The sequence below is a fragment of the Pedobacter gandavensis genome, assembly GCF_014172405.1.
GTDB classification, from domain to species: Bacteria; Bacteroidota; Bacteroidia; order Sphingobacteriales; family Sphingobacteriaceae; genus Pedobacter; species Pedobacter gandavensis.
Genome location: NZ_WNXC01000001.1, coordinates 1,730,145 through 1,919,339, shown reverse-complemented (window position 1 = coordinate 1,919,339; position 189,195 = coordinate 1,730,145). Strand labels below are relative to the sequence as shown.

Sequence of the window (189,195 nt, the reverse complement as noted above, 5' to 3'; positions counted from 1 at the left end):
TTGAGCGGTATCCAGAGTTAAACAAGGCATATAAATTATCCCTAAGACTAGGCGAAATCTTTAAAGTATGTAAAAGTAAGGAACAGGCATTTAAACGGCTGGCATTATGGTATAATGATGTTGAAGATTCCGCAATAGAAGCATTCAGAACTGTCTCCAGATCTATACAGGTACATTACTTATCTATTCTAAACTTTTTCACTAACAGATCTACAAACGCATCTGCGGAATCATTCAATGCTAAGGTGAAAGCATTCAGGGCAACTTCCAGGGGAGTTAGGGATGTTAAATTTTTCCTATTCAGGCTTTCTAAAATCTATGCTTAAATCTCATTCCCCCCCAAGAATTCCGCTTGATCCCTGATTTTTCAAATCTCCGGGGCAAAATCCCCTTAAACAAAAAAAGACGACGTCTGGAGCAACGTCGCCTTTAATTAAGAAATAAATCTTGTACACCCAATAGGATTAACATACTTATTGATATTGATTTTGTTATCAGTAAGTTATGATCCGAAATATTTTTTAGTGTAAGCATGGTGTAAATATTTTGCAAATTATTGAACTTATCCTAACTGAGTTTAGCAAGAACCTGCTCAAGAATACCCTTTACAGATTTCAATTCAAGCTCCAACTTAGCAACCTTAGCATGTAGGTTAGCTATTGATTTAGGATTTGGTTTCTGGTTGTTTAACACTTCACCTTTTCCAGTAAGCAGCCAGTCCGGATCAAGATTATATTTTTGCGCTAAAACTGTAATCGTTTCGTTGTTCACCATAACGTGGCCATTAACCATGAGGTTTATAGTCTTAACGTTTTGATCAGTTTCTCTGGCTAGATCAGCTTGACTTCCTACATGTTGTTTGTAGAAGACTCTTAATCTTGCTCCAATTTCTTTTAGATCATGCATATATTCCTAATATTGGTTACCAATTATCTTGTTTGGTGGAATTTATCCCAGTAATGTAATCAGTAATATATTTATTTATCATTGTTTCAAGATTTTCCTTACCATCCTTCAGTTTGAGTATTCCCTTCCTGTTGAAGATTTCTTTGTTATTTTGCCCATCACCTGGATTTACAGTTGCGGTTCTGAAGATGTCACCTGTATTTGTTGACATTCTATTTATTGTAGGATCTGATATTTTTAGTTTTCCTTCTTTAAACTGAAATGTAATTGTATAATTAACATCCCAACTTGGGTTTAACCATAGGTGTTTCATTTTAATCGCATTTTTGGCTACCGCATTAATTGTGATAGTTTCATTATCAATTGTGCTCAATACCTCTTTAGGTGAAACATACAAGCCAGAAAGATATATCAAAGATTTTTTATAAAGATCTTGTTGGCTTTTACCTGGTGATTCAACCACTATGTAGTTTTTTGTACTATCTGCGGAGCTGATGAAACCATTAGGTGTTAAAGTAAACCCAGTCGAATTGCTCTGAGCTATTGATAGGAATGGCAGTAGGATAAAAGTTAAGAGTGTTAAGATTTGTTTTTTCATTTTTTGGTTTATTTAGAATTCGCGTTTAACAACGTTAAAAATTTGAAGGACATCATCCAAATGGATTTCATAATCTGGGTATAAATCTTTATTAGGGTTTAAAGAATGAAGCAAGATGACACCAGTATCTAAATCTTGACTTTTGATTTGCTTAACAACTACACCCTTTGATCGATGCACAAATACCCAGTTAGGATACTTGTGTGTGTGAAGTTTGCTCTGCCATAAATCTCTTTTAATTTCTCTACATGTTATGATACATCCATCCGGAATACTGTTTATAGTTCCGTCATCCATGCTATCTCCGTCCACCTCAAATGCGATGTATTTACCTCGATGGTATTTGCTTACTGTAATTTCGTGTCTAGGAAGTTCTTCAATAAACGTGTGATCGGCATATTCCATTAAGTATCCTGCTTTTGCTTGGTATTCTACCAAGGGGACAGACATTCTATATCTCCCTGGGCTTATTTCTATAAATCTGGTATTTTCGGGGTTTTCTTCGGGCAGTTCGCCTATAATTCTAGCATTTTCATATGGCTTTTTACTTATAATTCCGAAAACTTCCTCCTCTGTGGTGTTAAAGTGTGTAATTATATTAATTACAGTTTCCCTTGTTAAACTGGAAGATCCAAAATATTGATACACTGTATTTCTACTCACACCCAGCATTTCTGCTGCTTTTATTACAGATATATTTCTTGTTTTTAGGAATTCTTTAAATTTTTCTCCCTGATAATCAGCCATTTGAATAATTTATGTATCTATGTTACTAACAATGTAATTAGTATGATTACATTTGTATTGTACAACACAACAAAGATACTATAAAAGCCACAACTGGCATATACTAAATAACTACTACGAAAATGCTAACAGCAAATTACCAAAGAGAACACTTCGCCGGCATGATCGACAATGGTGTTGAATTTTTTGCTAAACCAGGGGAGATGGATGTACAGTGTTTGAATTTGGGAAAGGTTTACAACTCTTTCTGGGAGTTTCCGGAATGGATTAGGCAAAAGGTGACAGATGATATGAATAAATCACCATTGGCTATAAAAACGCTTAAAAGACACTGGAAGAGCCTTCCGGTAATCGACTACCCTAAGCAGTACACGTATTGCAAGTATGGCGGTCTTGATACCAGCCCAGATATAGATGTTGATGGCAACATGGGCCATTCTGAGTTTTTCGATTGTGGCAGGAGAGGGAAGTGTAAAAGTGAAGGGAAGCTTTGCTGCGTGATGAAGGTTAAGCACGGTGTTCTCACTAAAACTGAAATTGAAATAGTGCGTAGGGTGGTGCTTCCAGATAAACTTATCGCCCAGGAACTTGAAATTTCAAGTACAACAGTACTCACCCATTGGCAGAACATCAGAAGAAAGACTGGCTTTAGAACAAAAATAGAATTGGCGGTTTTCGCAACTAAAAAAGGAATGATCAAATGGATATGGTAATGGCGAAGATTAAGGTTATAGAGGCCCCAAAAGAGAAGTTTAGCTGGATTGGGCCACTGAGGAAGTTGGATAAAGTGAATGTACCTATTTATTTCTGGTATGCAGACCGAATGAAGGTTGCACCACTTATCAGTAAAGATATAAAATTCGAGTTTCCGGATCGGGAATACGAGACAGTTAAAGAGGTGATTAAAGGATTGGAATATTTAAAAGTTTGGAGGAATAAATAATGAAAGGAGTATCCATAGTAGAAACAGAACTTTTAGAATCACTTATCTGGACGATAGGTGATTTGAAAAACACTGTACAGAATACAGTTGCAGAGTTGAAGCAACTAAAAGAGCCTTACCTGACGACTCAGGAGGTCATGGCCATCACAAAATTTGGTGAGAAATGGGTCCAGGATAATAAAGATAAGATTGGCTTCACCTTAAAGGGTGGCAAATTAATCTTCAAAAGGAAGGATGTAGAGGCCTTTATGGATGAGGATTATTTTCAGGCTCAAAAGCCAAGAGGAAGAAAATTGAAACTCTAAACTTTATAAAAGCAAAAAGCCCCGGATTCGAGGTCCGAGGCTAAATATCAAGAGTTAACCCCTTAACATTTTAAAGCAACGCAAAGTTATGATTAATCAAACATCAAAACAAGCACAAGGATGCCTGCCAAAGGTGCTGGCTATTTCTTCAACATTTATCCCGACGGATTACAATAATTCTCCTGAAGGATTTAACAAATGGACCCGTCATATTAAAAGCCAGGTTCACGGTAATCCAGTACCACCCGAAAAGATGATTAAGTACCTAAAACTATTCCTAAATGTCAGAAAAGGACAAAATTGAGATTCGTTCAACAGTTGAGCTACTCCTAAAAAAAATAGATATCATGCTCATTGAGTGTGGTAAATTAAAAATAGGCATAGAAGGCCTAAAAAAATAATCAATCAAATAATTCCCCTTAATATTTAAAGCAAAATGAAAGATTTATTGAATATGTTCATTTCGAAAATGATCATTACCAACTTCAAAGGAGTTAAAAAGTTAACCATTGATTTTAAAGACATCACGAATATATACGCGGCAAATGGCGGCTTTAAAACCACAATTGCTGATGCATGGTTTTGGGTTCTTTACGGTAAGGATAGCCATGATCGTAAAGACTTCAACATTAAGAATACTGTTGATACCTCATTAAATAGGGGTGACCACGAAGTAGAGATACACCTTACAACCGGCAGGAATACAGATGTGTTCAAAAGGGTCTTTAGGGAAAAGTGGACAAAACCTAAAGGACAAAAAGATCAGGTTTATTCTGGGAATGAGAATTTATTCTATTGTAATGATGTTCCAATGCAAGCTAAAGAGTATGCAGCAAAGATTGATGAGATCATTGCTGAAGGTGCCTTAAAACTTCTTACCAACCCAAATCATTTTAATTCATTGAAATGGACTGAGCGTAGGAACATCTTATTTGAATTGGCTGGCAACGTTTCTGATGAGGAGATTGCCCAGGCGCGTCCGGAATTCATAACGCTTCTTGAGTCATTAAGTAATAAAACTCTTAAAGGGTATAAAAATGAGATCGCAGTTAAGAAGAAAAAGTTGAAAGACGATTTAACTGCCATTCCTCATCGAATTGATGAGCTTAATCGGTCGCTTCCAGAGGTTCAGGAGTATGATGCTATTGAGGTAGAGATAAGTGTTAAAAATGCAGAGATAGCACTTTTAGATGCCTCTATGACGGATACGACAAAGGCATACAATACCAAGTTTGAAGCTATCCAGGTAAAACAAACTACTATTCATAACCTTAAGACCAAGTTGAATTCAATTCGGCATCGTGTTCAGGTTGAGCTTACTAATGCTGCAAATGATATCAAAAATAAGCGAATTGAACTTGCAAATAAGGTCCAAGATGCTGAGCGAGATATTAAAAGCAAAACATTGTTAATTGAGTCTTCCGAATCAAAGGTTAAAGATTTAGAAGTTAAAACTCAACAATTAAGAGTTGATTGGTCCAATAAGAATTCTGAACAAATTAAGTTTAAGGAAGGTGAGTTTGAATGTCCTGCTTGTCGTAGAGAATTTGAAACGGAGGATATTGAATCTAAAAAGTCCCAGCTAGAAACTAATTTCAATTCGGCCAAAGAACGAGAGTTGAATGTAATTGTAGCTAATGCTAATAATCATGCAAAGGAAGTTACCTCAACAAATGATTTAGTGGCTATTCTAAAGAGCTCACTTGAAAAGTTAAAAGCTGAATTAGAGGCAACAAAATCTGAACTGTCAGAGTTTGACGAGAAAAATGCTGTTCCAATTGGGGGTGTGTCAATTGATTTTAAACTAGCAAAGGACCATGAATACGTTCAAATAGAAGGACAATTAACTGCATTGGAGGGACAGCCTGAAGATAAACCAGAAATTGATTTATCAGAAATTAAGGAGCAAAAACGCTTAATTTCTATTGATGTTGACGGGCTGAAATCACATTTAACAACTAAGATTCAACGTGAAAACGCCTTAAAACGTGTATCTGAATTGGAAAATGAAGAAAGCAATCTTTCTCAGCAAATTGCTGACCTGGAAAATATTGAGTTTAGCATTAATGAGTTCACTAGAGCCCGTATTGAGACTACAGAAGCTCGTATCAATGGGATGTTTAAATACGTCACTTTCAAAATGTTCAACATCCAGGTCAATGGAGAAGAGGATGAAACCTGTGAGACCATGTATAAAGGCGTGCCATTCTCGGATTTAAATACTGCAGGGAAGATCTGGGCCGGTATTGATATCATAAACACGCTTAGCAGGCATTATGGATTATCCGCTCCAATCTTCTTAGATAATCGTGAATCTGTTACAATGATCCCGGAGATCAACGCCCAGTTAATTAACCTTATCGTTTCACCGGAAGATAAAACCCTAAGGGTAGCATAGTAAATAATCAAATCATAAAAATCAATAATATGTCAACACAACTTTCTACACAGAGAAGTATTGCTCAAAGTTTCAATTTCTTTGATCCAGAACAATTCGATGTAATGCAAAAAATAAGCACGATGTTTTCTAATTCAGAACTAGTGCCTGATATGTACAGAGCATCTGATAAGGTTAGCGAAGCAAAAGCAAGCGCTAATTGCATGATAGCTTTATCGCTTGCTCAGAGAATGGGGGCGGATGCCCTCATGGTAATGCAGAATCTGGTTATTATTTATGGAAGGCCATCCTGGTCTAGTAAATTCCTAATCGCAACAGTTAATACCTGTGGCAGATTCGATGCTATAAAGTACCGAGCTGTAAATAAAGGGAAGTTAGGTGTGATACAGATGAAATCTTACATCGATAAACTTGCTCCTGGTACAGCAATGAAAGTTAAAACAGAATTGCTAACTCCGTTTGATGCATCGAATATTGATAATATTGAAATGGTTGCTTACAGCATTGAGCGGTCTACTGGTCAAGAATTAATTGGATCAACAGTGTCTATTTTGATGGCCATACAAGAGGGTTGGTATACCAAGAATGGCAGCAAATGGGTAACAATGCCCGAAAAAATGTTAAAGTACAGAGCTGCATCTTTTTGGGTTAATGAATACGCTCCAGAGATATCCATGGGGATGAAAACTGAAGAAGAAGCTTATGATATTGAGGACATAGATCATGTTGAGGTGTTTGACAAGTCAGTGAGTGAAACTATTGCTGCGAATGCAAATAAAACTCCCATTGATTTCCCAAATCCTCTGCCTCCTGTAGAAGAAACAAAATCGGCAATGCAGCCAAATAAGGCTTTTGATGAACCGGTAGGAGGTCAACAACCAAAAGCTCCATTTTAATGAAACTGAAAGTTGTAAGCTCTGGATCTGTAGGTAACTCTTATATCGTGCATAATGAAGATGAAGCACTCCTAATTGAATGTGGAGTCCGATTTAAGGACATTAAGCAATCTTTGAATTTCAACCTGAAAAAAGTAGTGGGATGCCTTGTGTCCCACTCACATCAGGACCATTGCAAAGGAGTTAGAGAAGTGGTGAATGCAGGAATTAACGTGTTTTGCTTATTGGAAACAGCGAATACCTTCGGTTTTAAAAGTCACAGGATTAAAGAAGTAATCCCAATGCAGTCGTTTATGGTAGGCAATTTTAAGGTGATGGCATTTCCATTACAGCATGATGTTCCTTGTTTGGGATTTATGGTCGAGCATAAAGATACTGGCAGATTCGTATTCATCACGGATACTTATTACTGCGAGTATAGCTTCCCTGGACTTCATAATGTAATCATTGAAGCTAATTATTGCCAGACCATTTTAGACGCAAAGTTAGCTGCGGGGGCTACTCCTGAATTTCTCAGAAATCGAGTATTAAAATCCCACATGAGCCTATCCACCTGTAAAGAGTTTTTAAAAGCAAATGACCTTACTTCAGTAAATAATATCCTGTTGATCCACCTTAGTGATAGTAATAGCCATGCTGAGCGGTTTCAGCATGAGGTTAAAGAACAGACTGCCAAAACAGTTAATGTTGCTTCCAAAGGATTGGAAATAAATTTTACTAAAACCCCATTTTAAAGCACAATATCATGAGATTAAAATTAACCAGGCCACTGGCCTTCTTTGACATAGAAGCGACCGGTTTAGACAAGCAAAACGATAAAATTATAGAGCTTGCAATTTGTAAGATACACCCTGATTACAGTAGGGAGGTGAAAACCTGGCTAATTAATCCAGGTATGCCGATCCCCGCAGAATCATCTGCAATCCACGGCATTTTTGATGCAGATGTAATCGACTGCCCGACTTTTGAGCAAGCTGCAGAAGAGATCTGGACTTTTATACTGCTGTGTGATTTTGGAGGCTTTAACAGTAACAGCTACGATATTCCCATGTTGTTTTTTGAATTCCTTAAAACAGGTCGGTTCTGGAATTATCATGCCTTTAGTATGGTTGATGCGGGTAATATCTTCAAAAGGAAAGAAGAGAGGACACTTACTGCAGCGTATAAGTTTTATTGCGGTACCGTACTGGAGAATGCACATAGTGCTGAGGCAGATATTCTGGCAACTGTAGAGGTATTTATTAACCAAATGGATCGCTATCCTGATCTGCCCTCAGATATTCAGGAACTTTCTTCCTTCTGTAATTACGGAAGAACCATTCTTGATCTGTCTGGTAAATTCACCACAGACAATGAAGGTGACATCATTTTCAATTTTGGAGGAAACAAAGGCAAGAAAGCAAAGTATGATTTAGGATATGTCTCCTGGATGTATGGGAAAGATTTTGCCTCAGATACAATGAAGATCTGCGAGCAATTGTTGGGCATTAATCAATAATGTTATGGTAACGATCAAAAACGGAAAATTTTACAAAGACGGGCAGGAGATGCCGGTAGAGTTTGGGAACCTTGAACAAATACAGGCGCTTGATTATATTGAAAAACATACTGCAGCCTTAAAAGAAGGCTTGATGTTAGATCCAGATACTGAGACAGTAGTCACCTTTAGGGATCATTTCAACTGTTTCTGTGGCCAACTCATATTTTTGGAAGATTCTTCTGAAAATGAGGACGACGTACAAGTGCTAGCTGGTAAGGTTCTAAAATGCGCCTGTAAGAAACACCAGTTCAAGACATATATGGAAGACGGGTGTTTGATGGTTAAGAAAACACCATAAGACTGCAATCAATTCTACAATATTAATAGTTCAATTTTTAACCCAGGCGGAGTGTAACAAGCTTTGATCGGTGTCAGTCGCTCCGCCTAAATTCAACCAATGAAACATATCGTATTATCATCAACAGGAAAAGATAGTGAAGCAGCCATGTGGTGGGCCTTCGATAATCTGCCATTTAATGATTGGGAGGTAATATTTAGTGACCTACAGTGGGACGATCAGGCGGTTTACAAGCACATGGAGTATCTTGAAAGTCGAATAGGCAAGACATTTCTTAAAATTAAGTCATCATATTTTCAAGATAGAATTACCGAAGAAACAAGGCTTAGAATTATAGAAATTTTTGGTCATCAGAGTGTTTTTGCTGAAATGGTAATGTACAGAAGTAGGTTTCCTTCTACTAGAAGACGGTTCTGCACAGAAGACTTAAAGGTTCGTCCAGTTATTGATTATATACTGGATAACGTGCTTGAAGACTTGGTTTTAATCCAGGGAGTAAGAGCTGAGGAAAGCGCAGCAAGACGTAACTTAAAGGCTACTGATGATTATTTCAAATTTTATCTAGAACCATTTGGTTATGATAAAAATGGAAAACCAAAATTTCATACTTATAGGAAGGCTGACGTATTGGCTCACTTGGAGAAGTATGATGTTATCGTTTCAAGGCCAATACTAAAACTAACGCACAGTGAGGTGTTTAATGTTTGTTTTAATCATAATTCTCCTGCTAATCCTCTTTATAGGTCAGGAAGTTCTAGAGTCGGTTGCTATCCTTGTATTATGTGCCAGCTTGGTGAGGTTAGGCTTATTGCTATAAATTCACCCAAGAGAATAGATCAGATAGATCAGTTAGAACAGTTGTCTGGGAGTACATTTTTTCCTCATGGATATATTCCATCAAGGTTCTGTACAAAAACGGCTGAGGTAAAGATTTATAGGGAAGACCTAATTAAATTATTTTCTGCCAAATCCAAAAAGCCAATTAAAGGACAATCAGCAATGTTTGACGCTAGTGTTCTCAATCCCGAAGAAAGGCTATATCAAATGTACTTTAAGAATGATCATATAGCTGTTTACTTGGATGAATCAGGTGATGAATTTATTTTGAGAATGGTAAAAGTACCAACGATTAAGGATGTAGTTAAATATGTCATAGAAAATCCAAACCAGATGAAGGCCCTTGTGTCTGCTCCTGGCTGCGTAAGTGTCTATAATATTTGTGAGGCAGTCATTTAGAGAATCAGTGTAATTAAATTTACAACATTAAAACAATAATTTATGCAAGCAGGAGATAAAGTTACTCTGGTACCAGGTGTCAGCACAATGAATAATAATTCTAAGTCTGCATCATACCAAGAAAGGTTACAGGATACGATTAGAGCCCTCACAGAGGAGGTTACGATCATAAACCTATCTACACCATCATATAACGCAAAAGTACGCGATCGCAATGGTATAGTGTTCCTATGTAATCCAAATGATCTAAGAGAAATAGATCCCAATTTTTACACTATTTGATGTTACTTTTTGGTAATTCAGTGTAATATTTTTAAGTTTGATCACCCCCTTTTATGAACTATATAGACTTACTCAATCACTTCTGGAAAATAAATAAAGAATTTTCATTCACACCGAATGAGAAGGCTGTTTATTTCGCATTACTTTACAAGTGGAATGATCTGCATAGGAAGAACCCTTTTAACTTCAGTAATGATCATTTCACTTCGGATGCGGGGATGAGTGTAAATGCCATGAAAAAGGCTAGGGTGGTTCTTAAAACAAAGGGTCTTATAGATTTTAATTCCGGAGATGGTCGAAAAGTCAATACAGTATATGTGATCAATAATACGATTAAAGGTATCAGCAACAGACACCTTTTAGTTGACGGAAAGGTGGTCATAGATGACACCTTTAGTAATAAAAAGGTGTCACAAAAGCTATCACCAAATGATACCTTAATCCAAAAAAAGGTGTCACCAGATGACGACTACATAAGTAAACTTATAGAGGAAAGGATTCCGAATATAGAAGGAGAGAAGAGAGAGGAGGAAGAAGAGGAAATTTTCACACAAAAAAATCTTATTCCAATTGGATCTTCTTCGGTTTATTCTTCCATGGATGACGTCGAATTTATCTGCCTTAATCAAAGCTCAGTTTGGTTGGAACACATGACTAGAAAATTAAAGTTGGGAAACGTTAAAAATGCAAAAAAATGGGTGCTTGAGTTTTTTGACACCATGAAAGCATCAGGTCAAGATAAAAGAGATTTGAATGACACCAGGCAGCATTGCTACAATTGGATAAACATCGGATTAGAAAAAGAAAAAAGTTCCGGTAAAAATGAAAAAGGGAAAGCAGAAGCAGTCATGGATTTAAACGCTGCTAGTACAGACTATTGGGATATGGTAGAACAAATGGAAAGAATTAATCAAAGTAAGTAGTCATGAATAAAATACAATTAAATGGATATGTTCAGTCTGTTTCAGTCACTGGGGAAATTGTATCATCTCCATCGTTAGCTTGTCAGGAACTCATTGAAGCATTCAAAAGTCCAAAGATTTGCTTTTTGGCACCTTCAAGAATTGGAAAGCATTTGAAGGACGCTTTAAGCAAAGCCTACTATCATCTGGGATACAAAGCGCCGGAAACTGTAGAATTTTTGAAGCTGCAGATTTACTTAACAGAATTCCTTGGCAGTGAGAAGTTATATCAATCAGTTTCAATTGATGAAGTTTCAGTTGCGATTAAAAGAGGATCCGATAGGCAATTTAAAGAGGAGTTTTTCGGAATTGCTCCAGCAACTGTTACTAGCTGGATTCGTGCTTATATGGCAAGCGAGAACAGGAAAGATGCAAAACTTATTCAGCTCCAACTTGAAGAGAATGATGTTCAGCCAAAGGCAGAGCCAACTCCACAGGAGCAATGGGATAGCTTCGTGATGAGGTTAAAAGTTCTTTATTCAAATTTTCAATCAGGTATCGTTATTCAGCCAATTGAAGCTGCCTTCTGCTTTAAAATACTTTGGAGATCAAAGCTAATCAGGTTTGATGAAGGTACCCGGGATAAACTTAAGACCAAAGCACTTGAACAGATTGCCAAGGAAAGAGATCCCGTGAATGCTACTACCCTGGATGAACGAAGGAAGATGTCAATCGCCTATGATGAGCTGATTGAGAAGGCAACTGACGATCCGCAGGTGATTTCCCGAGCCATGGCGCTTGGATTAATTGAATGGTTTGAGGGCCTAAAGAAGCAAGTCAAAACAATAGACCAGGCAGTCAATGAAGAGTTCTAATTCAAACAACATGGAGACAAACAAAAAGCTGCTATATGTGATCGGGATTGATCCAGGGACAAAGACTGGACTGGCAGTGTACTGCAGGCTAAGCAAGAAGTTGACCCTTGTAAAGACACTCATGATTCATGAAGCGTTTAAGCTGGTCCAGGAGAACAATCAGTTTGCCAGGGATAATGATCAGAAGATTTTTGTCAGGGTGGAGGATGCTCGCAAAAGGAAACGATATGGGGCGAATTCACAAGTCAAGGTCCAAGGCGCTGGGGCAATAAAGATCCAGTGTAAGCAATGGGAAGAGTTCTTAATCAGTGAAGGTATCTCATACCAGATGGTGGCTCCGCAATCAATCAGAACTAAGGTTGATTCAGTAAAGTTTAAGCAGATTACCAGGTGGGATACAAGGACATCAAACCATGGCCGTGATGCTGGGATGTTGGTGTATGGGTTGTAATAAACCATCTGATGGAATGACTGTTTATTGCCGATTTTAAATGAAAAGACATTCTAATTAGTGGACCTTTATTAAATGTCCTGTGGGTCGGATAATTCAGTTTATGGGATTTATACTCAACAAGTAACCAGCTGCTTTAAATCTGTGTTTTTTTTGATAAATAGTATTGATAATGAATTGTTAAAATAATTAGGTAAATTGGATGTAAATAAATGTTCAACCTTTAAATTTACTATTATGGAATCAAAAGTAACACAAAACGAAGAATCCAATGTAACCTATATTGAAGGGACTTCAGTTTCGCGCCCCGCCTGTACTGGTACAGCATGCGGTTCAGTTGGTTATCAATGGGACAATGGCAATGTTTTTTCAAATTTAACTTCAGACAAAAATATTGATGTAACGATTAAGAATTGGGGCGCTGCTGAAACTGGTCATCTATCACCGGGTGAATCAAAACGGTTTAATATAAAAACATTTGAAGAGCCGTTTGTTGCAAATTTTGTTTAAACACATTATCACGATTTCTATAAGAACCTCACTAACTAGTGTTTTTTTTAGTTGGACTAAGGCTGAGTCGTTATTTCACGAACTTAAAAGTAAATCATAAATGTTCTCTATACCTTACTTGGACTTGGTTATTGCTTTAAGACAAAAAATATGGGACAGTTAAAAGCCCTGTCCCATAAAAAGAGTTACTGACATTTACCGTCGTCTATTACTTCCCCTCCCCATTCAAGGCAGTTGGATCTAGGTTGGCGCTCAATATGAGTAACACCGGCTTCGACCCATTTACAACAAATCATGTCCAATTCTTCAGACGAGGTTGCTAATTTTGATGGCTCCAAATTGTTTTCGGTTGATGGACTGTCAACCAGCTCTAATGGATTTTTCATGATGTTTAAGATTAGAATAGTATAACCATTTAGAAGTAGTAAGGTTTTAATGTGTTTAAATTCAGCGGCTTGTGTTTTGTTTCGGCTGCAGTATTATGAAAAATAGTGCTTTTCCATTGCTGATTTTTTAATAATATTTGATAAATTTGAACTTGGTCAAAGTTGTCATCTTTCACTAGTAATAAATTGATTAACTTTAAACATATTTATCTTTCATTTGTTAAAATATGTGAAATAAATATGTTTTGTCAAATCATTGCATATATTTAGCGAGACAACAATTTAAATTCAGTGGAATGCCGAAGGACAATGCATCGGACGATGTATTTTTTTATTAGCCCTATATTAAACTAATAAATTTCCCTACTTTTGCGCTCCTTTAAAAAAAACAGCTTTAATAGCTCTGACTATTTTTGGTTTAACAAAATGGCGAAAATTAGAATTCCAAAACAATACCTTGAAGGTATTGAGCAACTACGATTACTTAGCAGTCACGACTTCGATTTGTTATGTAGTACGATTCAGAAATTACCCAAAGGGGTAGGACATAAATTATTTATTGATACAATTGTTAAGGAATTAAAGGTTGATGAATCAGAAAATATCGCTGAAGCTATTTTTAGTTTTGGGGGGTTATTAGTGAAAGATAACTTTGATTCACGTGATACTGCCAAAGACATAGTTAGCTCGTTTAGTGAAACAAGTGAATTAGAATTAAATGAACATGAACTAGATGATCTTGAAGATAGAATTGCTATTGTCTTTTTGAACTCATCGAATATTAAACTAACTTTTGAGGCATATGATTTAATCAGCGCTTCACAGAATGTTATTGTTAAGACTAAAATTAAAACTGATGTTAGGTTACTTTTTGATAATAATTCATCTTCTACAAGTAGAAATGGTTTAATCTTTTTTAATTTGAATTTGTCAGTTCAAGGTGATAATGATATACGAGATGAAAGCTTTACTTTAGATCATGATGATTTAGTAAAACTTAAAGATCAAATTGAGGATATTCTTATCCAGGAAGAGTCATATAAACTTAAACACAAGGATGTGATAAATTTTATTGATATAACTGAATAATTATGAAAACAACAGGTTCAGAAATTCAAAGTTATAGGCAAATGGAAACTTTGCCAAGTAAAACTCATAAAACATATTACGATAGCTTTAATCCTTATTTAAATCATAAAGGCTGGGATATAGGATTTAAAATCCCATGTAAAACTAGTGTAGTTCAAGAAAAATCAAAAAAAAATCATAATAGTGAGGTAATTCAATTTGTTGTTGGAGATAAACTGTTTTCTGTTTCAAAACAGCTTGAAGATCTAATTGAAGAAATAAAGTTTTCTGAGAATTTGATTTTGTTGGAGGAAGATTGGGACTGTAATGGTGGACTTTCTTTAGATAAAAAATTGTATTTTTCTACAATTGATTTTATAGTGCTATACTCTGAACATCTTTTAAAGTCCTACAATATTGTAATTCAAAGTCCTGAAATTAATCTTTGTCCAAATGGTAGTTTAGATCTTTCTTGGATGACTGATAAGGCTAGATTGTTGATAAATATGAAAATAAATAATGGCATTATTTCAGGAAGATTTTATGGCTATCAAAAGTCTTTAAATGAGAATAGTGAATTAGTTAAGATCGAAAAAGAAGGATCTATCGATATGAGTAATTTTGATGAATTTTTAGCAGTATGGATGAAAGTATTGGTGTAAATAAGAGAGGTCCTTGGGAAGTCGAAGAGATTACAGATGATTGTACACTATATAGGCAAGTTCATGTAATCCAAACTTCAGGTAAACCTCGTAGATCGCCAAATGAAAGTCATTTTGGACTTCGTCCTGATGAAATTTACCTGTCTTTCAACTGGCAAAAACATATCGATCTAGATAAAAACTTTAAGTTAATTGGTATTAGTTTAAGTAAGAAATTGGATTGGCTAAATATAGCTGAGTTTCATATTTTTAAATACCCAGTTCAGTTTTTGAGGGGACTTCCTCAAGTTAAAATTGTCACTCATGATCCTGTTTATGATGAAGCAAATATTCCTTCACCAATAGGGTTTCCAAATAATAGGGCTCATTCTGCAGTTTATTGTATAGAGAATGATCTGAAATTCAGAACTCTAATGGTAGACTATTGTAAAGAAAAATATGATGAGGCTAAATGTGAATTTAACAAAGATTCTATAAAAGATGAAATTGAAGATTTGAGAAAAAGAGCTAACGATATTCCATTTCATAAAGATTGGAATTTTTCAGAACAATAAATTAAATATTGATGTGCATTAGTGCGTTTTTTTTTTTGCATCTAAATAATTGCTTTTTAGTAAAAAAAGATAATTATTTAAGTTTATGCAAAGCCTAGGAACTGTGAATGGATTAATCTTTTTTCTGGGATTTGATTAAATCTTTAAATGTATTCAAAATCTCAATATCAAACTCTTTTTCAATTTTGGACTTTTCAATATTTAAAAGGGATTCTCCTGCTGAAAGTTTAAAGTTTCTCTCAACCTTGGATAGATCTCTTACCAGTTTATTAATTAATGGTTTGTCTTCTTGTTGATAAGCGATTCTTAATGCAACAGTTTTTGCCATTATGTTAGTTAATTCATTTTGGAAATATTTAGTGTCTTCTAAATTCCCCTTGTACAATCTTAAGAAGAAAAATGCGAATAATTGGATGAAAATTACAAACGATAATTTAGGTAAAAAATCAAGAAGGAAATCCTCCATACTTGCATATGATCCTACATTTATCAATTTAAAAGCAAGTACTGTGATGGAAATGAAAGTGCTAATAATTCCTATCATTAAATTCACTATGGAGTTACGTTGTAATTTCCCAATATGTTGCTGAATATTGAACTCTAATGGCTCTAACGTGCTGATAAGTAGTGTGTATGGAGTAGGTGGCGTTTCTTTAAGTTTAATTTCGTTTAGAGCGTTCATTTCAGAGAGATTCTCTAAGTCGCCAATGTAAATACTAGTGCTATTATTATCTGTAAAATTTCTGCCAAGAAAGTTTGGTATGATAAGAATTACTAGGCTTGTAATAGTAACAAAAGCTATCATAGTCAATAATTGGGGCTCTTTCGTTATTTTTTCATAAAATTTCGGATCTGAATATGTCCTATATATCATCATTGATAAAACAATAATTGCTAAAATGGCAATCAGTTTAATTAGAAAAGTCTTATTAATAAGTTTTTGTAGGAATTTTTTATGGAGATTGTTAAGGTTCATTTACGAATATATCAAATAAAAATACTCTATCGTAGATTTTTCATTTACTATGGCTTAAGTCATTGAAAAATTAATATTACCTTTTGGTAATATAAAGTAATATATTTAAGTTTGTGCAGAGCCTAAGGACTGCATAGAATGGATGAAGCGAGGATTGTAAAAGTATTATCAATAACACACCCTGAACTTATTGAGTCAATAAAAAAGGACATTACGCCAGTGATGACTGACTTGATTATGATCAAAGAGGTATACGATAAGTTCTGCCTTACCTATAAACCCCATGACGACTATAGTCACAAATTATTATTCATTGCCTCAGTTCTCAGGCTCTTCAATCCTGATGCGCTGATCATTGAGTACAAACTCCGGAGTGGTATTCGTGCCTCTCTTGCAGATTGTCTCAGCCATACTGGCCAGCTCACTTCCTACTATATCAGCCAGGCTCGTGCTTACATGAAGATTAAAGCCTTCAAGAATGATGTAGCAATAATCACTGAAAATTATTTATGTAACACCTCTGTATCATGAAGGTAGAAACTAGATTGATTCCTACTATCGAGATATGGCCTAATAATGGGCAGATATCAGGGCTTCCTAAAAACCCCAGGTTTATTCGTGATGAACGTTATGAGAAGCTTGTAAAGTCTATTAAGGATGATCCGGAGATGCTTGACTTACGTGAGTGTATTGTATTTCCTTATGCTGCGGCTTATGTGGCTATTGCAGGGAACATGCGGTTAAGAGCAACGATTGAGGTTGCAAATATGGATGAAGTTGAATACAGCGAGCTTATCAAGGAAAAGAAAGTTGATAAGGAGTTTGATTTTAAGTCATGGCTTGCCAGTATCAATGTATTACGTAAATCCAAATCTATTCCTTGTAAGATTTTACCTGAAAATACGTCTGCTGCAAAGCTTCGTGCAATTGCTATTAAGGATAATGTTGTTTTTGGACAAGACTCATTCGACATGCTAAAAGAAGATTGGGATCAAATTGAACTGGAAGACTTTGGTATGATCTCTATCGATTTCGGAACTGCCATTGATGATGAGCAAGAAGATTTCGAGAAGGAGAGCACACCGAGCGAACCGATTGATTTGTCTGGTATAGTACCGGTTCCAGAATTAAAAATTGAATTTGATGACCTGCAGATGTATGATTCCGTTAAGTTGGAGGTTGAGGAATTATTGAAGTCGTATCCTGGGGCAAGAATTAAAGCGTAGTCGATGCCAGCACCACACAGATCAGCGAAACAAGCGAAAGAAGCCAGATTGGTTATTGTAGGAGAACTTTATAAAAAAGGTTACTCCTTTCGTGAGATCAGGGATGAGGTGATGACCAGGGAAGGCAAGGAAACTTATTCCCTTCAAACAGTTCACAAGGATGTTGAATCGCTTTTAAAAGAGTGGAGGAAGACCCGTATTGATGATGTTGATATGGCTATCCAATTGGAGCTTGCTGCAATTGATGATCAGCTTAAAGAACTTTGGAATGCCTGGGAGAGATCTAAGACTGACCATAAGCTAAAATCAAAGAAGCAATCCGGAATTGCCATCAAAGAAAAGGGCGTAAGCGTGATCACTCCTGGTGGTGAGATGAAAGAGTCAGAGGGGAAAAGTAAAATCATTCCACGGTCCATTGAGCAGACAGAAAAGGATGAGATCAACTTCGGAGATCCGCGTTACCAAGATCTTATTAATAAGCTCAGGATGGAGCGTAGGAAGCTACTTGGATTATATTCCGTAGGCCCTATTGATATAAATCTCACTGGCAGTGTCTCAATTGATAAATGGCTTGAAGATAATAACGATGAGGATGATGACTAGGATATGGGTGGTAAAATCAAGGTTCAGAAGCCTTACAAGAAGTTATATAAAGACAAAACGAAATTTATAATTCTTATAACCGGAGGAAGGGGGTCGGCAAAGTCCTTTAACGGCACAACGTTCATTGAAAGGTTAACATTCGAGAAAGGGCACAATATCCTTTTTAGCCGTTATACGATGGCAGCAGCTAGTATCTCAGTAATACCAGAGTTCGAGCAGAAGATTCAGTTAGATGGCTTTAAAAGCAAGTTTAAGTCTACAAAGCAAGATATCCTTAATAAGTTTTCTGGAAGTAAAATACTGTTTAGGGGTATTAAAACCTCGTCCGGTAATCAAACAGCAAACTTAAAGTCAATACATGGCATAACAACCTTTGTTGGAGACGAGATGGAGGAATGGCAGGAGGAAGAAGACTATGATACACTTAGGCTTTCTATCAGACAACCAGGTATTCAGAATCGATGTATCCTGATAATGAACCCCAGCGACGGTGAACACTTTGTATATAAAAAATACATTGAAAACACTCATAAGTTGGTTGATTACGATGGGGTCATGGTACAAATAAGTACGCACCCTGATGTGCTACACATCCATACTACCTTCAATGATAACAAGGGAAATCTTGGGGAGCAGTTCTTAAATGAGATTGCCAGGATAAAAGAGGAGTCAATTGCTAAGGCCACCATTAACGGTATATTCAACAAGGCAGCATTCCAAATGACCAAATATGCCTTGAAGATTATTGGACGCTGGTCCGATATCGCTGAAGGTGTGATTCTACCTAACTGGGAAGAGGGAGAATTCAATCATGATCTACCACATGCATACGGTCAAGATTATGGTTTCTCAGTGGATCCGGATACACTGATCAACGTGGCGGTTGATCGTAAACGAATGATCATCTACTTGGATGAGGAATATTGTGATACAAAGCAGTTAGGCCTTAATGACCTGTACGAGATTAATAAAAGCAGGATTCGGTTTGAGGATGACTTGATTGTCGGGGATAGTGCAGAAGACCGGCTGATCGAAGACTTACGCAAGCTTGGCCTTAATATCATTGAATGCGAGAAAGGGCCTGGTAGCGTTAAAGCTGGGCTTACGGCAATGAATGATTACAAGATCATCGTAACTGAAAGAAGTGTTAACATAAAAAAGGAGTTGAGAAAATATAAATGGAACGATAAAAAGGCAGGTATCCCAATCGATAAATGGAATCACACGATTGATGCAGCCCGTTATGCATTCCGAAAGTTAACCGAAGGACAAGATAGTGATACAAGTGTGCTGAGCGTATTTGGATAAAAGATAACAAGATGGCAAAGAAAAAGACAGAGGTGGTGGTTAAGAGTGTGGTGGATGAGTCACCACTTGTTGAGTTGGTACTTGCGATTGGTCAAAAAGTTGATGGCGTTAAATTAGCTACTGATCAATATGATACAGCAGAGCATGATGTTTTCAAGGAAGATAAGCGGCCAAAGAAGAAAGTGCAGAAACCCTCTGGTGTAAAGGACTTAGCTGGAAAGGATACGCTTGTAACTACCCATGAGGAGGTTAATCGTATTGGTCTTCCTCTGCAAAAGCTGATTGTGAATCGCCGGGTTGCCTTCATGAATGTTGGTGCAATGGAGATTGATTGTAAGGCCAAATCGGATTCCGATAAAAAGCTGTTGGCCATGGTAAAGAAAAGCCGAGAGGACAATAAGCTTAAGTACAGGTCAAAGGAAATTGCTAAACGCATGATGTCAGAACTTCAATGTGCTTCCCTTTGGTACAGTGAAGACGTCGAGAAAGGTTATTGGGGTGAGATTGCGCCAAATAGCACTAAGCGATTAAGGATGCGCATCATGAGTCCTTTACTTGGCGATGAGCTTCTTCCTGTATTTAATGGCCTTGGTGATCTAGTTTACTTCGGGCGTAAATACAAAACAACCAAGGATATTACAGGGATTGAGATTACCACTGAAGTTATTAAATCTGCCAGCGAAGAGGTCGAGCACATCGATATTTACACTAGCACCCACGTTTATAAATTTGAAGCAGTTGATGCAGGTTGGCTAATGACTTCCAAGGTGGCTCATGCATATGGAAAGATACCAATCATTTACTATCCACAAGATCGGCCTGAATGGGCAGATGTTCAGTCTGTAATCACCAGGCTTGAAACGATGCTTTCAAATTTTGCTGACACAAACGACTATAACGGATCACCTATTTTAGTCGCTAAGGGCGTAATTAAGGGCTTTTCTGATAAAGGTGAGCGAGGCAAGGTGATGGTACTTGAAGGTGAGAAATCTGATGTTAGGTACGTAACCTGGGATCAGGCACCTGAGTCAATCAAACTCGAAATTGAAACCAGTCTGGATCTGATTTACACATTATCTCAAACGCCTAATATCAGTTTCAAGGAAATGAAAGGTCTTGGTGCCGCACCTTCAGGAGTTGCGTTTGATCGTATACTCATGGACGCCCACTTAGCTGCTCAGAACAAATTGGACGATACTTATGGCGAGTGCGCTCAAAGGGAGCTTAACTTCTTAAAGTCGGCCTGTGTAGCGATCAATACAAGCCTTACTCAATCTAAAAACCTTCAAATGACACCAGTATTTACATTGTTTAGAATTGATGATCAGCGTGACGGGATTGACAATGCAAACGCAGCATTTGGTGGGGGAATTGCCTCGTTGAGGACTGCTGTTAAGTTAGCCGGGTTGACTGATAATGATGAGGAGGAGGTATTAGCTATAACTACGGCTGCTGATACGCTAGGGAATGATGTTGGAAATGTAGTTTAAGTTAAAATAATAATTATGAAAAGAAACAGACTATCAATGCTGGGAGCAGGCTTTGCTTTGGCGTTAGCTGGGTTTACAGGATCAGCTCAGGCAGCCCAGTCTTTGACTGCGACCGTACAGAACGAAATTAAAGCTAAACCAGCCAAGCATACACAAACCTATACCATTCATAATACGGTAGGTGGTATTCCACTAACAACTTTTCTTCCGGACTATGGTATGTCTCCTAAAGAATACGGGATGCGTTTCGGACATGGTAACCGGAAAGGTAAATCTAACCGGTTGAGGTATTCGCATAATGCTAAAATGAAGAGGAGGGCTTAATCATGATATTTAAAAAAGCAATTGGGTATTTTCTAATAGCAGTAGTGGTAATAGCATTAGTTTATTACTACATCACCAAGCTTCCATGGTGGATGATATTTGTTCCTGTATGCTCTACAATTGCAGTGACAGGATTTATACGCCTGTTAGCCTGGTTATTCAGTGAGAGTAAAACAAAAAAAGATTCTCAATAATGACTGATCCAATAAACAACAAGTTTGAACGACTTCATTTCAACAACCAAGATCGTATCGTTGGGTATATTGAAAAGCAGTATAATTCAATTATTTCGCAGATTACACCAATTATTGAGTCGGGTGCTGCTAAATCTATTGTAGAGAGGAAGCTTAGCGCCTTATTGAAAGCATTCAGAACAAATGTTGCAGCTAAGATTGAATCAGGTGTTAAATTCTCCTGGGATATTTCCAATCAAAAGAACATAAATTATTTTGAGAAAAGACTTTCTGGCTATAAAATACCTGACTCAATAAAGAAAGAGCTCTTTAATCCGAATCATAACCGATTGGAAGCTTTCATTCAACGTAAAGAGGGTGGACTTAATCTATCAGAAAGGGTCTGGAAGTCTGCTGAGCAGTTTAAAAGCAATGTAGATATGAGTCTTGATGTTGGGGTCGCAGAAGGCAAATCTGCTAAGCAGGTAGGCAGAGAGCTGCGCCAAAATCTAAGAGAGCCAGATAAATTGTTTCGCCGTGTTCGTGATTCAAGAGGAAATCTTAAACTTTCAAAACCTGCTCAGGCTTATAATCCCGGTCAAGGTACATACCGGTCCGCTGCTAAGAATAGTGAGCGTCTTGCCCGGACTGAGATAAACATGGGATACAGGGCAGCTGATGATTCGGCCTGGGAGAATAACCCATTGGTTCTTGGTTATGAGATCAGGCTCTCAGCTACAGCTAAACCAAAGACTAGGTGCGAGCTTTGTCGAACACTTGAAGGAAAGTACCCAGTATGGTTCAAGTTCAGAGGCTGGCATCCAAACTGCCTATGCTTTAAGATCCCGATCCTCATTGATGATGAGATGATGGCGGCATACCAGAAATTAGTTGCAAAGGGCTTAGATACTTCTGATGCAGTTAAGGCACTTCAGCAGTCGGCAAGAATAGAAAAACCGCCAATAGAATTTAATAGTTGGGTTACAGACAATAAGGATCGCGTAATGGGATGGAAGTCTATTCCATATTGGTGGAAGGATAATAAGGATTTTGTATTGGATAATTTGATTATTTAGCTTTGAAACATTTTAATTGACTTTATATTCATTGTAATTGTCTCTAAAGTCAATTAAAGTTCTAATTTTGCCGAAAAAAAATGATTGACGGTCTCAAAACCTTTTTTTCCTCGAAGGGATTTAATCAAGCTGTTCCTTGGGTTGTAACATCCCTAGGAACCACATTCTTCGTTTTCAGTGTAGTGTCTAATGAACCCAACTTAAGTGGAAACATAATTTTGAACGGTTTAGGAAAGGCTATGCTAGCAGGTGGGGTTTTTGCTTTCCTACTTAAAAGCCAACAATTTTTAGGAGTTTATAAAGATGAGTTAACAAAGGTGATTTTCGAGCCAAAGTTTCTTAAAAATAGAGAAGACTTGCCAGAATACTGGGAAAAGGTAACAAGAGAACTTGTCAAGGATAAGTTTCCACACATCCATAGTTCAATTATGAAGGATGTGAAAGATACTTATTTGCCCACATCATTAGTGGCATATTACGATAACTGTGTCAATGTAATTGACATAGAGCTAATAGATGCAGATAAACAGTTGGTTAGGGTAAAGCATAAATCTACTTTTACTATTATTCCAGCTGACGTGAAGCACGCGATTGAGCATCCTTATTGGAATAGAATAGTTTACCAACCGGGATGTACAGAGACTTCATGCACCATTAATTCAGTTAAGGTAAACAATAAAGTAATTGCAGTGAAACCTATTCAAAAACTTGAGAATAATTCGCTTTATACAAAATTTGTTATACCTTTAAAGGGAGAGAAGAATGGTTATAATATGGAAATTGAATCGACAAAAACGTATTCGTTGAAAGTTGATAACATTATAGGTTATAGCAATAGCTTTATTCAAAACAATTTTAAGGTTCAAATATTTTTGAATGGTGTAAAAGCCAAGTTCCATGAATGTGGCACTTTGAAAAGTTTTGAAACAATTCATAACAAGCCAACGTTAATAGAGAAGAAGTACAATGGTCTTATGTATAAAGGCCAAGGTTATATAGCATACCTAGAGGTTAAATAATTATTACTAACTTTGTAAAATCAATCATTATGAAAAAGTCAAAAAAAATGGACATCACAGTAAATGGTTAATTAAAACCGAACAAATATTATAAGGCTACCAGTATGGTAGCCTTTTTTGTTTTAATTAACTTGAAAATGTGTGTTTCATGTGTCTATTTTTTTAGCTTCTTTAATCTTGTATCTCTAAATGTATAATTTTAGATACATCAATTCAACAACCCCCAATTACAAAATGCAATTCTTTGACAATGCATCTTATTGTCAAAACAACCTCTTCATACCCCATCCTCTACAGGGTAATTTTGGGTTCAAGCAAGGTGTAGCACGATTAATTACCGGATTACAACTTAGCAGACAAACCTAAAAACAATTTATTATGTCACTTAAAATTAGAGTACCCGCACGACTGAAGGCTTTGTTCACAGGCGTAGCGTTATCTAAAAAATCTATTGATGCTATCACTGAAAAGGCAACTGTTGGACTGACTGATGAGTCAACTGATGAGGAAATAGACGTCGTGTTAAATGCACGCAACGAAGTCTGGTCTTTTGATGAACAAAGGAAGTTTGACGACTACCAGGCAGGGAAAGTAAGCAAGGATGCTGCTGATAAAGAAGCTGCTAGGCTTAAAGCAATTGCAGACGGAAAGCCAGAGCCAGTTGAAATTGATCCGAATGAAACCAAAACAGAAAAAATGTTGAGGCTGATGATGGAGAAACTGGAAAAACAAGATCAGGCAATCGCTGCAATGAACGGTGAAAAAGTGACAAATACCCGTAAGGACCAACTTACCAAAATCCTTGAAAATACTCCTGATGCTTTTAAAAATAAAGCAATCAAAGATTTCAACCGCATGAAGTTCGATACTGACGATGAGTTTAACGACTACTTGACTGAAACTGAAAATGATGCTGCTGATTTCGTTCAGGAGCAATCAAATGCAGGATTAGGTGTAGATACGCCTGCTGCGGGTTTTGGGAAGAAAACTGGTGAGAAAGAGGTATCACCTGAAATGAAAGAATTAATCGCAGAACGCACAGCGCAAGCTGCCGCTAAAACTGCACAAAACACGTAAGGATGAAAGGAATTGTAAGAGAGGGTACGCAGGGATTCCAGAAGGTAGTCTACGAAAATGTACTCGATACGTTGGCCGGAGGTTTACTAATGGACTTTACTGGGTATGCCGCTGGAGTTAACGGCTATATGCCGGAAGGCACCTGTTTAGGTAGAATGACTGCTACTGGCTTAGGTAGAGTGGTGTTAGATCCTGCAGCACCGATTGCTGGACTTCAAATACTAGGCACGTCTCTTAGAGACACTTTTATTGAAGATAACGCAGTTGCTGGGGTAGTGCTGACCGGAACAGCCAGATTAAAAGCTTTGCCGGCAAATGAGAAATCAAAAGCTGCAGCATTAGCTACGGCGCTTCCGAGAATCAGTTTCGTTTAATTAACAGAATTAGAAAAATATTAGCATTTAGAAAATGGTAAATGTACAAGAATTAGTACCAAGTTTCAGGCAGGTAGATGCACAGGCGTACATTGAAACGTTCCCTTTTGAGGAACTTCCGTATCAATCAGTATTTCCTTTGCTTTACCAGCCCGATCTAAAATGGTCAGGAATTGAAGCTGAATTTGGCGCTAAAGTCATGGCTGACGTTGTAGCTTTTAATAGCAGGGCCCCAAGGAAGGGGCGTCCTTTGCCGTCAAAAATCTCTGGCGATATGCCTAAGATTGAAGTAGCAAGGGATAAAGTAGAAACTGACTTTAATACACTGCGCTCATTAGAGAATGCGGTTAGGTTATTGCCAGATGGCCCCACAAGAAAACAAGCAATGCAGCGCGTATTGGATTGGCATTATGATGACCAACCGTTTGTTGTGAACGCAGTAAACGCGCGTTTAGAATGGATCGCTAAACAGATCACATCGAAAGGTAAATACTCACTTACATTAGTTAACAACGAAGCGGGTATTCAAACCAAAATTGATGTTGATTTCGGGATTCCTGCTGCGCAAGTTGTAAATGCAGGTAAATCATGGAGCGATCCCACTTCTGATCCAATCGCGGACATCAGAGCCCGTAAGGCTGCTGCAAAAGCAAAAAACAGAAAGCTGAACTTCATGACAATGGAAGAAGATAGCTTTGACAATTTTGTAAGCAATCCAATTGTTCAAAAGTTCTGCGCTACATACTTTGCGAACGCATTGAATGTTCAGCAATTGCCTGACTTAGCAACAGTCAATTCTTCTTTAAGCCGTCAAGGATTGCCAACAATTAAAATTTGGGAATCTACAATGGTTGCCGAAGGTAAAGACGGAAGTCTTAATGCTATTACAGGTTGGGAAGAGGGTAACGTAACTTTTCATGAAACCTCTGAATTGGGTAACACTCAATATACTTTGTCTGCTGACGAATATGTTCAGGCGGGTGTTGCGAAAAAAACAAAATCAGGAATTATCCTACTAAAAACTTGGGGTGAAGAAGATCCGATCACAGTTATCACTAAAGCGGTTGCTTATGCAACTCCTGTATTGAATAACTCGAAGAATATCCACATCCTTAAAACCAAATTAGCGTAATACCTGATATGACTAACCTACAAGCCCTGCAAGCAAAAATTAACAGACCACTTCCCGCTTTGACACTTGAACTGGCATTGCTGGAAGCAAGTTTGGATAGTGCAGCTGACTATGCTGTACCTGATAACGTAAAGCCTGTTGATATTGCGATTGCAGGGCTTATTTACACAATTGCACTCGCTCCTAAAAGCGTAAAGGAACTGGATTACCAGGTAACAGAGCACGATATGAATGATCTTCTTAAACTCAGATCAATTATCCTAATTCGCTATGGACTGCCAGATGAATTGGCCGAAAAAGAAAGCACTGTCACGGGCGCATCCCCCTGGTAAATTATGAACGAGCAATACATACATAAGCTAAGCTTCACAAAGAAAGCAACTGAGGATGTTTATGACGAGGAAACTGGTCAATGGATTCTGGGCGTTGCAGGTGAAGTGGTGACTTTTAATTGTAGGTCCAGACCTAATGGATCAGGCAGAAAGAAGGTGAACAAGGACGGTGTAATGACTGAATACTCTTTTGATATCGGTATTCCGGTTGAAACAGTAGAATTGCCAGGCAATACTCAGGTTAAGATTACTGGTGTGAGAAATGAGATCCTTTTTGAAGGTGAAATGATGGGTTGTCAAGTAGGTTTAAGAAGTATTTTAGGTTGGGTATGAGAGTTAAACTGGAAGCTAAATTTACAGCAAAGGATATTGAGAAGCTTACTCAGGAATATATTCAAAGGGTAGTTAAGGTTACGCAGAACGAACTTATACAAGTCGGTTTACAGTTTGTTCGTGATGCCAGAGCAAAGATTCCTTCAGAGGCTTATCACTCGGTGGCGGGTGATGCAAGAACTGCAGCAAGCTTAGCTGGTGGATCTGTTAATCTTTCTTCGGCTGATGGATTTAATGACGACACAGGTAACCTTAGAAGCTCCATTGGATTTATTCTGATGTATGACGGTGAAGTTGTTCATCAGGACTTTCAGTTGTCACCACGTGGTTCAGATAAAAATAGTGGGCTTAATAACGGGATCGCTTATGCCAACAAGCTTGGTAAGGAATATTCTAGTGGATGGGCAATTATTACTGTTGCCGGTATGGAGTACGCAAGTTGGGTGGAAGCACTTGGTTATGATGTGATCACCGGTAGTACATTGGGAGCTGAGCAAAAACTAGAAAAGGCATTTAGAAACGTGAACGCGGCATTTGGAAAGTAAGATGGAGACTAAAACAGCTTTAACAATTCAGAATATCATTTTTTTAAGGCTTGTTCAAAAAGGAGTAAAGGCTGCGGTCAATTTGACTGGTGCAATTTATGAAATTAGCAGACCTAAAGATAGTTTGAAAGAAGATATTGTGGTGAGGACTCTGGATATGAATACTGAACAGGTACAAGAAGGGGTGATAAACGTAAACATACATCTTCCAAACTTAAGCCTTACAAATGATTCAACACAACCAAACCTACCAAGGTTCAGGGAAGTCCTTGAAAAGTGTATGGATGCCCTACAGGACGTTACCGGCTATGACTATTCATTTAAAGTGATCGCACCTGGAGTACCTTATCGTGACGGTTCAACCTGGTTCGTAAATATAGGAGTTGAATTCTGGTCACTTATAAAAAACAATTAACCCTGTTTTACAGGAAGTATAAACTATAAAATTAAAAACTATGTCACAGGCGGTTACAGGGGTTAAAAGTGTTGAGCTTGCTCCTATGGGATTGAATGGTGCGATGCCTACAACAGGGTGGGTTAAAATTGTGGATATTGAAGATGACTCAGTATCCTTCACAGTTCCACCATTAGAAACATTAAAATTTAGAGTAGAAGAAAAAGGTGGTGTTCGCTTTGTTCTTCCTGGTGAAACTGAAGGTGCAACTTTTGCATTTAAATCACTGGATCTTGCTGGCGCGAAAGCAAAATTGCTTTTGGGCGGTGATTGGGATGATGTAGAACAAGAATACAATTACCCTGCAAATCCAGATGTTTTATACCTGGCGGTTAGGTTGACTTCAAATGCTTTCCAAGGAAAGGCATTTCAATTGAGTATTCCAGCAGCAGCAGGTACAGCAGGTGTTGCCAACAACTTCACTAAAAAAGGATTTATTGCATTGAGTTATTCAGGTGAGGCAACTACGCCAGCGGATGCTTTAGGAGAAGCTGTTTCTCCATGGGGTTACAAATTTATTGATGTTCCAGCGATACCATAATTCAGAAGACACTACAAATTATAAAAAGCCTGGTCCGTCCAGGCTTTTTTAAGATAACCCAAAAATTAAATGACAAAAGAAGATCACAAAGGAGTGCTTGATGCACTATTAGATACACCAACACCTTTAAAAGCTGTGGTTTTGGTCCCAAAGAACACGTTTCATAGGATACTGATCTTTCTTCGGGTGATCAAGCCGAAGTCACAAATGTTGATTTTGAATGCAACCACCATGAGGACAAACTGGAAGCTTACCTATTTGATTAGTGATTTGGCCGTAGATAGTAAAAAGGATGGCGAGGCAGAGCGATTTTTGGATATCCTTGCTATTAATACCTTTCAAATGGCAACAATTGTAGCAACAGCGATCCATAACCATAACAGCAAAACACCATCTTGGCTTATAAATTCCATAGCTGATAGTTTTAATAATAAAGAATTACATGCTGCAACGAAAGAAGTCTACCGGAGGTTAGATGTACAATCTTTTTTCGGCTCTATGGAATTACTCCGGACACTAAGTCTGCTCGGAAATATCCCGGATCTGATTCCCCCTGGGCAACCATCGGACCAATAATGAAATACTGGCGCCTGAACTGGGATCAAGTCATGGATAGTGTTAGCTGGCGAAATGAAATTATGTTAAATGCTACCATACCAACCTTTGGAGACGATAAATCACAAGGGGGTAAAAGCGGAAGTGGCCAAAGTGGAAGTATTAGTTTCTTTGAATTTGGGGAGCAGCTGGCTGGAATAAAGTAGGTGTTTTGTTTTGTGTGAAAATTATCAGTCTGATATACAGTTGATTGTAAATTACTTTATATTACCTTTTGGTAATATAAAGTAATGTTTTTATGTTTGAATTAGCGAATGGGAAATGTGAGGGTGTAGAAGTAAAGCTTGGTAAAAGCTTTACTTTTTTGATTAAGATATAATGCGGGGTGGAGCAGTTGGTAGCTCGCTGGGCTCATAATCCAGAGGTCGTCGGTTCGAATCCGGCCCGCGCTACGAGAGCGTTAATTAGTTAAGTGTGTTGCTGGATGGCACACACTTTTCATTTGAAACAAGAAAAATAATTTAAGTCCTAAAAGTGGAATCCGCAATGTTCAGGCATAGTAATTATCAGACAGGGGGATGCCCAGGTGTAAGTAGAGCTGGGATAGCAGGACGAGCGAAATCGTCGCAAGAGGCATTAGCCACGTGAGAGTGAAACAAAGAACCGGGTGAACAGCCCGGTTTATTTTATACCCAAACATTTTGAAGCACAATGAATAGACTACAAACGGCATTAAAGAATGCTACAGTAAACGGGGTGATCCAATTGGCTGCTGCCATAAAAATTGCCAGACAATTTGATGAGGATGAGGAAACTAGCTTAAGTCTGATTTCTCAATGTAAATCCCAGGTTGGGATGATGTTAGGCGAGGATCTTCGAGCTCATGAAGCAAAATTGAAAGGTGCCTTCTTCAATTCAAAAGAGTTCCATTTCGAGCGCCCAGTGGGTGAACAGTAAAAAATCCCTTAACATTTTAAAGCAAAAATTATGGTTAATTCAAGAATCACCCACAGGAATTGCTTGGTGATCATCTTTATAGCAGTGTTGGCAGCATTGATGATCATTTACAACCACTGGAACAGTGACAAGCCAACATTTATTGTTGATCATTCGGAAATCCCATCGCCATGACAGATATCCTCGAATTCGCAGGATTTGTAAAGGAAATGCGGGATGCACAAAAGTCTTTTGAAAAAAGTAGATCCAGTGTTTACCGAGATAAAGCAGAAAAGCTACAGAAAAAAGTGGATGAAATTATCCTTCAAATCGGAATCCCTTACCGAACCAGTCAAAAATCAATCTTTTAACCCCTTTCATTATGATAGTAGATCTTAAAATTAAAGTTGAGACTCCTGAACAGGCAGCTCACATAATTATGGTTATGGACGAAATGTCAAATGCCATTTTTAATCATCCAGTTTGGCCAAAGTGCAATGTTAAAAGGGCAGCAATCGTGTCCGAGGAATCAGGTGAACTTATCCGGGAGGCAAACCTATTGGATGAGGGCAAGGGTTCGCTTGCCGGCCTTAAAACTGAGTGCATTCAGACTGCAGCAATGTGTTTCAGGATGCTTAACGCCATCAGTCATGATGAGAAGGAATTGAAAAATATGTTTGGCGAATTTACGGGGGAGGTGTAGGATGGCTACTTGGCAAATAGGACACCATAACGATACAGTATGTTTTAACTCTGAACGTTATTCTGAGCTCTTCAAGGCGATGAAAAAAGCTCATCATTACAGTTATTGGATTCGAACCATAAAATTCCTCAGATCAAGGGGTTGGAAGATTACTGAAAACCCTTCTTACAAGCAACATTATGCAATATTGAGTCAATACCACAAGCTTGGATCAAAGGGTGATGTCCGATGCTTAATGGAAATTACCGGCAGAGGAGTCGAAGTAAAGTTTGGGAATGTAGTTAACCTATGGACCGGGCATGCTCAGTCATTTTGGGATCAAACCGATAGTAGGCACGCGAAGTTAACATACCTTCAATACAAGTCAGTGGAACTTGAAAAAAGGAGAGTTATTGAGTTTTTTATGTCACTAGGGGGCAAATTGGAAGGTAATGAGTGGGATATCCCTCCTGTAGAAAGAATCCTAAATACATTAAGAATTAACAAGCATTTTCACGGGGAAATTAACTGTCTGGACGATATTAAAGTAGATATGGATAATCGCCCTGAGAGGTTTTATAGCTACAACAATAAAGATAGGAATGGAAAAATGGTAAAATGTGGTGAGATTAAATATTTCTATCCATACCCGCATTACCGTCTATCATCCGGTGAGGTATGGCATACTTCAAATTCAAGTTGGTGCGTGCTGCATGGAAATGGAATATCATACGTACAGTCTTCTGACCTATTTGATTTCAATCCGACTTTAAGAAGGAGGCAGAAAAAAGAAGTTAATCTTCTTCAGGTCTTGAATCTACATGTAAAGCATGGAGACTTTTTACAGGCGCATAAGATTCAATTACTAATAAAAAGGAGGGAGGCTCAACCATGCCAGAATCAATAACCGACAACTCAAAAATGCCATTTGGAAAATTTAAGGATTATCCAATGGCAAATGTTCCGGCAGATTACTTACTCTTCCTGCATGATACCAATCGAGCAGGAAGAGTCGCTGATTACATAAAAGCAGATCTAGACGTATTAATCAAGGAAGGTAAAACAGGTAAAAACAAAAGACTTAAATAGCATGGGAACACATAAAATTACGGTTAACATCAATAACCTTAGGAAGAAAGCAATGATGTCATTTGATAGGCTGACCATAACACTAAACCAAAGTATCGCAGAAAGTGAAAAGGAATATGGTGATAATATGGTTAGGGTTGATCCTGACGATATCCAGACTGAAATGGATGACCTGAGAATGCTTATTGGTTCAATAGGCGGGCTGTGTATCGAGGGGGATAATGATTTTAAGGATGTCTTTTCTGAAGCTTATCCTAGCGAATCATCAATGGTTTGTTTTAATGAGGAAGAATGATCATGAGGAAGATATCATTCACTCAATGGCTCCTGATTGCATTAATCGGAGCCATTTCAATGTTAGCATACCAGCTGAAGAAATTCGACGATAATGCTTGTAACGATGTCAGGTTTAGTGTTTACCAATTAAATCATTGACCATGGGACTTTACAAACAGATCTGCTGCCTTTTGAAGCACGTCGGAGTATTCACCAGGCACAACAAATTGTACTGCCGTAAATGCGGCAAAAGGATTGCCTAAACCATATATCATGAAAAAACTATTAGTGATTATCGCTCTTTCATTGAGTGTAGGGACCTGTAAAAAAGATTGTCCAGAACCGGAATCTAAAAAAGAAAGGATCAAACGACCGGATCCACGTGACAGGCCGGTTGTAGATACAACAGTTAAACCACCTAAACCCATTTGACCATGAAAGAAATTACGGAAGTGCAGATCAACAGAGCTGCCGAATTAGATAATGATGACGAAATCCAGCAGAATTGCTTTTATAGTGGTGCTAAGTGGATGCAAAAGGAAATGCAACAGGAATGGATACCGGTTAGCGAAAGGTTGCCGGTTCATCCAACATTTGAAGAAGTACACGTGTTGACTTATGGGTACGACGATAATTATGTTTCATATTTCTTTGAGGGGGAGTTTTATGATAAGCAACAAAATGACCAGAACGGAAATCCAATAGTTGTAACTCAATTTATCACCCACTGGATGCCGTTACCTGATTCACCCAAAATATAGAACAATCATTCTATAATCAGTCATTATAGAATAAAAGCTATATAATCTTAAAAAGATAAACCAATTTATTTATGAAAGCACTTTCAATTAAAAATCCATGGGCGATGCTTATTGCTCATGGCATCAAAGACATTGAAAACCGTACATGGAAAACTACCCACAGAGGCAGAATCTACATTCATTCTTCTGCTAAATCAACCGGTGATAATGTTGTTAAGCTATTGAACGATAGAGGTCAACTTATGATAATTAGTGATTCTCAGTACCATAGCGTTATAGGTAGAAATCCTAATTCAGCCATTATTGGCGAAGTTGATATTGTTGATTGCGTTATTAGTCACGAATCTATATGGGCAGAGAAAGCGGAACCAGGTGAAAAACCTATTTATAATTGGGTACTGACCAATCCGGTCCTGTATGATCATCCGATTGAAAACGTAAAAGGTGCACTTAACCTTTGGAATTACAGTAAACCGTAATGATTGAAGTACCATTATTCATACTTTACTTTATCTTAATTATGACTAAGCATACCCTACAAGCAAAAAGAATAGCATACGCAGCCAATTTCGCTATACATGAGTTGCTTTTTTCATGTAGTGAAATTGGAACATTTTATTCAAGGCGTGGTAAGAGAACGCATAGAGGTATTGTAATTAAGCCATCCATATAGGAAGGGCTTTTTACTTAGAATATCCAATAAATCAGAAGGCAAATTATGGCCAGTATAGGGATAAGTTCCCACCACCCAAATGACCAGGTTTGATCAACATGCAGTTCAGCTTCCTCTCCGTTGATCCAGGCCTTTAAATAGCCAAGTACTTGCTTAATCATTATGCTTTAATCGTTAATTCCTCACCAGTCAATGCAAAATACAAATTCTGTAGTTGGTGGACGTAGCTAACGAAAGTTAGCGTATTTCCTTCAAAAAATACTGGATACTCACCATCATTATCAAAATGAATTTCAAAGCTATCATTAGGTAAATCATAACGCTTTCTATATCGGTCACTTCGTGAGTTTTCCACTAACTCAAATTTAATCAGCCATTCATTTGTGAGGGGGATAGGTTGAAGCAAGCCAATTATCTGACATCCATTAACCAGCTCACCAGAATAACTGTCTACTGATTGTAGATGTTCTACTTTTTCCTCAGCACCTTTTTTATAAATGTAATTCCCTATTCTTAGTTCGCTTGCTTTCATGATTTTATCCTTAATTCAAATTCATCCCGGGTATGCGTGTTTTTACTTCCTTTAATAGGGCGATACTAAGCTTCTTATGTTCTTCGTTGATGTAAATGTGATTTTTAACTCGATGAGTCAGGTCCTCAAACCTTCTTTTAGCGTGATTAGAATTGTAATCAAAATTTTCAAAATCAGCCAATAAAGTCGCGTGATCGTCCTCCACAATTTTTATATTACCAATTGAAACATGGTGATCAAAAGTCGATGAAGAGAAGCCTGATCTCGACCTGTCGAAATCAGAGATGTAAAAATCATATTGCTTCCTAAGAAAGCCCCTGAAGTCCCTGGTAGAGTAGCGTCCATCCTCTCGGCAGGCATCTAGTTTGCTTTTGATTATTAGCGCTTCTTCGTGTGTAAATACTGATCTTCCTTTCATAATCTATTTCTTATTAGCAAAGTAGTAATAAAACATTGCTTTTACTGGCTGACTCATTGGCCTGGTCCCGTTAACCCACGCTGACAAGTTTGTCTTGTCTACACCAGTATCCCCCTGGATATCCTTTAACCTGGTGCCAGTGGTAAACATTTTTTGTTCTATCCATTTAGGATCCACCTCGTCAACAACGGCATTTTGAAATGGTACCGGTTGGACAATAATCTTATGTTCTGGAAGAAATTTACTGAATAATTCTTGGGTCCTGGTATTTAGCCTTTTTACATCAGCATAATTTTCGGACAAATGCTTCCCCTGTTCAGCTTTTACCGTAATGGTATTGTCTCCAATGCTTATAACCTTAAACGATATATTAGAATGCTTTAAATGCAGCTTCGCAGCTTCATCAAGCTCCATCATATCCCTTGCGGACATCAATCCTCCGAGTTTTAATAAACCTTTAATCGTATTCATAATATGAGTTTTAAAGGGAGGTTTTACCCTCCCTGATTGTTTATAGAAATTTCAAGTTGTTGGTTTCGATTTGATATATCGCGATTTGCTTGTTTTCAATTCCTGATCTTGTGGCTTCCTCTTCATTATTGAAGATTATTACAGCGTCCCAATAAAACAAATCCTCTTCTTTCCAACCTCCTAATACTTGCGAGGTTTTAAGTGCCACCTCTAAGGCTTTTTTCAGTCCCTCATCGCCGAAGCAGTTTTGAGTTTCTATTTGCGCTACAATCCAACCTTTTTTAACTGGTTCAAGGTTTGTAGTGTAAACCGTAAATCCGTTTGGATTCTCTTCGGCAATCTCTTTTAATCTTTCGATTATATTCATTTTGCTTTGGCATTTATATTCCGGAGCCTACCGGGTGTTTAAGGTTTCAAATAACTATCTCGCTTTCGCTTAACAAATATAATAAAAAGTATGTTAATTACAAACTTTTTTGTTTTTTTGAAACAAGATTTTATACTTAAATTGATGTATGGAAGAAATCAAAGAAGGGTACTACGAATTTAATATGGAAATTCTTGACTATTGGAAGTCAAAGGGGGTTAGATCTATAACCTGCGAATTGATAGAAACAGATATTCCATACGAATACTTAGAGGAAAATGCTGTATTGATCACTCCTTCATTTGATGAACCTTATTCAAGGCCAATCACTGAAGAATTCCCATTTGACGATAGTATTCCGGATAAAGAGGATGTAAACAGTGATTATGTCCTTCGATTAACTACGCCAATCGATTTGGTTATCAATGTAGTGAAGGAGGAATATATAAGAGAACTTCTTTAAAGGTCGTGCTCTTCGATCAATTCTCCAATTTGCCTGACGTAATCTGGTGTTAATTGGTCAAGGGTGGTCCATTGTACTCCAAGGTCATTAACTTCTGGAATTAAGGTCCCTAATTTTGCGTTAGAATCATGAATTAAGTAGCTGCCATCCTCATTTAGTATTACATTAAGGAGCTTCCCGTCTAAGTTTATTTCAAATGGTTCCATTATAAGCTATTTATTGGTTGGATTAATTGAGGGTTATTATTTACTATTCCTTTTATAGCAGCTGCATTGATCTCAGTTGATAATCTGTAGTTCTCCATATTTGAATCTGGGTAAGGCTTACAAACAGAAAGCAATGCTGAAGGTGCTAGTTCTTTATCTAACCAGAAATTGTAATTATGAGGATCCAAAATTACAGGCATTCTGTTTTTTGGAGAATGCACTTCTCCAACTATCTCATTAGCCTCAGTAGTCATAATACTGAATGACCTGTATATTTCTCCAGTTTTGCCTTTCCACTGGCTCCAGAGCCCAGCAAAAGCAAATAAATCACGATCTTTAAGTACAAATCTCCATGGTATTGAAACGCCGGTCTTTTTATCCCATTCGATAAATCCATCAGCTATGACTAGGCAAGTTTTATGATGCTCAATTAATGGCTTCCAAGTTTTCTTTTCCAGAACTTCTTCACTTCTTGCGTTGATAGTACTCATCGAAAGTTTTGTATCAGCTGCCCAATAAGGTATAAGTCCAAAGTGCATCTTTTGAGCTATTCCTGGTTCATCAGCTGTGATCACCAGCCCATTTTGGGTGGGAGCCAAGTTGTAATTAGGATCCAATATTTCCGGAATTGTCACCGGAAAGGCCTCCATTATTTCAGAAGGAGTTTTTGATAATGTATATCTGCCGCACATAAATAGTTTAACATAAGTTACATTATTTTGTTTTATCCGCCAAATAACTGCTAATCTTTGCCTTAAGTTTATCCTGTTCTTCTCTTAGCCTAGCCAGTTCCTCGTCCTTGTACTTTAAATAAGCCATTGGATCAATTATCCTAAACTGCTTTGTATTTTCCTTGCCTCGGAAAATATCAACTTTCTCCTGGCAGTCAAGGAATTCCTCTGGCGTATAGATTTTCTTTGTTGCGGCTGAATAAACCACGAACTTTGAAAGCCTTGCCTCTTTCGCATACGGCTCCTTCGCCGCATATGCTGGATCTTTTATCATTCTATCTTTCCAGGCTCTCATACTCATCGCTTAAAACTGTGAACCTTTTCTCAAAGCTCTCGCCTCTATATTTCAAAATGATGTGGAATCCATGGCCACCATACTTAACCTCCTTTATGAAATCATAGAATACCGGCTTAATAAATTCAATGAATTTTAATTGATATCCTTCAATGTCCGGATTGATAAAGGTGGTTTTATACGCTTCGCTGAACTCCATGAAATTAAAAATAACAGCAGTCTCCGTGGTATTCACAAACTTCGATTTATATGTAATATTTGATGTTAACGCATAATTGAGCCTAATGTATGTAATCAGCTTCCATTGAAGGAGCTCAAGGGTGTCTCTGTAATCTAATGATACTGTTCTCATATCTATTCAATTTTGGGATCACAATATTGCTAAAAATATTAGTAAAAATGCAAATAAAATTATCATTTAACCAAAGTGCTGCTTGAAATTGAATCCAGATTAAATGCTTCTCTAAAATGTATGCCAATCGAATTTTTGGGCAATGATTGCCTATTGAAATAACACTTGATCTACAAAATCCTTGACAATGAATTCTATTGTCAAAACAGGTTCTTCTTCTCAGAAACTGGCCATGGTAATTTAGCCAAATGCCAGAATTAAACTTTAAAATCACCGGTGACGATAGCGACTTAAAGAAAACGCTTGCAGATGTCGCCAAGATGCAAAAGGAAACTAATGCCCAGGTCGCAAAAGATATAGCGACAGGGGTTGAGGTGGAGAAAAAGGAACGTGATAAAATAGTTAAAGTTACCAAAGAGCAGAAAGAAGCTTCAAGGGGAGTTGTGGATGCCGTAAATGAAGAGGCTAAAGCCCATGATCGCGCGACTCAGGCAATAAAGAGAAAGAAAATTGCAGTAGATGAAATAAGAAATACCCAGATCCAACCGTCACAGGTTTTATATACACCTCAAGATTCTAAAATTGCAGCAGAAAATGCGCCAGCTAAAGGTGGTTTACCTGTGGGGGCAGCTGCGGCAATTAACCAAGCTCAATATGAGGGAGCTGCTAAGGCTGCAGAATATTATGGAGCTGCGGCAAGTTCTGCAAATACAACGGCTGCTTCAACGGCACGGACCGCTACTAGAGCTAACGACGACAACAGAAGGGCTATTGATAGTTTAAAGATAGCCCTTCAGTCCTACAAAAATATAGCAGGCTCTGCTACTAATCCTGCGATTTTAGCAGAGTACAATAATAAAGTTAGGGAAACTACAGCTCAAATCCAACGCCTAAATAATGTGGGTAAGAAAGGCTTTGATGAATTAGGTAATCGTATTAAGTCAACCATTGGAGCGCAAGAAATCCTTAATAACAAACTAAGGTTTTTTCAAGATGCACTTTCTAGAGCAAAAGCACCTCAATCTTTTGTGACTCTTAACCAGAAAATAGAAGAGACCAAAGCTGCTTTGGATAGACTTAACAATGCAGGTAAAAAAGGTTTTGACGAACTAGGTAATAAAATAATTAAGACCGATAGTGAAGTGGGAAAGCTCCTGAATACAATCAAATCAATTGGTGCTGCAATTCTCGCTGCATTCAGTGTTCAGATGATAACTTCATGGGTTAAAGAAGCCAGAACTTTAGCTGCCAATGGTGAAGGTATCCGAGATGCATTTTCTAAGCTTGGTAATGAAAAAACTTTAGATAAGCTGCGGATAGCTACAAGGGGGGCCGTGACAGATGTTGATTTGATGGCTAAAGCATTGCAGGCTAAGAATTTTAAAATTGGTCCAGAGTTACTGGCAAAGGGTTTGGAGTTAGCAGGTAAAGTTTCCCGTCAAACTGGTGTGGATGTAAATTATTTGGCTGATAGTTTTGTCACTGGTTTAGGCCGTAACAGTTTAAAAATTCTGGACAACCTTCAGATTTCCCAGGTTCAGCTTCGTAAAGAGATCAATCGTACTGGTAGTGTTCAAATTGCAGTAGGAAATATTGTTGATGAGAAGCTTAAAGAGATGGGAGAAGTTGCCGAGACTTCTGCAGATAGGATGGCTAAGTGGGCTACCAAAATCGCGAATATTAAAGAGAAGGTTGGCCAGAAAATCAATTTCATTTTTAACTATGATTCATTAAAAGAAGCTACCAAAGATTTTTATGAAACAGGATTAAGTGTTCAGAATCTTCAAAAAAATATTTCTCCTCTACTTACAAAATTTGATGATCTGTCTGCTAAAGCTGCAAAAAATGGAGGTATAACCAAACTTACCAAGATTGAACAGGCATTGATGAAAGATATCATTAAGCAAGTTGGAGATGAAATTCCTAGTGCAATTACTCAATTTGATAAGTATGGCAATGCAATGAGCATAAGTACTGACCGCGCCAAAGAATTCATCAAGCAACAGGTGCTGGTGATGCAGGCATTGAATGAAGTTAGGATACAAGAAACAACTAAAAAACTTGGGGAATTAAATAAAGAGTTGACTGCTGTTCAAGCTTTAATGGATGAAAGTGCAAAGACAGGATCAATAAAAATATATGAAAACAGTAACGCTGGATCAGGCGGTGGAGGTGTGGCCCCAACAATTAGGAAAGCAACCCAAGCAGAGGTGGCGGCTCTTGTAGCAAGGGGAAAAAGTTTAGCGGCTCAAATTGAAAAGAATAACGCCTTATTGAACGCTGATTCAGGTACTTTATTGACTAACAGACAGGCTGAAATTGATAAAAATAATATCATAAAGCCAATTAATGATGATTCTAAGGACCAAAAGGAAGCTGATAAATTAAGAAAGGCACGTGAGCGTCAAGATGCTGCAGATGCTTCTGCTTTAAGTGCCCAAGAAAATCTTCAGCAGCGTATTCAAGTGTTGAAAGATAAGTTCGCCAGACAGGGTTTTACTAAAGAGCAAGAGGCGCGCCAAGCTATTATTGATGAGTTTAAAAAACTTGCATTTGATATCGAGCAGCAGGCCAAGAAATACGACGCATACGCGAAAAAATATGGAGTTAAGCGAGCAAATGAAATTTTAGGCCCTAAACAAACCACAGAACAAATCGAGCCTGTCCGTAAGGCTGCAATTGATGATTTGACGTATAGGCAAGAAACTGCTCAACTTGAAATTCAGTTAATAAAGCAAAGAGATTTATACGAGTCCTTTGAGATGTGGAAGCGGAATTTTGGTGAAGAAAGCGCAAAGAAAAGATTTGGCGACGAATTGGATGTCAGCACTACATACCTTGATAAGCTTAAAGAAAACTACTCAAAACTGCTTTTGAAATCTGCAGTAAGTACAATAACCAATTCACCTCTTACTGGTGGTGAGCAAGAGAAACTTTTAGCTGGCGGTAAGCTGCTTGAAGAGGCCCAGAAGTCTATAAAAAATAAGCAGGATCAGGACTACGCATCTGCGTTCAAAGCTGCTGAAGATCTTGCTCAAATGGAGCTAGCTATCAAAAAAGACTATTCAATTCAGCTGGATGCTTTATTGAACAAACAAAACGGTAAAATTTCAGACGAACAAAGGAGGAACCTAGAATTAAGCCGTGATGCAGGTATTAACTCCGCAAGGGAGGAGGTTTTGGCTAAATCCGAAGTTTTTAGAAAATACAGCGAGGAAGCCTTAATCCTAACTCGTGAGCAGATTAGAAAGCAGATTGAAACGATGCGTTCCTTATTGAAAGATCCTTCAATTTCTGCGGATTTGAAAAAGAGTGTTGAAACCCAACTTGGTGGTTTAGAAGGAAGATTAAATTTAGGAGCTAATAAATCAAATATCCAAGAGCTTAACAAGGAAAAGGGTACTGTAATTGAAAAAATCTCAAAGAGAGAACAGCTTAAAATTTCCACTCCAGAAGATACGGCAGCCTTAAAAGGACTTTATCAAAGGTTACTTGAAATCCAAAATCTTACAGATAAGCTTAACGCTAAAGGATTGAAGGGGTTTATGAAAACTCTTAATGAAAACAAAACATTGAGTGGAGTTGCTACCGGTTTAGGATTAGCCTCTGATGCCGCAATGACCTTATCCCAAGGTTTAGGTGGGGTTGATACTGAGGCTGGTTATACTCTAGATACCATTGGACAATTGGCTGGTGCCGCTGGGGATCTTGCTGGGGCAATTGTTTCAGGAGATCCCGCTAAAATGATTGGCGCTGCTGTAAAAGCTGTCGGCACCTTGTTCTCCATTGGAAAAAAGGTTCGTGAAATGAATTTGGCCGCTAAAAAAGAGGTTGAAGACTTTTATATCAATGCTATTAAAGGGGAAAGAGAATATCAGGATCTGCTCAAAGAAAGGCAACTTGAAACAATTCGTAATAATAAAATAGCCTTACAAGGTATTCGAGATGAAATTAATCTGAGAAAGTCCCAAACTGTTGATTACAGTAAAGAGGCGAATGAGATCATGGGTAAGCTTCAGGGGCAATCTTTTGTAGCAAGCGAAACCTATAAGCATGGTACATGGTTTAGAAAAGCTAAGGTTAATAAAACCTATGGAAGTTTAAATGGCAAATCATTTCAAGAGTTAAGCCAGTTACTTGCCCAAGGCAAGTTGGAAGGAGACGCTAAGGCTTTAGTAGAGCGATTGAAAGAGTTGGAGCAGAAGGGATATGATGCTGAAAAGGCTATGGCTGATTTGGCAAAAGAAACATCTGAGTTATTTACAGGTACTTCTGCAGATAATCTTACCAACAGTTTATTGGATATGTTTAAGCGGGGAGAAACTGGGGCAACTGACCTGGCTGATTTCTTTAAAGCTTCAATGGACGATGCCGCATTGAGCATATTCAAAAATAAAGTGTTAGCTGGGGCAATGGAGACCTTCTATAATGAGTTTGATAAAGCAGCTCAAAGTGGGGAGGAGCTCACTGCTGACGAGCTAGCCAAGTTAAATGGCCTGTTTACTTCACTTACAGGTGACGCTTTGAAGAAATTCGAAGATTACAAAAAGATTACCGGCTCTGATTTGTCTGGATCTTCAAATAAGACAGGAGTTTCTGGAGCTATTGTAGGAGAAGCACTAAAAGAGGATACCGCCAACAAAGCAATGGGTATTTGGCGTGGTAATTATGATCTCACAAAGGAGCTTGTTTTTATTTCAAAAGAATCGAATGCCTCTTTAAAGCAATTAGGCTTAACAGCGATTGATCAGCTAAACATTGCTAAATCTAATCTGGACGTAGCCTTAAGGATTGACTCAAATACTTTTAGAACCGCGAACAACACGGACGGAATAGCTGGTCAGCTAGATAAGATTATTAAAAACACGAGTGGTGACTCTCTCGATCAATCTTTAAGAAATGGGGGAATAAAACTATGATGTACGGCCTGAAAAATGTTTCATTAACAGAATTTGGCTTTGTGCCAGGTATCCAAGATAAAAGCAATCTTGCATTAAGTGGATTTCTAAATATGCCATCAAGATTAGGTAAAACCTTTCACGATTGGGCAGGTGAAGCAGGGATTGAACCTTATGTCAGTGCTGATGAAATTTTCTTCGGTGGAAGGGATTTAATGCTTTCTGGATTTATCCAAGGTATAGATCGTGATGATTGTGAAAGCAAAAGGAGGGGGTTGATCGCATTAATTGATGGTTTTACAGATTTAGTTCCACTTGAAAGTAAATGGGGGACTTTTGATGTGCTTGTTAGCGGTCAGATTAAAGCTGAATTCTTACATAAAACCTTGCTGAAATTGGAGATTCCTTTCAGAGAGCCACAACCAGATCTATCTGGTGTTTTACCAGCCGGAAGTAGTTCTGAATTCGGTATTGATGGAATTAGTTTCAAAGATTTAGGTGGCTACTTACTTGAGCTTTCAGGTGATCGGAGGACGCGGCCGACTCCTAAGGCAGGTCAATTTACCGCATACGGAAAGGAAGGTTATCAAATCACAAATCCTGGTGTTAGTGAGCTTGAAATTAAATTATTCATAAAACAACCTACCTACTCAGAATTTAAGAAAAAGATACAAAGTCTTTATAAGCTATTTGCTTCTCCAGGTTTAAGAAATCTAACGGCACACAATGATAAGTTGAGATCTTTTTTTGTGAAAGATGGCTTTGTAGTCGATACCATTTATTCGAGAAGTGATTGCTTTATAGGGATGGTTACATGCAAATTAACAGAGGCAGGGACTCCTGGTAATATGCAGAGCTTATTAGATGACTTAGGTTATTTAGTTACAGATAGTGATGGGAATACAATTAAAATAAAATTATAATGGCAGAGAAGAATTTCCCAGAAGGGTACGCGAGGTTGAATGATCCTGCTGCTGGTACAAAATTCATTGTAGCCAGGGCAAGTGACGGAAAGATGTATTATGTGCTGCTCTCTGATATCCTGAATGGAACCCTTAAAGCTTCTGATCTGGAGGCTTACCAGTTGAAGCTTGCTTCAGGTAGCACCATCAAAACCATTAACGGGCAATCCATATTAGGATCTGGTGATGTTACTATTGTCGGTGGCGGTGGTGAAGTTGATATCACTAAGATTGCCAATGCTTGGGGCCAGAGAGAATATGAATTGAATGAGTTGGCCACTCTTGAGGTCAATAAAATAGAATATCTTTTCAGGTCTGCACAAGCTGGTAATTCAAGTAAACCTACATTGGATGCCGTTGGATCATGGCTTAAAACGGAATATACGTCGGCTATTCCAAGGCATCAGGATGATATTTATTTTAATACTGGATATTGGGCGCATCAGCCGATGAATTTGGATGGTGTACTTTATGACTTCGTTTATGAGTCCCTTGTTGATGATAATGTAGGCAACAGTCTGTTCAATCCTAATCCTCTGTTTTGGAAGTTTGTGGGTGATTTAAAAGGAGATTATGTAGCTGGTAGATCCTACAAAGATTTGGAAATGGTTAAAGACTCCACTGATGGTGGGCGTATTTATATCAGCAAGAAGGCTTATAACTACGCTCCATTATCTGATTTATGGGCACCAAACAAGTGGACCTTGTTAGGAGCCAAAGAAGTTGACCTGACACCAATAAATGATAAAGTCTCCTCTATTACCCGTCGAGTTGTAGAACTTGAAAATAAGCCACCAGGATCTTCTGAAACCAAACAAACAATTTTAGCAAAGCTTGGTGCTATTGCATTGACTGGTAGCAATACCGGTGATCAGGATCTTTCAGGAAAGGTCGATAAAGTTGTCGGGAAATCATTAATCAGTGATACGGAGATCACAAGACTAGCCGGAGTTGCGAACGTGGATATATCTGGAAAGGTGGACAAGGTACCCGGTAAATCTTTAGTGCCTGATACGGAGATCGTAAGGCTGGCAGGTCTTGCGAATCAAGATATTTCTGGAAAGGCGAACCTAATTGGTGGAGTTTTAGCCACGGAAGAGTTGCCAGAAATTCCATTAGAAAAAATGGCTGTCGGACTACTTTCTCCATTGCAATTTGAACCACTTCCAGATGGAAATATTGGAATTAAAACCAGCTACTTGCAATCTCTCGGTCTTGGTGGTGGAGGAAACGTTACCCCGGGAGCACCTACAAACCCTGTAGTTAATGACACACTTGATACTTTTACGGTAACACCTCCATCTGGATACTTAGGTGCTGATTTGGAAACTCAAATTAAATCCGCTGGAGTATGGGGTGCGTGGACTCCAAACACATCTGCAACTTTCAATGTTGGCAATGTTGCAATTCCAATTGGTGATATTCAGACCAGGGTTAAAGCCGCTTCAGGTAGAAATGCGAGTGCTGCGGTAGCGAGTACTTCTGCCTTTACGGTTTCTGGCGGCGGTGGTTACATTGTAGAGAATACTTATTTGTTGAACTTTTGTAGCGAATACGGAAGTTTTCCGGAAACACCACCTCCATACTTCAACAGTCTAAAACCAAGTAATAGTCTGATTCAAGTTGATAATGGGTTTACGTCTCCAGTCTTAATAAATGATAAAAACATTGCATCAGCCATGAAGTTAACTAATACTGGTGCTTTCTCGGGAGCATCCGGAATGGTATCTTCTGATCAGGATGCAGCAGGTGAAACTTCTGTTTTTGAAAACTCTGCAGTAAACACAGCTTGGAATATTAATGGTGGGACAAACGCGAAAATTAAAATAACAGGCCTGAAAACAGGGAAATTCTATCAGATTTATGGGTTGATGCCTGTTTCTGCTACTGACTCTGTTAGAGGATTTGTTATTGCTGGTGTCACTAAAAATAAGACTGCAACCACAATTTTGGGAAGCTTCCCGGTTAAAGCGAATGGCCTAAATGACCCTCAATGGATCGTTTACAATAACATTACCGGGTCTGAAGTTGAAATAGCAGTTAAACGTGTGAGTGGAGATTATGGAGCGTTCTTGTCAATGATCGTGATTGAAGAATCAAATACCACTAAGCCATGATAAGGACAGGAAGAAATTATCAGATATCTCAAATGCAGATACCTGATCCGAATGGGGAGATTATAACGACTATAAAATTTGCCGCACCCACCGGAACCGTAAACATGGTTAAGCCAAACCTTAAGTACAATAAACGCAATTGGATGGGTTTCGATTTTGATGATGTTGCTGCGTGGGTTGTGGATGCTTACAACGTTATCCGACAATATAAATACACAGACGGCTGTGGTATTGATCATCCTTACGCTATGACCATGGCGATAAATGGAGCTAATGAGACATCAGGACAAGAATACACGTTCAGTGAGGGGCTTACGGTAGCTATGGTTATGGCTATGACTAAAGTGGGAAGATGCGACTTATCTGACCATGGTTATTTTCATGACCCCGTTGGTTTTGGGGCAAATGTAACTGCAGCGGAAAGCACCATTAGAATGCAGGACTTCGTAAAGCGAAAGTTCAACTATTGGACAAGATCGAAGACCGTCCCTCAAAACTATGCAGGGCATGCTCAGGCGGCTTTCGATCAAGGGTATCTGTATGTAACCAGCCAAGGCACTTTCGATACTTTTACTCCAGAATGGGAGTTTGCGCCTCCTGGTGATTATAGTAAGGTTAATAAATCATTTGGGGCAGTTAGACGAGATTTCTCAGATAAATGGCAGGAAGATGAAGCTTTCCTTAAAACTAAAGTTAATGATTTAGTTGCCTCAAATAACAAGTTCTTCCGTATTGGATCTCACACTGTTGATGTGGAGTATTTTGGTAGATTCTGTCAATATTTAATGACTCAATCGAATGATAATACGCTCTGTTGCACCACTAGAGAGCTATTTGAATATGAAGAAATGAAGAGACAACCTACAACTTGGGACGTCCAAGGCGACACGTTAACTATCACGACGGACATTAACGGTTTGGATGCTAAAAACAGATGGAAAGACCTGTCATTTTTGATTTCTTCTGACCAGCAAATTAAAAGCGTAACCACCAATGGAGATAGTTGCACATTCAATCCAGGTACAGGCCTGGTGAACGTATATAAAGAAACAATTAACTAAGCAGAATGATTAATAAGGTAGATATTTTTAGAGAGGGAGTGATCATTGCATCTGTTGATATTGATGAGGGCACTATGTATAATGAAAAGCTGAATGGGACTAAGCTTATCACTTGTCCAATTGTGGTCCAAACAGCAATTGATTTACAGGAAGGTGATTACATTGTGTATGAAGATGAGCCCGGTATTCCTGAAATCTACATAATTAATACGCTTCCAAAGTTTAGCAAAGACAGTTCTTCATTATCCAAAAACTATGATGTAGTTTTTGAGACGGAGTTTTACCTGCTTTTAAATGATTATATCTTTCATGAAGGCGATCCTGTTTTTCCTTACTATAGTAATGCCAGAGGTCATCTTCAACTTATGGTTGATAATGCCAATAGAAATAGCTCTGGATGGTTGGTTGGTGAGGTTGATGATACCGAAGAAAAGCATATTGATTACAACTGGACTTATGCCCGTACTGCCTTGGATGAAATTGCTGCAAGGTTTGGTTTGGAGTACAAAGTTTCCGGCCGTACGATTCGGATGGTTAAAACCATTGGGCGTGATACCGGCTTAACTTTTGAAGTTGGAATAGGCAAAGGGCTTCACCAGATAGAACGAGCTCCAGATACCGGTAAGAATGTAATTAACCGGGCTTATGGTCTGGGCGGTACTAGAAATATTGATGCATCATACAGAGATGGTACAACCAAAGGTTATTTAGTTTTTGAGGAGCGTTATGTTGAAACTCCTGGAGTAACCGCCGGCACCGAAAGGGTAAAGGAAGGTAAATTCGAGGATCCAGAGATTTATCCACGGTTTAAAGGATCGGTGACAGGGACAACCTTAATTAAAGATGCTGCAGGTGAAGTGATAGGGGCCACTATTACGGATACTGCGATTGATTTTGATATCAATGCTCAGCTTGCCTTAATGCCAAAGGAGATGAAGCCTAAAGCGTCATTCTTAACAGGAGCGCTTACTGGTGTTGATTTTGAAATTGAAAAGTATGATCATGCGACGAAGACAATAACACTGATCATAAATAAGGATACCAATGGATATCCTCTTCCAAATGCACTTAACTTTCCGGAGCCTGGGGATAAATTCACCCTCATTGATATGATGATGCCAGCCGCATATAAGGTTGCTTCTGAATTGGAATTGAAGGAAAAAACACTTGAATTCCTGAATGACAATAAATTGCAAAGGTTATTGTATGGCTTGACTCCTGATGAAAAGGTCTTACGGTCGAATAATATTCGGTTAAGCGTTGGTGATCGTAGTACGGTTGTAGATACTGATATTAATGCAAATGAAATGCTACGTGTTACTGAGATTGGTTACCCAATTGTAAATCGCTTCAAAGTATCCGCGATTATTGGAAATGAGATCCGTTACGATAAAGTGGTAAAGCTTTTCGCTGATGTTGTCCGCGCTAAAAAAGAAATCCAGGTTATTGATCGGAAAAGTGCTGAACTAGCTAAGCGAGGGGTTCAGAACCTTCGTGCCTTTGAGCAAAGTATTTTCGATACTGATGGGATGCTTCAGGCCGAACGGTATAATGTAGGGGTGCTTACTGCTATCCTTGGAATCTTTGGGGCAAAATCTCAGAATTTCAAATTGAACCAGGTTTTCATCACTGACAACTTTAACGGTAATGCCAATTCTGTATTTATTTCCACCGGAGAACTGATCCATTTTGAAATTTCAAATCCTGGTGATAAAAATATTTGGGTAATGTCGGATTTGGTGCAGATTGAAATGGAACCTGCATCACTTTATTATGTATATGCAAAATGTAGTAGGCTTGCACAGTTTGGGTCATGGGTGGTGACTACCGAACAGATCAAGCCGGAGGATGTTCCTGATTATTACCACTTCCTTGCAGGGGTAGTGTATCCTGTTTTAAATGGATGGAGAAATTCAGATTTTACCAATGGTATTGCTGATATCAATGGTAACCGATTGAAGATTGGTAAAATTGTTTCCCGCGATGGCCAGACTGGGTTTGACTTGGATAACAGTACAATTTTTGGGAAAATCTCCTTCCGTACGAATAATGGAGGCCTGAAAGATATTGCTTTGGTTGAACAAACTGCCAACGATGCCGCTAAGGCTATTGCTGGTGTTGAGGATTATATTACCGCCGTTTTACCTACTGAAATTGCTGATTTACAAGCTCAGATAGATGGTGCTATTGAAAGCTACTTTTATCAGTATGATCCCACACCATCAAACCTTCCTGCCTCTGAATGGAATACTCCTGAATTAAAGTTGAAGCATGGAAATGACACTTTCAGTAATACAAGTACAGGAGCTTCATGGCGTTGGGTATTTGAAAATGGAGAATGGACATGGAAGGTGATCACTGATACAGCAACACAGCAAGCTTTATTGTTGGCCGGGAAGGCTAAAGATACAGCTGATGGCAAAAGGACTGTGTTTGTTGATCAACCATATACACCATATTTAAGGGGTGACCTATGGGCTCAAGGAGCCGGCGGTGAGTTGATGAGGTGTGTAACTGAAAGGTTGGCTGGTGCTTTTAATGCGTCTGATTGGGGCAAATCCAGTAAATATACTGATGATACGGCTGTCAATAATCTTCAAGTTGGTGGGAGGAATTACTATTGGGCAGGCCTTAATTTTAATGGATACCAAGGAGCCGCGTTGCATTGGAAATCAAATACCGGAATGCTCATTGCTGGGACAAGCGCTAATACTGCTTTAATGAGATTAAGCAGATGTATAACATCTAACGGGTGGCATACGGTTAGTTTTGACGGATGGGTTGATACTGTAAATTGGAATGCAACAACTCAAATTGTATGTAATGACGCTTACTCTAGCGGCGCGCTTGATTTCACTACATCAAGTAAGAGATTTACGTTCACTTTCAATGTTCAAAACTGGACAGACGCGGTATATAATTTTATTGATTTTCAGGGATTATCCGGCCAGGGTTATCGAATTGAAAATCTGATGATTGAAAAAGGTAATAAAGCAAGTGACTTCTCTATTGCTCCTGAAGCTGTTGCCACAGACGCCCAATCAAAAGCCGACGCAGCACAGACAGCTGCCATTGCCAGCGCAAACGCAACTGCAGAGGCCATTGCACAGGCTAAAGCCAATACAGCTAAACTTGAAGCTATAGCCGCTGCTTCAAGTGACGCTCAGGCAAAAGCTGAACAAGCAAGGGTAAATGCTATAAACGCCTCCAATGCTTATGCCGCAACTGTGGCCAATGATAAAGCTTCACAGGCGCAGATCAATGCTGCTGCAGATGCTTCAAATAAAGCTGAAGCTGCGAGAGTAGCCGCTGTAAATGCAGCCAATGCTCAATATGCTACTTTAACCAACTCACTGAAGGCTACGGCATATCAAGATATTGATCAGTGGGCTATTAATGGACAATCAGTGTTTCAGGGTGGAAAACTAAACGTTTTGCTATTGGATGCTGCTTACATTAGGGCAAACATCATTAACGCAGCTTATATCGAAGCTTTGGACATCGTTTCAAAAAGCATAAGAACTGATTCCGCAAACCGAAAAAGAATTATAATCGATGGCGTTGAAAATAATATAAGACTTTTAGATGAGAACAATAATGTCGTGTCTGTACTGGATGATGATAGCGCACAGGAGGCTGCTTATTATACTTTATATCCTCCATTAGCACTTACAAATCCGATCACCGGAGAGGTTTCCTATCCAAAGGATTATTTGTATATGGCCTATGCGGGTTCTGAAGCTAGATACTATTATTCAAGTATGGGACCAGGACTTTCAATTGGAATTTCACCAACTCATGCAGCCGGGTTTAGTTATATAGGCAGGAAAGCTATTACAACAACAGGTAGTATAAACGCTGGGACTCCAAATGGCTCACAGCGATCTTCTATGGATAGAAATGGAATTAGAACTACGGGAACAATAACAGTTAGGAGCGGCTCAACAGATATGAATGGAATCTCAGGACGATTTGCATATTTCTATGGTCAAGATGCTTACCACCTTATATTCTCTAATGGGATTTTAGTAGGAAGCGGGAACGGGGCATAGGAATAAAGCAATAGACAAACCCGGTCGAAAGCCGGTTTTTTTGTTTGAAACATAAATGCTTGACAATGAATTCTATTGTCAAAACTCCCCTTATTTTCATTAAGTATACACGAGTAAGTTTGTGTCAAAGTCAATTGTGAGGGAGATATGAAAGAGATTACAGAAACATCAAATAAGGGAATCCAATTCCTAATTCAAGAAGAAGGGCTAGTCAAAAGGCCCTATTTAGACCAAGTGGGTGTGCCAACTATTGGAATTGGGTGTACATATTATGAAAATGGGACCAAGGTTAAAATCACCGATCCTCCAATTTCCACCGAAAGAGCCATTAAACTATTCCGGAATTTGCTTCGGAATTATGAACTGGCAGTTTATTCAAACACCAGAGATGACATAAATCACAACCAATTTGACTCATTAACTAGTTTTACTTTCAATGTTGGAGCTTCCGGTTTTCGTTCATCAACCTTGCTAAAGAAGGTTAATGAAAATAAAGAAGATCCGTCAATTAAATTAGCCTTTGAAGCTTGGAAAAATGCAGGGGGGAAGCCAATTCTTTTGGCAAGAAGGAAAAGAGAAGCTGAGTTGTATTTCACTCCAGCTAATACTCACCAGGCTACTGACGAGCAATTATACATCAATCAGGTTAAATTCATTCAATCAAAACTAGGTTTACCTGATGATGGGATTTTTGGTAAAAATACCCGCGCGACAGTAATTGATTTTCAAACAAAACATAATCTGGTTCCAGATGGTATTGCCGGCCCTCAAACATTAGCCGAATTAAATAAGATATAGCAGCGCACTTAATGGAAGGAAATATCATCCCAGAAAAACAAGATATGGTCGACAGGAAGGCTGCGTGGATTGAAAGAATGTTTGATAGGTTGTTTACAGCCATGCAAAAGAACATGACTGCAACGGTGCTCATTCTTTCTTTGGGGCTTAACTTTTACCAGTACACCCTAAAGAATGAGGTAGATGCTTTGCGCCTTGCTGAGTATGCTAAATCCAAAGAAGAAATGATTTTGGAAGTTCGTAGAAGTGTTCAACGCGAGCTACCCAAGCAGCTGGCCCCATACCAAGCACAACAGGATAGCAATTCTAAAAAATTGGATACATCCCTAATCAATCTTAATGGTACAGTAGAATCAGTTAAGCAGTATTTCAACAAAAATAAGAGGAAATGAGAAAGTTATTCATAATGCCCTTTTTCGTGCTATTCATGACAGGGGCAACATCCAATGGAGTAAAACCACAGTCAATACCAGAAGAAAAGGCGTCTACCTTGAACACTCCAATTAGTGTCAAAGTAGATTCCGTAAATGCCAGAGCCCAAGAGTTGGATCGTTTAATCAAACAGCTATGAGAAATTACATCAATGCTTTCCTGATCTCAATAATCATCCTGCTTTCAGGGTGTGGTGCTTTTAGGAACGTTTTCAAGTCAAAGGAGTATACAAAGCTGGAAACTAAATCCGAAATCCGGAAAGATTCAATTGGGTTGATCGTTGATAAGTCTGTCACGACTATTAAGGAGAAATTGGATACAGTGATCACGGTACCCGGCCAAACATTTCATCAAGATACTTACTTGAACCTGGATAGCTTGGTGAATGGCATGACCGCGGTTAAAAATGATCTGTTGGATGTTCGGCTGGTACTCAATCCGGTCACCGGCATCCTTTCAACAATCGCTACTATAAAGCCTCGGCTGGCGCCGGTTAAATTTAATAAGGAAACTGTGAATCAAAATGATATTACCCAGCAGTCAGCAATGTCGGAATCAAAGAAGGAGGAGGCAAATAAATCATCCGGTTCCTACGATATTCAAAAGGAGCCGGTTAGTTTGTGGTGGTATGCAGCTGGATTGATCATCTTGATTATTATAGTTATCTCGTTTAAATCTTGGTGGAAGAATCGTTTTAAGGCTTAACCAAAAATATCATCAGCAGCCTGGTCCAATTCGTCATCTTTTCTAATATCATTTAAATAATTTTGATGAACTGCAAGGCTACTATGTCCCAATAATTCCATAGTCACCATAGGATTATTTATTTTATCAATTGCCATTCGTGCAAATGTATGTCTGGCAATATGAGAAGAGAGTGGTTTGTCGATTCCAGCCATTTTAGCAATTATCTTCAAATATTTATTTACGACTGCTGTACATATTTCTTTCTCCTTCATTCGAGCAGCCTTATTGTCAAATTTGCTTAGCTTTTTGTTAGGGCTCCATTTGAAGAATGGAAATAGTCTTTCATGCCTTCCTATGTACCTATCAACGATTTGCTGGGCTTTACCAATGATTTTCATGGATGCTGTTTTACTGGTCTTATCATCAGTGTAGGTGAAGACCCCATTCTTAAACTGATCTGCGGATGCCTGTAAAATGTCTCCAACACGAACACCCCTTAAATAAACCTGAAGTAAAAATAGGTCTCTAGTGGCTGCAATTAGATCTCCTTCTGGAAGTGATAAGTCTTCTAGGGATTTCATTTCTACGGAATTAAGTTTTTGCTTAACAGTTTTGTTTGTTGGTAGCTTAAAGTTTTTAAGCTCCTCGCTAAGGGATCCTTTATAATAACGAGCAACTATTGATCGAATAGTCTTTATTTTTTTCTGAGCCGTAGTTCCATTATTGCCAAGAGTTTTTAGATGCTTTGCGAATTTCTGGAACCAATTAAGGTCCATTGAGCTTAAAAAAAGATTTTCAATGTTAGTGAAATCAGAAATTTGTGTTTTAAATCCGTTTACTTTATTGTATGACCCGACCTTCATGTCAGACTTTAAGCGTTCCATTTCCAAATCAAATGCTTCGGCTAATGTGAGCTCCTCCTTAGTTTCAAATAATGTATCCTCGTTAGAGTCGCCGGTTTTTACGCTAAATAGATTCTGTTCAGCTTCTGCGTACTTTTCAGATATGTATTTGTTTATATAGGCGGAGTTTGGGACTTTAGTCTTTATTCTTTTTAGGACGTCATCCCATTCCTCAATAAAGCATTTATGTATAACCTTCCTTTTAGTTGAACGTTTCGTGATAAATTGTAAAACGATTGGGTGTTTTCCATCTGAGTAGGTCTTATGCGTGTAGAGCAGCAATTTCAAACTTATATTCATGGTGTAAACAATAGTGTAAGCATGGTGTAAGAAAAGTAGGGGTTTGTTCGTGCCAAATATATGCTAAAAATATTAGTATTTAGTGTTTAGGCACAAAAAAAGACGACATCTGGAGCAATGTCGCCTTAATTTAAGATAAATCTTGTACACCCAATAGGATTCGAACCTATGACCTACGGTTTAGAAAACCGTTGCTCTATCCAGCTGAGCTATGGATGCGTTTCCCTTGTTGGTGCGACAAATGTAGGAGTAAAAATGTATATCTACAAATCTATTTTGCTTTTTTCTTGCCTGTAAAGTGCATTTGCCTGCTGTTAAGCACGATACAGTGTGAAAAAAAATGTAAATTAGTAAAATAGAAAAGTAGTGGATAAAGCTGCTACTTTCGTTAAAAATGAGAATAAAACTGTTGTTTTGGGTGTTAATATGCTGCAATATAGGTTTTTATACTGATGTTTTAGGGCAGGAGATCAATAAAAACTATGATGAGAAGCTGGCTAAAGAACTTCATGCCGATGATTACGGAATGAAGACATATGTGCTTGCTATTTTAAAAACAGGGCCGGAAAAGGGTTTTTCTAAGGCCAAACAGGATAGTGTTTTCCTTGGGCACATGGCAAATATTGGGAAATTGGTAGAAAAAGGCAAGCTGGTCGTAGCTGGCCCAATGGGAAAGAATGATAAGAGCTATCGTGGGATTTTCATTCTTGATGTGCCTACCATCGCTGAAGCGGAGCAATTAGTGGGCACGGATCCTGCGATTCAATCTAGATTACTAGATGTGGAGCTATATATCTGGTATGGTTCTGCGGCTTTAAAGGAAACGCTGAAAATCCACAGTAGAATAGAAAAACGCAGTCATTAAATGGCAATTCGCTTCTGTGGATGTAATTCTGTATGTGTCAGAATCAAATGCATGATATAATCATTGGACGGGAAAGGTTTCAATGCTGATTTCAACATTCCAGATTCTTTAACATCACTATATTGCGAAATATAACCCATCCCATATAATTTCCCTTGTTCTACAAGGATGCAACTTTGTTCGTCTTCAGTTCTTCCTGTATCTAAAATGGCAAAGCTTGGTAGCATGGTTTTCAGCTGTCCAATTGCATATTTTACCCGTACATTGTAGGCGGGGGCAGACTCCTTACCCAGGCAGGCACCGCTGCAATTTCCTTCCTCATGCCCCGTACAAGCCAGTCTTTTGCTTTGGATATAGCAAAGTTTCTCACATAGAAAATGGTCTTTGATCAGAATTTTTAGTACCTGATGTCCTTCCAGAATGGTATTGAAACTGTATAACACCGGCATATTCTTTTTAAAGGTATCCAAGCCTAATCTGAGGTAGCCTTTTTGATCTTCAAAAGCGTAAAGCGCATATTTTTGTTCATAACGCTTCAGTGCACGATTGTTTTCCGGCCAGAGCCTCTTGATTTCTGTCGCTTCTAGAATGAAAGCCATAAGCTCCGTCCCACAAATCTCAAAATCTATAGAATAAATGTCTTTAAGGAAATTTTGACGCTGCTTCCCTGTATTATTTCCTGTAAAATGAGAACACACCCTTTTCTTGAGACTTTTCGCCTTTCCAATATAAATGACTTTTCCCTTTTGATCCTTAAAATAATATACTCCAGGACAAAGGGGAAGTTGGTCTACCTGAGATTTCGGAAGATTAGGAGGGAGCGCTTGTTCTTTAGAACTGATTTTGAGCGAAGCCGGGATGATCCCTTCCAAATCATTGGTTAGTAAAAGAGTCAACAATTCAGCGGTTGCAGCCGCATCTCCACCAGCTCTGTGGCGGTTATTCAAGGAAATTTTTAATGCGGCACACAACTTTCCAAGACTGTAAGAAGCGTGTCCGGGTATTATTTTACGGCTCAACCTTACTGTACAAAGCTTTTTGCATTTTAAATCATAACCTGCAAGGCTAAGGTTGTGCTTGATAAAAGAGAAGTCGAAATTTACATTGTGTGCTACAAAAACCTTATCCTGTAACAGGTTGTAAATTACATCAGCCACCTCATGAAACATCGGTGAATTTTCGACCATATCGTTACTAATGCCTGTTAAGGCTTCAATATGGCCTGGAATATATTGCCCTGGATTGATCAGAGTTTCATATGAATCTACCACAGAAACACCGTCATGCACTAGAATAGAAATTTCAGTAATTCCATTTCCTGAAGCATGACCACCAGTGGTTTCTATATCTACAACAGCGTACAGCATTTTTCTTTAAAAGTTGATTTTAATTTGTAAATATGCTAATAATTTTAGTATATTATTAAATAATTCAAATAAATGACTCGACTGTAAGAATTTACCAATTAAATACTGGTCTCAATTTTAATCGGATTACTAAGAATCTTATGAATTGGGCATTTGTCTGCAATTTGCATTAACCTATCGTGATCTTGTTGAGATAGGTCGCCGGTAAAAGTTATTTTTCTGGTGATGGTAGTTTCCTTACTCATTTCTTCTTCATTGCAAATGGCAAGTTCTACCTTAATGGTGTCCAGATTCATCTTTTTACGGTCGGCATACATTCTGATGGTAATGGCCGTACAGCTGCCTAAACTTGCTAATAACAAAGCACCTGGTGCCATTCCTTCATCTGTTCCCCCAACTTCTTCTGGCTCATCAGCATAAATGAAATGCCCATTGGAATATATTTTTGTTTTATAATGTGATTGATCTAATTCTGTGATTGCAGTAATTTTACTTGCGGCCATATTGGAGTAATAAAAGGGTTTATAAATCGTTAATTGTTTTTTACAATATAATATCAATTCCTTAAGATTAGCTAAACATTTCAAACTTAGATTTGTTATAACTCACCTAACCACTACTAATATGCTAAGCACTTATCTCAACTTCCAGTTTGATATTCAAGGCAAGCCAGTGAATGGTTTTTGCCTTCAGATTCAAGACGATTTCCATGAAACCTATGCGGTGGTGTTAGACGGCTATCATTCCTTTTGCGTTTGGCTTGATTCTTCCAGCACCTGGAGGTCTTCGAGGCATACCAGTGTAGAGCCAAGGATATTGGAACAAATCATTAACCGTTTGTCAATCAGTAAACTGCGGTAATTTCAAAAACATAGTAGGCTAAATATTGATTTATGGCTTTAACCAATGAAAAATGGGTCTAAAACCTTAATTCTAGCCCCATTTTTCATAAAGATATAATAGGCAATTATGCCTAATTAAGAAGTGCCAAAAATTACCCGAAAAACAGGTAACATAAGCCAATAGCGGTACATACACCCACTAAATCTGCTAACAACATCGCGCCAATTGCATAGCGTGTATTGGTTACGCTTATTGAACCAAAGTAAACGGCGATCACATAAAACGTGGTGTCCGAAGAACCTTGTAAGATGCTGGATAATCTCCCAGCAAAGGAGTCAGGACCATGGGCAGTCATGGTATCGATCATCATACCTCTTGCACCACTTCCACTTAAGGGTTTGATCAGCGCGGTAGGAATACCATCTATAAACCGGGAATCCATACCTATTGTGGCACAAAGATGTTTTAGTGCATTGATGATGATGTCAAAAGTACCACTGGTACGCAGTAAACTTATGGCAACCAGCATCCCCACCAGGTAGGGAATAATACGGATAGCAGTATCAAAACCTCCTTTTGCACCTTCAACAAAAGCATCATATACGTTAACATTCTTATATAATCCGCCCAAGACAATCAAAAGAAAAATCAAGAGTAATAATCCGTTGCTTAAAATACCTGAAAATTCTTGTAAACTCGAGGTCGTGAGGCTGGTAAGGTATAGTACCAGTAAAGCAATAACCGAAGAAAGGCCTAACACCCAAGCCAGGATGACAGGCTGAAAAACATTGATTCTTTGCTTAAAAGAAACGATAAACATGGCAGCCATCGTAGCTACAAAAGTAGCGATCATGCAAGGGATAAATATATCTGTTGGATTGGCTGAATTTAACGAAGCACGGACGGCGATGATACTCACAGGAATTAAGGTCAGACCAGAGGCATGTAAGCAAAGAAACATAATTTGTGCATTGGATGCGGTATCTTTATTGGGATTTAGTTCCTGTAAACTTTCCATTGCTTTTAATCCGAAAGGAGTCGCTGCATTGTCAAGACCTAATAAGTTTGCAGAAAAATTCATCACCATGTGACCTGTAGCTGGGTGGCCTTTTGGTACATCAGGGAAAAGTTTAGAAAAGAATGGGCCAATAATCCGCGATAACAAACGGATGCCACCGGCTTTCTCCGCGATGCTCATAAAGCCCATAAATAAGGCCATAATTCCAATCAACTTTAAGCAGATATTTACTGCGGTCCAGCAGGTTTCAATGACCCCATCTACCTTTAATACGTTACCTGCATCACTGGCTTTTCCAATAATCATCAGGTTGAAAATTTCTGTTTCTCCGAAAAAGAAACACTTAATACTGGCTACTACAATCGCAATGATGATGAATGCAGACCAGATTCTACTTAGGGCCATTAAAATAAAATTAGTTGAACGGTTAAATTTATCGTTTTGAATCTAATAATTCGGTGTGGAAGCGTAAGAATTATTGCTTTTGGACAGGTAAAGCAATAAATTATCTGCCAGATATGTGAACTGGATTGATTAATGAGCTAATTGTTTTGTAAAAGGACCAACTGAAAAGTCATTAGGTAATAGCGATTTTCTTTGTGGCCATTACAGCATAAACCATGGGGATTTTGTTTTCCAGGTGTGCAATTCTGTATTTCCCAGGTTCAACTTCTAGTAGGTGTTGTAAACAATTATATGGTGAATAATCAAATTCATCTAAGGAATTGATTTCCATATTATTTTTGATCAAGGCATTGATCACTTCCCCCAAACCATGGTTCCACATCACGTATTCTTGAGTGATTTCTGCTTTCTTATTAGCATAGGTTCCAGTTTCCGTTTCCAAAATAGCTCCTGAGTTAAGGTAATTGTAAGCTATTTTTTCAAAATTGTCATCAAACATCCAAACTACAGGATGGAACTCCACGAAAATTAATTTACCTCTTGGCTTTAGAAACCTAGAAATTATTTTTGCCCATTTATCCAGATCTGGGAGCCAGGAAATCACACCATAGCTTGTAAAAACGATATCAAATTGTTCATTCAAATGATTCGGTAACTGATAGATATCGCAACAAATGAAGTTAACTAGCGAAGCTGATTTTTTTGCTAGCTCTTTTGCGCTGGCGATAGACTGATCAGATAAATCTACAGCGGTAACTTTTGCCCCCATTTTAGCCAAGGAAATAGAATCTTGTCCGAAATGACATTGCAGATGGAGAATTGATTTTCCTCGAATGTCGCCAAGCATAGCCAACTCTACAGGTTTTAAAGAAGAATTTCCTTTTAGAAAGCCCTCAACATCATAAAAATCAGATTCCAAATGAGCAGTCGTTCTAGCATTCCAGGACTGCCTATTGATTTCAAGGTAATTGTCTTCGGTTTTCATACTTCAATGACTTGGTTATTCAAATATGATAAAAAATAGGATAAGAAACAGCAAAGCGGCCACATCACCAATTAAGGGATGCGGCCGCTTTATTTTGTATTAACAATTACTGATTAAGGTTTATCGTTGGTCAGTTCAAAACCCCAGGTTTTTCCTTTTTCTGTCGCAGGAATTCCTGAAGTCATCCAGGCTGGAGCTTTAGCACCTTTCAGATAATAATCAAAAAACTGTTGTTCTCTGATTTGGATGTCCTTTCTATTCTGACGTTGAACCAGGTTATGTGCTTCACCATTATAGTTTAGCATCCATACAGGTTTACCTAAGCGTCTTAAGCCACTAAACATCTCAATTCCCTGATACCATGGTACGGCGCCATCTGCGTCGTTCGCCATGATTACTAAAGGTGTATTTACCTTTGGTAAGAAAAATAAAGGAGAGTTCTCTATATACAGCTCTGGTTTCTCCCAAAGGGTAGAACCAATTCTACTTTGCGTTTTTTCATATTGGAATTGTCTGTTCATTCCGCTTTCCCAACGCATTCCACCATAGGCAGAAGTCATGTTGGCTACTGGTGCACCTGCCCATGCTGCAGCATACATATTTGTGCGTGTAATCAGGTGTGCCACTTGGTAACCGCCCCAGCTTTGTCCCTGGATTCCAATCTTGCTGCCATCTACCCAAGGGTTTTTCTTTAAGGCTTCTACACCAGAATTGATAAATTCTTCAGCCGATTTACCTGGATAACCTGTTTCATAAGAGATATCCGGAGCAAATACCAGGTAACCATTACTTACAAAGAAAGAAATGTTCAGTCTCGAAGGTGTAGGAGCAGGGGCTTGATAAGAGAATAGGCCATCAGAAAGTTTCTCATAGAAATACACAATCATCGGGTACTTCTTAGTTGGATCAAAATTCTCTGGTTTATATAAAATTCCTTCTGATTTGTAACCTTTAGGTGTTTCCCATTTCACCAATTCGGCAGTTCCCCAGTTGTAGTTTTGTTGTTGAGGATTGGTGTTACTCAATTTGATCTCTGTTTTTAGATCTTTTGAAACATATACATTTGGCGAAACACTATAGTTTCCTTTATCGTAGATATACATTTCCGCATCCTTGGCTTTGGCTAAATCTGAGTATTTGTATTTCTCCATCACAATCATTTCTGGGTTTTTCTGATCACCAACATTGGTTTTATAGAAACCATTTTCCTTAGTGTTGTTGTTAAAAGCATCCATTAAAATATGTTGCTTTTTCTCCAGAAAACGGCTTTCCGGATCTACCTTTTGATAACGGAAAGTTAGCTTGTTTTGTCTGCCGAAACCGTTGGTCATATTTTTCGCCGGACTTTTCCCATCTGGAGAGAACTCCCATATATCATATCTATCGTAGATTAAGACAGTCTTATCATCCGCTGTCCAGGCCGCCACACCATATGCTGAAGGATCATCTGGTACATCATTTTCTTCATCCACCAATTTCACGGCTAAACCATTGTTTAGCGTAGTTACCTTGCCGGTAGCCACTTGATAAGTTGAATAAATACCTGTTTTTTTATCAAAGTAAAGCACATATTTACCCGCTGGTGAAGCCATTGCAGAGCCAGAAAGGGCTTCAATGATTTTCTTTCTAGCACCCGTTTTGACATCTACCAGGTAATAATCTTTGATCGTACTTGCGGTCCATTGTTGTTGAATCCTATTGCCGAAATCAGTAGAGGCCAATGCGAAAGGTGCATTTCCTTCGTTCATTAACATTGCATCAGGAAGCTTTACATCCGTTAAAGGAACGATTCTCGGTTCACTGTTGAAGATTTCAATGGTAGTCAGGTAAGTTCTTTTCGCTTCTTTATCTGCATTTTTCAACTGCATTGGTTGTAGGTAATCGTCTTTATAACCCCAGATGTCTAGTTTCGCGTTTTCGAAATCCACAAGCGTGGTGTCTTTTGGTGTTTTAACAGGAGCGATTCCGAAGAATAACTTTGTACCGTCCTTGCTAAAATTAACACGGGAATCACCACTTACCGCCCATTTTGCCGGCATACCAGGAATCGCATTGTCTACCAGAATCTGTGCGGTATCTAAAGAAAGAGAATTGTAGTACACATTGAAAGTCTTGATCTCTGCTTTCTCTGGACTTTGTTCACCTACGAAGGCCAAATATGCGCCATCCTCATTAAAAGCAAAGTTTTTGAATGTGCCTTTTCCTTTGACTAATGTTTTCAGTGTTCCTTTTTCTGTATTCAAAACAAATACTCCTACTGGAGCCGTTTTGTCTTTTTTAGCACCAGTACAAGCAAATATAAATTGCTTGCCATTTTTGCTGAAAGCATACTCGCTTACATATTTGAAAGTGCGTTCTACACCAGTATTCAGGTTTTTAAAGATCAAATCTGTTCCTTCAGTTTTGCTGGAAGCACCTGCCGGATCATCATCTGCGAAAAAGTCTTCTGTATCTTTTTTCTTATCTGTCGTCGCAGGTGCAGGAGTTTTCTTAGCCGTATCCATAGGTTTTTCCAATTGATATGCTAAAAAACCAAAGCCTTTTTCTGGCATTTTAAAAGATTTCACGCGGGCAATCTTTAGCACAGCCATACTGGTTAAATTGGCAATTCCTAAACTGTCTTTAGGTTGATCATCCGCTTTTTTCTTTTTAATTTTTGCCTGACGAATATCCTTTTGAAAAGGCTTAATGGTAAATACTGCATATTTTGAATCTGCACTAAATTGTGCATTTGTACCACGGTTTACTTTGAGTTTTGAGTGGTTCAGTAGGTTATTCAGGTATAAGTTCGCATCTCCTTCTTGTTGGTTAATGCCATACATGGCCCACATGCCATTGTTGCTAAGTTGTTTTGACCCCACAGATTCCCAGGTATCATAAACACTATGATCCAGTGGTTTTTTCTGCGCATAGGCTGCGCTGGCAAACAAAAGGAGAAGTAGTGTAAGTTTTTTGTGCATCATAAAGACTGTTTTTTCTAGTTTATTTCTTCAGGTTTAAATTTCTGATTTTTTAGTGCTATATCCGCATTTTACACCAAATTATTACAATGCAAAATTGGCCTTAAATGCAAAAAGCACCTCGAAAGGTGCTTTTTGCAAGGTCTTAAAAAAGACTATTTTTTCTTAGCCTGAGTTGCAGCTTGTTGTTGCGAACGCATATAGTCATCTAATCTCGATTGGAATTTAGATTTCTTCTTGGTCTCCGCAGGTTTTGTTTTGTTCTCCTGTAAAGTACGGTGAATCTTCTCATCATCTACCATAGATTTGATCAGGAACTGTTGAGCAAATGTCAACATATTCGCCAGGAAGTAGTAATAGTTTAATCCTGAAGGATAGCTATTCAAGACCCCTAAGAAAATGATTGGCATGATGTAACCAATGTATTTCATCTGACCTGTTGCACCTGAAATCTGGTTGTTGAAATAAGTATAGATCAATGTTGAAATCGTCATCAATACACACATTAAACTCAAGTGATCTCCGATAAATGGAATGGTGACACCAAATTTGATGAAATCATCATAAGTGGAAAGATCTTTCATCCATAAGAAGCTTTCTCCTCTTAACTCAAACAAGTTAGGGAAGAAGAAGAAGAAGGCCATTACAAAAGGCAATTGAAGTAGCATCGGTAAACAGCCCCCTAGTGGATTTACGCCTACCTGCTTGTACAATTTCAAGTATTCTTGTTGTAAAAGTGTTGGGTTATCTTCACCGACTTTAGCTTTAATCTCATCCATTTCTGGTTTAAGAATTCTCATCTTAGCCATAGAGATGTATGATTTATAAGTCAATGGAGACATCGCCAATTTAAGGAGGATTGTCAGGATCAGGATGATCAAGCCATAGTTCCATCCAAAGCCTTCCAGGAATTTAAACACTGGCAATACGATAAATCTGTTGATATATTTTAAAGGCCAGTAACCCATATCAACCAGTTTTTCAATTTCGTGTCCTTGTGCTTTTAACCTGTCGAACTTATTGGTACCGAAGTAGAAATCCATCGCATAGCTTTGTGAAGCTGACTGACCGAAATGCATTTTCATATCGGCATCATAACGTTTGATCTCACCAGGTTTGGTAGAATCTGTAATGGCAAGTCTACCACTTTCAAAACCATCTTTAGAAATCAATACTGCAGAGAAAAATTGTTGTTTGAAAGAGAACCATTCAACTTTTCCTTTTTTCAACTCTTCAGTTTGATCTTTAGCAACGCTCAAATGATCCGGACTTGCATTCGTGTATTTGTAGAAAGGAGCAGAGTGCTCTTTTTCTTTCTTAGCAGATTTTTCTTGCTCTAATAACGTTGCAGACCAGTTCAGTGAGATAGAATCTGTTTGGATCACTTGATTTAAGCCGTTCAAACTAATGTTAAACGCAACATTATTCGACTTAGGTTTTAAATCGTAAGTATATTCAATGTATTTATCTCCTTGGTAAGTGGCACGCATGCTCACTTTGTTGTCTGCTACTGTTGGTGTAAAATAAAGATCATCGGTGTTTAATGTTTTACCATTTATGTTCATTTTCAAACCGAACTTATTCTGGTCACCGTCAAATAAAATAACCGGGTTTCCATTGTAAGTTTTTACACCTTTCACTTGTACGGATAAAATCTTACCACCTTTATTGGTCAGGGTTAATTTTAAGTTCTCATTCTCTAAAACAGTAGTTTGAGGAGTACCTGTGATGCTGCCACCAAATGGTCCTGATAATGTTGCTGAATCAACAGCTGGTGTTGCCGCTGCTATTGAAGGAGCAGTAGTTTTTGTGGCTGCATTAACTTTTTTCAAAGAATCTGCGGCAATTCTTTCCTTTTCTTTGGTGATTTCAGTCTGACTAGGACCAAAAAAGTAAAAAGAACCGGCCAAAACGATCATGATCAGGAACAGGCCTGTAAACGTATTTCTATCCATTATTGTTATTTAAACTCGTATTATTTGATTTTTTTCTTCGCAAATTCCATCGCGGCGGCGACAAATTTAACAAAAAGTGGGTGAGGATTAGCAACTGTTGATTTTAATTCTGGATGAAATTGTCCACCAACGAAGAAAGGATGGTTTTTAAGCTCCACAATTTCTACTAAATGACTGTCCGGATTTAATCCTGAAGCAATCATTCCTGCAGCTTCATACTGCTCTAAGTATGCATTGTTGAACTCATAACGATGTCTGTGACGCTCAGTGATGTGAGCCTTGCCATAAGCTGCATAAGCTTTTGTACCTTTTTTAACATCACATGGATAAGAACCTAAACGCATGGTACCACCTTTATTGGTCACATTTTTTTGGTCTTCCATCATGTTAATTACCGGATTCTCTGTGTTTTCATCAATTTCAACAGTATTCGCATTGGTTAGTCCCAATACATTTCTACCGAATTCAATGACTGCACATTGCATTCCTAAACAGATACCGAAGAAAGGAACATCATTTTCACGAACATATTTAATCGCATCAATTTTTCCTTCAATACCACGGCTACCAAAACCTGGAGCAACCAATACACCGTCTAAGTGTGCTAATTTTTCCTTGGTATTATCTGCATAGATCCCCTCAGAATGGATATATTCTACTTTTACTTTACACTCATTTTTAGCACCTGCATGTACAAACGATTCAATAATCGATTTGTAAGCATCAGGAAGCTCTACGTATTTACCAATCAGACCGATTTTAACTTCTGAAGTAGGGTTTTTCAAACGACCAAGGAAGTCTTTCCAGCTTTCCATATCTGGTTCGTTTTTCTGAGCCAGCTTCAATTTACTCAATACCGTTTTGTCTAATTGCTCCTTCATCATCAACAATGGAACATCATAAATGGTCGAAGCATCGATAGATTCAACAACCGCGTTGATATTTACATTACAGAATAACGCGATTTTCTTACGGATATCCATATTGATATGGTGTTCTGTACGACAAACCAGGATATCTGGTTGAATACCATATTCCAATAATGCTTTTACCGAATGTTGTGTTGGTTTTGTTTTCAATTCACCTGCGGCAGCAAGGAAAGGAATCAATGTCAAGTGAATTACAATCGCATTGTTAGCACCCTCTTCCCATTTAAACTGACGAACAGCTTCAATGAATGGTAAAGATTCGATGTCACCAACGGTACCACCAAGCTCTGTAATCACGATGTCGTATTTACCAGTATCACCTAAGATGCGCATGTTGCGTTTGATCTCATCAGTGATGTGTGGAACTACCTGAACCGTTTTTCCTAGATACTCACCTTGTCTTTCTTTATTGATTACATTTTGATAAATCCTTCCGGTGGTAATGTTGTTTGCCTGCGAAGTTGGAATGTTTAAGAAACGCTCATAGTGACCAAGGTCAAGATCTGTTTCAGCACCATCTTCAGTCACAAAGCATTCGCCATGTTCGTATGGATTTAATGTTCCCGGATCGATGTTGATATACGGGTCAAATTTTTGAATGGCTACACTGTAACCTCTTGCTTGTAATAATTTGGCTAATGAAGCGGAGATGATGCCCTTACCTAAAGAGGAAGTAACACCGCCCGTAACAAAAATATACTTAGTCATGTTTGTGATTTTCTGAATATAAAAGCAACTTTATAGGCTACTTTTATTGTTTTTGTACGGGATACAAAGTTAGCAAATAAAACGGAAGCTGAAGGGCTAAATGTGGAAATATTGTTGATGTTGCAAATTCCAGACATAAGCACTTATTGCTGATAATGTTAGAGTGTGAAACCGTAGAGCCGTTTTTTCACCTCTTCTGGCTTTTGTTTTTGCGGTTGCTCATATCGCGTTAATATTTCTATTAATTTATTGAATTCTTTTGGGGTATCTGTTTTTTTTCCTTTTGAAGGCGGGTTAATTGCCAGCGATTGTTCTGTATAGGGCGTTACTTTGGTGGCAAACCAGGTGCTGAAATAGCGAGGAATAGCCAATCCAAGGATCATACCAGGTAAGCCGCTGAAACCTTCCGGACCACCTTTTAATAGAATTTCATCCGTATAAAAAGCCACCACATAGACGGAATCATTGATGATGCCTACCGCTTTTCTGCAATCATAACCGGCAATATTTCTGATGTCATGCATGATTTTCCATTCCACTTTTGGAATGCTATCATTTAAGAGGTAATCCTCTCCCCAGATTTTCTTTTTGATGATTCTTTTTTGCTGGTCATAATTGGCATATAGTTCATTTTCGGATTCTTCTATTGATCCAAAAAAGGAATTTTCATTTGACTCTTCTTCTTTTTTTGAGGGACGAAAAATGGATTTCGAAGAATCAAATGAGAATTCCCAATGATTGATCTTGTATTTTTTCATCCTTTCTCTAGCCTCCTCTGAAAGGCCGGACTCTGCCCATTGCCGCTGTACATTTACTTTTTTCTCAAAGATGATGGTACCATTCCGAATGAAAAGCTGCTGTGCCTTTACCGCAGTAAAAGAAATTGAAAAAATTAACAGACAAGCCAGTTGTTTCATGATCATTATGGGTTAGCCGGGGCTTTAGTAAAGTTACCACTTAAATTCCAGTTTATGCCAATCAGTACATAACGTGGAATATAGCTAAATGTGTTTGAAGAAATGAGGTTTCCGCCCACAAAGCGATTATAACCAATCTTTTGATTGAGGATGTCAGTTGCCGTTAGTTTTAGCTCAAATGCTTCATTTTTTCCTAGTTTAGTTGCTAAATAACTGTTAAGGATGACCACATTCAGGTCTGTTCCGAATGATGCATTGGCTGGACGAAGTGAGATGGATAAAGTAGTGTTAAACTCTGAACGATAAGGCAATTGCACGGTTCCAGAAAATTCATGATTATGGATGATGCTTTTACCATCATTAAAGCCCCCGATGGAAGAAGTTCCATACATAATCGATGCAGAAGGAGCATAGGAGAGGTCTATTTTTGAGGTGTAATAGTTGAAAGTACCTTTAACATTGTATTGTGTATTGATGGTTTTATTGCGTACGCCATTCAATTTGGCGAGGTTTTCGGAGCGATAAAAGCCCAGGTCTAGCCCCATACGGAAATGAAGCTTCGAAAATCCTTTGGAATAATACACATTTCCGCTCAGTGAATTATTGCCATTTAAATTCACAAAGCTGGAAACTCTTTTGGCAAAATCATCTACAATTTCGGAGGTCACAATGGCATTGTTTGTAAAACCATAATTTAGATTCGCGGAAATAAATTGGTCAAAATTCATGAGGTAACTACTGTAAGAAATCGCAAAATTATTAGTGAATGAAGGTCTCAAGGAAGAATTACCAATTACCTGATATAAAGGCGTGTTAATTTGAATTACGGGTTGTATCTGCTCGATACTGGGTTGCTGCGTAAACCCATTGTAGTTCAGTGACATACTGGTGCTGTTGCTGATCTTATAAAAGAGATTAGTTCTTGGAGATAGGTTGAGGTAATTGCGTTGAAAATTACTATTCTTGTCTATATCCTTGAGTTCAAAATTGGTTTGTGTGGCTTCCAGACCACTTGAGATAGAAAAACTTTTCACTTTGTACTGAAAAATCAGCTTGCCAATATTCGAGAAGTTAATGAATTTAAAGTTATTACTGAGAGAGTCTACTTTTTGAGGGCTTCCTGTAACGGCATCATAAACTAACCTATTGCTACTTGAGGCAATGGTTTTAAAGGTATATCCGGCTTCCATTGACCAGCGTTTGCTTAACAATTCCGCATAGCTGATCCGGGTTCCAATGGAATTTTGCTGGCCTGAATTGTCTTTGATCAGGTTGATGTCTTCACTGCGGTTCCATTGCCCTTGCGGGTTGTAGTACTCCGTATGGTTCACGCTGCGTTCCAACCCTTCGCTGTGTTGGCTTTCTGGTTGAATATCTATCGACAATATTCTTCCTTTTTTCTTAAACTTTTTGGACCAGTTGATATTACCGTTAAACAAATCGCCTGAACCCTCTCCAATATTTGATTGGTTATTCTGACTGATGGGTAAGCCAAATTGATTGGTGCTGCCATTCAGGCTTCTGGATTCGTTATAAGTCCGATTCTTTTTTAGGCCAAATGATACTTTTAGGATGGATAAAGAGTCGGTGTGATAGGTATAAGTACCACGGATATTTTCTCCGGTAACATTAGAATGATCGTCCGTCCTACCTGTACTCGTGAATTTCTGCCCAGATGGGAGTAACTCTTGGGAATCGGAAGTTTTATGATTGGTGTTTTTATTGTCAAATACTTTGATATTTAATTTCAAACCCATCTTATTTTGATGAAATTTATCTGAAAAATGAGCGCCTAAGTTGATGTTACTGGGAAGCCCGCCGGTAGAGGAGTAGTAATCGTCATCATCATCACCGCCAGAAGAATACATGATGGAACTGCCATCGTCTCCAATCTCAATCTGGTCATAATCCTCTCCTTTCAGTTTACGCATAGAGTTGTTGATCTTTGAATCATTATCCAGGTTAGAATAAGTGCCAAAAATGGCCATCTTCAATTTACTTTTAAACGCGCCAATCATGCCGCCATAATCTTGAAAGGCATCGGTTCCTGCATTGGCATCCAGGGTGGTTAGATAACCATTCTTTGCATTGTCTTTAAGTTTGATATTGATGGTTTTTTGCTTGATACCATCGTCAATTCCAGTGAGTTCGGCAGTCTTGCTTTTTCGTTCATACACCTGGACTTCATCTACCGCATTCGCTTTTAAATATTTGGTCGCCAGCAAAGGGTCGTCGCCAAAAAACTCATCTCCATCTACCAATACGGTTTTCACCTCTTTTCCCTGGGATTTAATCGCACCGTTTTTATCTACTTCCATTCCTGGAAGTCGTTTCAACAGTTCCTGTACATTGGCATTGTTCCGCACAGCGAAACTATCAGCTTGAAAGACCAGGGTGTCGCCACTCATTCTGATGGCTTTTTTTGTGGCTGCAATGACCACCTCATTGAGTAATTTTGATTTTAATTCCATGTTTACTTGCCCGAGGTCAACGATGGTATCTGCTACAATGCTGATGTTGCGAAGATAATCGGCCATTTTAGGGTAACTGATCAACAGCTGATAATTGCCATTTCTAATATTTCCCCATTCGAAACGTCCGTTTTTGTCAGTACGGGCAGTTTTCACTAATATAGAATCCGCAGACCTGATCAACAGGACTGCACTATTTTCAAGAACCTTTTTTTCTAAAGTATCAGCAACGAAACCTTTGATGACAGATTTTTGTGCTAAAGCGGTAAATGAAAATAAAGTGAAAAATATATAAGTGAAAAGTTTTTTCAGCATAATTTACCGGCTATTCCTCCTAGTGATTTCCTAAATCTAACAACATTTTTTTTGTCTCTATTAATTTTTAATCATATTCTTTTAAGAATTTTAAATTAGAAGCGTTGGTAGTTAAACTTTTAAAGGGTGCTGGGTGAGGGGAATCATTCAGTGTTTGAGGTTTTTGAGTCTGGATCGTCCTATGGAGAATGCCAGAAGAAGTTGAGGGGCAAAAGTTTGCTGCATAAAAAAGGCCCGAATGAAATCCGGGCTCTTTTGTTAAAGTATATTTGGTTAGAATATGCGGTTTTGGGTTGTTGTTGTTTTAATAATGTGGTCTTTGATTATTTAAATATAATGCAAAATATACTTTAATCACAATATAATTTTCAACTTTTTTCATAAAGCGAATGAAAATATCTGATAATCTTGCTTTGTAGCCTTTTCCGGAAGGATAATAGCTGAAATTAAATTTTACTTACAGCAGCTATAATAGGGTAAAACCTGTTTTTTTTGTGCCGACCAGGCAATGTAAACTTCAGTTTCATTGGATAATCGGTATTTAAAACCATTGAGTCCAGTACGTTTTAGCTCATTATAAAAGTCTTTATCTGGTGTGTGCTGGTCAGGATTCTCATTTTCTGTCACTGCAGGTTCCAAAAAGTTCTCATCATCCAGAAACAATTTCAATTCCTGCTGCATAAATTCTAGTTGTTGCGCTTCCTTTTTAAGATCCAACGTAGAAGCGTAATTTTTCAAAAGATCAGTTGCTTTAAAGTCCTTTTGATAAATTATGGAACCATCATGTGCCGTAATCCTAAAATTCATGGTCATGTTGGCCGGTTTTTCTCCTTTTAAGACTACTTTAAACGTATCTAGTAATAAGGTGTCACTGAATGCTTTTAATACCGTCTGGCCCTTTAGATTGCTTTTTAAGTCCTCCGCCGAAGCAGTGGTTTTATTGCCTTTGCAGGCGGCAAGAACACAGAGGAATAATAACAGATAGGTATAATGTTTCTTCATAAGGGGAAAATTTTAAGCGCCCAATATCTTTTTAAGGTCTTCAGGGGTGTCTATAGCAATCGTTTCAAAATCAGTTACCCTGGTTTGAATCGCATAACCGTTTTCTACCCATCGCAACTGCTCCAAACTTTCTGCAATTTCTAGAGAAGAGGGAGGAAGTTGTGTGATTTCCTGTAATACAGGCGCAGTATATCCGTAAATGCCAATATGCTTGTAGAACAAATGTGCTTGTAGCCAGTTTTCTTTTTCTGTATTTCGAAGGTATGGAATGGTCTGCCGACTAAAATAAACGGCTTCTTTTTTTGCATTCAGCACCACTTTCGGCAGGTTATGGTTAAACAGTTCCGCTTGTGTATGGATTTCCTTGATTAAGGTGGCCAATTGAACTTTTGGATCTGTAAAGCAGGAAACCAATAAGTCTATTTGTGCCGGGTCTATAAAGGGTTCATCACCTTGAATGTTAATCAGGACTTCAAAGCCTGGAAGTTGTCGCGCAACTTCTGCACAGCGGTCTGTACCACTCTGGTGCTCAGTCCCAGTCATGATGTATTCCGCACCAAAGCTTTTCAATTCTTCAGCAATACGTTCATCGTCGGTAGCCACCACCACTTTATCCAGTCCTTTGGCTTTTAATGCCTGTTCATAAACCCTACGGATCATGCTTTTCCCCTGAATGTCCACTAATGGCTTTCCGGGGAAACGCGTAGAAGAAAAGCGGGCGGGAATTACACCAAGTACCTTCATCTTAAAATAAACCGTTTATTTCTGCATCAATAGATCGGATAATACTGCCCAAATCTTCTGGGTTATTCGTGAAATCAAGTTTGTTCTTATCCAGGATCAGTAATTTTCCCATATTGTAATCTTTAATCCAGGCCTCATATTTTTCATTTAGTTTCGATAAATAATCAATACGGATACTTGCCTCATATTCACGGCCACGACGCTGGATGTTATTTACTAACGTTGGAACCGAAGCACGCAGGTATACCAATAAATCCGGTGGTTTAATAAATGAAGTGATGTTTTCAAATATATCACGGTAATTGTTATGGTCTCTGGTTGTCATTAAGCCCATTTCATGAAGATTCTCCGCAAAAATATGCGCATCCTCATAAATAGTTCTATCTTGAATCACATTGCGTTTATTGTTCTCAATGTCCACAATCTGCTGGAAACGACTGTTTAAAAAGTAAATCTGTAAGTTAAAGCTCCATCGTTTCATATCGCTGTAAAAATCTTCCAGATAAGGGTTGTCTTCCACTTCTTCGTATAATGCTTCCCATCCGTAATGTTTGGCAAGTAATTCAGTTAAGGTGGTTTTACCGGCACCAATATTTCCAACTATAGCTATATGCATATTTTAATTATTTAGGTAGCTACTGTAGCTATATGATCTAATTGTAGGACTAAAAGGATTTGAATCCAATCAGTTCTCTTGCTTCTTTAATGGTTTTTTGTGCGCTTTCTCTAGCTTTTAATGCACCATGTTTTGCTACCTGACGTAAATAAGACGTGTCCTTAGAAAGTTCTTCAATTTTTTCACGGATCGGGCTATTAAATATGATCATGTCTTCTGCTAATTGCTTCTTGAAATCGCCATAACGAATCTCGCATTTGTTATATAAAGCATCGAAATGAGCCATCGTATCTGCTGGCGAAACGATTTTCATAAGGTCAAATAAATTTTGAATCGCTTCTGGTTTTGGCTGATTCTCTGCTGTTGGTCCGCCATCTGTTACTGCACGGGAAACCTTTTTACGGATCACCTCTGGACTGTCAGCTAGATAAATACAGCTTCCCTCGCCAGAAGATTTACTCATTTTTCCTTTTCCATCTAATCCTGGAACCTTAACCAGGTTCTCTGAATAGTTGAAAGCAAAAGATTCAGGGAAAAGGTCTGTATTGTACAGTCTGTTGAAGCGATTTCCGAAGGTACGGGTCATTTCAAGGTGTTGTTCCTGGTCTTTTCCTACTGGAACTTTAGTGGCTTTATGGATTAAAATATCAGCAGCCATTAGGGTAGGGTAGGTTAATAAACCTGCATTCACATTATCAGACTGAGATCTGATTTTGTCTTTGAAGGAAGCACTGCGCTCCAATTCGCCCAGGTAGGCGTTCATATTCAAGTATAAATACAACTCTGCAACTTCAGGAACGTCAGACTGAACATAGATGGTGGTTTCTTCCGGGTTGATTCCGCAAGCAAGATATTCTACTAATACATGTTTTACATAACCATGAAGATCGCCAGGAGTTGGATGTGTGGTTAAAGAATGAAGGTCGGCAATGAAAAAATAACAATTGTAATCATATTGCATCTTTACAAAGTTTTTAACCGCACCAAAATAATTTCCCAGGTGTAATTTTCCTGTAGGACGTATCCCGCTAACTACCGTTTCTTTCATGCAACGAAATTAAGAAAAAACAGGTATTGGGGAGGCGTATAATTTCATTTTTATCTTTTATAAATTGCTTTCGAGCGGAATTTACATTGGTATGAGCATTTTAACAGTCTTCTCTTTAAAAAAATAGTAGCTTTGAATCAATGATCCGCCTCCTAAAGCATAGCCATCGCCTCTATTCTATCTTTATTATTTTATCGCTTTCGGTAGTTTTTTATCCGTTTTACTATGTTTCTGCCATGTCTCCAAAGGGTTATTTGACGCTAAATAGGCTTAGAAAAGCGAATAGTTTCCTGAGTAGCTGGCTTACGGGTATTTTTTTTAGGTTCACTTTTGAACAGCCGCTAGACAAGAATCAGACTTATATTTATTGTGCGAATCATACTTCCAATCTGGATATCATGATCTTTTGTATCCTTGCTCAGGGGAAATTTCATTTTATGGGGAAGGATGCATTGTTGAAAAATCCAATGCTGAAAATCTTTTTTAAAACGATTGATATCCCAGTAAACCGAGATAGTAATATATCGGCATTTCGTGCTTTCAAAAAGGCGGGAGAGCGACTGGAAGCCGGTTGGAGCCTCATTATTTTCCCGGAGGGGGGGATTGATGCCAATCATTATCCGCCTGTTTTGCAGTCTTTTAAGAATGGTCCGTTTCGCCTGGCCATTGAAAAGAATCTGGCCATTGTTCCTGTCAGCTTATCAGATGTATGGAAAAAAATGTGGGATGACGGTTCAAAATATGGTAGTACGCCCGGAATTTGTGATATTTACATCCACCAGCCGGTGGTTACCGCTGATTTAACGATAACAGATGCAGATCAATTAAAAGAACGCATCTTTGATTTAATAAATAGTAAACTCCTTTTGAATGACCATAGATAAAGAAACGATATATAAAGTGGCTGACCTGGCCAGAATCGCCATAGAAGAGAAAGAAGTCGATAGTCTAATGGGGGATATGAATAAGATCCTTACCTTTATGGAACAGCTCAATGAGTTGGATACTAGCGGTGTAGCGCCGTTGGTGTACATGAATGAAGAAGAAAATGTTTGGCGTGAAGATGTGGTGAAACAGGAGATTTCTGTAGCAGATGGATTAAAAAATGCAGCGAAACACAATGAAAACTTCTTTATGGTGCCTAAAATCCTAGAAAAATAAAGCCGGATGTAACATTCCGGGATAGTTTGCCGTCTAAAACAAAAACCGAATAATTTAGCTACCAATGGAAAAAGCGTTAATCAACATCAAAGATATAGGCCGTAAATACGTGATCGGATCAGAAGTGATCCATGCTTTAAAATCAGTTTCATTGGATATCCAAAAAGGTGAGTTTGTGGCATTAATGGGACCTTCAGGTTCCGGGAAATCTACATTGATGAACATTTTAGGTTGTTTAGACACCCCAAGTAAAGGTACTTACGTGCTGAATGGCATCAATGTAAGCCATATGACCGAAAATGAACTTGCAGAAGTTCGTAATAAGGAAATCGGCTTCGTATTTCAGACTTTTAATCTATTACCGCGCTCCACTTCTCTGGATAATGTGGCCTTGCCATTGATTTATGCAGGTGCAAATAAGAAGGAACGTGATGCAAGAGCACAGAAAGCCTTGGAAAATGTAGGTTTAGGAAATCGTGTGACGCACAAACCGAATGAGCTTTCTGGTGGTCAGCGACAAAGGGTGGCCGTGGCCAGAGCTTTGATCAATAACCCTTCTATTATCCTTGCCGATGAGCCTACAGGTAACCTGGATACTAAAACATCTGTAGAGATTATGGGCCTGCTGGAAGAAATTCATAGTAAAGGGAATACCATTATTCTGGTTACGCATGAAGAAGACATCGCGCAACATGCGCATCGTATTGTGAGGATGCGTGACGGTTTGATTGAAAATGATTACTTGAATACAGACATCAAAACAGTTTCTCCGCGCCTGGTTAAATTAGAGGAAAGTGGTGATGACTTCGAAAAAATTGGTTAATTTTCCAATATGAAGATATATACCAAAACCGGCGACAAGGGTTTGACCTCCCTGATCGGTGGAACCCGCGTGCCTAAATTCCATTTGCGCATCGAATGCTATGGAACGGTAGATGAGCTGAACTCTTATATCGGACTCATTATGTGCCAGGATATTGATCCGCACCATCAAATTGTACTGAAAGAAATCCAGGATAGATTGTTCACTGTTGGTGCAGCATTGGCTGCCGATCCAGAAAAATCTAGGATGAAAATCCCTGATCTACACGATACTGATATCGCTTTACTCGAGGAAGAGATGGATAGCATGAGCAAGGTATTGCCAGCATTAAAACACTTCGTATTACCTGGAGGTACAACAGTAGTTTCCTATTGCCACTTAGCCCGTTGTGTGTGTAGGCGTGCGGAAAGGCTGACGGTACACTTGGCTTCTGAGAGCTTTGTTGACGAAAAAATGACGATATATTTGAACCGTTTAAGCGATTATTTATTTGTTTTGGCACGTAAACTGAACTTAGACGCAAAAGCACCGGAAAACATTTGGATTCCAAGGCTCTAAAAATGGTTGAAAAAAAGTTTGTTTTGCTCAGGTTTTTTAATATACTTTTGCGAAACGAATAGAATAACTTAATTAGGATAGGAAATATGTATTGGACACTAGAACTCGCATCGCATTTGGAAGACGCTCCATGGCCTGCAACAAAAGATGAATTAATTGATTACGGGATAAGATCAGGCGCACCAGTAGAGGTGATTGAGAATTTACAAGCTTTGGAAGACGATGGGGAACCATATGAAACCATTGAAGAGATTTGGCCAGATTATCCTACTAAGGATGACTTCTTCTTCAACGAAGACGAATACTAATCTTTAACGATTTTATGAAGTAAAGGTCCTGTAAAATGCGGGGCCTTTTTTTTGTGCCAGAAATTTTTGGAATGATGATTGTTTAGGTAATGTCATGGGTTATTAAAATAACCTTTATCAGTTCATCTAAAATACAGATCTTAAATTTAAACGTTATGGGAAATTTACTTTATTTAGTGGCAGTAGTGCTAGTGATATTATGGGTGATAGGGTTCTTCTTTCAAGGATTTGGACCAAATGTCGGTAACTTAATTCATGTTCTTTTAGTGATTGCCGTAATTGCTATCATTCTGAAAATAATTAATAGAGCAGCTTAATCAGCTTATTTTTTAATATAGTTCAAGGCCTTTGATATTTTCAGAGGCCTTTTTTTTTAAAATGGAAGCGATCTCCAGGTCTTCAGGGTAAGTGATCTTTATGTTTTCACGATTTCCTGCGATCATATGAATCGTATAGCCGGAATACTCAACCACCGATGCATCATCAGTGAATTCATTTCTGAATGGTTGCTGATAAGCTTTTCTTAATATATCTACCGTAAAGGTTTGAGGAGTTTGGATCATCAGCAGGTTTTCCCGATTTAAAGCTTCCGTTTTACCTTCTGGATTGATGCTCCTCACGGAGTCGGTAGATTGAACTCCAGCAACAGCATTGCCATGCTCCTCAGCGGCAATAAAAGAACGTAAAATCAGGTCGGCAGATAACAATGGGCGTACAGCATCATGGATAGCCACGATTCCTTTGCCTTTAATGGCCTTTAAGCCGTTTTTAACGGAGTGAAAGCGTTGTGCTCCACCCTTGATCACCAAATGCTTTATGGTGAAGCTATGGGTCTTGCAAAGCTCCTCCCAGTATTGGTGCTGGTGAATGTTTAAAACCAATAGCAATTCAGGCTGTAATTCAGAGTTTGCAAAGGCCTCGAGGGTATGCATCAGGATTGGTTTGCCATCCAGCAGCAAAAACTGCTTGGCAACATCACTCTGCATTCTCGATCCGGAACCTCCTGCGACTATAATTGCGTAATACTTCATGGTTGTGGTCTTAGACAAATGTCTGTGTGTGGGTAAATAGGGTTTGAGCTAAAACAAAAATAGGAGATCCAAACCTGTATGGTCCAAAATCTCCTATTTTATTGGTTATATTTTTAATTAGATGATCAACATCGCATCTCCATAACTGTAGAAACGATATTTTTCTTTTAAAGCTACTTCATAAGCATTTCTTACATAATCATAACCACCAAAGGCACTTACCATCATCAATAATGTTGATTCAGGAGTGTGGAAATTGGTAATCATTGAATTTGCAATACTGAAATCATAAGGAGGGAAGATGAATTTACTTGTCCAGTCATTTGCTGGTTTTAGCATTCTTCCTGAAGAAACTGCAGATTCAATTGCACGCATAGAAGTAGTTCCTACCGCACAGATTCTTCTTTTCTCTTCAATCGCTTTGTTCACGATATCTGCATCTTTCTGCTCAATGATGAATTGCTCAGAATCCATTTTATGTTTCGTTAAATCTTCTACCTCCACAGATCTGAATGTACCTAAACCTACGTGTAAGGTAACTTCTGCAAAGTTGATCCCTTTCAGTTCCAAACGTTTCATCAACTCTCTGCTGAAGTGTAATCCTGCTGTAGGAGCCGCAACTGCACCTTCATGCTTAGCGAAGATCGTTTGGTAACGCTCTTTATCCTGAGCAGTAGCTTTACGCTTGATATATTTTGGAAGTGGAGTTTCTCCTAGAATTTCAATGTTTTTTCTGAACTCTTCGTCAGTACCGTCAAATAAGAAACGAATGGTACGTCCGCGGGAAGTGGTATTATCTACTACTTCTGCAACTAATAGATCGTCATCACCAAAGTATAGCTTGTTTCCAACACGAATTTTACGAGCAGGGTCTACTAAAACGTCCCATAAACGCAACTCTTTGTTCAGTTCACGTAGCAAAAATACTTCAATTGTTGCACCTGTTTTTTCTTTGTTGCCGTATAAACGTGCAGGAAAAACCTTGGTGTTGTTTAAAATCATGACATCCTGGTCGTCAAAATAACTTAAAACATCCTTGAATATTTTATGTTCAATTTTGCCACTATCTTTATGCAAAACCATTAAACGGGCTTCGTCCCTATGCTCTGAAGGATTATTGGCAACTAATGATTCAGGTAGATTAAACTTAAATTGAGATAACTTCATATTTTTTCGATGTGATAATTAAGGGCGCAAATTTACAAAATATAATTTTCTTTTCCATATATAATACTCATAGTCTGTCCTTGAATTGTTAAAACTTTTAGCGGACAGGATGTTTTTTTATTAATACTATGTATTTTTTATATTATATAGTATTTCTCTGTAACCTTTTTGGCTACTTTTGGTCTAAACCCTAATTATGATTATTCTCAGACTAATAGGCGAAAGTTTTCGATTTGCACTAGATGCGCTACGCCAAAATAAAACGCGTACCATGCTTTCCTTATTGGGGATTACCATTGGTATCTTCACCATCATCTTTGTTTTCTCTGCTGTAGATACCTTGAGAGGTAAACTGCAAGCAAGTATTGATAAACTGGGCTCTAGTACGGTGTTCGTGCAAAAATGGCCATGGGGTGGATTTGGTGATTATCCATGGTGGAAATATGTAAACAGACCAGAACCTTCTTTGAGAGATTATGAAGGATTAAAAGATCGTTTAGAATATGTGGAAGGGGTTTCTTATGAGATTTCTGCCAATGGTAGAACAATTAAATACAGAAGTAATTCCGTAGAAGGTGGTGCCATCAGGGCCGCTTCGCAGGATTTTAATAAAACATGGAACCTGGACTTTCAGGAGGGTAGATACTTTACCGAAAGTGAAGGGAAATCTGGCTCACCAGTCGTGATTATTGGTGCTGATATTGCCGAAGGACTTTTTAATGGTGAACCAGCAATAGGTAAGTCGATCTCTGTGATGGGAAGAAGGTTAACTGTAGTTGGCGTATTTAAGAAGGAAGGGGAAGATATGATGGGGATGTCCCAAGATAAAAATATCCTCATGCCACTTAATTTTGCGAAAGGAATTATGGATGTCGAAAGCGATAGATATGATCCTACAATTACGGTGAGAGGTAAAGATTATGTCGCTCTGGAGGAGGTGGAAAGTGAAATCAGAGGTGCTTTGAGAGGGATAAGAAGGACAAAACCAGGGGCAGAAGATGATTTTGCACTGAATAAAAGTACGATTGCATCCAATCAGTTAGATCAGATGTTCGGTGTAGTAGACATTGCAGGTTGGGTAATCGGTGGTTTCTCGATCCTCGTAGGTGGATTTGGTATTGCCAATATCATGTTTGTCTCTGTGAAAGAACGTACCAATATCATCGGAATTCAGAAGTCGCTAGGCGCAAAGAATTATTTTATTTTATTGCAATTCCTCTTTGAAGCAGTAGCACTCTGTTTGTTAGGTGGGGCTTTTGGACTGTTACTGGTCTATTTGTTTACACTGGCATTGACAGCAGGTGGTTTCGAAATGACCTTGTTTATGAAGAATATTGTGCTCGGATTTACGATTTCGGTAGTGATTGGTGTGATATCAGGGTTCTGGCCAGCGTATTCGGCATCACGTCTAGATCCTGTTGAAGCAATTCGCTCCTAATTAGGTCTTGTGTCTGCTGTCTTTTAGGATGATACTCCGCTAAGGCTGAAACCTTTTCCGCTGAAGGGCGGAAAGTTTTCTAGGCCTTCTCTGAGATCATTCCTAAAATGCAGCTAGGTTAATCGAAATATTTACTCGCTACAGTAAATAGCATAGTGGATAACAAACCAGCGGGGTTTATGGGGACCAGATAAGAGACGGCTTTGTAAGGCAAAAAAAAAAGCCGGTTTCCTATGCAGAAACCGGCTTTTTTTATAAAATATGTTGTGCTTAGCTTAACTTTGCTAAGGCTGTTTTGATTCTCAATACAGCATCTCTTAATTTATCTTCTGCAGCAGCATAAGAAATCCTGATACAATCTTCGTTACCGAATGCCTCACCTGTTACGGTAGAAACATGAGCTTCGTTTAGCAGGTAAAGACAAAGGTCTTCAGCGTTAGTGATTTTATAATCGCCAGTGCTTGTACCGAAATAAGCTTTCACTTCAGGGAAGAAGTAAAACGCACCATCAGGAAGGTTAACTTTGATATTAGGAATTTCTTTTAATAGCGCGTAAACGATGTCTCTACGGCTTTTGAATTCATCAACCATAGCGCTTACAGATTCTAAACCACCTTGGTAAGCATGTAAAGCTGCACGTTGTGCAATTGAAGAAGTTCCTGAGGTAACTTGTCCCTGCATTTTGTCGCAAGCATTAGCAATTTCTTTGTTGGCAGCCATGTAACCTACGCGCCATCCAGTCATGGCATAAGACTTTGAGAAACCATTGATTAAGATCACTCTGTCTTTGATCGAGTCAAATTCAGCAATCGAAGCATGCTTGCCTACAAAGTTAATGTGCTCATAAATTTCATCAGAGATGATATAAATGTTTGGGTGTTTCTCGAATACAGCAACCAGATCAGCAAGTTCTTCTTTCGAATAAACAGATCCTGTAGGGTTACATGGAGAAGAGAACATGAACAATTTGGTTTTTGGCGTGATTGCCGCTTCCAGTTGTGCACCAGTAATTTTGAAGTTATTTTCTACAGTTGCGTTGATAAATACAGTTTCGCCTTCTGCAAGTTTGATCATTTCTGAGTAAGAAACCCAGTAAGGAGTAGGTACAATAACCTCTTCTCCAGGGTTTACAAGGCACATTACAGCATTAGCCAAAGATTGTTTTGCGCCAGTAGATACTACGATTTGATCAAAACTATAGTTAAGTCCATTTTCTCTCAATAACTTATCAGCAATTGCCTTACGTAATTCAGGATAACCTGATACAGGAGTGTAATAAGAGTAGTTTTCGTCCACAGCGATCTTCGCTGCGTCCTTTACAAACTCTGGAGTAAAGAAATCTGGTTCACCGAAGCTAAGGTTGATTACATCGATCCCTTTTGAGGATAGTTCTCTGCCTAACTTTGCCATTTTAATGGTCTGAGACTCTGAAAGGTTATTGATTCTGTTGGATAAAAATGTCATAATATTTTGTGCGCAAGCAAATATAATTTTGTGAGAACGCAAATATATAAACCTAACGGAATTATAAACTAAAAAAAATACTTTTTAATGTAGTTTGCTGGTTAAAACGTATTTTTGACGGCTAAACTCTGCCACTTGGTACCTCAGAAAAAAGCAATACTCGTTTCTTTATGTATTAGTGTCGTGCTGATGCTGGCCAAATTTGGTGCGTATTTTATGACGCATTCCAATGCCATTCTTACGGATGCTGCGGAGAGTATTGTCAATGTATTAGCTAGCGGTTTTGCTTTTTATAGTATTTACCTCGCTACATTACCGAAAGATGAAAACCACCCTTATGGACATGGAAAAGTAGAATTTTTCTCTGCATTTGTGGAAGGAATTCTGATTGCCATTGCAGGATTAATTATCGTTTTTAAATCTGGTTATGACCTGGTTTTCCCTAGGGAAATCAAGCAGTTGTTTGAAGGAGCTGTCATTATTGGGGCTACTGGAATCATTAATATGTTGGTGGGATTTTACCTGATCAATACTGGGAAAAAACATCGTTCTATTACTTTGGAGGCAGATGGGAAACACCTGATGACCGACGCGATTACCAGTGCAGGTTTGGTGGTTGGCATTATTCTGATACAGCTTACACAGATATTTTGGCTGGATAGTGTTATTTCTATCTTGCTCGGACTCTATATCATCTACAACGGATACAAACTCACCAGAAGATCAGTAGGTGGATTAATGGATGAGAGTAATATGGAATTAGTGAAAGATATCGTTTCCATTTTACAAGAAAATAGACAAGAATCCTGGATTGATGTTCATAATTTAAGAGCACAACAGTATGGTGCAGATCTGCACATCGACTGTCACATTACTTTACCATATTATTACGACCTCAATCAGGTTCACCATGAAATATCGGCTATTGATCAAATGATCAATGTGAATGCGGAGCATACGACAGAACTTTTTATCCATGCCGACCCTTGTTTGCCGGCATGCTGCAACTATTGCAAAATGAAAAACTGTGAGGTGAGACAAGAGGCATTCCAAAAAGAAATTCCATGGACGGTGGATAATGCAACAAAAAACCAAAAACATTTCGATCAATGAGTTATTTTAACGTAAGGGTATACGGCCTGCTTATCAATGCTGACAATCAAATTTTGATCAGTGATGAGCAGTCGGGGGGGAAGATTTTTAGTAAATTTCCTGGTGGTGGACTGGAGTTGGGTGAAGGCCTGATAGACGCACTTAAAAGAGAGTTTATGGAGGAGTGCAATGCGGAAATTGAAGTACTCGAGCATATTTATACCACCGACTTTTATGAGAAATCGTCCTTCAATGACAGCCAAATCTTAAGCATTTATTATATGGTCAAAGAAATTCAGCCATTGCTGCTGGATTTTAAAACCATACCTTTTGATTTTGACGGTGAGAGTTTGCAAGCTTTCAGATGGGTAGATTTAAAAGACCTCAATGTTGCAGATGTTACTTTCAAAACTGACCAAAAAGTAGTCGAATTACTAAAAAATATTTAAGCATGACTTTAGCAGAACGAGATCAGAAAGTAATTTGGCATCCTTACACGCAGATGAAGAACGCCTTACCGCATATTCCAATTGTTAGGGGAGAAGGTGTATATCTTTTCGATGAAGATGGGAAACAGTATATTGATGCCGTTTCCAGCTGGTGGGTAAATATCCATGGACATGCGCATCCACATATTGCAAAAAAGGTATCTGAGCAATTGAGTGTATTAGAGCATGTGATTTTTGCTGGTTTTACCCATGAACCAGCAGTGCTATTGGCCGAAAGGTTATTAGAAATCCTTCCTGCGGGTCAGGAAAAAGTATTCTATACCGATAATGGCTCTACAGCTGTTGAAGTTGCCCTGAAAATGTGCCTGCAATTTTGGTCGAATACCGGAAGTACCGGGCGGACTAAAATCATCGCTTTTAAAGACGCTTACCATGGGGATACCTTTGGTGCAATGTCTGTAAGTGGGCGCAGTATTTTTACAGGACCTTTCAGCTCCATGCTGTTTGACGTAGAATTCATCGATCTCCCTACTGCCGCTAACATTGAACAGATTAAATCTAAAATCAATTACCTGAGTAATGAGGTGGCCTGTTTCATCTTTGAACCGATGGTGCTTGGTGCCGGAGGGATGCTGATGTATGAAGCGGAACACCTGGATCAATTGATTGAAACTTGTCAGAAGCATGGGATTTTAACCATTGCCGATGAAGTAATGACAGGTTTTGGTCGTACAGGAACCTATTTTGCCTGTGAAACGTTAACCAATATTCCTGATATTTTCTGTCTTTCCAAAGGACTTACCGGTGGTACGATGCCATTAGGTGTAACTACTTGTAATCAGAAAGTATTTGAGGCGTTTTTAAGTGAAGATAAACTGAAGACTTTATACCACGGACATTCTTTTACGGCTAATCCAGTGGCTTGTGCCGCTTCTTTGGCCAGTATGGATATTCTCCTGAGTCCGGAAACTTTGCCAAATATCCAGCGGATAAAAGCAAAGCATGAGATATTTGCAGCGCAGATAAAGGACCATCCGAAACTCAAAGATGTGCGTCAGAAGGGGACGATTCTGGTGATGGAATGGGAAACAGGAAATGATACTTCGTATTTAAGCGGATTGAGAAATCAATTGTATCTTTATTTCCTGGACAGAGGGATTATTTTAAGACCTCTTGGGAATATTATATACATTTTGCCCCCGTATATCATCAGCAATGAGGATTTGGATCATATCTATGAAACGATTACTCAAGCATTAAACGATATTTAAACCGCTTTTTAATTTAAACTGCAATGATGCGGTTGGGTGTGATGGCATAGAAACGATCTCCAGGTTGTGGTTTGATCATACTTAAGCCCGTAAAGGCACTAAATGCAGGTAGTACTGCATAGCTTGCCCCAAAGTAAAAGCAAGGCAGGTTTAAACTTTGTCTTGCTTTTCCATATATCCTAAGCCCCGGATGGATATGTCCTGAAATCGTATAGTATTCGCTTGCAGCATCGGGCCGGTCGTGGATAAACCGGAAAGGCGGAAATATCATTTCTTCTTCATAAACTTCAATTCCTAAATCTTTGTAATCCTTGTCTATCAATTTGTCGTGATTGCCTTTAATCAGTAGAAATCTAGTCGCACTAAAGGAGGATTTCCATGCGGAGAACAGATCTACATCGCTATTGAGCTGATCATGGAAAAGATCTCCAGTGATCAAGACGGTGCTGGGTTTGTAAAGTTCAATGAGGCCTGCGAGTCGCTGTAAATCCTGATCGCCAAGAGTAGAAGGCACCTGTATGCCATGCTTACGGAAATGTGCAGCTTTGCCAATATGGAGGTCGCTGATGATCAGTAATTGCTGATTTGGCCAGAAAATCGCTCTTTCAATGTTCAGTATTAAGGTCTCTCCGCTACAGGTAATGGTCATTTTTTAGCTTTAATTTTATGGAATATACTTTTTTTATCTGCTTCAAGGGTCATTCTTTCAATCCTTTGTCCCAGTTCTTCGGTACTCATATTTTCTCTTAGACTGTCCACCTTTATCGGGAAGCAGAGTGGGGTATAACTCTCTGGTTTCGTCAAAACGATGGTGCTTTGTTGGATGCGTTGTAAGGCGGATAATAATCTGGGTTCTTCAATTTGCTGGTAAAAGGCCTCTTCATATGCCTGGCGTAGTAATAGATTGTGTGGGTCATAATCACTAAAGACACTGAAAAATAGGGAGGCAGAAGATTGCAAATGTTTGTTAGCAGTATATTTACCCGGGAATCCCTGAAAAACCAATCCGGAAATACAAGCGATGTCCCTGAATTTCCTTCGGGCCATCTCTGTAGCATTGATGCTGTTTACGATGTCTTCGCCAAGTTGCTGTGGACTGAACCAGCTCTTGATTTCATTTTCATCCAATGGAATTGGGTGCTCAGCCAACAGCTCAAATCCATAATCATTCATGGCAATAGAGAAGCTAATCGGTGTGTGTCTGCTCAGGCGGTAGGCAATCAATGCCGCCATAGCCTCATGAACCATGCGCCCTTCAAAGGGATAAGCAAAGAAATGATAACCATCTTTAGTATGAATCAATTCAATTAAAAATTCATTGCTTTTGGGTACATGAGATACCGCCGCTTGTCTTTCGAAAAGGGGTAAAACAATGTCCAGTTCTTCATCTTGATGGTCTTTATTTAGGGTTTCATTGTATTTTTTTCTTAAGATACTTCCCAGATTGGCGCTTAACGAAATGCGGCCGCCCATCCAACTCGGGCTCATTGCTTTTGTCGCTTTGCTACGCCGGACTAAGGCCGTCATTTCTTTGATCATGACGAATTCCAGGATTCTCCCTGCAAGGGTAAAACTATTCCCAGGTTTTAACTTGGCAAGAAAGGATTCTTCGACCATTCCAATGTAGCCACCACTCAGGTATTTTACTTTGATCATGGCGTCACTCACAATTGTTCCAATGTGCAAGCGGTGACGCATGGCGATTTGCCGGCTTTCCACTTTCCATAACCCATCAGATTTAACAACTTTCTTAAATTCATTGTAGGCGGTCAGGCTGTCACCACCAGTGGTGATAAACTGCATGATCCAGCTCCATTCAGAAGGCAGTAGCTCCTGGAAAGCATGTGTTTCTTTTACTTCTTCATAAATTTCATGGTCGTCAAAACCATCACCAACGGCAAGCGTAACCAGATATTGAACTAGCGTGTCAAAGGCCATCACGACTGGCTCCCGGCTTTCTATCTGCTGAGTGATTGCCGCTTCTTTAATGGCCGCTGCTTCTACTAATTCTAGTGCATGAGTTGGCAGGAAGTATATTTTTGAAGTTTCATTCGGGGAATGTCCACTTCTTCCTGCACGTTGCAAAAATCTGGCTACACCTTTAGGAGAGCCAATTTGTACGACGGTATCCACGGGCTTAAAGTCGACCCCAAGATCAAGAGAGGAGGTACTGATGACTGCTTTTAAGGCTCCTGAATGTAAAGCATCTTCAATCCAGTTGCGCAGCTCAAAATCAATAGAACCATGGTGGATGGCCAATAATCCCGCCAGACTTTCATCCATGGCCAGCAAATTTTGATACCATAATTCGGCCTGTCCCCGAGTATTGGTGAAGATGAGGCTGGTCTTGCTTTTATGGATGATAGGCAGTAGTTTGTGCGCTAGTTTATGACCCAAATGACCAGCCCATGGCAACATATCGATATGGTCAGGAAGGATCGACTTGATCATAATTTTCTTTTGAACGTCCGCTTTAACGATAACTTTTAACAGGTCAGGGTAGGGAACCAACACTTCCATCGCCTGTTCTAGGTTACCAATAGTGGCAGAGATACCCCATATTCGGAGCAATCGCTCCGGATGTTTCGCCTTCAGGATGCCCTTGATTCTGGAGATCGCCAGTTCCGCCATGACGCCCCGTTTACTTCCAATAAGTTCATGCCACTCATCGGCAACGATGCAGCGTAACTGATGAAAGTGAGTCGCACTGTTTTTCTGTGCCAATAACAAATGCATACTTTCCGGTGTGATAATGAGCACTTCCGGCATTTGTTTTTTCTGTTTTAGCTTTTCTGCAGTACTGGTGTCCCCATTTCTAACAGATATTTGCCAATCCAGCTCTAATGCTGTGCATACTTCCCGCATAGCCCGGCCAAGATCCTTCGCTAAAGAGCGAAGAGGCGTAATCCAGATTAATCTTAAGCCTTTCTGGTGCTTGAGGGGTTTTTCCTGCCCTTTTTTAGCAAGCAGTTTTGAGTTGTTTTCTTCTTGTTCATTTAGTTCTTCAATCAGCACGGCAAGGAAAAGAGAAAACGTTTTTCCAAATCCGGTTGGTGCATTGATCAACCCGCTATATCCTTCCGCATAATATTGCCAGGCATCACTTTGGAATTTGAAAGGCTTTCTTTTGCTCGATTTCAGCCATTTAATGACCTGCTTGTATCCCTTGCTCTTTTCTAGGCCCATATTTCTTTTATAATGTAGAATTTAACAACTGTCTTAAATCTGTCAGCGTATTGATCTCTTCCGCCTTTTTATCTTTGCGCCATCTGGAAATCCTGGGGAACCGTAGTGCGAGTCCAGCTTTATGTCTTTTACTCTCTGCAATACCTTCAAATGCGATTTCAAATACAAGAATCGGTTTAACGGTTCGTACCGGACCAAACTTTTCTATCGCATTTTTCTTTACAAAAGCATCAACTTCTTTGATCTCCGCATCTGTTAATCCGGAATAAGCCTTGGCGATGGTAATCAGCTGATCACCATCTCTTACAGCAAAGGTGTAATCAGTGAAAAATCCTGCTCTTCTACCGCTTCCTTTTTGCGCGTAAATCATAACGGCGTCAACGGTATAGGGATTGATTTTCCATTTCCACCAATCGCCTCTTTTTCGGCCGCTATGGTACAGTGAATCTAATTTTTTGAGCATTAATCCTTCGCTATTCATTGCTCTGGAATCCGCTCTTAAGGCGCCGAGTTCTGCCCAGGTTTTTGCAGTAATTACCGGTGATAACAGCAGCATTTCCTGTTCTGGAATTCCAGCAATGAGCTGAACTAAGTTTTTCCTCCTATTGTTAAGTGTTGCTTCGCGCTGGTCTTTTCCATGATATTCCAGCAGGTCATAACAGTAAAATCCCACAGGGACATTTTCAAGTTGACTTTTTGCAATGGTTTTTCTGTTTAGGCGTTGCTGCAAAAGGGAGAAAGGCAATATTTTTCCTGCTTTGATGGCAAGGATTTCTCCATCCAAAACTGTTCCATCGGGTAATATCTCCCTGAGGAAATGAAGCTCCGGAAATTGATCTGTTACCAATTCCTCTCCTCTAGACCAGATGAATAGTTCTCCACCACGCTTTACAATTTGTCCTCGGATGCCATCCCATTTCCATTCCGCCTGCCAGTCTTGGATTGCGCCTAAAGATGCTGGCTCTTGATCTAAAGCGTAAGCCAGACAAAAGGGGTAGGGCCAGGAATTATCGGTGTTCACATGGGCACCGGCAAGCAGTTCCTTGTAAGTGATTTCTTCAGGATTCCAGTTGCCCATGATGCTATGCATGATCTGATTCGCAGGTATGTTACTTTGCCTGGCCAAAGCATTTACAAGCATTTTTCCAGATATCCCAATTCTAAAATTGCCGGAAATTAGTTTATTAAAGACGAAGCGCTCAGGAATCTCCAGGCTGTCCCATGAATTTGTAATGAAGTGTTTTTTTGAAGCATCATCCTGTCCATTCAATGCAGATAAGGCCTTGATCCATTCGTTTAGTTGTAGGTCGCTTACTTGTTTTGGAGGTGGTAAAATTAGTGCAATCGTTTCACTAAGGTCTCCTACATGATGGTAACTTTCGGTAAAAAGCCAAGCTGCTATGCCACTCTTCTCTATAGCCCATTCTTTAAGTAGGGCAGTGCCAACGGGACGTTTAGGCCTTTTACCTGTAAACATGGCGATCACATAAGGCTTGTCCTGATCCTCGGCTTCATTGAAATAAGCTACCAGTGCTGCCAATTTATCATTGGTTTTATTACTGCTTTCCAGTTGAGCAATGAGTTCAGTGAAGCGCTTCAATGGATAACCTCCTCATCTTCTATTCCATATTGCGTTTTCACTTCTTCTGCAGCAATGCCAATTTCATTCAGGTATTTGGCAAAAATAGCTGTGTAGCCATGTGTGACATATACTTTTTCTGCTTCAGTTGCCTGAATAGCGGATAATAATCCTGGCCAGTCTGCATGATCACTCAGGGCAAAACCAGCATCAGAACCTCTCCATCTCCGTGCTGCACGAACCTGCATCCAACCAGAACAAACTCCGGTTACCGGATGCATTAAGCTTTTGATCCAACGTCCTTCTGCTACTGCTGGCGGAACGATTACAATACCTTCCTGCAACTCAGATTTGCTGATTTCAGGACTGATCCTAATGGTTTCAGGAAGGTCAACGCCTGCCTTAATGAAAGCCTCATTTAAGTTGGCTATCGCCGAATGAACATATAATTTTCGACCTGTCCCGCTTAGTCCTTTAATGAGCCTTTGTGCTTTTCCTAAGCTGTAGGCGGTTAAAATACTTGTCTTTTTCTGTAGCCAATTCTCGCTTAACCAGTTGCTGATCTGATCGAAAACCTGCTGTTGTGGCAGCCAGTTGTAAATGGGTAAACCAAAAGTGCTTTCCGAGACAAATGTATGGCATTTTACAGGCTCAAAAGCAGTGCTGATGCCATCATAAACTACTTTGTAATCTCCAGAAACGACATAGATTTCTCCTTTATACGCTAACCTTACCTGGGCAGAGCCGATCACATGACCAGCTGGAAATAAACTGACATTGACACCATTGATTTGTAGCTGCTCTCCATAGGCAAGGGTTTGGATTTTTAAATCGAGACCCAGTCGCTGAAGGAGAATTGGTTTGGTTAACTCATGACATAAATAAGCTTGATTGCCTGTTTTCACATGATCTGCATGACCATGGGTAGTTACAGCCAGATGAACAGGTTTCCAGGGGTCAATGTAAAAGTCACCTTTTGGGCAGTATATACCCTTACTTGTAAATTTGATTAGAGCCATCTATATCAGAACAATTGCACAGAAGATAAAGTTTGCTATCAATATTTCTGTGGATAATAGGTATCATTCAGTATATTTATCCATCCATGCCCAATTTGAAGGCTTTATTACTGAAGAATATACCTGATTTTTTTATGCCTAATACCATTCGATTTGTACTGATATCCTTACTGTGTATATTATTTCAGTATTCCAGTGCCCAAACCAAAAGAACACTTAGTGGCAATGTCACTGACGCTAAAACCGGGGAAACCCTGATTGGAGCCAGCGTTCGATTAGTTGGTAGTAGCACTGCCGGTAGCCTAACCAACGCTTATGGCTTTTACTCGGTGATCATTGCTGAAGGGAAATATGAAGTGTCCGTTAGTTTTATTGGCTATAAAACCACGTTTAAACAAGTAGAAATCTCCAAAGATTTGCGCCTCAATGTTGCATTGGAGGAGGACAATCAACTGAATGAAGTAGTCATTTCGGCGACTCAAAAGAACGAAAACGTGAGCAGCCCGCAAATGGGCCTGCAAAAGCTGAGTGTTCGCGAAATTAATGATGTTCCGGTATTGCTTGGGGAACGTGACGTCTTGAAAACTTTGCAGTTACTGCCGGGAATTAAATCAGCAGGAGAGGGAAATAGTGGCTTTTATGTACGTGGAGGAGCAACAGATCAGAATTTGATCCTCCTTGATGAAGCTCCTGTCTATAATGCTTCCCATTTACTAGGCTTTTTCTCCACTTTTAATTCCGATGCCATTAAGGATGTTAGCGTATACAAAGGAGGGATGCCAGCACAATATGGCGGTCGATTGGCCTCGGTACTCGATATAAAAATGAATGATGGGAACCGTAAGGAGTTTACAGCTGAGGGTGGTGTTGGCCTGATCTCTTCCAGACTCAAAGTAGAGGGCCCTATTGTTAAAGACAAAGGCTCCTTTATGCTGAGTGCTAGAAGAACCTATATGGACCTTTTCTTTAAACTATCCTCGGATAGCTCAATCAACAGCAATACCTTGTACTTTTATGATTTAAACGCCAAGGCAAATTATCAGTTGGATGATAAAAACACGATATATCTCTCTGGTTATTTTGGTAGAGATAAACTCGGCCTTGCCGAAACATTTGGCTTTAATTGGGGAAATGCGACGGTAACCCTGCGCTGGAATCATTTGTATAGCAATAAACTGTTTTCCAATACTTCCCTGATTTATAGCAATTATAACTATGTAATCCAGAATATGATGGAGGATAATAACTTTAAAGTGAATTCTTCTATCAAAGATTTTAATCTGAAACAGGATTTTGATTACCGCTTAAGTAATGACCATAGCTTGAAGTTTGGTCTCAATGTGATTCACCATACCATCGCACCAGGAAAACTAAGTGCCGATGAAAATTCTAGTGTTAATCCAACCACTTATGAGGATCGGAAAGGTTTGGAATCTGCCATGTATGTGTCGGATGAATGGGCTGTAAATGACCGGTTTAATGTGGTTTATGGTTTGAGGTTGAGTAGCTTTTCTTTATTAGGACCTGGTAATTTCAAGAGCTACGATGCAGAAGGAAATACGATTTCTAGTCAATATTACGGGCCAGGTTCAGTTGTTAAAACGTACTTGAATCTGGAACCGAGATTGTCAGCCAGCTACCAATTAAATCCTTCCGCTTCCATAAAAGGAGCTTATACCAGAAATGTTCAGAACATTCACCTGATGTCTAATTCAACTTCTACCTCCCCAACGGATTTGTACATCATGAACAGTAATAATGTGAAACCGGAAATCGCTGATCAGGTGGCGACCGGTTATTTCAAGAATTTTAATGATGATAAATATGAGTTCTCTGCGGAAATCTACTACAAATGGATGCAAAATCAAATTGAATACCGAAGTGGTACCGATTTGAGGGGGAATGGAAATGTGGAGGCAGATTTATTATATGGTGATGGACGTGCCTATGGAATAGAGCTGTTTCTGAAGAAAAGATTTGGCAAATTTAATGGATGGATTGGCTATACTTTCTCTAGAACGGAGCGCCAGTTTGATACTTTGAATGAAGGGAAATGGTTTTATGCGAAACAAGACAGAACCCACGACCTATCTTTAGTCGGGATTTATAAAGCGAGTCCACGCTGGACTTTCTCTTCTGTTTTTGTTTACAATACAGGTAACGCGGTGACGTATCCGAGCGGTAAATATCAGATCAATGGGACAACCGCTTTTTATTACAAAGAGAAGAATGGTTACCGTACACCTGCTTACCATCGATTAGATGTGGCAGCTACCCTGGAAGGAAAACCGGGCAAAAAAATGCAATCCAGCTGGTCTTTTGGAATTTATAACGTATACAACAGACAAAATGCATTTTCAATCGATTTCAAAGACAATCCTGATGATCCGACAAGGACAGAGGTGGTCAGAACCACTTTGTTTGGAATTATTCCTTCTGTAACCTGGAATTTCAAATTTTAACCAATAAGAGGCATGAAGAAAATGAATATATATAAAGGATTGGGATTGATTATGATCTTTCTTTTTACGGCTTGTGAGAAAGTAATTGAGCTAAAGTTGGATGATGCAGCTCCTGTGTTGGTGATTGATGGTGGCGTTAGCGACCAAAATGAGGTTCAGCAGGTTAAAATTTCAAAAACCTACAGCTTCACGGAGCCTAATAAATTTCATGGGGTATCTGCGGCAAAAGTACTGCTTTCTGTAGATGGGCTTAGTTCTATCGTTTTTTCTGAGGTCTCTCCGGGGATTTATCAGAGTGTAAAGTTCAAAGGTAAGTCTGGTTCCAAATACGAGCTTTCAGTTACGGTAGAAGGACAAACCTACAAAGCAAGCTCGGTTATGCCTGCCAGGGTACCTATGGACTCACTAACGTTTAAAAGTTATGACTTTTTTGGAGAGACTAAGAACTATGTCGCAGTGAACTTTAGAGATCCTGCAGGAGTAGCGAATCAGTACCGATATATCTTGAAATTTAAGGGTGTGGTAGAGAAAGATGTGGTTTCCGAAGATCGTTTTGATGATGGAAATAAAGTCACCAATGTGATCTTTTATGAACTGAATGACCTGATCAAGGGCGATAGTATTCAGGTTGAAATCCAATGTATAGATAGGAATGTATACCGTTATTTTTATAGTCTAGGCCAGAATTCTGGATCAGGAGGACCACCCGTAGCTCCTGCAAATCCCCCTTCTAACTTCAGTAATGGAGCATTGGGCGTGTTTTCTGCCCATACTTCCAGCATCAGAACGGCGCTGATTAAGTAAAGCAACATTGTGTCATCTTTGTGTTTTATTATTGCAATAATGTTGCATTAGTAGGCCGACTTTATAACTTTGGTTCTAATCTGGAACCAGGGCAGAAGCGGTCATTCTTTTTTATTTAAGGAACCGATTTTTTCATATTTCCAGTTCAGCTTAAATAGAATAAAGATGGAAAAGGAATTGACACAAATTGATATTGCACAAGAAGTTATTATTATTGGCGGCAGTTATGCCGGTCTTTCTGCCGCAATGACCTTAGCAAGAGCAGGAAGAAAAGTCCTGCTGATAGATAGTGGGAAACCCTGTAATGCGCAAACACCATATTCTCATAATTTTCTTACGCAGGATGGACAGCGGCCTGAGGCGATTGCGAAAATTGCTTTAGCAGAGGTATTAAAGTATCCAACGGTTAGTCACTTAAATGACCTGGCGGTTTCTGCAAAACAAATCAACGGTCTTTTTGAAGTAAAAACGGTATCAGGTTTGTCTTTTAGCGCAAAAAAGCTATTATTTGCCACAGGTGTTAAAGATTTGATGCCAGCAATAAAAGGCTTTGCTGAGTGCTGGGGCATCTCTGTGATTCACTGCCCATATTGTCATGGTTATGAAGTTCGTCAGCAAAAAACAGCGATACTTGCCAATGGAGATACCGCTTTTCATTTGGCTCAGGTTCTGAATCAATGGACAAAAGATATGGTGTTATTTACGAATGGACCAGTTCAATTGAACATGGAGCAGCAACAACAACTCCAAACTCATGGTATTTCGATTTTGGAGACGCCTATATTGGAAATTCAACATGAAAATGGACAGCTGAAAAGCCTGTTACTCGAAGATGGACAACAGTATTTTTTTAAAGCGATGTATAGCAGGGTAGGTTTTGTACAACACTCGGACATTCCAGAAAGTCTGGGTTGTGCGCTAAATGAACAGGGTTACTTGGTTGTTGATGATAAAAAACAAAGTAGTATCCCAGGCATTTATGCCGCTGGCGACAATACAACTATGGCGAGATCGGTTTCTTTGGCAGTGGCATCAGGCTCATTATCAGGGGTGGCTATTAATTCCGCATTGATTCTTGAAAGCTGGTAGATCCAGCTTTTTTTCTTCAAGATGAAAAATATATAGGTAAAACAGCTGTTTTTTTTGATTCGCTATTTCTAAGCGTAAATCTTTATCTTAAGTCATATTGTTGCTATATAAATCGTAGTAATTTGTTTTCCGCTAGAAACATTACTAACTTTATGTTTCTTAATGTATATCTCAATGGCGACTCATATAGATCTGGATACTGCAACATCAGAAGAAGAAAGGATAAAAGCCTTAAAAAGGTACAGTATTCTGGATACGCCACCGGATGGCTCATTTGATAAGCTGACTAAGTTGGCAGCAACGCTCCTGAAGGTGCCTATCGCTATTGTCAGTCTGGTAGATACCGATCGCATCTGGTTTAAATCGAAATATGGAATTGAAGCACAGCAAATCGACAGAGATGAAGGACTTTGTGCTTCCGTGATTTTTTCTGATGATCTGTATCTTGTGGAAGACGCAATCTTAGACCCAAGAACTTTGGCAAACCCATTGGTCGCAGGTAATTTTGGCTTGCGGTTTTATGCGGCTGTACCTTTGCGTACCAGAGACGGCTTTAATTTAGGTACTTTTTGTGTGATCGATAAATCCCCAAGGACGCTAAATGAAGAAGAGGAGCAGATCCTTAGAGATTTAAGAGACATTGTGATGGATCAAATCGAATTGAGATTGGCTTCCAGAACCAGTATTGCTCAGCACAATCAGATCCTGAATACGACAGCCCATGACCTTAAAAATCCCTTAACAACCATTCCCGTACGTGCAGATTTGATTAAAATGAAGAAGGATAATCCAGAAATGGTGGATACCCTTTGTGATCAGATAAAAATTGCCAGTCTGAATATGGTGCGTATCATTGATGAATTATTGCAGGTAGGAAGTATGGAATCCGGAAAAATACACTTGCTTTTAATTAAAGTCAATGTTTCTTTCCTGGTGAGTAATGTGGTCTCCATGAATCAGCCACTGGCGGAAAGAAAAGGCCAAATGATACATTTCAGTTATGAAAAAGACCTGTATGTAAATGCGGATGAAGGGAAGTTGACAGAAATTATTGACAATCTGATCAATAACGCTATTAAATATTCGGCGCCAGGAAAACACATCTTTATTCGTGTAAAAGAGCTCGCAGGAATGGTGCTGATTGAAGTAGAAGACCAGGGACTGGGCCTCACTCAGGAAGATAAAGGTAAACTATACCAGCGTTTTACCCGTTTAAGTGCGCAGCCAACTGCAGGGGAAAACTCCACCGGCCTTGGACTGTCCATTGTGAAGGTATTGGTAGAAGCGCATGATGGAACCATTCGTGCAGAAAGCGAAGGAAAGGATAAAGGCTGTAAATTTATCGTTGAATTACCGGGAAGGAATGGCTAAAAAATAAACCTTAAAAGCAAGTAACTTCCCAATTTCTAGACCACTCTTTTCCAGGAGCTAAACTAACAATTCCTTCTTTATCGATGAGTTGCTGATTGTGATGAATACCATCAGCGATGCCACACCATGGCTCCAGACAGACAAAGTCAGCATCTTTAGCCGCCCATATTCCAAAATATGGAAAACCTTCGAAATGAAAGTCTAAGCCATGGCTATCTTTATCGCATTTTAAACTGATTTTGTTGCTTTTTAAGTCTTTCATGACCAGTGCATCCCCATAAAATAGCTCGTGATTTAACGGAAGCTTTCCTGCAGACGTTAAATGAAGAATTTCTGTCTTATCATCAATCAGGTTATTGTTTACCTGATGCACGTTTAATTGGGAGTCCCTATTAAATTTCAGGTAATAATCGTTGTAATTTAAGCTTGATTTAAGCGGCAGACTAAATGCGGGGTGACCACCAACTGAAAACCACAAGGTTTTGTTGCCGGTATTTAAAACTTCATAGCTGCAACTGAGGGTATTTCCGCTAAGTCTGTAATGCAGGCCTAGCTGGAACTTAAAAGGATAAACTTTTAAACTTTCTTCATCTTCTTTCAATAAAAACAACAATTCTTCGTCCCCAATTTTATGGGCTTCAAATTCTCTATCTCTCGCAAAGCCATGGCGCGGCAGTTGATATTGCTGACCCTCAAAGTTGTAGGTGTCCTCCTTTAGCCCTCCAACAATAGGAAATAAAACTGGACTATGCTTCCCCCAGAATTGCGCATCCCCATTCCACAGATAGGATAAGGAAGTATGCTTGTTTTCTAACCCTTGTAATTCCGCACCTTTAGTAGAAAAGGAAGCTGAAATTTGTGCATTTTCGAGAGAAATCATCATAGATAAAAGTAAAAATTAAATATTACATTTAGGCTCTGTCTGGCAACAAAATGAACTTAGAGAAAAAACTATCTTCCAGTACCAATATTTTATTTAAAAGACCCAAAGTAACCGGTGCGGTTATCTCCTTGTTGCTCATTACATTGATTCTTTACGTCTCCAATCAGCGTTACCGGATGGTAAAAGATGATCAGCGTATGGAAATGAACAGGGTTTTAAATACATTGAGATATAATGTAGACCAATCACTTAAAAACTGTTATACTGCAGCCTTAACGTTGGGATTAACGATTAGCGGTGATGGTAAACCTAAGGATTTTGAAGTGGTAGCCGCTCAGTTGATGAGCTCAAACCCAAATGTACAAGCCATAGAGCTGGTTCCAGGTGGAGTGATTAAGTACATTTATCCTTTAAAAGGTAATGAGGCGGCTTTAAATCTTGATGTTTTTCATGTTTCAAAAGAGATTAGCTTAGAGGCAAGAAAGGCTGTCATGGATCGAAAGATGTATTTTGCCGGACCAATGAAGCTTAAACAGGGTGGGATCGGTATTGTGGGGAGGATGCCTTTGTTTTTCAATAATAAGTTCTGGGGTTTTTCTGCAGTGGTGATCAAACTGGATGCCTTTTTAAAAGAAGCAGGGATACAGGAAGTTACTAATAATCGCTATGCCTTTCAACTCTCAAAGTTAAGCCCTGTAACCGGAGTTGAGGAGTTTTTCCTCCCAAAGATAAAGACTACTCCTGATGCAGTTCAAGAAAGTGTGACTTTTTCTGATGGCAACTGGAAGTTGTACATGATGAACATTCCAAATTATAAGCCCTATTTGAAAATTGTGGTGCCTACCATATTCGCAATTTTCCTGGCGGGCCTAAGTGGATTTTTAGTCTCCCTGGTGTTTAAAAGACCAGCGGAATTGCAGCAATTGGTATTGGATCAGGCCAGTAGGTTACTGGAAAATCAGCTGAAGTTTAAAACGATATTTGACCAGGCAGCAATTGGGATTATGGAGGTAGAGTCTAATACTGGCCGTTTGCTTCATGTGAATCCCCGCCTCTGTAAAATCCTTGGTTATTCCGCAGAAGAGCTGGAAAGTAAGCGCTTTCAAATGCTCAGTCACCCGGATGATATAGAAAATGGGCTCAACTATTTTGAGCGGATGGAAAGGGGGGAGATCTCCGAATTTGAGCTCCTGAAAAGATATTTACATAAAGATGGTACAGTGGTTTGGGCAAACCTGATGATCACTCCTTTATGGCTTCCCGGGACTAAACCAACCAGCCACATTGCCATCGTAGAAGATGTGACGGCAAAAATTGAAGCAGAACGCATTGCCATAGAATATAGACAACGGATTGAATCTCTCGTAAATACGATTGATGGGATTGTGTGGGAAGCAAATCCATTTACTTTTGAATTTGCTTTTGTGAGTGAAAAATCAAAAGATATTCTTGGATATACCAGTGAAGAATGGCTTGGTTCCCCAACATTCTGGGTAGATCACATTCATCCGGAAGACCGCGAGTATCGACTCCATTATTGTTATTCTTTCGCAGATAAACTGGAACAACATGATTTTGAGTACCGCATGATCGCTAAAGATGGTAGCGTGGTTTGGTTAAGAGATATTGTGAATGTTGTGGTAGCCGAAGGAAAAGTGATCATGCTACGGGGGATTATGATTGATATCACCAAGAATAAGCAAGCCGAGCGGGATTTAAATCATTCTTTTGATCTGGTGAATGAACAAAATAAAAGGCTGCTCAATTTCTCCTATATCGTGTCTCACAACCTACGTTCTCATACGAGCAACATTCAATCTATTGCCGCTTTAATTGAATCCGCTACTTCCAATGAGGAACGGAATGAAATGGTCACCTTATTGAAAACGGTTTCAAATTCTTTAAATGAAACGCTATTGAACTTAAATAAGGTGGTCAATATTCAAACCAATATCAATGTGATTGTGGAACCTTTGGCGCTCAGTGAATATATCAATAGAACATTAGATGTTTTGCAGGATCAGATTGTATTGAAAAAAGCCCGCATCATCAATAACGTTGCTGAATCGGTACTGGTAAACTATAATCCTGCCTATCTGGAGAGTATCATGCTTAATTTTATCTTTAATGCAATTAGGTATAGTCATCCCGAAAGGCCACCGGTGATTGAGCTGACTTGTGAGCAGGATGGGCAAGTTGTGTTGAAAATTAAAGATAACGGTATAGGAATGGACCTGGAAAAACATGGTGCCGAGTTGTTTGGAATGTATAAAACTTTTAATGGCAATGCCGATTCCAGAGGCGTTGGATTATTTATTTCCAAGAATCAGATTGATGCGATGGGGGGAAAGGTGACGGTAGAAAGTGAATTTGGTATAGGAACGACCTTCAGGATATTCTTCAAATAAAAAATACCTGGTAAAATAAAAATGCGATGCCTGTTTAAGACATCGCAATATGGTAATATTATTTAATTGGGGGCTTATTCTGGGTTATTACCACCTCCTAAAGCAGTATAAAGTGTCACATCTGCAGCTAGTCGCTGACGTTTTAAGTCGCTCAACTCTAGCTCACTTTGTAGCAGGCTTCCTTGAGCAAGGATCACTTCAAGATAGGTCGCCATGCCACTTTTGTACAACATATCTGCATTTTTGATGGCCGAGCGTAAAGTGTTTACACGAGCTTCCGCCAAGACCAATTGCTCTTTTAAGCGTGCTGAAGTCGTTAAGGCATCCGCCACCTCGGTCACTGCCAAAAGAACAGTTTGTCTAAAGGCCAATACCGACTTTTCTCTTTCTAATTTCGCGATCTCGAATTTGGTTTTTAACTGTCGGCGTTGGAAAATTGGTTGTGCCACACTTCCGGCAACCATTCCAAATAGGGAACCAGGAATATTGAACCAATTGCTGGCTTTAAAGGAGTTTAATCCTCCCTGAGCAGTAATGTTCAAAGAAGGATACATACTGGCCTGTGCAATCCCTATAGCTTCATTAGCAGCACGTAATGCATACTCACTAGCCTTTACGTCAGCACGTTGGTTCAGCAAGGCTACCGGATATCCTGCAGGCATTTGAACTGCCGGACTGATTTCATTCAGTTTTTTCAGTCGGTAAACTGATGCAGGTAGTGTCCCTGTCAGTTGACTTAAAGCATTTTCTTGAATGCTGATATTTTGCAGTAGTGCAGGAATCAGTTGCTCGGAGCTTAGTTTTTGCGCTTCTGCCTGTTGAATGGCAAGGATAGTGGTTAAACCAGCCTCCCATTGCAATTTGGTCATCCTTAAAGTGCTGTCATTTAAGGAAACTGTTCGATTGGCAATACGCAATTGCTCATCCAACATCAAGAGGTTATAATAACCGGTAGCCACAGTGGAAACCAGTTTGCTGCGGATCAGTTTCGATGCTTCCTGAGTTTGAAGATATTGAGAAAGTGCCTGCGCTTTCATGCCTCTGAGTTTTCCCCATAAGCCGATTTCCCAAGATAAATTTAGCGCCGTATTATAGTCCTGAACCGTACTGGTGCCTAAGAACTGTCCCATACTTAAACCATTCAAGCTGTTTTTTGAAGGCTTGCTGCTATTGGCCTGTATGTTTAAGCCGAGTTCCGGTAGAAAGTTAACTTTTGCTTCGCGCAAAGTCTGATCTGCCTGCTCAATGTTTTTCAAGGCGATGAGCAGGTCATAATTTTTAGTATTTGCACTGTCGATCAATTGTTGCAAGGCAGGATCATTAAAGAAAACTTTTGTGCTCAATGCAGCCACACTGATCGAATCTGTCGCCTGCTGCGCAGCACGGTATTGTGTTGGGAGATCTGTCGCCGGTCGCACATACTCTTTTCCTACCTTGCATCCTGTGGACAGGATGGCAAGGGTCGCAATGGTATATAATTTAAGGTTGTGATTCATGATTAATTAGATTTGACCTGTGGGTCAGTTTCCAGTCCCGGTTTCCCGGTTATTTTTTCTTGTAAAGATTGGAATACGACGAAGAGCACTGGGATGATAAATAGTCCCAGGATTACTCCGGCAAGCATTCCACCGGCAGCGCCAGTACTGATCGAACGATTACCCATCGCTGATCCTCCTGTAGCAATCATCAATGGGGTCATACCCGCAATGAAAGCCAGGGAAGTCATCAGAATAGGTCTCAATCGCAATCGAGATCCTTCCAATGCGGCAGGGATTAGATCCATACCTTCTTTGCGTCGCTGTAAGGCAAACTCAATGATTAGGATCGCATTTTTCGCCAATAAACCAATCAGCATGATCAGCCCTACCTGTACATAGATGTTGTTGTCAATTCCAGCGATCTTTATGGCGATAAATACACCCAATAAACCGGTAGGAATAGATAACATCACTGCCAATGGTAAAATATAACTCTCATATTGAGCCGCCAGCAGGAAATAAACAAACAATAAACTCAAAGCCAGAATGAATACCGTTTGTGATCCTGAAGATTTCTCTTCTCTGGAAAGTCCATTCCATTCGTAGCTATAGCCATTCGGAAGTTTCTCTGCGAGTAATTTCTCCACTTCTTCCATAATCTTTCCATTGCTCACTCCAGGTTTGGCGATCGCATTGATGGTGATGGAATTGAATAGATTGTATCGGTCCACAGACTCAGGTCCATATACTTTCCTTACGGATACCAGCTCACTTGCCGGCACCATCTCGCCTTTGTTGTTTTTCACAAACACCATGTTCAAGGATTCTTTATCCGTTCTGAAAATACCATCGGCTTTTACATTGACACGGTAATATTTACCGAAACGGTTAAAGTCGGAGGCTTGCGCACCGCCATAATAGACCTGTATTGTATTCAGCAATTCGCGGACACTCACACCCAGTTGCTTGGCTTTCTGGTCGTTTACTTCCAGTTCAAATTGTGGGTAATCGGCTTTAAAAGTGGTAAATGCTACTGCAACGCCATCCACTCCAAATAGTTCGCCCACAATTTTGTTGGCCACCTGACTGAATTTCTGCAGGTCACCACCAGTTCTGTCCTGTAGTACAAACTCAACACCACCAATGGCTCCATATCCAGCTACCGGAGGCATACGGAATACACTCACGGTACCTTCTTTTAAGGTGGCCATTTTCGCATTCACCATACCTAGTACGGCATCCATATCCTGAACTTCGCCTCTTTCTTTTGGTGCTTTCAGTTTGACAAACCCAAGTCCATAAGCCGGACTTGCAGAGTTACTCATGATGTTAAAACCAGAAACACTGGTGGTAATATTTACCGCTTCAAAAGTTTTAAAAGTAGAGTCTACCTTTTTGATGAACTTCGTGGTACGGTCTAATCCAGTTCCTGATGGCATGGTTAAAGAGTAAATCATGAAGCTGTCGTCTTCCATAGGCACAAAGCCTTTAGGTGTAGTGTTCAGCATCCAGAGCGTACTGGCAATTACGATGGCCAATCCACCTAAACTAACCCATTTGAATTTGATCAACCACTTCAGGCTGCCAATATATTTTTCCGTCATTCTGTTAAACGACGTGTTGAAAGCTTGAAAGAAACGCTGCGAAAATCCTGTTTTATGACCTTCTTTTTCTGCATGCGGATTTTTTAAGAACAAGGCACATAGCGCCGGACTTAATGTCAATGCATTCACCGCAGAAATCAGAATTGCAATCGCCAGCGTAAAAGCAAATTGCTTATAAAAGATTCCTGAAGATCCTTCCATAAATCCAATAGGTAAGAATACTGCCGCCATCACCAAGGTAATCGATACGATGGCTCCGGTGATTTCACTCATGGCCGAATAAGTGGCTTCACGGGCAGTTAAATTTGAGCCTTCCATCTTCGCATGGACGGCCTCCACCACTACAATTGCATCATCTACCACAATACCGATGGCGAGTACAAGTGCAAATAAAGTCAACACATTGACCGTAAATCCAATCAATTGTAAAAAGAAGAAAGTACCAATAATCGCTACCGGAACGGCAATTGCCGGGATCAATGTAGATCTGAAATCCTGCAGGAAGATAAATACAACAATAAATACCAGGATAAAGGCTTCAATCAAGGTCTTTTTCACCTGACTGATAGACTCGTCCAATCGTTCTTTTGTACTTTGAAGAATGGCATACTTGATGCCTTTTGGAAAATCTTTCTCTGCCTTAATCAAGGATTTACGTACCGCAATTTCAATTTCATTGGCATTGGAACCACTGGCTTGTAAAATCCCCAGCGTTACCGCATCCATGCCATCCATTTTAGTGTCACTGGAATAACTTGCCGCACCAAATTCTATTCTTGCTATGTCTTTTAAACGAAGCACACCGCCGTCTGCTGAAGACTTGATGATCAGGTTTTCATATTGCTCTGGTAAGTTTAACTTTCCTTTATACTTCACCACATATTCTATCGTTTCCTTAGATTCCTCTCCGAATTTTCCTGGAGCAGTTTCTAAACTCTGGTCAGCGATCGCTTCTGTAACATCTCTCGGGGTCAGGTTATTGGCCGCCATTTTCTGCGGATTTAACCAAACACGCATCGAGTAATCCTTAGAACCAAACATCTGTACCTGACCCACACCCTGAATCCTTTTTAATTCAGGAACAAGGTTGATCTTGATGTAGTTCTGCAGGAATTTCTCATCATATTTTGTACGGTCTTCGCTATATACGTTGAAGTACATCACATTGCTGTTCTGCTGTTTCGAAGTACTGATCCCAGCCTGTAGGACCTCCGGAGGCATCTGGCTGTTGATCTGTGCCACGCGATTTTGTACGTTTACAGCAGCTTGATCCGGGTCTGTACCTTGTTTAAATACAATGGATACCGAGAATGAACCGTCATTACTGGCGGAAGATTTCATGTAGTCCATGTTTTCCACTCCGTTGATAGATTCTTCCAGGGGAGTAATGACTGAACGGATTACGGCCTCCGAGTTTCCACCGGGATATACACCAGATACGAAAATGGTAGGAGGGGCAATGTCGGGAAACTGGGTAATTGGCAAACGCATAAGTCCCACTATCCCCAGGAGTACCAGGAGGACAGAGATCACCGTTGCCAATACCGGCCTTCTTATAATTGATTGTAACATCTGTTTTTTAAAATTTAGGGGGTAAATTATTGGGCACGGTAAACGCTATCCGCATTTAATGGTTTAGGCTTAATTTCTGCTTCTTCTGCTAATCCATCCAGGCCTGAGTACACAATGGTTTCTCCTTTTTTCAGGCCATCTTTAATCAGGTAATTGTTGCCGCTTTTTCCAGAAATCGTGATCGCTCTACGTTCTAACTTGTTTTTTGGACCAACGAAGTACACGAAAATTTTATCCTGAACGTCCATTGTTGCAGCTTTTGGAACCATGACTACTTGTTCATGCTGCTCTTCCAGACGGATTTTTCCAGTATTCCCAGAACGTAACAGTCCCTGGGGATTAGGAAAGACTGCTCTTAGACTAATAGAACCAGTGCTTTTGTCGAATTGACCATCAACAATCTGAATTCTTCCTTTCTGAGGGTAGGTTGTTCCATCGGCAAGCACCAAGCTAACAGGGGGTAATCTTTTTAGCTTTTCAGCCATTGTGTTACCCTTAACCTGAGCATTGAATTGTAAGAATGCAGGCTCACTCATAGAGAAATAAGCATACACTTCTTTCGTGTCAGAAAGTGTCGTCATCGGTTCCTGATCACCTTTACTAACCAGGTTGCCAACTCTTTTCGGGATTTTCCCGATGTAGCCGGAGATTGGTGCTTTAATTAGTGTAAAGCCAATATTGATTTTTGCGGAAGCAATCGTTGATTTTGCTTGGGAAACAGCAGCCTGTGCCTGACTATAATTTGCTTCTGCGGTACTCAATTGTACTTCAGAAACTACTTTATTCTGTACTAAAGGTTTGATTTTGTTTACCTCGATCTGAGCAGTACGCAAGTTTGCTTTGGCTGATTCCATCGCCGCATTGGCGGTGTTTAGCTGTTCCTGATAGATTCTATCATTGATTTTGAAAAGTGGCTGACCAGCTTTTACATATGCACCTTCATCTACAAATATTTTGTCCAGGTAACCATCCACTTGTGGGCGAATGTCTACATTAACTTTGCCTTCAATGGCAGCACTATATTCGTTAAAAGTAATCGCAGATTGCTCCATAACAGCGATAACCGGTATTTCGGGTGCTGGTGGAGGAGTTCCTGCCGCTTGTTCAGGGCCCGCTTTTGATCCACAACTGCCTAAAATTAATGCAGGAATCAGCAAGGACAATAGCAAGAAATATCGGGTATTGTTTCTTTGGTTTGAGGGGAAAGACATCTTCATTAGGGTTTATGTTCATTAAAATGTCTGCAAACATAAAACCTATCTACGCGCGATCCGGGTATTAATTGACCGAAATGTATATTTTAGTCGCTGAAACGTAGAAAAACAATAACCGAATTTTTTTGGATTAGCGGTCCAGCCAGGATTTAAACTGTCCGGATTTTTCTTTGCTAATGATAATCTCTCCAGCACTTTTACTTTTCAGAATCACCTTCAGTTTACCATTGAAATAGTTATGGATAGAGAAAATACTGTTGACATGAATCATGTGCTGACGATTGGCTCGGAAAAAACAAACCGGGTCTAACTGGTCTTCCAGCTCATCCATCGTGAATGGAACAATCAGATCCGTCTGATCGTCCAAGACTAGATGTGTGATTTTATGCTCAGAATAGATGTAATCAATAGAAGAAACAAGAATGGTTTTATAGCCATCTTTATAAGGTAGGAGGAATCGGGAACGGTAAATTACCGATTTAGATTTGATATAATCTACCAATTGATCCAGTGCTTTATTAGGGTTAGTTTCCTGCAATATATGATCGTAGATGCTAAGGGCTTCTTTTAATTCGTTCTTTTCTACCGGTTTTAGTAAATAGGCCAGGCTATAAATCTTAAATGCACGGAGGGCATATTCATCATATGCTGTGGTAAAAATTACCGGGCAATGGATCGTTACTTTTGGGAAAATCTCAAAACATAAACCGTCTCCCAATCTGATGTCCATTAAGATCAGGTCTGGCTGAGGATATTGATTCAGGTATTGCACACTTTCTTCTACACTTGCCAAAACGCCCATGATGTTCACATCTTCTCTCAATTCTGCAAGCAGTTTAATGAGTCTGTTGGCATTGGGTTGTTCGTCTTCGATGATTAAAATATTCATATTTTATGGACTATAATGGAAGTAAAGGTAAATGAACAGCAAAGGAATACTCATTCTCTATCACGAAAGGGAGGTCTTCAGATAAAAGGGCATACCTGCTTCGTATATTTTGTAAGCCGATACGGGCGGAAGGAATAGATAACTTAATTCTTTGCAAGTTATTACTCACGACAATATGAGAATCGGTATTGTAAATTTCAATAAGTAATGGATTGCTTTTTGTTGCCGCATTATGTTTAATCGCATTTTCAATGAGCAACTGTAAGGTGATGGGAGGGATCCCACGGTCGTCATCATTGTTGATGTCAACGGATACGATTACATTTTCTCCATAGCGGATTCTGATCAGGTATAAATAGGCATCTACAAATTTGAGTTCCTCTTCCAGGGAAACTATATCCTTTTTGAGGTTGGCAATCATATAGCGGTATACCCTCGATAAGTTCCTCAGGAAAACCTCTGCCTTTAACTGGTCTTCAGAGATGAGCTCGGAAAGGGTACTGAAATTATTGAACATGAAATGAGGATCCAATTGGAGCTTCAGCGACTGTAGTTCCGCTTGCATGGCAATCTCTTTAAATTCTGCGGTTTTTAACTTTAAGTCAGTGGCCTCCATCATGGTGGCGGTCCATTTTTGTAATAGGAAGTTTCCTGTGGTTACCGCGCTGATCAAAATCCCCATGATGACGCAGACATACACAAATTGGAGACTGTTCAGCTCTTCTTCAAATGTAGGCTTTTCTTTATAAGTATAAACCAACGACCCGATGTAATATAATAGGATCATCAGAATGATGACAAAGACAATTTGAGTCAGCAATTGGATACTAAAACGCATAAATGGACGCTCCGTCCAGGGAATTACTTTATCCAGCATGGAGGAATTGAATACGCTCAGTTCAAAAATTAAAACACAGAAAAGCAGTGTTAATCCCGCATCCGTTAAGATTTCTAATATAGGTCTGTCAAAATATTCCTGGTAATAAGGGCTATAGGGATTGAGTAAGTAAGATAGTAAATTCAGGACCACAAATATCAAGGGGATCGTTATAAAACGAAGGTGACGATTTAAGGGCTTTGAAAAAATTGTGCGGGTTTTCACCATATTCCTTTATTGTGACTTTAAGGTGCGAAATTACATAAAATGAGCTTTATAATAGAGGAGGAGTCGGTATCTTACCTTAATTAGAAACAATAATAGGGAATTGAAAAAGATGCGATCGCGGGAATTTTACCCAGCTGACTAAATGGGCAGCTCAAGCGGATAAATGAATGACCCAAATGTGTTAAAAGAAAAATCCACTAGGGTAGGTAGTGGATTTTTTTAATGTTTTGTTTTTACTCTCTGTAAGGATCCGTGGTTTCGCGGTATTGTTGCTTTAGATCATTTCCAAACTCTTTTGCTTTATCAAGCCATTCCGGAGCCTGTTCCGTCAGTTCGTCGACAAGAGATTTTCCATTGGCACCTTTTTTTGTGGCGTATTTTACAGCCCCAAAAACTGCCGCACCGATAAGTAGAGATTTTAGTAGGCCCATTTGGTATATAGTTTAATGATTAATTGCTTCAAACTAAAAACAAAATTCTTTACTAATAGTTTTACCTTTTACAAAAAAGACCTGCTCCATATGTTCGAAAACATCGGGGCAGGTCTTTGCCTGTAGGATAAAAGAAAATTAAGGTTGTACTGGCGTTTTTGCCGCCTCTGCCTCTGCTTTTGCTTTTTTCTTAAAGAAGCCTCTCAATAAGAAGTTATGTTGTAAAGCCTCCATATTTTGGTCTAATTTTTTGCTGCTGCCTTCCAGATTTTGCATGATCACTCTAATCTGATCTGCTGCTTTCTGATCGTTTAATAACAAGCCTGCAGCATTGTCACTCTGGTTTAATTTAGAACTTGCTTTGTTCAGGTTGTCAGTTAAAGCTGCAGCAGAACTTGCTGTTTTCTTCAACTCATTCACGGAAGCTTGCAATTGTGAGAATACCATGGTATCGGTTAGCATTTTATCCGCTAAACCACCCTTGGTATTCATTTTTCTCGTGAACGTATTTAAATCCAGCGCCATTTTATTTGCCGCTTCAGTAGTCACTTTTAAATTTTTTACGATCGCTTTAAAGTTATCTGCAATCTGCTGATCTGCCAATAAAGCACCTGCAGCACCTTTTCCTTCCACCAGATTTTTGGAAAGGATTTTAAAGTCTGAAGTCACATCAACCAGGTTTTTATTGTTCACCTGGAAAGTTTTCATGATGTCATCTGTAGAAAGGGCATTGCTGGCTTTTAAGCGATCACCATCCTCTACGAATGGAAATTTAGGCGTACCACCTGTTACCACAATGATTTTATTCCCAATCAAACCATCTGAGCTGATTGTTGCTGTTGCATCTTTATGGATGTATTTGTGCGCCTCTTCTTCAATGCTTAAAAACACCTGTACCTGTGAAGTGCCAAAGAACTGAACCTTTTTGATGGTTCCTACTTTTACTCCCGAAAACCAAACATTATTTCCTGCTTTTAGTCCCTGGATATCATTAAAAACAACATCAACAGTAAAGCTTTTTACAAATGTCTTTTTCTGGCCTCCCAACGTAAAAACTCCTAATATAAAAATGAGTAGTCCAAGGAATACGAATACTCCTACTGTTACTTTGCGACGCGTGTCTGTTACCTGCATATTGTTATTGTATAAAATTATATTCGTAAAATGGTTTTACCCGTTCATCATCGGTATTGAATACCTCATCAAAAGTCCCCTGACGTTCAAATTTTCCGTCAAGCAACATCGCCACTCTGTTACCTACTGCTTTTGCACAGGTAAGGTCATGCGTGATGACAATAGAACTGGTGTGGAAGCGTTCCTGTACTTCATTGATCAGGTTGTTGATCTCTAAGCAGGTAATTGGGTCTAATCCCGCGGTAGGCTCATCATATAACATCACTTCGGGTTGAAGAATCAATGTTCTGGCGATGCCCACCCTTTTTCTTTGTCCACCAGAAAGTTCTGAAGGCATTTGGTTAATGGTTTGAAGTAGGCCAACAGCATCAAGCACGCGCTCTACAGCCTGGTTAACTTCTCCTTTAGTCAGGTTTCTCTGGTTCCTCACCAAAGGGAATTCCAGATTTTGTCTCACGGTCATACTGTCGTACAACGCACTGTTCTGAAAAGAGAAGCCTACTTTTAACCTCAAGGCCAATAGTTCCTTGTAACTGATTTTATCTACCATTTGGCCGAGTACTTTTACTGCACCCTGATCGGGAGTAAGGAGACCGACAATGATTTTGATCAACACTGATTTTCCTGTTCCTGATTTCCCAAGAACGACTAAGTTTTCTCTTTTATGCAGATCCAGATCTACGCCTTTCAGCACGTCATAGGTTCCAAAAGACTTATACAATCCTTTGATCTCTATCACTTTTTCCTGATCCATATCTGTGGGTTTCTTTTGTTCCATTATCTATAAGATCAAGTTCTGAATAAACCAAAGAATTGCACCGAAACAACCTCTTCAATGAAGATGAGGAACATTCCAATTACTACCGCTGAGTTGGCGGCTTTTCCTACACCTTCGGTACCTTTAGAAGAATTATAGCCCTGGTAACAACCTACAATTCCAATGGTAAATCCAAAAATAATGGCTTTAACTGTGGAAGCAGTAATGTCTAAAAAGGTAATCTGCTCTAAAGAGGCCTGAAAGAATGCTCTAGCACTGGTATCCTCAAATAGGGAAACATTGAGTAAGGCACCTAACATACCCACCATAGCGGTGTAAAAGGTAAGAATAGGAATGGTAATGGTTGAGGCAAGTACTCTGGTGGTCACTAAAAATTTAAAAGGATTAGTGGCGGATACTTCCATAGCGTCAATCTGTTCGGTTACGCGCATAGATCCCAGCTCTGCACCAATACTGGAGCCTACTTTTCCTGCTGCGATCAGCGAGGTTAGCAGGGGAGCAAGGGTTCTAAGTAAGGCAATGCCGACTAAAGATGGCAGCCAGGAGGTGGCACCAAATTCTGCCAGTGAGGGTCTCGATTGTTTTGTGAATACGATGCCGGTGATGAATCCGGTTAGGGAAATCAAGGCAAGTGAACGGTAGCCGATGTCGTAACATTGTCTCATCAATTCTTTTCCTTCATATGGAGGAAGGAATCCTTCCTTGAAAAACCGGGTGACGAACTGACATACGTCATAAAGTGTCAGGAACATCCTGGTGATTTTTCCAGGTGGCTTGGCTTGTTTTTGTAAAATGGCTGGATTTTCAGCTTTGTTATCCATTAATGTGTATCGATGTGTTCAGATAATAGGTGTTATAACAGAGATGTGCAACGCTTATCAAAATTTGCGCCATATTAGCGATATTATCTCAATTATGGTGTTTTAGTAAAAAAAAATGGCCTGTAAATTACAGACCATCCTTTTCATTATATTGTTTATTTACCTCCCGGAGGACAGTTTTTCTTTAGAAAGTCGGTGTAAGTCAGCGACAAATGACGGAAAGTTCCATCTCCTTCGCTGATGCTGTGCGTTCGGTTAGGATAAGGCATCATTTGAAAAATTTTACCAAATTTGATCAACTCATTAACCAGCATTTCGGCATTTTGATAATGCACATTGTCATCTCCCGTGCCATGGATATACAATAGGTTACCTTGTAAGTTTTTCGCATAACTGATCGGTGACCCTTTTACATAAGCTGCTGTCGTTTGTAATGGAGAACCCATATAACGTTCCTGATAAACATTGTCGTAAGTCAGTTGATTGGCTACCGCTGCAATAGCAATACCTGTTTTGTAAATTTCCGGATATTGGAAAAGAAGGTTTAAGGTGGAAGATCCACCGCCACTCCATCCCCAAACGGCAATTCTGTCTTTGTCAACAAATGGCCATTCCATGATTTTCTTGGCCGCCATTGCCTGGTCACGGATGTTTAATGTTCCGATGCTTTTGTAAATACTTTTACGCCATTCTCTGCCTTTTGGAGCAGGTGCGCCACGGTTTTCTACAGAAATATAAATGTAACCGTCTTTGGCCATATCTCCGTTGTATAAGAAATTGCGTCCGGCGCCATAAGTATCCGTTACGGTTTGAGAAGCTGGTTCGCCATACACATAAAATACAACAGGGTATTTTTTCGTGCGGTCAAAGTTTTCTGGTTTTTTCATCCAGCCGTCCATAGTTACCCCATCTTCAGTAGTTACTTTAAAGAATTCTACCGGGTTTTTCTGCGCCTTAATTCTACCCAATTGATTCGTTACGCTACCTTCCATGGTGAAAGGGTTCAAGGTAGTCAGTTTCATCCATTCTGTAATGGTAGGTACGGTTCCACTGGTATAGCTATGGCGTGCAAATAATCCATTCGGTGAGATCTCATAGTTATGTGTACCTGGCAGAATAGATGGAGTCACCATCTCGGCTTTGCCACCGCCACTAAGCTTGGTTTTATATAGATATTTCTGAGTTGCATTATCAGGCGAAGCCATAAAATAAAGCGTGTTGTTTTTCTCATCGACTAAGGAACTTTCGATCACATCAAAATTTCCCTTGGTGATCAATGTTTCTTTTTTACCATCTTTACTTATACGGTATTGATGGCGCCAGCCGTCTTTTTCTGAGGACCAAAGAAATTCTTTTCCTCCATTCAGCCAATTCCAACCCTGACCAACATCAATCCATGCTTTATCTACTTCAGTGTAGATGTTTTTTACTGCTCCCGATTGTGCATTGGCAACAAATAATTTGCTCTGATTTTGTTCTCTATTCAGCTGTTGTAAGATCACTTCATTGCTGTTAGGAATCCATTCCATTCTAGGGATATAATGTTGTATATGATCACCAGGAACATCCAGCCATTTCGTCGTTGCCGTATTGATGTCCACAATACCAACCTTACAAGCCGAAGGGTTTTGTCCAACTTTAGGGTATTCTACCGGTACATTGAAAGAATAGATAGAATCGGTATTGTTGATCATTAGAAAGTTTCTGATGTCGCGGGCGTCTAATTGCCAGTAAGCAATAGTCGCACCATCAGGGCTCCATCTGAATCCATCTCTGCAATCAAATTCTTCTTCATATACCCAGTCAAATGTTCCATTGATCATGCGGTCTGTACCATCAGTAGTTAGTGCCTTTGTGCTGCGGGTCGTCAAATCATCGACATAGATGTTGTGCTTGCTCACATAAGCTACTTTATTTCCATCCGGAGAGAATTTCGCAAACATCAGTGAGGACGCAGGTCTGTCCTTACCGATTTTGATCAATTCTTTTGTTTTCAAATCAGCTACAAAATAATCACCACGGGTTTCATATCTCCATACTTTTTTACTGTTGGTGTAAAGCAGGATTTTAGTTCCATCTGCAGAAATCTCAAAATCCTTGATGCCCCCAAGGCCTTTGTTGGCATTGGCATATAGGAAACTAGGGTCTAGAATAATTTTCTCTTCGTTTTTAGGAAGGGTGATTGCTACAATGCCAGATTCTTTGATCTGGTAATAGGAATTGCCATCTTTTGCCCATCGAATATCCGATTGCCTTTGTGCATAGGTTTGCCCGTAACTACCAAGAATTAGCAGGACTGCCAGTTTAAAAAAGAGGTGTTTAATTTTCATTATTATAGTGCTATAAATTGCTGATAAACTTTTTGAAGGTAAGCTTTCGCCAGGTCTAACCGTTTTTCGGTTCCTTCTTTGTCCTTGTCATTGCTGTTGAATAAGGTCATTTTTCCGACATTATCAAAAGTAACACATTGCTGGTTATCGATAAAGCCCATGCCATTGTCCCAGCTGAAATAAGCAAAAGGTTTAGTATAAGGGTTTAATAGATTTTTACTCCAATTGAAATCTTTAGCCGGAATGTTCAATTGCCCAAGTAATGTGGCCGCAATGTCTACCTGTGAAGCGACATTGCTGTATTTTTTTCCTCTGAATTCCTTTTTAATCACTTCTCCGAAAAAGACAAGTGGGATGTGGTAGCGGCTTGGTGAGGAGATGTCAGCATTTTGTTTTGGCAATACATGGCCATGATCTGCAACGAATATAAACAGCGTATTGTTATACCAGGGTTGTTTCTTTGCATTATTTAAATAGGCATTGATACAAGAATCTGTATAATAGGCGGTGCTTTTAAACTGTTCCACATTGTTGGCATTGCCGAATTTGTGTTTCCCCGGAAGTGTATAAGGCTCATGGTTGGTCAGCGTAAGCAAGGTAGAATAGAAAGGTTGCTTTTCTGTGCTCAATTCTTGCAACTGCCTATCAAATACGGCCTCATCATATTGTCCCCAAAAAGATTTTGGCGCATTCCCCGAGAAGTTGTTCTTATCGATGAGCTTTTGATAATGATGACTGAGGATGAAAGCTTTGTAATTGTCGAATTCTGATTCTCCTCCATAATAGAAAGAGGTATGGTAACCGTTTTTGGCCAGCGAACTAGAAATTGCCGGTAGCTTTTGCATTTTCTCGGGATACCTCACAATACTGCCTGCTGCAAGGGTAGGGAAGCCTGCCAGACTGGCGATAATGCCCTTGTCGGTGCGACTGCCAGGAGAATATACCCGATCAAATAATACACCTTTGTGCATTAAGGAATCGAAATGTGGTGTAATGCCTTCTTCATTTCCAAGGGTATGCGTGAGGTCGGCAGTGAAACTCTCAATAATCACCATGACCACATTCGGTCTGTCAGTGGTTAATATATGGGTGGTGCTGTCTTTTTCTGTAACATATAAATCCTGAATCAGCTGATCTGCTTTTTTAGGATCAAGGTATATATAAGGATTCTGGCGGGTCATTTTCTCTGAAAGGAGACTTCTGATCAGGTTCCATTCTGTATTTACTGCAGCATGGTTGAGCAGTTGTTCCTCAGAAAAATACGACATGCTTTGCGTTATTGGTGATCCTTTAAAACCTCCACGGATAAACATGAAGCTGAAAACGATGATCAAAATGGAAAGTACCGCACGCAACCAGATCGGTGACTTTTCAAAAGAAAGTTGATTGGGGATCAGTCGTTTTTGTAAGAAAACACCAACGGTAATCAGTAATACGAGTACGAATAAGGATAAAGCAATAGGGGAAGAAGCCCCGGAAGCTAAAGCTTCTCCGGGCGAAGAAAAGGCAAAATCAATGGCCTTGGCATTTACTTTAGTTCCCCATTCACGATAAATGTTAAAATTGACAACGGAAAGGATACTGAATAAAACGAGCAATACTAAATTATAAATAGATACCCACTTGATGTTGATGGATTTCCAACCACTGAATAACCAGAAAATAAAACCTAAAACAGGAATGACAGCAAGGTATGCTGTCATCGATAGGTCTAAAAGCAAGGCGTGATAGAAAGTAGCCATGGTTTCCGATAAAGGAACCATGGCCAGCTTTTTATGATAAATTAGAAGGAATATTAACCGGTCAATAAAGAAAAATAACAACCAGAAAATATAGAATCTGAGTAAAAAAATAAGGCTTCTAAACATTTTAGCGAATGCTATTGACCTCCACCTTGCATAGCCATAATCTCTTCCATTGTTTTCACTTCATAACCTTTAGGTACATCTAAAGTGAATGGACCAGCTTTCTCTTCTACCAGACTTTTTAAAGTCGCTGTAGATTTAACACCTCTGTTGAAAGTGGTAAATTTAATCGGCGTTCCTTTAATGTCTTTGAAATCGCGTCCAACTAAACCTGCAGGAAGTTCAATGTCAGTAGTTGCCCATAATTCGTATGTACCACCTTTGTCATCTTTATAAGTGTATTTTTCTGCATTATAGTCTAGGATCTTTTTCTTTTCACCAGTAGCTTTGAACTCACTGAATTTTGGGTCATTGGCTTTTTCTTTGTCATAATCTGCTTTAGTTCCTTTAACTGCGAATTGCATTTGCGCAACAGGAACATCAATAAGAACCAATGAAGTTAAGTCAGCAACATTAGCAAAAACCGTAATGGTGGCTGGCCCTTGTTGCATTTCCATTCTGGAAATGTTCCCATTGAATTTGATTTTAGATTCTGTAGGTAACATCGCTGCCATCGGTTCTTGTTCCGGTGTTAATGAATACTCTACTCCGAAAGTAACAGTTCCTTCAGTAATTTTCTTTTGAGCATGTGCGAAGATGGCTGTACTTACAAGAATTGCAGCTAAAACTCCGGTTTTGATTGATTTTAACATATTATAGTTTTTAGTGTTTGCGTTTAATGGATTCGTATTGAGATTGAATTTACTAATAAATTACCATTGTATTTTCTCCTTGCTGATAAAGGCAGCAATACCTTTTTTGAAATCTTCACTGTCTCTTACCCTTGCGTTTATCTGAACGGCCAGTGACAAACAACTCTCTAATTGAGGGTTGGTGGTTTGTCCAATCAATTGCTTCGTCACCATTAATGAATTGGCAGAAGTTTCCGAACACAAACTTAATGCAAATTCTTTAACCTTCAGATTAATGTCGTCTTTGTTTGTTACAAAAGTGATCAATCCATAGTCCAGCGCTTGTTGGGCAGAGAAGAGTTCTCCTGTTAACAGGATTCTTTTAGCAATTGTTTCAGAAGTTTTTCTGAGCAAAAAGCAAGACACGATTGCCGGTACAAATCCCAGCTTCACTTCTGTATAACCAAAATTAGCTTCCGGGACTGCGAACGTAATGTCACAAACAGTGGCCAGACCACATCCACCAGCAATAGCATGACCTTCTACCTGAGCAATCACCACTTTTGGTAAATAATAGATGCTGGTAAACAAACGCTTTAAATTCTCGGAATCAGCTAGGTTTTCCTCATAACTATTTTGTTGTAATTGTTGTAAATAGGCAAGATCGGCACCTGCACTGAAGGTGTTTCCATTTGCCTTTAAAATAATGACTTTGACCTCATCATCTTCAGAAGCCGCTATTAATGTTTCTCTTAGAAGGGTAACCAGCTCCGGATTCAGGGCATTTCGCTTTTCCGGGCGATTGATAGAAATGGTGGCAATGCGTTGTTCAACAGAGTATAAAACCAATGGCGCTGTCATAGAGGTTGGGGCTAAGTTTCTTATGCTTTATGATCAAAAGTAAATAAAAAGCAAATCATTTTGTTAAAACGCATGTAAATGAATGCTATGCTTAAGGAGGGAATGGTTTGATTTTTATAAACCGGATTTGATGGTAATCTAATATCGGTTGGATAAAATAGAAAAAACGAGGGTCTTGCTGCTTTAATTGGGTATAAATGGTTGCCTGATGGGAAAAAAGGTAGGCAATGGTTTTATGTTTTTGGATATTAAAGCGGATGACCTTTTGTTGGTGATATCTGCTGATCGAAGTCAGGCTGATGGAGAGTTGCAGTGCTAAAAACACGATAAAGGTGGCGCTTATTAGTCGCCAGTTGCAGTTTACAAAAGCAAGCATTCCTAATAATAACGAAATAGAAAGGAGTATTAATTCTAATTTATTAATCCAAATTCCTGTTAAGCTGGAATATGGAAGCGTTGCCAGGAACTGTAAACCAGCATTGTTGAATTGAATGAGCCAGTTGACCACCGGGACGAGGAAATCAAAGCCAGGGATCAATATCAAAATTCCCAAATACATGAGTAGGGTAATCGGGATTAAGATAAATAGGTTGCTTAACAGGAAATAGACCGGGAACTGGTGGAAGTAATAGATAGATAAAGGAAAGGTGAAAAGTTGGGCGGATAAAGACATGGAGATGATGCCCCATAATTTATACCCCCAGGTATTTTTTAAAGCCCTGGTATCTGGAAGGTTGTGCTTTACAGGCCAGCAATCTTGTAATTTCGGCTGCAGATAAATGAGGCCTAAAACAGCAAGAAAGGAAAGTTGGAAGCCCAGATCCCAAATTAAAAATGGATCATAAAGTAACATGGAAAAGGCAGTAAAAGCGACAACATTGTAACTGTTTGTGGTTTTGGAGTAGGTCTGCCCGATTAAAAGAATAGAGAGCATAATGACAGAACGAAGAACCGAAGGGCTGCACCCGGTTAGTAAAGCATAAAACCACAATAAGCTAAGGATGAAGCATAGCCTGGGTTTCTTCCATGCCTTTTTTCGATTTAAGAACGCAAGGGAATAATTTAAAATAAGATAAATCAGACCCACATGCATTCCGGAAACAGAAAGCGCATGGATGGTTCCGGTTTTAGAATAAGTGTCCAGTGTTTCTTTGCTGAGTGTTGCACGGTAACCAAGAATTAATGTGGAGGCCAATGCCACTGAGGTTTTGTCTTTAAGGAGCTTCTGATAACGTTCAACTTGCTGCGCTCTGAGGGAGATTGCAAAAGAAAATAGCCGATTCCCAGAGTTTTGTGGTAGTTTTAAAACCTGGTTTTGTAACAAAAAGCTTTGATGATAGATGTTTTGCATGGCAAGCCAAGCTTGATAATCAAACGCAGCAGGATGAAAAGGAGGGTTGATGGTTGTAAATCGCGCAGGAATTAATAATGTAGCACCATATTCCAGTAATAATGGTTGTTTAGCAGAAAGTTTGATGGATATAACCATTATACCAGAAGCCTTCTTGGCAGTTAAGGTTTGATTCCATGCAGTCTTCCTGGTCGGATTTTCTTCCCGCAGGTAGATTGACTTAACTTCTCCTTTAAATTTCAAAATATCTGCTTTTCGCTGGGGCTCATCAATCACCTGAACTTTTAAATAAGGCGCTGTTGATTTTGAAAAGTGATCTCGTTTAATCATATCTTGATGTTGGTAACACATCAATCCACCAAAAAAGAATAATAAAACATAAAGTAGTAAGCCGATCCATGATTTAAAACGATAAGCTTTAATTTCTAAATAACGCGCATTGAGCAGGAACAACCCAAAGAGAAGCGCCAGGTTTATCCCTATAAAAAGGGGTAAAAAGTCTGGTTGTCTAAAGGGATAGAAAACAACAATTCCGATACTATAGGGCAACAGGATTCTGGGAAAGACATAGGGCGGCCTTTTCGGGTTGCTCATGTCTTAGAATTGATGACGGATTAATAATTTAAGCTCCGATTTTTTACTTCCTCTAATTTCGTCCAGCCCGGAGCTGATCACTTTTTGGTGAGGGTAATAATAGAGGGCATACCGACCCCATAGGTCCAGCCTTTTTAGCAAGCGGTACCGGAGATTCAAAAAAGTACGGATGCCCTGCCCATAATATCCTCCGGAACCAGAACCGTATAATACATCGGATTCATAAGCATAGATCCGGGATTGATAAGAAGGGGTATTGAAATAGGCCAAACGGATATTGCCGGAGATTTTGGAGGGTATGCCTGTGTAATCAAGGTCTTGATAAATAAGATAACCCAATTCATGCAGCTGGCTTCCTTTTCGGTATTGAATCAACTCTATTCTTTGCTGGCTGCTGAATTTCTTATTCAACTTCCAGCTACAATCCATTCTGAAACTATTTTTTAAGAGCTTTTCTAAAGATCGAATGGTGATTTCTGCTGCGGAATTTTGCTGCTTTTTTTCTGTTTTAAAGCGGAACGTTATTTTTAACTGTTTGGAGGGCGTATATACTAATTGAGTAAGTGCTTCATATCCTGAAGAAGCAGTATCCACCCTGTATTTTTTTTTCGGAAATTTAAAGTAATCGAAGTAGAAAGCAAACTTCCAATGCGCATTTGGGAGGTAGTTTAAGCCGAGATAAAGCCCTTTTTCATTGCTGGTTTCTGTATTCTCTCCAATGGCCTGACTAAAAAAACTATGGTAATTTTTGTCATATTTCCGGTAAAGCAGCACCATGGATATTGATTTGGAAATGCTGGTCATTGCCCCTTGTAATCCTGCCCAGCCACCTGGACTGGCTTTAGCCAGTTCTCCATAAAAATAAATATTCTGAAAGGCGGAGTTGTAATGGAATCCAAAATTATTTAGTACCTGCCCTTCAAAGGAATATTTTTTATAGGTGTCAGGGTCTGGGCTAAAAGTATGGTCATACCGGGTCTGGTAAGCTAAAACACCCAGATTAAGTGGATTACTCAAGTATTGCAAGCTAGTGCCATAAACAGTTTCGGAAAGCCTTTTTCTGTTCCTGATTTCAGCAGCCGTGCGGTGTAAGCCACTTTCTGAGATGGTGCTTAAGGTCAGCTGGCCAGTGGTGTCGATTTTTAAACTCGCATCTCGTTTTCTGGAAGAATAAAATGGGGTTAAATAGAGTTTTTTAGTCAATTGGATGGTACTGGCAATTCCTCTGAAAAACGCAGTTTCATTGGACGAAGTATAAGGTTTTAAGCCCAAATCTTTACTGGCTACGCTAGTCACATCCGGCCCCTTGCCCAAAGAGAATCCAGACCAAAGGGATAGGCCTTGTCCAAATTGCAAGGTATAATCTCCGATAACCAATTTTTGAATACGCCTGTAATTGAAAAATGCTAAATTTCCAGATAGGAAATCAATAGGTGTTTTAGTCCTGCCTATGGTTTCACCGGCATCTTTCTTCATTAAAAGTGAGATTGCCCCAATTTTTGGATATTGGTATTTATAGCTCAGGAACAGTTTGTCTGCCGAGCCAAGGTACCTGCTTCCTGGTAAATCCCTGAACCCTTTTTGCTGCTCCAGGGTTCTGCCATATCGCAATAGCAATTGTTGTTCAGCCTGTCGGAATAGGTTTTTAAGCTTGAGGGCGGCATAAGGTGTACTGAGATTAAGGCTGACGAATGGTTGTAGGTTCGCAATGGTTTCCGGGTCAAAACCGGAGATAGATTGTAATTCGAGTAAATCCAGTAATTTCCCATTGACCTGAAGGTGTTGGAAAAAGTTGTTGATTTGAAGCGGAGAAAGACAGATTAGTTTTTTCAACTCTTCTGCATTCGTATGGTTTAAGTCTACCGGGTGTTTCCTGAAGAAATCAAGCTGTTCTTCGAAGGCAGATAAGTCTTCTTCCTCCTTTCCGTTTTCAGCAAGGTTTTCCCTCAGGTTTTTTACCTGTTCCTCTTCTTGTGCGAAGAGCGGTGAACCTACAAAACAGAGCAGGAGGCTAAAGTAGAAGCATAGTGAGTAGGACATCATGATGCCTAATCACTATATTATTTATGTAAATAAAGAATTATTTAATCAATAATTTATATTTCTTCGTTTAGCTTTAGTAAGAAGTCTTTTAGTTTCTCCAAAGAAGCAATGATCTTTTGATTTTCTTTAACTTCAGAAGTATTGTTTTTTAAGTGTTCTTTAGCTCCTTTAAGGGTGAAGCCTTTGTCATCTACCAGGTGGAAAATGATCTTTAAATTTTCAATGTCTTCAGGAGTGAATAAACGGTTACCTTTTTTGTTTTTCTTAGGCTGTAGTACATCAAATTCTTTCTCATAAAAGCGGATCTGAGATGCATTTACGTTAAACATTTCGGTCACTTCGCCCATCGTATAATACATTTTATTAATTTCCCGTTCTTTGTAAGGCATAGTTTGATCTTGATTATTAGTGGTTTACGGCATTTATATAAAGTGTTCAAATGTAAAGGGATTTTAGTAGAATACCGCAATAAAATTTTAATTTTGTTCACCACTAATATAGAGAAGGATGACAGCTAAGGAAATCAGACAGGCATACTTAAAATTTTTTGAATCAAAACAACATCATATTGTTCCATCTGCACCAATTGTAGTAAAGAATGACCCTACATTGATGTTCACCAATGCGGGAATGAACCAGTTTAAGGATTTGTTCCTGGGTGAAGCACCCATCAAATATCCACGTGTAACAGATACACAGCGTTGTTTACGCGTTTCTGGTAAACACAATGACCTGGAAGAGGTGGGGATTGATACCTATCACCATACCATGTTTGAGATGTTGGGAAACTGGAGCTTTGGAGATTACTTTAAGAAAGAAGCCATTTCCTGGAGCTGGGAGCTTTTAACAGAGGTTTACAAAATCCCTAAAGATAAATTATATGTGTCCATCTTCGAAGGAGATGAAAAAGAAGGATTGCCGAGAGATACGGAAGCTTATGAACTTTGGAAACAGTTTGTTCCGGAAGACCGCATCATATTAGGAAATAAAAAAGACAATTTCTGGGAAATGGGCGATATGGGACCTTGCGGTCCTTGTTCAGAGATCCATGTGGATTGCCGATCAGCAGAAGAACGCGCAGCGGTAAGCGGAAAAGACCTGGTTAATGCAGACCATCCTCAGGTAATTGAGATTTGGAACAATGTATTTATGCAGTTTAACCGTCTTAAAGATGGTTCATTGCAGCCTTTACCAGCTCAACATGTAGATACAGGAATGGGATTTGAACGTTTGGTACGGGTGTTACAAGAGAAATCTTCTAACTACGATACCGATGTATTCCAACCGATGATTCAGTTTATCGCCAAACATGCGGGCGTAGTATATGGTGCTGAGGAGAAAACAGATATCGCAATGCGCGTAATGGCAGACCATATCCGTGCAATATCATTTGTGATTGCAGATGGTCAATTGCCTTCTAATAATAAGGCAGGTTATGTAATCCGTAGGATTCTTCGTCGCGCAGTAAGGTATGCTTATACTTTCCTGAATTTGAAAGAACCATTTTTAAACCAGTTGGTGCCAATTTTAGCCGATCAGTTTAAAGGTGTTTTCGAAGAACTTTCTTTGCAGCAGGATTTTGTACAAAAAGTAGTATTGGAGGAAGAAGTTTCCTTTCTGAGAACTTTGGCTACGGGAATTCAGCGTTTTGAAGCTTATACTAAGAAACAAGGTGAATTGTTGATGTCTGAAAATGCCATTGATATCGAGAAATCATTTGATGACAATTGGGTGTACAGCATTTTGAAAGACCAGATGGTCATCTCAGGAGAGTTTGCTTTCGAGCTGAATGATACTTATGGATTTCCTATCGATTTAACCGAATTGATGGCCAGAGAGAAACGCTGGACCGTTGATATGGAGGAATATAATAAAGCCTTAACCTTACAGAAAGAAAGATCAAGAGCAGCAACCGCAGTAGACACCGGCGATTGGATCATGGTGAATGCTGATCTGGAAACTGAGTTCGTAGGATATGATGATTTTGAAGTAGAAACGAAAATTATAAAATACCGTAAAGTTAGTGCGAAAGGTAAGGAGCAATACCAGATTGTATTGAGTAAAACTCCTTTCTATGCAGAAAGCGGTGGACAAGTTGGTGATACTGGTAGAATAGAAGACCACAGCAGGATGTTCTTTGTAGAAGTAACTGATACGAAGAAAGAGAATGGAGTGATCGTTCATTATACAGATACACTACCAGAAGATTTAGATGGACTTTTCTGGGCAGTTATAGATGAAGACAAGCGTCTGTTATCGCAGGATAACCATACGGCTACACACTTGCTACATGCTGCCTTGAAGAAAGTGTTGGGAAGTCATGTGAATCAAAAAGGTTCCCTGGTAAATCCTGATTATTTACGCTTCGATTTTTCGCATTTTGCGAAGATCAGCGAAGAAGATCTGGCACAGGTGGAGCATTTGGTGAATCAAAAGATCAGAGAAAATATCCCGTTGAAAGAACAAAGAGATGTCCCTTACGACCAGGCAATTTCTAGTGGCGTTACCGCTTTGTTCGGAGAGAAATATGGTGATTTTGTACGGGTCATTACTTTTGATGACCATTATTCAAAAGAACTTTGTGGTGGAACACACGTAAAGGCTACCGGACAGATCGGCTATTTTAAGATCATTTCTGAAAGTGCTGTAGCAGCAGGTGTGAGGCGTATTGAAGCGATTACAGCGGATAAAGCGGAAGCATTTATTTTAGATCAAAATAGAGAACTGAATGAATTGAGGGCCCTGTTAAAAGGGAATAAAGACCTTAAAGCAGCGGTTTCTTCTTTATTAGAGGAGAATGCTAAGCTGAAAAAAGAGGCAGAAAAAGCGGTTGGAGAGCAAAGTGCGAACCTAAAACATGAAATTGTGCACCACCTTAAAACCATTCATGGAGTAAATGTGATTGCAACTCATGTTGACCTTCCAAATGCAGATGCCGTGAAAAATCTAGCTTTCTCCGTGAAAGATTTAGTAGACGACCTGTTTTTAGTATTCACGACTTTAATCGATGATAAACCAGGTATTACCGTGATGCTTTCAGATAACCTGATTAAAAGCAAAGGGTTGAATGCTTCAAACATCGTTAGAGAACTGGCTAAAGATATCCAGGGTGGTGGCGGTGGCCAACCATTCTATGCTACCGCAGGTGGTAAGAATAAGGATGGCTTAGCTACTGTTTTAACTAAAGTAGAAGCGTTAGTACCAGCATAAATTAACATTTGCCAGGAGGCAAGATGTATATTCACAAAGGAGCTGTCTGAAAAGAGAGCTCCTTTTTTTATGATGTCTCTTCCCGAAGTAGGTCTGGTTTAACCAGAATATAGCAGCTGTATAGTCAGGGTATAATCAGGGCTTGGCATGTTATTGAAATATAGCTGAGATGATATTGAGACGTAGTTGATATGTTCCTGAATATACCAACTACATAGCAACTATATAGAAAGTATATGGCAAGCCCTGATTATACCCTTAGTATACTATCACCTAAATAGGCTATACAATTTATTTGTTCTGCTATAAAGTTCTCTGAATGAATCTTAAAATTGATGAAATAAAATAATAGATTTGAATAGAACATCCTCCGCATTATATAGATGCTGATGGTTTAACGCAATCAAATCAATGAAACATTTTTACTGGATGCTACTGTTTTGTAGTATGGGGTATTTGCCTCAAACTTCGGCTGCTATTTGGAAAGGGGAGCATTGTGCAACTTGTAATGCGAATGGCAATTGCAGGGCTTGCAAAACCTGTAATTATTGTAAGCATTGTAATGCAGGAGGATCTTGTAGTGTCTGCAGCGGTAGCAATACTAAAAATACGCTTCCGGAAAAAAAGAGTTTTAAGCGCGTCACTTTCGCGAGTGCGACATGTAAAGGAATAACCAAGAAAGGAGTCCGGTGTAAAAGGGTGGTTAAGGACGAAGACTATTGCTGGCAGCATAGTAAATAGGGGAGAAATAATGAAAAACTCCCTGTGAAGTATAATACTGTACAAGGAGTTAAATTTATATTTTCTCGTGCTAATTTCCTTTTTTCGGGGCAATTCCTTTATCTACATCTAAGGTGAAAGATGCTTCTGAAGCATCAAATGCTTGTTTGAGCAGATCTACTTCTGGTAGTTCGATTCCTTCCGGTTTGTCAAAATTTTCATCGAAGCCATTAGAATGTACGTCTTTCTGACTTTGTTGATCATCTGCTTCTGAATTTAGAGCATCATCTATTGGAACATTGTCCTCAGGGTTTTTTGGGATAGCCATAATTGGATGTTTAAGTATATACCCATAACAGCAGATCTTTCTGCTTGTTTCATCATTGCAGCAAAATTTATTAAACCGATCCTTCCGGCCAATGAAATACCAATGGGAATCCATCAGGATCTCTAACATATAAAGCTTTATAGCCATAAGAAGTGCTGGTTGGTATGGTTACATCTACACCATTGGATTGCAGATAAGCATAAACATGGTCCAATTCCGGACAACCAAAATGGATGGACATATCGTGGCGTTCCAACCAATCATGGGCGGTTGCAGGCTTTGGACAAGCTTTTTCTCCTCTGGGTTCTAGCAGTAATTCGGTCCCGTTCAGGCTTAGTCGAGCCCATTTGTAATTGTCCGGTCTTTCTGGCGCCTCGGAGGTTTCGACCAGGTCAAAACCGAGCAGATCCCGGTAAAAGCGTACTGATGTGGGCATATTGAAAACCGAAAGTAAAGGTGTAAATCCCTGTATTTTTATCGGTTTTACTGAATTGGTCTCATTTGACATAAATTTCTCCTTTTTAACTGGTTAACAGATCATTCCTTTAAGGTAATAGAATAATTGGAATCGATCAATTATCTGAGCTATAATTATTGTTCGGAATTTCCCAACCATTAAGCCTTAACTTTGTTCTGTACCAAAAAGCAACGTGTTATGGAGATTAAAGAATTACAAATTATTACGAATCAACTGGAAGAAACGGAAAGGTTTTATAATCAAATATTAAATATGGCTACCCTTGATAGAACGGAGAATGAGGTCTCTTTTCAGGTTGGAAGGACTAAGCTCTCATTTGTAGGGGCAACAGCCGATCAGCCAGTTTACCATATTGCTTTTGACATCCCAAAAAACAAACTTGTGGAAGCTTACGAATGGCTAAAATTAAGAACGGTTATCCTTCCGGTAACACCAGAATCTAATTTTTCCAATTTTGAATTATGGAATGCAAAGTCCTTCTATTTTCATGACAACAATAAAAATCTGTTGGAACTGATCTGCCGTTGCGACCTTGAGAATGAATCAGAGCAACCATTTGATGGATCCTCCATATTAGCCATTTCTGAAATTGGTTTAGTCGCTGATGATGTCCCATTTTTGGCAGAAACACTGATGAGCAAATACGGTCTGGAAATTTATGAAAAGCAGCCCGCACATGACAATTTTACCGTACTCGGTGATGAAAACGGTTTGTTTATTCTGGTCAATCAGGATAGAGATTGGTATCCTACTGCACAAAAGGCGAAATCATTTCCTGTAAAATTAATATTTAACAATGGTAGCGGAGAAGATCAGGAGTTGTCTATCTCTTAATTTTCAGCATTCATATATAGTGGGAGTGATACATAGAAAACAGTTCCCTCACCTTTTTGGCTTTCAAACCATATTCTTCCGCCCTGTGCCTGGGTATATTCTTTACAAAGAAATAGTCCCAGGCCAATTCCTTTTTCATTGGCAGTGCCAAAAGTAGATTGTGCTTTAAGAGAAAAGATTTCTGATTTATTTTCTTCAGGAATGCCATTTCCTGTATCCCTGATCGCAATCAGGCAATCTTTTCCATACCTACTGGCATTCAATTCGATTAGACCATCAGCTGGGGTAAACTTGATTGCATTGCCAATGATGTTCCTGACAATCAGTTGCAGCATGTGTACATTGGAAAATAATTCCAGGGAAGGGTCAATGTCTGCTGTTAAGGTGATTTTCTTTTCTTGGGATGCTGCTTTTTGAATCATAATCACAGAATCCAGGGCTTCGTGGAGCTTATTAATTTCCATGACTGCTTTTCCTTCATTTAGCTGCGCACGAGACCAGGAAAGCATGTTGTCCAACATCTCCTGTGTACCTATGATCGCATTGCTAAGCTTCTTATCCATCATTTCCTTCTCCTCTGCACTCAGAATATCCATTCGGAAAAGCTCCATATAGCTTTGTATAGAAGCCAATGGTGCACGAAGATCGTGGGCGATGATCGAGAAGAATTTCGTCTTTTCATGATTCATTCGCTCTAATGCTGCTGTTTTCAGTTCTGCATTCTGCTTTTCTTTATAATAAGCAGTTTTAAGATAAAATAAACCCGTAAACGTAACCAAAATAGTGATGATATAAGTAGAGGCGATGTCTGCAAAAACAGCTGCTCTACCTTTATAGGTATCTTGAATAAACCCTGGGTTTTTGTATTCAAAAAAGAGCAGCCCCAGCCCCGTAGCCAGACAAAGAATAGACCAGAACCAGTACTGACTTCTGGGAGAAATGATCATAATCATAAAGAAAGCGATGGAAAAAGAGAGCAACGATGGCCCTTTTATCCCATTGTTTAAGAAATAGATACATCCTAAAGCCAGCAAAACCAATAGGGAAGAGAGAATAATACTGTATTGGAACTGTTTTTTAAATCTGGAAAGGTAATAGGTGAAAGTTAAGGCGAGGAATAAGAAGAAAAATAAACCGGCAATGGTTTCCATTCCATTGAAATAATTGAAAGGCACATCATAGCCCATGATGAGGATAGCAACTACACATATGGCATTAAAAACCTGGTTTTCAGGTTTAAACTGCGCGCTTGGCCCAATGAGTAAATAGACCAGTTTTTGTAAGCCGCTAATCAGGCGGGAGATGGTTTCTGGTATCATTACCTAAAAATAAGCAAAGTAATTGATGATGTAGAAAATAATAGCGCTATCAGGAATGATTTTGAATTGTGCTGGACTTTAGTATTCGTGGTATGAGTCTTGTACCAGCTTAAATATTAGCATATGGAACAATTAGTTGTATTACCCGCTGCCCTTTTAAAAACGTATGAAACAGTGCCAGGTTTATATTTGGTGCTTTCCCCTGATTTGATGGTGCTTACCGCCAGTGATGCTTATTTAGCTGCACAAGGCCTAAACAGGGAGGAGCTGAAAGGCAGGAGCTTTTTAGACCTATTTCCTCAAGATCCTCTAATTCCATTTGAAATGGGGTTTTCAGCCTCTCTTCAGCGGGTTTTAGATACCCTAGAGCCCCATCAGCTACCATTATTGAAATTAGAGCTTCCAGATCCTAGTGATCAAGAAGTAACCATCTCCAAGTACTGGGATGTTACACATACCCCTTTTCTGGATGAAAATGGTGCCATTCAGTATATTATTCAATATAGTTTTGACGTCAGTAATCTAATTTCGGCAAGGAAGAAATCAGAACAACGCGAAAAGAAGATTGCTGCCAGTGAAAAGCACCTGGAATTTTTGTTAAATGCCATGCCTCAACAGGTGTGGACAGCAACGGCTCATGGAATTATCAATTATGTGAATGAGATTTGTTGTCGTGATTTTGGAAAAACAGTAGAAGAATTGAGAGGGCTAGGCTGGCAGTCTTTTGTCCATCCGGATGACCTTCCTGCCTGTATCCGGGCCTGGAGTTATGCACTAGGTCAAAATTCTGAATATAGTGTGGAATTTCGTCTTCAAATGGCCGATGGCCAATATAAATGGTATTTAGGGAAGGCCATTCCATTAATAGAAAGTGGGGAGTTGAAGATGTGGATGGGGACAAATACCAATATCGATGTTCAGAAGTCAAATGAACAGCGGAAGGATGAATTTCTTGCTATCGCCAGTCATGAGTTGAAAACACCTTTAACTTCTATAAAGGCCTTCAATCAGTTGATGAAGAAAACGAATGATCCCGAAAAATTACATGGTTTTGTAGAGAAATCTGCCAGTAATATCTTTCGTTTGGAGCAGCTAATTGCCGATTTATTAGACGTAACCAAGATCAATTCCGGAAGTATGAGTTTTGATAAAGAAGCGTTCAATTTTAATGAAATTATAGAAGCTGCGATGCATACAGTTCAGGCGGTTTCCCCGGATCACGAGTTGTTTCTGGAGCACAGTATAGCCATTCTTTATCATGGAGATCGGCTTAGAATTGAGCAGGTACTGGTTAATTTCCTATCAAATGCAGTCAAATATTCCCCAAATGGGGGTAAAGTAATCCTGAAGGGAAAAATTCAAGCAGACAACATCGTAATCTCAGTGCAGGATTTTGGTATAGGTATTGCCGATTTTGAAATGAAAAGATTATTTGAAAGGTATTACCGAGTTGATAATGAAGATTTACGGTATGAAGGCCTGGGTTTAGGACTTTTCATCTGTTCGGAAATATTGAAAGCACATCAAGGAAGCTTTTGGCTTGAAAGTGAGCTGGATGCTGGTTCTACTTTTTATTTTAGGCTTCCCTTAAAGGCGCATGTTGCGGTTGACTGTCCGGTGGAAAGGCATCATTTTTATCAGGATGATAGCCTAACAGTTAGTTACAATAAAGAACACCATCGCTTAGATGCGAAATGGAAGGGTTTTAATAGCAAGGAAACGGTACAGCATGGGGCAATGGTAATGCTGGCGCTTTTAAGGGCAAATGAATGTCATAAGATCTTAAATGATAACAGGGAAGTATTGGGCACCTGGTCTGATGCGTCAGATTGGGTAGGAGAAACCTGGTTTCCTATGATTGAAAAAGCAGGCTTAACACATTTCTCCTGGATAAATTCCCCTGATATTTTTTGTCGGTTTTCTGCGGAAAAAAGTGCAAGTATCGCGCTTGGCAATGTTGAAATACAGTTTTTTGCAGAGATCCAGTCTGCGGAGGACTGGATCAATAGGCAATAGTTTATTTATTTAGCGGCTGCGGCTAGGCTCGGTCGTTGTACTGCAACATGTCTCTTCGTGTAGGAAGCCAACCAAACCAAGGCGCCGATTGCATATACGCATAAGACCAGAATCGAGGTGTTACTCACCGAATTTCCAGTTTCATGAGTGCTGATAAATAAAGACAGGATAGACAATCCGATTCCACCACCTAGAAAATAGGAGGTTGATGCCAGACTGGAAGCTAGTCCATAATGTTGTGGCGGAATACCTTGTACTGAAATTACAGATAAACTGGTATAACAGATCGTCATTCCCAACCCGGAAACACAAGCGGCAGAGCACAAGAGTAAAATAAAGTTATGGTCCATCAGTACGGAGGCCAATAAAAATCCTGCACCACCAACCATTAATGACATTCCAAAAACACCGGTTTGCCATACATTCAGTCTTTTCATTAAAGGAGGAAGTACAAATTTTGCGAACAGCGCAGAAATAATACTAAATGGAACCAGGGTAACGCCTGCTTTGGCCGCACTGAAATTCATGTCTTTCTGAATCAATAAAGACAGCAAAAACATATATCCGGTAAAATACGCACCTAGTAAAAAGAATACGCCAATCCCGGTTGTGGTTGCTTTGGAACGGAACAGGGATACCTCTATTAAAGGCTCTGCCTGAACTTTTAAGCGGTGTTGAATGATTTTGAAACCGGCAATAACCGCAATGGTTAAGCCAATGAGCATTAGGTAATGTTCGCGGATTCTACCCAGTTCATGGACACCATAACTCAACATTAATAAAACGATAACTAATAAAACGCCAGACAGTAAGTCTGGTCTGGATTTAGATTTTTTTAACTCATCCGGAGCCAGATAATACCAGGCAAGGCCGATAATGATAAATAGAACAGGGACATTTACAAAGAAAATCCAATGCCAGCCCCAATAGGTTGTGATAATCCCACCTAAAGCCAGGCCACTACCTGATCCGATGGCTGCAAATGAACTGAAAATACCAATGGCTTTTGCACGTTCACGGGATTCTGTAAAAGTATGAGTAACAATAGAGAAGGCGGAAGGCATGATCAATGCAGCACCAATTCCCTGCGCGGCGCGGAAGAAGGCAAGCATTTCAAAAGAACCAGAAAGCCCGGCTCCTAAAGAGGTCAGTAGGAATATTGCACAGCCGGCCAGGAAAATGTTTTTCTTTCCAACAAGGTCGGATAATTTTCCCCCAATGATTAAAAATCCTCCGTACAACAACACATATAGTGTTTGTAGCCATTGTACCTTATCACTGCTGAGCCCATAGTCTGATTGTATAGAGGGGATGGCCAGATTGACAATGGCAATATCCAATGCTTCTATAAAAATACCAATAGAAGCAATGGCAAGGATAAGATTCTTTCTTTGAGTCATAAAATGTAAAGGGGAAATTTTCCTTACAAAGGTAACTTTCGTAACACAGACTAAAAATAAGTTCTGCTTATTTAGAACAAATGATTATTATTTCCTAATTTAACAGAACAAAAGTATTATTGATCTTAGATATGGCTCCCCAAACAGAACAAGTCCGCCAGACCGCACTGGTTTTAGATGAGAAGGATTATGAAATTATGCGCTTATTGCAGGAAAATGCGAAGCTCACTATTCGCGAAATCGCTTCCAAGGTACATTTAAGTCCAACTCCCACCCATGAAAGGATCAAAAGGATGGAGCGGGAAGGAGTAATTAGAAAGTATGTGGCCTTATTGGATAACCGGAAAATCAATAAAGGGATTATTGTCATTGTACAGATCTCCCTGAAAGTTCACAATAAAAAGGCAGCTCAGGAATTTATCGATGCCGTATTGGCGTTTAAAGAGGTGACCGAATGTTATAATATATCTGGTGATTTTGACTTTATGCTTAAGATTGTAACGGAAAGCATGGAAAGCTTCCATTCCTTCTCCATGAATAAGCTGAGTGAAATCCCAGGAATTGCACAAACGAAGAGCATTTTTGTGATGGATACCATTAAAGATACCCATCACTTGTTGTAAAAAAACTTTATTCGTAGTGTAAAGCTTCTATCGGATCTAAACGGGAGGCCTTTAATGCCGGGTAATAGCCGAAAAATATACCGGTTATCGCACAAACCATAAATGAAATGACTATCGATGATTCTGAAATTACGGTTGGCCAGTTGAGCATAGATGGGATGACAATGGCTGCGGTGATGCCTAATAATACCCCAATGACGCCACCCGTGATGCTGATCATGACCGCCTCAATTAAAAATTGAAGCAGTATATCTATGCCTCGGGCGCCAATAGACATTCTAAGTCCAATTTCCCGGGTGCGTTCCGTTACAGATACGTACATGATGTTCATGATGCCAATTCCACCAATTAACAGGGAAATACTGGCTACTGCAGTTAATAAGGCGGTCATCATGCTGCTGGTAGAATTCATCATCGTCATTAATTCTGCCTGGGTACGAACCTGGAAATCATTGTCCTGGTTGTCACGTAAGTGATGCGTATCTCTTAATATTGCCGAAATCTGGGTAACAGCAGCATCTGAAGCACTTTCGGTGATGGCTGAGGCATAGATGCTGCCAAAATATATGGTGGATTGTATTCTTTTTTGCACGGTAGTATAAGGAGCGATAATGATGTCATCCTGATCCTGTCCGAAGTTGCTGGTTCCTTTTGGTACCAGAACGCCAATAACCTGGAAAGGAGTTTTTCCAAACCTGATGACCTTTCCAATAGGGTCATCTCCATTTGGAAAGAGGTTGTCTACCACCGTTTTGCCTAGCAAACAGACTTTTGCGAAAGACCTCACCTCCTGATCTGAAAACATAATCCCTTCTTTTACCACTACTTTTCTGATTTCCAGGTAGTCAGGACTTACGCCCTGAATGGTAGTCGGCCAATTATTTGCGCCATTGATCGATTGTCCGCCTGAAGAAGCCAATGGAGAAATGAGGGCAACATCAGGAGCGTTTTTTTGTATCGCTTCTACATCTCTAATCGTCAGTGTTTTAAGGCTACTCCCCATTATTCTTGCTCCACCAGGCTCATTACTGTAAGGTTGAATGGTGATCATGTTGGAACCCATGCTGGCTAAAGAAGCATTGATACTTTGTTTAGAGCCTTCCCCGATAGACATCATGGTAATTACAGAAGCGACACCTATGATGATGCCAAGCATGGTGAGCAGGGCACGTAATTTATTACGTTGCAAAGCCCTTATGGCAAGTTTGATCAGATTTAAGATTTTCATTAGGATATGTTTTTCAATGGTTATGAAGCTATCATAAGTTTATAAGGGTTTCATCAGCCTATCATTTAATAATCATCGGAAACAGGCAATTCGGCCAAAGCGGTTTTTGCGGAACGTGGATTTGGGTTGGCAGTATCCTTTAATACCCGGCCATCTTTTAACATGACTGTGCGATTGGTAAATGAGGCGATATCTGGCTCATGTGTCACAAAAATAATGGTTTTACCATTTTGATTGAGCTCTTGCATGAGTGACATGATCTCATAGGAAGTCCGTGTGTCCAGGTTTCCGGTTGCCTCATCCGCTAGAATCATCACTGGCTCATTCACTAATGCTCTGGCTATGGCTACCCTCTGCTGCTGTCCGCCGGAAAGTTGATTGGGCGTATGGTCAAAACGGTCGTCTAATTTTACCGCCTTTAATGCTGCTATTGCTCTTTCCTTGCGTTCCTTGGTGCTAATAGTTGGGTTATATAACAACGGCAGCTCCACATTTTCTAGCGCAGTTGTTCGTGGTAAAAGGTTATAGGCCTGAAATACAAAGCCAATTTTCGTGTTTCTCATTCTTGCCAGTTGATCTCTGCTCAGCTCTTTAACATTTACGCCATCTAAAATATAACTGCCTTCAGTAGGTTTATCCAGGCAACCGAGCATGTTTAATAGCGTAGTTTTCCCAGAGCCACTGCTGCCCATAATGGTCAGGAACTCTCCAGCATTCACATCAAAGGAAACTCCTTTAAGGGCACGCACGATTTGATCGCCCATGACAAATTCCCGCTTTACGTTCTGGATTTCCAGGATTTTTTTGCCGGTCATCGTCTACCTCCTCTTTTTGGCATAAATGGACTGGTTGCTGCGGCTGCCGGCGCTGATGAAGTAAGGCCCTCTGTTCCGGTAACTACCAACTCATTTTCGCTCAGCCCCGACAACACCTGTACTTTTGTATTGTCATTTAGGCCAGTCTTAATTTTCTTTTGAATCAACTTCTTCCCCTCCAATACCCATACATAAGCGGTAGGATTGGCCACCACATCTCCATTAACAGATTTGTCTTTGTTGGCTTTACCTGAGCGATTTCCTTTTCCTCCACTGCCTTTCCCAGATCCCCCTTTATGATGTCCTGGGTCTGGAACAATTTCATATTGTTTGGAAAGGGAAGAATCCGGGTGGAATTTTAAAGCTTGCGCGGAAACGAGTAGCGCATTATTTACTTCTTTAGTATAGATGATAATATTGGCGGTCATCCCTGGTTTTAGCTTTTTATCATCATTAGGTGCATCAATTAAAGTGGCATAAGTCACCACATTGGAAGATATGGAAGGTTGTAAACGAATCTCTTTCACAGTACCATTGAAGGTATCATTGATAAAAGCATCTACGGTAAACGTGGAGCGTTGCCCAGTCATGACGCTACCTATGTCCGCTTCATCTACTTTTGCCTGGACCTGCATTTTCGTGATGTCCTTGGCAATAGTAAAGAGGGTAGGTGTACTAAAACTCGCCGCTACTGTTTGGCCAATATTTACACTTCTGCTGAGCACCACGCCATCTATTGGGGAGTAAATCTGCGTAAAAGAGAGGTTTCGCTGCGCCGCCGTCAGTTGTGCTTTTACATTGTTGACATTGGCTTTCGCCACTTGTAAGGTGTTTAGTGCAAGGTCGTAGTCCGCTTTGCTAATGGATCCGGTCTCGAATAGTTGTTTTTGTCGGTTGAAATTTGCCTCCTGATAATTTTGATTACTCTGCGCTTGTACCAGATTTGCTTTTGCCTGGTCTACGGTAGATTGTATCAATACTTTATCCAGCTCAGCAAGTAATTCTCCCTTTTTAACGGTAGAGTTAAAATCAGCAAAAAGCGCGGAAATGGTTCCTGATACCTGCGTACCAACTGTAACCGTATCCACAGGTTGAATGGTACCCGTTGCAGTAACACTGGTCGATATGGCACCAATTACCGGCTTTTCTGTAATGAGGCTCACTTTTTGGTCTTTGCTCCTTAAAAAGAAATACCAGATACCGAATAACACGATAACGCAAGCGAGGATGAGAAAGATTTTTTTCGGTTTCATGGTTATAGTTTTATAGGTGTTCCAAGATAGAATTCATAGATTTTAGCCGCCAGTATCGCATTGTATTTTGCCTGGATGTAAGCTTGCATCGCTTGTACATATAGGTTCCTTTGTTGGTAAAAGTCGACGATGTTAGCGGCGCCGATCTTTAATTCCTGACTGGCAATGCGGAAAACTTCTGTATTGTACTTCAATTGCTCTGTCGCAGAAACGAGCTGATTTTGACTGTTTTGTGCAGTAATCAGTGCTTTTTCTGTTGTTAATGCCAGTGTCGTTTTTGTGTTTTCGAGGGTTAACTGGGATTGTTGCAGATCAATCCGGGCTTTTGCGACATTGGTTTTGTTTATTCTATTGGTGAAAATAGGTATGGAAAGTGTCAGCCCTGCTTGCTGATTGAAGTTATTATTCAGTTGTTTAAAGTAATTATAGTTGGGATCATTTGCATAGTTGGAGCCAATCGCTGCACCTAAGCTGAGGGTTGGCTTGAACCCTGATTTGGCTTTAATCAGGTTGAGGTCTGAAATTTGGATGCCTAATTCTGCGTTTTTGATCTCAGGGCGGTTTTTAAGTGCATAGTCCTGTACGGTATTCAGATCTGGAATATTTGGAGTAGTGATCAGGGTATCTGGCTTTACAATGTCAAAATCCCTGGTTTCAGGGAGCTGAAGCAATTGCTTTAAGGTGATTTTGTCCTGGCGCTCAGCATTCTGTGAAGCAGTCAGGTTATAGTTGTCGGTCGCCAATTGCGCTTCAAACTGTACCACTTCTTTTCTTGCTGCGGCGCCTACTTTGAAGCGATCTTTGGATTGTGCCAGTTGTGCTTCGGAGGTTTTCACCAGGTCTTTATTATAAACAATACTTTCCTTATCAACCAGGATGCTAAGATAGGCCTGTGTAATCTGTAGTGTAATGTCGTTCTCAGTTTCCAAAATGCTAAGTCCGGCCGACTGTACCGAAAGTTCTTTTTGCTTAATATCGGTTTTTAAAAAGCCACCTCGATATAAGGTCCAGGAAGAATTCAAACCGTAAGAACCAGAAGTATTAATCACATTGCTGGAAGTATTCTGGGTAACATTATAATGGTTGAACGATTGAGATGCTGAGCCGCTTAGATTTGGGAGTAATGCAGATTTAGCCTGCAATTGATCCTCTACAGCACTTTTTTTATTGAGGATCAGGCTTCTGATCTGGATGTTGTTCGTTTTGGCATACTGCAAACAACTGGCCAGATTCCATACTGGCGGAATAACTTTTAACGCAGTATCTTGAAGGCCTGTGCGGTCTTGTCCGTATCCATTGGTGCTGGAAATGCCGAGACCATAGAGGAGCAGGATTTTTAAAGTGAATCGTGACATAGGATGCGTTTAAACTGCTAATAACTAGTCAAATCAACGCTTCTTTACGCGTTAAAAAAAACAGAATAGACCGGGAGCTAAAACACGCCGACGAATGGGGCGAATTCGTCGACGGCAATATTTGGACTTTCTTTTGCCCTTTCAGTACCTTGTCCTATCGAATTTGTACCTAATCTTAAGATCGATGATTTCTTTAAAAAGCCGTTCTTACATTACCGTGCTGCTGCATTTTCTGCTTTGGGGATTGTTTGCTTTTATTTTACTGTTTTATCATCCGCTATCCTGGAATATTCGTCTGCCATTACAATTTTGGATTAAGCAAGGATTGGTATTGGTTATTTTAATGGTAGTTTTCTATCTGAATAGCTATGTTTTGGTGCCCCGCCTGTTGCTTAGAAACAAAAACTTGTTATTTATAACAGTTGTTCTGGCCATTTCCCTAATTGCAGGACCATTGGTGAAAGGACTTGAAAATATACTGCACCTGCCACTATTGATGGAACAAGCCGTTCGTAAAGTGGGGATTCCCCGCCTGCCAAAAAGAGAGGAAGGGGTGGATCTCTTTTTGATCATGATGATCCTGCTCATTGTGGGAATCAGCACCAGTTTAACAATGATCCAGAAATGGCAAACAGACAAACAACTTAGAGAACTACTGGAGAAGGAAAAGATCAGCTCTGAACTTTCCTTTTTAAAGGCACAGATTAACCCCCATTTCTTTTTCAATACCTTAAATAACATTTATGCACTCACTCATGTGGATGTAGAAGCTTCCCGAAAAGCGCTCCATAAGTTGTCTAGAATGATGCGCTATCTTTTGTATGAAACGCAGCAGGGCATTACGCCCTTAAGTAAAGAGCTGTCCTTTATTAGTGATTATATTGAATTGATGCGACTCCGTCTGAGTGATGCCGTAAAGATCACTTTTGAAAAGCCAGCCTTGGGCGATTCTCTGATGTTGGCCCCCATGCTTTTCCTTCCTTATGTAGAAAATGCATTTAAACATGGAGTAAGTACAGTTTCCCCTTCAGAGATTAGCATCGTTATCAAAATGAATGGGCAACTGTTAGAAATGACAGTTAAAAACACTGTTTTTAAGGAGCAGGGTGCTTTAGTGGATCATTACGGAGGAATTGGATTAACCAACACAAAAAGACGTTTAGATTTGTTGTATCCAGGGAAATATACCTTTTCAGCAGGGAAAACTGAATCTGGCAATGCGTTTATCGTTCATTTAACACTAATTCTTGATGATACTGAAATGTATAGCAGTTGATGATGAGCCGCTGGCCTTAGGGTTGGTGTGTAGTTTTATAGAACAGACGCCCTTTTTGGAGCTGAAGGGTTCTTTTTCCAGTGGCTTAAAAGCATTGGAAGTGGTACGTCAGGAGGAAATAGACCTCATCTTTATGGACATTCAGATGCCTGATCTGAACGGGATACAGGTGGCGCGTTTGTTGGACCATCAACCTGGCGGGCCTGGGCCAAGGGTGATCTTTACTACTGCATTTAATAACTTTGCACTGGATGGTTATAAAGTAGATGCCCTGGATTATTTGTTAAAGCCCTTTGATTACGAAGAGTTTCTAACCGCGGCAAACAAAGCCAGAAACTATGCAGAAATGAAAGTACCGGTTAAAACTCAGGAGGAAACAGGGGAAGCATTTATCTTCCTGAAAGTGGAATATCAATTGGTTCGGATCGCCATCAAAGACATTCTTTATATTGAAGGATTGAAAGATTATGTGAAAGTGTATCTGGAGCACAATGATAGGCCCATACTCACTTTAACTACACTTAAAGATTTGGAAACTAAGCTCTCTGCGAAAGCATTTATGCGCGTTCATCGTTCCTATATTGTTTCCTTAGAGAAGATTACAGCGGTGACAAAAAACACGTTGTACATCGGTGAACGGATGATCTCCCTTTCTGAACAACATAAAGAAGCATTCAATTCTTACCTCAAGAAATGGCTTTAAAGCCGATTCAGTTCTATCTAAAATGACATTCATTCGTTAATTCTCTATTCATGTTCCTTGGAATTATAATCCATGGATGTTAATTTTGTAATCGCTCCTGAAGGCGCCTCTAAAATTTAATACTCATGAAGATAGAAGAAGAATTAAAACATCAATTTTTGACTCCCCAGCAAAGGGCAGCAACAAATATCATTTTCACTTCTAACTGGATTCTCAATAAGATTGCAACTGCACTAAAACCAACAGGTTTATCGCTACAGCAATTTAATGTGTTGAGTATTTTATATGGACAGGAGGGGCAAACGGCAACGGTAAATCTGATCAAAGATCGGCTGATAGACCGCATGCCAAATGTCTCCAGGTTGCTCAATAAGTTGATGGATAAGGGATTAATTGTGAAAGAACGAAACTTATCCGATCAACGTGTGGTTTATGTTAAACTGAGCCCGGAAGGAGCAAAGCTGAAAATTGAGGCCAGAGAGATTATAGATCGGGGGGTGCTTGACCTTAGTAGTCAAGATGCTGACCTGTTGAATGATCTCCTGGAAAAATTAAGAAAGTAAAATTGTAAAGAAAATGGCTATGAATAAAGTAATTCTGTTGAACGCAAGACCGGTGGGAAAACCAGTGTCAAGTGATTTTAAATTTATAGAAGAAGCAATGCCTGTGGCTAATGAAGGACAGGTATTGTTGAAAACAAAATATGTTTCTGTAGACCCGTATTTGAGGGGCAGAATGAATGATTCGGAATCTTATATTCCACCTTTTGAGTTGAATAAACCAATGGCTTCCGGTGTGGTAGCCGAAGTGGTAGAAAGTAAATTACCAGGTTTTGAAAAAGGCGATTTTGTGACCGGGGTTCTGGATTGGAAAGAATATCAGGCGCATAATGGTCAGGGATTGATGAAAGTTGATCCTAATGCGGCAGATTTAAGTGCTTACTTAGGAATACTTGGTATGACTGGCTTAACTGCTTATTGTGGTTTAATGGAAATCGGGAAACCAAAAGCAGGAGAAACCATTGTGGTTTCAGGTGCAGCAGGTGCTGTTGGATCGGTTGTAGGTCAGATTGGTAAGATTTTAGGTTGTAGAGTCGTTGGAATTGCAGGTACTGATGAGAAGGTAGAAATGCTGAAATCTAAGTTCCACTTCGATGAAGCCATCAATTATAAAACAACCACAGACCTGAAAGCAGCCGTAAAAGCAGCTTGCCCGACTGGTGTAGATGTGTATTTTGATAATGTGGGTGCAGCGATTTCTGACGCAGTTCTGGCCAATATCAATAGATATGCGCGTATTCCCGTTTGCGGAGCAATATCCTTGTATAATGCAACAACACCGGATTTAGGACCACGTATCCAGCCAACTATGGTGATCAAAAGCGCGTTAATGCAAGGCTTTATTGTATCGGCATTTGCGGCTAAATTCCCGGAAGCCATTGCTCAAATGAGTACCTGGTTGAAAGAAGGTAAATTGAGTTACGCGGAAACGGTAGTAGAAGGATTTGATCAGATTCCCCAAGCCTTTATGGACCTTTTCGAAGGTAAAAATGAAGGTAAAATGATCGTTAAGGTTTAGACCTTAAATTGTTAACCGAAAGATTAAAAGAAATCACAGCCGTAATCCTGTTAGAATTATGGCTGTGTAATATTAATTATAAAACAACCCAATCAAGATGTTAAATTTTGAATTTAAAAACCCTACCAAGATCATTTTTGGAAAAGGGGAAATAAAAAAGGTAAGTAAAGAAATCCCTACTGGTGCTAAAGTGTTGGTGCTTTATGGTGCTGGTAGTATTAAAGCCAATGGCGTGTATGATCAGGTAATGGAGGCACTGAAAGGTTTTGAAGTATTGGAATTCTCTGGAATTCCAGCAAACCCGGAATATGAAGTGCTGATGCAAGCCCTAAAAGTGATTAAGGACGAAAAGGTGACTTATATGTTGGCTGTTGGCGGTGGTTCTGTGATTGATGGGGTGAAATTCCTTTCTGCAGCAGCATTGTACGATGGTGATCAACCATGGGATATTTTGACGCAAAATATCAGAACGGAGAAAGGTTTGCCTTTTGCTTCAGTCTTGACTTTACCTGCTACAGGTTCAGAAATGAACTCTGGTGCAGTAATTACCCGTAAAGAAACTCAGGAAAAATTAGCTATGGGCGGTCCTGGTTTGTTCCCTGAATTCTCTATTCTTGATCCGGAAGTGATCAAGTCTATCCCTAAACGCCAATTGGTGAATGGGGTAACAGATGCCTTTACACATGTTTTAGAGCAATACATGACTTATCCTGCTGGTGCTCATTTACAAGATCGTTTTGCAGAAAGTATCCTGCAAACTTTGATTGAAGTGGGACCAAAAGTGATTGAAAATCCTGGAGATTATGAGGCTGCAGCCAACTTTATGTGGAGCTGCACCATGGCCTTGAATGGCTTGATCCAAAAAGGTGTACCTACTGATTGGGCCGTACATGCAATGGGTCATGAGTTAACTGCCCTATTCGGCATTGACCATGCAAGAACCTTAGCGATCATTGCACCAAGTCATTACCGTTATAATTTTGAAGCAAAGAAAGAGAAATTGGCGCAATATGGTCAGCGTGTATGGGGAATTACTTCTGGTAGTATCGATGATATCGCCAATGCAGCAATTGCCAGAACAGAAGATTTCTTCCATAGTATGGAGATAAATACCGCTCTTTCTGAATATACTGATGATTACGAGGGAACCGCACAGAAAATCTCGAAACGCTTTACCGAAAGAGGCTGGCTGGGATTAGGAGAGCATAAAACCCTTTCTCCATCTGATGTAGAGAAAATTGTGGAAATGAGCTATTAAGCTTTTTTCAATGGCCATCCTGCCATAGGTAATGGCCAATTTTATGATGCCGGTATTCCTGAAATATTTTCAGGAATACCGGCATTTGTGCTTAAAAAAGCTTCATTTAAATGTTTTTGAGGCGGATGATGATGAGGTTTTAAAATGGGCATATTTGAACAGCTTCCACCAAACCGGACTAAAAAACCTGCTGGACCTGGCCGTTTTAGAACATGTGGAACTTCATGATTATCTGAAGGTCAATGAAGATTATAACAAGGTGGATGAAATTCCTTTTGATTTTCAGCGGCGGAGAATGAGTGTCATTTTAGAACAGCAGGATGGAAAGCAGTTGCTGATTTGTAAAGGGGCGGTGGAAGAGATGCTGGATCTTTGTACCCATGCCTTTGAACCTGGAGAAAACCATCAGTTACACCTGGAAAAAGATGCGGTGGTGCTTATGGATGAGCAGATGCGTAATACTGTACTCCGTACTTCCAGAAAGCTCAATGAAGATGGCTTGAGGGTATTGCTCGTAGCCATTAGAGCATATGAACCAAGGCCTTCAAATTATGGAGTCTCAGATGAAAATAAACTGATTTTAACAGGGTTTATCGGCTTTTTAGATCCGGCTAAACCGTCTGCCAGGCCAGCGATTGCAGGGCTTCAGGAACTGGGAATCACGGTAAAAGTTTTGACTGGCGACAATGATATTGTGACTAGAAAAATCTGTAAAGAGGTAGGGATTCCTTTCCAGCAAGTTTTACTTGGGCCAGAACTGGATCAAATAGGGGAGGAGGAGCTGAAATCTAAGTTGCAGACTACCAGTATTTTTGCGAAACTAAGCCCTGTTCAGAAGTCGAGGATTGTAAAATTGCTACAAGAACAAGGGCATACGGTTGGTTTTATGGGAGATGGAATCAATGATGCAGCGGCGTTAAACGCTGCTGATGTCGGAATTTCTGTAGATACAGCAGTCGATATTGCCAAAGAAAGTGCGGATATCATTCTATTGGAGAAAGACTTAATGGTATTGCGTAAAGGAGTGATTTATGGACGGCGGACTTTTGGAAATATCATTAAATACATCAAAATGACAGCCAGTAGTAATTTTGGAAACATGTTCTCCATGCTGGGGGCAAGTGCCTTTCTACCATTTCTACCCATGTTACCCATTCATTTACTCATCCAAAATCTGTTGTATGATGTTTCCCAGATTTCTATCCCATGGGACCGTATGGATGAAGATTTTTTAAAGAAACCACAGCAATGGGACGCCGGAGGGATCAGCAGGTTTATGGTCTTCATCGGGCCCATTAGTTCCATTTTTGATTACGCAACTTTTGCATTGATGTTCTTTGTTTTTAAGGCGAATAGCCCGGCATATCAAACCTTGTTTCAAACCGGTTGGTTCGTAGAAGGACTCTTGTCGCAAACGCTGATTGTTCATATGATCCGAACCCGCAAGATTCCTTTTATTCAAAGCTGGGCAACGGCGCTGGTAGTGGCGCTAACCACACTCGTGATGTTGGTCGGAATCGCGATTCCTTTTACACCTTTTGCTCCCGTAATGAAGCTAATGCCCTTGCCAATTGCCTATCTTCCTTGGCTGTTTGGGATCCTGATAAGTTATTGTCTTTTGACACAGTATGTGAAAACTTTGTTTATTAAAAAGTTTAATCAATGGCTGTAAGTGTCTGATTATATTTATTGTAAATAATTCAATATTTTACTGTTTAGTCATTGTAAACAACGGTTTCGCTGATTTGTGAGTTGGAAATTCCCCTTAGATAAATACTAAAAACTAGAAAATGAAAGATCTGATTTTGTTGGCAGCTTTACTGCTGCTTTTGGTTTCCTGTGCCCAAAAAAAAGAGGCCGAACCGGTTGAAAATTACCATATGCAGGGCGATACTTTGGTCCTCCCTGCAAGCTCAAATTTAAATGCGTTATTAAAATTGGATGTGGTTGCTGAAGCCCATATCAAATGGAAATCAACAGCGTAGGGAAGGTAAAAGCTATTCCTAATTTCTATGCCACAATAGCCAGCCCATTTTCTGGACGCTTGCTTAGGGTCTTTATGAAACTAGGGATGAAAGTGAGCGCCGGAATGCCTCTTTTCGAATTGTCTTCCCCCGAATTTATTGAAATTCAGCAGCGCTTTTTTAGTACAAAAGCGCAGTTGAAAAAAGCAAACCTAGATTTAAAACGTCAAACTGACCTCTTTAAGAATGATTGTCTTCAGTTAAAGATATGGAAGAAGTAAGACAGTCATATGAGCTGATTTTAAGTGAGTATAAGAATTTAGTAGAAGGACTTAAAGTCTATCATGTTGCTGCAGATCAATTGAAAATTGGACAGCCATTGATCGTTCGTGCTCCGATTAAAGGAGAGGTGATTCAGAATGATCTGGTGACTGGTGATTATCTGAATACGGAGGCTGGGCTTCTGGTTAAAATCGCCGAGTTGAGCCAGGTATACGTCGCTGCCCAGGTGAAAGAAAAAGACATTCGCTTTATCCATAAGGGAGATTAGATAACATTGGAGCTGACTGCGTATCCCGCCGTTCAGGCACGCTGGAGGCGCTGCAGTAACTGAAGTTTACTCGAAGTTCACTTAGCCTGATAAAATCGCTCAGATCGCTTGATTTTGGGTTGTCGCTTAATGTGACGGTCAACACTGTGGCTGCAAATTTGATTGTACCGGTGTTCCATATGGGAGCGTTGGACTGGGAATCATGGTCAAAATCCTAACCCTATAAAAGTGGCGAAAGTAAACGGGCTATTTTTTCCGGGAGCTGCACCCAGGCAGATCTTGCTGTCCAAACCGCTGCATCGATGAGCTGGGAAACCTGTAGGTCCTCTTCAAATGCGGCTTTGAGTTGCCTGGCAATCTCCTCATCATAAACGATTGTATTCACTTCAAAGTTAAGCTCAAAACTACGTTCATCCATGTTGGCCGTTCCGATGAAAGAGAGTTGTTCGTCAATCACCATGGTTTTTGCATGAATGAAGCCTTTCTGATATTGGTAAATTTCTACGCCCACATCCAGTAATTCCTGATAATAGGAGCGTGCTGCTGCGGCTACCCAAATGGAATCTGATTCATAAGGCACCAACAGCTTTATGCTAATTCCACTCAGTGCGGCTACATATAGCGCATCCAGTAAACTGATGCCGGGGATAAAATATGGGCTGGTGATTAATATTTCCCGATCTGCCATACCGATGGCTTGAATCAGGTTGAGCAGGATGGTTGGATGATCTGAATCGGGGCCACTGGCAGCGATTTGTAAGTCCACTTTCCCTGATGGGTTTTTCTCAAAATGGAAAAATTCGGGCTGTATGGCTAAATCTTCTTCTGCACAAAAATTCCAGTCGGATATGAAAAGATGTTGCAGGTAATGCACGCCAGTTCCTTTGATTTTTAAGTGTGTATCTCTCCAAAACAGGGTTTTATTATATTTAGGGTCATTAATGTATCGGTCGCTGATGTTGATGCCGCCAGTAAATCCGATGTTTCCATCGATGATGATGATCTTTCTGTGGTTTCTATAATTGAGCCGGTTGGCCAATGCAATAAAGATCACTTTGTAAAAGGGAAAAGCCTGCACGCCGGCTTTTCTAAGTTCGGGTACCAGCTTTTTTCGAATCGAGCGACTACCGAAATCATCGTAGATAAAACGTACCTGGACACCTGCTAATGCTTTTTCAATTAAGATCTCTTTGATTTCATTGCCTATCTTTTCATCTTCAAATATGTAATATTCAATATGGATGTGGTGTTTTGCTTCACGCAGCGCTTGTAGTACTTCCGGAAATTTCTCCTCTCCATTAATCAGTAGCTGCACTTCATTATTTCCGGTTAACCCACTGGTATTGCTGTTTAATAACAACTGAGCTAGTTTTTTAAACTTTTGAAGGCCTGGACTCATTTGTTCGACTGTTTTTTCCGAACTCTTCATGATTCTGGAAGTCACTCTTTCAAGCTGACGCTCATCGGAGATGATTTTTTTATTGTAGATCTTCCTAACCCGGTAATTGATACCAAATGAAAAGTAGATGATGACCCCTACGACGGGTAAAAAAACAGCAAGTAACAAGTAGGCGAGGGTCTTGCTTACGGAACGGGTATCATAGATGATGCGAAGACAAACCGCAATAATGAAGAGTACGTAAGCAATTTCAAAAACGAGAATCCATTTCATAAAAGGGGCAATTTACTTTACATACCTTAAAATGTTCATTTTGTTTGGTCTGAGTGAAGATTACCTTTGATATTTAACCATTTTCTGGAATTAACTGAGTCTAGCCTCATCTAAATCCAGTTGGTTTTCTTGTTTACGAATTTGCTCATCACTGAATGCTTTTTCTTTCCGCAGCTGGTATAATTCCTTACGTTGAATGCTGTAAATGTCCATTAATACGGCATGGTACCTGTTGATTTCCTGCTTTTTAGTCGTGTCACATTCCAGACATTCCAACTGCTGATTGGCGATGGAGATGTCACTTTCCAATTGTTTCTTTAAAAAGCCGACCAGCTCATTCTCTGAAGCATCTTTGGCAAATTTGTCATGGAGCCGCTTCAATGCGGCCTGCATCAATCGCAACCGAATCCCTGCTTCTTGTTCCCCCTCAGGAGGGAAATCTTTAATGTCTTTGATTCCGACCCATTTGATGACCATTGGCAAGGTCAGTCCCTGAAAAACCAGGGTAATGAGGATCACAATGAAAGTGATAAAGAGGATGAGGCTGCGGTGTGGGAAAGCTTCGCCACTGCGTATAAATAAAGGAATAGAAAGCGCTGATGCCAGGGATACGACTCCTCTCATTCCTGCCCAACCTACGATTACAGCACCTTTCCATAAAGGATTTACCGGGTCTGTGTGTTTTCGTTTACCCAGCCAGAAGGGGATGTAGGTAATCAATAAGGTGTATAATAAGCGGATGATGATGATGGTGATGCTGATGATCAGGCCGTAGTTAATGGCTTCCCTAATGGAGTAATTACCCAGGCTTTCCACGATCACTGGAAGTTCGAGCCCAATGAGGATAAATACCAGGCCATTTAAAACAAAGGCTAAAGTAGCCCATACGCTGATGGCTTGAATTCTGGAAGCACTATGGGATAAGATTTCATGCGAACGGTAAGAGAGAAATAATCCGCCGGAAACGACCGCCATGACACCAGAATAATGGAAATGTTCTGCTGCGATATACATAAAATAGGGACTCATTAAAGTCAATGCAGTATCAATGCTGGGGGTAGTGGGCAGGAAACGATGAACCACGTAAGCAATATGGGCAATGGCCAAACCAATAACTACACCCATTCCTGCAGTCAGGAAAAATTGTCCGACGGCCTGTTCCATGGAAAAATATCCTGATAAAATGGCCGCGAGGGCAAATCGGAACACAATTAAACTGGATGCATCATTGATTAAGCTTTCCCCTTCCAATACGGTGGTTAGCCTTTTTGGGATTTTAATGTGCTTCAACACGGAGTTCGCTGCAACAGCATCGGGCGGAGAGATGATTCCTCCTAAAAGAAAGCCCATGGCTAGTGTAAAACCGGGGATCATGGCCGTTGAGACTAAGGCGACAATAATTGAAGTGAAGAAAACGAGACCAAAGGCCAGCATGGCTATTGGCCTTCGCCATTTCCAAAAGTCATTCCAGGAAGTATACCAGGCCGATTCATAAAGTAATGGGGGAAGAAAAATCAGGAAAACCATTTCTGGCTCGATTTCAATTTTTGGGATTCCTGGGATAAAACTGATCCCCAATCCGGCGATCACCAGGAATATGGGATAAGAGATTTTTAGCTTTTGAGCGAGCATGGTCAACATAAATACTGCAAAGAGCAATATCAGGACGAGCAAAAGGGGTTCAATAATCATAGTCAGGTCCTGAGTTTTATAACGCTGAGGTCATTCCTTTTATCTTTTGCCTCTGATTTTCTGTTTTCAGATTATCCAAGGCCAATGACTTTTTTGGAATATTTGGCGATGATCTGAATATATTAATTTTTTTAATGAAAACAATCCAACAAATGGTCGGTTTTTTATTAAGGGTGATTTGTCAGTATAGGGTTTAAATTCAATGGATTACTTGTGTTTCGTCGTTTATTTGACGAAATTTAGATAGCGGGTATTCGTGACTTAAGGAATCAGCTTCTTTATGATGAAAGATATAAGGAAAAGAATTGGGTTGGAAGATTTCTTCTTCAATAGATTAGCAGATATTTATGATGCAGAAAGAAGGTTTATGAAGTGCTTTGCTGCATTGGGAATTGCTGCAGGGCATGACATGTTAAAGGAAATTCTGGTACTCAATATAAGAACAACACAAAAACATCTCGGGCATTTATCAGCCATAATGGAACGTTTCAACAGAGATGAAACCAATGGTAGATGCGAAATAGTAGGTTGCTTGACGGAACAGGCCTCAGACCTGATCAGAGATTTGGAAACAGGCTCTCCACTAAGGGATGTGGCTTTGATTTGCCTGGTGCAGATGATTCAGCATTATAAAATTGCTTCCTATGGCAATCTGATGTCTTTAGCGGTGGAATTAAACCATCAAAAGGTGAAGTTATTGATTGAGGAATGTCTGGTGGATGAGAAAAGGTTAGATTTTTACCTGACAGAGATTGCCAGGAACTTTATAAATCCAGCTGCAATATAACATATTTCCAAACAATAGAATTGGTCAGGTGTTAAAGATTTACATCTATCTATCTATGTTAAAGGGGGTTGGTTTTGGATTAAGAGCAGGATCTATTTTTGTACTGATGTTTGTGGCGGTTTTGTCCTCTTGTGCGATAAAACGTCCTAAAGAATCGGTTGTGCAGCAAAGTTATGCTCCGCAGTCAATCGGGATGGCAGATCCCCAGGTTATAGATGCCCTTCAACGTAAAAAGAAGGAGCAGCGTAACGAAAAGGTCAAAGGCCGGAATGATTCAATAACGGTTTTTAAAAAGTTTTTATCGGTAGCACTTTCGCGTTCCGAATATCCCCGGTGGTTGGATAGCTTGTATAAGCTTCATGATTACAGACCCTTTTTGCAGGATCAGACTTTTGGGGGATTAGTTGACCATTTGAGGAAAACTACGCTTCATGGGTTGGATACTAATTATTTCTACCTGAATGAAATTGGACCCAGAATCTTGGAATTGTCACAAGCACAAGCTAAATCTGAAACATTAAAATATCCGGAAAAGGTACAATTAGAATTGTTAATGGCAGCGGCGCTCCTAAAATACAGCAGGGCGATGCAATATGGGCTAATTGCTCCCGACAGCCTCGATAAGAATTACTTCCTCAAAACACAGGCTCCCGACAGTTCAAAGATCATGAGGGTATTTAATGCGCCAGATTTATTGTTTTTTCTAGATAGCATTCAGCCTTCATCTGAGGCTTATCGGTCTTTACAAAAGGCCTTGCAGGCAGATGCCGGCGCGATCAACAGAAATAAGGAAGATGCTGCACAGACCATTAAATTGAATCTGGAACGCCTGCGCTGGCAGAACAAACCGGATGCGCAGAAGTATGTATTGGTAAATATTCCAGACTATACTTTAGATGTAATGGAAAAAGGGGTGTCAACATTGCAAATGAAAGTTTGTGTGGGAGAGGGGCGGAAAGAAAGCGATCCGGAAGGTTCAAGGGAAACGCCACAGCTGAACAGTATGATTTATAGTGTTCAGGTAAATCCGATATGGAACATTCCGGCCAGTATCGCAAGGAAAGAAATTTCCAGGTACGCAGCACGTAATCCTAATTATTTGAGCAACAATGATATCGATGTGTACCAGGATGGGAAACGCATTTCTTCGAAAAATATAGATTGGTCCATCGTCGATGTTTCACAATATACCTTCAAACAACGTCCTGGTGAACAAAATTCACTGGGGAAGATCAAGTTTATTTTTAACAATAACAGCAGTGTTTACCTTCATGATACTCCGGTAAGGTCTGCGTTCAAGAAAAAGGTAAGGGCCATTAGTCATGGTTGTGTGCGGGTAGAAAAACCAATGGATCTTGCCCTGGCCTTATTTGGCCCTGGAAAGACCTTTGATCAGATTAAAACAGCCATGGAGCGGTCGTATCCAAGAGCAAAGTACATTGGTTTGCCAGTTAAAATTCCAGTATACCTGACCTATACCACTGCTTGGGTTGATGATAAAGGCTTGCTACAAATCAGAAATGACATTTATGGATTGGATAATTTGTTGTATAACGAGATGAAATCAAGACAAATGATCACTGAATAAAAAAAATCCATCACCCCAGGGATGACGGATTAATACGAGATAAGCCTATTTTATTTAAATATTAATAACCTGCATCAGCATTAATTTCATTTGCACGTTTGAAATGACGCTCAGACATACGCAATGCTTTAGTCGCAAACCCCCTGACTTTATAATCACCAGTTACACTCGCAGATTTGTAAAGGTCGATTGCTTTCGCATTGTCTTTAATCATCATACCTATATAATGTTTTTCAAAGGCTGCAACATCCATGTTTTTAAGTTCTTCAAGGTGTTTAAGGTCTGCCGCAGGAAGTCTGGCCGGTAAAGCAACCTTTTTACGCTCTGCCAATGTCTTCAATTCTGAGGCAATTTTAGTATGGTCTTTAACCATGCCTTCCGCATATTTTTTGATGAGTTTATTGGTGGATTTCTCAGCAGCAAGCTTTCCTAAGGCGAGTTCCATCATGCCATCAGTGGCTGCTTCCTGGAGGAATGTCGTCATCGTACCGCCTCTGTTTATATCCGCAGAATCTGGAATTACCTCCGCAATGGTGGAATCAGTGGTGGCTGCGTTGATTTTGTCGGTATTCCGGCAAGCGGAAAAAGAGATCACTAACAGACTGAAAATGGCCAGTAAATGTTTGTTTTTCATAGTGATAGATTTATAGTTTAGCATTAGTGTAATTACAAATCTGGAACTGAAATGTTTTGAGTAATTGAGAAATTAATGGGCGATTAACCTTACGCATCAGGCCATAGGAAACTTTTTAATAAGCAGGGTGTTATTAGCAGCAAATTGGGTTCATACATAATTATAAGTTGATGAAAAATAACAAAAAGAATTTTTTCGAAGTGGCGTCCACTAACATCACCAACTGGACCGGGAGTCCTATAGCCTTTGGTACTGCTTTTCTTGTGGTTATTTTATGGGTGCTTTCCGGACCTATCTTTGATTACTCTGATACCTGGCAACTGGTGATCAATACCGGAACCACGATTATTACTTTTTTAATGGTATTCCTGATTCAAAAGAGCCAGAACAAAGACTCCAAGGCAATTCAGCTGAAATTAAATGAATTGATTGCAGCAAGTAAACATGCCAGCAACCGGATGGTGGATATTGAAGACCTGACGGAAGCCGAATTGGATTTACTGCATAAGTTTTATCAAAAGTTATCAGATGTAGCAGAAGCTGATCAGGATATTCATCGATCACATTCTATTGATGCAGCCGTAAAGAATCATAAGTTGAAAGCGAATGCTGGCCTACCGCCAAAAGCAAAACCAACAGCTAAAATTAGCAAGCCAAAAGAAATTAATCGGGATCCCAAATCCTGATTTCACGTGTATTTTTTTGTTTACATATCGATGATGATGCTTATTAAGATTCATTCTTGATTCAGCTATTTGCATATTTAGTGATATTTTTATAATATTAGATCATCAACCATTCAACCAAATATATGAGTGAATTTCAAATCAAAAAATCGTCTACCGTCTACGATGTTGTCATCGTAGGGTCTGGAGCAGGCGGAGGTATGGCCGGATACGTATTGGCTCATGCCGGTCAAAAAGTACTGATGCTTGAAGCTGGTGCTTATTTCGACCCAAGAATCGACGCACAACAGTTAAAATGGCCATGGGAATCTCCTAGACGTGGCGCAGGTACCACCAGACCTTTTGGCGATTTTGACGCCTCATATGGAGGTTGGGAATTAGATGGCGAACCTTATACACAAAAATCAGGAACAGAATTTGCCTGGTTCCGGTCAAGAATGCTTGGTGGTAGAACCAACCACTGGGGTAGAATCTCCTTAAGAATGGGTCCATTGGATTTTAAATGTAAGGATGGACTAACCGACGACTGGCCTATTACGTATGATGAGCTAAAACCTTTTTATGACAAGGTAGACCGCCTTATTGGGGTTTACGGATCTGTAGAAGGGATCGAAAATGAACCAGATGGAATCTTCCTTCCGCCTCCAAAGCCAAGGCTAAATGAGCTGTTCATTAAGAAGGCAGGAAAAAAGACCGGGGTGACCGTTATTCCAGGTAGAGGATCTGTTTTAACAGAAGCCTTACCAGGTAATAAGGATCGTGCACCTTGTTTTTACTGCGGACAATGTGGACGTAGTTGCAAGGTATATGGTGATTTCTCTTCTTCATCGTGTTTAGTAATTCCTGCTGTAAAGACCGGAAATTTAACGGTAATTACGGATGCGATGGTTCGCGAAGTGTTAACCGATAAAAACGGATTGGCAACAGGCGTTTCTTACATTAATAAAAAAGACGGTTTAGAATACCAGGTAAATGCGAAAACAGTGATTTTGGGCGCGAGTGCCTGTGAGTCTGCACGTATCTTGTTGAACTCTAAATCTGTTGCTCACCCAGGTGGCTTGGCCAATGGTAGCGGGATTGTAGGTAAATACCTGCACGATTCTACTGGTGCTAGTTTAAGTGGTTTCCTACCTCAACTGATGGACCGTAAGCGTTACAATGAAGACGGTGTAGGTAGTGTGCACATTTATTCACCTTGGTGGTTAGACAATAAAAAACTGGATTTCCCTCGTGGTTATCATATTGAATATTGGGGTGGTATGGGAATGCCAGCTTATGGATTTGGCGGTGGTACTGCTAAATTAAATGGTATGGTACCGGGAAGAGACGGTAAAATGAAAGAAGCAGGCGGTTACGGTGCGGATTTTAAAGACGATATAAGACGTTTCTACGGTGCTGGGGTAGGTATGGCCGGCAGGGGAACTGCCATTGCCAGAGAATCTAATTATTGCGAAATAGATCCTAAAGTAGTCGACAAATATGGTATTCCTGTATTGAGGTTCAATTATAAATGGGCTGATGAGGAAATCAAGCAAGCGAAACACATGCAGGAGACCTTCCAGTCTATGATGCATGCAATGGGTGCCATCATTACTTCTGATATCCCTGGTCCGGAAACGAACTATGGCCTAGAGGCTCCAGGAAAGATCATCCATGAGGTGGGTACGATCAGAATGGGTGATGATCCTAAAAAATCAGCATTGAATAAATGGTGTCAGGCACATGAATGTAAAAACTTATTCGTGGTAGATGCGGCGCCTTTCGTTCAGCAAGGAGATAAAAACGCAACCTGGACCATTCTTGCACTTTCTATGAGAACTGCGGAGTACATCCTGGACGAAAAGAAAAAACAAAATATTTAATCTGTTTAAGACAAAGAAAAAATTATGAACAGACGTGATTCGTTAAAAGTCTTAGGACTAACCGCCATCAGTTCCGCAGTATTATTAGACGCTTGTAAACCAGGTGAACCTAAAGTTGCAGCAACTCCTGAAGCAGGTGATCATCCGGGAAGAGAAGAATGGGAAGTACTCAGAGATAAAACGCTGATGGAGGAAAAGTTCTTTTCAGCGCATGAGATGGCTACTATCGCTGTGCTTTCTGATATCATCATCCCTAAAGATGATAAATCCGGAAGTGCTACTGAGGCTAAGGTGCCAGAGTTTATTGAGTTTATTGTGAAAGATATGCCAGACCATAAAACACCGATGAGAGGTGGATTAAGGTGGCTTGACCTGCAATGTCTGAATCGTTGGGAGAAGCCTTTTAAAGACATTTCCTACGAGCAGAAAATTGAGATGGTGGATCAAATTGCTTATCCTAAAAAAGCAAAACCAGGAATGGAACAAGGTGTTGCTTTTTTCAACCTGATGAGAAGTCTGACCGCTTCAGGATTTTATACCACTGAAATGGGAATAAAAGATATCGGTTATGTAGGTAACGTTCCTAATAAATGGGAAGGTGTGCCTGCAGACGTATTGAAGCAATATGGATTTGACAGCGCTACCTAAGCACTAATTTTCCTCATAAAAAAAGCAGCAGTTTAATTACTGCTGCTTTTTTTTTGGTTATGGTGTTGATTATAAAATCATTAACTTTGTTTTTGATGCACACAAAGAAGCCCTTAAGTTTTAGAAATCGCTATGCAAAATACCTGTTGATATGGGCATTTGTAGGTAGCTTTTTTTGCCTGTTGGGCCCCACTGGCTTTTCTACCCAACTCAACCAGAAAGCCCAAATAGAATCTGTAATTGGTTTTCAGCAGTGGGTAAGTAGTTCACATTCTTACAATAGAACAAAGCAGGTCACACAAAAAGTTAATATTGAAATAGGGCCTAAGGCGATATACACCCTTGTTCTATGGTTTTACAATAACACAGTGAACGTTCGCTTTAAACACAATCAACATCATCTCTCTCTTTTTGAGCCTTTCAGGTTCTTTGTTATCCCTAAAATTATCCCTCCGGGCATCGACAGCTAAGTATTCTTTTTAACCCTGTTTTTTTTACTTAAATAAATTCCATGAAATCTTTTAAAAAGATATGGAGAGGGATTTGTCTTGTGCTCTTGCTTTCGCTGGCCTTAATTGGCATTGGTGTAGGTGGAGGCATACCGATACCCCCTTCCAGTAGAAAAGAAAACCAAATAGAAATCAATGTCGAAAGGATAGACGATCAGGATGATGAATCGGAGGAAAAGTGTTTTATTTGATCTAATGCGCTGTCTTTGTTTAGATTAATCTTAATTCCTGAGCCGTAATCTACAGAGATTTTAAAAATATGCTGAAGTGGAATGTCTAAAATGATGGCCCAGATGCAACGGATGACGCCTGCATGGGTAACAATGGCGACCTTATTCAGATCTTTGGTTCTGAGCATCGCTATAAACGCATTTACCCTTTCATAAAGCATTTCCAGACTTTCCCCGGAAGGGGTTTTTGTGCTGACGAAATCATTCATCCAGTTGCCAAGTAAGATCTGATCGATGTCGTTCCATTTGCAGTTCTCCCAGTCGCCAAAGTTCATCTCCATTAAATCTGGCCGAATTTCCAATGCTGAATTCCTGGTCAGTTGCTTAGCAAGGCGTGCACAGCGACTGGAGGGACTGCTATATACCTGATCAAAATCATCAGGTAATTTAGCAAGGACTGCCTTCATATCCTGGCTCGCCGTGTTTGCTAAGGATACATCAGATTGCCCATAACAGACACCCTTTTCTACCGCTACGGCGGTATGACGGATTACATAAACTTCCATAGTACCAGGAATGTTAAAAGTGTGATGACTTCTGCAAACTGCTCTACAGCGCCCAAACAATCGCCGGTATAGCCATCTAACCATTTGTTGAAGTACCGTTGACTCGTTAAATAAAGTAGGAGCAAAGGCAGTAAAACAAAGACAACCTGCCAATAAAAGTAAGCTAATGTTAAAAGCGGAACCAGGCCAAATACATAGGCGCCCAGGACTTCTTTATAAGTGTAGGCTTTGGCAATCGGCTTGGATTTACTGCTTTCATCCTCTCTGGAATATTTGGAGGTAAAGGTGATTTGTATGGCGGTTAACCGGGCCAGGGAGTGGTAGCTGATAAAAAACAGGAGGATAATGTAAGCGGGGAAGGTTTCAAAACTTAGCAGTTTATGCAGGGCCAGATACTTCAGGCCAAACATAAAGATCAGGGCAACTACACCATAAGTGCCCAGTCGACTGTCTTTCATGATGTCCAGGATTTTAGCCTTGGTCCAGCCACCTCCAAATCCATCAAACACATCAGCAAAGCCATCTTCATGGAAAGAGCCCGTGAGGTATACGCCTACCGCAATCGATAATAATACGGCGATATCAGCACCAAATAAATTGTTGCTGATCCAGAATGCCAGGAAGGAAAGTCCGCCAACAATCCAGCCGATCAAAGGAAAATACCGCGTGGATTTGTTCAGGTGTTCCGGATTGTGGTCTACCCATTTCGGACAAGGCAATTGGGTATAAAACATCATTGCCGTAAAAAATATACGAATCTCTTCCTTCATTTAGGATGCTTTAGTAGAAACACCAGCGTTTTCGAAACTGGCCATTTCATTTAGAAAGGCTACTGCACTTTGGATGATCGGGTAGGCAACTGCACATCCGGTACCTTCACCAAGGCGCATATTTAAGCTTAATATTGGCTCCACACCTAAGTATTTCAGCAATTGACGGTGACCGCTTTCGTCGGATAAATGACAAAATATGGCGTTGTTTTGCAGCAATGGATTGATCATCAAGGCAGCAAGGTAAGCTGCTGTAGCAATAAATCCATCCACCATGATCAGCATATTGTTTTCATATGCAGCTAACATCGCTCCGGTAATGTGTGCAATTTCAAAGCCGCCATAAGTTTGTAATACGGCTACAGGGTCTTTTGATCGGCCATGGCGCAATTCACATTGCTTCAGGATACTGATTTTATGGGCAAATTGTTCGTCGTTTAATGCGGTTCCTCTGCCAACGCAGCTTTCTATCGGTAGACCACAAAGATTGCTCATGATCATGGTTGCTGCAGAAGTATTGCCAATGCCCATTTCTCCGAAACCAATAATGTTACATCCGCCAGCATGAAGGTCGTTCACAATCTTCTCTGATTGTGTTAAACAGTTTTCCAGCTCATGAATGTTCATCGCCGGTTCTTCCAGAAAGTTTCTGGTGCCTTTTTCCACTTTTGCACGGATCAGTTTTTCATGGGGTTTAAAACTGAAATTTACACCAGTATCAGCGATGAGCAAATTGATCTGATGTTGTTTGCAAAATACATTAATCGCCGCACCCTCATTCAGGAAATTCAATACCATTTGATAAGTAACTTCTTGTGGGTAGGCACTAACACCTGATTTGGCAATACCGTGGTCACCTGCGAATACAACAATTGCCGGTTTCGTCAATACCGGGCTAAGGGTGTTCTGAACGGTTCCGATTTGCAAAGCAAGTTGTTCTAATTTGCCTAGTGCACCCTGAGGCTTAGTTTTTAAATCTATTTTCTGTTGAAGTTCTTCCTTCATATGCTGATATCGCCTTGTTTTTTAATAAATATTGGCCATATCTGTTGGGATATGGCCAATAAAGGCTGAAATTAACAATATTTTAGAGTTCTTTCATCACCTGATTTACAATGACGTCACAACGAACCAGATCGAAGGCATAAATAGATAGCCTTTAAATAGGGATTTTCATAATATGTATGACATAAAATGAAATTAATAGTTATCATTGGGGTAAATCATATTTAACCCCTATTATGAAGTATTCTTTATTAATTTGTTCTTTTATTCTCCTGCTTTTTTCTTGTAAAAAGTCTGAAAAAGAACCCCTTGAAACTGTCGCTCCGGCAAAAATTGTAAACTTTAAATCCATTACCGGCGTAGAAAATTTATTGGCTGATACGGAGCCTACTGCCGTCATGGTAACCAGAAGCATTGTTTTACGCGATCCGCTTAAAATTGAACTTAGTGGTACGAAGGAAGTAAAACTGATCAATTTTACTTTGAAAACCATCAAAGACGTTCATGTTTTTGCAAAACTGACCGCTGATGCAGAAAGTGTCGAGTTGTTTAAAATTGATTCAATTACGCCATTGGTGACTTTTAAATTGCCTTTATCGATCGTCGATAAGGAACTGCAAATGACTGATTTTTCAAAAGCGGTATTTAGCGTAGTGGTAGATGATCCGTTTTACAAAAGACTGAATGCGATGAAAATTCCATGGAAGCTGAGCTTTAGAAAATCGCAGGAAGATGTAGGAAATTGGTACCGTATGAATCCATTACATGCGAGAGAAAGCCTGGTGATGTTTACCAATTTAGCTTATTTATTTTCACAGCCAGCTACTCAGGAAGCTTTCATGGCCTATGAAGGGTTAACGGAAAATGATGGAACAACACTGTTGACCAAAGAGAAGAAAGAAGCAGTATATCAGGATATCCTGACCAGAGCAAATATCGAAACTGGCTTGGTTAGAAACGTGAGTGGTTTGGGTGGGGGAAACCTGGTTGCAGGTGCGGAATATGTGTTGATGCGCCATTACAATAAGAATGCTGAAGAAGTGATTGTTCATGAGTTGGGTCATGCGCTTGGTTTTGGCCATAGCAGTAACATGACTTATGCCTCAAGTAGTAAGGCTTTTCATTTAGCAATGAGACCTTTAGTTAATAAATTACTGGCCGATCGTGAGTATCCTTACTGGGATTACAGGATGTTGAATACGTATAACAAGTATATCGATATGACTGGTGATTACTTACGCGAAGGAAAGAATCCTGATGGCAGCAGACACAATGCAACCAAATACGACTACTAAAAGTAACAGGAATTTATAATGATCAAAACAGCCGGTAATTGCCGGCTGTTTTGCTTAACTCATCTATTCTTCCACGATATCTCCTTTATTGCCTGTGGCTTTTAAACCGGTACGGTCTGTCACAATTCCTTTTTCAATTAAAACAGCGATTCCTAATTTAGAGATTGCATTCACTTGGTTTAAGGACGTTTTTCCATTTTGTGTAACGGATACGGCCACGGAATTTCTTCCTTCTGCCAGGACTTCCCCTTTGATAGCTAGTTCTTTGACGGTGCCACCTTCTACATTGAAAGAGTGGACGCCACTACCATGAGTAATGATACTTCCGGCAATCTCTAATTGTTTTACTTCTCCACCTGGTTTGATGCTGAATCCATCAGCAGGTAAGGAAACGATCACTCCTTTTACCAGTGTTTGGCCAACAACGCCATGGGTGATGAGGTCGGTTTTTATCGTGATACTGCCAACAGGTTTACTCACCTGAATACCAATAGAGCCATTTCCATGGGTTTCAATCGCCTGAAATACGGCTTGGTTTACAGTGCCATCATACTGATTAAAGCCTCTGGCACCGAGACCAAAGGTTTCTATTTTATCTTTTGCCTCGAAATAATCGACCACTCCGAAGTTGACAAAGCCAATACCACTTGGGCCGTAAGAAGTGATTGGTTTTTCGGCGATCCAACGGTCCACTTGCCCCCAGGCATCCAAAACCATATCATTCACACCATACGTGGTTACACTACCTTTGTTGCTGAGTTTTTTGACTTTCGCACCATTCAGGATAAAAACCGCTGCGGTGATGATATTTGGTTGTCCATAAGGGATCATTCCATTGGTGTAAATGTCTCCCGTGCTAACCTGATCTGCAAGTACCCAACCACCATTGTCGCCAAAACCTCCAATAAACAGTCCCGTTCCAATAACCGGAGCGCCTTTTCTGCCTAAACTAATATTGCTTAGCGTAGCCTCGATGACACTATCTGGATTACTGTTGTAGTTGTAAATGGTAAATGCCCCCTGGTATACATTCACTCCGTATTTCTGTGGTTGTTCAGAATATCGTCTGGAATCACAACTTACGATGTCAATGTTTTCGGCAATGACTTTGGTTTTAAGGCTGCCTGCCCGGGTTAACAGTTGAACTTGTCCGGTAATGGTTAAGTTCGTTAAACTGAAAGTTCCGAGATCTGCCTGGTTGCTTATTAAATAGATTGCCCTGTTCCCTGGGTTTGTTTGAATATTGAGGTTTGTAATTTGGTTGTTGGCAGTTAAACCGATACCATCGCTATTGCTGAAACTAAGGATACATTTCTCTTTGTCCAATCCAACCAGACTAAAGCCAACTGGTAGCACAATCGCATAAGGACAGAGGATGGAGGTTTGGATTTCTAAACTTAATGGGGAGTCCTGATCAATTGCCGCGATGAGTTCTTCAAAAGAATTAATTTTTGCTTTCATAGGAGGTTTTTTTTAATATGAAATAGATCCTGGCTTTTTTCAGAGCGCAGCAGGACCTGCAATACTAAAATACGAAATTTTTCTACCGTATGGTGAGTTCACAATTATGGAGCACCCTAAAAAATGCGATTTGATTTATTTTCGATTTAAGTTCTTTATTGTATGGTTATTAAGGGATTATGCTTATTTTTATATAGTGCAGGCATTGTTTTTTGCCGGATGGAGATTAATTGCGGGTGTATAGTATTTGTTTGAATCTTAAAATTTAAGGTGTCTGGTGATTAAAGGCGCTTTATGATATAATATTTCTAACCTATAAAACTATAAGCATGAACTTAATTGAAATGTTAAAGAATGAGGTAAGTGGAAACCTGATCTCTTCTTTAAGCCAGAAAGCTGGCGTGACTGAAGATCAGGTGAAAACTGGCTTTTCTGCCGGTATCCCTGCTGTTTTAGCGGGTATACTCAAAAATGGAGCCGGTGGTGGCCTTCTGGATAAGATCCTACCTGGAGCCGGTACTACGGCAACGGCTTCCCCTGAAGATTTACTAAATGGTCATGAAGATACCTTGCTGGAAAAGGGGAAATCGATGTTGGGCAGTTTATTTGGAAATGATACCAATTCGGTAACTGGGGCAGTTGCTTCTGCTACTGGACTTTCTGATGGTAAATCTGCGGGTTTGCTGGCTATGATTGTTCCAATGGTGACTGGTTTAATCTCAAAACTGATGACCGCAAAAGGTTGGAGCGTATCCGATTTATTAGGGAAAATTTTTGAAAGTAAAAATGATATCGCCGCAGCACTTCCGGCAGGACTAAGCAGCTCTTTGGGGATCGGGAATATCGATCTACCTAAAGTAACTGTTCCACCTATTCCTAAAGTAACCCCACCTAAAGTATCTATGCCACCGGTAAACGTTCCGGATAGAAATACAGGTGGCGGCTTTATCAAGTGGTTGCTTCCGCTTATCGTTATTGTTGTGGCATTATGGTGGATGTTGGGAAAAAAAGGTTGTAATCAAACGGAAGTCACCAGTACCGTAGACTCGGTATCGGCCAGTATAGACACCGTAGGCGGTAAAATGAGTGGTGTAGTTGATGCGACTATGGGTACCGTGGAAGGAAAATTAAATGAAGCCGGAGATTTTGTTAAGAATCTAGGGGAGAAAATAACTAAGAGATTGCCTGATGGAAAAGAAATCAGCGTTGCAGAAAATTCCGTAGAAAACAGACTGATTGGATTTATTGAAGATAAAAACAAACCTGTCGATAAAACCACCTGGTTTACTTTCGATAGGCTATATTTTGAACCTGGAAAAAGCACGTTAAAACCGGAATCACAGGAGCAATTGAATAATATTGCTGCGATTTTAGTTGCTTATCCGGTAGTCACGCTGAAATTGGGCGGTTATACAGATAGTACTGGTAATGCAGAAGTGAATAAGAAAATATCAACTGAACGCGCCAATACAGCTAAAAATGAATTGGTGAAACTAGGTGTTGATCAAAAACGATTGGAAGCAGAAGGATATGGTCCGGAACATCCGGTTGCTAGTAATGCAACGCCAGAGGGTAGGGCGCAAAACAGACGCATAGATATTCGGGTAACAGAAAAATAAGGCTTAATGTAAATGGGAAAGCTGTTGGGATTAATCTCCTAACGGCTTTTTTTTGTGGTTTGAGGAGTATTGCCCAAGATGATTCCTTCCACTCCGTTTTTAATTTGCTGTTCAGTTTTTCCAGTAATTGCAGTAACCTTTTGCATAAAATTATCAGTAGTAATTTCTTGGTCGTAATATAACTTATAGAAATACTCGAGGCCATATTGATCAATCAGATATTTGCAAAATGCAGCAGCGAAAGTATAAGTTAAGTTGCTATTGTATTGCGCTTTCACTTCTCTGGCATATAGGTTGTCGAAATTGCATTTCCCACTTATATTTTGGATGCCATAATTAATTACTGATGGTATCCTGTTGCATATAGGAATTAATGAATTGGTATAATTCCATTGTTTTCCCTTGAGTGGTATCAATTTTTATAGGGACAGCTACCTGTGCATTAGATTTTTCAATAGCGAAAAGGAAGAGTAGTAGGCAAAATAGGTATTTCATTGAGATTGTATGTTCGGTTGAATATTGATAGGGCTAACTTTAAGGTTAATATTGTTTATGCGTTTACAGTTTACTTGGTTCGGCTGAAATATAGCCTAAGGTAAGGGGATGAAAATAAAAAAGCTTCCAAATCCTAAGATTTGAAAGCTTTTTTAGAGAGAAATTTGTCCTCAATTTATGGTATGAATATAATTGACTATTGAATAGACTTCCAGATTTTAAAGGTGTTTTGATTGTTTCCTCCGATTTCTCTAACCACCAAACAAAGGTGTTCTTCTCTTTGAGGGAAATATTTGTCGATAATCAGCTGCGTTTGCTGAATTACCTGGCCAAGATGTTCTTCAAAAACGATGTTTTTAACGTTTAAGATCACCTGGTTCATTCTTGCTGAAATGGTACATTCGAAAGTGAATTCTCTTTTTAGTGCTTTTACTACTTTTGACCTCAGTTTTTTCATTGAATTATGATTTAATGTGTCATTGAATCGGATTCTTCTCATATGTTCTTTCCCCCATAAACGCTGTCAGCTTTTATTAATTGTGTCGGGAAATGTCATTATTTTATTTCATAGAAATAATTAACTACTTTCTAAAAATAATGAAAAGGGTTTAAGTGAAGGAATTTGGGGTGTTGTTTTTATGTAACAAATTTGGTGTGATTTAATACCAACCTGTACTGGACAGCGGATATATAGCTGCTTAAATGAGATTACAATTTTGTGATTTTTATTGGAGTTTTAAGGGGTAGTTGCTAGGGCCATGCTTGCTAAAATTGCCTGAAAACGCTGAGATTTCCCTTATGTAGGTTGCTAAGGGGTTGCTAAAATAATTAGTATTATTATAGTGGTTTCATAGGATATCCGGTTGTTTATCTCTAGCTTGGTCTTCGTCAATTCAGACGAATTAATCAATTTTATCATGGCAATATGCAAAGTAGGCCCATTTGGGCATCCCTCCGGAAAAATAGGAAATATGGTTTTTTATATGTTAAATGGACAACCGGTATGCCGTAGCAAGGGTAAACCGGGGAAACCAAGCCTAAAGCAACTGGCGAATCGCCAGGCAATGGCGGTGGCAATGGATCTACTGAAACCGATGAAGGATTTTATCAATGTCAGTTTTAAGCGGGAATCTGAAGGTTCGGTGAAAAACCCTCATAATCTGGCGACGTCCTACAACAAAAAACAGGCTTTAACGGGAGACTACCCTAATATTACTATAGATTATAGTAAAGTGATTCTTAGTAAGGGCACATTGGAAATGGCCGCAGATCTGAAAGTCAGCAAAGGAACAGATGGCCTCAATTTAAGCTGGAACTCCAGTATAGCGGAAAATGGAGTTGAGGATGATATCCTGATGGTAGCGGTCAGTCATCCGACAAAAAAACGCGCAAGTCTTTTTCTGAATGCTGCTAAAAGGGGAGATGGGAGCTGTTTTGTCCCGCTGGATAGGGAATGGATGATGACAGCGCAAATGGAAGTTTATGTCTGCTTAAAATCTGCCAATGAGCAGTTAATCTCCGACAGTGCCTATGTAGGAAATGTGAATGGCCTTCCGGAAAGTTCTTTGGAAAAAGCAGAAAAAGAACATTACAAGGTTATAAAAGCCCGTTTTGATCAGGTTGCAACGGAATATGAGCATAAAAAAATGGACTACGCGGAGGGAGTCATTGAAACCAAAGCATTCCGTTACCTCGAAAAAGAATATCAGGTTTTAAAAGAGAAACTGAAGCACCTGCCGGGGAAACCTTCCTGAAATCAATAGGATATTCTGACGGAGAAATCATGTGAAACCTGTTTTTTAGCATGTTAAAGAAAGAATTTTGCCCAAATTTCATCCTATAGCAAGAAATACCTCCGCATTGTTGATTCCCCGGTTGTTCACATTAACTTAATCATTCCTTTATATGGGCGCCCTATTTTTGGGGGATGCCAATGACAGTATTAAATGAATCAGCATTAATTAGCGCGCTCCAAAGCGGTGATCATGCTGCATATGCTACCCTATATGAAAAATTTTGGCGGAGCTTATACATCCATGCTTATAAAAGGGTTAAAGATGAAGCCGCGGCAAAAGATATTATTCAGAATGTTTTCATTAACATCTGGCAGAGACGTGAAACGATTAGGATTCATACAGAAATCGAACATTATTTAAATGGAGCGGTTAGGTTTCAGGTGTTTAATTATTTCAGGTCAGAGAAGATAAAAGATAAAGTGTTGGAAAGTACCATCCAGCGTTTTGAAGAAATGACAACTATAAATAACCTTGATGGTTATTTTGAGCTGGAAAAAATAATCGCCGGAGAAGTAGCCTTGCTTCCCGACAAGATGAAAGAAGCCTATCTGTTAAAAGCGGCACAGCATTCTACTGCAGAAATTGCACAAAAGTTAAACTTAAAAGAACAGACGGTTTCTAATCATCTATCCGAAGCCCTGCGCAGAATCCGCGTTAAATTAGGTTCAAAATATCCGGAATGGGTAATCCTGGCATTTTTCGTTATAGAACTGAACTGGTTCATAATTTCTTAACAAACACTTAACGATTTCTATAAGTAAATCCTGCCTTTCCAAGCTACTTATCTAAAAAGGGCAATAGATTGGAATCACAAGAATTTAAAGATATACTAAAACGGTTCAGTGAAAATAAACTGACATCAGCTGAAAAGTTGAATTTGGAGAGATGGTATGAATCTTACGATGCAGAGGAATTCAGTGGTTTCCAGGACGAGGCAGATGCCAATCGGATTAAAGCCGAGATGTTTGCGGTAATTGCTCCTGAGCAAGAGACAGCGTTGCATCGTTTGGCAAACTGGCGCAAAATAATTTCATATGCCGCTGCTGCGGTGTTGCTGATTACTGTTGGGGTTTTATTCAAAGCAAAGGAAATCGGAGATAAGACTAAGGATTTACCAAGCTATGTTTTGTATTCCACCAAGGCTTCAGAAAGTAAAAAACTCACCCTGACAGACGGATCTATCGTACACCTAAGTCCATCCAGTGAATTTAGAATTGCGAAGCGCTTCGATAAGCAGGCTTCGAGGACTGTATTTTTAAAAAAAGGAACAGCCTTTTTTGAAGTCGCTAAAGATCCTGGACGTCCTTTTTTAGTGTATTCCGGGGAAATCGTCACGAAAGTACTGGGGACTAAATTTAAAGTCAGCAATTATACCGCTACAAAGGGAGCTGCCGCAATAGAGGTAAGTGTAACTGAAGGTAAAGTACAGGTTGCAACACAGAAAAATGTGTTGGCTCAGTTGCTGCCTGGAAAAAAGTTAAACTATAATCTTCGTTCCCATGCCTGGAAGCAGGCAGATTTTGGTCTGGCTGAAAATAGCCAGTGGCATGAGCTCAGCACAGAGCTCAATCAGGGAAGCTTTGAAGAGGTCGCCCGGATCGTCAAGCTTTATTATGGAGTTTCTCTAAGCAGCAAGGATCCCAATGTAGCCAGTTATCAATATAATATTCAGATGCGTTCGACGCATACGCTTTCCCAAACCTTGAAAATTATCTGTTCTATACACCACAAAAAATACAGGAGGACCGAAAATGGTATAATCATTTACTAAGCAAAGGAAAAAAAGCCGGTTCTGAAGCAGAACCGGCCTGTACTAAGCAATTGCATAGATTGAGCCCTTGGCAATTGCAAAACAATTATTTTTTGTTCATGATCAAAGATAGGAACTCTAAAGGGCATTTTATATGCTGGTTCCCGGGCTTTGAAAATTAAAATACAAATGAAAAAACATTTACTGCTGCTGCAGAAAATTATGCGTTATACCCTCATTGTCTATGTCCTTATCCTCACCAGTACACAGGTGTTGTTAGCAGGAAATACCAGCGGTCAGATTTTAAACCGGCGTATTAACATTTCTTTTAAAAACGAGAGCTTACTGACCGCTGTTCAAAAGCTCGAGCGCTTGAGTGGCGTCGACTTTGCTTATGATCCGGCCTATTTAAAGTTAAAAAATATCAGGGTGGAGGAGATCGATTATTCCAATGATAAGATCGCTGATATCTTGACCTCCTTATTGTCCAACACCTCACTAATCTTCTCTGAAGAAGTACCAGGCGTAATTACCTTGATGAAAAACCAGGAACCTGGAAAAATCACTGGTAAAGTTTTGGATGAAAAGGGTGATCCTTTGCCTGGTGCAAGTATTAAAATTCTTGAATTGAACAGAGGCGTTCAGAGTAATCCTGATGGTTCTTATTCCATTTCTGCGGCACCGGGTACTTATACCTTAGTGGCCAGTTTTATTTCTTTTACCAGCGCAACCTATAGTAAAGTTGTGGTGAAACCAGGAGAAATGACTAAACTGAATATTTCTTTAGTTGCCGAAACGGGGACGCTGAACGAGGTGTTGGTTGTTGGATATGGTACACAAAAAAGAGAAAACCTGACGGGTGCTGTAGATCAGGTCACTTCAAAGGTTTTTGAGAACAGACCTATTGCGAATCTTTCTCAAGGATTACAAGGGGTGATTCCTAATTTAAACATCTCCCTTTCAGATGGCAGGCCAAACCAAAGTCCTTCTTATAACCTTAGGGGTACCACCTCAATCGGACAAGGTGGTAGTGCCTTGGTCTTAATTGATGGTGTGGAAGGGGATCCTTCAAGGATTAATCCAAACGATGTGGCTACGGTAACGGTATTGAAAGATGCCTCATCAGCGGCGATTTATGGTGCCAGGGCTGCTTTCGGTGTGGTTTTAATCACGACAAAAAATCCACAGAAAGATAAAACTTCGATCACTTATTCATTTTTAGGGGCGATTAAATCACCAACCAGCATTCCAAACTTAGTCACCAATGGTTATGAGTTTGCAAAAGGTTTCAATGAAGCATGGTCTGCCTGGAATGACTATTCCCAAACGCCACAGAACATCAATAAGACAGTGAAATTCTCTCCAGAATATTTAGCTGAGTTGCAACGTCATGATGCGGATCCAAGTCTGCCGAAAACAGAAGTTAATGCCAATGGGGAGTATGTTTATTATGGTAATACGGATTGGTATAAAGAACTATTCAAGGACCATAACAATGCAATGGAACACAATGTATCCATATCTGGTGGAAGTGGTAAATCTGATTTTTACATTTCTGGTAGGTCTTACAAGCAATCCGGTCTTTTTAGGTATAATTCTGATGATTATTCGATGTATAACCTAAGGGCAAAAGGCTCTACTGAACTGTATTCCTGGTTGAAAGTTTATAACAACATGGATTATTCAGCAATTAAATATTATGCGCCATTGAATGTTGGAGAGGGTGGCGGAATTTTCAGAAACCTTTCTGATGAAGGGCATAATGTGGCGCCAATGTTTAATCCTGATGGCACATTAACTTACACAGCTGCGTATACTGTTGGAGATTATTATACCGCGAAAAACGGTACAACCTCTGATAAAAAAGTATTCAGAAATACCACAGGTTTCAGCAGTCAGTTTTTTAATGATAAATTCAGGGTTAAAGGAGACCTTACTTTTCAGCAAACCACAAATGATGATACCCGCGTGCGCGTACCTGTTGCTTACAGCAGAAAACCGGGTGTCATAGAATACGTAGGAAGCAATACAAATGATTTCCAACAGACTGACCGTACTACACAATATTTGGCATCTAATATTTATGGCGAATATGAACCTAAATTCAGCAAGGATCATTTTGTCAAAGTATTGGCAGGATATAATTATGAGCAATCCACTTATAAACGCCTGCTGGCTTCGCGTAACGGGTTGATTTTTGATGATGCTAAGGACATTAATCTTGCCCTTGGACAGTCTATTATTACTGCTGGCGGTTATGATCAATGGGCTGTATTGGGTGGTTTTTACCGCGTAAATTATGCTTATAAAGATCGCTATCTATTTGAAGCAAATGGTAGGTATGATGGTTCTTCAAAATTCCCTTCGGATCAGCGTTATGACTTTTTCCCTTCTTTTTCTGCAGGTTGGAGAGTAAGCCAGGAGCCATTCTGGAAGGTAAATAAGAATATCATCAGCGACATGAAATTAAGGGCTTCTTACGGATCATTAGGAAATGGAAGTATCGCTTCTTATGCTTTTCAGGAGAAATTTAAAATTGAGCAATCTGGCAGGATATTGAATGGGGTGAGACCTCAGTATACGAGTCAGCCGGGAGTATTACCTGATGGTCTAACCTGGGAAACTTCTCAAACCACAAACATTGGTCTTGACCTGGCTTTCCTGAACAACCGCCTGAATTTTAGTGGAGATGCTTACGTTAGAAAGACTAAAAATATGTTTACCGTAGGGATGACCCTTCCTGCAGTTTTTGGAACAGATGTGCCTAAAGGTAACTATGCTGATTTAACTACGAAAGGATGGGAAGCAACCATTTCCTGGAGAGATCAGTTTGCGGTATCAGGAAGTCCTTTAACCTACGACATCCGCTTAACACTAGCAGATTATAATGCTAAAATCACCAAATACAATAATCCTCAGAAAAGGCTGACAGACTTCTATGCCGGACAAAATTACGGAGAGATCTGGGGATATGATACGGATCGTTATTTTACTTCTGCGGAAGACATTGCGAACTCTGCAAAACAGATCTTAACTAAGGCATCAAACAGTGGTAAACTATTGCCTGGAGACATCAAGTTTAAAGATTTGAATGGTGATGGTGTAATTAATGACGGCGATAATACCGTTGATAATCCTGGAGATAAAAAGGTGATTGGTAATTCTACGCCTAGATATACATATGGTATTTCCTTAGGTGCACAATGGAAAAGTTTCTTCTTCAGCAGTTTTTTCCAGGGTGTAGGTAAAATGGATTGGTATCCAGGGGCTGATAATGGTCTTTTCTGGGGACAGTACAATCGCCCTTACAATAAGATCCCTAAATCTATGCAAGACAAAATGTGGTCAGAAAGCAATCCGGATGCTTATTTCCCAAGGCTCCGTGGCTATGTAGCGCAGAATGGTTCAGGAGAGCTGCAAGCGCAATCTAAATACATACAGAATGTGGCTTATATCCGTCTTAAAAACCTTCAGGTAGGGTATAACCTTCCAGTAAACCTGGTGAAAAGAGTCGGTTTAAGTTCAGCGCGTTTGGTGCTTTCCGGAGAAAATATTTGGACCTATTCACCACTATATAAAATCACGAAAGACATTGACGTGGAAAGTATCGGGAATGTTGAAGGTGGTGGAAATGGAAATAACTATCCGCAGTTAAAGAGCTATAGCATCGGTTTTACAGCCACATTTTAATTAAAAACTAGTAAATACATAAAGATAATAATATGAAAAGATTCTGTTTATGGTTCGCTTTTTCTGCTGTGTTTATGGCAGGCTGTAAAAAGCTGGATCAGACACCTGAAGATAGTGCAATCCGGACTTCAGTTTTTAGCAATGAGAAAGGGCTTGAGTTGTATGCCAATTCCTTTTATGAAGTATTACCTACTGCAAATGATACACATCGGGGAGATGAAATGTCTGATTATGGCGCAAGAAGCCAGTCGCCGGATTTTCTGGTTGCCGGTGCTTATAATTCCAGAACTTCCCAGGGAGAAAAGGGCTGGGATTGGAAGAAACTGAGGAACATTAATTATTTTATTGAAAATAATGTTGATCAGAAGGTTAGTGCCTCGGTCAGAAGTCAATATCAAGGACTTGCCAGATTTTTCCGTGCCTTCTTCTATTTTCAGAAGGTGAAAAGATATGGTGATGTACCTTGGATCAACAGGACACTAAAAGTAGACGATCCTGCATTGTACAGTGGACGTGATTCACGTGCTTTGGTAATGGATTCAGTATTGGCGGATCTTGATTATGCGATCGCCAATATCAGCCGTTCCAGTGATAATTCTAAAACCTTGATCACTAAATCCGTTGCGATGGCATTTAAATCAAGGGTTTGTTTATACGAGGGGACTTACAGGAAATATCATGCGGAAAAGAATTTAACAGGTACAGCAGATAAGTGGTTAAATGAGGCTGCAACGGCTGCGGAAAAAACAATGCAGACTTCGGGCTTTAGCCTGAATACCAGTGGTGGTGAAGATCTTTCTTACCGCCAGTTGTTTACCAGTACTGCACCAGTAGGTACAGAAATTATGCTTTCTGTGGTTGCTGATCCCAATCTTGCTATTTATAATGATGCCAATTGGTATTGGACCAGCGCTACTTACGGCAGCAGATTAAGCTTTACGCGTACTTTCGTAAATACTTACCTGAATATTGATGGTACGCCATTTACCAGTAAGCCAGGGTATCAAATGCTGCCATTTGTAGAAGAGGTAAAAGGTCGCGATAAACGTTTGCAGCAAACCATTAGAATGGGTGATTATAAAAGGATTAATGGTGGCACACCAGAAGCAGCTCCTCCAATTTTTTCTTATACTTATACCGGTTATCAGCCCATAAAATGGACGCTGGATGATACCAAATATGATGGTGGTTCTCTAAATGTGAATTCCATAAGTATTTTAAGGTATGCCGAAGTGTTGTTGAATTATGCAGAGGCAAAGACGGAATTGGGCACTTTTACGGATGCCGACTGGACCAAGACCATTGGTGCTTTGAGACAGCGTGCTGGAATTAAAGGTGGCTTAAACGCAAAACCGACTGTTTTAGATGCTTACATGAAGCAGAATTATTTTCCTGATGTTAATGATGCTGCGCTAATGGAAATTAGAAGGGAAAGAGGGATAGAACTGGCACTGGAAGGACTTAGGTTTGATGATATCGTGAGGTGGAAACATGGGGAACTGATGACTAAAGTTTGGAATGGATTTTATGTTCCGGCATTAGATGTTCCGATGGATTTAAATGGTGATGGTAAAATGGATGTATGTTTTTACAAAGTGATGCCTGCAAATCCTGTTGCCGGTGTGAATTATATCAACGTAGCGCCAACTACAAATGCTGGTGTAAACCCTCAACGCTTAAGTAATGATACTTCAGGTGAACTGACCTGGTTAACGACGGTAACAAGAGTCTTTGAGGATAAAAATTACTTATATCCTATCCCAGAATCGGATCGGATTGTGAATCCTAAATTGGGACAAAACCTGGGTTGGTAAATTATTGAATGATCTTTTAAAATATATAACATGATGAAAAAAATTAATATCATCGCAGTGCTTCTTTTACTTGCGGTTAGTCCGTTGTTCGCTCAAAAAATGGTGGTTGGAACTTATAATTTACGAAATGACAACAGGGGTGATGTGGGGAATTTATGGGAGCAGCGGGCACCCGTTGTCGCTAATTTACTGAGATTCCATCAGTATGATATTTTCGGGATTCAAGAGGGTTTTAAAAACCAGCTGGATGATCTGTCTAAATCTTTACCGGAATTTGAACATTACGGTCTTGGGCGTGACGACGGTAAAGAAGGTGGAGAACATTCTTCTATATTCTATAGAAAGGATAAATTTAAGTTATTGAAAAAAGGCGATTTCTGGTTGTCAGAACATCCTGGTCAACCAGGTTTGGGTTGGGATGCTACTTGCTGCAACAGGATCTGTACCTGGGTATACCTACAGGATTTAAGAAGTGGCAAGAAGTTCTATTATTTTAATGCGCATTTTGACCATCAGGGGGTAATTGCAAGGGTAGAGAGCAGCAAGTTGATTTTGGCGAAAATGAAGGAAATCGCAGGAACTTCTCCTGCAATATTTACTGGAGATTTAAATGGAGATCACAACAGTGATAGTTACCTGATATTGGCTAAATCTGACTTGTTAAAGGATACTTATAGCCAGGTTGAACATCCCTATGAAAACAATTCTTCTTTCAATTCTTTTGGTGCAAATGTGAAGGGCTTTGGTGTGATTGATCATGTGTTTGTAACGAAGGGTTTTACAGCAAGCAGGTGGGGTATTTTAACGGACACTTACCATGGAAAATATCCTTCAGATCATTTCCCGGTGTTGGTTGATGTGATGTTGAAATAGTATTTAAAGCTAGCAATCAATATTGATTGCTGGTAAATTACAGCCGTTCAATTGAGTTTTTGCTCAGTTGAACGGCTGTTTCAATTTATGCTCCTTCTACCAGTATGTCATTTAGTGCTAATCTGAAAATACTTTTAGTACTATTCATGATCTGCAAAGAATTGATTTAATTGGAGTAGTTGGGTAATTGCCGCTTCAGACCAGTATGCTGCGTTGTGTGCTCCAGGTCGTTCCTCATAGATGTGAGGAATACCTAATGTGATCAGTTCCTGATGTAATTTTCTGTTTTGTCCGATTAGTGGATCTTCTGTTCCACAGCTGATCAGGATTTGTTGTGGCGTGTTTTTCAATTTTTCTATTTGAGACATCACGGTGTATTTTGTCCAGTTTTCCGGGTTGTCTCCGAGTGTTTTTGGAACACCATAGTGCTTTCCATAAGGAGTAAAGTCCATTACGCCACATAAACTTCCAATGGCCTTAAAGGTGTTTTTGTGCCTGGATCCAATATACAATGCACCGTGACCACCCATACTCCATCCCATGATTGCTGTTTTTAATGGATCTGATTTGTAGTGGTTTTGAATGTAACTCACCAGTTCATTGGCAATAAATGTTTCATACTTTGAATTTTTAAGTTCACCGTCCACATACCAGCTGTCGTAATTTCCATCCGGTAAAACAAAGGTCATTTTCAGGTCTTTGCTAAGTTTTAACAAAGCAGGAATGTCTTGGGTTATTGTTCTTTTTGGATAGCCACTGTAACCATGCAGAATGTAAACTGTTGGTGTTTTCTTTTTAGTGGGAGTGGCGGGACGAATCACCAATGTTTTGACTTCCTTCTCCATGGAAGGGCTATAGATGTTTAAGGAATCAACTTTTTGGGAAAAGGACTGGAATCCAATACAGAGTAAGGATAGGGTACTGAGTAATATTCTCATTTTATACTTGTTTTAATTGTTACAAGCAAAGGTATTGAGGCTTGTTTTTTAAAACATGTACATATGTTGAGGAGTGATATTTCTTTGTATTGAGTTTTGAATTTCTACTGCCATCAATAGGATAGCAGTAGAAGTTTATTTATTGGTCAACTCCTGGAATTTCTTCTTCTTTAAAATACGGGTTACAATTTCAAATAATTCTGAAGTTGAGTTTCAAATTTTCCATCTGAAGGTCTTGGGAAGTTATCATTTAATGTATTCCCATTGCGATCAAAAACTAAATAGCGGGGAATGCTTTTGACTTGGAAAGCTTTGGATAAATCCAGATTACTTACATCCAGCATTCTATACTGATGAGGATCTGTTAGGTTTTCTTGTTTCATTGCCATTTCCCATGCTTTTGTGGCTGCGTTTTTATCCAAACTAATGGAAATAAATTCTATATGCTGAGCCGGGAATTTTTTCTTTATTTTTTCTAATACAGGTATTTCAGCTCGACATGGTTTACACCAACTTGCCCATAGGTCAATGAATATAATCTTACCCTTTTCTTTTTTTAGAATTTCGTTAAGTGTTGATGACTTGCCAGCGGCATTGACTAGAAGTATTTTGTCGTAAACAGCATTCGATGGGTAGTATTTAGAAGACAATTGACTTGCTATTTCTTCTTTCCCATTTTTCTTGCAGAAGTTTTTGAATTCATCAAAAGCCTTCATGAATGCAACTGAGTTTTTCTCTGGATAAGTATTAAATTTTTCAATCAGTGAGCCTAAGATTATATCTGATGAATAATTTGACTTGAAAAGATATTGCGTATAGAAATCTAAGTCATTTTTTGTTTTACCTAAGAGCAACATCTCGTATCTTATAAGACTATTTAACAAATCTTTAAATCCATAGCTATTGACTTTCTGTAATTGTTGGATGTGCTCTTTAGCATCTAATGTTTTTTTCTTGAACTCAATGGCTTTTTTAGCGGAGGAATGGGTGATATAGATTGGATAGAATAATTGTCTATAGTAATCTGTTAAAATGATATTTCTCCAAGTTTTTTCCGTTTTGTTGGTAATTAGGTCAAGTTTAACTAGGCTATCTATTCTTCTTACATTAGCTGTATAGACACCATTAAGATACGAATCATATTTTTCTATACCAGAATTGATTATTTGCCCTGTATACTCACTTTGTTTCTCGTCGAAAACATTATACAAGTTTAGCACCTTGTTAGCAAAAATCAGTTTATTATTTTGGTCAGAAATGAGTTCAAAATTGTCTTGAAGTTTTAATGAAATGTCATCTCCTGGGCTTAAAATGAAATTGTAATAGTAACGTTTGTTGTGATCTATATCTAGTAAGCTATAACGAAATTCTATTGGTTTTGTAGAGCCTATTTTTTTTGAAAAAGTCGAATCTCTAATGGAATGATTTTTAAAGGACAATGCTACCGGTATAAGATATTCATTTAGGTAGTTTAGCCTGATCGTCTCTTTTGCTTTTAAGTGTACTGTAAAGCTGATTGAATCTGAAACATTACTTTTAGCAAAAATAGATGTTGAAGAAACGATTAGTAACAGGAAGATGTATGTAGTTGCTTTTTTCATAAGTTGAATTCTATATGATTTGAATTTTCTATCACCATTCTGTTTTTATCAATTAACCTTTTAGAATTATTGTTTTTTTCTTTAAAACACGGGTTATAATTTCAAATAACAAGAGGAGATACGTTGTTTTTCTTTCCATGAATTGTTTAATTAGAATTGCGATGAGGAGAACATAAAATATGGTATGTTGTAGGTGTGTGCGTCTTGTATTGTTGTTTAACCTAAATATAAAGTAATTTATTGTTAAATTATTATACCTGTTATTTTTTTAAATTCGGTTATGATTCCTTTATGGAAAAACATGTCTTCAAGGAACTTCGTGCTCTATTATAAAGTAATTCTATGACTCTTATGGTAGAACAAAAGCGAAACAGTATGGTAACTATGGCGCTTAAAAAACAGTATTCCTTCCTCAGAAATCAGAACATTCTTAATTTCTAATTGTTATTTCTAGCGGTAGCTTAAAACCTTTATTATGAAAAATAATAGGATTAAGATGTTAATGATGCTATTAATTGCCTCGTTAGCATTGTCGAGTTGTTCCGTTCAGCGTCCAAGACATGACAGGGACAGATATGATGGCAGAGACCATCATGATAATCGAGGTAATGAGGGGAATCATTACCAGGGTAATTGACCATGAAAATCCTTATCTGAATAAAACAGATAAGGATTTTTTGTTGATGGTTAGGAATAACTGGCGGTAATTTTGCGGTGAGGGCCATGATCATTCGTAAAACATGAAAAATAAGCCGCTCTATATTCTTTCAGGTGTTGTTGTGCTTAGCATACTAATCATACTGTGTTATTATTGGTACAGTGCCAGTGCCGAACTGAAAACCGATTCTCCTAAAACTACTGCAATCGTAAAGAAAGAGGCAATTCAGCCCCTTAAAAAAGATTCCGTTGATCATAATCCTGAAGTACCCAAATCAGTGTACCATTGGACGCCAAAAGTTGTCGATTTTACACTGGATGATGCGGAAAGATTAACCAAATCAATTTATGATACCCTAACTGTTGACAAGCAAGGGGATATGGAGGGGGATACTATTGGGCGTGAATTTAGTGATCTTGTTTTCTTTAGTGCCGATGATGTACTTCATGCTGTTGTGGTTGTAGAAAACCGGGGGCCATTCTATGGCGTTTCTGTTGGTTGGTGTGATGTATTCTCCTTTGTAAAGGAAAAAAATGAATGGAAGCTCAGTGATTTTATGCTCAATGCGGGCGGTGGAGGGATGTATGGCAATCCTGGAGAATTCCGTCGACTAGAGTTGATTGGTAATCAAACGGTGGGAATTATATTGAGGGGAGGCCAGGAACATATGGGGGGAAATTACCACGAGAACGTGATCGGTTTAAATCAAGGTAAGCTTCAAAGAATCACCACAATTGATACCCATCATGACTATGGTGAAGGAGTTGGGGATGATTTCAAAACCTTGGTATGCGATGAAAATGAATTTAAGTTCATTCCTAATGGTCGGGCAATGTATGATTTAAAGATCACCAGATTCAATCGCCTGAGTGATAAAAATAAAAAAGTCAAAGAGATTGTGCTTCCTTATCACAACTCTTATAAAATTCCAGATGTCTTTTTATTCGAAGGTTAGCAAGTGCTGTCGCGTGCTTATTCTAATACCATAAAACATTAACTTTGGTTAACCTATGTTTAACACAATGATGATTATCCTGAAAAATTACATTCGGTTTCTATTTTTAGCTTTCGGAATATTTACAACAGTTCCTGTTTTTGCCCAGGAAGGTTGGGTAGAAGCCAGTCCTGCTAGTCAGGCGTATCATGCCAATCGTTTTAAAAATACCACACCTCCCTATGGACTGGTTAAAGTAAAGGCTATGATTGCCGGCATAAAAGCCACTGGTGGCGATAGCGACATTTATTTTAGGGTATTGAGTCCTAAAAACTACCAGAGCCTGTCACTTCCGGAAAAGTTTACTTATCATATGATTCATCCTGAAGTTTCAAGCCAAAACTGTGATGTTCCTACTCCAATTTTAGAAGAAAATCTGAAGATCTTTGGGACTTTACCTGATACCTTTGATGAAGCGAATTGGAGTGAAAGGCAGTTGAATTTCCTAATTAGCAACCGGGATTCTGTACTTGCGCTGATCTCAGAATCAGTAAACAGGAGTAAAAAAGTAGGTTTGAATTACAAAACAGCAATTGAACATATCAATGGTTGGGAAATCATCCCGTTATTGATCAAGACCTACAAAATTGACCATAAGGATCATGATATCCTTACTGTACTGATACAGTTGATGAAGAAAAATGATTATCAACCTTTCATGACTTCGGCTTCTTATGTTAAGCTTTATGGCAATAATAGTACGTACACCAGTTTCATTAACCATAACCAGGCCAATGAAGACCTGATCATCAGTAGGGCAGAAGCTTTCTATAATGGACGTAAAAAGTAAGGTCATTTGGGTATTTCTGCTGTTGTCGTCATGCTTATTTGTCCAGCAAACAGTCGCGCAATCTGATACTGGTTTTGTGCACATCCCAAAAGGAGAATACTGGCTAGGTGGTCGCATACATCAGCTTAATCCGCTGAGAAAGGTCAGTACAGCTGGTTTTGACCTGGCTGCCACAGAGCTGACCAACCGCTTGTTTGAAAAGTTTATTTTAGCAACCAATTATAAAACCGATGCAGAGCGTTTCAAAAATGCGATGGTATTTGAACCCGGGCTTGCGGAATTCAAATGGCTGAGTGATAGTACGGCTTATTGGAGGTTTCCAAATGGAATTAGCAGAGGTGGAATTGAAAATAAAATGAACCATCCGGTAACCTGTATCAGTTATACAGATGCAGAAGCTTATTGTAAATGGGCAAAAGTCAGGCTGCCATCACTAGATGAATGGGAAATTGCATCGCGAGCAGGAGCCAAAACCACCTATTTTTGGGGCGATAATATGGATCAGATCGCGGAGTATGCCAATATCTGGCATGGACGTGATCATCTGAGTCCTGATTTATCAGATGGTTATATGTATACAGCTCCTGTAGCTAGTTTTAAACCCAATGCTTTTGGCTTGTACGATATGTATGGTAATGTATTTGAATTCTGTGAAGGAACTTTAAAAACTGATCCTAAGAACAGGAGGGTTGTACATGCCAGGGGGGGCTCCTGGTGGTGCAGTAATTATGCCTGTGGTTTTTTCAACTCTTTGGATGTCGGAAGGGTTAATCCACGTGCTTCTTTTAGCAACCAGGGTTTTAGGGTATTGAAAAACCAAACTAAATAGATTTAAAAATTTTAAATACATGACGTTCAAATCTGTTATCTCCGCCATTTTAGTTGCCATATTGGCTTTGTTGTGTATGCTAGGTACGCAAAAGGACGATTTAAACTTAATGTATGCTGCATTCTGCAGTTCTCCTTATGTGATTTTAATGGCGATTTTTTATTTCCATTTCAACTATTTTCGTAGAAAACTCAATCTGCTCCAAAGGCCAAACGTTCTGGTCGAACTTGCATATGGTTTTGTGTTTTACCTTGCTGGGTGTATGCTTTTTCCGGTGTTATTATTCGTCGGCACAATTGGGGACAATTACGAGCACAAGATTTATGAGGATTTAGGTAGTATAATTTCAGAAATGCTCCCTTTATTTTTAATCTTGAGTGTTTTTCTGACGATTTTCAGTGCCATAATCATAGGATGGGCCATAAAGTCGTATAAAACACTAATTCTTGTTCTGGTTGGCTATACTATTTTAGTACCATTGATCTATAGTTTTGCTGAAGTTAGCCGTGATTATCATAAAGCAAAAGAAAAGGCGGAAAATATCGCCGATAATATAAAGGAAGGTAGGTATGAATGGCATGGTGCAATGAGCAATCCAACGGCTTACCCTGTGCAATTGTACAAGGGCTATTTTACCTTTCCTAAGGATGAAAAGTCTGAATTTACTTTTAGTGAAGGTAATACGGTAAATTACAAAGCAAAATGGGGAGAAGATGGAGGGGGAACTTATAGAGAAGTGAAGTCATTGCCGAAAGCAATAGATGTTACCTGGTTTTCTTTTGCTGAAGATACCTTTTACCGGGTGAATAGCCTTGTCGATTATCAGAAACTGAGGGGACTTTTTAGTAAGTCTTTTACTGATAAAAGAGTTTCCAGGTTTTTTGATGAAAACTATGACAGCATTATTATGGGCTTTGCACCTGGTGGTGTAATGGTGATTTGGGCAGGTAGCACTGGGCGTCGTCAAGTAGAGATTGGACGTTATCAAGCCGAAAAAGTAATCATAAGTACACCGGTTTCTAACACGGGGGAATTAAAATATGAAGATTTATTTAATCGAGAGTGGCGAAAAAAAGTATTGACGGATACGATGGTTGTGCCCTCAAAAATACAGCAATTGACAAAGAACAAGCCCATTCCTTATGGTTATTGGGATAAATTGCGAGCCACCTACAACTGGCGTCCAACGTTTGTTGTATCAGCGGAAATAAAAATCCATGATGCTGATTTTAGCTTTTATAATGCAGAACGTTTTGTGTTTTTCGATGAAAGTTTACAAAGTAATGAGTACGAGAAACGTGGTATTCCAGAAAATGTATACCTCAAATGGTATGATAAAAATGGCAATCGCTGTGCAGCAGACTTTGACTTTAACGAAGACCAGACTTTTAAAAAGTTTGATGTCTTTTTTAATCAACAGAAAAACGCGTCCGGGGAGATTGAATTTAACATCGACCAAAAAACTAAAAAGGCAACTGCCACACTAAAAAATGGCGGGAATAAGGTGCTGCTTTTGGAGACTGAAATTGTAGAATATGGGAAGAAGTACTAAGGATTAAGGTCTTTCTCTTATCTTTGCCAACAACTCAATATTCCCATACTGTGATTAATGTAAATAACATCTCCGTTTCATTTGGCGGAACCACCCTGTTTAGCGACGTTACCTTTTCGATAAACGAGAACGATAAGATTGCCCTGATGGGTAAGAATGGCGCAGGTAAGTCCACCATTCTAAAGATCATTGCCAATGCGGCTAAACCTACTTCTGGTAATGTAACCGGTCCAAAAGACGCGGTAATTGCATATTTACCACAGCATTTCCTTACCCAGGATGATGCTACTGTTTTCGAAGAAACAATGAAAGCTTTTGAAGAGGTAAACCAGATGCAAAAAGAGCTCGATGAGCTAAATGAACAGCTTACAATTCGTACCGATTACGAAACTGATGACTACATGAAGCTGATCGAACGTGTATCGGAACTGAGTGAGAAATTTTATTCGATCGAAGAGATCAATTATGATGCAGAGGTAGAAAAGGTGCTAAAAGGCCTGGGTTTTGAACGTAAGGACTTTACGCGCAAAACTTCTGAGTTTTCGGGCGGATGGCGCATGCGTATCGAGCTGGCCAAAATCCTGTTAAAGAAACCTGATCTTATCTTGCTAGATGAGCCTACCAACCACATGGATATCGAAAGTATACAGTGGTTAGAAGATTTCTTGATCAACTCCGCAAAAGCAGTTATGGTAATTTCCCATGATCGTGCTTTTGTAGATAACATTACTAATCGCACCATTGAGGTGACGATGGGAAGAATATACGATTACAAAGCTAAATACACCCATTATCTTCAGTTGCGTGCAGACCGCCGTGTGCACCAATTGAAAGCTTACGAGGAACAACAACGTTTCATTGCAGATAACCAGGAATTTATAGACAGATTTAGAGGAACATACTCTAAAACTTTACAAGTGCAATCGCGCGTAAAGATGCTTGAAAAGCTAGAAGTTATTGAGATCGATGAAGTAGATACTTCAGCATTACGCTTGAAATTTCCACCATCACCACGTTCCGGTCAGTATCCGGTCATTGTAGAAGAGCTGACTAAAGCTTATGGCGATCATGTAGTGTTCGAAAAAGCATCTATGGTGATCGAACGCGGAGAAAAAGTAGCTTTTGTCGGTAAAAATGGTGAAGGTAAGTCGACCATGATCAAAGCCATCATGAGCGAGATTGATTTTGAAGGCGAGTTGAAAGTAGGTCACAATGCTAAGATTGGATATTTTGCCCAAAACCAGGCCGCATTGCTCGACGAGAATTTAACGGTATTCGAAACGATTGACCAGATTCCATTAAGTAATGGTAGTCTAAAAATTAAAGACCTTTTAGGTGCCTTTATGTTCAGTGGTGATGATACCACAAAAAAAGTTAAGGTACTTTCCGGTGGAGAGAAAACTCGTTTAGCAATGATCAAATTGCTGTTAGAACCTGTAAATGTGTTGATCCTGGATGAGCCAACCAACCATTTGGATATGAAGACCAAAGATATTATCAAGGATGCGCTTAAGGATTTTGATGGTACTTTGATTCTGGTATCCCACGATCGGGATTTCTTAGATGGACTGGCAGAAAAGGTATTCGAGTTTGGTAATAAACGCGTTAGAGAGCACTTTGAAGATATCAAGGGATTCCTGGCCTATAAGAAAATGGATAGCTTAAAGGAAATCGAACAAAGCTAAAAGTTACCCTTTCCTAATATTGATACAGATATCTTTATTAATAGAGTCTGATGTCTGGTAAAACAGAAGAGCCTGAATCTTAAGATTTCAGGCTCTTCTGTTTTGATGGCTTTTTATGGAGTTGGATTTAAATACTCACCGAATCACTCACCGATCTTGTTTCTTTTGTAGTTGCAAATGCTATGACCCTAATTTACAGAATAGATTTTAATTATGCTATGAATTCGGTTCGACTTCATCCTTTGATACTGATCAAATACTTTAACCGAGGTTTTTATGTGTGGTTTTTTGTTAATTTATAATATTTTATCTAAGTAGTGATTGTTTCTAACTTGCAAAAAAATCAGTGCATCCCCGTTTAAAATCTTTTCATTATCATTGCTTTTACTAATTCTCCTGAATTATCTGACCATAAATTAAGCTTTCAAATATGCTCCTATTTCAAAATACACTTCGATCATTCACTTTTGTTATTTTCTTTTTTCTGCTTTATTCCGTTAATCTTTTGGCTCAGATACCAGAAAAAAAAATCAATGGAGACCCTCTATTTTTCATTGATGGAAAAGAAATGCTCAAATCCGAAATGGCGAATGTTAACCCTAATGATATCGCAATGGTAACCGTGCTAAAGGAAGATGCTTATAAAAAATACGGCGAAAAGGGTAAAAATGGAATCATATTAATTGAAACAAAAGTTTACTCCAGGAAACGTTTTCAGCGGTACTTGTCTACAAAATCGGCTAAGTACAAGATGTTACTTGGGGATAATTCTGATGACCAAAATATCCAGTACATTTTAAACGAAAAAGTCTTAAACAAAGATTATGAGGGCGATCTTGCAAGCATTGCAGATAGTACATTTATTGATATAAACATTGTTAGTGCGGAAGAGCTTAAAGCCTATAAGGTTACAGATAAGCGGTATGGGGTGCTTATTAAAACAAAGGTTAAAGCTGAACCAGTACGACAAGAAGTTAAGCAAAGTAAATTTGAACCTGAGTTGTTGATTCTTTCAGTGGGAGGGATTAGTTTTGATCCTACTGCAATCAAGTCTATTGAAGAAAAAAATAAGAAGTTAAAGCAAGAGATCAGCAATCCTGAACAAATGGATCTGTCAAAAGTTAAAGAAGAAAACAGCCGGTTGATGATGCAAAGTGCCATAGCTTACGCTGAAAAGCTTAATTTTTTCAATCAAATTTCTATGCTTTCTCAGAATTACCTAACCTATCGGTTCATAGAACGATTTCCAAATACACTTGTACTTTTAAAAGATATAACTGCAGAAAATGGCTTAACTGATTTGGCAAAGATTGCAAGAGATGAAAATATACCCTATGTATTGAGTTTTCCATCAGCACATATAGCAAAAGAAAAGGGACACTTTGTACTCCAGCTCAAAGTTCAATTGTATGAAGCCGAAAGTAATTCTTTAGTCCTGGACAAAGAATATAAAGGTGATCAGACCAATCCAGGTTTTGAGTTTTCATGCGATGGTTCTATCCAATGCACTATTAACAATGCTTTGTCTGGTGCTTTGGCTGATGTTATTCACCAAATTGCATTAAATAACAAAACGCTGAAGGCGGAACAGATATTAGCCAGGAAAAGATTTGATTTCATTAAAAGTGAAATATTCCCGAAGAATAATGACTTGTCATTAATCAAATCTGTTGTTAATCAGTCGGATAGTACGGTCAACTTTTCCGATCTGTACCAGACTTTTTATAGTGATGATAAAAGTAAGTTTATTGGCTTCTTCTTTCGTAAAGTAGATAAGCAGGGGCTGAAAGGCCTTTCGGAAAGCAAAAAGGATCATAATGTGAAGATTTTATCTGGAGCTTCTATAAAAGATAAAAACTTTCTGGATGTTCCACAGAACTATGCTTATATCGTTAAGGGTGTTTCAAGCAAAGGAAAATGGTATTATAAAAAAGATATGGTCACTTATTTTGAGGCCGAAAATGAGAATGAAGGTAAGTTAGCGTACCTTAATAAGCTTCAGGATTGGGGCTATTTTAACGATAACCTCATTGCAATTGATCCTGGGTTTTGGGAAGGAAAGCTTTTTAAGAAAATAGAAGACAAACGCAAACATCCTGACTGGGAAGAATACAATGAGATGTGGGAATCTGAGGAACGGGAAAATAGAAATTATATAGGCATGTACAAATTGGTTGCAGATCGGTTGAAAGAAGAAAAGCAAGCAGCTGAGGATGATTTTAAGGATAGTATTGCAAACCATGTTTTTAAGCCATTTTACGATGCCGCGATTAAATCAAAGAAATACAAAATTTCAGGTTATGAGTCTGTTTTGAAAGATTTTCTACTGATTTACAATGCTGATAAAAATGTAGTCATTAATCCTTTGGAAATTAAGGATGATACGGGCATGATTACTGTGCGTTATTTTGTATTTCTCCGGACTTCTGGAAATGTATATGAATGGAACTACTTTCCTGCATTTACTAAGAAAAAAGGGAGTGCTGAGAATGGAATTATGGAGAATCTTGAAACAATTACCAAGTGGAACTACTCATATGATACTTTAGATGATGAACAATTCTGGAGTAAATATGTGTTATTCAAAGAAAACGGAGTGTACAAGTATCTAAAATAAGCGAATAAGATGGGGCTGTAAAAATCATTCCAACGGATGTGTTCTTACTTTGGTCTGTTTTTCTGTAGGTTTTAAATGGTGTTAACTCTCATTTAGAACATTTTCAACTTCTTCTATTAATTGTTGTTTATTTGGTAATATGGTTGTGTATTTTGATGCAAAAACCGTGTTGTCAAAGCCACCTAGAATATATTCAGCGGTAATTTCATCTTTTTCTGCACATAGGATGATTCCAATTGGTGGATTATCATTTTCATCATTAATTTCTGCCTTATAGTAATTAAGATAGGTATTCAATTGTCCTGCATCTGAAATGTTAAGTTTAGTAGTTTTGAGCTCTATGAGGATGTAACTCCTGAGTATTTTATTGTAAAAAACCATATCTACATAGTAATGAGTATTATTTATAGTTATTCGTTGTTGAGAGCCTACAAACATAAATCCTTTTCCAAGTTCTAATAAAAAGTCTTCTATATGTCGGATGAGTTTTGATTCTAAATCTTTTTCTAGCAGGGGTTTGTTTTCAGGCAATCCGAGGAATTCAAAAACATATGGATTTTTCAACAAGTCTTCAGCCTTAGAAATTTCCTGCCCCTTTTGCGCTAATTCCAATACTTTTTCTTTGTTTACTTTTCCTGATGAAAGTAATAGCCTTTCATATAATGAACTATCAATCTGTCTTTTCATTTCCCGGATGGACCAGGCAGAATTGACGGTTTCTTTTTCATAAAAACTTCTTTTCTCTTTGTTCTCTATGATTAATAATTCACAAATATGCGACCAGCTGAGTTGTCCAGACAGCGTCTGGACATTAGGATATTCTGTATGAAATTTTCTCATATTGAAAAGGTTGGATCTGGAAAAGCCTCTTCCAATCTCCTTAGTAAGGATCTTTGAAAGATTAAGAATAATTTGCCTTGAGGTTTGGCTATCAATCTTATTTTGATGCTCTGCATTTCCAATCTCTTCACCAATCTTCCAGTAGGTTGTTATGAGGTCACGATTAATGTTTTGGTAAACACGTTTACGTGAATCATTAACTATTGATTTAATGGCTTCGAAAAGAACTTTGTTAATATTTGTTAGCTGGTTTTCATGACTCATATTAAAACAAATCTAACGATTTTTCATTACAGGGTGTTAACCATGATCGCCGAAATTAGTGAACCATTTGCTATTCCTCTAATTTCTTTAAGTATTGAAGAAACGATTTCTCTAAGTTATGTGTTTTTGTAACTTGTTAATTTTGAGTGAAGTATGGCCTATTCGGTGAGTCCCTACGAAATACCTTCAACTACTCACCGAATGACTCACCGATTATATCAGAAATGGTGATGATTTTGGTAATTGTTTAAAACAAAAAAGCCTTCGAATCTATGATTCAAAGGCTTTTTGTATGGTTTTGATGACCATTTAGCGGAGAGTGGGGGATTCGAACCCGCGGACCCTTTGACAAGTCAACAGTTTTCAAGACTGCCGCAATCGACCACTCTGCCAACTCTCCGGCACAAAAGTACGAACTCAACCCGGTTCTGCAAATTATGATTACCATTATTTAATGAAATCTTTATAACGAACTAAAACTGAGTAGTTTTATTTTTCATCTCTTGTCAATTTTAATCAAAAAGAGTGGGTGTTGTCAGCTCATTGTAGGGTTTAATCAGTTCTATACCCTTATTCGGTGTCTTTTTTGTGGAAACTTTATTCACTTTTTTGCTCACCTGAGTCCTGGTCATCATGTGATCGGGGTAAGGTTTACACATTTCCAGCAATTCTTCTATGCTCAGCTTCTTATTTAGCCACCTGAGTTCCTCATTTCTGTGTAAGATGACAGGCATCCGCTGTTTATCATGGATTTCTCCCACAGTTTTATTCGCCACAGTGGTCATGATCCCAAAAGTTCTGTGTTTCTCGCCTGTTTCAGGGTCTAGCCATTGACTCCATAAGCCTGCAAAACAAAAAGTTTTCCGTTCATTGGTAAAACGATAAGGTCTTTTATCGGTATCAGTAATCTTTTGCCACTCATAGAAGCTATCTGCAATAATTAAGCAGGTTTTCCTGTGTTTCATTAAAGGAGCATAAGTTTTCTTTTCCATGACCTCCTCTGAACGGATATTCCAGGTGTCATAAGTCAGTACATTGGTACTGGCGGTATGGGGGACAATTCCAAATGACATCTGTTGAATGATATCGGGCTCATCGGAAGTAATGACCAGGCCACCATCCGTGATGGCAATATTGGCATCAGGTTCATAAGCACCAATAAGTTGATATGGATTATTCTTTAGAATCTCTTTCTCTTCTGCTGTTAGGGTATATCTTGCACACATAATTTAAGGGGGCAAAGATATAATAATCAGCCTGAGGTAGGAACAATGCGCCGTATAAAGAATTTAGGTTATTTAGTGAAAATAATAGGCGTAAAAAGGAAGTAACATTTTTCCAGTTTATAGAGCCCGCATCATATTTTTGTTGCGGGCTCTTTTGTAAGCAACACTACTTGTTCATTATCTCTACTAATTTTTTATTATTTTAAAAAATTATTGTGTAATTTTCGCATTTAAATTATCGCTCCATGGAATTAAAACGCAGATCCTTTCTAAGAAAGGCCTCAATTTTTGCAGGTACAGCATTCATTGCTAAGCCATTATCGGCAATCGCCGGAGTAAACAAAACACTGAATACCTTTGCTAACGCACAAACTGTCACGGTTTTTCACTCTGGAAATCTAAATGGTTGTATAGAGTCTAATCGTCAAAACTTAGGTGGATTACGAGAACTGAGTCAACTGATAAAAAGACAAGAAACTGCCGGTTTAATGGTAGATGCAGGTAGCTTTTTAGGTCAGACTGATGGAAAAGAAGTGGTATCCATGATGAATAGAACCGGTTACCATGCTGCAAATATCGGTGCTGCCGAATTAAGGAATGGAGAGGAAGCTTTAGCCGCATTGCTGCCATATATGGATTTTCCATTGGTTAACTGCAATTATGATTTCAATAATGCCCAACTCTCTTCCGCAGTAAAATCTCATGTGATCATTCGTTCCGGTAACTTAAAAGTAGGAATCACCGGCCTTGGAAAAGAAATTGCTGGTATTGGTTTTAAAAATCCTTACCAATCCTTAAATAAAACAGCAGAGTTCTTGAAAGTTAAGGAAGGATGTGACCTGGTCATCTGTCTTTCTAATTTGGATCCCGAAGATAAGACCTATAATAATAACAATCTGGCAGAGAAATCAGCATACGTTGATCTGATCGTTGGTAAAAATGGGCAAAAGGTGAGTAAAGGTGTGATGATCAGGAGGAATTCAAACCGAGAAGAAGTAGCAATTAGTCAGGTAGGCTATGATGGCGTAATTGTTGGAAAAACTAGTTTTTCATGGGATGTGACCCAGGGAACTAAAAATGATTTCCAGCACAATTTTCTGGTTGCCGGATTGCCAATGAATAACAATTCAAAACAAGCCAATCTGATTTTAACAAAGATGAGTAAGGTTAAGTTGAGCTAAGCTCAGGAATTGCTGATAAAAAATCACAACAAATAAAATATATTAAAACAATACTGATCATAAAATATCCATAAATGGGCTTTTTAGGAATAAAAAGTTTAAGTATTGGCCTGTTTAGTTTTAGTTTTTTCAGATTACCAGGGATACCTTTGGCATAGGAGCGTCATGTTGCCGCTTGAAAAACTATAGTTTATAATCAGGTTATGATCACCAATTTTCTTAAAATGCAGCTGTCTAAAATACTCTTGTTTTTTTGCACAGCTGTATTTTCCGTACTCAGCGTTTCTGGCCAGGATCTGGCCTATGAATTACCAAAACAAACCAAGGGCGTTAAACAGCCAGTACAATCTCTGAATGGGGAATGGCAGTTTCAATTTGATGCCAACTCTCCATGGGACCTGATTCAGGTACCCGGGGAAGCAGTGATGCAAGGCTATGGAATTGCTCACGATAAGTCTTTCTTTTATAAAAGAAAATTTACCCTGCCAAATGATTTTAAAGGGAAAAAAGTCGTTTTAAGGTTCGATGGTGTATACAGCCAGGCAACCTTAAGTATCAATGGAAAGGTATTAAGAACACATAAAGGCGGTTTCTCCAGGTGGGAAACTGACATCACTCCTTATGTATCATTTGATAAACCTAATGAGGTGTTCTTAGAGGTTCAAGATAAGGTAGATGACATCTCTTATGCTTCAGGTTACGCACATCATCCAATTGGAGGAATTTTAAGAGATGTGACGCTTTTTGCAACAGCGGAAAATAGTATTCATGATTTTGGGATCACTACAGACCTGGACAATGATTTTAAGGATGCCCTGTTAAAATTGAGCTATGAGGCAGAAGCAGCAAAAGGAACAACAATTCATTATGCTTTATTCGATAAAAACAATAAGCCCGTACCCAATACCGCAGTTCAGTTTGCAGTCAACAGCGGACAAAATACCAATACGTTCAAGATCACTAATCCTTTGAAATGGGATGCAGAGCATCCAAATCTGTACCGCTTAGAGGTTAGGATAAGAAAGGATGGGAAAGACACTTATTCTTTTCATAAGGCTGTCGGATTTAGAACAGTGAAAATCGTAGCAGACCAGATGATGGTCAACGGAAAACCAGTGAAATTGAGAGGTGCAAACCGTCATGATGTGCATCCAACTTTAGGTCGGATCAGCACCGCTTATTATGATAGCCTCGATGTTAAGCTGCTTAAAGATGCCCACATCAATTTTATTCGCACCTCTCATTATCCTCCTTCTGAACGCTTCGTAGAACTGTGTAATCGTTACGGAATTTATGTAGAAGTAGAAACTTCAGTGTGTTTTGTGGATACCTACAGACAAAAAAACTATGCTCCGGGAGCAACTCAAGATGATCCAAACCATACCGCGCAATATTTAAGTCAGTGCCGGGAAATGGTCAATACTTTTAAATCACACCCCGCAGTAGTCATTTGGTCTATCGGAAATGAATCTATCTATGGCAGTAACTTTAGGAAGAGTTGGGATTATGTTAAAAATGCAGATAAAACCAGACCTGTCATCTGGAGTTACCCAGGATCACAAAAGGGTGACGACAAGATTTATGAGATTCTCAGCATGCATTATCAGGATGTGAATGGTAATTTAACCCAGTATGGAAAGACCACCAAAGGGTACGAAGGTCATGGCATTCCTGCATTATTTGATGAGTGGGCACATCCAGCCTGTTATACTTATCAAACCCTACGTGATGACCCAAATATCAGAGCATTCTGGGGGATTTCCATGGACATGATGTGGGGACGTTTGTTTCCAACAAAAGGCGGGTTAGGCGGTGCCATTTGGGGCTATGTCGATGAAACGTTTAATGTTCCGGCAAAATTAAAAAAGGGTACCGCTTTTTGGAATGAGTTTGCTAAAACAGCCAAGCCAGAAGGATATCAGGGACATGCAGTTGGCTATGGCGAGTGGGGGATCGTAGATGTTTGGAGAAGGCCGAAACCAGAATTCTGGTCTACTAAAAAAGCGCAATCACCAGTCCGTATCCTCGAGGAAGGAAAAGTGATTAAAAACTTTAACCCAAATCAGGAAATTCAACTTCCAGTATATAACCGATATGACCATACCAATTTAAATGAACTGAAGCTGGTTTATGTATATGAAGGCAAAAAGAAAACGATAAGCCTTCCAAATATCAACCCGCATGAGAAAGGTACCTTTCAATTGCCGGCAGCAGCTTGGAAAACTGGAAAGTCAGTACTGTTAAGCTTTGTAGATGCGGAAGGTAGAGCCGTAGATACTTATGAGTACTTCCTTGGAGAACGCCCGATAAATATGCCTGTCGCAACACATCAGGGTGCATTAAAACTGGTCGAAAACGAAAATATGTTCCTCATCAAAGGAGACAACTTTGAAATCCCTGTTTCTAAAATTACCGGTCTGATTGAAAATGCACAGTCAAACGGAAAAGTGTTTATCGAAAAAGGACCATTCCTGAATATTGATGTGAATCTGAACCACCTGACCGGTGCGGAAGTGAGAAAAAGTGCCAGCAAGTTTTTAATCCAGGATAAGGATTGGAAAAAAACTCTGGTAAAATGTACGTTGAAAAATGGGAATGCACTGATCTCAATCGAGGGAACTTACCTGGGACTGACTGTCTATTTCGACATGACTATAAATCCAACAGGGGAGTTGATCACCAATTACCGAACTACCGGTGAACCAAATGGATATTTGAGAGAAATAGGGCTTAAATATTATATGCCGAATGACGTTGACCAATTGAACTGGGCACGTGATGGCTATTGGAACTATTATCCTGAAGGAGAGTTTGCCGGAAATGAGGGAAGGACTTCGCTTTATGAAACTAAACAAGTTGCTTATGGCGTAAAACCTGTACAGCCTTGGGATCAAGATACCCGCAATTACTACTACTGGTCAGATAAAGGTGCCAGAACAGAAAAACCACTGACTAATAAAGCGAAAGGTATGAAAGAAAATATTTATTTCTACACACTTTCCGGCAATAATAAACCAAGACTTTCAGTGGTAGCTAGCCAGGCAGATGTCGCTTGTCGCATAGACCGTATGGAGGGTAACCAAGTGATCCTTTATCTCAATAACAAATGGGATTATCCGGAAATTGCTTGGGGCAATTATTGTAAGACTTTAGAAGCTTCACCTATTCATGGTGAAATAAAAGTGGTATTCTAGGGCATCTCCTCCGGTAAATCCAGGCGGGCTACCCCAATACGGTCGTCCGCCATGCCATAATAGACGTCAAAACGATTGGGCATCCCCAGATCATCACGCCTGTCAATGCCTGTTGGGAACACCACGTTGGCAATGGTTCCAACCTGCTCCTCCGGAAGGTCGGGAGACAGTACCGGTTCAGGCGATCGGTATAAAATTGTATGAGGCTGATCTTTGTCCAATAACATAATCCCTGCTGAATAACTCAATTGGTGCTTGCCATGGTTGGTAATACCTACGTCTTTTACGCCATGGTATAGAATCAGCCAGCCGTGTTTGGTTAGAATAGGTGGAGTTCCAGCCCCTATTTTTATGCTTTCCCATGATGCTTGAGGAATGGCCAAAGGTTGGTTTGAAGCAAATTTGGGAAGGTGACCGGAAGCCTGGTTTTCTTTTGTGACGTGACAATAAGAAATCCAGATACATTCGTGATGTTGCCTTATTTCATGGTCGTATGGGCGCTTACAGATTTCTTCCGGACTGGTGCCAGGAAAAAGTGGGCGGTGAAGCATGGCAAAGGAAGGGTGACCATGAGGACTGACAATAGGCTCAGGGAAAACACATGCATCCTTATTGTCAATTTGGTTAAATTGAATGTGCTCGTAAGGCTCAAAAGTAGCGAGGCCAAGACGCTCCCAGTGAATCAGATCTTTGGAATGAGCAATGGCTATCCGCGGCCCACTAGCTGAAAACGCAGTGTAAGTCATCACGTAAATTTTTAAGGATTCCATAAAAGTAACCCTGGGATCTTCACATCCACCACCGCCATCCGGACGCTTTTCATAATCAGCTTCTGGCTCCAATGCAACACTTAAACGTTCTACATCCACAGGATCTCCAAGCTCATTAAAAATTACTCTGGCTATCCCGATCCGGGAATAGTTGTTTTTACCGACTAAACGTGGAAATAAGTAAAGTGCACCGTCAGGTCCTCTTACCGCAGCAGGATTGAGTACCCCTTCAACTTCCAGCTCATTGCCAGCCTGAGGTGACATGATGACGCCCATTCGTTTCAATTTAATCGGATTCATTTGAGATCTGGTTTTAGAATTACTTATTATGATCAGTGTTATTTAAACAGGCAATAATAGTTTCAATTACTTTTTTAGTTTCCTGAGGATCTTTTACAGAGATACAAACTACCCCGGTTTTCCTGGCGGGATGATCATTGCCTCCCTCAAAAAGTGCATCACCGATAAATATCATTTCTGCAATGGATATTTTAAGTGTTTCTTCGAGTTTATGGATGCCATAAGCCTTATCAATTCCAGGTTTGGTAATGTCTATCGAAGTTGCCCCACCCATATGAATGGAAAATTCCGGTAAGGATTTGTCGAGCTGAGTTTTAATGACCTTTCGTTTGATAAAATCAGGATCCCAGATTTTCTTTGCGGCTAATGGGGCTTGTTGACCTAATGCCGAGAAGGTAATCTGGCTACCGCGATCTTCAATCTGTGCTCCCCAGATCTTGGCTGGACTGAATCCGGAA

182 protein-coding genes and 3 tRNA genes (1 of these 185 cut by a window edge) are annotated in these 189,195 nt (G+C 39.4%); 109 read left to right on the top strand and 76 right to left on the bottom strand.

Annotated elements, in window-relative coordinates:
* The coding region (locus tag GM920_RS07950; RefSeq protein ID WP_182955239.1) for a transposase at positions 1-326 on the top strand (326 nt) is incomplete at its 5' end.
* Between the two features lie 241 nt (positions 327-567).
* On the opposite strand, the gene GM920_RS07945 is transcribed toward GM920_RS07950, so the two are convergent.
* Genes GM920_RS07945 through GM920_RS07935 form a run of 3 tightly spaced genes read right to left on the bottom strand, consistent with a single transcriptional unit; the run spans position 568 to position 2,251 of the window.
* Entirely contained in the window at positions 568-906 is a 339-nt protein-coding gene (locus GM920_RS07945; protein ID WP_182955236.1) for a helix-turn-helix domain-containing protein, read from the bottom strand.
* Between the two features lie 16 nt (positions 907-922).
* The gene (locus GM920_RS07940; RefSeq protein ID WP_182955233.1) at positions 923-1,504 is read right to left on the bottom strand and encodes a DUF4468 domain-containing protein; all 582 of its coding nucleotides are present in this window, start codon (positions 1,502-1,504) and stop codon (positions 923-925) included.
* Positions 1,505-1,516: 12 nt separating this feature from the next.
* Positions 1,517-2,251 carry a LexA family transcriptional regulator gene (locus GM920_RS07935; protein WP_182955231.1) on the bottom strand — a complete coding sequence of 245 codons (735 nt, stop codon included), beginning with the start codon at positions 2,249-2,251 and terminating at the stop codon, positions 1,517-1,519.
* Between the two features lie 122 nt (positions 2,252-2,373).
* On the opposite strand from GM920_RS07935, the gene GM920_RS07930 reads away from it, so the two are divergent.
* The 14 genes from GM920_RS07930 to GM920_RS07870 all read left to right on the top strand — a co-directional run bounded on the left by GM920_RS07930 (position 2,374) and on the right by GM920_RS07870 (position 12,887).
* Positions 2,374-2,964, top strand: coding sequence for a response regulator transcription factor (locus GM920_RS07930; protein ID WP_182955228.1), 591 nt, complete (start codon positions 2,374-2,376; stop codon positions 2,962-2,964).
* Positions 2,964-3,194, top strand: coding sequence for a hypothetical protein (locus GM920_RS07925; protein WP_182955226.1), 231 nt, complete (start codon positions 2,964-2,966; stop codon positions 3,192-3,194). Before GM920_RS07930 ends, GM920_RS07925 begins: the two co-directional genes overlap by 1 nt.
* The gene (locus tag GM920_RS07920) at positions 3,194-3,499 is read left to right on the top strand and encodes a helix-turn-helix domain-containing protein (protein ID WP_182955224.1); all 306 of its coding nucleotides are present in this window, start codon (positions 3,194-3,196) and stop codon (positions 3,497-3,499) included. The genes GM920_RS07925 and GM920_RS07920 overlap by 1 nt, the downstream gene beginning before the upstream one ends.
* Before the next feature lie 88 nt (positions 3,500-3,587).
* Positions 3,588-3,803, top strand: a complete 216-nt coding sequence (locus GM920_RS23700) for a hypothetical protein (RefSeq protein ID WP_235964467.1) — start codon at positions 3,588-3,590, stop codon at positions 3,801-3,803.
* A 132-nt stretch (positions 3,804-3,935) separates the two neighbouring features.
* Positions 3,936-5,897 carry an AAA family ATPase gene (locus tag GM920_RS07915; protein ID WP_182955223.1) on the top strand — a complete coding sequence of 654 codons (1,962 nt, stop codon included), beginning with the start codon at positions 3,936-3,938 and terminating at the stop codon, positions 5,895-5,897.
* A gap of 29 nt (positions 5,898-5,926) precedes the next feature.
* Complete coding sequence (locus GM920_RS07910) at positions 5,927-6,793, top strand: recombinase RecT (protein WP_182955221.1); 867 nt, start codon at positions 5,927-5,929, stop codon at positions 6,791-6,793.
* Positions 6,793-7,527 (top strand): MBL fold metallo-hydrolase, encoded by a 735-nt coding sequence (locus GM920_RS07905; RefSeq protein WP_182955219.1) that lies wholly within the window; start codon positions 6,793-6,795, stop codon positions 7,525-7,527. The genes GM920_RS07910 and GM920_RS07905 overlap by 1 nt, the downstream gene beginning before the upstream one ends.
* An 11-nt stretch (positions 7,528-7,538) precedes the next feature.
* Positions 7,539-8,291 carry a 3'-5' exonuclease gene (locus GM920_RS07900; protein WP_182955217.1) on the top strand — a complete coding sequence of 251 codons (753 nt, stop codon included), beginning with the start codon at positions 7,539-7,541 and terminating at the stop codon, positions 8,289-8,291.
* 4 nt (positions 8,292-8,295) lie between these two features.
* Positions 8,296-8,631: a hypothetical protein gene (locus GM920_RS07895; RefSeq protein WP_182955215.1), complete on the top strand. Its 336-nt coding sequence runs from the start codon at positions 8,296-8,298 to the stop codon at positions 8,629-8,631.
* Positions 8,632-8,730: 99 nt separating this feature from the next.
* Positions 8,731-9,867, top strand: coding sequence for a phosphoadenosine phosphosulfate reductase domain-containing protein (locus tag GM920_RS07890; protein WP_182955212.1), 1,137 nt, complete (start codon positions 8,731-8,733; stop codon positions 9,865-9,867).
* A gap of 335 nt (positions 9,868-10,202) precedes the next feature.
* Entirely contained in the window at positions 10,203-11,072 is an 870-nt protein-coding gene (locus GM920_RS07885; protein WP_182955209.1) for a DUF7833 domain-containing protein, read from the top strand.
* Positions 11,073-11,074: 2 nt separating this feature from the next.
* On the top strand, positions 11,075-11,926 hold the full coding sequence (locus GM920_RS07880) for a hypothetical protein (protein ID WP_182955206.1): 852 nt from the start codon (positions 11,075-11,077) through the stop codon (positions 11,924-11,926).
* A gap of 10 nt (positions 11,927-11,936) precedes the next feature.
* On the top strand, positions 11,937-12,377 hold the full coding sequence (locus GM920_RS07875; RefSeq protein WP_182955204.1) for a hypothetical protein: 441 nt from the start codon (positions 11,937-11,939) through the stop codon (positions 12,375-12,377).
* Between the two features lie 237 nt (positions 12,378-12,614).
* Complete coding sequence (locus GM920_RS07870; RefSeq protein WP_182955202.1) at positions 12,615-12,887, top strand: hypothetical protein; 273 nt, start codon at positions 12,615-12,617, stop codon at positions 12,885-12,887.
* Positions 12,888-13,072: 185 nt separating this feature from the next.
* Here GM920_RS07870 and GM920_RS07865 read toward each other — a convergent pair whose 3' ends face one another.
* Positions 13,073-13,273, bottom strand: coding sequence for a hypothetical protein (locus tag GM920_RS07865; RefSeq protein WP_182955200.1), 201 nt, complete (start codon positions 13,271-13,273; stop codon positions 13,073-13,075).
* A gap of 426 nt (positions 13,274-13,699) precedes the next feature.
* Here GM920_RS07865 and GM920_RS07860 point away from each other — a divergent pair, with 426 nt between their 5' ends.
* From GM920_RS07860 to GM920_RS07850, 3 genes are read left to right on the top strand one after another with little or no spacing between them, the layout of a single operon-like run.
* Positions 13,700-14,362 (top strand): hypothetical protein, encoded by a 663-nt coding sequence (locus tag GM920_RS07860; RefSeq protein ID WP_182955198.1) that lies wholly within the window; start codon positions 13,700-13,702, stop codon positions 14,360-14,362.
* Between the two features lie 2 nt (positions 14,363-14,364).
* Positions 14,365-15,003 carry a hypothetical protein gene (locus GM920_RS07855; protein WP_182955195.1) on the top strand — a complete coding sequence of 213 codons (639 nt, stop codon included), beginning with the start codon at positions 14,365-14,367 and terminating at the stop codon, positions 15,001-15,003.
* Positions 14,982-15,557 carry a hypothetical protein gene (locus tag GM920_RS07850; RefSeq protein WP_182955193.1) on the top strand — a complete coding sequence of 192 codons (576 nt, stop codon included), beginning with the start codon at positions 14,982-14,984 and terminating at the stop codon, positions 15,555-15,557. The genes GM920_RS07855 and GM920_RS07850 overlap by 22 nt, the downstream gene beginning before the upstream one ends.
* Before the next feature lie 112 nt (positions 15,558-15,669).
* On the opposite strand, the gene GM920_RS07845 is transcribed toward GM920_RS07850, so the two are convergent.
* Positions 15,670-16,533 (bottom strand): hypothetical protein, encoded by an 864-nt coding sequence (locus GM920_RS07845; protein WP_182955190.1) that lies wholly within the window; start codon positions 16,531-16,533, stop codon positions 15,670-15,672.
* Positions 16,534-17,060: 527 nt separating this feature from the next.
* Between GM920_RS07845 and GM920_RS07840 the strand changes: the two genes are divergently transcribed.
* The 28 genes from GM920_RS07840 to GM920_RS07705 all read left to right on the top strand — a co-directional run bounded on the left by GM920_RS07840 (position 17,061) and on the right by GM920_RS07705 (position 33,318).
* On the top strand, positions 17,061-17,759 hold the full coding sequence (locus tag GM920_RS07840; protein ID WP_182955188.1) for a hypothetical protein: 699 nt from the start codon (positions 17,061-17,063) through the stop codon (positions 17,757-17,759).
* 3 nt (positions 17,760-17,762) lie between these two features.
* Positions 17,763-18,362, top strand: a complete 600-nt coding sequence (locus GM920_RS07835; protein ID WP_182955185.1) for a hypothetical protein — start codon at positions 17,763-17,765, stop codon at positions 18,360-18,362.
* Between the two features lie 3 nt (positions 18,363-18,365).
* Complete coding sequence (locus GM920_RS07830) at positions 18,366-19,670, top strand: PBSX family phage terminase large subunit (protein ID WP_182955182.1); 1,305 nt, start codon at positions 18,366-18,368, stop codon at positions 19,668-19,670.
* A gap of 11 nt (positions 19,671-19,681) precedes the next feature.
* Entirely contained in the window at positions 19,682-21,160 is a 1,479-nt protein-coding gene (locus GM920_RS07825) for a phage portal protein (RefSeq protein ID WP_182955181.1), read from the top strand.
* A 15-nt stretch (positions 21,161-21,175) separates the two neighbouring features.
* Complete coding sequence (locus GM920_RS07820) at positions 21,176-21,484, top strand: hypothetical protein (RefSeq protein ID WP_182955178.1); 309 nt, start codon at positions 21,176-21,178, stop codon at positions 21,482-21,484.
* 193 nt (positions 21,485-21,677) lie between these two features.
* Entirely contained in the window at positions 21,678-22,733 is a 1,056-nt protein-coding gene (locus tag GM920_RS07815) for a hypothetical protein (RefSeq protein WP_182955175.1), read from the top strand.
* A gap of 80 nt (positions 22,734-22,813) precedes the next feature.
* Positions 22,814-23,752 (top strand): hypothetical protein, encoded by a 939-nt coding sequence (locus GM920_RS07810; protein ID WP_182955173.1) that lies wholly within the window; start codon positions 22,814-22,816, stop codon positions 23,750-23,752.
* A gap of 378 nt (positions 23,753-24,130) precedes the next feature.
* Complete coding sequence (locus GM920_RS07805; RefSeq protein WP_182955171.1) at positions 24,131-24,829, top strand: hypothetical protein; 699 nt, start codon at positions 24,131-24,133, stop codon at positions 24,827-24,829.
* 2 nt (positions 24,830-24,831) lie between these two features.
* Positions 24,832-25,203 carry a hypothetical protein gene (locus GM920_RS07800; RefSeq protein WP_182955168.1) on the top strand — a complete coding sequence of 124 codons (372 nt, stop codon included), beginning with the start codon at positions 24,832-24,834 and terminating at the stop codon, positions 25,201-25,203.
* Positions 25,204-25,237: 34 nt separating this feature from the next.
* Positions 25,238-26,335 (top strand): major capsid protein, encoded by a 1,098-nt coding sequence (locus tag GM920_RS07795; protein WP_182955166.1) that lies wholly within the window; start codon positions 25,238-25,240, stop codon positions 26,333-26,335.
* Between the two features lie 8 nt (positions 26,336-26,343).
* Entirely contained in the window at positions 26,344-26,667 is a 324-nt protein-coding gene (locus GM920_RS07790; protein WP_182955163.1) for a DUF6706 family protein, read from the top strand.
* 3 nt (positions 26,668-26,670) lie between these two features.
* Positions 26,671-27,000, top strand: a complete 330-nt coding sequence (locus tag GM920_RS07785; RefSeq protein WP_182955160.1) for a hypothetical protein — start codon at positions 26,671-26,673, stop codon at positions 26,998-27,000.
* Positions 26,997-27,545: a hypothetical protein gene (locus tag GM920_RS07780; RefSeq protein WP_182955158.1), complete on the top strand. Its 549-nt coding sequence runs from the start codon at positions 26,997-26,999 to the stop codon at positions 27,543-27,545. The genes GM920_RS07785 and GM920_RS07780 overlap by 4 nt, the downstream gene beginning before the upstream one ends.
* Position 27,546: 1 nt before the next feature.
* Positions 27,547-27,960 (top strand): hypothetical protein, encoded by a 414-nt coding sequence (locus GM920_RS07775; protein ID WP_182955156.1) that lies wholly within the window; start codon positions 27,547-27,549, stop codon positions 27,958-27,960.
* Between the two features lie 40 nt (positions 27,961-28,000).
* Positions 28,001-28,540 (top strand): hypothetical protein, encoded by a 540-nt coding sequence (locus tag GM920_RS07770; protein ID WP_182955154.1) that lies wholly within the window; start codon positions 28,001-28,003, stop codon positions 28,538-28,540.
* 69 nt (positions 28,541-28,609) lie between these two features.
* The gene (locus GM920_RS07765; RefSeq protein WP_182955151.1) at positions 28,610-29,116 is read left to right on the top strand and encodes a hypothetical protein; all 507 of its coding nucleotides are present in this window, start codon (positions 28,610-28,612) and stop codon (positions 29,114-29,116) included.
* Entirely contained in the window at positions 29,116-29,301 is a 186-nt protein-coding gene (locus GM920_RS07760; RefSeq protein ID WP_182955149.1) for a hypothetical protein, read from the top strand. Before GM920_RS07765 ends, GM920_RS07760 begins: the two co-directional genes overlap by 1 nt.
* Positions 29,302-29,474: 173 nt before the next feature.
* Positions 29,475-29,547, top strand: a tRNA-Met gene (locus tag GM920_RS07755).
* Positions 29,548-29,806: 259 nt separating this feature from the next.
* Positions 29,807-30,052, top strand: a complete 246-nt coding sequence (locus GM920_RS07750; RefSeq protein ID WP_182955146.1) for a hypothetical protein — start codon at positions 29,807-29,809, stop codon at positions 30,050-30,052.
* Positions 30,053-30,082: 30 nt separating this feature from the next.
* Positions 30,083-30,226, top strand: coding sequence for a hypothetical protein (locus GM920_RS07745; RefSeq protein WP_182955143.1), 144 nt, complete (start codon positions 30,083-30,085; stop codon positions 30,224-30,226).
* The gene (locus tag GM920_RS07740) at positions 30,223-30,402 is read left to right on the top strand and encodes a hypothetical protein (RefSeq protein ID WP_182955141.1); all 180 of its coding nucleotides are present in this window, start codon (positions 30,223-30,225) and stop codon (positions 30,400-30,402) included. Before GM920_RS07745 ends, GM920_RS07740 begins: the two co-directional genes overlap by 4 nt.
* An 11-nt stretch (positions 30,403-30,413) precedes the next feature.
* A complete protein-coding gene (locus tag GM920_RS07735) occupies positions 30,414-30,734 on the top strand; it encodes a hypothetical protein (protein ID WP_182955138.1) in 321 nt (106 codons plus the stop codon).
* A gap of 79 nt (positions 30,735-30,813) precedes the next feature.
* Complete coding sequence (locus GM920_RS07730) at positions 30,814-31,620, top strand: hypothetical protein (protein ID WP_182955135.1); 807 nt, start codon at positions 30,814-30,816, stop codon at positions 31,618-31,620.
* Positions 31,605-31,802 (top strand): putative quorum-sensing-regulated virulence factor, encoded by a 198-nt coding sequence (locus tag GM920_RS07725; RefSeq protein WP_182955133.1) that lies wholly within the window; start codon positions 31,605-31,607, stop codon positions 31,800-31,802. Before GM920_RS07730 ends, GM920_RS07725 begins: the two co-directional genes overlap by 16 nt.
* 1 nt (position 31,803) lies before the next feature.
* The gene (locus GM920_RS07720) at positions 31,804-32,097 is read left to right on the top strand and encodes a hypothetical protein (protein ID WP_182955130.1); all 294 of its coding nucleotides are present in this window, start codon (positions 31,804-31,806) and stop codon (positions 32,095-32,097) included.
* 254 nt (positions 32,098-32,351) lie between these two features.
* Complete coding sequence (locus GM920_RS07715; protein WP_182955127.1) at positions 32,352-32,510, top strand: hypothetical protein; 159 nt, start codon at positions 32,352-32,354, stop codon at positions 32,508-32,510.
* Positions 32,511-32,512: 2 nt separating this feature from the next.
* Entirely contained in the window at positions 32,513-32,839 is a 327-nt protein-coding gene (locus tag GM920_RS07710; RefSeq protein WP_182955125.1) for a DUF551 domain-containing protein, read from the top strand.
* Positions 32,840-32,910: 71 nt separating this feature from the next.
* On the top strand, positions 32,911-33,318 hold the full coding sequence (locus GM920_RS07705) for an ASCH domain-containing protein (RefSeq protein ID WP_182955122.1): 408 nt from the start codon (positions 32,911-32,913) through the stop codon (positions 33,316-33,318).
* 354 nt (positions 33,319-33,672) lie between these two features.
* On the opposite strand, the gene GM920_RS07700 is transcribed toward GM920_RS07705, so the two are convergent.
* The 4 genes from GM920_RS07700 to GM920_RS07685 are packed head-to-tail and all read right to left on the bottom strand — an operon-like array spanning position 33,673 to position 35,300.
* Positions 33,673-34,044, bottom strand: a complete 372-nt coding sequence (locus tag GM920_RS07700) for a hypothetical protein (RefSeq protein ID WP_182955119.1) — start codon at positions 34,042-34,044, stop codon at positions 33,673-33,675.
* A 10-nt stretch (positions 34,045-34,054) separates the two neighbouring features.
* Complete coding sequence (locus tag GM920_RS07695) at positions 34,055-34,462, bottom strand: hypothetical protein (RefSeq protein WP_182955116.1); 408 nt, start codon at positions 34,460-34,462, stop codon at positions 34,055-34,057.
* A 3-nt stretch (positions 34,463-34,465) separates the two neighbouring features.
* Positions 34,466-34,933 (bottom strand): XRE family transcriptional regulator, encoded by a 468-nt coding sequence (locus tag GM920_RS07690; RefSeq protein WP_182955113.1) that lies wholly within the window; start codon positions 34,931-34,933, stop codon positions 34,466-34,468.
* Between the two features lie 40 nt (positions 34,934-34,973).
* Positions 34,974-35,300, bottom strand: coding sequence for a hypothetical protein (locus tag GM920_RS07685; RefSeq protein WP_182955110.1), 327 nt, complete (start codon positions 35,298-35,300; stop codon positions 34,974-34,976).
* Positions 35,301-35,448: 148 nt separating this feature from the next.
* On the opposite strand from GM920_RS07685, the gene GM920_RS07680 reads away from it, so the two are divergent.
* Positions 35,449-35,763, top strand: coding sequence for a hypothetical protein (locus tag GM920_RS07680; RefSeq protein WP_182955108.1), 315 nt, complete (start codon positions 35,449-35,451; stop codon positions 35,761-35,763).
* Here GM920_RS07680 and GM920_RS07675 read toward each other — a convergent pair.
* The 4 genes from GM920_RS07675 to GM920_RS07660 are packed head-to-tail and all read right to left on the bottom strand — an operon-like array spanning position 35,760 to position 37,347.
* Complete coding sequence (locus GM920_RS07675) at positions 35,760-35,969, bottom strand: basic helix-loop-helix domain-containing protein (protein WP_182955105.1); 210 nt, start codon at positions 35,967-35,969, stop codon at positions 35,760-35,762. The two genes, GM920_RS07680 and GM920_RS07675, sit on opposite strands and share 4 nt — an antisense overlap.
* Positions 35,969-36,661 carry an SOS response-associated peptidase gene (locus tag GM920_RS07670; RefSeq protein WP_182955102.1) on the bottom strand — a complete coding sequence of 231 codons (693 nt, stop codon included), beginning with the start codon at positions 36,659-36,661 and terminating at the stop codon, positions 35,969-35,971. The genes GM920_RS07675 and GM920_RS07670 overlap by 1 nt, the downstream gene beginning before the upstream one ends.
* A gap of 22 nt (positions 36,662-36,683) precedes the next feature.
* Positions 36,684-36,995, bottom strand: a complete 312-nt coding sequence (locus GM920_RS07665; protein WP_182955100.1) for a hypothetical protein — start codon at positions 36,993-36,995, stop codon at positions 36,684-36,686.
* On the bottom strand, positions 36,976-37,347 hold the full coding sequence (locus GM920_RS07660; RefSeq protein WP_182955098.1) for a hypothetical protein: 372 nt from the start codon (positions 37,345-37,347) through the stop codon (positions 36,976-36,978). Before GM920_RS07660 ends, GM920_RS07665 begins: the two co-directional genes overlap by 20 nt.
* Before the next feature lie 248 nt (positions 37,348-37,595).
* Between GM920_RS07660 and GM920_RS07655 the strand changes: the two genes are divergently transcribed.
* From GM920_RS07655 to GM920_RS07615, 9 genes are all read left to right on the top strand, one after another.
* Positions 37,596-42,266: a hypothetical protein gene (locus tag GM920_RS07655; RefSeq protein WP_182955096.1), complete on the top strand. Its 4,671-nt coding sequence runs from the start codon at positions 37,596-37,598 to the stop codon at positions 42,264-42,266.
* Complete coding sequence (locus GM920_RS07650) at positions 42,263-43,168, top strand: hypothetical protein (RefSeq protein WP_182955095.1); 906 nt, start codon at positions 42,263-42,265, stop codon at positions 43,166-43,168. Before GM920_RS07655 ends, GM920_RS07650 begins: the two co-directional genes overlap by 4 nt.
* On the top strand, positions 43,168-45,324 hold the full coding sequence (locus GM920_RS07645; RefSeq protein ID WP_182955093.1) for a hypothetical protein: 2,157 nt from the start codon (positions 43,168-43,170) through the stop codon (positions 45,322-45,324). The genes GM920_RS07650 and GM920_RS07645 overlap by 1 nt, the downstream gene beginning before the upstream one ends.
* Positions 45,321-46,385 (top strand): hypothetical protein, encoded by a 1,065-nt coding sequence (locus GM920_RS07640; RefSeq protein ID WP_235964466.1) that lies wholly within the window; start codon positions 45,321-45,323, stop codon positions 46,383-46,385. Before GM920_RS07645 ends, GM920_RS07640 begins: the two co-directional genes overlap by 4 nt.
* Before the next feature lie 5 nt (positions 46,386-46,390).
* Positions 46,391-50,437 carry a phage tail protein gene (locus GM920_RS07635; RefSeq protein ID WP_182955090.1) on the top strand — a complete coding sequence of 1,349 codons (4,047 nt, stop codon included), beginning with the start codon at positions 46,391-46,393 and terminating at the stop codon, positions 50,435-50,437.
* Between the two features lie 147 nt (positions 50,438-50,584).
* A complete protein-coding gene (locus tag GM920_RS07630; RefSeq protein ID WP_182955089.1) occupies positions 50,585-51,235 on the top strand; it encodes a glycoside hydrolase family protein in 651 nt (216 codons plus the stop codon).
* Positions 51,236-51,246: 11 nt separating this feature from the next.
* Positions 51,247-51,627, top strand: coding sequence for a hypothetical protein (locus GM920_RS07625; RefSeq protein WP_182955086.1), 381 nt, complete (start codon positions 51,247-51,249; stop codon positions 51,625-51,627).
* Complete coding sequence (locus GM920_RS07620; protein WP_182955083.1) at positions 51,624-51,806, top strand: hypothetical protein; 183 nt, start codon at positions 51,624-51,626, stop codon at positions 51,804-51,806. The genes GM920_RS07625 and GM920_RS07620 overlap by 4 nt, the downstream gene beginning before the upstream one ends.
* On the top strand, positions 51,803-52,372 hold the full coding sequence (locus GM920_RS07615; protein WP_182955080.1) for a hypothetical protein: 570 nt from the start codon (positions 51,803-51,805) through the stop codon (positions 52,370-52,372). The genes GM920_RS07620 and GM920_RS07615 overlap by 4 nt, the downstream gene beginning before the upstream one ends.
* Here GM920_RS07615 and GM920_RS07610 read toward each other — a convergent pair.
* Positions 52,369-53,556: a tyrosine-type recombinase/integrase gene (locus GM920_RS07610; protein ID WP_182955078.1), complete on the bottom strand. Its 1,188-nt coding sequence runs from the start codon at positions 53,554-53,556 to the stop codon at positions 52,369-52,371. The two genes, GM920_RS07615 and GM920_RS07610, sit on opposite strands and share 4 nt — an antisense overlap.
* 145 nt (positions 53,557-53,701) lie before the next feature.
* Positions 53,702-53,775: transfer RNA gene (locus GM920_RS07605), tRNA-Arg, on the bottom strand.
* Positions 53,776-53,950: 175 nt separating this feature from the next.
* Here GM920_RS07605 and GM920_RS07600 point away from each other — a divergent pair.
* A complete protein-coding gene (locus tag GM920_RS07600) occupies positions 53,951-54,421 on the top strand; it encodes a YciI family protein (RefSeq protein WP_182955076.1) in 471 nt (156 codons plus the stop codon).
* On the opposite strand, the gene GM920_RS07595 is transcribed toward GM920_RS07600, so the two are convergent.
* Positions 54,418-55,788 (bottom strand): exonuclease domain-containing protein, encoded by a 1,371-nt coding sequence (locus GM920_RS07595; protein ID WP_182955074.1) that lies wholly within the window; start codon positions 55,786-55,788, stop codon positions 54,418-54,420. The two genes, GM920_RS07600 and GM920_RS07595, sit on opposite strands and share 4 nt — an antisense overlap.
* Before the next feature lie 98 nt (positions 55,789-55,886).
* Complete coding sequence (locus GM920_RS07590; protein ID WP_182955072.1) at positions 55,887-56,291, bottom strand: OsmC family protein; 405 nt, start codon at positions 56,289-56,291, stop codon at positions 55,887-55,889.
* A 121-nt stretch (positions 56,292-56,412) separates the two neighbouring features.
* Here GM920_RS07590 and GM920_RS07585 point away from each other — a divergent pair, with 121 nt between their 5' ends.
* The gene (locus GM920_RS07585; protein ID WP_182955071.1) at positions 56,413-56,649 is read left to right on the top strand and encodes a hypothetical protein; all 237 of its coding nucleotides are present in this window, start codon (positions 56,413-56,415) and stop codon (positions 56,647-56,649) included.
* A gap of 133 nt (positions 56,650-56,782) precedes the next feature.
* Here GM920_RS07585 and GM920_RS07580 read toward each other — a convergent pair whose 3' ends face one another.
* The 11 genes from GM920_RS07580 to trpS form a co-directional block, all read right to left on the bottom strand.
* Positions 56,783-58,054: a nucleoside recognition domain-containing protein gene (locus tag GM920_RS07580; RefSeq protein ID WP_182955070.1), complete on the bottom strand. Its 1,272-nt coding sequence runs from the start codon at positions 58,052-58,054 to the stop codon at positions 56,783-56,785.
* Between the two features lie 172 nt (positions 58,055-58,226).
* Positions 58,227-59,039: a class I SAM-dependent methyltransferase gene (locus GM920_RS07575; RefSeq protein ID WP_182955069.1), complete on the bottom strand. Its 813-nt coding sequence runs from the start codon at positions 59,037-59,039 to the stop codon at positions 58,227-58,229.
* A gap of 113 nt (positions 59,040-59,152) precedes the next feature.
* On the bottom strand, positions 59,153-62,002 hold the full coding sequence (locus GM920_RS07570) for a S9 family peptidase (RefSeq protein ID WP_235964465.1): 2,850 nt from the start codon (positions 62,000-62,002) through the stop codon (positions 59,153-59,155).
* Positions 62,003-62,154: 152 nt separating this feature from the next.
* The gene (gene yidC, locus GM920_RS07565; RefSeq protein WP_182955068.1) at positions 62,155-63,954 is read right to left on the bottom strand and encodes a membrane protein insertase YidC; all 1,800 of its coding nucleotides are present in this window, start codon (positions 63,952-63,954) and stop codon (positions 62,155-62,157) included.
* A 20-nt stretch (positions 63,955-63,974) separates the two neighbouring features.
* Positions 63,975-65,591, bottom strand: a complete 1,617-nt coding sequence (locus tag GM920_RS07560; protein ID WP_182955067.1) for a CTP synthase — start codon at positions 65,589-65,591, stop codon at positions 63,975-63,977.
* Between the two features lie 158 nt (positions 65,592-65,749).
* Positions 65,750-66,514, bottom strand: a complete 765-nt coding sequence (locus GM920_RS07555) for a GLPGLI family protein (RefSeq protein WP_182955065.1) — start codon at positions 66,512-66,514, stop codon at positions 65,750-65,752.
* Positions 66,514-69,294, bottom strand: a complete 2,781-nt coding sequence (locus GM920_RS07550) for a TonB-dependent receptor (RefSeq protein ID WP_182955063.1) — start codon at positions 69,292-69,294, stop codon at positions 66,514-66,516. Before GM920_RS07550 ends, GM920_RS07555 begins: the two co-directional genes overlap by 1 nt.
* 453 nt (positions 69,295-69,747) lie before the next feature.
* Positions 69,748-70,296, bottom strand: coding sequence for a hypothetical protein (locus GM920_RS07545; RefSeq protein WP_182955061.1), 549 nt, complete (start codon positions 70,294-70,296; stop codon positions 69,748-69,750).
* Between the two features lie 12 nt (positions 70,297-70,308).
* On the bottom strand, positions 70,309-71,040 hold the full coding sequence (gene kdsB, locus GM920_RS07540) for a 3-deoxy-manno-octulosonate cytidylyltransferase (RefSeq protein WP_182955058.1): 732 nt from the start codon (positions 71,038-71,040) through the stop codon (positions 70,309-70,311).
* A 1-nt stretch (position 71,041) separates the two neighbouring features.
* Positions 71,042-71,656 (bottom strand): deoxynucleoside kinase, encoded by a 615-nt coding sequence (locus GM920_RS07535; protein ID WP_182955057.1) that lies wholly within the window; start codon positions 71,654-71,656, stop codon positions 71,042-71,044.
* A gap of 49 nt (positions 71,657-71,705) precedes the next feature.
* Positions 71,706-72,704 carry a tryptophan--tRNA ligase gene (gene trpS / locus GM920_RS07530; RefSeq protein ID WP_182955055.1) on the bottom strand — a complete coding sequence of 333 codons (999 nt, stop codon included), beginning with the start codon at positions 72,702-72,704 and terminating at the stop codon, positions 71,706-71,708.
* Positions 72,705-72,844: 140 nt separating this feature from the next.
* On the opposite strand from trpS, the gene GM920_RS07525 reads away from it, so the two are divergent.
* The 6 genes from GM920_RS07525 (at position 72,845) to GM920_RS07500 (ending at position 75,871) form a co-directional block, all read left to right on the top strand.
* Positions 72,845-73,588: a lysophospholipid acyltransferase family protein gene (locus GM920_RS07525; protein WP_182955053.1), complete on the top strand. Its 744-nt coding sequence runs from the start codon at positions 72,845-72,847 to the stop codon at positions 73,586-73,588.
* Positions 73,575-73,865: an Asp-tRNA(Asn)/Glu-tRNA(Gln) amidotransferase subunit GatC gene (gene gatC / locus GM920_RS07520; protein WP_182955051.1), complete on the top strand. Its 291-nt coding sequence runs from the start codon at positions 73,575-73,577 to the stop codon at positions 73,863-73,865. The genes GM920_RS07525 and gatC overlap by 14 nt, the downstream gene beginning before the upstream one ends.
* A gap of 64 nt (positions 73,866-73,929) precedes the next feature.
* Positions 73,930-74,688, top strand: coding sequence for an ABC transporter ATP-binding protein (locus GM920_RS07515; protein ID WP_182955049.1), 759 nt, complete (start codon positions 73,930-73,932; stop codon positions 74,686-74,688).
* 9 nt (positions 74,689-74,697) lie between these two features.
* Positions 74,698-75,246 carry a cob(I)yrinic acid a,c-diamide adenosyltransferase gene (locus tag GM920_RS07510; RefSeq protein ID WP_182955047.1) on the top strand — a complete coding sequence of 183 codons (549 nt, stop codon included), beginning with the start codon at positions 74,698-74,700 and terminating at the stop codon, positions 75,244-75,246.
* An 86-nt stretch (positions 75,247-75,332) separates the two neighbouring features.
* Complete coding sequence (locus GM920_RS07505; RefSeq protein ID WP_008240955.1) at positions 75,333-75,554, top strand: DUF2795 domain-containing protein; 222 nt, start codon at positions 75,333-75,335, stop codon at positions 75,552-75,554.
* Between the two features lie 155 nt (positions 75,555-75,709).
* Positions 75,710-75,871 (top strand): lmo0937 family membrane protein, encoded by a 162-nt coding sequence (locus tag GM920_RS07500; RefSeq protein WP_182955044.1) that lies wholly within the window; start codon positions 75,710-75,712, stop codon positions 75,869-75,871.
* Between the two features lie 12 nt (positions 75,872-75,883).
* Here the strand turns inward: GM920_RS07500 and GM920_RS07495 are convergent, their stop codons facing one another.
* A complete protein-coding gene (locus GM920_RS07495; protein ID WP_182955042.1) occupies positions 75,884-76,585 on the bottom strand; it encodes a 2-C-methyl-D-erythritol 4-phosphate cytidylyltransferase in 702 nt (233 codons plus the stop codon).
* A 117-nt stretch (positions 76,586-76,702) separates the two neighbouring features.
* Entirely contained in the window at positions 76,703-77,752 is a 1,050-nt protein-coding gene (queA, locus tag GM920_RS07490; RefSeq protein WP_062547622.1) for a tRNA preQ1(34) S-adenosylmethionine ribosyltransferase-isomerase QueA, read from the bottom strand.
* A 196-nt stretch (positions 77,753-77,948) separates the two neighbouring features.
* Here queA and GM920_RS07485 point away from each other — a divergent pair, with 196 nt between their 5' ends.
* Positions 77,949-79,190, top strand: a complete 1,242-nt coding sequence (locus GM920_RS07485) for an ABC transporter permease (protein ID WP_182955040.1) — start codon at positions 77,949-77,951, stop codon at positions 79,188-79,190.
* Positions 79,191-79,460: 270 nt separating this feature from the next.
* On the opposite strand, the gene GM920_RS07480 is transcribed toward GM920_RS07485, so the two are convergent.
* Entirely contained in the window at positions 79,461-80,654 is a 1,194-nt protein-coding gene (locus tag GM920_RS07480) for a pyridoxal phosphate-dependent aminotransferase (protein ID WP_182955038.1), read from the bottom strand.
* 189 nt (positions 80,655-80,843) lie between these two features.
* Between GM920_RS07480 and GM920_RS07475 the strand changes: the two genes are divergently transcribed.
* Genes GM920_RS07475 through bioA form a run of 3 tightly spaced genes read left to right on the top strand, consistent with a single transcriptional unit; the run spans position 80,844 to position 83,466 of the window.
* On the top strand, positions 80,844-81,767 hold the full coding sequence (locus GM920_RS07475) for a cation diffusion facilitator family transporter (protein WP_394367954.1): 924 nt from the start codon (positions 80,844-80,846) through the stop codon (positions 81,765-81,767).
* A complete protein-coding gene (locus tag GM920_RS07470; RefSeq protein ID WP_182955034.1) occupies positions 81,764-82,195 on the top strand; it encodes an NUDIX domain-containing protein in 432 nt (143 codons plus the stop codon). Before GM920_RS07475 ends, GM920_RS07470 begins: the two co-directional genes overlap by 4 nt.
* 2 nt (positions 82,196-82,197) lie before the next feature.
* Positions 82,198-83,466 (top strand): adenosylmethionine--8-amino-7-oxononanoate transaminase, encoded by a 1,269-nt coding sequence (gene bioA, locus GM920_RS07465; RefSeq protein ID WP_182955033.1) that lies wholly within the window; start codon positions 82,198-82,200, stop codon positions 83,464-83,466.
* Between the two features lie 13 nt (positions 83,467-83,479).
* Here bioA and pdeM read toward each other — a convergent pair whose 3' ends face one another.
* The 4 genes from pdeM to GM920_RS07445 are packed head-to-tail and all read right to left on the bottom strand — an operon-like array spanning position 83,480 to position 89,250.
* Complete coding sequence (pdeM, locus tag GM920_RS07460; RefSeq protein WP_182955031.1) at positions 83,480-84,115, bottom strand: ligase-associated DNA damage response endonuclease PdeM; 636 nt, start codon at positions 84,113-84,115, stop codon at positions 83,480-83,482.
* Positions 84,112-86,652 carry a ligase-associated DNA damage response DEXH box helicase gene (locus GM920_RS07455; RefSeq protein ID WP_182955029.1) on the bottom strand — a complete coding sequence of 847 codons (2,541 nt, stop codon included), beginning with the start codon at positions 86,650-86,652 and terminating at the stop codon, positions 84,112-84,114. Before GM920_RS07455 ends, pdeM begins: the two co-directional genes overlap by 4 nt.
* Positions 86,653-86,659: 7 nt before the next feature.
* Positions 86,660-88,252, bottom strand: a complete 1,593-nt coding sequence (locus GM920_RS07450) for an ATP-dependent DNA ligase (RefSeq protein WP_182955027.1) — start codon at positions 88,250-88,252, stop codon at positions 86,660-86,662.
* Positions 88,249-89,250, bottom strand: coding sequence for a ligase-associated DNA damage response exonuclease (locus GM920_RS07445; protein ID WP_182955026.1), 1,002 nt, complete (start codon positions 89,248-89,250; stop codon positions 88,249-88,251). Before GM920_RS07445 ends, GM920_RS07450 begins: the two co-directional genes overlap by 4 nt.
* A 134-nt stretch (positions 89,251-89,384) precedes the next feature.
* Here GM920_RS07445 and GM920_RS07440 point away from each other — a divergent pair, with 134 nt between their 5' ends.
* The 4 genes from GM920_RS07440 (at position 89,385) to GM920_RS07425 (ending at position 94,976) form a co-directional block, all read left to right on the top strand.
* The gene (locus GM920_RS07440; protein ID WP_182955024.1) at positions 89,385-91,712 is read left to right on the top strand and encodes a TonB-dependent receptor; all 2,328 of its coding nucleotides are present in this window, start codon (positions 89,385-89,387) and stop codon (positions 91,710-91,712) included.
* A 12-nt stretch (positions 91,713-91,724) separates the two neighbouring features.
* Entirely contained in the window at positions 91,725-92,516 is a 792-nt protein-coding gene (locus GM920_RS07435; RefSeq protein ID WP_235964464.1) for a DUF4249 domain-containing protein, read from the top strand.
* 165 nt (positions 92,517-92,681) lie between these two features.
* The gene (locus GM920_RS07430; RefSeq protein WP_182955023.1) at positions 92,682-93,605 is read left to right on the top strand and encodes an NAD(P)/FAD-dependent oxidoreductase; all 924 of its coding nucleotides are present in this window, start codon (positions 92,682-92,684) and stop codon (positions 93,603-93,605) included.
* A 174-nt stretch (positions 93,606-93,779) separates the two neighbouring features.
* Positions 93,780-94,976 (top strand): GAF domain-containing sensor histidine kinase, encoded by a 1,197-nt coding sequence (locus tag GM920_RS07425; protein ID WP_182955021.1) that lies wholly within the window; start codon positions 93,780-93,782, stop codon positions 94,974-94,976.
* Between the two features lie 10 nt (positions 94,977-94,986).
* Here GM920_RS07425 and GM920_RS07420 read toward each other — a convergent pair whose 3' ends face one another.
* The gene (locus GM920_RS07420) at positions 94,987-95,859 is read right to left on the bottom strand and encodes an aldose 1-epimerase family protein (RefSeq protein ID WP_235964463.1); all 873 of its coding nucleotides are present in this window, start codon (positions 95,857-95,859) and stop codon (positions 94,987-94,989) included.
* A gap of 50 nt (positions 95,860-95,909) precedes the next feature.
* Here GM920_RS07420 and GM920_RS07415 point away from each other — a divergent pair, with 50 nt between their 5' ends.
* Positions 95,910-98,267 (top strand): PAS domain S-box protein, encoded by a 2,358-nt coding sequence (locus GM920_RS07415; protein ID WP_182955019.1) that lies wholly within the window; start codon positions 95,910-95,912, stop codon positions 98,265-98,267.
* 74 nt (positions 98,268-98,341) lie between these two features.
* Here GM920_RS07415 and GM920_RS07410 read toward each other — a convergent pair whose 3' ends face one another.
* The 16 genes from GM920_RS07410 to GM920_RS07335 form a co-directional block, all read right to left on the bottom strand.
* Positions 98,342-99,763 carry an efflux transporter outer membrane subunit gene (locus GM920_RS07410; protein WP_182955018.1) on the bottom strand — a complete coding sequence of 474 codons (1,422 nt, stop codon included), beginning with the start codon at positions 99,761-99,763 and terminating at the stop codon, positions 98,342-98,344.
* A 2-nt stretch (positions 99,764-99,765) separates the two neighbouring features.
* The gene (locus tag GM920_RS07405) at positions 99,766-102,921 is read right to left on the bottom strand and encodes an efflux RND transporter permease subunit (protein WP_182955016.1); all 3,156 of its coding nucleotides are present in this window, start codon (positions 102,919-102,921) and stop codon (positions 99,766-99,768) included.
* Positions 102,922-102,947: 26 nt separating this feature from the next.
* The gene (locus GM920_RS07400; RefSeq protein ID WP_182955014.1) at positions 102,948-104,132 is read right to left on the bottom strand and encodes an efflux RND transporter periplasmic adaptor subunit; all 1,185 of its coding nucleotides are present in this window, start codon (positions 104,130-104,132) and stop codon (positions 102,948-102,950) included.
* A gap of 133 nt (positions 104,133-104,265) precedes the next feature.
* Positions 104,266-105,024, bottom strand: coding sequence for a LytR/AlgR family response regulator transcription factor (locus GM920_RS07395; RefSeq protein ID WP_182955013.1), 759 nt, complete (start codon positions 105,022-105,024; stop codon positions 104,266-104,268).
* A gap of 10 nt (positions 105,025-105,034) precedes the next feature.
* Positions 105,035-106,054 (bottom strand): sensor histidine kinase, encoded by a 1,020-nt coding sequence (locus GM920_RS07390; RefSeq protein ID WP_317171513.1) that lies wholly within the window; start codon positions 106,052-106,054, stop codon positions 105,035-105,037.
* A 308-nt stretch (positions 106,055-106,362) separates the two neighbouring features.
* On the bottom strand, positions 106,363-106,560 hold the full coding sequence (locus GM920_RS07385) for a YtxH domain-containing protein (protein WP_182955008.1): 198 nt from the start codon (positions 106,558-106,560) through the stop codon (positions 106,363-106,365).
* 138 nt (positions 106,561-106,698) lie between these two features.
* Positions 106,699-107,694 carry an MlaD family protein gene (locus tag GM920_RS07380; RefSeq protein ID WP_182955006.1) on the bottom strand — a complete coding sequence of 332 codons (996 nt, stop codon included), beginning with the start codon at positions 107,692-107,694 and terminating at the stop codon, positions 106,699-106,701.
* 4 nt (positions 107,695-107,698) lie between these two features.
* Entirely contained in the window at positions 107,699-108,472 is a 774-nt protein-coding gene (locus GM920_RS07375) for an ABC transporter ATP-binding protein (RefSeq protein ID WP_182955004.1), read from the bottom strand.
* An 11-nt stretch (positions 108,473-108,483) separates the two neighbouring features.
* Positions 108,484-109,293: an MlaE family ABC transporter permease gene (locus tag GM920_RS07370; RefSeq protein WP_182955001.1), complete on the bottom strand. Its 810-nt coding sequence runs from the start codon at positions 109,291-109,293 to the stop codon at positions 108,484-108,486.
* Positions 109,294-109,448: 155 nt separating this feature from the next.
* The gene (locus GM920_RS07365) at positions 109,449-111,623 is read right to left on the bottom strand and encodes a S9 family peptidase (protein ID WP_182955000.1); all 2,175 of its coding nucleotides are present in this window, start codon (positions 111,621-111,623) and stop codon (positions 109,449-109,451) included.
* A 2-nt stretch (positions 111,624-111,625) separates the two neighbouring features.
* Positions 111,626-113,386, bottom strand: a complete 1,761-nt coding sequence (locus GM920_RS07360; RefSeq protein ID WP_235964461.1) for an LTA synthase family protein — start codon at positions 113,384-113,386, stop codon at positions 111,626-111,628.
* Positions 113,387-113,502: 116 nt separating this feature from the next.
* On the bottom strand, positions 113,503-114,180 hold the full coding sequence (locus GM920_RS07355) for a hypothetical protein (RefSeq protein ID WP_182954994.1): 678 nt from the start codon (positions 114,178-114,180) through the stop codon (positions 113,503-113,505).
* Positions 114,181-114,240: 60 nt separating this feature from the next.
* Positions 114,241-115,020, bottom strand: coding sequence for an enoyl-CoA hydratase/isomerase family protein (locus GM920_RS07350; protein ID WP_182954992.1), 780 nt, complete (start codon positions 115,018-115,020; stop codon positions 114,241-114,243).
* 91 nt (positions 115,021-115,111) lie between these two features.
* Entirely contained in the window at positions 115,112-116,965 is a 1,854-nt protein-coding gene (locus GM920_RS07345; RefSeq protein WP_182954990.1) for a ComEC/Rec2 family competence protein, read from the bottom strand.
* Between the two features lie 3 nt (positions 116,966-116,968).
* Positions 116,969-119,008 (bottom strand): helix-hairpin-helix domain-containing protein, encoded by a 2,040-nt coding sequence (locus tag GM920_RS07340; RefSeq protein ID WP_235964460.1) that lies wholly within the window; start codon positions 119,006-119,008, stop codon positions 116,969-116,971.
* Between the two features lie 53 nt (positions 119,009-119,061).
* Positions 119,062-119,397: a MerR family transcriptional regulator gene (locus tag GM920_RS07335; protein ID WP_062547648.1), complete on the bottom strand. Its 336-nt coding sequence runs from the start codon at positions 119,395-119,397 to the stop codon at positions 119,062-119,064.
* A 118-nt stretch (positions 119,398-119,515) separates the two neighbouring features.
* Here GM920_RS07335 and alaS point away from each other — a divergent pair, with 118 nt between their 5' ends.
* Positions 119,516-122,218: an alanine--tRNA ligase gene (gene alaS, locus GM920_RS07330; RefSeq protein ID WP_182954987.1), complete on the top strand. Its 2,703-nt coding sequence runs from the start codon at positions 119,516-119,518 to the stop codon at positions 122,216-122,218.
* 811 nt (positions 122,219-123,029) lie between these two features.
* Here the strand turns inward: alaS and GM920_RS07325 are convergent.
* Both GM920_RS07325 and GM920_RS07320 read right to left on the bottom strand, forming a co-directional pair.
* Positions 123,030-123,266, bottom strand: coding sequence for a hypothetical protein (locus GM920_RS07325; RefSeq protein WP_182954984.1), 237 nt, complete (start codon positions 123,264-123,266; stop codon positions 123,030-123,032).
* A 70-nt stretch (positions 123,267-123,336) separates the two neighbouring features.
* The gene (locus GM920_RS07320) at positions 123,337-123,774 is read right to left on the bottom strand and encodes a VOC family protein (protein WP_182954982.1); all 438 of its coding nucleotides are present in this window, start codon (positions 123,772-123,774) and stop codon (positions 123,337-123,339) included.
* Positions 123,775-123,921: 147 nt separating this feature from the next.
* Here GM920_RS07320 and GM920_RS07315 point away from each other — a divergent pair, with 147 nt between their 5' ends.
* The gene (locus GM920_RS07315) at positions 123,922-124,578 is read left to right on the top strand and encodes a VOC family protein (protein WP_182954979.1); all 657 of its coding nucleotides are present in this window, start codon (positions 123,922-123,924) and stop codon (positions 124,576-124,578) included.
* On the opposite strand, the gene GM920_RS07310 is transcribed toward GM920_RS07315, so the two are convergent.
* Positions 124,575-125,897 (bottom strand): sensor histidine kinase, encoded by a 1,323-nt coding sequence (locus GM920_RS07310; RefSeq protein ID WP_182954976.1) that lies wholly within the window; start codon positions 125,895-125,897, stop codon positions 124,575-124,577. The two genes, GM920_RS07315 and GM920_RS07310, sit on opposite strands and share 4 nt — an antisense overlap.
* Before the next feature lie 123 nt (positions 125,898-126,020).
* Here GM920_RS07310 and GM920_RS07305 point away from each other — a divergent pair, with 123 nt between their 5' ends.
* Positions 126,021-127,913 carry a PAS domain-containing sensor histidine kinase gene (locus GM920_RS07305; RefSeq protein ID WP_182954973.1) on the top strand — a complete coding sequence of 631 codons (1,893 nt, stop codon included), beginning with the start codon at positions 126,021-126,023 and terminating at the stop codon, positions 127,911-127,913.
* Positions 127,914-127,918: 5 nt separating this feature from the next.
* On the opposite strand, the gene GM920_RS07300 is transcribed toward GM920_RS07305, so the two are convergent.
* Positions 127,919-129,313 (bottom strand): MFS transporter, encoded by a 1,395-nt coding sequence (locus GM920_RS07300; protein ID WP_182954970.1) that lies wholly within the window; start codon positions 129,311-129,313, stop codon positions 127,919-127,921.
* A 131-nt stretch (positions 129,314-129,444) separates the two neighbouring features.
* Here GM920_RS07300 and GM920_RS07295 point away from each other — a divergent pair, with 131 nt between their 5' ends.
* Positions 129,445-129,936, top strand: coding sequence for an Lrp/AsnC family transcriptional regulator (locus GM920_RS07295; protein ID WP_182954968.1), 492 nt, complete (start codon positions 129,445-129,447; stop codon positions 129,934-129,936).
* Between the two features lie 7 nt (positions 129,937-129,943).
* Here the strand turns inward: GM920_RS07295 and GM920_RS07290 are convergent, their stop codons facing one another.
* The 4 genes from GM920_RS07290 to GM920_RS07275 form a co-directional block, all read right to left on the bottom strand.
* On the bottom strand, positions 129,944-131,164 hold the full coding sequence (locus GM920_RS07290) for an ABC transporter permease (RefSeq protein ID WP_182954965.1): 1,221 nt from the start codon (positions 131,162-131,164) through the stop codon (positions 129,944-129,946).
* 65 nt (positions 131,165-131,229) lie between these two features.
* Positions 131,230-131,979: an ABC transporter ATP-binding protein gene (locus GM920_RS07285; RefSeq protein ID WP_202986052.1), complete on the bottom strand. Its 750-nt coding sequence runs from the start codon at positions 131,977-131,979 to the stop codon at positions 131,230-131,232.
* Entirely contained in the window at positions 131,976-133,232 is a 1,257-nt protein-coding gene (locus tag GM920_RS07280) for an efflux RND transporter periplasmic adaptor subunit (protein ID WP_182954962.1), read from the bottom strand. The genes GM920_RS07285 and GM920_RS07280 overlap by 4 nt, the downstream gene beginning before the upstream one ends.
* Positions 133,233-133,234: 2 nt before the next feature.
* Positions 133,235-134,587, bottom strand: a complete 1,353-nt coding sequence (locus GM920_RS07275; RefSeq protein ID WP_182954960.1) for a TolC family protein — start codon at positions 134,585-134,587, stop codon at positions 133,235-133,237.
* A gap of 184 nt (positions 134,588-134,771) precedes the next feature.
* On the opposite strand from GM920_RS07275, the gene GM920_RS07270 reads away from it, so the two are divergent.
* From GM920_RS07270 to GM920_RS23820, 9 genes are all read left to right on the top strand, one after another.
* On the top strand, positions 134,772-135,863 hold the full coding sequence (locus GM920_RS07270; protein WP_182954957.1) for a sensor histidine kinase: 1,092 nt from the start codon (positions 134,772-134,774) through the stop codon (positions 135,861-135,863).
* Positions 135,838-136,566 carry a LytR/AlgR family response regulator transcription factor gene (locus GM920_RS07265; RefSeq protein ID WP_182954954.1) on the top strand — a complete coding sequence of 243 codons (729 nt, stop codon included), beginning with the start codon at positions 135,838-135,840 and terminating at the stop codon, positions 136,564-136,566. Before GM920_RS07270 ends, GM920_RS07265 begins: the two co-directional genes overlap by 26 nt.
* A 125-nt stretch (positions 136,567-136,691) precedes the next feature.
* Positions 136,692-137,129, top strand: a complete 438-nt coding sequence (locus GM920_RS07260) for a MarR family winged helix-turn-helix transcriptional regulator (RefSeq protein WP_182954952.1) — start codon at positions 136,692-136,694, stop codon at positions 137,127-137,129.
* A gap of 19 nt (positions 137,130-137,148) precedes the next feature.
* Positions 137,149-138,144: an NADP-dependent oxidoreductase gene (locus GM920_RS07255; protein WP_182954949.1), complete on the top strand. Its 996-nt coding sequence runs from the start codon at positions 137,149-137,151 to the stop codon at positions 138,142-138,144.
* 97 nt (positions 138,145-138,241) lie between these two features.
* Entirely contained in the window at positions 138,242-139,402 is a 1,161-nt protein-coding gene (locus GM920_RS07250) for an iron-containing alcohol dehydrogenase (RefSeq protein WP_182954946.1), read from the top strand.
* Between the two features lie 31 nt (positions 139,403-139,433).
* Positions 139,434-141,074, top strand: coding sequence for a magnesium-translocating P-type ATPase (gene mgtA / locus GM920_RS07245; protein WP_182954944.1), 1,641 nt, complete (start codon positions 139,434-139,436; stop codon positions 141,072-141,074).
* A gap of 118 nt (positions 141,075-141,192) precedes the next feature.
* On the top strand, positions 141,193-141,387 hold the full coding sequence (locus tag GM920_RS07240; RefSeq protein WP_182954942.1) for a hypothetical protein: 195 nt from the start codon (positions 141,193-141,195) through the stop codon (positions 141,385-141,387).
* Complete coding sequence (locus GM920_RS23825) at positions 141,369-141,647, top strand: efflux RND transporter periplasmic adaptor subunit (RefSeq protein WP_182954939.1); 279 nt, start codon at positions 141,369-141,371, stop codon at positions 141,645-141,647. The genes GM920_RS07240 and GM920_RS23825 overlap by 19 nt, the downstream gene beginning before the upstream one ends.
* Positions 141,635-141,916, top strand: a complete 282-nt coding sequence (locus GM920_RS23820; RefSeq protein ID WP_182954936.1) for an efflux RND transporter periplasmic adaptor subunit — start codon at positions 141,635-141,637, stop codon at positions 141,914-141,916. The genes GM920_RS23825 and GM920_RS23820 overlap by 13 nt, the downstream gene beginning before the upstream one ends.
* A 220-nt stretch (positions 141,917-142,136) precedes the next feature.
* On the opposite strand, the gene cls is transcribed toward GM920_RS23820, so the two are convergent.
* Together cls and GM920_RS07220 are read right to left on the bottom strand one after the other, a co-directional pair.
* The gene (cls, locus tag GM920_RS07225) at positions 142,137-143,588 is read right to left on the bottom strand and encodes a cardiolipin synthase (RefSeq protein WP_182954934.1); all 1,452 of its coding nucleotides are present in this window, start codon (positions 143,586-143,588) and stop codon (positions 142,137-142,139) included.
* A gap of 90 nt (positions 143,589-143,678) precedes the next feature.
* Positions 143,679-145,280 (bottom strand): Na+/H+ antiporter, encoded by a 1,602-nt coding sequence (locus GM920_RS07220; protein WP_182954931.1) that lies wholly within the window; start codon positions 145,278-145,280, stop codon positions 143,679-143,681.
* Between the two features lie 280 nt (positions 145,281-145,560).
* Between GM920_RS07220 and GM920_RS07215 the strand changes: the two genes are divergently transcribed.
* A complete protein-coding gene (locus tag GM920_RS07215) occupies positions 145,561-146,067 on the top strand; it encodes a DUF892 family protein (protein ID WP_182954929.1) in 507 nt (168 codons plus the stop codon).
* 55 nt (positions 146,068-146,122) lie between these two features.
* The gene (locus GM920_RS07210; protein WP_182954927.1) at positions 146,123-147,655 is read left to right on the top strand and encodes a L,D-transpeptidase family protein; all 1,533 of its coding nucleotides are present in this window, start codon (positions 146,123-146,125) and stop codon (positions 147,653-147,655) included.
* Between the two features lie 61 nt (positions 147,656-147,716).
* Here the strand turns inward: GM920_RS07210 and GM920_RS07205 are convergent, their stop codons facing one another.
* Positions 147,717-148,289: a DUF4142 domain-containing protein gene (locus GM920_RS07205; protein WP_182954925.1), complete on the bottom strand. Its 573-nt coding sequence runs from the start codon at positions 148,287-148,289 to the stop codon at positions 147,717-147,719.
* A gap of 170 nt (positions 148,290-148,459) precedes the next feature.
* On the opposite strand from GM920_RS07205, the gene GM920_RS07200 reads away from it, so the two are divergent.
* The 4 genes from GM920_RS07200 to GM920_RS07185 all read left to right on the top strand — a co-directional run bounded on the left by GM920_RS07200 (position 148,460) and on the right by GM920_RS07185 (position 152,185).
* On the top strand, positions 148,460-148,975 hold the full coding sequence (locus tag GM920_RS07200; protein WP_182954923.1) for a low affinity iron permease family protein: 516 nt from the start codon (positions 148,460-148,462) through the stop codon (positions 148,973-148,975).
* Positions 148,976-149,100: 125 nt separating this feature from the next.
* The gene (locus tag GM920_RS07195) at positions 149,101-150,837 is read left to right on the top strand and encodes a GMC family oxidoreductase (RefSeq protein ID WP_182954921.1); all 1,737 of its coding nucleotides are present in this window, start codon (positions 149,101-149,103) and stop codon (positions 150,835-150,837) included.
* A 24-nt stretch (positions 150,838-150,861) separates the two neighbouring features.
* On the top strand, positions 150,862-151,485 hold the full coding sequence (locus tag GM920_RS07190) for a gluconate 2-dehydrogenase subunit 3 family protein (RefSeq protein WP_182954919.1): 624 nt from the start codon (positions 150,862-150,864) through the stop codon (positions 151,483-151,485).
* Positions 151,486-151,996: 511 nt separating this feature from the next.
* The gene (locus tag GM920_RS07185; RefSeq protein WP_182954917.1) at positions 151,997-152,185 is read left to right on the top strand and encodes a hypothetical protein; all 189 of its coding nucleotides are present in this window, start codon (positions 151,997-151,999) and stop codon (positions 152,183-152,185) included.
* Here the strand turns inward: GM920_RS07185 and cobC are convergent.
* The 3 genes from cobC to cobT are packed head-to-tail and all read right to left on the bottom strand — an operon-like array spanning position 152,149 to position 154,505.
* Entirely contained in the window at positions 152,149-152,730 is a 582-nt protein-coding gene (gene cobC / locus GM920_RS07180) for an alpha-ribazole phosphatase (protein ID WP_182954915.1), read from the bottom strand. The two genes, GM920_RS07185 and cobC, sit on opposite strands and share 37 nt — an antisense overlap.
* Positions 152,715-153,500 carry an adenosylcobinamide-GDP ribazoletransferase gene (locus tag GM920_RS07175; protein ID WP_182954913.1) on the bottom strand — a complete coding sequence of 262 codons (786 nt, stop codon included), beginning with the start codon at positions 153,498-153,500 and terminating at the stop codon, positions 152,715-152,717. The genes cobC and GM920_RS07175 overlap by 16 nt, the downstream gene beginning before the upstream one ends.
* Complete coding sequence (cobT, locus tag GM920_RS07170; protein WP_182954910.1) at positions 153,501-154,505, bottom strand: nicotinate-nucleotide--dimethylbenzimidazole phosphoribosyltransferase; 1,005 nt, start codon at positions 154,503-154,505, stop codon at positions 153,501-153,503.
* Positions 154,506-154,741: 236 nt separating this feature from the next.
* Here cobT and GM920_RS07165 point away from each other — a divergent pair, with 236 nt between their 5' ends.
* Positions 154,742-155,800 carry a hypothetical protein gene (locus GM920_RS07165; RefSeq protein WP_182954908.1) on the top strand — a complete coding sequence of 353 codons (1,059 nt, stop codon included), beginning with the start codon at positions 154,742-154,744 and terminating at the stop codon, positions 155,798-155,800.
* A 63-nt stretch (positions 155,801-155,863) separates the two neighbouring features.
* Here GM920_RS07165 and GM920_RS07160 read toward each other — a convergent pair whose 3' ends face one another.
* Positions 155,864-157,261 carry a hypothetical protein gene (locus GM920_RS07160; protein WP_202986051.1) on the bottom strand — a complete coding sequence of 466 codons (1,398 nt, stop codon included), beginning with the start codon at positions 157,259-157,261 and terminating at the stop codon, positions 155,864-155,866.
* Positions 157,262-157,590: 329 nt separating this feature from the next.
* On the opposite strand from GM920_RS07160, the gene GM920_RS07155 reads away from it, so the two are divergent.
* Positions 157,591-158,880, top strand: a complete 1,290-nt coding sequence (locus GM920_RS07155; RefSeq protein WP_182954905.1) for an OmpA family protein — start codon at positions 157,591-157,593, stop codon at positions 158,878-158,880.
* 38 nt (positions 158,881-158,918) lie between these two features.
* On the opposite strand, the gene GM920_RS07150 is transcribed toward GM920_RS07155, so the two are convergent.
* A complete protein-coding gene (locus GM920_RS07150) occupies positions 158,919-159,296 on the bottom strand; it encodes a hypothetical protein (RefSeq protein ID WP_182954903.1) in 378 nt (125 codons plus the stop codon).
* Positions 159,297-159,571: 275 nt separating this feature from the next.
* The gene (locus GM920_RS07145) at positions 159,572-159,832 is read right to left on the bottom strand and encodes a hypothetical protein (RefSeq protein WP_182954901.1); all 261 of its coding nucleotides are present in this window, start codon (positions 159,830-159,832) and stop codon (positions 159,572-159,574) included.
* A gap of 460 nt (positions 159,833-160,292) precedes the next feature.
* Here GM920_RS07145 and GM920_RS07140 point away from each other — a divergent pair, with 460 nt between their 5' ends.
* The 6 genes from GM920_RS07140 to GM920_RS07115 all read left to right on the top strand — a co-directional run bounded on the left by GM920_RS07140 (position 160,293) and on the right by GM920_RS07115 (position 169,298).
* Complete coding sequence (locus GM920_RS07140) at positions 160,293-161,129, top strand: DUF6266 family protein (RefSeq protein ID WP_182954899.1); 837 nt, start codon at positions 160,293-160,295, stop codon at positions 161,127-161,129.
* 173 nt (positions 161,130-161,302) lie between these two features.
* Positions 161,303-161,905 carry an RNA polymerase sigma factor gene (locus tag GM920_RS07135; protein WP_182954897.1) on the top strand — a complete coding sequence of 201 codons (603 nt, stop codon included), beginning with the start codon at positions 161,303-161,305 and terminating at the stop codon, positions 161,903-161,905.
* A gap of 68 nt (positions 161,906-161,973) precedes the next feature.
* Positions 161,974-162,942 carry a FecR family protein gene (locus tag GM920_RS07130; RefSeq protein WP_182954895.1) on the top strand — a complete coding sequence of 323 codons (969 nt, stop codon included), beginning with the start codon at positions 161,974-161,976 and terminating at the stop codon, positions 162,940-162,942.
* Positions 162,943-163,110: 168 nt separating this feature from the next.
* The gene (locus GM920_RS07125) at positions 163,111-166,611 is read left to right on the top strand and encodes a SusC/RagA family TonB-linked outer membrane protein (protein WP_182954893.1); all 3,501 of its coding nucleotides are present in this window, start codon (positions 163,111-163,113) and stop codon (positions 166,609-166,611) included.
* Between the two features lie 32 nt (positions 166,612-166,643).
* Positions 166,644-168,425 (top strand): RagB/SusD family nutrient uptake outer membrane protein, encoded by a 1,782-nt coding sequence (locus GM920_RS07120; protein ID WP_182954890.1) that lies wholly within the window; start codon positions 166,644-166,646, stop codon positions 168,423-168,425.
* Between the two features lie 30 nt (positions 168,426-168,455).
* Positions 168,456-169,298 carry an endonuclease/exonuclease/phosphatase family protein gene (locus tag GM920_RS07115; RefSeq protein ID WP_202986050.1) on the top strand — a complete coding sequence of 281 codons (843 nt, stop codon included), beginning with the start codon at positions 168,456-168,458 and terminating at the stop codon, positions 169,296-169,298.
* A 140-nt stretch (positions 169,299-169,438) separates the two neighbouring features.
* Here the strand turns inward: GM920_RS07115 and GM920_RS07110 are convergent, their stop codons facing one another.
* Together GM920_RS07110 and GM920_RS07105 are read right to left on the bottom strand one after the other, a co-directional pair.
* On the bottom strand, positions 169,439-170,236 hold the full coding sequence (locus tag GM920_RS07110; protein WP_182954888.1) for an alpha/beta hydrolase: 798 nt from the start codon (positions 170,234-170,236) through the stop codon (positions 169,439-169,441).
* Between the two features lie 182 nt (positions 170,237-170,418).
* Entirely contained in the window at positions 170,419-171,837 is a 1,419-nt protein-coding gene (locus GM920_RS07105; protein ID WP_182954885.1) for a TlpA family protein disulfide reductase, read from the bottom strand.
* Between the two features lie 560 nt (positions 171,838-172,397).
* Between GM920_RS07105 and GM920_RS07100 the strand changes: the two genes are divergently transcribed.
* The 7 genes from GM920_RS07100 to GM920_RS07070 all read left to right on the top strand — a co-directional run bounded on the left by GM920_RS07100 (position 172,398) and on the right by GM920_RS07070 (position 180,962).
* Positions 172,398-172,544, top strand: a complete 147-nt coding sequence (locus GM920_RS07100) for a hypothetical protein (RefSeq protein ID WP_182954883.1) — start codon at positions 172,398-172,400, stop codon at positions 172,542-172,544.
* A 33-nt stretch (positions 172,545-172,577) separates the two neighbouring features.
* Positions 172,578-173,450 carry a hypothetical protein gene (locus tag GM920_RS07095; protein WP_182954881.1) on the top strand — a complete coding sequence of 291 codons (873 nt, stop codon included), beginning with the start codon at positions 172,578-172,580 and terminating at the stop codon, positions 173,448-173,450.
* Between the two features lie 55 nt (positions 173,451-173,505).
* Positions 173,506-174,279, top strand: a complete 774-nt coding sequence (locus tag GM920_RS07090; RefSeq protein ID WP_182954879.1) for a hypothetical protein — start codon at positions 173,506-173,508, stop codon at positions 174,277-174,279.
* The gene (locus GM920_RS07085) at positions 174,263-175,108 is read left to right on the top strand and encodes a formylglycine-generating enzyme family protein (RefSeq protein ID WP_182954877.1); all 846 of its coding nucleotides are present in this window, start codon (positions 174,263-174,265) and stop codon (positions 175,106-175,108) included. Before GM920_RS07090 ends, GM920_RS07085 begins: the two co-directional genes overlap by 17 nt.
* Before the next feature lie 19 nt (positions 175,109-175,127).
* The gene (locus GM920_RS07080; protein WP_182954875.1) at positions 175,128-176,660 is read left to right on the top strand and encodes a DUF2931 family protein; all 1,533 of its coding nucleotides are present in this window, start codon (positions 175,128-175,130) and stop codon (positions 176,658-176,660) included.
* Positions 176,661-176,710: 50 nt separating this feature from the next.
* Complete coding sequence (locus GM920_RS07075; RefSeq protein WP_182955464.1) at positions 176,711-178,345, top strand: ABC-F family ATP-binding cassette domain-containing protein; 1,635 nt, start codon at positions 176,711-176,713, stop codon at positions 178,343-178,345.
* A gap of 505 nt (positions 178,346-178,850) precedes the next feature.
* On the top strand, positions 178,851-180,962 hold the full coding sequence (locus tag GM920_RS07070; RefSeq protein WP_182954873.1) for a hypothetical protein: 2,112 nt from the start codon (positions 178,851-178,853) through the stop codon (positions 180,960-180,962).
* An 81-nt stretch (positions 180,963-181,043) separates the two neighbouring features.
* On the opposite strand, the gene GM920_RS07065 is transcribed toward GM920_RS07070, so the two are convergent.
* The 3 genes from GM920_RS07065 to GM920_RS07055 all read right to left on the bottom strand — a co-directional run bounded on the left by GM920_RS07065 (position 181,044) and on the right by GM920_RS07055 (position 183,292).
* Positions 181,044-182,066 carry a PDDEXK nuclease domain-containing protein gene (locus GM920_RS07065; protein WP_182954872.1) on the bottom strand — a complete coding sequence of 341 codons (1,023 nt, stop codon included), beginning with the start codon at positions 182,064-182,066 and terminating at the stop codon, positions 181,044-181,046.
* A 313-nt stretch (positions 182,067-182,379) separates the two neighbouring features.
* Positions 182,380-182,466: transfer RNA gene (locus GM920_RS07060), tRNA-Ser, on the bottom strand.
* 112 nt (positions 182,467-182,578) lie between these two features.
* The gene (locus tag GM920_RS07055) at positions 182,579-183,292 is read right to left on the bottom strand and encodes an SOS response-associated peptidase (RefSeq protein ID WP_182954869.1); all 714 of its coding nucleotides are present in this window, start codon (positions 183,290-183,292) and stop codon (positions 182,579-182,581) included.
* Between the two features lie 245 nt (positions 183,293-183,537).
* Between GM920_RS07055 and GM920_RS07050 the strand changes: the two genes are divergently transcribed.
* Together GM920_RS07050 and GM920_RS07045 are read left to right on the top strand one after the other, a co-directional pair.
* A complete protein-coding gene (locus GM920_RS07050) occupies positions 183,538-184,473 on the top strand; it encodes a bifunctional UDP-sugar hydrolase/5'-nucleotidase (RefSeq protein WP_182954866.1) in 936 nt (311 codons plus the stop codon).
* Positions 184,474-184,676: 203 nt separating this feature from the next.
* Positions 184,677-187,667 (top strand): glycoside hydrolase family 2 TIM barrel-domain containing protein, encoded by a 2,991-nt coding sequence (locus GM920_RS07045; RefSeq protein WP_202986048.1) that lies wholly within the window; start codon positions 184,677-184,679, stop codon positions 187,665-187,667.
* Here the strand turns inward: GM920_RS07045 and GM920_RS07040 are convergent.
* Entirely contained in the window at positions 187,664-188,737 is a 1,074-nt protein-coding gene (locus tag GM920_RS07040) for a glycoside hydrolase family 130 protein (protein ID WP_182954865.1), read from the bottom strand. The genes GM920_RS07045 and GM920_RS07040 overlap by 4 nt on opposite strands.
* Positions 188,738-188,756: 19 nt before the next feature.
* A protein-coding gene (locus tag GM920_RS07035) for an HAD-IIB family hydrolase (RefSeq protein ID WP_182954862.1) crosses the window boundary here: on the bottom strand, positions 188,757-189,195 show its 3' portion. Its footprint extends 323 nt past the window's final position; 439 of the gene's 762 nt are visible here — the last part of the coding sequence; the start codon falls outside the window, past its right edge; the stop codon is at positions 188,757-188,759.

Bases quoted from the DNA above. Each gene is read 5' to 3' on its own strand.
- GM920_RS07945 (WP_182955236.1), bottom strand. From the start codon at position 906: ATGCATGATCTAAAAGAAATTGGAGCAAGATTAAGAGTCTTCTACAAA.
- GM920_RS07940 (WP_182955233.1), bottom strand. From the start codon at position 1,504: ATGAAAAAACAAATCTTAACACTCTTAACTTTTATCCTACTGCCATTC.
- GM920_RS07935 (WP_182955231.1), bottom strand. From the start codon at position 2,251: ATGGCTGATTATCAGGGAGAAAAATTTAAAGAATTCCTAAAAACAAGA.
- GM920_RS07930 (WP_182955228.1), top strand. From the start codon at position 2,374: ATGCTAACAGCAAATTACCAAAGAGAACACTTCGCCGGCATGATCGAC.
- GM920_RS07925 (WP_182955226.1), top strand. From the start codon at position 2,964: ATGGCGAAGATTAAGGTTATAGAGGCCCCAAAAGAGAAGTTTAGCTGG.
- GM920_RS07920 (WP_182955224.1), top strand. From the start codon at position 3,194: ATGAAAGGAGTATCCATAGTAGAAACAGAACTTTTAGAATCACTTATC.
- GM920_RS23700 (WP_235964467.1), top strand. From the start codon at position 3,588: ATGATTAATCAAACATCAAAACAAGCACAAGGATGCCTGCCAAAGGTG.
- GM920_RS07915 (WP_182955223.1), top strand. From the start codon at position 3,936: ATGAAAGATTTATTGAATATGTTCATTTCGAAAATGATCATTACCAAC.
- GM920_RS07910 (WP_182955221.1), top strand. From the start codon at position 5,927: ATGTCAACACAACTTTCTACACAGAGAAGTATTGCTCAAAGTTTCAAT.
- GM920_RS07905 (WP_182955219.1), top strand. From the start codon at position 6,793: ATGAAACTGAAAGTTGTAAGCTCTGGATCTGTAGGTAACTCTTATATC.
- GM920_RS07900 (WP_182955217.1), top strand. From the start codon at position 7,539: ATGAGATTAAAATTAACCAGGCCACTGGCCTTCTTTGACATAGAAGCG.
- GM920_RS07895 (WP_182955215.1), top strand. From the start codon at position 8,296: ATGGTAACGATCAAAAACGGAAAATTTTACAAAGACGGGCAGGAGATG.
- GM920_RS07890 (WP_182955212.1), top strand. From the start codon at position 8,731: ATGAAACATATCGTATTATCATCAACAGGAAAAGATAGTGAAGCAGCC.
- GM920_RS07885 (WP_182955209.1), top strand. From the start codon at position 10,203: ATGAACTATATAGACTTACTCAATCACTTCTGGAAAATAAATAAAGAA.
- GM920_RS07880 (WP_182955206.1), top strand. From the start codon at position 11,075: ATGAATAAAATACAATTAAATGGATATGTTCAGTCTGTTTCAGTCACT.
- GM920_RS07875 (WP_182955204.1), top strand. From the start codon at position 11,937: ATGGAGACAAACAAAAAGCTGCTATATGTGATCGGGATTGATCCAGGG.
- GM920_RS07870 (WP_182955202.1), top strand. From the start codon at position 12,615: ATGGAATCAAAAGTAACACAAAACGAAGAATCCAATGTAACCTATATT.
- GM920_RS07865 (WP_182955200.1), bottom strand. From the start codon at position 13,273: ATGAAAAATCCATTAGAGCTGGTTGACAGTCCATCAACCGAAAACAAT.
- GM920_RS07860 (WP_182955198.1), top strand. From the start codon at position 13,700: ATGGCGAAAATTAGAATTCCAAAACAATACCTTGAAGGTATTGAGCAA.
- GM920_RS07855 (WP_182955195.1), top strand. From the start codon at position 14,365: ATGAAAACAACAGGTTCAGAAATTCAAAGTTATAGGCAAATGGAAACT.
- GM920_RS07850 (WP_182955193.1), top strand. From the start codon at position 14,982: ATGGATGAAAGTATTGGTGTAAATAAGAGAGGTCCTTGGGAAGTCGAA.
- GM920_RS07845 (WP_182955190.1), bottom strand. From the start codon at position 16,533: ATGAACCTTAACAATCTCCATAAAAAATTCCTACAAAAACTTATTAAT.
- GM920_RS07840 (WP_182955188.1), top strand. From the start codon at position 17,061: ATGAAGGTAGAAACTAGATTGATTCCTACTATCGAGATATGGCCTAAT.
- GM920_RS07835 (WP_182955185.1), top strand. From the start codon at position 17,763: ATGCCAGCACCACACAGATCAGCGAAACAAGCGAAAGAAGCCAGATTG.
- GM920_RS07830 (WP_182955182.1), top strand. From the start codon at position 18,366: ATGGGTGGTAAAATCAAGGTTCAGAAGCCTTACAAGAAGTTATATAAA.
- GM920_RS07825 (WP_182955181.1), top strand. From the start codon at position 19,682: ATGGCAAAGAAAAAGACAGAGGTGGTGGTTAAGAGTGTGGTGGATGAG.
- GM920_RS07820 (WP_182955178.1), top strand. From the start codon at position 21,176: ATGAAAAGAAACAGACTATCAATGCTGGGAGCAGGCTTTGCTTTGGCG.
- GM920_RS07815 (WP_182955175.1), top strand. From the start codon at position 21,678: ATGACTGATCCAATAAACAACAAGTTTGAACGACTTCATTTCAACAAC.
- GM920_RS07810 (WP_182955173.1), top strand. From the start codon at position 22,814: ATGATTGACGGTCTCAAAACCTTTTTTTCCTCGAAGGGATTTAATCAA.
- GM920_RS07805 (WP_182955171.1), top strand. From the start codon at position 24,131: ATGTCACTTAAAATTAGAGTACCCGCACGACTGAAGGCTTTGTTCACA.
- GM920_RS07800 (WP_182955168.1), top strand. From the start codon at position 24,832: ATGAAAGGAATTGTAAGAGAGGGTACGCAGGGATTCCAGAAGGTAGTC.
- GM920_RS07795 (WP_182955166.1), top strand. From the start codon at position 25,238: ATGGTAAATGTACAAGAATTAGTACCAAGTTTCAGGCAGGTAGATGCA.
- GM920_RS07790 (WP_182955163.1), top strand. From the start codon at position 26,344: ATGACTAACCTACAAGCCCTGCAAGCAAAAATTAACAGACCACTTCCC.
- GM920_RS07785 (WP_182955160.1), top strand. From the start codon at position 26,671: ATGAACGAGCAATACATACATAAGCTAAGCTTCACAAAGAAAGCAACT.
- GM920_RS07780 (WP_182955158.1), top strand. From the start codon at position 26,997: ATGAGAGTTAAACTGGAAGCTAAATTTACAGCAAAGGATATTGAGAAG.
- GM920_RS07775 (WP_182955156.1), top strand. From the start codon at position 27,547: ATGGAGACTAAAACAGCTTTAACAATTCAGAATATCATTTTTTTAAGG.
- GM920_RS07770 (WP_182955154.1), top strand. From the start codon at position 28,001: ATGTCACAGGCGGTTACAGGGGTTAAAAGTGTTGAGCTTGCTCCTATG.
- GM920_RS07765 (WP_182955151.1), top strand. From the start codon at position 28,610: ATGACAAAAGAAGATCACAAAGGAGTGCTTGATGCACTATTAGATACA.
- GM920_RS07760 (WP_182955149.1), top strand. From the start codon at position 29,116: ATGAAATACTGGCGCCTGAACTGGGATCAAGTCATGGATAGTGTTAGC.
- GM920_RS07750 (WP_182955146.1), top strand. From the start codon at position 29,807: ATGAATAGACTACAAACGGCATTAAAGAATGCTACAGTAAACGGGGTG.
- GM920_RS07745 (WP_182955143.1), top strand. From the start codon at position 30,083: ATGGTTAATTCAAGAATCACCCACAGGAATTGCTTGGTGATCATCTTT.
- GM920_RS07740 (WP_182955141.1), top strand. From the start codon at position 30,223: ATGACAGATATCCTCGAATTCGCAGGATTTGTAAAGGAAATGCGGGAT.
- GM920_RS07735 (WP_182955138.1), top strand. From the start codon at position 30,414: ATGATAGTAGATCTTAAAATTAAAGTTGAGACTCCTGAACAGGCAGCT.
- GM920_RS07730 (WP_182955135.1), top strand. From the start codon at position 30,814: ATGAAAAAAGCTCATCATTACAGTTATTGGATTCGAACCATAAAATTC.
- GM920_RS07725 (WP_182955133.1), top strand. From the start codon at position 31,605: ATGCCAGAATCAATAACCGACAACTCAAAAATGCCATTTGGAAAATTT.
- GM920_RS07720 (WP_182955130.1), top strand. From the start codon at position 31,804: ATGGGAACACATAAAATTACGGTTAACATCAATAACCTTAGGAAGAAA.
- GM920_RS07715 (WP_182955127.1), top strand. From the start codon at position 32,352: ATGAAAAAACTATTAGTGATTATCGCTCTTTCATTGAGTGTAGGGACC.
- GM920_RS07710 (WP_182955125.1), top strand. From the start codon at position 32,513: ATGAAAGAAATTACGGAAGTGCAGATCAACAGAGCTGCCGAATTAGAT.
- GM920_RS07705 (WP_182955122.1), top strand. From the start codon at position 32,911: ATGAAAGCACTTTCAATTAAAAATCCATGGGCGATGCTTATTGCTCAT.
- GM920_RS07700 (WP_182955119.1), bottom strand. From the start codon at position 34,044: ATGAAAGCAAGCGAACTAAGAATAGGGAATTACATTTATAAAAAAGGT.
- GM920_RS07695 (WP_182955116.1), bottom strand. From the start codon at position 34,462: ATGAAAGGAAGATCAGTATTTACACACGAAGAAGCGCTAATAATCAAA.
- GM920_RS07690 (WP_182955113.1), bottom strand. From the start codon at position 34,933: ATGAATACGATTAAAGGTTTATTAAAACTCGGAGGATTGATGTCCGCA.
- GM920_RS07685 (WP_182955110.1), bottom strand. From the start codon at position 35,300: ATGAATATAATCGAAAGATTAAAAGAGATTGCCGAAGAGAATCCAAAC.
- GM920_RS07680 (WP_182955108.1), top strand. From the start codon at position 35,449: ATGGAAGAAATCAAAGAAGGGTACTACGAATTTAATATGGAAATTCTT.
- GM920_RS07675 (WP_182955105.1), bottom strand. From the start codon at position 35,969: ATGGAACCATTTGAAATAAACTTAGACGGGAAGCTCCTTAATGTAATA.
- GM920_RS07670 (WP_182955102.1), bottom strand. From the start codon at position 36,661: ATGTGCGGCAGATATACATTATCAAAAACTCCTTCTGAAATAATGGAG.
- GM920_RS07665 (WP_182955100.1), bottom strand. From the start codon at position 36,995: ATGAGAGCCTGGAAAGATAGAATGATAAAAGATCCAGCATATGCGGCG.
- GM920_RS07660 (WP_182955098.1), bottom strand. From the start codon at position 37,347: ATGAGAACAGTATCATTAGATTACAGAGACACCCTTGAGCTCCTTCAA.
- GM920_RS07655 (WP_182955096.1), top strand. From the start codon at position 37,596: ATGCCAGAATTAAACTTTAAAATCACCGGTGACGATAGCGACTTAAAG.
- GM920_RS07650 (WP_182955095.1), top strand. From the start codon at position 42,263: ATGATGTACGGCCTGAAAAATGTTTCATTAACAGAATTTGGCTTTGTG.
- GM920_RS07645 (WP_182955093.1), top strand. From the start codon at position 43,168: ATGGCAGAGAAGAATTTCCCAGAAGGGTACGCGAGGTTGAATGATCCT.
- GM920_RS07640 (WP_235964466.1), top strand. From the start codon at position 45,321: ATGATAAGGACAGGAAGAAATTATCAGATATCTCAAATGCAGATACCT.
- GM920_RS07635 (WP_182955090.1), top strand. From the start codon at position 46,391: ATGATTAATAAGGTAGATATTTTTAGAGAGGGAGTGATCATTGCATCT.
- GM920_RS07630 (WP_182955089.1), top strand. From the start codon at position 50,585: ATGAAAGAGATTACAGAAACATCAAATAAGGGAATCCAATTCCTAATT.
- GM920_RS07625 (WP_182955086.1), top strand. From the start codon at position 51,247: ATGGAAGGAAATATCATCCCAGAAAAACAAGATATGGTCGACAGGAAG.
- GM920_RS07620 (WP_182955083.1), top strand. From the start codon at position 51,624: ATGAGAAAGTTATTCATAATGCCCTTTTTCGTGCTATTCATGACAGGG.
- GM920_RS07615 (WP_182955080.1), top strand. From the start codon at position 51,803: ATGAGAAATTACATCAATGCTTTCCTGATCTCAATAATCATCCTGCTT.
- GM920_RS07610 (WP_182955078.1), bottom strand. From the start codon at position 53,556: ATGAATATAAGTTTGAAATTGCTGCTCTACACGCATAAGACCTACTCA.
- GM920_RS07600 (WP_182955076.1), top strand. From the start codon at position 53,951: ATGAGAATAAAACTGTTGTTTTGGGTGTTAATATGCTGCAATATAGGT.
- GM920_RS07595 (WP_182955074.1), bottom strand. From the start codon at position 55,788: ATGCTGTACGCTGTTGTAGATATAGAAACCACTGGTGGTCATGCTTCA.
- GM920_RS07590 (WP_182955072.1), bottom strand. From the start codon at position 56,291: ATGGCCGCAAGTAAAATTACTGCAATCACAGAATTAGATCAATCACAT.
- GM920_RS07585 (WP_182955071.1), top strand. From the start codon at position 56,413: ATGCTAAGCACTTATCTCAACTTCCAGTTTGATATTCAAGGCAAGCCA.
- GM920_RS07580 (WP_182955070.1), bottom strand. From the start codon at position 58,054: ATGGCCCTAAGTAGAATCTGGTCTGCATTCATCATCATTGCGATTGTA.
- GM920_RS07575 (WP_182955069.1), bottom strand. From the start codon at position 59,039: ATGAAAACCGAAGACAATTACCTTGAAATCAATAGGCAGTCCTGGAAT.
- GM920_RS07570 (WP_235964465.1), bottom strand. From the start codon at position 62,002: ATGATGCACAAAAAACTTACACTACTTCTCCTTTTGTTTGCCAGCGCA.
- yidC (WP_182955068.1), bottom strand. From the start codon at position 63,954: ATGGATAGAAATACGTTTACAGGCCTGTTCCTGATCATGATCGTTTTG.
- GM920_RS07560 (WP_182955067.1), bottom strand. From the start codon at position 65,591: ATGACTAAGTATATTTTTGTTACGGGCGGTGTTACTTCCTCTTTAGGT.
- GM920_RS07555 (WP_182955065.1), bottom strand. From the start codon at position 66,514: ATGATCATGAAACAACTGGCTTGTCTGTTAATTTTTTCAATTTCTTTT.
- GM920_RS07550 (WP_182955063.1), bottom strand. From the start codon at position 69,294: ATGCTGAAAAAACTTTTCACTTATATATTTTTCACTTTATTTTCATTT.
- GM920_RS07545 (WP_182955061.1), bottom strand. From the start codon at position 70,296: ATGAAGAAACATTATACCTATCTGTTATTATTCCTCTGTGTTCTTGCC.
- kdsB (WP_182955058.1), bottom strand. From the start codon at position 71,040: ATGAAGGTACTTGGTGTAATTCCCGCCCGCTTTTCTTCTACGCGTTTC.
- GM920_RS07535 (WP_182955057.1), bottom strand. From the start codon at position 71,656: ATGCATATAGCTATAGTTGGAAATATTGGTGCCGGTAAAACCACCTTA.
- trpS (WP_182955055.1), bottom strand. From the start codon at position 72,704: ATGAAAGAAACGGTAGTTAGCGGGATACGTCCTACAGGAAAATTACAC.
- GM920_RS07525 (WP_182955053.1), top strand. From the start codon at position 72,845: ATGATCCGCCTCCTAAAGCATAGCCATCGCCTCTATTCTATCTTTATT.
- gatC (WP_182955051.1), top strand. From the start codon at position 73,575: ATGACCATAGATAAAGAAACGATATATAAAGTGGCTGACCTGGCCAGA.
- GM920_RS07515 (WP_182955049.1), top strand. From the start codon at position 73,930: ATGGAAAAAGCGTTAATCAACATCAAAGATATAGGCCGTAAATACGTG.
- GM920_RS07510 (WP_182955047.1), top strand. From the start codon at position 74,698: ATGAAGATATATACCAAAACCGGCGACAAGGGTTTGACCTCCCTGATC.
- GM920_RS07505 (WP_008240955.1), top strand. From the start codon at position 75,333: ATGTATTGGACACTAGAACTCGCATCGCATTTGGAAGACGCTCCATGG.
- GM920_RS07500 (WP_182955044.1), top strand. From the start codon at position 75,710: ATGGGAAATTTACTTTATTTAGTGGCAGTAGTGCTAGTGATATTATGG.
- GM920_RS07495 (WP_182955042.1), bottom strand. From the start codon at position 76,585: ATGAAGTATTACGCAATTATAGTCGCAGGAGGTTCCGGATCGAGAATG.
- queA (WP_062547622.1), bottom strand. From the start codon at position 77,752: ATGAAGTTATCTCAATTTAAGTTTAATCTACCTGAATCATTAGTTGCC.
- GM920_RS07485 (WP_182955040.1), top strand. From the start codon at position 77,949: ATGATTATTCTCAGACTAATAGGCGAAAGTTTTCGATTTGCACTAGAT.
- GM920_RS07480 (WP_182955038.1), bottom strand. From the start codon at position 80,654: ATGACATTTTTATCCAACAGAATCAATAACCTTTCAGAGTCTCAGACC.
- GM920_RS07475 (WP_394367954.1), top strand. From the start codon at position 80,844: ATGCTGGCCAAATTTGGTGCGTATTTTATGACGCATTCCAATGCCATT.
- GM920_RS07470 (WP_182955034.1), top strand. From the start codon at position 81,764: ATGAGTTATTTTAACGTAAGGGTATACGGCCTGCTTATCAATGCTGAC.
- bioA (WP_182955033.1), top strand. From the start codon at position 82,198: ATGACTTTAGCAGAACGAGATCAGAAAGTAATTTGGCATCCTTACACG.
- pdeM (WP_182955031.1), bottom strand. From the start codon at position 84,115: ATGACCATTACCTGTAGCGGAGAGACCTTAATACTGAACATTGAAAGA.
- GM920_RS07455 (WP_182955029.1), bottom strand. From the start codon at position 86,652: ATGGGCCTAGAAAAGAGCAAGGGATACAAGCAGGTCATTAAATGGCTG.
- GM920_RS07445 (WP_182955026.1), bottom strand. From the start codon at position 89,250: ATGGCTCTAATCAAATTTACAAGTAAGGGTATATACTGCCCAAAAGGT.
- GM920_RS07440 (WP_182955024.1), top strand. From the start codon at position 89,385: ATGCCTAATACCATTCGATTTGTACTGATATCCTTACTGTGTATATTA.
- GM920_RS07435 (WP_235964464.1), top strand. From the start codon at position 91,725: ATGAAGAAAATGAATATATATAAAGGATTGGGATTGATTATGATCTTT.
- GM920_RS07430 (WP_182955023.1), top strand. From the start codon at position 92,682: ATGGAAAAGGAATTGACACAAATTGATATTGCACAAGAAGTTATTATT.
- GM920_RS07425 (WP_182955021.1), top strand. From the start codon at position 93,780: ATGGCGACTCATATAGATCTGGATACTGCAACATCAGAAGAAGAAAGG.
- GM920_RS07420 (WP_235964463.1), bottom strand. From the start codon at position 95,859: ATGATGATTTCTCTCGAAAATGCACAAATTTCAGCTTCCTTTTCTACT.
- GM920_RS07415 (WP_182955019.1), top strand. From the start codon at position 95,910: ATGAACTTAGAGAAAAAACTATCTTCCAGTACCAATATTTTATTTAAA.
- GM920_RS07410 (WP_182955018.1), bottom strand. From the start codon at position 99,763: ATGAATCACAACCTTAAATTATATACCATTGCGACCCTTGCCATCCTG.
- GM920_RS07405 (WP_182955016.1), bottom strand. From the start codon at position 102,921: ATGTTACAATCAATTATAAGAAGGCCGGTATTGGCAACGGTGATCTCT.
- GM920_RS07400 (WP_182955014.1), bottom strand. From the start codon at position 104,132: ATGTCTTTCCCCTCAAACCAAAGAAACAATACCCGATATTTCTTGCTA.
- GM920_RS07395 (WP_182955013.1), bottom strand. From the start codon at position 105,024: ATGAATATTTTAATCATCGAAGACGAACAACCCAATGCCAACAGACTC.
- GM920_RS07385 (WP_182955008.1), bottom strand. From the start codon at position 106,560: ATGGGCCTACTAAAATCTCTACTTATCGGTGCGGCAGTTTTTGGGGCT.
- GM920_RS07380 (WP_182955006.1), bottom strand. From the start codon at position 107,694: ATGCAGGTAACAGACACGCGTCGCAAAGTAACAGTAGGAGTATTCGTA.
- GM920_RS07375 (WP_182955004.1), bottom strand. From the start codon at position 108,472: ATGGAACAAAAGAAACCCACAGATATGGATCAGGAAAAAGTGATAGAG.
- GM920_RS07370 (WP_182955001.1), bottom strand. From the start codon at position 109,293: ATGGATAACAAAGCTGAAAATCCAGCCATTTTACAAAAACAAGCCAAG.
- GM920_RS07365 (WP_182955000.1), bottom strand. From the start codon at position 111,623: ATGAAAATTAAACACCTCTTTTTTAAACTGGCAGTCCTGCTAATTCTT.
- GM920_RS07360 (WP_235964461.1), bottom strand. From the start codon at position 113,386: ATGGTTCCTTTATCGGAAACCATGGCTACTTTCTATCACGCCTTGCTT.
- GM920_RS07355 (WP_182954994.1), bottom strand. From the start codon at position 114,180: ATGTTAAAATCAATCAAAACCGGAGTTTTAGCTGCAATTCTTGTAAGT.
- GM920_RS07350 (WP_182954992.1), bottom strand. From the start codon at position 115,020: ATGACAGCGCCATTGGTTTTATACTCTGTTGAACAACGCATTGCCACC.
- GM920_RS07345 (WP_182954990.1), bottom strand. From the start codon at position 116,965: ATGAGCAACCCGAAAAGGCCGCCCTATGTCTTTCCCAGAATCCTGTTG.
- GM920_RS07340 (WP_235964460.1), bottom strand. From the start codon at position 119,008: ATGATGTCCTACTCACTATGCTTCTACTTTAGCCTCCTGCTCTGTTTT.
- GM920_RS07335 (WP_062547648.1), bottom strand. From the start codon at position 119,397: ATGCCTTACAAAGAACGGGAAATTAATAAAATGTATTATACGATGGGC.
- alaS (WP_182954987.1), top strand. From the start codon at position 119,516: ATGACAGCTAAGGAAATCAGACAGGCATACTTAAAATTTTTTGAATCA.
- GM920_RS07325 (WP_182954984.1), bottom strand. From the start codon at position 123,266: ATGGCTATCCCAAAAAACCCTGAGGACAATGTTCCAATAGATGATGCT.
- GM920_RS07320 (WP_182954982.1), bottom strand. From the start codon at position 123,774: ATGTCAAATGAGACCAATTCAGTAAAACCGATAAAAATACAGGGATTT.
- GM920_RS07315 (WP_182954979.1), top strand. From the start codon at position 123,922: ATGGAGATTAAAGAATTACAAATTATTACGAATCAACTGGAAGAAACG.
- GM920_RS07310 (WP_182954976.1), bottom strand. From the start codon at position 125,897: ATGATACCAGAAACCATCTCCCGCCTGATTAGCGGCTTACAAAAACTG.
- GM920_RS07305 (WP_182954973.1), top strand. From the start codon at position 126,021: ATGGAACAATTAGTTGTATTACCCGCTGCCCTTTTAAAAACGTATGAA.
- GM920_RS07300 (WP_182954970.1), bottom strand. From the start codon at position 129,313: ATGACTCAAAGAAAGAATCTTATCCTTGCCATTGCTTCTATTGGTATT.
- GM920_RS07295 (WP_182954968.1), top strand. From the start codon at position 129,445: ATGGCTCCCCAAACAGAACAAGTCCGCCAGACCGCACTGGTTTTAGAT.
- GM920_RS07290 (WP_182954965.1), bottom strand. From the start codon at position 131,164: ATGAAAATCTTAAATCTGATCAAACTTGCCATAAGGGCTTTGCAACGT.
- GM920_RS07285 (WP_202986052.1), bottom strand. From the start codon at position 131,979: ATGACCGGCAAAAAAATCCTGGAAATCCAGAACGTAAAGCGGGAATTT.
- GM920_RS07280 (WP_182954962.1), bottom strand. From the start codon at position 133,232: ATGAAACCGAAAAAAATCTTTCTCATCCTCGCTTGCGTTATCGTGTTA.
- GM920_RS07275 (WP_182954960.1), bottom strand. From the start codon at position 134,587: ATGTCACGATTCACTTTAAAAATCCTGCTCCTCTATGGTCTCGGCATT.
- GM920_RS07270 (WP_182954957.1), top strand. From the start codon at position 134,772: ATGATTTCTTTAAAAAGCCGTTCTTACATTACCGTGCTGCTGCATTTT.
- GM920_RS07265 (WP_182954954.1), top strand. From the start codon at position 135,838: ATGATACTGAAATGTATAGCAGTTGATGATGAGCCGCTGGCCTTAGGG.
- GM920_RS07260 (WP_182954952.1), top strand. From the start codon at position 136,692: ATGAAGATAGAAGAAGAATTAAAACATCAATTTTTGACTCCCCAGCAA.
- GM920_RS07255 (WP_182954949.1), top strand. From the start codon at position 137,149: ATGAATAAAGTAATTCTGTTGAACGCAAGACCGGTGGGAAAACCAGTG.
- GM920_RS07250 (WP_182954946.1), top strand. From the start codon at position 138,242: ATGTTAAATTTTGAATTTAAAAACCCTACCAAGATCATTTTTGGAAAA.
- mgtA (WP_182954944.1), top strand. From the start codon at position 139,434: ATGGCCAATTTTATGATGCCGGTATTCCTGAAATATTTTCAGGAATAC.
- GM920_RS07240 (WP_182954942.1), top strand. From the start codon at position 141,193: ATGAAAGATCTGATTTTGTTGGCAGCTTTACTGCTGCTTTTGGTTTCC.
- GM920_RS23825 (WP_182954939.1), top strand. From the start codon at position 141,369: ATGGAAATCAACAGCGTAGGGAAGGTAAAAGCTATTCCTAATTTCTAT.
- GM920_RS23820 (WP_182954936.1), top strand. From the start codon at position 141,635: ATGGAAGAAGTAAGACAGTCATATGAGCTGATTTTAAGTGAGTATAAG.
- cls (WP_182954934.1), bottom strand. From the start codon at position 143,588: ATGAAATGGATTCTCGTTTTTGAAATTGCTTACGTACTCTTCATTATT.
- GM920_RS07220 (WP_182954931.1), bottom strand. From the start codon at position 145,280: ATGATTATTGAACCCCTTTTGCTCGTCCTGATATTGCTCTTTGCAGTA.
- GM920_RS07215 (WP_182954929.1), top strand. From the start codon at position 145,561: ATGATGAAAGATATAAGGAAAAGAATTGGGTTGGAAGATTTCTTCTTC.
- GM920_RS07210 (WP_182954927.1), top strand. From the start codon at position 146,123: ATGTTAAAGGGGGTTGGTTTTGGATTAAGAGCAGGATCTATTTTTGTA.
- GM920_RS07205 (WP_182954925.1), bottom strand. From the start codon at position 148,289: ATGAAAAACAAACATTTACTGGCCATTTTCAGTCTGTTAGTGATCTCT.
- GM920_RS07200 (WP_182954923.1), top strand. From the start codon at position 148,460: ATGAAAAATAACAAAAAGAATTTTTTCGAAGTGGCGTCCACTAACATC.
- GM920_RS07195 (WP_182954921.1), top strand. From the start codon at position 149,101: ATGAGTGAATTTCAAATCAAAAAATCGTCTACCGTCTACGATGTTGTC.
- GM920_RS07190 (WP_182954919.1), top strand. From the start codon at position 150,862: ATGAACAGACGTGATTCGTTAAAAGTCTTAGGACTAACCGCCATCAGT.
- GM920_RS07185 (WP_182954917.1), top strand. From the start codon at position 151,997: ATGAAATCTTTTAAAAAGATATGGAGAGGGATTTGTCTTGTGCTCTTG.
- cobC (WP_182954915.1), bottom strand. From the start codon at position 152,730: ATGGAAGTTTATGTAATCCGTCATACCGCCGTAGCGGTAGAAAAGGGT.
- GM920_RS07175 (WP_182954913.1), bottom strand. From the start codon at position 153,500: ATGAAGGAAGAGATTCGTATATTTTTTACGGCAATGATGTTTTATACC.
- cobT (WP_182954910.1), bottom strand. From the start codon at position 154,505: ATGAAGGAAGAACTTCAACAGAAAATAGATTTAAAAACTAAGCCTCAG.
- GM920_RS07165 (WP_182954908.1), top strand. From the start codon at position 154,742: ATGAAGTATTCTTTATTAATTTGTTCTTTTATTCTCCTGCTTTTTTCT.
- GM920_RS07160 (WP_202986051.1), bottom strand. From the start codon at position 157,261: ATGAAAGCAAAAATTAATTCTTTTGAAGAACTCATCGCGGCAATTGAT.
- GM920_RS07155 (WP_182954905.1), top strand. From the start codon at position 157,591: ATGAACTTAATTGAAATGTTAAAGAATGAGGTAAGTGGAAACCTGATC.
- GM920_RS07145 (WP_182954901.1), bottom strand. From the start codon at position 159,832: ATGAAAAAACTGAGGTCAAAAGTAGTAAAAGCACTAAAAAGAGAATTC.
- GM920_RS07140 (WP_182954899.1), top strand. From the start codon at position 160,293: ATGGCAATATGCAAAGTAGGCCCATTTGGGCATCCCTCCGGAAAAATA.
- GM920_RS07135 (WP_182954897.1), top strand. From the start codon at position 161,303: ATGCCAATGACAGTATTAAATGAATCAGCATTAATTAGCGCGCTCCAA.
- GM920_RS07125 (WP_182954893.1), top strand. From the start codon at position 163,111: ATGAAAAAACATTTACTGCTGCTGCAGAAAATTATGCGTTATACCCTC.
- GM920_RS07120 (WP_182954890.1), top strand. From the start codon at position 166,644: ATGAAAAGATTCTGTTTATGGTTCGCTTTTTCTGCTGTGTTTATGGCA.
- GM920_RS07115 (WP_202986050.1), top strand. From the start codon at position 168,456: ATGATGAAAAAAATTAATATCATCGCAGTGCTTCTTTTACTTGCGGTT.
- GM920_RS07110 (WP_182954888.1), bottom strand. From the start codon at position 170,236: ATGAGAATATTACTCAGTACCCTATCCTTACTCTGTATTGGATTCCAG.
- GM920_RS07105 (WP_182954885.1), bottom strand. From the start codon at position 171,837: ATGAAAAAAGCAACTACATACATCTTCCTGTTACTAATCGTTTCTTCA.
- GM920_RS07100 (WP_182954883.1), top strand. From the start codon at position 172,398: ATGACAGGGACAGATATGATGGCAGAGACCATCATGATAATCGAGGTA.
- GM920_RS07095 (WP_182954881.1), top strand. From the start codon at position 172,578: ATGAAAAATAAGCCGCTCTATATTCTTTCAGGTGTTGTTGTGCTTAGC.
- GM920_RS07090 (WP_182954879.1), top strand. From the start codon at position 173,506: ATGTTTAACACAATGATGATTATCCTGAAAAATTACATTCGGTTTCTA.
- GM920_RS07085 (WP_182954877.1), top strand. From the start codon at position 174,263: ATGGACGTAAAAAGTAAGGTCATTTGGGTATTTCTGCTGTTGTCGTCA.
- GM920_RS07080 (WP_182954875.1), top strand. From the start codon at position 175,128: ATGACGTTCAAATCTGTTATCTCCGCCATTTTAGTTGCCATATTGGCT.
- GM920_RS07065 (WP_182954872.1), bottom strand. From the start codon at position 182,066: ATGAGTCATGAAAACCAGCTAACAAATATTAACAAAGTTCTTTTCGAA.
- GM920_RS07055 (WP_182954869.1), bottom strand. From the start codon at position 183,292: ATGTGTGCAAGATATACCCTAACAGCAGAAGAGAAAGAGATTCTAAAG.
- GM920_RS07050 (WP_182954866.1), top strand. From the start codon at position 183,538: ATGGAATTAAAACGCAGATCCTTTCTAAGAAAGGCCTCAATTTTTGCA.
- GM920_RS07045 (WP_202986048.1), top strand. From the start codon at position 184,677: ATGATCACCAATTTTCTTAAAATGCAGCTGTCTAAAATACTCTTGTTT.
- GM920_RS07040 (WP_182954865.1), bottom strand. From the start codon at position 188,737: ATGAATCCGATTAAATTGAAACGAATGGGCGTCATCATGTCACCTCAG.